At 36.7% G+C, this 182,268-nt stretch carries 184 protein-coding genes, 22 tRNA genes, 2 rRNA genes, 4 pseudogenes, 2 riboswitches and 1 other annotated feature (2 of these 215 cut by a window edge); of the genes and pseudogenes, 153 read left to right on the top strand and 59 right to left on the bottom strand.

Features of this window, described 5'->3' with window-relative positions; genetic code table 11:
* The 27 genes from F0362_RS24170 to F0362_RS24040 all read left to right on the top strand — a co-directional run.
* Window positions 1-999 (top strand): 23S ribosomal RNA (locus tag F0362_RS24170) (it extends 1,923 nt beyond the left edge of the window).
* A 101-nt stretch (window positions 1,000-1,100) separates the two neighbouring features.
* Window positions 1,101-1,216, top strand: a 5S ribosomal RNA gene (gene rrf, locus F0362_RS24165).
* Between the two features lie 4 nt (window positions 1,217-1,220).
* Window positions 1,221-1,296: transfer RNA gene (locus F0362_RS24160), tRNA-Val, on the top strand.
* Between the two features lie 4 nt (window positions 1,297-1,300).
* Window positions 1,301-1,376: transfer RNA gene (locus F0362_RS24155), tRNA-Thr, on the top strand.
* Between the two features lie 9 nt (window positions 1,377-1,385).
* Window positions 1,386-1,461, top strand: a tRNA-His gene (locus F0362_RS24150).
* Between the two features lie 23 nt (window positions 1,462-1,484).
* Window positions 1,485-1,565: transfer RNA gene (locus tag F0362_RS24145), tRNA-Leu, on the top strand.
* 30 nt (window positions 1,566-1,595) lie between these two features.
* A tRNA-Gly gene (locus F0362_RS24140) sits at window positions 1,596-1,670 on the top strand.
* 16 nt (window positions 1,671-1,686) lie between these two features.
* Window positions 1,687-1,775: transfer RNA gene (locus F0362_RS24135), tRNA-Leu, on the top strand.
* Window positions 1,776-1,778: 3 nt separating this feature from the next.
* A tRNA-Arg gene (locus F0362_RS24130) sits at window positions 1,779-1,852 on the top strand.
* Window positions 1,853-1,862: 10 nt separating this feature from the next.
* Window positions 1,863-1,936, top strand: a tRNA-Pro gene (locus F0362_RS24125).
* 15 nt (window positions 1,937-1,951) lie between these two features.
* Window positions 1,952-2,024: transfer RNA gene (locus F0362_RS24120), tRNA-Ala, on the top strand.
* 20 nt (window positions 2,025-2,044) lie between these two features.
* A tRNA-Met gene (locus F0362_RS24115) sits at window positions 2,045-2,121 on the top strand.
* Window positions 2,122-2,124: 3 nt separating this feature from the next.
* Window positions 2,125-2,201, top strand: a tRNA-Ile gene (locus tag F0362_RS24110).
* A gap of 17 nt (window positions 2,202-2,218) precedes the next feature.
* Window positions 2,219-2,311: transfer RNA gene (locus F0362_RS24105), tRNA-Ser, on the top strand.
* A 27-nt stretch (window positions 2,312-2,338) separates the two neighbouring features.
* A tRNA-Met gene (locus F0362_RS24100) sits at window positions 2,339-2,415 on the top strand.
* Window positions 2,416-2,418: 3 nt separating this feature from the next.
* Window positions 2,419-2,494 (top strand) — tRNA-Asp (locus F0362_RS24095).
* Window positions 2,495-2,508: 14 nt separating this feature from the next.
* Window positions 2,509-2,584: transfer RNA gene (locus tag F0362_RS24090), tRNA-Phe, on the top strand.
* 14 nt (window positions 2,585-2,598) lie between these two features.
* Window positions 2,599-2,674 (top strand) — tRNA-Thr (locus tag F0362_RS24085).
* A 10-nt stretch (window positions 2,675-2,684) separates the two neighbouring features.
* Window positions 2,685-2,760: transfer RNA gene (locus tag F0362_RS24080), tRNA-Lys, on the top strand.
* Window positions 2,761-2,773: 13 nt separating this feature from the next.
* Window positions 2,774-2,844 (top strand) — tRNA-Gly (locus F0362_RS24075).
* Window positions 2,845-2,854: 10 nt separating this feature from the next.
* Window positions 2,855-2,931, top strand: a tRNA-Ile gene (locus F0362_RS24070).
* A 7-nt stretch (window positions 2,932-2,938) separates the two neighbouring features.
* A tRNA-Asn gene (locus F0362_RS24065) sits at window positions 2,939-3,013 on the top strand.
* Window positions 3,014-3,019: 6 nt separating this feature from the next.
* Window positions 3,020-3,110, top strand: a tRNA-Ser gene (locus F0362_RS24060).
* A gap of 5 nt (window positions 3,111-3,115) precedes the next feature.
* A tRNA-Glu gene (locus F0362_RS24055) sits at window positions 3,116-3,187 on the top strand.
* A gap of 136 nt (window positions 3,188-3,323) precedes the next feature.
* On the top strand, window positions 3,324-3,818 hold the full coding sequence (locus F0362_RS24050) for an RNA polymerase sigma factor (RefSeq protein ID WP_000455498.1): 495 nt from the start codon (window positions 3,324-3,326) through the stop codon (window positions 3,816-3,818).
* Complete coding sequence (locus tag F0362_RS24045; RefSeq protein WP_149890001.1) at window positions 3,805-4,785, top strand: anti sigma factor C-terminal domain-containing protein; 981 nt, start codon at window positions 3,805-3,807, stop codon at window positions 4,783-4,785. Before F0362_RS24050 ends, F0362_RS24045 begins: the two co-directional genes overlap by 14 nt.
* Window positions 4,786-5,246: 461 nt before the next feature.
* Window positions 5,247-6,191, top strand: coding sequence for an L-lactate dehydrogenase (locus tag F0362_RS24040; RefSeq protein WP_000715347.1), 945 nt, complete (start codon window positions 5,247-5,249; stop codon window positions 6,189-6,191).
* Window positions 6,192-6,456: 265 nt separating this feature from the next.
* On the opposite strand, the pseudogene F0362_RS31005 reads toward F0362_RS24040, so the two are convergent.
* Window positions 6,457-7,710 (bottom strand): annotated as a pseudogene (locus F0362_RS31005) (dockerin type I domain-containing protein); the annotation flags it as partial.
* A gap of 30 nt (window positions 7,711-7,740) precedes the next feature.
* A complete protein-coding gene (locus tag F0362_RS24020; protein ID WP_270793326.1) occupies window positions 7,741-8,364 on the bottom strand; it encodes a CalY family protein in 624 nt (207 codons plus the stop codon).
* Window positions 8,365-8,801: 437 nt separating this feature from the next.
* Between F0362_RS24020 and glgB the strand changes: the two genes are divergently transcribed.
* The 6 genes from glgB to F0362_RS23990 all read left to right on the top strand — a co-directional run bounded on the left by glgB (window position 8,802) and on the right by F0362_RS23990 (window position 17,456).
* A complete protein-coding gene (gene glgB / locus F0362_RS24015) occupies window positions 8,802-10,739 on the top strand; it encodes a 1,4-alpha-glucan branching protein GlgB (RefSeq protein WP_000111418.1) in 1,938 nt (645 codons plus the stop codon).
* Entirely contained in the window at window positions 10,687-11,817 is a 1,131-nt protein-coding gene (gene glgC / locus F0362_RS24010) for a glucose-1-phosphate adenylyltransferase (RefSeq protein ID WP_000057608.1), read from the top strand. The genes glgB and glgC overlap by 53 nt, the downstream gene beginning before the upstream one ends.
* A gap of 18 nt (window positions 11,818-11,835) precedes the next feature.
* A complete protein-coding gene (glgD, locus tag F0362_RS24005; protein ID WP_000504178.1) occupies window positions 11,836-12,870 on the top strand; it encodes a glucose-1-phosphate adenylyltransferase subunit GlgD in 1,035 nt (344 codons plus the stop codon).
* Window positions 12,871-12,982: 112 nt separating this feature from the next.
* Window positions 12,983-14,413 (top strand): glycogen synthase GlgA, encoded by a 1,431-nt coding sequence (gene glgA / locus F0362_RS24000; protein WP_002106619.1) that lies wholly within the window; start codon window positions 12,983-12,985, stop codon window positions 14,411-14,413.
* 18 nt (window positions 14,414-14,431) lie between these two features.
* Window positions 14,432-16,840: a glycogen phosphorylase gene (gene glgP, locus F0362_RS23995; protein ID WP_000494072.1), complete on the top strand. Its 2,409-nt coding sequence runs from the start codon at window positions 14,432-14,434 to the stop codon at window positions 16,838-16,840.
* 58 nt (window positions 16,841-16,898) lie between these two features.
* The gene (locus F0362_RS23990) at window positions 16,899-17,456 is read left to right on the top strand and encodes a GNAT family N-acetyltransferase (protein WP_000677946.1); all 558 of its coding nucleotides are present in this window, start codon (window positions 16,899-16,901) and stop codon (window positions 17,454-17,456) included.
* 40 nt (window positions 17,457-17,496) lie between these two features.
* Here F0362_RS23990 and F0362_RS31270 read toward each other — a convergent pair whose 3' ends face one another.
* From F0362_RS31270 to F0362_RS23980, 3 genes are all read right to left on the bottom strand, one after another.
* Window positions 17,497-17,631, bottom strand: coding sequence for a hypothetical protein (locus tag F0362_RS31270; RefSeq protein ID WP_000911069.1), 135 nt, complete (start codon window positions 17,629-17,631; stop codon window positions 17,497-17,499).
* Window positions 17,632-17,707: 76 nt separating this feature from the next.
* Complete coding sequence (locus F0362_RS23985; RefSeq protein WP_001260116.1) at window positions 17,708-18,430, bottom strand: lipase family protein; 723 nt, start codon at window positions 18,428-18,430, stop codon at window positions 17,708-17,710.
* Between the two features lie 161 nt (window positions 18,431-18,591).
* On the bottom strand, window positions 18,592-19,374 hold the full coding sequence (locus F0362_RS23980; protein ID WP_000643604.1) for a TIGR00266 family protein: 783 nt from the start codon (window positions 19,372-19,374) through the stop codon (window positions 18,592-18,594).
* Window positions 19,375-19,700: 326 nt separating this feature from the next.
* On the opposite strand from F0362_RS23980, the gene cspD reads away from it, so the two are divergent.
* Entirely contained in the window at window positions 19,701-19,901 is a 201-nt protein-coding gene (cspD, locus tag F0362_RS23975) for a cold-shock protein CspD (protein ID WP_001193053.1), read from the top strand.
* Window positions 19,902-20,019: 118 nt separating this feature from the next.
* On the opposite strand, the gene F0362_RS23970 is transcribed toward cspD, so the two are convergent.
* Entirely contained in the window at window positions 20,020-20,751 is a 732-nt protein-coding gene (locus tag F0362_RS23970; RefSeq protein WP_000957400.1) for a yteA family sporulation protein, read from the bottom strand.
* 109 nt (window positions 20,752-20,860) lie between these two features.
* Window positions 20,861-21,814 (bottom strand): 1,4-dihydroxy-2-naphthoate polyprenyltransferase, encoded by a 954-nt coding sequence (locus tag F0362_RS23965; protein ID WP_000425759.1) that lies wholly within the window; start codon window positions 21,812-21,814, stop codon window positions 20,861-20,863.
* Between the two features lie 194 nt (window positions 21,815-22,008).
* On the opposite strand from F0362_RS23965, the gene F0362_RS23960 reads away from it, so the two are divergent.
* The 16 genes from F0362_RS23960 (at window position 22,009) to F0362_RS23885 (ending at window position 39,286) form a co-directional block, all read left to right on the top strand.
* Entirely contained in the window at window positions 22,009-23,403 is a 1,395-nt protein-coding gene (locus tag F0362_RS23960) for an isochorismate synthase (protein ID WP_000616758.1), read from the top strand.
* Window positions 23,400-25,154 carry a 2-succinyl-5-enolpyruvyl-6-hydroxy-3-cyclohexene-1-carboxylic-acid synthase gene (menD, locus tag F0362_RS23955; protein WP_149889998.1) on the top strand — a complete coding sequence of 585 codons (1,755 nt, stop codon included), beginning with the start codon at window positions 23,400-23,402 and terminating at the stop codon, window positions 25,152-25,154. The genes F0362_RS23960 and menD overlap by 4 nt, the downstream gene beginning before the upstream one ends.
* Complete coding sequence (menH, locus tag F0362_RS23950; RefSeq protein ID WP_061529471.1) at window positions 25,151-25,963, top strand: 2-succinyl-6-hydroxy-2,4-cyclohexadiene-1-carboxylate synthase; 813 nt, start codon at window positions 25,151-25,153, stop codon at window positions 25,961-25,963. The genes menD and menH overlap by 4 nt, the downstream gene beginning before the upstream one ends.
* Before the next feature lie 69 nt (window positions 25,964-26,032).
* Window positions 26,033-26,851, top strand: a complete 819-nt coding sequence (gene menB / locus F0362_RS23945) for a 1,4-dihydroxy-2-naphthoyl-CoA synthase (protein ID WP_000963885.1) — start codon at window positions 26,033-26,035, stop codon at window positions 26,849-26,851.
* Between the two features lie 123 nt (window positions 26,852-26,974).
* On the top strand, window positions 26,975-28,420 hold the full coding sequence (locus tag F0362_RS23940; protein ID WP_000449538.1) for an o-succinylbenzoate--CoA ligase: 1,446 nt from the start codon (window positions 26,975-26,977) through the stop codon (window positions 28,418-28,420).
* On the top strand, window positions 28,421-29,527 hold the full coding sequence (gene menC, locus F0362_RS23935) for an o-succinylbenzoate synthase (RefSeq protein WP_000403448.1): 1,107 nt from the start codon (window positions 28,421-28,423) through the stop codon (window positions 29,525-29,527).
* Window positions 29,528-29,775: 248 nt separating this feature from the next.
* Complete coding sequence (locus F0362_RS23930; protein WP_000822496.1) at window positions 29,776-30,474, top strand: response regulator transcription factor; 699 nt, start codon at window positions 29,776-29,778, stop codon at window positions 30,472-30,474.
* A complete protein-coding gene (locus F0362_RS23925) occupies window positions 30,467-31,573 on the top strand; it encodes a sensor histidine kinase (RefSeq protein ID WP_000002593.1) in 1,107 nt (368 codons plus the stop codon). Before F0362_RS23930 ends, F0362_RS23925 begins: the two co-directional genes overlap by 8 nt.
* 82 nt (window positions 31,574-31,655) lie before the next feature.
* Window positions 31,656-32,516: a D-Ala-D-Ala carboxypeptidase VanY gene (locus tag F0362_RS23920; RefSeq protein WP_000759391.1), complete on the top strand. Its 861-nt coding sequence runs from the start codon at window positions 31,656-31,658 to the stop codon at window positions 32,514-32,516.
* Window positions 32,517-32,877: 361 nt separating this feature from the next.
* Entirely contained in the window at window positions 32,878-33,978 is a 1,101-nt protein-coding gene (locus F0362_RS23915; RefSeq protein WP_000139938.1) for an amidohydrolase/deacetylase family metallohydrolase, read from the top strand.
* Window positions 33,956-35,059 carry a DgaE family pyridoxal phosphate-dependent ammonia lyase gene (locus F0362_RS23910; RefSeq protein WP_000510082.1) on the top strand — a complete coding sequence of 368 codons (1,104 nt, stop codon included), beginning with the start codon at window positions 33,956-33,958 and terminating at the stop codon, window positions 35,057-35,059. The genes F0362_RS23915 and F0362_RS23910 overlap by 23 nt, the downstream gene beginning before the upstream one ends.
* A 1-nt stretch (window position 35,060) precedes the next feature.
* Window positions 35,061-35,816 carry a 2-dehydro-3-deoxy-phosphogluconate aldolase gene (locus tag F0362_RS23905; RefSeq protein WP_000181928.1) on the top strand — a complete coding sequence of 252 codons (756 nt, stop codon included), beginning with the start codon at window positions 35,061-35,063 and terminating at the stop codon, window positions 35,814-35,816.
* Window positions 35,809-36,825 (top strand): sugar kinase, encoded by a 1,017-nt coding sequence (locus tag F0362_RS23900; protein ID WP_001227497.1) that lies wholly within the window; start codon window positions 35,809-35,811, stop codon window positions 36,823-36,825. The genes F0362_RS23905 and F0362_RS23900 overlap by 8 nt, the downstream gene beginning before the upstream one ends.
* Entirely contained in the window at window positions 36,825-37,550 is a 726-nt protein-coding gene (locus F0362_RS23895) for a GntR family transcriptional regulator (protein ID WP_000539290.1), read from the top strand. The genes F0362_RS23900 and F0362_RS23895 overlap by 1 nt, the downstream gene beginning before the upstream one ends.
* Window positions 37,551-37,599: 49 nt before the next feature.
* The gene (gene gntP / locus F0362_RS23890; RefSeq protein ID WP_080326631.1) at window positions 37,600-38,925 is read left to right on the top strand and encodes a gluconate permease GntP; all 1,326 of its coding nucleotides are present in this window, start codon (window positions 37,600-37,602) and stop codon (window positions 38,923-38,925) included.
* A 169-nt stretch (window positions 38,926-39,094) separates the two neighbouring features.
* Window positions 39,095-39,286, top strand: a complete 192-nt coding sequence (locus tag F0362_RS23885) for a YjcZ family sporulation protein (RefSeq protein ID WP_001290392.1) — start codon at window positions 39,095-39,097, stop codon at window positions 39,284-39,286.
* Window positions 39,287-39,336: 50 nt separating this feature from the next.
* Here F0362_RS23885 and F0362_RS23880 read toward each other — a convergent pair whose 3' ends face one another.
* The 6 genes from F0362_RS23880 to F0362_RS23855 all read right to left on the bottom strand — a co-directional run bounded on the left by F0362_RS23880 (window position 39,337) and on the right by F0362_RS23855 (window position 47,902).
* Window positions 39,337-41,313, bottom strand: a complete 1,977-nt coding sequence (locus F0362_RS23880) for an FtsX-like permease family protein (protein ID WP_000144933.1) — start codon at window positions 41,311-41,313, stop codon at window positions 39,337-39,339.
* The gene (locus F0362_RS23875) at window positions 41,310-42,062 is read right to left on the bottom strand and encodes an ABC transporter ATP-binding protein (RefSeq protein ID WP_149889997.1); all 753 of its coding nucleotides are present in this window, start codon (window positions 42,060-42,062) and stop codon (window positions 41,310-41,312) included. The genes F0362_RS23880 and F0362_RS23875 overlap by 4 nt, the downstream gene beginning before the upstream one ends.
* Before the next feature lie 19 nt (window positions 42,063-42,081).
* Complete coding sequence (locus F0362_RS23870) at window positions 42,082-44,037, bottom strand: FtsX-like permease family protein (RefSeq protein WP_000144983.1); 1,956 nt, start codon at window positions 44,035-44,037, stop codon at window positions 42,082-42,084.
* A gap of 79 nt (window positions 44,038-44,116) precedes the next feature.
* On the bottom strand, window positions 44,117-46,087 hold the full coding sequence (locus tag F0362_RS23865; RefSeq protein WP_000145026.1) for an FtsX-like permease family protein: 1,971 nt from the start codon (window positions 46,085-46,087) through the stop codon (window positions 44,117-44,119).
* 94 nt (window positions 46,088-46,181) lie between these two features.
* Window positions 46,182-47,204, bottom strand: coding sequence for a sensor histidine kinase (locus F0362_RS23860; protein WP_000765359.1), 1,023 nt, complete (start codon window positions 47,202-47,204; stop codon window positions 46,182-46,184).
* 2 nt (window positions 47,205-47,206) lie between these two features.
* On the bottom strand, window positions 47,207-47,902 hold the full coding sequence (locus F0362_RS23855; protein ID WP_000276732.1) for a response regulator transcription factor: 696 nt from the start codon (window positions 47,900-47,902) through the stop codon (window positions 47,207-47,209).
* A gap of 262 nt (window positions 47,903-48,164) precedes the next feature.
* Between F0362_RS23855 and F0362_RS23850 the strand changes: the two genes are divergently transcribed.
* From F0362_RS23850 to F0362_RS23820, 6 genes are all read left to right on the top strand, one after another.
* Entirely contained in the window at window positions 48,165-48,749 is a 585-nt protein-coding gene (locus F0362_RS23850; protein ID WP_000157855.1) for a sigma-70 family RNA polymerase sigma factor, read from the top strand.
* The gene (locus F0362_RS23845; protein WP_000010519.1) at window positions 48,733-49,545 is read left to right on the top strand and encodes a DUF4179 domain-containing protein; all 813 of its coding nucleotides are present in this window, start codon (window positions 48,733-48,735) and stop codon (window positions 49,543-49,545) included. The genes F0362_RS23850 and F0362_RS23845 overlap by 17 nt, the downstream gene beginning before the upstream one ends.
* 367 nt (window positions 49,546-49,912) lie before the next feature.
* Window positions 49,913-50,185 carry an autorepressor SdpR family transcription factor gene (locus F0362_RS23835; RefSeq protein WP_001070532.1) on the top strand — a complete coding sequence of 91 codons (273 nt, stop codon included), beginning with the start codon at window positions 49,913-49,915 and terminating at the stop codon, window positions 50,183-50,185.
* A complete protein-coding gene (locus tag F0362_RS23830; protein ID WP_000716342.1) occupies window positions 50,182-50,817 on the top strand; it encodes an SdpI family protein in 636 nt (211 codons plus the stop codon). The genes F0362_RS23835 and F0362_RS23830 overlap by 4 nt, the downstream gene beginning before the upstream one ends.
* 145 nt (window positions 50,818-50,962) lie before the next feature.
* Complete coding sequence (locus F0362_RS23825) at window positions 50,963-51,679, top strand: ABC transporter ATP-binding protein (RefSeq protein ID WP_000889768.1); 717 nt, start codon at window positions 50,963-50,965, stop codon at window positions 51,677-51,679.
* The gene (locus tag F0362_RS23820) at window positions 51,669-53,243 is read left to right on the top strand and encodes a putative ABC transporter permease subunit (RefSeq protein WP_001095675.1); all 1,575 of its coding nucleotides are present in this window, start codon (window positions 51,669-51,671) and stop codon (window positions 53,241-53,243) included. Before F0362_RS23825 ends, F0362_RS23820 begins: the two co-directional genes overlap by 11 nt.
* A gap of 217 nt (window positions 53,244-53,460) precedes the next feature.
* Here F0362_RS23820 and F0362_RS23815 read toward each other — a convergent pair whose 3' ends face one another.
* Window positions 53,461-54,333: an AraC family transcriptional regulator gene (locus tag F0362_RS23815; protein ID WP_000377674.1), complete on the bottom strand. Its 873-nt coding sequence runs from the start codon at window positions 54,331-54,333 to the stop codon at window positions 53,461-53,463.
* 305 nt (window positions 54,334-54,638) lie between these two features.
* Between F0362_RS23815 and F0362_RS23810 the strand changes: the two genes are divergently transcribed.
* The 12 genes and pseudogenes from F0362_RS23810 to F0362_RS23755 all read left to right on the top strand — a co-directional run bounded on the left by F0362_RS23810 (window position 54,639) and on the right by F0362_RS23755 (window position 65,308).
* Window positions 54,639-55,409, top strand: coding sequence for an ABC transporter ATP-binding protein (locus F0362_RS23810; RefSeq protein WP_000859652.1), 771 nt, complete (start codon window positions 54,639-54,641; stop codon window positions 55,407-55,409).
* Window positions 55,396-57,345 carry an ABC transporter permease gene (locus F0362_RS23805; protein ID WP_149889996.1) on the top strand — a complete coding sequence of 650 codons (1,950 nt, stop codon included), beginning with the start codon at window positions 55,396-55,398 and terminating at the stop codon, window positions 57,343-57,345. The genes F0362_RS23810 and F0362_RS23805 overlap by 14 nt, the downstream gene beginning before the upstream one ends.
* 142 nt (window positions 57,346-57,487) lie before the next feature.
* A complete protein-coding gene (locus tag F0362_RS23800) occupies window positions 57,488-58,066 on the top strand; it encodes a class I SAM-dependent methyltransferase (RefSeq protein ID WP_001176051.1) in 579 nt (192 codons plus the stop codon).
* The gene (locus tag F0362_RS23795; RefSeq protein WP_000418929.1) at window positions 58,066-58,665 is read left to right on the top strand and encodes a DedA family protein; all 600 of its coding nucleotides are present in this window, start codon (window positions 58,066-58,068) and stop codon (window positions 58,663-58,665) included. The genes F0362_RS23800 and F0362_RS23795 overlap by 1 nt, the downstream gene beginning before the upstream one ends.
* Window positions 58,666-58,835: 170 nt before the next feature.
* Window positions 58,836-59,183, top strand: coding sequence for a YxeA family protein (locus F0362_RS23790; protein WP_000819389.1), 348 nt, complete (start codon window positions 58,836-58,838; stop codon window positions 59,181-59,183).
* A 72-nt stretch (window positions 59,184-59,255) separates the two neighbouring features.
* Window positions 59,256-59,435, top strand: coding sequence for a hypothetical protein (locus F0362_RS23785; RefSeq protein WP_000924677.1), 180 nt, complete (start codon window positions 59,256-59,258; stop codon window positions 59,433-59,435).
* A 154-nt stretch (window positions 59,436-59,589) separates the two neighbouring features.
* A complete protein-coding gene (locus tag F0362_RS23780; protein ID WP_000855628.1) occupies window positions 59,590-60,360 on the top strand; it encodes an ABC transporter ATP-binding protein in 771 nt (256 codons plus the stop codon).
* Entirely contained in the window at window positions 60,347-62,263 is a 1,917-nt protein-coding gene (locus F0362_RS23775) for an FtsX-like permease family protein (protein ID WP_149889995.1), read from the top strand. The genes F0362_RS23780 and F0362_RS23775 overlap by 14 nt, the downstream gene beginning before the upstream one ends.
* A gap of 443 nt (window positions 62,264-62,706) precedes the next feature.
* Window positions 62,707-63,474, top strand: a pseudogene (locus F0362_RS23770) (DUF4261 domain-containing protein).
* Window positions 63,471-63,965, top strand: a pseudogene (locus F0362_RS23765) (DUF4262 domain-containing protein); the annotation flags it as partial. The pseudogenes F0362_RS23770 and F0362_RS23765, both read left to right, overlap by 4 nt.
* A gap of 104 nt (window positions 63,966-64,069) precedes the next feature.
* Window positions 64,070-64,774, top strand: coding sequence for a DUF7003 family protein (locus F0362_RS23760; RefSeq protein ID WP_000886479.1), 705 nt, complete (start codon window positions 64,070-64,072; stop codon window positions 64,772-64,774).
* Between the two features lie 24 nt (window positions 64,775-64,798).
* Window positions 64,799-65,308, top strand: a complete 510-nt coding sequence (locus F0362_RS23755; protein ID WP_000830223.1) for a DUF2199 domain-containing protein — start codon at window positions 64,799-64,801, stop codon at window positions 65,306-65,308.
* 39 nt (window positions 65,309-65,347) lie between these two features.
* Here the strand turns inward: F0362_RS23755 and F0362_RS23750 are convergent, their stop codons facing one another.
* Entirely contained in the window at window positions 65,348-66,250 is a 903-nt protein-coding gene (locus F0362_RS23750) for a diacylglycerol/lipid kinase family protein (RefSeq protein ID WP_053445910.1), read from the bottom strand.
* A gap of 229 nt (window positions 66,251-66,479) precedes the next feature.
* On the bottom strand, window positions 66,480-67,007 hold the full coding sequence (hpt, locus tag F0362_RS23745) for a hypoxanthine phosphoribosyltransferase (protein WP_000687583.1): 528 nt from the start codon (window positions 67,005-67,007) through the stop codon (window positions 66,480-66,482).
* A 161-nt stretch (window positions 67,008-67,168) separates the two neighbouring features.
* Between hpt and F0362_RS23740 the strand changes: the two genes are divergently transcribed.
* The 6 genes from F0362_RS23740 to F0362_RS23715 all read left to right on the top strand — a co-directional run bounded on the left by F0362_RS23740 (window position 67,169) and on the right by F0362_RS23715 (window position 71,808).
* The gene (locus F0362_RS23740; protein WP_002039823.1) at window positions 67,169-67,384 is read left to right on the top strand and encodes a hypothetical protein; all 216 of its coding nucleotides are present in this window, start codon (window positions 67,169-67,171) and stop codon (window positions 67,382-67,384) included.
* A gap of 184 nt (window positions 67,385-67,568) precedes the next feature.
* Window positions 67,569-67,901 (top strand): hypothetical protein, encoded by a 333-nt coding sequence (locus F0362_RS23735; RefSeq protein ID WP_000415609.1) that lies wholly within the window; start codon window positions 67,569-67,571, stop codon window positions 67,899-67,901.
* A gap of 175 nt (window positions 67,902-68,076) precedes the next feature.
* Window positions 68,077-68,523 carry an LPXTG cell wall anchor domain-containing protein gene (locus F0362_RS23730; protein ID WP_000728020.1) on the top strand — a complete coding sequence of 149 codons (447 nt, stop codon included), beginning with the start codon at window positions 68,077-68,079 and terminating at the stop codon, window positions 68,521-68,523.
* 89 nt (window positions 68,524-68,612) lie between these two features.
* A complete protein-coding gene (locus tag F0362_RS23725; protein WP_097880354.1) occupies window positions 68,613-69,233 on the top strand; it encodes a class D sortase in 621 nt (206 codons plus the stop codon).
* A gap of 38 nt (window positions 69,234-69,271) precedes the next feature.
* The gene (locus tag F0362_RS23720) at window positions 69,272-69,961 is read left to right on the top strand and encodes a response regulator transcription factor (RefSeq protein ID WP_000041849.1); all 690 of its coding nucleotides are present in this window, start codon (window positions 69,272-69,274) and stop codon (window positions 69,959-69,961) included.
* On the top strand, window positions 69,958-71,808 hold the full coding sequence (locus F0362_RS23715) for a sensor histidine kinase (protein WP_149889994.1): 1,851 nt from the start codon (window positions 69,958-69,960) through the stop codon (window positions 71,806-71,808). The genes F0362_RS23720 and F0362_RS23715 overlap by 4 nt, the downstream gene beginning before the upstream one ends.
* Before the next feature lie 222 nt (window positions 71,809-72,030).
* On the opposite strand, the gene thiT is transcribed toward F0362_RS23715, so the two are convergent.
* The gene (gene thiT / locus F0362_RS23710; RefSeq protein ID WP_001246601.1) at window positions 72,031-72,699 is read right to left on the bottom strand and encodes an energy-coupled thiamine transporter ThiT; all 669 of its coding nucleotides are present in this window, start codon (window positions 72,697-72,699) and stop codon (window positions 72,031-72,033) included.
* Between the two features lie 86 nt (window positions 72,700-72,785).
* A riboswitch (TPP riboswitch) is annotated at window positions 72,786-72,887 on the bottom strand.
* A gap of 194 nt (window positions 72,888-73,081) precedes the next feature.
* Here thiT and F0362_RS23705 point away from each other — a divergent pair.
* The 3 genes from F0362_RS23705 to F0362_RS23695 are packed head-to-tail and all read left to right on the top strand — an operon-like array spanning window position 73,082 to window position 75,478.
* Complete coding sequence (locus F0362_RS23705) at window positions 73,082-73,309, top strand: FeoA family protein (protein WP_000060512.1); 228 nt, start codon at window positions 73,082-73,084, stop codon at window positions 73,307-73,309.
* Window positions 73,306-75,294, top strand: coding sequence for a ferrous iron transport protein B (gene feoB / locus F0362_RS23700; RefSeq protein ID WP_001044841.1), 1,989 nt, complete (start codon window positions 73,306-73,308; stop codon window positions 75,292-75,294). The genes F0362_RS23705 and feoB overlap by 4 nt, the downstream gene beginning before the upstream one ends.
* Before the next feature lie 13 nt (window positions 75,295-75,307).
* Entirely contained in the window at window positions 75,308-75,478 is a 171-nt protein-coding gene (locus F0362_RS23695) for a FeoB-associated Cys-rich membrane protein (RefSeq protein ID WP_000989588.1), read from the top strand.
* A 37-nt stretch (window positions 75,479-75,515) separates the two neighbouring features.
* On the opposite strand, the gene F0362_RS23690 is transcribed toward F0362_RS23695, so the two are convergent.
* Window positions 75,516-76,094: a lipoprotein BA_5634 family protein gene (locus F0362_RS23690; RefSeq protein WP_000737493.1), complete on the bottom strand. Its 579-nt coding sequence runs from the start codon at window positions 76,092-76,094 to the stop codon at window positions 75,516-75,518.
* A 404-nt stretch (window positions 76,095-76,498) separates the two neighbouring features.
* Here F0362_RS23690 and F0362_RS23685 point away from each other — a divergent pair, with 404 nt between their 5' ends.
* The 5 genes from F0362_RS23685 (at window position 76,499) to F0362_RS23665 (ending at window position 79,442) form a co-directional block, all read left to right on the top strand.
* On the top strand, window positions 76,499-77,164 hold the full coding sequence (locus F0362_RS23685) for a PspA/IM30 family protein (protein ID WP_000110297.1): 666 nt from the start codon (window positions 76,499-76,501) through the stop codon (window positions 77,162-77,164).
* A gap of 197 nt (window positions 77,165-77,361) precedes the next feature.
* The gene (locus F0362_RS23680) at window positions 77,362-77,766 is read left to right on the top strand and encodes a DUF350 domain-containing protein (RefSeq protein ID WP_000220091.1); all 405 of its coding nucleotides are present in this window, start codon (window positions 77,362-77,364) and stop codon (window positions 77,764-77,766) included.
* A 21-nt stretch (window positions 77,767-77,787) separates the two neighbouring features.
* Window positions 77,788-78,294: a DUF4178 domain-containing protein gene (locus tag F0362_RS23675; protein WP_000051753.1), complete on the top strand. Its 507-nt coding sequence runs from the start codon at window positions 77,788-77,790 to the stop codon at window positions 78,292-78,294.
* Between the two features lie 12 nt (window positions 78,295-78,306).
* Window positions 78,307-79,125: a DUF4247 domain-containing protein gene (locus tag F0362_RS23670; RefSeq protein WP_149889993.1), complete on the top strand. Its 819-nt coding sequence runs from the start codon at window positions 78,307-78,309 to the stop codon at window positions 79,123-79,125.
* A gap of 98 nt (window positions 79,126-79,223) precedes the next feature.
* Complete coding sequence (locus F0362_RS23665) at window positions 79,224-79,442, top strand: hypothetical protein (RefSeq protein ID WP_000158335.1); 219 nt, start codon at window positions 79,224-79,226, stop codon at window positions 79,440-79,442.
* 160 nt (window positions 79,443-79,602) lie between these two features.
* On the opposite strand, the gene F0362_RS23660 is transcribed toward F0362_RS23665, so the two are convergent.
* Window positions 79,603-80,475, bottom strand: a complete 873-nt coding sequence (locus F0362_RS23660) for a YitT family protein (RefSeq protein WP_000415908.1) — start codon at window positions 80,473-80,475, stop codon at window positions 79,603-79,605.
* 187 nt (window positions 80,476-80,662) lie between these two features.
* Entirely contained in the window at window positions 80,663-81,700 is a 1,038-nt protein-coding gene (locus tag F0362_RS23655; RefSeq protein WP_000965211.1) for a YdcF family protein, read from the bottom strand.
* Between the two features lie 825 nt (window positions 81,701-82,525).
* Between F0362_RS23655 and F0362_RS23645 the strand changes: the two genes are divergently transcribed.
* Window positions 82,526-82,759: a spore germination protein gene (locus F0362_RS23645; protein ID WP_002039815.1), complete on the top strand. Its 234-nt coding sequence runs from the start codon at window positions 82,526-82,528 to the stop codon at window positions 82,757-82,759.
* A gap of 315 nt (window positions 82,760-83,074) precedes the next feature.
* On the opposite strand, the gene cydB is transcribed toward F0362_RS23645, so the two are convergent.
* Window positions 83,075-84,103, bottom strand: coding sequence for a cytochrome d ubiquinol oxidase subunit II (gene cydB / locus F0362_RS23640; protein ID WP_149889992.1), 1,029 nt, complete (start codon window positions 84,101-84,103; stop codon window positions 83,075-83,077).
* Window positions 84,093-85,442, bottom strand: coding sequence for a cytochrome ubiquinol oxidase subunit I (gene cydA, locus F0362_RS23635; RefSeq protein WP_149889991.1), 1,350 nt, complete (start codon window positions 85,440-85,442; stop codon window positions 84,093-84,095). The genes cydB and cydA overlap by 11 nt, the downstream gene beginning before the upstream one ends.
* Window positions 85,443-85,666: 224 nt before the next feature.
* Between cydA and F0362_RS23630 the strand changes: the two genes are divergently transcribed.
* On the top strand, window positions 85,667-86,230 hold the full coding sequence (locus F0362_RS23630) for a beta-class carbonic anhydrase (protein WP_000838170.1): 564 nt from the start codon (window positions 85,667-85,669) through the stop codon (window positions 86,228-86,230).
* Here F0362_RS23630 and yidD read toward each other — a convergent pair.
* Entirely contained in the window at window positions 86,227-86,463 is a 237-nt protein-coding gene (gene yidD, locus F0362_RS23625; RefSeq protein ID WP_000809334.1) for a membrane protein insertion efficiency factor YidD, read from the bottom strand. The genes F0362_RS23630 and yidD overlap by 4 nt on opposite strands.
* A gap of 128 nt (window positions 86,464-86,591) precedes the next feature.
* Between yidD and luxS the strand changes: the two genes are divergently transcribed.
* The gene (gene luxS / locus F0362_RS23620) at window positions 86,592-87,065 is read left to right on the top strand and encodes an S-ribosylhomocysteine lyase LuxS (RefSeq protein ID WP_001141371.1); all 474 of its coding nucleotides are present in this window, start codon (window positions 86,592-86,594) and stop codon (window positions 87,063-87,065) included.
* A 395-nt stretch (window positions 87,066-87,460) separates the two neighbouring features.
* Here luxS and F0362_RS23610 read toward each other — a convergent pair whose 3' ends face one another.
* Genes F0362_RS23610 through ytzI form a run of 3 tightly spaced genes read right to left on the bottom strand, consistent with a single transcriptional unit; the run spans window position 87,461 to window position 88,086 of the window.
* On the bottom strand, window positions 87,461-87,691 hold the full coding sequence (locus F0362_RS23610) for a DUF3953 domain-containing protein (RefSeq protein ID WP_000911975.1): 231 nt from the start codon (window positions 87,689-87,691) through the stop codon (window positions 87,461-87,463).
* Window positions 87,692-87,704: 13 nt separating this feature from the next.
* Entirely contained in the window at window positions 87,705-87,935 is a 231-nt protein-coding gene (locus F0362_RS23605) for a DUF3953 domain-containing protein (RefSeq protein WP_070173864.1), read from the bottom strand.
* A 1-nt stretch (window position 87,936) separates the two neighbouring features.
* Window positions 87,937-88,086 carry a YtzI protein gene (gene ytzI, locus F0362_RS23600; RefSeq protein WP_000472801.1) on the bottom strand — a complete coding sequence of 50 codons (150 nt, stop codon included), beginning with the start codon at window positions 88,084-88,086 and terminating at the stop codon, window positions 87,937-87,939.
* Between the two features lie 83 nt (window positions 88,087-88,169).
* Between ytzI and F0362_RS23595 the strand changes: the two genes are divergently transcribed.
* The 3 genes from F0362_RS23595 to F0362_RS23585 all read left to right on the top strand — a co-directional run bounded on the left by F0362_RS23595 (window position 88,170) and on the right by F0362_RS23585 (window position 89,695).
* Entirely contained in the window at window positions 88,170-88,487 is a 318-nt protein-coding gene (locus F0362_RS23595) for a hydrolase (RefSeq protein ID WP_149889990.1), read from the top strand.
* An 84-nt stretch (window positions 88,488-88,571) separates the two neighbouring features.
* Window positions 88,572-89,051 carry an antimutator 8-oxo-(dGTP/GTP)ase gene (gene mutTA / locus F0362_RS23590; protein ID WP_000276384.1) on the top strand — a complete coding sequence of 160 codons (480 nt, stop codon included), beginning with the start codon at window positions 88,572-88,574 and terminating at the stop codon, window positions 89,049-89,051.
* A 104-nt stretch (window positions 89,052-89,155) separates the two neighbouring features.
* Complete coding sequence (locus tag F0362_RS23585) at window positions 89,156-89,695, top strand: DUF3267 domain-containing protein (RefSeq protein WP_097837502.1); 540 nt, start codon at window positions 89,156-89,158, stop codon at window positions 89,693-89,695.
* Window positions 89,696-89,767: 72 nt separating this feature from the next.
* Here the strand turns inward: F0362_RS23585 and F0362_RS23580 are convergent, their stop codons facing one another.
* The gene (locus tag F0362_RS23580) at window positions 89,768-90,439 is read right to left on the bottom strand and encodes an HAD family hydrolase (RefSeq protein ID WP_149889989.1); all 672 of its coding nucleotides are present in this window, start codon (window positions 90,437-90,439) and stop codon (window positions 89,768-89,770) included.
* Window positions 90,440-90,532: 93 nt separating this feature from the next.
* Here F0362_RS23580 and F0362_RS23575 point away from each other — a divergent pair, with 93 nt between their 5' ends.
* Window positions 90,533-91,636, top strand: a complete 1,104-nt coding sequence (locus tag F0362_RS23575; RefSeq protein WP_061529460.1) for a hypothetical protein — start codon at window positions 90,533-90,535, stop codon at window positions 91,634-91,636.
* Between the two features lie 239 nt (window positions 91,637-91,875).
* Entirely contained in the window at window positions 91,876-92,103 is a 228-nt protein-coding gene (locus F0362_RS23570) for a hypothetical protein (protein WP_000849116.1), read from the top strand.
* Between the two features lie 34 nt (window positions 92,104-92,137).
* Here the strand turns inward: F0362_RS23570 and F0362_RS23565 are convergent, their stop codons facing one another.
* Genes F0362_RS23565 through F0362_RS23555 form a run of 3 tightly spaced genes read right to left on the bottom strand, consistent with a single transcriptional unit; the run spans window position 92,138 to window position 94,720 of the window.
* Window positions 92,138-92,944 carry an ABC transporter permease gene (locus F0362_RS23565; protein WP_000368773.1) on the bottom strand — a complete coding sequence of 269 codons (807 nt, stop codon included), beginning with the start codon at window positions 92,942-92,944 and terminating at the stop codon, window positions 92,138-92,140.
* Window positions 92,937-93,701 (bottom strand): ABC transporter ATP-binding protein, encoded by a 765-nt coding sequence (locus F0362_RS23560; protein WP_000009038.1) that lies wholly within the window; start codon window positions 93,699-93,701, stop codon window positions 92,937-92,939. Before F0362_RS23560 ends, F0362_RS23565 begins: the two co-directional genes overlap by 8 nt.
* Window positions 93,702-93,712: 11 nt before the next feature.
* Window positions 93,713-94,720 carry an ABC transporter substrate-binding protein gene (locus F0362_RS23555; RefSeq protein ID WP_149889988.1) on the bottom strand — a complete coding sequence of 336 codons (1,008 nt, stop codon included), beginning with the start codon at window positions 94,718-94,720 and terminating at the stop codon, window positions 93,713-93,715.
* A 120-nt stretch (window positions 94,721-94,840) separates the two neighbouring features.
* Here F0362_RS23555 and F0362_RS23550 point away from each other — a divergent pair, with 120 nt between their 5' ends.
* The 3 genes from F0362_RS23550 (at window position 94,841) to F0362_RS23540 (ending at window position 97,891) form a co-directional block, all read left to right on the top strand.
* Window positions 94,841-95,137 (top strand): DUF3986 family protein, encoded by a 297-nt coding sequence (locus F0362_RS23550; RefSeq protein WP_000873109.1) that lies wholly within the window; start codon window positions 94,841-94,843, stop codon window positions 95,135-95,137.
* 11 nt (window positions 95,138-95,148) lie between these two features.
* Complete coding sequence (locus F0362_RS23545; protein ID WP_000227439.1) at window positions 95,149-95,379, top strand: hypothetical protein; 231 nt, start codon at window positions 95,149-95,151, stop codon at window positions 95,377-95,379.
* Between the two features lie 403 nt (window positions 95,380-95,782).
* Complete coding sequence (locus tag F0362_RS23540; RefSeq protein WP_000050732.1) at window positions 95,783-97,891, top strand: LTA synthase family protein; 2,109 nt, start codon at window positions 95,783-95,785, stop codon at window positions 97,889-97,891.
* Between the two features lie 385 nt (window positions 97,892-98,276).
* On the opposite strand, the gene F0362_RS23535 is transcribed toward F0362_RS23540, so the two are convergent.
* Both F0362_RS23535 and F0362_RS23530 read right to left on the bottom strand, forming a co-directional pair.
* Window positions 98,277-99,086 carry an alpha/beta fold hydrolase gene (locus F0362_RS23535; protein ID WP_000498281.1) on the bottom strand — a complete coding sequence of 270 codons (810 nt, stop codon included), beginning with the start codon at window positions 99,084-99,086 and terminating at the stop codon, window positions 98,277-98,279.
* Between the two features lie 33 nt (window positions 99,087-99,119).
* Window positions 99,120-99,866, bottom strand: a pseudogene (locus F0362_RS23530) (catalase); the annotation flags it as partial.
* Window positions 99,867-100,048: 182 nt separating this feature from the next.
* Here F0362_RS23530 and F0362_RS23525 point away from each other — a divergent pair.
* Both F0362_RS23525 and F0362_RS23520 read left to right on the top strand, forming a co-directional pair.
* Window positions 100,049-101,302, top strand: coding sequence for an ATP-binding protein (locus F0362_RS23525; RefSeq protein ID WP_000664869.1), 1,254 nt, complete (start codon window positions 100,049-100,051; stop codon window positions 101,300-101,302).
* The gene (locus F0362_RS23520) at window positions 101,299-102,516 is read left to right on the top strand and encodes an ATP-binding protein (RefSeq protein ID WP_001032640.1); all 1,218 of its coding nucleotides are present in this window, start codon (window positions 101,299-101,301) and stop codon (window positions 102,514-102,516) included. The genes F0362_RS23525 and F0362_RS23520 overlap by 4 nt, the downstream gene beginning before the upstream one ends.
* A 110-nt stretch (window positions 102,517-102,626) precedes the next feature.
* On the opposite strand, the gene F0362_RS23515 is transcribed toward F0362_RS23520, so the two are convergent.
* The gene (locus F0362_RS23515) at window positions 102,627-103,547 is read right to left on the bottom strand and encodes a Nif3-like dinuclear metal center hexameric protein (protein WP_001111099.1); all 921 of its coding nucleotides are present in this window, start codon (window positions 103,545-103,547) and stop codon (window positions 102,627-102,629) included.
* Window positions 103,548-103,879: 332 nt separating this feature from the next.
* Between F0362_RS23515 and F0362_RS23510 the strand changes: the two genes are divergently transcribed.
* Both F0362_RS23510 and F0362_RS23505 read left to right on the top strand, forming a co-directional pair.
* Window positions 103,880-104,203, top strand: a complete 324-nt coding sequence (locus F0362_RS23510; protein WP_000289564.1) for an iron-sulfur cluster biosynthesis family protein — start codon at window positions 103,880-103,882, stop codon at window positions 104,201-104,203.
* Window positions 104,204-104,424: 221 nt separating this feature from the next.
* Window positions 104,425-105,330, top strand: a complete 906-nt coding sequence (locus tag F0362_RS23505) for a DMT family transporter (RefSeq protein ID WP_001255426.1) — start codon at window positions 104,425-104,427, stop codon at window positions 105,328-105,330.
* A 28-nt stretch (window positions 105,331-105,358) separates the two neighbouring features.
* On the opposite strand, the gene F0362_RS23500 is transcribed toward F0362_RS23505, so the two are convergent.
* The gene (locus tag F0362_RS23500) at window positions 105,359-105,580 is read right to left on the bottom strand and encodes a hypothetical protein (protein WP_000639048.1); all 222 of its coding nucleotides are present in this window, start codon (window positions 105,578-105,580) and stop codon (window positions 105,359-105,361) included.
* A 291-nt stretch (window positions 105,581-105,871) separates the two neighbouring features.
* Between F0362_RS23500 and F0362_RS23495 the strand changes: the two genes are divergently transcribed.
* On the top strand, window positions 105,872-106,255 hold the full coding sequence (locus F0362_RS23495; RefSeq protein WP_000624935.1) for an ATP synthase subunit I: 384 nt from the start codon (window positions 105,872-105,874) through the stop codon (window positions 106,253-106,255).
* A gap of 252 nt (window positions 106,256-106,507) precedes the next feature.
* On the opposite strand, the gene pckA is transcribed toward F0362_RS23495, so the two are convergent.
* A complete protein-coding gene (gene pckA / locus F0362_RS23490; RefSeq protein WP_000108810.1) occupies window positions 106,508-108,094 on the bottom strand; it encodes a phosphoenolpyruvate carboxykinase (ATP) in 1,587 nt (528 codons plus the stop codon).
* Window positions 108,095-108,322: 228 nt separating this feature from the next.
* A riboswitch (SAM riboswitch) is annotated at window positions 108,323-108,444 on the top strand.
* A 169-nt stretch (window positions 108,445-108,613) separates the two neighbouring features.
* Here pckA and metK point away from each other — a divergent pair.
* Window positions 108,614-109,813: a methionine adenosyltransferase gene (gene metK, locus F0362_RS23485; protein WP_000163114.1), complete on the top strand. Its 1,200-nt coding sequence runs from the start codon at window positions 108,614-108,616 to the stop codon at window positions 109,811-109,813.
* A 41-nt stretch (window positions 109,814-109,854) separates the two neighbouring features.
* Here metK and F0362_RS23480 read toward each other — a convergent pair whose 3' ends face one another.
* A complete protein-coding gene (locus F0362_RS23480; RefSeq protein WP_000902511.1) occupies window positions 109,855-110,034 on the bottom strand; it encodes a hypothetical protein in 180 nt (59 codons plus the stop codon).
* A gap of 6 nt (window positions 110,035-110,040) precedes the next feature.
* On the bottom strand, window positions 110,041-110,220 hold the full coding sequence (locus F0362_RS23475; protein ID WP_000424805.1) for a hypothetical protein: 180 nt from the start codon (window positions 110,218-110,220) through the stop codon (window positions 110,041-110,043).
* Between the two features lie 252 nt (window positions 110,221-110,472).
* Between F0362_RS23475 and F0362_RS23470 the strand changes: the two genes are divergently transcribed.
* Complete coding sequence (locus tag F0362_RS23470; protein WP_000115581.1) at window positions 110,473-110,982, top strand: MogA/MoaB family molybdenum cofactor biosynthesis protein; 510 nt, start codon at window positions 110,473-110,475, stop codon at window positions 110,980-110,982.
* Window positions 110,979-111,581: a molybdenum cofactor guanylyltransferase gene (locus F0362_RS23465; protein WP_000049466.1), complete on the top strand. Its 603-nt coding sequence runs from the start codon at window positions 110,979-110,981 to the stop codon at window positions 111,579-111,581. The genes F0362_RS23470 and F0362_RS23465 overlap by 4 nt, the downstream gene beginning before the upstream one ends.
* Before the next feature lie 280 nt (window positions 111,582-111,861).
* Here the strand turns inward: F0362_RS23465 and F0362_RS23460 are convergent, their stop codons facing one another.
* From F0362_RS23460 to F0362_RS23450, 3 genes are all read right to left on the bottom strand, one after another.
* Window positions 111,862-113,004, bottom strand: coding sequence for a glycosyltransferase family 4 protein (locus F0362_RS23460; protein ID WP_001261593.1), 1,143 nt, complete (start codon window positions 113,002-113,004; stop codon window positions 111,862-111,864).
* Window positions 113,005-113,016: 12 nt separating this feature from the next.
* Window positions 113,017-113,550 (bottom strand): phosphatase PAP2 family protein, encoded by a 534-nt coding sequence (locus tag F0362_RS23455; RefSeq protein ID WP_000868586.1) that lies wholly within the window; start codon window positions 113,548-113,550, stop codon window positions 113,017-113,019.
* Window positions 113,551-113,761: 211 nt separating this feature from the next.
* Complete coding sequence (locus F0362_RS23450) at window positions 113,762-114,274, bottom strand: gamma carbonic anhydrase (RefSeq protein ID WP_000640217.1); 513 nt, start codon at window positions 114,272-114,274, stop codon at window positions 113,762-113,764.
* A 74-nt stretch (window positions 114,275-114,348) separates the two neighbouring features.
* On the opposite strand from F0362_RS23450, the gene F0362_RS23445 reads away from it, so the two are divergent.
* Window positions 114,349-115,152 carry an alpha/beta hydrolase gene (locus F0362_RS23445; RefSeq protein ID WP_000267439.1) on the top strand — a complete coding sequence of 268 codons (804 nt, stop codon included), beginning with the start codon at window positions 114,349-114,351 and terminating at the stop codon, window positions 115,150-115,152.
* 37 nt (window positions 115,153-115,189) lie between these two features.
* Window positions 115,190-116,254, top strand: a complete 1,065-nt coding sequence (locus F0362_RS23440) for a tetraprenyl-beta-curcumene synthase family protein (protein WP_001102465.1) — start codon at window positions 115,190-115,192, stop codon at window positions 116,252-116,254.
* 37 nt (window positions 116,255-116,291) lie between these two features.
* Here F0362_RS23440 and F0362_RS23435 read toward each other — a convergent pair whose 3' ends face one another.
* The 4 genes from F0362_RS23435 to F0362_RS23415 all read right to left on the bottom strand — a co-directional run bounded on the left by F0362_RS23435 (window position 116,292) and on the right by F0362_RS23415 (window position 120,201).
* Complete coding sequence (locus F0362_RS23435; RefSeq protein WP_079519663.1) at window positions 116,292-117,593, bottom strand: PepSY-associated TM helix domain-containing protein; 1,302 nt, start codon at window positions 117,591-117,593, stop codon at window positions 116,292-116,294.
* Between the two features lie 155 nt (window positions 117,594-117,748).
* Entirely contained in the window at window positions 117,749-118,423 is a 675-nt protein-coding gene (locus tag F0362_RS23425) for an aspartate/glutamate racemase family protein (RefSeq protein WP_070173859.1), read from the bottom strand.
* A 249-nt stretch (window positions 118,424-118,672) separates the two neighbouring features.
* On the bottom strand, window positions 118,673-119,245 hold the full coding sequence (locus F0362_RS23420; protein WP_000764465.1) for a tRNA 5-(aminomethyl)-2-thiouridylate-methyltransferase MnmM: 573 nt from the start codon (window positions 119,243-119,245) through the stop codon (window positions 118,673-118,675).
* Complete coding sequence (locus F0362_RS23415; protein WP_000868008.1) at window positions 119,242-120,201, bottom strand: tRNA modification radical SAM protein MnmL/YtqA; 960 nt, start codon at window positions 120,199-120,201, stop codon at window positions 119,242-119,244. Before F0362_RS23415 ends, F0362_RS23420 begins: the two co-directional genes overlap by 4 nt.
* A 115-nt stretch (window positions 120,202-120,316) precedes the next feature.
* On the opposite strand from F0362_RS23415, the gene F0362_RS23410 reads away from it, so the two are divergent.
* The 11 genes from F0362_RS23410 (at window position 120,317) to leuS (ending at window position 131,778) form a co-directional block, all read left to right on the top strand.
* Window positions 120,317-120,580, top strand: a complete 264-nt coding sequence (locus tag F0362_RS23410) for a YtzC family protein (RefSeq protein WP_000840865.1) — start codon at window positions 120,317-120,319, stop codon at window positions 120,578-120,580.
* 15 nt (window positions 120,581-120,595) lie between these two features.
* Window positions 120,596-120,745 (top strand): hypothetical protein, encoded by a 150-nt coding sequence (locus F0362_RS23405; RefSeq protein WP_001129345.1) that lies wholly within the window; start codon window positions 120,596-120,598, stop codon window positions 120,743-120,745.
* A gap of 136 nt (window positions 120,746-120,881) precedes the next feature.
* Window positions 120,882-121,904, top strand: a complete 1,023-nt coding sequence (locus F0362_RS23400) for a DUF418 domain-containing protein (protein ID WP_149889987.1) — start codon at window positions 120,882-120,884, stop codon at window positions 121,902-121,904.
* 257 nt (window positions 121,905-122,161) lie between these two features.
* Window positions 122,162-122,923 carry an ABC transporter ATP-binding protein gene (locus F0362_RS23395; protein ID WP_000165849.1) on the top strand — a complete coding sequence of 254 codons (762 nt, stop codon included), beginning with the start codon at window positions 122,162-122,164 and terminating at the stop codon, window positions 122,921-122,923.
* Window positions 122,924-122,939: 16 nt separating this feature from the next.
* Complete coding sequence (locus F0362_RS23390) at window positions 122,940-124,799, top strand: FtsX-like permease family protein (RefSeq protein WP_000897747.1); 1,860 nt, start codon at window positions 122,940-122,942, stop codon at window positions 124,797-124,799.
* Window positions 124,800-124,955: 156 nt separating this feature from the next.
* Entirely contained in the window at window positions 124,956-125,144 is a 189-nt protein-coding gene (locus F0362_RS23385) for a hypothetical protein (RefSeq protein ID WP_001168330.1), read from the top strand.
* Between the two features lie 112 nt (window positions 125,145-125,256).
* The gene (locus F0362_RS23380) at window positions 125,257-125,823 is read left to right on the top strand and encodes a tyrosine-type recombinase/integrase (protein ID WP_000454203.1); all 567 of its coding nucleotides are present in this window, start codon (window positions 125,257-125,259) and stop codon (window positions 125,821-125,823) included.
* Between the two features lie 34 nt (window positions 125,824-125,857).
* Window positions 125,858-126,355 carry a cation:proton antiporter regulatory subunit gene (locus tag F0362_RS23375; RefSeq protein WP_001026058.1) on the top strand — a complete coding sequence of 166 codons (498 nt, stop codon included), beginning with the start codon at window positions 125,858-125,860 and terminating at the stop codon, window positions 126,353-126,355.
* Between the two features lie 3 nt (window positions 126,356-126,358).
* Window positions 126,359-127,582 carry a cation:proton antiporter gene (locus tag F0362_RS23370; RefSeq protein ID WP_000380430.1) on the top strand — a complete coding sequence of 408 codons (1,224 nt, stop codon included), beginning with the start codon at window positions 126,359-126,361 and terminating at the stop codon, window positions 127,580-127,582.
* A gap of 258 nt (window positions 127,583-127,840) precedes the next feature.
* Window positions 127,841-129,034, top strand: a complete 1,194-nt coding sequence (locus tag F0362_RS23365; protein ID WP_001137542.1) for an MDR family MFS transporter — start codon at window positions 127,841-127,843, stop codon at window positions 129,032-129,034.
* Window positions 129,035-129,085: 51 nt separating this feature from the next.
* Window positions 129,086-129,304: a binding site (T-box leader), on the top strand.
* 65 nt (window positions 129,305-129,369) lie between these two features.
* Window positions 129,370-131,778, top strand: a complete 2,409-nt coding sequence (leuS, locus tag F0362_RS23360) for a leucine--tRNA ligase (RefSeq protein WP_000009469.1) — start codon at window positions 129,370-129,372, stop codon at window positions 131,776-131,778.
* Between the two features lie 25 nt (window positions 131,779-131,803).
* Here the strand turns inward: leuS and F0362_RS23355 are convergent, their stop codons facing one another.
* Window positions 131,804-132,232, bottom strand: coding sequence for a GNAT family N-acetyltransferase (locus F0362_RS23355; RefSeq protein WP_001246766.1), 429 nt, complete (start codon window positions 132,230-132,232; stop codon window positions 131,804-131,806).
* A 160-nt stretch (window positions 132,233-132,392) separates the two neighbouring features.
* On the opposite strand from F0362_RS23355, the gene F0362_RS23350 reads away from it, so the two are divergent.
* Window positions 132,393-133,340, top strand: a complete 948-nt coding sequence (locus F0362_RS23350; protein WP_149889986.1) for a hypothetical protein — start codon at window positions 132,393-132,395, stop codon at window positions 133,338-133,340.
* Between the two features lie 44 nt (window positions 133,341-133,384).
* Here F0362_RS23350 and F0362_RS23345 read toward each other — a convergent pair whose 3' ends face one another.
* The 5 genes from F0362_RS23345 to F0362_RS23325 form a co-directional block, all read right to left on the bottom strand.
* Window positions 133,385-133,807, bottom strand: coding sequence for a pyrophosphohydrolase domain-containing protein (locus F0362_RS23345; protein WP_000180546.1), 423 nt, complete (start codon window positions 133,805-133,807; stop codon window positions 133,385-133,387).
* Between the two features lie 302 nt (window positions 133,808-134,109).
* Window positions 134,110-134,295 (bottom strand): hypothetical protein, encoded by a 186-nt coding sequence (locus F0362_RS23340; protein ID WP_000038783.1) that lies wholly within the window; start codon window positions 134,293-134,295, stop codon window positions 134,110-134,112.
* A 90-nt stretch (window positions 134,296-134,385) separates the two neighbouring features.
* On the bottom strand, window positions 134,386-135,465 hold the full coding sequence (gerHC, locus tag F0362_RS23335) for a spore germination protein GerHC (RefSeq protein ID WP_000411379.1): 1,080 nt from the start codon (window positions 135,463-135,465) through the stop codon (window positions 134,386-134,388).
* Window positions 135,441-136,535, bottom strand: coding sequence for a spore germination protein (locus tag F0362_RS23330; protein WP_000049091.1), 1,095 nt, complete (start codon window positions 136,533-136,535; stop codon window positions 135,441-135,443). Before F0362_RS23330 ends, gerHC begins: the two co-directional genes overlap by 25 nt.
* Before the next feature lie 16 nt (window positions 136,536-136,551).
* Window positions 136,552-138,675 carry a spore germination protein gene (locus F0362_RS23325; RefSeq protein WP_079519659.1) on the bottom strand — a complete coding sequence of 708 codons (2,124 nt, stop codon included), beginning with the start codon at window positions 138,673-138,675 and terminating at the stop codon, window positions 136,552-136,554.
* 153 nt (window positions 138,676-138,828) lie between these two features.
* On the opposite strand from F0362_RS23325, the gene F0362_RS23320 reads away from it, so the two are divergent.
* Entirely contained in the window at window positions 138,829-139,953 is a 1,125-nt protein-coding gene (locus tag F0362_RS23320; protein WP_001167600.1) for a homoserine O-acetyltransferase family protein, read from the top strand.
* A 49-nt stretch (window positions 139,954-140,002) separates the two neighbouring features.
* Here the strand turns inward: F0362_RS23320 and F0362_RS23315 are convergent, their stop codons facing one another.
* Window positions 140,003-140,185, bottom strand: coding sequence for a hypothetical protein (locus F0362_RS23315; RefSeq protein WP_000171892.1), 183 nt, complete (start codon window positions 140,183-140,185; stop codon window positions 140,003-140,005).
* A gap of 199 nt (window positions 140,186-140,384) precedes the next feature.
* Here F0362_RS23315 and F0362_RS23310 point away from each other — a divergent pair, with 199 nt between their 5' ends.
* The 6 genes from F0362_RS23310 to F0362_RS23285 all read left to right on the top strand — a co-directional run bounded on the left by F0362_RS23310 (window position 140,385) and on the right by F0362_RS23285 (window position 146,578).
* Entirely contained in the window at window positions 140,385-140,690 is a 306-nt protein-coding gene (locus tag F0362_RS23310) for a rhodanese-like domain-containing protein (protein ID WP_000141215.1), read from the top strand.
* 78 nt (window positions 140,691-140,768) lie between these two features.
* Window positions 140,769-140,993: a spore germination protein gene (locus F0362_RS23305; protein WP_000512461.1), complete on the top strand. Its 225-nt coding sequence runs from the start codon at window positions 140,769-140,771 to the stop codon at window positions 140,991-140,993.
* Window positions 140,994-141,013: 20 nt separating this feature from the next.
* Window positions 141,014-141,337 (top strand): hypothetical protein, encoded by a 324-nt coding sequence (locus F0362_RS23300; protein WP_001110863.1) that lies wholly within the window; start codon window positions 141,014-141,016, stop codon window positions 141,335-141,337.
* A 116-nt stretch (window positions 141,338-141,453) separates the two neighbouring features.
* Window positions 141,454-144,333, top strand: a complete 2,880-nt coding sequence (locus F0362_RS23295; RefSeq protein WP_149889985.1) for a BclA-related collagen-like exosporium protein — start codon at window positions 141,454-141,456, stop codon at window positions 144,331-144,333.
* Between the two features lie 201 nt (window positions 144,334-144,534).
* Window positions 144,535-145,548: a GTP 3',8-cyclase MoaA gene (gene moaA, locus F0362_RS23290; RefSeq protein WP_001157124.1), complete on the top strand. Its 1,014-nt coding sequence runs from the start codon at window positions 144,535-144,537 to the stop codon at window positions 145,546-145,548.
* Between the two features lie 16 nt (window positions 145,549-145,564).
* Window positions 145,565-146,578: a molybdopterin-synthase adenylyltransferase MoeB gene (locus F0362_RS23285; protein WP_001158077.1), complete on the top strand. Its 1,014-nt coding sequence runs from the start codon at window positions 145,565-145,567 to the stop codon at window positions 146,576-146,578.
* 35 nt (window positions 146,579-146,613) lie between these two features.
* Here the strand turns inward: F0362_RS23285 and moaC are convergent, their stop codons facing one another.
* Window positions 146,614-147,099, bottom strand: a complete 486-nt coding sequence (gene moaC / locus F0362_RS23280; RefSeq protein WP_000094155.1) for a cyclic pyranopterin monophosphate synthase MoaC — start codon at window positions 147,097-147,099, stop codon at window positions 146,614-146,616.
* A gap of 83 nt (window positions 147,100-147,182) precedes the next feature.
* Between moaC and moeA the strand changes: the two genes are divergently transcribed.
* The 7 genes from moeA to F0362_RS23245 all read left to right on the top strand — a co-directional run bounded on the left by moeA (window position 147,183) and on the right by F0362_RS23245 (window position 151,859).
* The gene (gene moeA / locus F0362_RS23275) at window positions 147,183-148,472 is read left to right on the top strand and encodes a molybdopterin molybdotransferase MoeA (RefSeq protein WP_000229711.1); all 1,290 of its coding nucleotides are present in this window, start codon (window positions 147,183-147,185) and stop codon (window positions 148,470-148,472) included.
* On the top strand, window positions 148,436-148,957 hold the full coding sequence (mobB, locus tag F0362_RS23270; RefSeq protein ID WP_002093154.1) for a molybdopterin-guanine dinucleotide biosynthesis protein B: 522 nt from the start codon (window positions 148,436-148,438) through the stop codon (window positions 148,955-148,957). Before moeA ends, mobB begins: the two co-directional genes overlap by 37 nt.
* Window positions 148,954-149,418: a molybdopterin synthase catalytic subunit MoaE gene (gene moaE / locus F0362_RS23265; protein ID WP_000611223.1), complete on the top strand. Its 465-nt coding sequence runs from the start codon at window positions 148,954-148,956 to the stop codon at window positions 149,416-149,418. The genes mobB and moaE overlap by 4 nt, the downstream gene beginning before the upstream one ends.
* A 2-nt stretch (window positions 149,419-149,420) precedes the next feature.
* Window positions 149,421-149,654, top strand: a complete 234-nt coding sequence (gene moaD / locus F0362_RS23260) for a molybdopterin converting factor subunit 1 (protein WP_000621781.1) — start codon at window positions 149,421-149,423, stop codon at window positions 149,652-149,654.
* Between the two features lie 93 nt (window positions 149,655-149,747).
* Window positions 149,748-150,170 carry a DUF3888 domain-containing protein gene (locus F0362_RS23255; RefSeq protein WP_000717664.1) on the top strand — a complete coding sequence of 141 codons (423 nt, stop codon included), beginning with the start codon at window positions 149,748-149,750 and terminating at the stop codon, window positions 150,168-150,170.
* Between the two features lie 33 nt (window positions 150,171-150,203).
* Window positions 150,204-151,061 (top strand): glucose uptake protein GlcU, encoded by an 858-nt coding sequence (glcU, locus tag F0362_RS23250; RefSeq protein ID WP_000350876.1) that lies wholly within the window; start codon window positions 150,204-150,206, stop codon window positions 151,059-151,061.
* Window positions 151,062-151,073: 12 nt separating this feature from the next.
* Window positions 151,074-151,859 (top strand): glucose 1-dehydrogenase, encoded by a 786-nt coding sequence (locus F0362_RS23245; protein ID WP_000286691.1) that lies wholly within the window; start codon window positions 151,074-151,076, stop codon window positions 151,857-151,859.
* Between the two features lie 71 nt (window positions 151,860-151,930).
* Here F0362_RS23245 and F0362_RS23240 read toward each other — a convergent pair whose 3' ends face one another.
* Window positions 151,931-152,425 carry a CarD family transcriptional regulator gene (locus F0362_RS23240; protein ID WP_000451448.1) on the bottom strand — a complete coding sequence of 165 codons (495 nt, stop codon included), beginning with the start codon at window positions 152,423-152,425 and terminating at the stop codon, window positions 151,931-151,933.
* Between the two features lie 252 nt (window positions 152,426-152,677).
* Between F0362_RS23240 and F0362_RS23235 the strand changes: the two genes are divergently transcribed.
* A complete protein-coding gene (locus F0362_RS23235; protein WP_000510186.1) occupies window positions 152,678-152,938 on the top strand; it encodes a DUF2553 family protein in 261 nt (86 codons plus the stop codon).
* The gene (locus F0362_RS23230; protein ID WP_000621749.1) at window positions 152,916-153,098 is read left to right on the top strand and encodes a sporulation protein Cse60; all 183 of its coding nucleotides are present in this window, start codon (window positions 152,916-152,918) and stop codon (window positions 153,096-153,098) included. Before F0362_RS23235 ends, F0362_RS23230 begins: the two co-directional genes overlap by 23 nt.
* A gap of 186 nt (window positions 153,099-153,284) precedes the next feature.
* Here F0362_RS23230 and F0362_RS23225 read toward each other — a convergent pair whose 3' ends face one another.
* On the bottom strand, window positions 153,285-153,512 hold the full coding sequence (locus tag F0362_RS23225) for a DUF3973 domain-containing protein (RefSeq protein ID WP_000498975.1): 228 nt from the start codon (window positions 153,510-153,512) through the stop codon (window positions 153,285-153,287).
* Between the two features lie 424 nt (window positions 153,513-153,936).
* On the opposite strand from F0362_RS23225, the gene F0362_RS23220 reads away from it, so the two are divergent.
* Complete coding sequence (locus F0362_RS23220; protein ID WP_000193760.1) at window positions 153,937-154,368, top strand: SRPBCC family protein; 432 nt, start codon at window positions 153,937-153,939, stop codon at window positions 154,366-154,368.
* On the top strand, window positions 154,369-154,692 hold the full coding sequence (locus tag F0362_RS23215; protein ID WP_149889984.1) for an ArsR/SmtB family transcription factor: 324 nt from the start codon (window positions 154,369-154,371) through the stop codon (window positions 154,690-154,692).
* 31 nt (window positions 154,693-154,723) lie between these two features.
* Here the strand turns inward: F0362_RS23215 and F0362_RS23210 are convergent, their stop codons facing one another.
* On the bottom strand, window positions 154,724-156,163 hold the full coding sequence (locus F0362_RS23210) for an MDR family MFS transporter (RefSeq protein ID WP_001228037.1): 1,440 nt from the start codon (window positions 156,161-156,163) through the stop codon (window positions 154,724-154,726).
* A gap of 171 nt (window positions 156,164-156,334) precedes the next feature.
* Window positions 156,335-157,606, bottom strand: coding sequence for a BaiN/RdsA family NAD(P)/FAD-dependent oxidoreductase (locus tag F0362_RS23205; RefSeq protein ID WP_000558865.1), 1,272 nt, complete (start codon window positions 157,604-157,606; stop codon window positions 156,335-156,337).
* A gap of 154 nt (window positions 157,607-157,760) precedes the next feature.
* On the opposite strand from F0362_RS23205, the gene F0362_RS23200 reads away from it, so the two are divergent.
* Both F0362_RS23200 and F0362_RS23195 read left to right on the top strand, forming a co-directional pair.
* Window positions 157,761-159,413, top strand: coding sequence for a putative polysaccharide biosynthesis protein (locus tag F0362_RS23200; protein WP_149889983.1), 1,653 nt, complete (start codon window positions 157,761-157,763; stop codon window positions 159,411-159,413).
* 41 nt (window positions 159,414-159,454) lie between these two features.
* Entirely contained in the window at window positions 159,455-160,183 is a 729-nt protein-coding gene (locus F0362_RS23195) for a pseudouridine synthase (RefSeq protein WP_001234943.1), read from the top strand.
* 82 nt (window positions 160,184-160,265) lie between these two features.
* Here F0362_RS23195 and F0362_RS23190 read toward each other — a convergent pair whose 3' ends face one another.
* Window positions 160,266-160,487, bottom strand: coding sequence for a DeoR family transcriptional regulator (locus F0362_RS23190; protein ID WP_000805512.1), 222 nt, complete (start codon window positions 160,485-160,487; stop codon window positions 160,266-160,268).
* Between the two features lie 357 nt (window positions 160,488-160,844).
* On the opposite strand from F0362_RS23190, the gene pepV reads away from it, so the two are divergent.
* The 4 genes from pepV to F0362_RS23170 all read left to right on the top strand — a co-directional run bounded on the left by pepV (window position 160,845) and on the right by F0362_RS23170 (window position 166,281).
* Window positions 160,845-162,251 (top strand): dipeptidase PepV, encoded by a 1,407-nt coding sequence (gene pepV, locus F0362_RS23185; protein ID WP_001274245.1) that lies wholly within the window; start codon window positions 160,845-160,847, stop codon window positions 162,249-162,251.
* A gap of 103 nt (window positions 162,252-162,354) precedes the next feature.
* A complete protein-coding gene (thpR, locus tag F0362_RS23180; protein WP_000433244.1) occupies window positions 162,355-162,900 on the top strand; it encodes an RNA 2',3'-cyclic phosphodiesterase in 546 nt (181 codons plus the stop codon).
* A gap of 212 nt (window positions 162,901-163,112) precedes the next feature.
* The gene (pulA, locus tag F0362_RS23175) at window positions 163,113-165,254 is read left to right on the top strand and encodes a type I pullulanase (RefSeq protein ID WP_149890065.1); all 2,142 of its coding nucleotides are present in this window, start codon (window positions 163,113-163,115) and stop codon (window positions 165,252-165,254) included.
* A gap of 229 nt (window positions 165,255-165,483) precedes the next feature.
* Entirely contained in the window at window positions 165,484-166,281 is a 798-nt protein-coding gene (locus F0362_RS23170; protein ID WP_002039786.1) for a phosphotransferase family protein, read from the top strand.
* 3 nt (window positions 166,282-166,284) lie between these two features.
* On the opposite strand, the gene F0362_RS23165 is transcribed toward F0362_RS23170, so the two are convergent.
* On the bottom strand, window positions 166,285-166,563 hold the full coding sequence (locus F0362_RS23165) for a YtzH-like family protein (protein ID WP_001122853.1): 279 nt from the start codon (window positions 166,561-166,563) through the stop codon (window positions 166,285-166,287).
* 231 nt (window positions 166,564-166,794) lie between these two features.
* Between F0362_RS23165 and trmB the strand changes: the two genes are divergently transcribed.
* Together trmB and F0362_RS23155 are read left to right on the top strand one after the other, a co-directional pair.
* Window positions 166,795-167,448, top strand: a complete 654-nt coding sequence (gene trmB, locus F0362_RS23160; protein ID WP_001239372.1) for a tRNA (guanosine(46)-N7)-methyltransferase TrmB — start codon at window positions 166,795-166,797, stop codon at window positions 167,446-167,448.
* A 70-nt stretch (window positions 167,449-167,518) separates the two neighbouring features.
* Complete coding sequence (locus F0362_RS23155; RefSeq protein WP_000391955.1) at window positions 167,519-168,373, top strand: YtnP family quorum-quenching lactonase; 855 nt, start codon at window positions 167,519-167,521, stop codon at window positions 168,371-168,373.
* Between the two features lie 239 nt (window positions 168,374-168,612).
* On the opposite strand, the gene F0362_RS23150 is transcribed toward F0362_RS23155, so the two are convergent.
* Window positions 168,613-168,924, bottom strand: coding sequence for a PepSY domain-containing protein (locus F0362_RS23150; RefSeq protein WP_000118536.1), 312 nt, complete (start codon window positions 168,922-168,924; stop codon window positions 168,613-168,615).
* A 148-nt stretch (window positions 168,925-169,072) separates the two neighbouring features.
* Between F0362_RS23150 and F0362_RS23145 the strand changes: the two genes are divergently transcribed.
* The 12 genes from F0362_RS23145 to F0362_RS23090 all read left to right on the top strand — a co-directional run.
* A complete protein-coding gene (locus F0362_RS23145; RefSeq protein ID WP_001031519.1) occupies window positions 169,073-170,146 on the top strand; it encodes a M42 family metallopeptidase in 1,074 nt (357 codons plus the stop codon).
* Window positions 170,147-170,414: 268 nt separating this feature from the next.
* Window positions 170,415-170,924: a DUF84 family protein gene (locus F0362_RS23140; RefSeq protein ID WP_000869945.1), complete on the top strand. Its 510-nt coding sequence runs from the start codon at window positions 170,415-170,417 to the stop codon at window positions 170,922-170,924.
* An 84-nt stretch (window positions 170,925-171,008) separates the two neighbouring features.
* Window positions 171,009-171,323, top strand: a complete 315-nt coding sequence (locus F0362_RS23135) for a thioredoxin family protein (protein WP_000838192.1) — start codon at window positions 171,009-171,011, stop codon at window positions 171,321-171,323.
* Window positions 171,324-171,402: 79 nt separating this feature from the next.
* The gene (locus F0362_RS23130) at window positions 171,403-172,215 is read left to right on the top strand and encodes a DUF1444 domain-containing protein (RefSeq protein ID WP_079519655.1); all 813 of its coding nucleotides are present in this window, start codon (window positions 171,403-171,405) and stop codon (window positions 172,213-172,215) included.
* A complete protein-coding gene (ytpR, locus tag F0362_RS23125) occupies window positions 172,212-172,826 on the top strand; it encodes a YtpR family tRNA-binding protein (protein WP_001006772.1) in 615 nt (204 codons plus the stop codon). The genes F0362_RS23130 and ytpR overlap by 4 nt, the downstream gene beginning before the upstream one ends.
* Window positions 172,827-173,137: 311 nt before the next feature.
* On the top strand, window positions 173,138-173,482 hold the full coding sequence (locus F0362_RS23120) for a hypothetical protein (protein WP_000813345.1): 345 nt from the start codon (window positions 173,138-173,140) through the stop codon (window positions 173,480-173,482).
* Window positions 173,483-173,522: 40 nt separating this feature from the next.
* Window positions 173,523-174,479, top strand: a complete 957-nt coding sequence (locus tag F0362_RS23115) for an N-acetylmuramoyl-L-alanine amidase (RefSeq protein WP_000874076.1) — start codon at window positions 173,523-173,525, stop codon at window positions 174,477-174,479.
* A gap of 155 nt (window positions 174,480-174,634) precedes the next feature.
* A complete protein-coding gene (locus tag F0362_RS23110) occupies window positions 174,635-178,579 on the top strand; it encodes a DNA translocase FtsK (protein ID WP_149889982.1) in 3,945 nt (1,314 codons plus the stop codon).
* Between the two features lie 61 nt (window positions 178,580-178,640).
* Window positions 178,641-179,759 (top strand): nicotinate phosphoribosyltransferase, encoded by a 1,119-nt coding sequence (locus tag F0362_RS23105; protein WP_000658377.1) that lies wholly within the window; start codon window positions 178,641-178,643, stop codon window positions 179,757-179,759.
* A gap of 251 nt (window positions 179,760-180,010) precedes the next feature.
* Complete coding sequence (gene murC, locus F0362_RS23100; protein ID WP_000219460.1) at window positions 180,011-181,321, top strand: UDP-N-acetylmuramate--L-alanine ligase; 1,311 nt, start codon at window positions 180,011-180,013, stop codon at window positions 181,319-181,321.
* A gap of 170 nt (window positions 181,322-181,491) precedes the next feature.
* On the top strand, window positions 181,492-181,905 hold the full coding sequence (locus F0362_RS23095) for a MerR family transcriptional regulator (RefSeq protein ID WP_149889981.1): 414 nt from the start codon (window positions 181,492-181,494) through the stop codon (window positions 181,903-181,905).
* Window positions 181,895-182,268, top strand: the start of a protein-coding gene (locus F0362_RS23090) for a DMT family transporter (RefSeq protein WP_000792466.1). The gene runs 532 nt beyond the window's last position; only the first 374 of its 906 coding nucleotides appear in the window; it begins with the start codon at window positions 181,895-181,897; its stop codon lies off the right edge, out of view. Before F0362_RS23095 ends, F0362_RS23090 begins: the two co-directional genes overlap by 11 nt.

Below are 182,268 nucleotides of genomic sequence, written 5' to 3'. Positions count from 1 at the left end.
ACGGCGGCCGTAACTATAACGGTCCTAAGGTAGCGAAATTCCTTGTCGGGTAAGTTCCGACCCGCACGAAAGGTGTAACGATTTGGGCACTGTCTCAACCAGAGACTCGGTGAAATTATAGTACCTGTGAAGATGCAGGTTACCCGCGACAGGACGGAAAGACCCCGTGGAGCTTTACTGTAGCCTGATATTGAATTTTGGTACAGTTTGTACAGGATAGGCGGGAGCCATTGAAACCGGAGCGCTAGCTTCGGTGGAGGCGCTGGTGGGATACCGCCCTGACTGTATTGAAATTCTAACCTACGGGTCTTATCGACCCGGGAGACAGTGTCAGGTGGGCAGTTTGACTGGGGCGGTCGCCTCCTAAAGTGTAACGGAGGCGCCCAAAGGTTCCCTCAGAATGGTTGGAAATCATTCGTAGAGTGCAAAGGCATAAGGGAGCTTGACTGCGAGACCTACAAGTCGAGCAGGGACGAAAGTCGGGCTTAGTGATCCGGTGGTTCCGCATGGAAGGGCCATCGCTCAACGGATAAAAGCTACCCCGGGGATAACAGGCTTATCTCCCCCAAGAGTCCACATCGACGGGGAGGTTTGGCACCTCGATGTCGGCTCATCGCATCCTGGGGCTGTAGTCGGTCCCAAGGGTTGGGCTGTTCGCCCATTAAAGCGGTACGCGAGCTGGGTTCAGAACGTCGTGAGACAGTTCGGTCCCTATCCGTCGTGGGCGTAGGAAATTTGAGAGGAGCTGTCCTTAGTACGAGAGGACCGGGATGGACGCACCGCTGGTGTACCAGTTGTTCTGCCAAGGGCATAGCTGGGTAGCTATGTGCGGAAGGGATAAGTGCTGAAAGCATCTAAGCATGAAGCCCCCCTCAAGATGAGATTTCCCATAGCGTAAGCTAGTAAGATCCCTGAAAGATGATCAGGTTGATAGGTTCGAGGTGGAAGCATGGTGACATGTGGAGCTGACGAATACTAATAGATCGAGGACTTAACCATATAATATGAAGCAATGTTATCTAGTTTTGAAAGAATATAAAAAACTTGTTGACTTTAAAAGTTAAATAAGTTACAATAATTCTTGTCTTAAATGAATACAGTCTGGTAATGATGGCAGAGAGGTCACACCCGTTCCCATACCGAACACGGAAGTTAAGCTCTCTAGCGCCGATGGTAGTTGGGACCTTGTCCCTGTGAGAGTAGGACGTTGCCAGGCAAATGGAGGATTAGCTCAGCTGGGAGAGCACCTGCCTTACAAGCAGGGGGTCGGCGGTTCGATCCCGTCATCCTCCACCATTTAGCCGACTTAGCTCAATTGGTAGAGCAACTGACTTGTAATCAGTAGGTTGGGGGTTCAAGTCCTCTAGTCGGCACCAGTAACTATGGCGGTTGTGGCGAAGTGGTTAACGCACCGGATTGTGGCTCCGGCATTCGTGGGTTCGATTCCCATCAGTCGCCCCATTTTTTCTTAAATAAATTAATATGCGGGTGTGGCGGAATTGGCAGACGCACCAGACTTAGGATCTGGCGCCTTTGGCGTGGGGGTTCGACTCCCTTCACCCGCACTTTTAATAAAATATCTCATAACATGTCTTGCGGAAGTAGTTCAGTGGTAGAATACAACCTTGCCAAGGTTGGGGTCGCGGGTTCGAATCCCGTCTTCCGCTCCAATTTTCAATATGACATGCCGGGGTGGCGGAACAGGCAGACGCACAGGACTTAAAATCCTGCGGTGGGTGACCACCGTGCGGGTTCGACCCCCGCCCTCGGCACCATATGCGCCCGTAGCTCAATTGGATAGAGCGTTTGACTACGGATCAAGAGGTTAGGGGTTCGACTCCTCTCGGGCGCGCTTTTATTAACGGGAAGTGGCTCAGCTTGGTAGAGCACCTGGTTTGGGACCAGGGGGTCGCAGGTTCAAATCCTGTCTTCCCGATATTCCCAAAAACATGGGGCCTTAGCTCAGCTGGGAGAGCGCCTGCCTTGCACGCAGGAGGTCAGCGGTTCGATCCCGCTAGGCTCCACTTATTTTTATATTACTTATGGCGGTGTAGCTCAGCTGGCTAGAGCGTACGGTTCATACCCGTGAGGTCGGGGGTTCGATCCCCTCCGCCGCTACCATAAGGACCTTTAGCTCAGCTGGTTAGAGCAGACGGCTCATAACCGTCCGGTCGTAGGTTCGAGTCCTACAAGGTCCACCACTCAAAGTTTATATCTCGGAGGTATACCCAAGTTCGGCTGAAGGGATCGGTCTTGAAAACCGACAGGCGGCGAGAGTCGCGCGGGGGTTCGAATCCCTCTACCTCCTCCATTTTTTCTAAATTAAATATTTTATCATCGCGGGGTGGAGCAGCACGGTAGCTCGTCGGGCTCATAACCCGAAGGTCGCAGGTTCAAATCCTGTCCCCGCAACCAAATGGTCCCGTGGTGTAGTGGTTAACATGCCTGCCTGTCACGCAGGAGATCGCCGGTTCGACCCCGGTCGGGACCGCCATTTTTTTACATAAAGGCTCGGTAGCTCAGTCGGTAGAGCAGAGGACTGAAAATCCTCGTGTCGGCGGTTCGATTCCGTCCCGAGCCACCATTTTGAAATCGCAAGCCGGCTTAGCTCAATTGGTAGAGCAACTGACTTGTAATCAGTAGGTTGGGGGTTCAAGTCCTCTAGCCGGCACCACTTTCAAAATGAGCCATTAGCTCAGTTGGTAGAGCATCTGACTTTTAATCAGAGGGTCGAAGGTTCGAATCCTTCATGGCTCACCATTTACAATTTAATGCGGGTGTAGTTTAGTGGTAAAACAAGAGCCTTCCAAGCTCTGGTCGAGAGTTCGATTCTCTTCACCCGCTTTTCAATTATGGGCCTATAGCTCAGCTGGTTAGAGCGCACGCCTGATAAGCGTGAGGTCGATGGTTCGAGTCCATTTAGGCCCACCATAATTGTTCCGCAGTAGCTCAGTGGTAGAGCTATCGGCTGTTAACCGATCGGTCGTAGGTTCGAGTCCTACCTGCGGAGCCATATTATAGAGAAGTACCCAAGTGGCTCAAGGGGCTCCCCTGCTAAGGGAGTAGATCGCGAACGCGGTGCGAGGGTTCGAATCCCTTCTTCTCTGCCAGAATTGGCCCGTTGGTCAAGTGGTTAAGACACCGCCCTTTCACGGCGGTAACACGGGTTCGAATCCCGTACGGGTCATACTAAAAGAGATAGCATAATCTGCTATCTCTTTTTTGTTGTGTAAAAGTGGGCTTTGGATAGTCTGCTTTTTTTTATGGATTTCTTGTATACTTTTTTCTATTTGAATCGTCTAACTAATAGAAAGGAGAGAGCGATGGAGTATGAAAAAATCATTATAGAAACATCTAAAAGCATTTATAGGTATTTACTTAAAATTGGAGTACCACCAGTAGAAGCAGAAGATATCGTTCAAGACACGATACATAAGGCATTAGTATCTATACCGAATATGAAAATTACGTATATAAAAACATGGTTATTTCAAGTTGCGATTAATAGGCATCGTGATCTAGCAAGAAGGCAACAGCGTATTGAACAAATCCCGATTGAATCTGTTCAATTAATTGGAGCAAAAGGATTAGATGAACCACTTTTAAGAAAAGAGCTTCAAGTAGAAATACAAAGCATACTTGGAAAGATGAATCCAGTATATAAACATATTCTTTTATTAAAGTATGACTATGAACTCTCATATAAGGAGATAGCAACCGTATTAGAGATGAAAGAAGAGACCGTACGTGTTTCTTTGTATAGGGCTCGCAATGAGTTTAAAAAGCTGTATGGGAGGTTTGAAGATGAGCAGAGATGATTTCGATTTTGATATAGATTCAAGTAAAGTATCAAAAATGTTGAAGAAGGCGAAGCGAAGACAATTATTAAAAATTACAGTAATTTCGATTTCACTTTTTATTGTTCTATTCTTTGGTTTTATAATAGTAATTTCACAATTGAACAATAGAGCTTACTTAACTATGGATCGTGACTTAAATATGATAAGACAAATTACAAGACCTAATACGGAAAGAGGCGTAGCAATTACTTCTAACGGTTTATTTAAAAGCACAGTAGAGTATAAAACATATAAGGTTATTGAAGGGAAACCTGTTAAGTGGGAAGATGAAGTGTATGAGTATAAAGTTTGGAATACATTTCGCCGATTATCGAATGTAAATCCATTAACAATATCAGATAATGTTGTAATGGGGAATGAACGTATTAATAAGACAAGTGAATTGTATAATAATCAAACGATGGAAAGAGAGATGCAGTTTTATCTCCCAGTTGCTTCATATAATCGTTATATAAATGATATAGAGAAAATAAAAGATGAAAAGAAAGTAGCTGAATTGGCTATATCTTTTGATAAACCGTATAAAGTGTCTGAAATAAAAGAGATACTTCCAGAAGGGGTGCATCCTGTTTGGTATTGGGTAGATACGTATGATGATAAAAAATCATATTCTATTGATGATATGACCGAAAGTGCTTATAATGTGTACGGTTTTAAAGCAAAACCAGGTGATATTGAATTTGGAAATGGAACGGAAAAAGATTTTCTTTTAGCAATTCAAAATGGACTGGAGCAAAAGGGAAAGTATTATGAGGAATATGAACGTATATATGACTACCTAAAAGGAAAGAAAATAAAACCAAGTGAGCAAGATGTAAAAGTTATCGGTGTTGTTGTGACGGGAACGGCTGTGGATTTACAAAAATTAAACGGTCAAAATTACGTAAAAGCTGCTGTTTTAGGGGCTACTGCGGAAAATAAATAATATATAGAAGAAGCTGTCTCCCAATAAGTAATCTACTGGAGACAGCTTTTTATGTTGTCATTATTGTCGAGTTTTGTCGGTAAGTCGATATATTGCAAAAATCGCTGATATAATTTGAGTTACGATCGATAAATTTCAATAATCGCTGATATATTTGGAGTTACGGTCGATATATTCTAATAATCGCCGATATAATTTCACTTATCGACAAAAACCATAAGAAAAACCCTTTCACAATCTAAAGAAAACGCCTCCATTGAAATGGATTCCACACCTATTCCAATAACTTTACACTCTATGTGAAAAAATTCACAAATAGGTCATAATTTGTGAAGTAATTCACAATGATACGTGCTACAATATGAATGTAAAGAAGTTAAACAACATTAAATTAGTATTTTAATTAATTACTTAAACAATCATAAAAAAATATATGTGAACAATAGAGAGGGGAAATTAACATGAAAAAAGGTATCAATCGTGTAGTATTAGTAGGAACAGGAGCTGTAGGTTGTAGTTACGCTTACTCAATGATCAACCAAGGTGTAGCTGAAGAATTTGTACTTGTAGATGTTAATGAAGCAAAAGCAGAAGGGGAAGCAATGGACTTAAGCCATGCGGTACCATTCTCTCCATCACCAACAAAAGTTTGGAGCGGTAGCTATGCAGATTGTAAAGATGCAGATTTAGTAGTTATCACTGCGGGATTACCACAAAAACCAGGTGAAACTCGTTTAGACTTAGTTGAGAAAAATACAAAGATCTTTAAACAAATCGTTCGCGGTATTATGGATAGCGGATTCGATGGGATCTTCTTAATCGCAACTAACCCAGTTGACATTTTAACTTACGTAACTTGGAAAGAATCTGGTCTACCAAAAGAGCGCGTAATCGGTTCTGGTACAACTTTAGACTCTGCTCGTTTCCGTTACATGTTAGGTGACTACTTAGATGTAGATCCACGTAACGTTCATGCTTACATCGTTGGTGAGCACGGTGATACTGAACTTCCAGTATGGAGCCACGCTACTATCGGTGTACAAAAACTAGAAACAATCTTAGCTAACAACGAACAGTACAATCAAGAAGACTTAGATAAAATTTTCGAAAACGTACGTGATGCAGCTTATCATATCATCGAGCGTAAAGGTGCAACTTACTACGGAATCGGTATGTCACTACTTCGTGTAACTAAAGCAATCTTAAACAACGAGAACAGCGTATTAACTGTATCTGCATACCTTGAAGGTCAATACGGTGAGAAAGATGCTTACGTAGGTGTTCCAGCTGTAATTAACCGCGAAGGTGTACGTGAAATTGTAGAACTTGAGCTAAATGAAGAAGAAAAAGTGAAATTCGCTCATTCTGTAAAAGTATTAAAAGAAACAATGGCACCAGTACTATAATAATTGCTAAATAATTCAGAGGTGGGAAACTGCTTCTTACCTCTGAACTTATATAATTTAATATAAATTCCTTTTCCGGTTTCCCTTGTATATCCCCAATATACCCCTTTTGCTGGATAAGGGTCGTTTATAGAAAAAGAGCACTCTACGTAAAGTAGAGTGCTCTTTTTTATCCCGCTATTTGCCGGGCAGTAAGACCCCGATTGGTGTGGGCTAATAATCAGTGGGGATGAACAAACCCCCCACTGATTAAAGTTTCACTTTATTATTTTTTAGGCGTTAAGCCCAATTTCTTTAAAATATTTGCGAGTGTACCGCTTTTTGATTTTTCTACAGCTGTTTGTGATTTAGATGCATCTGGTCCTTTTTTCAAGAAGTTCTTTTCAACGAAACGAATGTCTTTTTCATCGACAATTCCGTCGCTATTAAGGTCGCCGCCTTTTACAGATACTCCTTTTTTACCATAGTTGCTAGCGATAATTTCAGCATCTTTAATATCAATGACTTTATCACCATTTACATCACCGGCAAGGTTTTCATCAGGTCGTGCATAATAATATTGGCCAAGTAGCTTACCATCTTTTTCAGTACCTAATTTTGTTGTTAGACGGCTTGTTAAATGCCCTGGTACTTCTAAGTATAAATTATAGTCACGATTATTAACAGGAAGTCCATTCAGTTTGAAGTATCCGTATTTATCTAGTGAGCCTTCAAATTTATGACGGTAAGAATCAGTTGCATATACTTTTACACCAAGCTTTGTATAATCGAGCTTTTCATCTAAATATCCACGTTCATTTAAGAATGCACCAGGTTTAATATTTCCTTCTACTAGTGAGTTTAAGGACATAACTGAGAATGTTTGATCTTGAAGTACACGCATTCTATTCGGTTCTGTTTCACCTTGTTTCCAGTAAACAAAAATTGGTGATTCTAATTGAGCATTTGCTTCATAAAATTCATCATTTTCTACTTTGAAAGTTACATCAATGAACGGGAAATCACCATCTAATCCGGCGAAGTTTTTATCATCGATAGATCCGCCTATTGTAACAGAACCGGCTTCTAATTTCGGCTCATTCACTTTTGCGATTACACCTTTTTCAGAAAGTAGCTTTTCAAAAGCAGGATTCAATTTCGCATTTGCAAATTTGAAATTTTTCTCTAGGAATTTTACGTTAAATTCCCCTGCAACAAATTGTTTTACGTGTTTTGCGTTTAGTGTTACAGTAAGTTCATCATTTTTGTATACTTCTTTTTTATCATAACTAGTTTTCGCATATTGAGCACCTTGTGGGATAAACCAATAGTTATTTACACCGCTTGGATAATCAGGACCTGCAGTTGCATAATCGAAAATATATACGCCTGTGTTCATTGGTCCTTCTACTTTAAAGGATTCAGGGGTAATGCCAACTTTAAAGTCACCATCTGCATTAATAGGTAAAAACTTATGCAAGTATGGAGAATAGTCATAATACATAACTCCGTTCGCTTCTTGCGTAATGTTTAAACCTTTATAGGCCTCCGGTAATTTGTATTTTAAAAATTATTTCTCCACGCCTTTTGTTTGCTCGGCATGGAATGTCCAGTTTAGCTGTAAGGAATCACCTTGGAATTTATTTTGATCTTGGTCGTTGTCTTCAAAGGAGAAGAGCACGTGTAAATAATCTGTTTCACCAGATGTAATACCGTCTATTAAGTTATGACGTTCTAAAGATGTAGCTACATCCTCAGGTTTCATAGTTTTTAATTTTGATAGTTTTGTTTCCCACAAAATTTCATGATCATCGTTTGGATTCGATGGCTTTCCATCATTCACTAGAAACTTTACGATAATGTGGTCGCCTAAATCTTCACCGTCATTATTTAGCTTTGCATCTGTAACTTCATAGGATGTTTCAAGTGCTACTTTTGCAATATCCAATGACCCTTTATTTTCAAGCGTGAAATTTTTTTCAATAAAGTCACCTGGCTTTAAATCTTTCACATCAACGATTACACTTGGATTAATAGAAAGATCTAGTATTCCAGCTTGAAATGAGTTACTAGATGTTTCAGAATCACTGAAGTAGGCGAATACACCGCCGCATGTAAGTGATAAGCCAAGCGTTGCTGTGACAACTCCCATTCCTACTTTTTGTTTCAATGACCTAAGAAAGCCCCCTAATATGATTTTTTATGAAACGTTCGTAAAGTAAACACAGTATTCTAGTATGAATTATATTTACGAAAGTGTAATGTTCTTTATTGAGAACGAGTATATGCTGATGAATTTTGCATTTCAATAAAATTATGACAAAAAATATTGAGAAATATTTTTTTATGACAGATTGTTTTGCTGCGGTTTTAAGTAGAAAATAGCATGAAAAATAGGATAAACCTAATAAAATAGAGGTTGAGAAAAAATGATAGTAAAAAAGATAGGGGAAAATGAAGCGTTTGCAATGAATATTCGTCAAAATTCGATATTTTACACGGAAATGTGAAGAAAAACCAACGTTTTTAAGAAAAAAACGAATATTTTTTATAAATTAACAAGGATATCACAGTTTTTTGCAGAAATAGTTAAAGTATAAAAAATTCTGTCATCTTAGTGAGGTGAGCATATTGAGTGTAATAAATTGTGAAAAAGTGAAACGAGATGAGTTTCATACAGAAAAGTACTATGAGAGTTATAGCATCTTTGGCGCACATATTGTGACGGAAGATGAGATGCGAGGGGTACGATTTACAGTATGGGCTCCTCATGCGAAAGCAATGAGTGTTGTTGGCGATTTTAATGAATGGGATTATGAGCAACATAAGATGCTACAAGAGACAGAAGAGGGAATTTGGTCCTTGTTTATACCGCATATTGAAGAAAGGGAAATATATAAATATGCGATTGAAACGATGGCTGGTGACGTCATTTTTAAGGCAGATCCGTACGCTGTATATGCAGAAGTAAGACCGAATACGGCATCTGTAGTTTTTGATATGAGGGGATACGAATGGAATGATAAAAACTGGAGTCGTAAGAAAAAGAAAAAGCCGGTTTATAAAGAAGCGATGACAGTTTATGAATTACATTTCGGTTCCTGGAAGAAGAAAGAAGATGGAACGCTGTATTCTTATAGGGAAATGGTAGAAGAACTCATTCCGTATGTGGTGGAACATCAATTTACACATATTGAAATCATGCCGCTTGTTGAGCATCCATATGATCGTTCTTGGGGATATCAAGGGACGGGATATTATGCAGCAACGAGTAGATTCGGCACACCACATGATTTGATGTATTTTGTCGATGAATGTCATAAATATGGAATCGGTGTCATTTTAGATTGGGTGCCGGGGCATTTTTGTAAAGATGCTCACGGTCTATATTTGTTTGATGGGACACCGACTTATGAATATAAAGATAAGGATGTACAAGAAAACCAAGTATGGGGAACTGTCAATTTTGATTTAGGAAAAAGGGAAGTACGTAATTTCTTAATTTCAAATGCGTTATTTTGGATGAGATATTTCCATATTGACGGTTTCAGGGTGGATGCAGTTGCGAATATGTTGTACTGGAATAAAGAAGGACAGGAGCAAAGTAATGAGCACGCTGTTTCATTTTTACGAGAGTTAAATGAAGCGGTATTTGCAGAGGATGAAGACTTTCTTATGACAGCAGAAGATTCAACAGCTTGGCCACTTGTAACAGCTCCAACTTATGAAGGTGGACTTGGATTCAATTACAAATGGAATATGGGCTGGATGAATGACGTGCTGAAATATATGGAGTGTGCACCTGAATACAGGAAGTATATTCATGAGAAAATAACATTCTCTTTACTATATGCTTACTCTGAAAACTTCATATTACCGCTTTCTCATGATGAAGTCGTTCACGGGAAAAAGTCGTTATTAAATAAAATGCCAGGAGATTACTGGGATAAGTTTGCTCAGCTTCGTTTATTATATGGATATTTATTTACTCATCCAGGAAAGAAATTACTTTTCATGGGAGGAGAATTTGGGCAGTTTGATGAGTGGAAAGACCTTGAAGATTTAGATTGGAATTTACATGATTTTGAAATGCATCGTTATATGCATGATTACTTTAAAGAGCTCATAGCATTGTATAAGCGCTCAAAACCACTTTGGCAGCTTGATCATTCACCTGAAGGATTTCAGTGGATTGATGCTAATAATAATGAGCAAAGTATTTTCTCGTTTATTCGCCAAGGAGATAAACAAGAAGATGCGTTAGTTGTCGTATGTAATTTTACGAAAGCTACATATGAAAACTATAAAGTAGGTGTGCCAGATTTCGAGTATTATAACGAGATTTTAAACAGTGATGCGGAGCAATATGGCGGCTCGGGGCAAGTGAATAAAAAACGTCTTAAGGCGACTCTAGAACCGTACCATAATCAAGAGGCACATGTAGAAATTACAATTCCACCATTTGGCGTATCCATATTACGACCAGTGAAGACTAGAAAGGGGAGCAAAAAACAAGATGGCTCAAAAACAAAAGTGCGTAGCAATGTTACTAGCAGGGGGAAAAGGTAGTCGTTTAAGTGCATTGACAAAAAATTTAGCCAAGCCAGCTGTTCCATTTGGTGGTAAATATCGCATTATTGATTTTACGTTAAGTAATTGTGCGAATTCTGGTATTGAAACGGTTGGGATTTTGACGCAGTATCAACCGCTCGAACTTCATAATTATATCGGAATCGGCAATGCTTGGGATTTAGACCGAGTAAACGGTGGAGTCACAGTATTACCTCCTTATGCGGAGTCTTCAGGTGTGAAGTGGTACACAGGTACGGCAAGTGCCATTTATCAAAACTTAAACTATTTAAGTCAGTACGAACCAGAGTATGTCCTTATTTTATCAGGCGATCATATTTATAAAATGGATTACAGTAAAATGCTAGATTACCATGTTGAGAAAGAAGCGGACGTTTCGATTTCTGTTATTGAAGTGCCTTGGGATGAAGCGAGTCGCTTTGGCATTATGAATACGAATGAAGAGATGGAAATTGTTGAGTTTGAAGAGAAACCGCAATTTCCAAGAAGTAATCTTGCATCAATGGGAATCTATATTTTTAACTGGGCAATTTTGAAAGAGTATTTAGAAATGGATGCAAGAAATCCTGAATCTAGTAATGATTTCGGAAAAGATGTACTTCCGCTTTTATTAGATGAAGGGAAGAAGCTAATGGCGTATCCGTTTGAAGGATATTGGAAAGATGTTGGAACAGTGAAAAGCTTATGGGAAGCGAATATGGATTTACTTCGCGATGAAACATCATTGAATTTAAATGATCGTAACTGGCGTATTTATTCTGTCAATCCAAACGAACCGCCTCAATATATTGCGGAAAAGGCAAAAGTGGAAGAATCACTGATTAACGAAGGGTGCGTCATTGAAGGGGACGTGAAGCATTCTGTCTTATTCCAAGGGGTGACGGTGGAAGAAGGTAGTATGGTTATTGATTCCGTCGTTATGCCAGGAGCGAAGATTGGGAAAAATGTTGTGATTGAAAGAGCAATTGTTGGATCGGAAATGGTTATTGAAGATGGAACAATCATTCGTCCAGAAAAAAATGTTGACGATGTAGTATTAATTGCTGAAGGGAAATAGAAAAGGGGGATGAAATGAATGGGAGAAAAAATGTTAGGAATTATTAATGCAACGGGAAGTTTTACTTCCTTACAGAAAGTAACAGGGCATCGTTCACTAGCGGCGCTACCGTTTGGGGGCCGTTATCGACTCATTGATTTCATGCTTTCCAATATGGTGAATTCTAATATTCATAGTGTGGCGGTTTTTACAAGCCATAAAAACCGTTCGTTAATGGACCATGTTGGTTCAGGGAAACAGTGGGATTTAGATAGAAAACGTGACGGATTGTTTTTATTCCCACCAAATTGCCAATGTGACCAAGATGAGTTTGGATCTTTTGCACATTTTAGAAGACATATTGATTATTTTCTAAGAAGCAGAGAAGAATACGTTGTTATTACGAATAGCCATCTCGTAACAGCATTAAATTTCCAGGCGGTGTTAGAGCGGCATATACATACGGCAGCTGATATTACTGAAGTTTGCCATGAAGGGGTTTCGCTTCAAACATACGTGTTAAAGAAACAATTATTGTTAGATTTATTTGAGACATATAAAGATGTGGAGCAATACAGTTTATTTGATGTAGTGAGAGAAAAGCGCGGAAAATCACTGCATATTGCTACGTATGAGCATACAGGATATGTAGCTATTATTGACTCGATTGAAAGTTACTATAAACATAGCTTAGAAATTTTGCAACCTGCTATTTGGAAGCAATTATTTAAGAAAGAAGCACCGATTTTTACGAAAGTAAAAGATGAGCCACCAACTCGTTACCTAAAGGGTGCAGTCGTGAAAAATACAATGATTGCAAATGGCAGTATTATTGAAGGGGAAGTAGAAAACAGTGTTGTTTCCCGTTCTGTTAAAATTGGAAAAGGTTCAATTGTTCGTAATAGTATTATTATGCAAAAGAGCCAAATTGGAGATAACTGTATAATAGACGGTGTTATTATTGATAAAGACGTGAAAATTGGTGACGGTGTCGTTTTAAAAGGAAACACCGATGAGCCGTACGTTGTAGAAAAAGGAAGCATTCAAAACAGTACGATTAATAGTTATTCTTGAAGAATCAGTGGGGGTCTTTCCTCCACTGATTAAAGTTTTAATTTAAATGAAAACTCGAAGGGAGGAAGCTGCAAGAAGAGTAATATATGCTTTTCGAGCAGTGGGACAACAAGTGAATATTTTATTTGCAGTATCAGAATGTGTACCGTTTGTTAAATCGGGAGGATTAGCTGATGTAGCAGGTGCGCTCCCAAAAGAGCTTAAAAAATTAGGTGTGGATGTACGTATTATACTTCCGAATTATAGTCTTATTCCGCAAAAATTAAGAGATGGATGTACGCTTCATAAAGTAATTAACGTTCCTCTTGGCTGGAGAAATCAATATTGCGGAATTTTAAAAGGTGAGCAAGACGGGATTACGTATTATTTAATAGACAATGAATATTATTTTAAGAGGGATTCTTTGTACGGTCATTATGATGACGGAGAGCGTTTTTCTTATTTTTCGAAGGCAGTTTTAGAGTGTATTCCGCATCTTGATTTTGAAGTGGATGTTCTTCATAGCCATGATTGGCATACCGCTATGGTTAATTTCTTACTTCGCGAAAAGTATCAAGACAACCCATTATATGAGCGTATTAAAACGGTATATACAATTCATAACCTGCAGTTCCAAGGTGTATTTTCTCCTGAAGTGATGTACGACCTGTTAGAGCTTGGTGATGAATATTTTCATAGTGAGCAGCTAGAGTTTTATGGAAATGTGAACTTTATGAAAGGCGGTATTATCGCTTCTGATCAAATTACAGCGGTTAGCCCGACATATAAAGAAGAAATACAATATGAGTTTTTCGGTGAGAAATTAGATGGATTGCTACGAAAATATAATGATAAGCTGAGTGGCATTGTAAATGGAATTGACACGAGCGTATATAACCCAGAAACGGACTCGTATATTACAGCTCAGTATGATGCAGAGTCATTATATGAAAAAAATGAAAATAAACGTGCATTGCAGCGTTATTTTGGTTTGCCAGAAAAAGAGGATACACCAATTATTGCAATGGTCACGAGATTAACGAAACAAAAAGGTCTTGATTTAGTACGTACTGTATTCCGTGAAATAATGGAAGAAGATGTACAATGTATCATTTTAGGATCCGGTGATTCAGAATACGAGCAGTTCTTTGAATGGATGGCATATGAGTATCCAGAGAAGGTGAAGGTATATATCGGATTTAATGAGGAACTTGCGCATCAAGTGTATGCGGGAAGCGATCTATTTTTAATGCCGTCACTGTTTGAACCGTGTGGACTTGGACAACTTATCGCATTAGCGTACGGTACGATTCCGATTGTAAGAGAAACAGGTGGATTAAACGATACTGTACAATCTTATGATGAAGAAACAGGAGAAGGAAATGGTTTCAGTTTTACGAACTTCAATGCACATGACATGTTGTATACGGTTCGCCGTGCAATTGAATTTTATCACGATAAGCCGGTATGGGAACAGCTTGTAACACAAGCGATGACTGAAGATTATAGTTGGGAGAAATCAGCTCTTGCTTATAAGAAATTGTATAAAAGTCTCATGGAATAACATGTAGGTGGTGAAAAAATGTTTACTCATGTTGAAAGTTTCAAATCAGCCTTTCTAGAAAAGTTAGAGACGATGTATGGGAAAAGTTTCAAAGACTCTACAACTCGTGATCAATATAATACGCTTGGGTACATGGTACGTGAGTATATGAATAGTCAATGGATTGCAACGAACGAAAGCTATCGGTCTGGAGAGCAAAAGCAAATGTATTACTTATCCATTGAGTTTTTACTTGGACGTTTGCTTGGAAGTAACATTTTAAATTTAGGCATCAGGGATGTATGTGAGCAGGGCCTTTCGGAGCTTGGGATTTCTTTGCAAGAATTAGAAGAGGTGGAAGCAGATGCAGGTCTTGGAAATGGTGGGCTTGGACGTCTAGCAGCCTGTTTTCTTGATTCACTCGCATCTTTAAACTTACCAGGACACGGCTGTGGGATTCGTTACAAACATGGCTTGTTTGATCAAAAAATTGTTGATGGTTATCAAGTTGAGTTTCCAGAACAATGGCTTCTTCATGAAAATGTATGGGAAGTAAGAAGGCATGATCAAGCTGTAGAAGTAAGCTATTTTGGCAGTGTGGAGCCGTTAGAAATGGATGGACGTTTAGAGTTCAGGCATACGAATGCAGAAGTCATTATGGCGGTACCATATGATGTTCCAGTAGTAGGCTATGAGACGAGTACTGTAAATACGCTTAGGCTTTGGAATGCTGAACCAGTTCCTTTCCCGCAAAACTGCAAAGATATTTTGAAATATAAGCGTGAAACAGAGGCGGTATCGGAGTTTTTATATCCAGATGATACGCATGAAGAGGGGAAAATACTTCGCTTAAAACAACAGTATTTCCTCGTATCAGCAAGTTTACAAAATATCGTTCGTACGCATAGAGAAAGATATGGTGACCTTCGTCAATTACATGAAAAAATTGCGATTCATATTAATGATACACATCCGGTTTTAGCGATTCCAGAACTGATGCGTATTTTATTAGATGAAGAAAAACTAGCATGGGAAGAGGCTTGGCACATAACGACGCAAACGATTTCTTATACGAATCATACGACGTTATCAGAAGCGCTTGAGAAGTGGCCAATTCACATTTTTAAACCGTTATTACCGAGAATTTATATGATTATTGAAGAGATTAATGAACGTTTCTGTCATGAACTTTGGGAACGTTATCCGTACGAATGGCATCGCATTGAAGATATGGCGATTATTGCACATGATCTTGTGAAAATGGCTCATTTAGCAATTGTCGGTAGCCATAGCGTAAACGGTGTAGCAAAAATTCATACGGAAATTTTGAAGCAACGTGAAATGCGATTGTTTTATGAGTTTTATCCAGATAAGTTTAATAATAAGACGAATGGAATCGCTCATAGACGTTGGTTAATGAAGGCAAATCCGCAGCTGACGAACCTTATTTCAGAGGCGATTGGAACAGAGTGGAAGAAAGAACCGATTAAGCTGCAGGCGTTGCAAACAGTTCAATATGATGCGAGTTTCCAAGAGAAATTTGCAGAGGTAAAACAAGAGCGTAAAGAGATTTTAGCGGAGCGTATTCATAATAAAATGGGGGTTATAATTGATCCAAATTCTATTTTTGACGTGCAAGTAAAAAGACTGCATGCTTACAAGCGACAATTATTAAACGTTCTTCATATTTTATATTTGTATAACCGTTTGAAAGAGGATACTAGTTTTACATTTTATCCGCGTACTTTTATTTTTGGAGCGAAAGCATCACCTGGCTATTATTATGCGAAAAAAATTATTAAATTAATTAATGAACTCGCAAGGAAAGTAAATAACGATCCGTACGTAAGCCAATATATGAAAGTTATCTTTCTAGAAAACTATCGAGTTTCTGTAGCGGAAGATATATTCCCAGCGGCGGATGTAAGTGAACAAATTTCAACTGCGAGTAAAGAAGCATCAGGAACAGGAAATATGAAATTTATGATGAATGGTGCGATTACACTCGGCACATTAGACGGAGCTAATATTGAAATAAAAGACAGGGTCGGTGATGATAACTGTTTCATTTTCGGTTTAACGGCGGAAGAGGTTCTTCATTACTATCAAAATGGTGGATATCGTGCAAGTGATTATTATCACCACAATATGCATATTAAAAAAGTAGTAGATCAGTTAACGAATGGTTTCTTTGCACAGTCGGGAGCTGAATTTGAAGCAATTTACGATTCTCTCGTTATTCAAAATGATGAATATTTCGTTTTGCGAGATTTTGGTCCATATGCGGAAAGGCAAGAAGCTGTAGGGCGTACTTATGAAAATCGAACGAAATGGCTAGAAATGTCAATTTTAAATATTGCACAATCAGGTCATTTTGCGAGCGATCGAACGATTTTGCAGTACAGTAATGAAATTTGGGGTATTGGTAATACGGTTAAACAGCATTAAGTAAAAGTCCCTTTTGAAGGGACTTTTACTCATTATACAGAAGTGTGGTGAATGGCATATGAAGGGTATGTATGAACAAGGAGATTTAAAAACAAATAGGTTAATTTTAACGAAGATACACGGTGCACATGCAGCTGATTTATTTGAAGTATATTCTAATGCGGAAACAGCTACATATGTACCGAGGGAAGTACATAAAACGAAAGAGGAAACTCATCGTTTATTAGAAAATATGTTTACAACGATACGAGATGGTAAGGCTCTTATATGGTCTATTATGCTGAATGATAACCAAAAGGTAATTGGAACATGTGGAATATGGCTTATGCCACATAATAGTGCATCGATTGGAGCTGTAATTAGCCCAACATATTGGGGGAAAGGAGTTATTGTTGAAGCGTTAGAACAAGTTATAAAAGTTGGTTTTCAAGAATTAAATTTGAATCGTATTGAAGGGAGATGTAGTGTGAGAAATGTAGCTTCTGAACGTGTGATGCAAAAATTAAAAATGGTATATGAAGGTACATTGAGGCAAAATGTAAAAATGAATAATACGTACAGTGATTCTAAAGTGTATTCGCTTTTAAAACAGGAATACGATTGCTTCGCAAAGTAAACCGAGCTAAATGAGACTAAGCTCGGTTTACTTATTTTGCTTAAGAAAGAAATGGGATAGCGGTATAGATTATGCCTGTTCCACCATATTCTCCTGTCGCAAAGTATGAAAATGTAAAGAAACCTGTAACCGAAAAAATTACAATGAGAAAAAGTGCAAAGATAAACTTTAACATGTAAGGTCCCCTCATCCAAAAGTAAATTCATATATTATTATAGTATACGAATGTGTAATTTCCAATTGTTTACTGGTTAAAAATGAGAAGTCAGACATGTTTTGTATGTTGTCATGGAATGATTATTCGTAATAGATTTTGTATTTTTTGTAAATGTCATATTGTGATGAACGTGGGCATATTCCCAATCACGATCATTAAAATTTATGTTTCGCGGAGGGAGAAGTGGAACGACATCGAATAAATTTACAAAACGAAAGCTACTAGCTACTTGTAGTTTATAATAATTTCGAAAAGCGATATCTCCTACTTTTGGAGAAGCGAATGTATAAAGGCCATACTGTGCGAAGGCAGTATTGATACGTGCATCTAATATGTGTAATGTAGCAAGCGCACCACCTAAACTATGTCCGGTAGCTAGTAGTTTTTTATGGGCTGGCAATGATACGAGCATATCCATAATAGAATCTCGGCAAGATTCATAAATAGAAAGAAAGCCGTTATGGACATTTCCGCTGTTTAAAGCATATGGGTATGGCTTTTGGTTGACGAGTGAATCGATAATCCAGTCTGTATCTGTTTGTGTGCCCCGAAAAGCTACAATAATTGTATCCTCAGATTCTAATATGAATCCAAACCATTCTGTCATTTGAATGGTTTTTCCTTGAAAACCTTGTACATATTGAAAACCATCTGGTATTTCAAAAATCCCATTTTGTTTATATTGTTCATACGTTAACTCACAACAAGAAGCTAACAATATGGCAGTGTCTTTATCAAAGGATAAAGGAGTACGCATTAAGGAAGCCCTCCTTAAGAAAAGGTATGGTTAAATATATGCAGTGAGGGACTTGATTCATTCTTTTTGAGGGTTTTGAAAATGAGGATGGAACATTTAGTTATATGAGGGGGAGGGGAAGCGTAGTCCACCTAAATAAAAAGCGCCCCATAAGGGCACTTTTACTCTTTTCCATCTAATAAACGACCAAGTCCACCTAAAACACTGCCTTCACCGGTGCTTTGAGCTGCTGGACTCGTAAGGCGTGCTGCTAAGCGGCTAAGTGTTAAGGACTGAATCCAAACCGTTCCAGGACCTTCTAGCGTTGCGAAGAATAAACCTTCACCGCCAAATAGAGCTGTTTTTACTTTTCCTACAAATTCAATATCATAGTTAACGTCTTTTGTCATGGCAACGAGACAACCTGTATCAATGCGAAGTTTCTCGCCGGGTTTTAATTCGCGCTTATATACAGTTCCGCCTGCATGCATGAAAGCTAGACCATCACCTTCAAGTTTCTGCATGATGAAACCTTCACCACCAAAGAAACCAGTTCCTATTTTTTTAGTAAACTCAATTCCGATAGAAACACCTTTTGCAGCACAAAGAAACGCATCTTTTTGGCAAACTATTTTCCCTTGATATTCTGTTAAATCAACAGGAACAATTTTACCAGGATAAGGAGCAGCAAATGAGACGTGGCGTTTGCCGTGACCTGTATTTGTAAATACAGTCATAAACATGCTTTCACCTGTAACAAGACGCTTACCAGCCCCCATTAATTTTCCGAATAGACCGTTAGATGGTCCAGAACCATCACCGAAAATTGTCTCCATTTCGATGTAGTCTTCCATCATCATCATTGCCCCAGCTTCTGCGATAACACTCTCTTCTGGATCTAATTCAATTTCAACGAACTGCATATCGTCACCGTATAACTTATATTCGATTTCATGTGCCTTCATTTTTTTCACCTCATATGTAATATATATTTATATTGTACAGAATTTAATAGTATTAGAATACTCTAGTTTTGTTAATTTTCAAATAAAATAAGGAGATGGAAATTCAACATTATATTAAAATTATAAAAAAATGATGGAATGAAAGTGTTCTCATTTGACGTTTTTCATATAGCGTGATATAGTGAAAGCACTATTGAGCTACATAATGTGGTACGGAAATAAAGCACGTTGTATTAAAGGCTGTAAGCTTGTTATACATTCATGTCCTTTATATCCACCTTTTCATGTGGATTCATAGTTTCATTTTTATTTAGGAGGTACATGACATGCAAACAGGTAAAGTTAAATGGTTTAACGGCGAAAAAGGTTTTGGCTTCATCGAAGTTGAAGGCGGAGAAGACGTATTCGTACATTTCTCAGCTATCCAAGGCGAAGGCTTCAAAACTTTAGAAGAAGGTCAAGAAGTTTCTTTCGAAATCGTTGAAGGAAACCGCGGACCACAAGCAGCTAACGTTACAAAAAACTAATTAGCTAGCGATAAAAAGCATTCCGAATTTCGGAATGCTTTTTTTATCCCGTAAACGTCCGAAGGGTGTGGGCTAATAATTAGTGGGGGATGGTCCCCACACTAATTAAAGTTTCACTTTACTCTTTGGAACTAGATTCATTTGAAGATAATTCGCCTTTGAAGGTACGCTCTTCAAAGTCATCAAGCATTTGTTCATACTCTTCATGTTCTTCTGTGGCGAAAACTTGTGGGTTTTTTCCATACATATCTGTACCGATAAAGTTTTCGAAATCCTCTACATATCCAACATTCTCTTCACTATTTACATACATACCATTATAATTTTTTGAATCTTGTCTTTCTAAATCAGACGGTGTTTCAGACGTTCCATAATTTGCGACATCTTGCCACGCATCTTCTGCATCGTACTCAACAGAATGATCTTCATCGTGCTTATGGAAAGAAGGAGCCAATACTTCTTCTTCAACTGGACGGGTCTCCATATTTAATTTATTTGTCGCGTGCTGTATGCATGTTGTAGCAGTCGGCATTGCTTCTAATCTTTCAAATGGAATTTCCACGCCAGACACTTCACAAATACCGTACGTACCTGCTTCTATTTTTTGCAAGGCATGTTTCGTATCCTCTAGCTGTTTATGCCAAAGCTCAATAAGCCCGAAATCTTTTTCACGTTCATATAGCTCTGTAGCCATATCACCTGGATGGTTATCATAGCTAGACAATTCTCCGACGGAATCGCGTTCAGAGGCACGATTTTCATTTTCATGAGTTTGTATTGTTTGCTCTAGTTCTTGTTTTTGTTTTTCTAAAACGGATTTAAATTGATTTACTTGTTGTGGAGTTAACATTGTCATCCACCTTCCTACAATTCAGTTTCTTTACATAGTATGAGCGTTGCGAGTAGGAATTATGAGCTGAAATTGGTATATGAAAAAGGAGCCGCATTAGCAGCTCCTTTTAAAGGAAATATCCAAGTAATAATCCGATTCCCATGAGGAGACCGAAGATTGTATTTGTTTTTGCTGTTGAAATCATCGCAGGTACCATTTCCATTGGAATGCTTTTGCCGATAAAACCTTTCGTCGCTTTAAATGCTTTCGGTGCACTTAAAAATACGATCAGCATCCATGGTGATACGATGCCCACGATAATTAAAGCAATTGTCCAAATGTAGGAAACGATGAACATAGAAGCAAGTACACCAACGGCTCTTTCACGTCCAACGAGAATTGCTAACGTTTTACGACCGTTTTCTTTATCGCCATCTAAGTCACGGATGTTATTAGCTAGTAAAATGGCACCAATTAAAATGGAGCTTGGAATAGATAGTAAAATGACTTCTGATGTTACAGTTCCAGTTTGAATAAAGAATGAAATCCCGATAATAATGACACCCATAAATAATCCTGCTGTTAACTCTCCAAATGGTGTATAGGCAATTGGAAGTGGGCCGCCTGTATAAAGGTAAGCAACGGCCATACAAACGAGACCGATTGCAGCAAGCCACCAGCTAGAATTCATACAAATATAAACGCCTAATAGCATTGCGATGCCAAAAAATCCAAATGCTAAGTTAAGCACTGTTTTTGGCTGAATGCCATCGCGAACGATAGCGCCGCCGATACCGACTGAACCTTCGTGATCGAGTCCTCTTTTATAATCAAAGTATTCATTAAACATGTTTGTTGCTGCTTGAATGAGAAGACAAGCAAGAAGCATCATAAGGAAAAGAGGGAGATGTATTTGATTTATACCTCCGACCTGCATCGCATATGCTGTTCCGATGAAAACAGGAACGAAAGCTGCTGTTAATGTATGGGGGCGTAGTAAACTCCACCAAATGCGCCAGCCTGTTTGTTTACTTGGCTTTGGCGCCGTAGGAGAGGAATTCGTTTCGACGTTCATTTCCATGTTGAATCCTCCTTAGGTCACATATTGTACACAATTAAGTGTAGAAAAAGCATCATTTAGTGTCAACGTTTATTTTCTAGGAAGAGAAGGTGAATTTCTCAGAAATGCTAAACGTTGACAGGTCTTTCGTTTGAGGTGTATCTTAAAATCAAGCGTAATTATGACTATTTTTCGCCCATAGGGGGGAGACAATTGTGATTCAAACGAAACAAAAAGGCTTGCAAGAAGTTCTTAGTGCGGCCATTAAGCGTGTAAAGAATGAAAAAACATTAGTTAGTTTTGTCAAACAAATAGACTGGGTGGATCCACTTCTGTTTTATGCAGCAGGAAAAAGGACTTCATTCGAAAATAGATGTTATTTTGCAGACCCAGCTCAGCATGTAATATTTGCAGGAATTGGCTCTGTTTTCACTATAGCAAATTCTTCTCATAAGCGCTTTCAAACTGCTCGTGATGAGTGGGAGAAAGTAAAAGAGAATGCATTTGTGCAAAGAGATGAATATGAATTTGGAACAGGTCCTCTTTTATTTGGTGGGTTTTCATTTGATCCAGAAAAAGAGAAAACAGACCTATGGAAAGAATTTAAAGATACAACATTTTCACTACCCGCATTTTTATTAACTGTAAAAAATGAAAAAGCGTGGTTAACGATGAATACATTTGTTTCAGAAACAGATTGTGCAGAAACTCTTTATAACGAAATGATTTCTTTAGAAGAGAAAATTTTTGGGGAGAGTAAATGTGCGCTAGAAGGATCGAAATTAATTGTTACTTCTAAAGTAGAAGTTGATCCGAAAGGCTGGATGAAAGCAATTGAGAAAGTGCAAGATGAGATGAAGCAGGGTAACGTGCAGAAGGTTGTATTAGCGAGGGAGTTAAAAGTAGAGGTGAATCATTCTATTGATTCTGCTCTTGTTTTAGAAGCGCTTCGCATTGGGCAACCGGATTGTTACGTATTTTCTTTTGATTATAAAGGAGCATGTTTCCTAGGAGCGACGCCAGAGAGATTAATTCGCAAAGAAGATGAGAAGTTTACGTCGATGTGTCTTGCTGGTTCAATCGGTCATGGTCATTCTATAGAAGAAAGTAAACAAAATGGTAATGCGCTTCTTCATGATGAAAAGAATTTAGCTGAACATGGTTATGTAGTGAACATGATTCGCGGTGTATTAAATGAGCATTGCAACGTCGTTAATATTCCGGAAAGTCCGGGTTTATTAACAACGAAAAACTTAATTCATTTATATACGCCTGTAGAAGCAAAAGGTGATGTGAGTCTTTTAACAATGGTAGAAGAATTACATCCAACACCAGCTCTTGGCGGGACACCTCGTTTGGAAGCGATGAAGCTCATTCGTGATGTGGAATTGTTAGACAGAGGATTGTACGGTGCACCGATTGGGTGGATAGATGATGAAGGAAATGGTGAATTTGCGGTTGCGCTTCGCTGCGGATTATTAAATGGCGAGAAAGCATCCTTATTTGCCGGTTGTGGGATTGTAATTGATTCTGTACCGCAACTTGAATATGAAGAAACAAGTTTGAAGTTTAGACCGATGCTTGGTGCTTTGGAGGAATTAATGAAATGAACAATCATATAGAAGCATTATCATATTATTTAGGCGCGTTCGTGGATGAACTGACGCGTCTAAATGTATGTGATGTTGTCATTAGTCCAGGCTCACGGTCAACGCCGATTGCTTTACTAATGGAACAACATGAAGGAATGAACACATATTTACACGTAGATGAAAGATCAGCAGGATTTTTTGCGCTTGGTATCGCAAAAGCAAAAAAACGTCCTGTTGCATTATTATGTACGTCAGGAACGGCAGCGGCGAACTATTACCCAGCTGTATGTGAAGCTTTTCATTCACGAGTGCCGCTTATCGTCTTAACGGCAGATAGACCGCATGAATTAAGAGATGTCGGTGCGCCACAAGCGATGAATCAAATTAATTTATACGGTACGTTTGTGAAGCAATTTACAGAGATGGCAATTCCAGAAGCGAGTGAAGCGATGTATCATTATGCTCGCATAACGACGCAGCGCATGATAGCAAGCGCACTTTTAACACCGCAAGGACCTGTTCATCTTAATTTTCCAGTGCGTGAACCGCTTATCCCGGACTTTTCATTAGAAAGTTTATGGGATAAAGGACGCGGGGAATATACAGGAGTAGTTCAGCAAGGGAACGCGGTGATGCCGAGTGAATATGTAGATTCTCTTGTAGGGCGCCTTTCACATATGGAAAAGGGGCTTATTATTTGTGGAGATGATAGTCATTCAGAAATCGCAGCGTTTGCAGCACAATTAGCTGAAAAAACAGGATATCCAATATTAGCGGATCCACTTTCTAACATTCGTAGCGGAAATCACGATAAAACGATGGTAATCGACTGTTACGATACATTTTTACGAAATGAGTTGTTAAAAGAAACGTGGAAGCCAGAAGTTATGATTCGCTTTGGTGGTATGCCTGTTTCGAAAGCATTAACGCAGTTTATTAAAAAACAGACGAAAGTCGTTCATATCGTTGTCGACGAATCCGGACAATGGAGAGATCCAGCTCTTGTTGCGACAGAAGTTGTGCAGGCAAATGATATTGCATTTTGTAGTGCATTAATAGAAAAAATGCCAGCTATGAAAAAGAATGATTGGTTCGGAATGTGGCAACATATAAACGAAATAACGAAGGAAACGCTTCGTGAAATGGAAACATATGAAACGGCATTTGAAGGAAAGGTTATTACGGATATTGTACGCGTATTACCAGATGGGGCAACGTTATTTGCGAGTAATAGTATGCCAATTCGTGATACAGATTCATTCTTCTTCACATCAAATAAAAACATTCAGGTGATGGCAAATCGCGGTGTAAATGGTATCGATGGAATCATTTCAACAGCTTTAGGCGCGAGCATTATTTGCGATCCGCTCGTATTAGTCATCGGTGATTTATCATTTTATCACGATTTAAATGGACTGTTAGCAGCGAAATTACATGAATTAAACATAACAATTGTCGTTGTAAATAATGATGGCGGGGGTATTTTTTCATTCTTACCACAGTATGAGAAAAAGGAACATTTTGAATCATTATTTGGAACACCGATTGGGCTTGATTATGAACACGTTGTTAAAATGTACGGTGGTTCATTTAGCCGTGTAAATGGTTGGGAGCAATTCCGAGAAGAGGTACAAAAGGGAACAAGGGCGGAAGGTTTACACGTTGTGGAAATTTGTACGAATCGTGATGAGAACTTAACATTGCACCGTACATTATGGGCAAAAACGATGGACGTAATTACTACATCTTTACAAGGTGAATCACGATGAAAGTAACGTTGCAAGGTGTATCGTATGAATATGAAGTAGTCGGAAGCGGTGAACCACTTCTACTTCTTCATGGTTTTACGGGAAGCATGGAAACGTGGCGTTCTTTCGTTCCTTCTTGGAGCGAGAAATTTCAAGTCATTTTAGTAGACATTGTTGGGCACGGAAAAACGGAAAGTCCTGAAGCTGTGACGCATTATGATATTAGAAATGCGGCATTACAAATGAAAGAGCTGCTAGATTACCTTCATATTGAAAAAGCGCACATACTCGGCTATTCAATGGGCGGTAGGCTGGCGATTACGATGGCATGCCTATATCCAGAATATGTACGTTCTCTTTTATTAGAAAATTGTACAGCTGGGCTTGAAAGTGAAGAGGCTAGAAAAGAACGTCGTGAAAAAGATGAGCGACTTGCTCATAAAATTGAGCGAGAAGGAATCGAAAGTTTTGTAGCGATGTGGGAAAATATTCCGCTGTTCGAAACGCAAAAACGTTTAGCAGAAAAGGTACAAGAAGCAGTGCGAAAAGAACGACTTGCTAACAATCCAAAAGGACTTGCAAATAGCTTGCGAGGCATGGGAACAGGGGCTCAGCCTTCATGGTGGAATGAGCTACAAAACTTAAAAATGCCTGTTCTTTTAGTGAACGGTGAGCATGATGAAAAGTTCTTTCGCATATTAAAAAATATCGAAAAATGCGTCTCTGACGCGAAATTTGTCAAAATTGATGGTGCTGGCCATGCAATTCATGTGGAACAACCGGAAAAGTTTGATACAATAGTAAAGGGATTTCTAAAAACTATGCAGTGATGCTTTTTTCAGTTAAGAATGAAGTTACACTTATAGAGGAGATCAGAAATATACAAGGAGGTAGTTGTAATGGCTATTGAATGGGTAAAAGAAGGCAATTACGAAGATATTATTTATTCAACATACAATGGTATCGCAAAGATTTCGATTAACCGCCCTGAAGTACATAACGCATTCCGTCCTAAAACGGTAATGGAGTTAATCGATGCATTTGCACAAGCTCGTGATGATGCAAATGTTGGCGTTATCATTTTAACAGGTGAAGGTGGACGTGCATTCTGTTCTGGTGGCGACCAAAAAGTTCGCGGTCATGGCGGATATGTAGGTGACGACCAAATCCCACGTTTAAATGTATTAGACTTACAACGTCTAATTCGCGCAATTCCTAAACCAGTTATCGCAATGGTAGCAGGTTATGCAATCGGTGGAGGACACGTACTTCATATCGTATGTGACTTAACAATCGCTGCAGACAACGCTGTATTCGGACAAACAGGTCCTAAAGTAGGAAGCTTTGACGGTGGATACGGAGCTGGTTACTTAGCTCGTATGGTAGGCCACAAGAAAGCTCGCGAAATTTGGTACTTATGTCGTCAATACAGCGCACAGGAAGCGCTTGATATGGGCTTAGTAAACACAGTAGTACCATTAGAAGAGCTTGAAGCAGAAACAGTACAATGGGCACAAGAAATTTTAGCAAACAGCCCAATGGCACTTCGTTTCTTAAAAGCTGCATTCAACGCAGATACAGACGGTCTAGCTGGTATTCAACAATTAGCTGGAGATGCAACGTTATTGTACTACACAACTGACGAAGCAAAAGAAGGTCGTGACGCGTTCAAAGAAAAACGCAGTCCGGACTTCGGTCAATTCCCTCGTTTCCCGTGATCAAACCAAAAGCGGAGCCGACTGTTCTAGCCGCTGTAGCTAGATGGAATCAACCGGAAACAAAACAACTAAGAGACTTGATGTCATATCAAGTCTCTTTCTTTCAGGAAAGGAGAATGTATGATGGAAACTATGCCAAATTGGTTAAAGCAACGTGCATTTTTAACACCAGATCGCACTGCAATTGAAATAGAGGATGAAAAGGTTACTTTTATGCAGCTGCATGAAAAAGTAGTATCTGTTTGTGAACGTCTCACGCATGTTGGAGTGAAGCGTGGACAAAAGGTGGCTGTTCTGATGAAAAATGGTATGGAGATGATTACAGTTATTCACGCCCTATCTTACGTAGGTGCAGTAGCTGTACTTTTAAATACGCGTCTTTCAAGAGAAGAGCTACTTTGGCAAATGGATGATGCTGAAGTTGTTTGTTTAGTGACGGATCAAGATTTTGAGACTACAGATGTTCCTGTATATTCATTTGCTGAAGTGATGAATGGATCGAAGGCAGAAGCATCTATACAGGAAGAATTCTCTTTAGAAGAAGCGATGACAATTATTTATACGTCTGGGACGACAGGGAAGCCGAAAGGCGTTATTTTAACGTACGGTAATCATTGGGCAAGCGCAGTCGGTTCTTCGCTTAATTTAGGGCTTCGTGATGATGATTGCTGGTTAGCTTGTATGCCGATGTTCCACGTTGGCGGGCTATCTCTGTTAATGAAAAATATTATGTACGGTATGCGCATTTTACTCGTTCCGAAATATGATGCTAATTTTATTCATGAAGCACTTCAAACGAGAGGCGTTACGATTATTTCTGTCGTTTCTAAAATGTTAACAGATCTTTTAGAGCGACTTGGAGAAGAGACATATCCCTCTTCTTTACGATGCATGTTACTAGGCGGAGGGCCAGCGCCGAAATCGTTATTAGAAACGTGTGTAGAAAAAGGAATTCCTGTGTATCAAACGTACGGTATGACAGAAACGTCTTCGCAAATTTGTACGTTATCAGCAGATTACATGTTAACGAAAGTAGGATCAGCTGGAAAACCACTATTCCAATGTCAGCTTCGTATTGAAAAAGACGGCGTAGTAGTGCCTCCACATGCTGAAGGAGAAATTGTTGTAAAAGGACCGAACGTAACAGGTGGCTATTTTAACCGTGAAGATGCGACGCGTGAAACAATTCAAAATGGCTGGCTTTATACTGGTGACCTCGGTTATTTAGATGAAGAAGGATTTTTATACGTATTAGACCGCCGCAGTGATTTAATTATTTCTGGGGGAGAAAATATATATCCAGCTCAAATTGAAGAAGTGTTACTATCTCATCCTGCAGTAGCAGAAGGCGGTGTTGTCGGTATGGCTGACGAAAGTTGGGGACAAGTGCCAGCTGCTTTTGTTGTAAAAAGCGGAGAGGTAACAGAAGAAGAAATTCTTCATTTTTGCGAGGAGAAATTAGCGAAATATAAAGTGCCGAAGAAAGTGTGTTTCTTAGAGGAATTACCACGAAACGCTTCGAAAAAATTGTTAAGACGAGAGTTAAGACAATTAGTGGAGGAGATGTAGGTGGAGATAAAAAAAGTGACACTTTATATAACGGAAATGCCACTCGTAATCCCGTTTGCTGCAAGCTACGGAACTTACGAAAGGCGTGAGAGTATCGTCGTTGAATTAGAAGATAAAGATGGATACGTTGGTTTTGGTGAAGTCGTTGCTTTTTCTGAACCGTGGTATACGGAAGAAACGCTGAAGACAGCACTGCATGTACTTCAGGATTTTTTAATACCGGATTTATTGGAAACTGAAATTTCTCATCCGAATGAAGTGCCGAGTTTGTTCCAGCATATAAAGAGAAACCGAATGGCAAAGGCCGGAATAGAAGGGGCTGTTTGGGATTTATATGCGACGCGTCAAAAGAAACCGCTAGCGACATTGCTTGGCGGAACGAAGTCTGAAATTGAGGTCGGCGTTGTAATCGGGATCAATACGATTCCGGTTATGCTAAAACAAATCGAGAAGTACGCGGAAGAAGGATACGAGCGTTTTAAAGTGAAAATAAAGCCAGAGCATGATTACGAATTATTGAAAGAAATTCGTAAAGAGTTTCCGAATATCCCGTTAATGGCTGATGCAAATTCAGCCTATACATTAGCGGATACGGAGAGGCTGAAACGACTAGATGAATTTCAATTGCTGATGATTGAACAACCGCTAGCGGATTACGATTTTCTTGATCATGCACAGCTGCAAAAGAAAATTGAAACGCCGATTTGTTTAGACGAAAGCATCCATAGTTTAGAAGACGCGCGCGTTGCGATTACGCTTGGTAGTTGCCGCATCGTTAACATTAAACCAGGGCGAGTGGGCGGATTAACAGAATCTATTCAAATCCATAATTATTGCATGGAGCATAACATACCCGTTTGGTGCGGTGGTATGGTAGAGATGGGGATATCACGAGCACAAAACGTTGCGCTTGCTTCATTGCCGAACTTTACGATTCCTGGTGATATATCCGCTTCTAGTCGACATTGGGAGCAGGATATTATTTCGCCGGAAGTGATGCTTAAGGGCGGGAAAGTGATTGTACCGCAAAGTGTTGAAGCTGAGTATGAAGTAGATCGTGGGAGACTGGATGAAATCACGAAGCAGCGGATTGTGTTTGAGCGGTAAATGGAAGTTTCGTTAGGCTGTCCGCAAATAGCGAGAGGGTTTTGTCGTTAATTGTCGGTAAGTCGATATATTTCAATAATCGCTGATATAATTCGAGTTACGGTCGATATAATTGGAAAATCGCCGATATAATTCAAGTTATGGTCGATATAATTTCATTTACTAAGGCTACTCAAACGGGTAGCCTTTTTTGTATTGTACAAATTGGATAGACTAGTTTAAAATCGAGCGTATAAAGGGGGAGTAAGATGAAGCGCATTTCAATTTTGATAGCTGATGATGAGGCAGAAATTGCTGATTTAATTGAGATACATTTAGAAAAAGAAGGGTACCACGTTGTGAAAGCAGCTGATGGGGAAGAGGCAATTCATATTATTGAAACGCAGTCAATTGACTTAGTCGTTTTAGATATTATGATGCCGAAAATGGATGGGTATGAAGTGACGAGACAGATTCGCGCCAAATATCATATGCCGATTATTTTCTTAAGCGCGAAAACATCTGACTTCGATAAGGTGACAGGTCTTGTACTAGGTGCGGATGATTATATGACAAAGCCTTTCACACCAATAGAACTAGTTGCACGTGTAAATGCACAACTGCGTAGGTTTTTTACGTTAAATCAACCGAAAGTAGCGGAGAGTAAGTCTGCTTTAGAGATTGGCGGAGTCATTATTGATCCTGAGCGCCGAACGGTAAATGTATATGGAGAGCAAATTGAGTTAACACCGAAAGAATTTGACATTTTATATTTATTAGCGAGTCATCCGAAGAAAGTGTACAATGTGGAAAATATTTTTCAGCAAGTATGGGCAGATGATTATTATGAAGGTGGAAATACAGTTATGGTACATATTCGTACGTTACGGAAAAAGCTTGGGGAAGATAAAAGAAAGGATAAGTTAATAAAAACAGTGTGGGGGGTAGGTTATACTTTCAATGGCTAACATGATGAAAAGCTTTCGTTTTAAAATGATTGCCTTATTTGCGTTAAGTATGGTGCTTGCAGCAACTGTAACTTATATAATTTATAAAGGATTGCAGCTGTATTATAAAAAGATGGTTCGCTACGAAGAGCCTTTAGCGCAATTTCGATCAATGGTAAGGGAATTTGGGGACATTAACTTCTTTTTAATTTTCTTTATTCCGTTATCTATTATCTTTTTCTTCTTTTTGACAAAACCGTATTTAAAATACTTTGATGAAATTTCTAATGGGATTCATCATCTTGCGAACGGTAACTTTACAAATAAAGTTCAAGTTTCATCAAATGATGAGTTTGGAAATATCGCGCGCGAAATAAATGTTGCGAGTGAAAAGTTAAAAGAAGCTGTGGAAAGAGGCGACTTTGCTGAAAGTAGTAAAGATCAGCTCGTTGTGAATTTAGCTCATGATTTAAGAACGCCATTAACATCCGTGTTAGGATATTTAGATTTAATTCTTAAAGATGAGAATTTGACGAAGGAACAAATTAAACATTTTTCCACGATTGCATATACGAAATCACAAAGGCTGGAAAGTTTAATTGATGAGCTATTTGAAATTACACGTATGAATTATGGCATGCTAAAGCTGGATAAAAAGCCTATTGATATAAGTGAGTTGCTTATACAGTTAGAAGAGGAATTATATCCGTTATTAGAGAAACATCATTTAGAAGCTAGATTGCATGTTGATGCTCATTTACCGATGCACGGTGATGGAAAATTGTTAGCTAGAGTATTTGAAAACTTGTTAACAAATGCTGTTCGATACGGATATGATGGACAATTTGTTGATATGAATGGGTATGTCGATAATGGAGAAGTTGTCGTGCAAGTTATGAATTACGGAGATAGCATTCCAGAAGAAGATTTACCGTATCTATTTGATATGTTTTATACAGGTGATAAAGCGAGAACCGAGAACCGTGGCGGGACAGGCCTTGGACTATTTATTGCAAAAAATATTGTCGAGCAGCATAACGGTACGATTTCTGCTGAAAGTAATGTAGTTAGAACGCTATTTGAAGTGAGATTGCCAAAAGACGAGAACGTAACAATTTAATAAAAATTTAAACTTTACCCCACTTTTTATTTTAATAGTTTTTTCTATTCTATACGTAAGTTACGTTAAGGAGGAACTAGAAATGAAAAAGTGGGTATTTATTTCTTTTTTTATAGCATGCACAATCTGTGTAGGCGTTTACATATCACCGTTATTTCAAAAGGAAATTGATGTGAAAATCGGCGGGGAAAATAGTGCAGTAAAGACTGCAAGTATGGAAAAGGTAGAGGTTACAAAAGAACAAATTTATAAAGGGGATCTACTATTAGTTAATAAAGATTACCCAGTAAAGAAAGATAGTATTAGGTCTGATATTATAAATGTAAATCATAATAGTGAATTAGTAAGAGGTTATGTAATATTTGATAGAAACCTTCGCTTATCAAAGGGTGTTGTAAAAAAGTTTTTGAACGTTGTCGATGCGGCTGGAAAAGATGGAGTACAGCATTTCCTAATGAGTAGCGGGTACCGAGATTTTCAAGAACAAAGTAAATTATATAAAGAAATGGGATCAGATTATGCACTCCCAGCAGGATACAGTGAGCATAATTTAGGATTATCACTCGATGTTGGGTCTACTCAAAAGAAAATGGAGAGGGCTCCTGAAGGTAAGTGGGTGGAAGAGAACGTATGGAAGCATGGCTTTGTATTACGCTACCCGAAAAATAAAAGTAATATTACAGGCATTCAATATGAGCCATGGCATATACGTTATGTCGGTTTACCTCATAGCGCAATTATGCAAAAAAAGAATTTTACGCTAGAGGAATATTTAGAGTTCTTAAAAGAGGAAAAAGAAATTTCAACTGAGGTGGAAGGCAAGAAATATACGGTTTCTTATTATAAAGTTTCAGAGAATATGAACGTAAATGTCCCAGTAAATAAGCAGTATGAAATTTCGGGGAACAATATGGATGGGGTTATTGTGACGGTTCAGGAATAGATAAAGAGGTTGTTCCGTTTTGGAGCAGCCTTTTCGTATATAAGAAAGGGATTGGCGTTTTTTGTCGGTAAATCGATATTCCTTGTCGAATCGTTGATATATTTTGAGTTACGATAGATATAATTGAAAAATCGTTGATATATTGTAAGTTATGATAGATATATTCGAAAAATCGTTGATATAATTTCCTGTACTATCAGCATTTTGAGGAGCATCTTTTTATTTACTTTTAAACATTATAACGTTATATTTACTTCTCCCTTTTTTTGTGCTACTCTAAATGTGTGAAAGAGATAAAGAAAAATGAAATTTTAATGTAAGCGTATTCTTATGGCTTCTTATAGAAAAGGGTGGAAATACAATGACAGAACGATTCGTACTACGTAATGTGAAACGTGTGAACGGGGAAGAGATTGACATTGTAATTGAAAATAATAAAATCGCACAGGTGACGAAAGCTGGTGCTGGTGAGGGTGGAAAGGTTCTTGATTACTCAGGTACTTACGTATCAAGTGGCTGGATTGATTTGCACGTTCATGCTTTTCCAGAGTTTGATCCGTATGGCGATGAGGTGGACGAAATTGGCGTTAAGCAAGGGGTAACGACAATTGTTGATGCAGGTAGCTGCGGTGCTGATCGCATTGCAGATTTAGTAAAAAGTAGAGAGCAGGCAAAAACGAATTTATTTGCCTTTTTAAATATTTCTCGCATCGGTTTAAAACGAATTGATGAATTATCCAATATGGAATGGATAGATAAAGAGAAAGTAATAGAAGCAGTAGAAAAGTATAAAGATGTAATCGTTGGGTTAAAGGCGAGAATGAGTAAAAGTGTCGTTTGTGATAGTGGAATTGAACCACTTCATATAGCGCGTGATTTATCCCGTGAAACATCATTGCCAATTATGGTACATATCGGTTCAGCGCCTCCTCGCATTGAGGAAGTTGTACCTCTTTTAGAAAAAGATGATGTCATTACACATTATTTAAACGGGAAAGAAAATAATTTATTTGATGAAGAAGGCAAACTGCTACCTGTGTTACTAGATGCAGTGAATCGCGGCGTACATTTAGATGTTGGTCATGGTAATGCTAGTTTTTCTTTTAAAGTAGCAGAAGCGGCGAAGCGTTACGGTATTGCGCTTAATACAATTAGTACAGATATTTACCGGAAGAACCGTATACACGGTCCAGTGTATAGTATGGCTCACGTTCTTTCGAAATTCCTTTACTTAGGTTATCCGCTAGAAGAAGTGATTGATGCGGTTACGAAACATGCAGCAGAGTGGCTTAAGAAACCTGAGCTTGGCCGCATTCAAGAAGGCGATATTGCAAATTTAACTTTATTTACGGTGAAAGATGAGAAGGTTACGTTAATTGATTCAGAAGGGGATCAGCGCATTGCTGAAAGAAGGATTGATACGAAAGGGGTTGTAATCAATGGGTCATTCATTGAATGCTAAGTATGGATTAAAAAGAGTGATTAATGCGAGCGGTAGAATGAGTATTTTAGGTGTATCCGCTCCGGCAAATACAGTTATGGATGCAATGAAACATGGTGGACAAAATTATGTGGAAATTGCTGATTTAGTAGATAAAGCAGGAGACCATATTGCGAGAATTCTAGAGTCAGAGGCAGCAGTTGTTGTGAATTCAGCATCGAGTGGAATTGCGCTTTCTATCGCTGGTATCGTTACAGAAGGAAATCGCCGTAAAAGTGAAAGACTTCATCAAGAAGTAATCGCGAAAAACGAAGTGATTATGTTAAAGGGTCATAACGTTCAATACGGTGCCCCTGTTGAAACGATGATTTACTTAGGCGGCGGTAAACTTGTAGAAGTTGGCTATGCAAATGAAGGGAAAGCAGAGCATATTGAAGATGCGATTGGTGAAAATACAGCGGCGATTCTTTATGTGAAATCCCATCATGCAGTACAAAAAAATATGATTTCTGTTGAAGAAGCATGGGAAGTTGCGCAGCGAAATAACATCCCGCTTATCGTCGATGCGGCAGCTGAAGAAGACATTCAAAAATATGTGAAGTATTCAGACCTTGCCATTTATAGTGGTTCAAAGGCGATTGAAGGGCCTACTTCTGGTATTGTGGGCGGTAAAAGAAAGTATATTGAGTGGCTAAAAGTGCAATTACATTGCATCGGAAGAAGTATGAAGGTTGGGAAAGAAACAACATTTGGCTTACTTCAAGCGCTTGATGAGTACGGGGTAAAAGAAGATAAGAGCGAGCAAGAAAAAGAATTGTTACAAGTACTTATGCCACTAAAAGAATTAAACGGCGTAAATGTAACGATCGTTCAAGATGAAGCCGGAAGAGCAATCTTTAGAGCTCGTATTCATATTAACGAGACACAATTAAATAAATCAGCAAAAGATGTTGTGACAGCATTACGCGAAGGGGAAATCGCAATTTATACACGTGATTACGGAGTAAGACAAGGATTCTTTGATATTGATCCACGTCCACTTCAAGGTGATGACATACATGTAATTGAAGAAAAATTGAGAGAAATTGTAGGGGGAAACTAAAATGACAAACATTCAAAAACGTTTTTATAAAGGCCGCGTAGCATTAAATGTATTAGCGAACAATATCGAAAATGCAAAAGATATTTTTGAAGCAGCAGAAGGTTATGTAGTAGTTGGTGTATTATCAAAAGATTATCCAACTGTAGAAGAAGCTGTTACAGCGATGAAAGCATACGGAAAAGAAATTGAGGACGCTGTATCAATCGGACTAGGAGCAGGAGATAATCGCCAAGCGGCAGTTGTAGCTGAAATTGCGAAGCATTATCCTGGTAGCCATATTAACCAAGTGTTCCCTTCAGTCGGAGCGACACGTGCAAATCTTGGCAAAAAAGATAGCTGGATTAATAGTTTAGTATCGCCAACAGGAAAAGTAGGTTACGTAAATATTTCTACTGGCCCAATTAGTGCGGCTGGAGAAGAAAAAGCAATCGTTCCAATTAAAACAGCGATCGCACTTGTACGTGATATGGGCGGAAATTCATTGAAGTACTTCCCGATGAAAGGGCTAGCTCATGAAGAAGAATATCGCGTAGTTGCGAAAGCTTGTGCGGAAGAAGGATTTGCATTAGAGCCAACAGGCGGAATTGATAAAGAAAACTTCGAAACAATTGTACGTATTGCGCTTGAGGCAAATGTAGAGCAAGTTATCCCGCACGTGTACTCTTCTATTATTGATAAAGAAACTGGTAACACGAAAGTAGAAGATGTGCGTGAATTATTAGCAGTCGTGAAGAAGTTAGTTGATCAATATGCGTAAGAAAATTGCAGCATTCGGTGAAGTAATGATGCGCCTACAAGTGCCAGGATATGAATTATTGTCGCAAGCAAACACATTAAATTACTCATTTTCTGGTACAGGTGTGAATGTTGCAGCGGCGCTTTCTCATCTAGGGCATGAAGGACTTCTTATCTCAACTTTACCGGAAAATCCGGTTGGAGATGCGGCATTATCATACATTCAAAAGTTAGGTGTGCAAACCCCGCTTGTTTCAAGGGGCGGCAAATATGTCGGCATGTACTTTTTGGAAAATGGATTTGGAGCACGTGCAAGCCGAGTTACATATTCGAATCGATTAGAAAGTAGTTTCAATACGGCATCTGAAGAGATGTACCAATTTGAAGAAATTGCTAAGGAGATTGATATCGTTCATTTTTGCGGTATTACGCTTGCGATGAATGATACGGTGCGCCATCATATGAAGTCTTTAGCGAGAGCAGTTAAAGAAAACGGAGGAGCCGTCGTTTTTGATTGCAATTATCGTCCATCACTTTGGGGAGAAGACGGATATGAACAGGCAAAGCCGCATTATGAAGAAATGCTAGGACTTGCTGATATCGTTATGATGAACGAAAAAGATGCGATGTTTGTTTTAGGAATGAAAACAGAAGAAACGGAGCGAGAGGCGCAACTTGTTGATCTTATTCCAAAGGTAGCTGAAACGTATCATATTGCTACAATTGCTGGTACACATCGCTCTATTAACGGTGATAATACACATTCACTGCGCGGGTTTATATCTAAAGATGGAACGTTCACTTTTGCAAAAACACTTACGTTTTCTGTATATGATAGAATAGGTGCTGGAGATGCTTATACGAGCGGGATTATTCATGGCGAGATAGAAGAGTTTGCACCAGAGAAAGCTGTTTCATTTGCGTCAGCAGCTGGCATGCTTGCACATACAATCGTCGGTGATACGCCAATGTCATCAGAGAAGGATATACTTCGGGCAATGACGGCATCAGTAGGTGATGTAGAAAGGTAGTGGGTGTAACGGTGAACGTAACGAGAAAAAAAGGACCATTATATTTACAAATAAAAAATATTATTCGTGATCGAATATTGCATGGTGTATATGCGATTCATACGAATATTCCTTCAGAACCACAATTAGAGGAAGAGTTCAAAGTGAGTAAAATTACAGTACGTAATGCGATTAAAGAACTCGCTCAAGAAGGATATTTGGAAAAGAAGAGCGGTAAAGGAACGAAAGTCATCCGTAATACTTCTGCGACAAAACTGTCAAAGGGTAAGAAATTTACTGAAGTGTTAGTGGAAGAAGGATATAAAGTACAAAAGAAATTGCTAAAGGCAGAAGTCGTTCATAATGAAGAAGGAACAGTGCCATTTCGCTTATTCGGTAAAGAGAGTTTTCGTATTGAACGTTTATATACGTTAAATGATGCACCATATATTCATTATACGCACTATTTCTCAGCGAAAATGGCAAGTACAGACTTATCGGACTTTGATTTACAATCACTTTATGATTTAGTCGAAGACCGAGGTATACATTTAGAAAACTTCAGAGATGAATTCGCAGTTGGACTTGCGCCCAGTTTCGTTGCAGAATCGTTAGGTGAAAAAGAGGGGACAGCGTTATTAAAACGTATGCGCTATTCTTACGATGAAGTTGGCGAAGTAATTGAATATAGCGAAGGCTACTACAATACAGAAATGCAGCATTATGTAGTGAATTATGACGTATAAAAAAGAGGGGATTTTCCCTCTTTTTTTATAAAAGTAAGGGGAATGAGAGATGGATATATACTTATTAATCGTCACGTTACTTGCGATCGCAATTGTCATTTTAGGGGTATCATGGTGGAAATGGCATGCATTTATTAGTTTAACAGTTGCTAGTTTGTTTTTAGCTATCATGTCTGGACTGAACTTAACGAAAATAGTGACTGCCTATGAAACTGGTGTTGGTAGTGTACTAGGGCATTTAGTTGGCATTTTGGCACTTGGAACTATCTTAGGGAAAATGATGTCTGATTCAGGGGCAGGCATGCAAGTTGCAGATTTCTTTATTCGATTTTTCGGCGTAAAAAAATTACCTTGGGCAATGTTATTTGCAGGGTTTGTTATAGGGATTCCAGTCTTTTTTGAAGTGGGGATCGTCATTTTATTACCACTTGTTATTTCCATTCGAAAAACGACGAAGCAAAATATATTGTTAATTGCGTTACCTGTTATTGCTGGATTATCGATTGTGCATGGGCTAGTGCCTCCGCATCCAGGTGCGATGACTGCAATCGGGATTTATAATGCGAACTTAGGAAAAGTACTTTTATATTCATTAATTATCGCGTTACCAACAGCCATCATCGCAGGGCCGATATTTGCGAAGTGGGTACATAAGAGGGTTATACCTGAAAATGAACCGGAGCTTGTTCGAGTTACGACTGTATCAACCGATTTACCAAGTCGTAAAGTTTCGTTTTTTATTATTTTACTGCCAGTTGTGTTAATGATTTTATCAGTAGTTGCACCGTATGTTTCTTCACCAATAAAAATAACTGAATTTTTAGTCTTTATAGGAAGTCCAGTAATCGCTTTACTTATTTCATGTTTTGCAGCATTTTATTTACTTGGCATCAAACAAGGAATTAATAAAAAGATGATAAAAAAATTAACAGATGAAAGTTTACTACCTGTAGGCTCAATTATTTTAATAATTGGTGCAGGTGGTGGGTTTAAACAAATATTAATTGAAAGTGGAGTTGGAACGGCGATTGCGCAAATGGCAGAACATATATCGTTATCACCAATCGTCTTAGCTTTCATGGTAGCTGGATTAATTCGAATAGCGACCGGATCAGCTACAGTAGCATTAACGACAGCAGCAGGAATTGTTTCACCAGTTATTCAGCACATGTCTGGTGTAAATTTAGAATTGCTCGTTATAGCAACCGGTGCAGGTTCACTAATGTTTTCTCACGTAAATGATGCAGGCTTCTGGCTTGTAAAAGAGTATTTAGGTTTGACGGTGAAGGAAACGTTTAAAACGTGGACGGTGCTGGAAACATTGTTATCATTTATTGCATTCGGTTTTGCCCTTGTGTTGAATATGTTTCTTTAAAAGATACCTGAATAGGTATCTTTTTTTTGATGAAGCCCAATTGCCAAAACAAGCCCGTTTTTAAGTAAGCCAAGCTTCCTATTCGCCCTGAAAACATACTATAAATGGAATCCCCTCATTTAGAGCAAGGTGAACTTGTTATGAATGATACTAAAGGAGGAATAGAGTAATGAGCGAAAAGTGTGAACACAGACATGATGATTGTAACCGCAGACATGGGTGCGGCGGCGGTTTTGCGCTTCTAATCGTATTGTTTATTTTATTAATTATCATCGGTGCTAGCTGCTTCGGCGGAGGCGGCGGTTGTGGTTATGGTGGTTACGGCGGTTATGCAGGCGGCTATGGTGGATATTGCTGCTAATTAAAAACTATTGAAAATGGCCTTGTGCGTATTGCACAAGGCCATTTTATTCACGTTTTAATATGTTGTGATAATTTATTAATGTACAGAGAACGGATTAAGAAGAAGAAAATGATCTCGATAATCCCGAAAAAGGTGAGTACAATACATGTCTCTTTTAGTAATGAAAAAGAAAACATACTTTGTAAAAACTTAACCGCAAATAACGTGTGAACACCAGCAACGATGTAAGGAACGAAAAATAAAATTCCTAATTGAATCGTTGCAGAGCGAAACATTTCTGATTCAGTTAAGCCAAGCTTTGTAATCGTAATGTATTTTTGTTTTTCATTCGTTAAGTCGTTATACATACGGAAGTATAAAACACTAGCCGCACCGATAAAGAAAATAAAGCCGAGAAATGCCCAAATAAAGAACTGAGCAACCGCATTTCCTTTACTATGAACGAGTTCATCCGTAGCTGTATAAATATGAAATGGTTTAATGAAATCTTCTTCATCCTTATGTGCTTCATACAAGGTTTCTGCATCATGATCTAAGCTTTTTAATATATTTTTTGTTGGGACAATTGCATTTTCCCAATTTTCCACGAAGTAGTTATAAACTGTAATTGTTTCAATATGAGGAATCATATTTTCAATTACTTCATCTTGCATCACAATTAAGTGAGGTAATGCAAAGGGAGGCTCAATTCCTCTATTAATAAAACCTTTAATTTGAAATTCTTTTTTATTAGAGCCAAGTGTAATCGTGTCCTGCTTCGCAAATGGGTTAGACACGAGATTTAATAACGCTGGTGAATAGCGAGAAATATTATAAACTTGTGTAGAATCAAGAGTGATTTCTGGTCTGTTTAATTGCTTTGCTATTGCGTTATAATCACTCATTTTCATAATGGAAATTGATTCTTTTGAAGCTGTATCTTTTAAAACGGTAAACTTATATTTGTCATATTGAAAATTAGCATTTGTAAGTTCAGTTTCAATCGTAGTAATATGCTTTTGTTCAAATGCATTAACACCTTCTGATGTATAGGTGAATGGTATTGGATATCGTTCTAGTATGGATGCTTTCGTATGATTGTTTGCAGCAAATAACCCGATAATAATTGTAAATGCAAGTGCAGATAGCATAGAAACGATAAAGAGTACATTAATATTACTGCGGGTACGAGAAACTAAATCTGAAATCCATAACATATTTATTTGTTTCAAATAAAACTTTCTTCGTTTCTTTAAAATATAGATAAAGAGAAGAAATGTTTGTGAAAAAAACAAATACGTCCCAACTACTACGAGCGGTAAAATAGATAGTATAATTAAGAATACAGACCCATTTTGTACATTTTTTTCCGTTATGTAGCCTTGCGGATAACCGGCAATATAATAGCATAGTCCTAAACAAGTTAAAGCAAATAGTGAAATGAGTATAGATGGTTTTTTTTCGCTCTTCTTTTTGTTAACTCCCTTAATAAGCTGCGTTGTTTTTCGAGTACGAATAAACATTGGTGTAAACGTAGAAACAATTAAAAATAAAATGATAAACGTTACGGTTGTAACGATAATCGCTTCTGTTGGCCAATATAAATAGAGACCTTTTGCACTTGTTAATTTCGAAGTGACTAATAAGAAAAAGTTAGAAAATACAAGTCCACCTTGAATGCCGATAAAGATAGATAATATCCCGATTATCATATTTTCAGTAAATAACAGTCTTTTTAATTGTCTCTGTGAGATACCGAGAATGGTGAGTATCCCGAATTGCTGCTTCCGTACATTTAAAAATGTTCCAACTGAATATAAGAGAAAAAAGAACGAGAACATAACAATCACAAGCTGTGCTGTACTAGCTAAGTTCATTAGAGGATCCCGATCTTGAAAGCCTTGTACACTTTGTAAGCGCGGATGATACGCATATACAGTAAATGAAAAGAAAACCATAATAGAAAAAGCACTACTTACAAAATAAGCGAAATATGCTTTAGAATTACGCGAGACATTTTTAAATGCGAATTGCCAAAATGTCATCCACGTCTTCCTCCTAGTAATGCTAGGACATCTAATATTTCTTGATAAAACTTCTCACGAGACAATCCGCGATGCAGTTCATTGTAAAGCTCTCCATCTTTAATGAAAATAACACGGTTACAATAACTTGCTGCAAACGGATCATGCGTAACCATTAAAATCGTTGCATCTTCTTCTTTGTTTAATTTCGTAAATAATTCCATTACATCAATCGCTGCTTTTGAATCTAAGTTTCCTGTTGGTTCATCCGCAAGTAAAAGAGACGGATGATGAATGACAGCACGTGCTACCGCAGTACGCTGTGCTTGCCCTCCTGAAACTTCAAAAATACGTTTGTCCAAAATATGATCAATTCCAAGTTTCTTTGAGATGTTATCGAGCTTTTCGTCCATTTCTTTTAAAGGAACATTATCTAACGTTAAAGGTAATACGATATTTTCTCCAATCGTTAACGTATCTAATAGGTTAAAGTTTTGGAAAACAAATCCTAATTCTTGACGGCGGAAAATTGCTAATTTTTCTCTACGAAATGTATGAGGTTGTTTGCCGTTAATTACGACTTCTCCAGAAGTAGGAGAATCAATTGTAGAAATAACGTTTAAAAACGTAGATTTACCACTTCCAGAAGGCCCCATAATTGCGACGAATTCACCTTTATCCACGTGTAAATTTATATTTTTTAAAGCGGTATGAGGGACTTTCCCTTCATACACTTTTGAGACGTTTTTTATGTGTAATACTTCTTCCATAATAATCACCTTTCTATTTTTAAAACTTAATATGTTGTGATAATTTTTGCATATAAAAGGAACGAATTAAAAGGAAAAAGAGAATTTCAACCGTTCCAAAAATCATAAGTACGACTGTAATTTCAGCGAAGAACGAGAGATGTAATATCTCTTGTAGCATCTTTGTCGCGAACATCGTATGGATGGATGCCATAATGTAAGGGACAAAGAAAAGAATCGCAAGTTGGATTGTAGCAGATTGTTTCATTTCGTCTGCTGTTAATCCAATCTTTGTAATCGTTATATACTTTTCTTGCTCATTTGTTAAATCTGTATACATTCGGAAATACAGAACACTGCCTGCACCGATGAAGAAAATAACACCAAGAAAAGTTCCGATTAAGAAGAATGAAGCAACGTTTAGTTTCGTGTTGTATAAAGAGTCACTTGCTTCACTTGCATGAAACGGTGGATGTTCTGCCTGAATAGCTGCATTGTCGTTATCAATTTTTGTTATAAATGCTGAACCGATAGTATGTGCTTCTTCCCAATCGTTAACTTTAAAGTTATATACACTCATCTGTTTTGAAACGGTGGATAATGTTTCTACATTTTCATCAGATAGTATGAGCAATTGGTATATTAAGCTGTTTGGGAATGGGTTATAACTTTTATATTCTTTCACTTGTAGTTGTAAATTGTTTTGAGCAAGTGTAAGAGTATTTTTCTTTTCTTTAGTATGAATTGTTCCAACAACTTGATCGTCTAAGTCTTTCATAAGAATATAAGATTCATTCTTATTCACCGAGAGAGTCTCCCAATTTAACGCCTTAGCAAGTACATTATAGTCACTTTGTTTAATGGCATAATAGAGCTGCGCGTTATCTTCAGCTGAAGATACTTCATATATGTCTGTTTTAAATTTTGTATAAGTAAAGTGCTCTTCATTAAATTTTTGTTCTAACCAGTTTAAATGTTCATCAGCTAACGTATTTTCAGTATGTGATAAATACGTAAACGGGAAAGGGTTTTGCCTAATCGCATCAAACTTTGTAAATTTCCCGAATCCATATAAGAATGTAATCATTGTAAAAGCGAGCGTTGATAGCATTGCTACTATAAATAGCATATTAATATTTGTTCGAATGCGCGTTGCTAAATCCGAAATCCAAAGCATATTAATTCGTTTCATATAAAACTTTCTTCGTGTTTTTAATATACGAATAAGTAAAAAACTAATCTGTGAAAAGAAAAAATATGTTCCGGCTGCAATAAGCGATGGAATGACAAATATACTAGAGACGGCATATAAAAGCCCAATGATGTCGCCTAGCGACATAAAATATAGAGGATTTGCTGCTAATACATATCCAGATATTAAACATATCGCACCAAATAGAGAAATGAGTACGGATGCTTTTCTTTCTTTTTGTTTTGTTCCTTCTTTTAAAAGACGTACAGCTTTTCTCGTACGGATTAGCATCGGTGTAAAAGATGATACGAGAATGAAGAGTCCAAGAAAGATTATTATAGTTAAAACGATAGCACCTGTCGGCCAATATAAATATAGACCAGGTACATGTGTAATTTTGGCGGTAACTAGTAAAAAGAACTGTGAACAAACAAGTCCAAGTTGAATACCAAAAAATATAGAAAGAACACCAATCAGCATATTTTCTATAAATATGAGTCGCTTTAATTGTTTTTGAGATATACCAAGTACTGTTAAAATCCCAAATTGTTTTTTACGAACCTTTAAAAATGTACCAATTGAATAGAGTAAAAAGAAAAATGAAAAGAACACAATGACAACTTCTGAAATTGTCATTAATATGTTCAGAGCATAATTCACGTCTGTCATATGCAATTTAGGATGAAATAAATAAACTGCAAATGAGAAAAAAATAGCAATGGAAAACGCACTGCTTACAAAATAGGCGAAATAAGCTCTGGCGTTTCTTGTTACATTTTTAAAGGCAAACTGCCAAAAAGTCATTCACCTAAACCTCCTAATAGAGTGAAGAGGAAAAGGATATAAGAGGTATCCTTTTCCTGTACTAATATATTTATAAAACTTAACCATTCGTATACTCTGATAACTTTTGCATGTAAAAGGAGCGAATGAATAAGAAAAAGATGAATTCAACTACTCCAAAAATAATAAGAACGGCTGAAATTTCTTTGAATAGTGATAAAGCAATTACGTCTTGAAGCATTTTTGTTGCGAACATTGTATGAATGGACGCCATAACGTACGGAACGAAAAATAAAATGCTAAGTTGAATGGTTGCAGATCTTTTCATCTCTGCATCTGTTACACCAATTTTTGAAATTGCTACATATTTTTCTTGTTCGTTCGTTAAATCTGTATACATTCTGAAGTAAAGAACGCTACCAGCTCCAATAAAGAAAATGACACCTAAGAATGTCCCGATTAGGAAGTATGCGGCACTTCCTGATGTGATTCTATATAATGAGCCTGCTGATTCATAGGAGCGTACAAGGGGTCCTTCGTATTGGAATTCTTGTCGATCTCTTTGTATTCTTTTCATAAAATCATCAGCAATTTCATACGTCTTTTCCCAGTTTTGTACGTTATAATTGTACGCTGCTACATGCTTTGTTGTACTTGGTAAGTTGTTTACAACAGCGTCAGGTAAAATTAAAGTTTGATATGAAAAGTCAGAGGGAATGGCCCCTGCTTGTTCATAGCCCTTTACTTGTAATATCGTATTTGTGCTAGAAAGTGTAATGGATTTTCTATTGAAGCTTGGCTCAAATTGGCTGAATAAGGTGAAATAAGCATCGCCGCTTAAGATATATGCTTCGTTATCACTCATGAATAGTTCTTTCATTCGCAGGGAAGCTGCAAGTTTATTATAGTCACTTTGTTTCATTGCATAAATGTCATTGTAAGTCGTTATACCTTCATCTTCTTTCAATGGTGTTTCATATAAATCAGTTTTGATCTTTTTATAAGAGAAATTTTCTTTTTGTAACTGCTGTTCAAGCCAAGTTAAATGCTTGTTAACAAAAGGATTTGCGTCATATGAAAAATAAGAAAATGGAAAAGGTGAAGTTCTCGCAACATCTAGCTTTGTAAACTTTCCGAATCCATATAGGAACGTAATCATTGTGAAAGCAATTGTAGAAAGCATGGCTACAATAAAAAGCATATTGATATTTGTTCGAATACGACTTGCTAAATCCGAAATCCAAAGCATATTAATTCGTTTCATATAAAACTTTCTTCTTTTCTTTAAAATATAAATAAGTAAGAAACTAATTTGAGAAAAGAAAAAATATGTCCCAATTGTAACAAGCGCTGGAATCACAAAAACACTTGAAACCATATAGATAACGCCTACTTGCGTGTTTATTGAGAAGAAATATTTAGGGTTTGCAGCTAAAATATAACCACCTAATAAACAGATAGCACCAAATAGAGAGATAAATATGGATGGTTTTCTTTCCTTTTGCTTCCTACCATTCGTTTTTAATAGGTTTACCGTCTTTTTCGTACGAATTAGCATGGGTGTAAATGAAGATACAGCGATAAAGAGACCAAGAAACACAATCGTTGTTAAAATGAAAGCATTCGTAGGGGGATATAAATATATCCCCGGTAGATGTGTAATTTTCGCTGTTACTAATAAGAAAAACTGCGAAAAGACAAGTCCAAACTGCATACCGAAAAAGATAGATAAAATACCAATTAACATATTTTCAGTGAAAACGAGTCGATGTAATTGTTTTTTTGATATACCTAAAATAGTTAAAATACCAAATTGCTTTTTACGAACTTTTAAAAACGATCCGATTGAATAGAGTAGAAAAAAGAACGAGAACAAAACAATCACAACTTCTGAAAAAATCATTAATCCTGAAATTTCAGAGATCATAGTGGGATTTTGTAATTTCGGATGAAACAAATAAACAGCGAACGAAAAGAAAACAGCAATGGAAAAGGCACTGCTTATAAAGTAAGCAAAATAAGCTCTTGAGTTGCGCGTTACATTTTTAAATGCAAATTGCCAAAATGTCATAATACGTGCCTCCCGTTAGCAGGGAAATATGTAGTTTTATTGCAAAAAATGTATGAGAGTGAGTTCTCATACATTTTGCTAGCATATGTTCTGATCATGATTCAGTCACCTTCTCTACATTCTCTGCTTGATTATTCGCAGCATTGTGGAAGATGATTTTAATCGTCGTTCCTTTACCAACTTCAGAATCTAGTTTGACGGAGTGACCTAAATAATCACAAATTTTACTTACAATATAAAGCCCCATACCGGTAGATTCTCCGAATGTACGACCGTTTTTCCCAGTGTAGAATGGTTCAAATACTCTTCGAATATCTTCTTGCGGAATACCAACGCCTTCATCGCGAACTTCTAGAATAATGTCTTTTCCATTTCGATAAGCGGATAAGAACACTTTCTTTCCACGCTCACCAGAGTAACGGACTGCATTTGTCATTAACTGATAGATAATAAATTTTAGCCATTTCGCATCAGAAGCAACTTTTAGATCAGAATGTACTTCTAAAACAGGGAAGACGCCATTACGAATAAATAGTTCTTTTAATCCATTAATATTTTTTGTTACCGTATCTTTTAATGAAATCGTCTCAACATGGAAATCTTCATGGAAGTTATTTAACCTAGCCATGTATAAAGCCATATCAAGTCCTTGGTTTAGACGCTCTAACTCTTTTTTGAATTTCGGAATTAAATGTTCGTCTTCCATTTCCAGTACCATAAGCTGCATAACAGAAACAGGTGTCTTCATTTGGTGTACCCAATGGTTAATGAACAATTGATGTTCCTGTTGTTTTACTTCATACGATTGTAGTTCTTTTTGGAAGAGACGGTATTGCGTACGCACGAGTTCATTTACACCGTGAGGCATCGGAGCGGTTGCTCTTTCAATAAACGCATCTTCCATTTTTTCTGGCTGCTCACTTAATCTATGATACATTCTACGGTTACGAACGTAACGATAAGCAAGGAAACAAATAAATAAGTATAAGCTTAAAACGATGAAGTAAAACTTATTATTTTGAAATCCATCTACTGCATCATAGAGAACGAAAATGATACCGAAGTTTAATACGTACAGTAGAAAAAATGTAAAATGATCACGTAAAAATAGCTTCATGCTTATTCACTCCAAGTTGCGTTAAAACGATACCCAAGTCCACGTACTGTTTCAATAGCATTTTCAATACCAAGCTCATTGAACTTTTTACGAAGACGCGTGATGTTTACGTTTAATGTATTTTCCTCAACGAAGCTCTCATCATCCCAAAGAGCAGCTAATAAATCTTCACGGCTCGCTGTACGAGGGAATTTAGATAATAACATTTCGGCTAAAATTGCTTCTTTCTTCGTTAAAAGAACTTGTTCAGATCCGAAGTGAATTTCTGGACGTTCAGGGAATAGTTTTAAACCTTCTACTTCAACGATACGCTCAGAAATATTTGGTGCATAGTCACCGTAAATACGGCGCAATTGACCTTTAATTTTTGCCATTACAACGTCGTAGTGGAACGGTTTCGTAATATAATCATCCGCACCGCTTTCAATCGCCATAATTTGTTCCATCTCACCAGCACGCGCTGAAATGAAAATAATTGGACAAGTAGATTCATGACGAATTTGACGGCACCAGTAGAATCCATCGAATTTCGGTAAGTTCACATCAAGTAAAACAAGGTGTGGTTTCACGGCGTTAAACGATTCCATAATATCATCAAAATTTTCAGTAACAACAGCGTCGTACCCGTATTTTTGAATGTGAGATTGCAGTAATGATGAAATATTTGGATCGTCTTCAACGATTAAAATTTTATACATATGTATATTCCTCCTCAAAAAAACAATTGTAGCTATAGTGTACCATGTGTTTCACGTCTTTTCATTATGTTGAAATATAAGCTAGTTAACAGTATAGGTTAAAAGTGAGAAAAGTAAAAAGTATTATAGGGATAACTGAATGTATTGTCCTTTTAAATAGATGAAATTTCATAAAAAATAATATATTTTTTATGAAATTTGGAACTTTATTTTGCTTACTGTCCAATATATAGTGAGAACATCGTTAAGGAGGGGGCACTACTTGGCAAGTAATGAAGATATACATATCTGGATAGAACGTTTATTAAAAGGCGATGAGGAGGCTTTTGAATTTATATTTGATTTAACGAGTCAGAGAATATATGAAACTGTCTTCGCTATAGTTAAAAATCGGCATGATACAAATGAAATCGTAAATGAAGTTTACTTTCAACTTTGGAAATCTATTTCAACATATGATCAATCTAGACCGTTTCTATTTTGGTTGAATGGAATTGTTTACAAACAGATTAGTCAGTGGAGAAAAAATATATGGAAGAGGATGCGCTTATTTGAAAAACAACAATTACGTGATGATCCAGTTGTAGACGTTCCCGAAAAAGTATTATTAAGAAAAGAAACAGAAGAGCAGTTATTAACGGTGATACAAGAACTTCCATTTAAATTTAGAATAGTAATCGTGTATCGCTTTTACCACGATTATACGTATGAAGAAATTGCAGAACTATTACAAATCCCTATAGGTACAGTGAGGTCTAGAATTCACAGAGCGTTAGAAAAAATTCGGAATCAGTCTAGTATAGAAATAGATGAGGAGGAATCTAATTCAAATGTCGTTTTCAAATGAATTTAAAAAAGCAATGAAACAAGAGGTCCCTAAAGAAGTTAAAGAGCATGCTTATCAATCCTTTAGTCAAATGTATAAAAAAGATAGCAAAAAGAAAACGAAAAAGAAATTATTAATAGCGGGTTTAATAGCGGCTATCGTTATACCGACGAGTACAATGGCGTTAAACAATTCTTATTTTGTAAAGCCGGAAGTAAAATTAAATGACATGATTAATGATCAAGTTAAGAAGGATGCTGCGGATGGAAAGTCTATACAGCTAAATGAAAAAATAGTCGATAATGGTATTACTCTTCATATAAAAGAAATATTAATTCAAGATGCCAAAATACTTGTTTATTATCGTTTTGAACAACAAGATGGTTCGCTCGTTCCATATGAATTTAATACAACTGGGCTTGATATTAAATCTGATGGTAAAGAAGACGGGAAACAAGTAGAGAGTCCACATTATGAAAATAAGAAATTTAATGCTGTGCAATATTTGCATTTTCTTAGTAACACTCATATCGATAATTATCAAAAAGATCGTATTGGTAATCCTGATGCACCAGAGGCAAGTACTTTTTACTTAAGTGATGAAGCAGGAAAGAGCTTTGAAACGGCATACGCTAATCACGACAAACCAGAGGGAGTAGCGATTTTTGAAACGTTAGAAGGTGAAAAATTCCCAGACTTCTTATCTGTCCATATTAATATTAACAGAATTGGAGGAACGGAAGGAACTTGGAAAACGAAAATTCCAGTGGACATGGCGCATAAAACTGTCCAAAAGGACTCTACAAAGAATGGATGAATTCTTATTATAGTTAATAGAATCCAAACTAGGTGTGTGAAAGCATGATTAGTTATTGGTTAAATGAATTCGGAACGATAGTAGGTATGTCCTTTATTATAAGTTTGATAATCTTTTGGATTTCTTCGTTTGTTAATAAAATGATAAAATTTAAATAAAAGAAGTTCTTCCTTTAGTTAGAAGAGCTTCTTTTATTTTGTATCCCTCGTATTTCTTCCATCTTTACAGTTTTACTCTATAAAGTAATTAATGTAGGTTAAAAGTGGAAAAAGTAAAAAGGGCCTTACATATTATTGACAATTAACTGAAATCATTTTAACATTTAGATAAATATCTAAATGTCTAATTATCGAAAGGAAGAAAGACATTGAATCAAGCATTCAAAGCATTAGCAGATCCAACAAGGCGAAAAATTTTAGACTTATTAAAAGAAGGTGATCTAACCGCTGGTGAAATTGCCGAACATTTCAATATGACGAAACCAAGTATTTCACACCACTTAAGTGCACTTAAAAATGCTGAACTTATTCAAGATGAAAAAAGAGGGCAATTCGTTGTGTACTCTTTAAACACAACTGTCTTTCAAGATTTGTTGACTTGGGTGTTTACGTTTACAAATAAGGGGGAAGAGGGGAAATGAAAAAACATCTTTTCGCAATTATATTAATTGTTACAACTTGTTTAGCTTGGGCGTTTGCTTGGCCACATTTGCCGGATACAATTGCGACACATTGGAGCGGCGGTAAGGTAGATGGCTATTCGTCTAAATTTTACGGAATGATTTCTATGGTCGGAATTATGATTGCATTATATATATTTCTAAATGTGATACCTAAGATTGATCCAAGAAAAGCAAATTATGAGAAATTTTCTAAAGCTTTTATGATGATGAATAATGGGGTACTCCTGCTACTATTTGTAGGGAATATAGATATTATTACAAGTGGATTAGGATATAACTTATTTATTAATCGGGTTCCAGAATTATTAGTGGGTGTTTTATTTTTAGTAATGGGTAATTATTTACCACAGTGTAAGCCAAACTTTTTTGTCGGGATGCGTAATCCATGGACGTTAAGTAATGAAGAAGTGTGGCGGAAAACACATCGATTTAGTGGAAAAGTATTTGTGGCTTTAGGAATTATTATGATTATAAGTGTTTTCGCTCCGGCTGATTGGAGATCTTATATGATGCTGGGGATTATAGTAGTTGCTGTTATTATAACGAATTTATATTCTTACGTTTTATATAAAAAAGAAATACAATTGTGAGCTATATTAATCAAATTTTATAGTTATAGTTTCTATGTGTTAAGAGATTTTAATACTCAGTGGGGATAATGAAAAGCTCACTGAGTAAATTTTTTGTTTTTAGGTCTGAAAATTCAGTTAAATAGATGGCTTGGGGGGATTTTACATGTTAGAAATTATAAATTTTAGTAAGACATACAAAGGTGGAAAGAAAGCGGTAAATCATTTAAATATTACTGTTAAAGCAGGAGATATCTTTGGATTTATTGGACATAACGGTGCGGGGAAAAGTACAACAATTAAGTCGTTAGTAGGAGTTATAGATTTTGAAGAGGGCGAAATTTTTATTGATGGACATTCAGTAAAAAAGGATCCGATTGCATGTAAGAGAGTAATGGCGTATATTCCTGATAATCCAGATTTATATGAGCAATTAACAGGAATTCAATATTTGAACTTTGTTGCGGATGTATATAAAGTGCCGGCGAAGGATCGGGAAGAACAGATCCAGAAGTATGGGGATGCCTTTGAGATTACACCTTACTTGGGAGACTTAATATCTTCTTATTCGCATGGCATGAAACAAAAAGTAGCGATTATATCGGCGGTTTTACATAAACCGAAATTACTAGTTTTAGATGAACCTTTCGTTGGTCTTGATCCAAAAGCAGCCGTAGTTTTGAAAGGTATTATGAAAGAGCTTTGTGAAAAAGGAAGTGCGATTTTCTTTTCTACGCACGTTTTAGATGTAGCGGAGAAGTTATGTAATAAAATAGCGATGATAAATAGAGGGAAATTAGCACTTTCAGGGGAAGTGCATTCTTTAATAAAGGAAAGTTCATTGGAAGAACTCTTTATGAAGGAGCTTGCTAATGAATACTAATAGTTTAGGACTTTTAAAAATCCGGTTAATAACGCAGCTCGGTCTAAACACTTTTAAATATGAAAAAGATAAGAAAAAGAAGCAGAATAAGATTTTGCTGACAGCATCTATTGCTCTAGTTGGTGTCATGCTAATGTTATATTGCGGAGCCTCGGCATATGGATTGGTGAAACTAGGAATGAGTGAAATTATTCCCGTTTATGCACTAGTTATTAGCAGTGTATTAACGTTGTTTTTCACTATATTTAAGGCAAATGGAGAAATTTTTGCTTTTAAGGATTACGACTTTTTAATGTCATTGCCGATTCGTGTAAATACTGTTATTGCAAGTAGATTTTTGTATTTATACTTGCTGAATACAATCTTTTCAATCATAATCATGCTACCGATGGGAGTTGTTTATGGCATACATGAAAATCAATCAGTTTCTTTTTACTTTATGTGGTTCATCAGTATGTTTATAGCATCTTTAATTCCAACAACAATTGCAGCAATCTTTGGAGCTGCGATTACGGCAATCGCTTCTAAATTTAAAAATGCGAATAAAATAACTACGATTTTAAGTTTTATAGTAATTATTACATTCGGTTTCTTTATGCTAAAAAACGGAAATGCTCAATATAGCCTTAATGATATGAACGGAATTGGTGCAATTGTTTCGGAGCAATTAACTAAAGTGTATCCACTAGCTAACATGTTTCAAAAAGCAATTGTTCATGCTGATATTATAGCTTTCATCTTATTCGTCGGGATATCAGTTAGTTGGTATTATCTTTTTGTAAAAATACTTTCGTTAAAATATAAGCAAATAAACACAGGGATTTCCACTTATCATATGCTTTCAAATTATGAGATTAATAGTATAAGAAAAGAAAGTGTATTGGTCGCATTGTATAAAAAAGAGCTGAAACGTTTCTTCTCTTCTACAGTGTATGTCATAAATAGTGGAATGGGAGTCGTGATGGCGATAGCTTTCTCGTTAGCTGTAGTTGTAGTAGGGCCAAGTCAATTAATAGCGTACCCTGGAATTGAGCCCTTGTTGCAAAAGATTGCTCCATTTGCTATTGCAGCAGCGATTTCAATGACGTGTACAACATGTGTGTCATTGTCTTTAGAAGGAAAAAATGTATGGATTATTAAGTCATTGCCTATAGCGCCAAAGATGGTTTATGACAGTAAAATTCTTATGAATCTTTCATTGAGTATACCTGCATCACTTATTAGTGCCGTATTGCTAATAATCGGGTTAAAACTCGATGTTTGGAGTTCTCTTTTCATCGTAATAACACCGATAACATACTCACTCTTTTCGGCAGTATGGGGAATTTTTATTAATAATCGATTTGGTTATTATGATTGGGTATCAGAAACTCAAGTAATAAAACAAAGTATAGGATCGTTTATCGGTATGTTTGGTGGCTTAATTATGGCAGTTATACCTGCCATGTTAATCGGTACCGGTACTATCTTGAACGACAGAGTATTTACTTTTGTAGTTGTTATAGTACTTACGATTATTACTATTTTCTTGTATAAGAACGAGTCGAGAAGAAGTATAAAGTGAAACTTTAATCAGTGGGGGGTGTTCATCCCCACTGATTATTAGCCCTCACCAATTGGGCGTTTACGGGCAGTTTATCTCCCACCTAACTTCTTTGCTTCACCTGAATTTTGAGGTGGGAGTTTTACTGCCCGCAAATAGCGGGATAAAATAAAGAAGCTGCTTTTCCTTTAAAAAGGAAGAGCAGCTTTTTTATTTTGAAAAGGTTTAGACTCTTATATTACTTTTTTAAAACAGGTATCCATATCTCGCTTCTGAAATTCGGCGAGGATATCTCTTTACTTTCATTCCACAATATTTCCGGACCTCCTGCTAGTTCATAGTTTGAAGAAGGGAACCATTCAGAATAAATACGTCCCCACACATTTTGTAATGCATCAGGAAATGGACCGACAGCTTCAAATATAGCCCATGTTGAAGTTGCGACTTCAAGTTGCGCGAATTGCTCTGGACAATCTTTCGTTGTGGCTACCCCAATATAATGATCGAGTTCGCCTTTTTCCTCCATTCTTCCTTCAGAAAAATTTGTAGAAGCACTAATGATTCCATTTGGTTCCACATTTGAAAGGGACTTTAATGTTTGAATAGACTCTGGATTTAAACTTTTCCACATAGAAGCGATTTCTGCATTTACACCGTTAAACACAATCGGTACTCGTTTTGTAATACCAATGATTTGAAATGGTTCTTTTTCTTCAATTCGATAGTTCATTTCATTTCCTCCTCGGATCGATAACTGGAAGGTCATTGGTGAATAAGCTTTCAAAGAATGGCTACTATTTCGGGCCTCTGAAGGTGTTATGCCGTGCAAGTTTTGAAAGGCACGTGCAAAAGAATCCGGTGAGTTGTACCCATACTTTATAGCGACATCAATGACTTTTGCATTGCTATCTTTTAGTTCAAAAGCAGCAAGAGTAAGACGTCTACAGCGAATATAATCAGATAGTGATATACCTGCTAAAAACGAAAACATTCTTTTAAAGTGATACTCAGAACAGAGAGCTAGCCTCGCAACTTCTTTAAAATCAATTTCATTCGTAAGGTTATCTTCAATATAGTGCATTGCTGCATTCATATTTTTAAGTGAATCCATACTATGACCTCCTCTGTACATAGAATAGCAGGAACGAAATAACCCCATCCGACATTTCGTGCACAACTTTGTAGGTGCATTTTTTACCTTACAAAATTGTAATGTTCCTGTAAGGAGAATGAATGGATGGTATGATATCCCAATGTTATAGTAACAAAGTGCTTTTGTTCAGTAGGTTAAATTTTTATATCTTTACTTATGCGTCTTACATAACTGTCATGTTTGTGTAAGAAACATCGATAGTGGCAAGAGTAGAGAGTGTATATAGTTGAAAATAGAGAATAGAAGAAATGAGGGATGTCGAGATGAAAACAGTGTTAGAAGCAAAAAATATTGAAAAAGTGTACGACACGGGTGGTAATAAATTTGCAGCGTTAAAAGGTATTAACTTACAAGTAAAAGAAGGTGAGTTCGTTGGAATTATGGGACCTTCTGGTTCTGGTAAGACGACTTTACTAAATGTTCTTTCTACAATTGATAATGCGACGAACGGTGAAATTTTAATTGATGGAAAAGATATTGTGAAGATGAATGATGATAAGCTAGCGTTATTCCGCCGCGATCATTTAGGTTTCATTTTCCAAGATTATAACTTATTAGATACGTTAACAGTGAAAGAGAATATTGCGTTACCTCTTGCTTTATCGAAAGTAAAGGCAAATGAAATTGATCGACGTGTTCTTGAAATTGCGAAAAAGTTCGGTATCGATCATATTTTAAGTCAGTTTCCATATCAAGTATCTGGTGGACAAAAGCAGCGCTGCGCCGCATCGCGTGCAATCGTTACGAATCCAAGTATGATTTTCGGAGACGAGCCAACTGGAGCGCTTGATTCTAAATCAGCGACAGATTTACTTGAAAGTATGAAGTCGTTAAATGAATATGATAACTCTACCATTTTAATGGTAACGCATGATGCATTTGCAGCGAGTTATTGTAAACGAGTTATTTTCATTAAAGATGGTGAACTATATAAAGAATTGCATCGCGGTGAATCGACGCGTAAACAGTTCTTCCAAAAAATCGTTGACGTAATGTCTTCTATTTCTGGAGGTATGGCTGATGACCTTATCTAGCATTGCCCTCCGCAACATACAGCGGAACTTTAAAGACTACTTTGTATATTTTGCATCTATGATTTTTAGTATCGTCATTTACTTTACATTTAAAGCACTGCAATATAATTCACAAATGGAAAAAGCAGCGGAAGCCTCTAAAAAAATTAGCGGTGCGTTTCAAGTTTCAAGTGTGATGCTTATCATTTTCGTAGCAGTGTTCATTATATATTCGAACGGATTCTTTACACGTAAACGTAAAAAAGAAGTTGGCTTATATTCGTTATTAGGTATTCGTAAAAGACAAATTGGTAAAATGCTCTTTTATGAAAATATGTTAATGGGATTAATGTCATTAGTAATTGGGATTGCGATTGGTAGTGTCCTTTCAAAATTATTCCTTGAGTTATTAGTAAGTATGATGGGATTAAACTTAAACGTTCATTTTGAAGTACCGATGGCGGCCATTATTGATACAGCAATTATTTTCCTTGTGATTATTTTATATACATCGCTCCAAGGATATCGTTTAATTTATCGCTTTAAATTAATTGAACTTTTCCGTGCGGAACGTGAAGGAGAAGCAATGCCAAAAGGATCAGTCATTATGGCATTAATTTCAGTTTTCTTAATCGGTTCAGGTTATTTCTTAGCATTAATGTTCATGAAGGCAGTTAAGTATGCAGACTTTATGGCAATTGCACTTTATATTTTACTTGCGACAGTATTAGGTACGTACTTACTATTTATGTTCTTTACTGTATTCGTATTGAAACGTGCAAGAAATAATAAATCATCGTTTTATAACGGTATGAATATGGTAACGACGTCACAGCTACTATATCGTATTAAAGGGAATGCAAAGTCACTTGCGACAATTTCTATTTTAAGTGCGGTAACATTAACAGCAGTTGGTACGTCAGTTACGATGTATTACAACACATTTACACAATCAAAAGCAGTTGCACCATACAGCTACTCTTATGAGAAGAAAGATGCAGAACTAGATAAGAAAGTAAATGCGATTTTTGCTGAAGAGAAAGAAAATCATCCTGTAAAAAATCAATTTGAAGTTGAGATGGTTCCTGTAAAAGGAAAGTTTGAAGGAGCTAAAGTCGATTTTATCTTTAATATGAACTACAGTATCTCAGAGAAATATCAATTTATATCTCAATCTGAATTCAACAAACTTGCGCAAAAAATCGATGCGGAAACAGTGAATGTAGCTGCTGGTGAAGCCTTTATATATGATAGTTCTTATATTGAAGGGTATGAGTTTAGCCCTGAATATAAAGGAAATAAAGCGGTATTCCAAATTGGAAATGAAACGAAGACATTGAAGATCCAAGGTGCAAATAATAATGCAATTACGAATTTAGGTGAATTAGTTGTTGTCGTTCCAGATGAAATGTATGAACAAGCGAAGCGAGCATTTGGAACACGTGTTGTGAAAAATATTGATGTAAAAGATGAAAGAAACAGTAAATTATTAACAGAAAAATTAAAAAAAGTGATGCCAGCTGGTGAATCAGAAATGGCACCACCATTTAGAGACTTCTATACTGGTTTCCATATGGGACTTGAAGCAACTGGACTAATGATGTTCATCGGAATGTTCTTGGGACTTGTATTCTTACTAGCAACAGGTTCTATTATTTACTTCAAGCAGCTAACAGAAGCAAGTGCAGATCGTGAGCGTTACGTTGTCCTTCATAAAATCGGTGTAACGAAACAAGAAATGAAAAAAGCTATTGCAAAACAAGTGAGCTTTATCTTTGCAATTCCGTTAGTAATCGGAATTCTACACAGTTTGTTTGCATTAAAAGGTTTAGGGAACATACTACCATTTGAAATTATGATTCCGCTTCTAATTAGTATCGGAGTATACAGCGTTATTTATATCGGATATTATTTCTTAACAGTTCGCTCTTATTATAAGATTGTGAGTGCGAAGTAATAAGGGGACAGCTATCGCTATAGGCGGTGGCTGTTTTTTATTCTTCATAAAATCTTAAGAAATCTCCTCAATTTTTATTAAGAAACGCTAGTTATACTTAGACACAAGTTAAAAACTATTGATCGAATGGGGAGAGGTTTACATGCAACTCATAACATTCTTACATGAATTTATTAAACATCCGAAACATACTGGTGCAATTGCACCAAGTTCAAAAATATTAGCAAAGAAAATGGTAGATGTAATTGATTTTAATAAAGCGAAATGCATTGTAGAGTTAGGTCCTGGTACAGGAGTCTTTACGAAAGAAATTATGAAGAGAAAGAAGAAGGAAACAATATTTCTTCTTATTGAAATTAATGAAGTGTTTTGCAAAGAGCTAAAGAGAAAATTTAAAGATGAAAAGAACGTCATTGTTGTACATGGTTCAGCTGAAAATATAAAGAAGTATATGGAAGAGTTCAATATAGAATGCATTGATTACGTCTTATCAGGATTGCCTTTTACTTCTTTACCAGAAGAAGTTTCAAAACGTATTTTAAACAATGCAATGGAAGCGATACATGAGAATGGGGAATTCATAACATTTCAATATTCACTTGTGAAAAAAGGCTTTATACAGCATTTCTTCCCTGAAATTACATTAGAAAAAGTGTGGCTCAATTTCCCGCCAGCTTACGTCTTTAGCTGTAAAAAAGAGCTAAGGAGAGCGTATGCATAATGGAATTACATGAATTATTATCATACATTGAACAGTACGGGTATTGGGCATTATTTTTCTGTTTATGGTTAGGAATTATCGGTATGCCAATTCCAGATGAAATGATTGTGATGAGCGGAGGATTTGTATCTTCATTAGGTATATTAAGTGTTATTCCTGCGTTTTTATTAACATATTTAGGCGTTGTGTCCGGGCTTTCTTTAGGATATATATTAGGGAAAATATTTGGGACAAAAGTACTCCATAAATTAATGAAAAAGAAGAAGGCGAAGTATTTTATAAAATCACAAGAAATGGTCGAGGCATACGGACATTACGCACTAATTACGAGTTATTTCATACCGGTTGTAAGACATATCGTGCCGTATTTAGTTGGAATGAATAACATGTCATTTAAGACGTATGTTTTATATTCCTATACGACAGGCTTTGTTTGGACGCTCGTTTACTTTGTGCTTGGTTCTATATTTGGACAACATATTGAAAGTATTGTGGCGATTGCGATAGAGTATGGCGTGTATTTTGGAGGAATCATCGCAGTGATTGTGAGTGTGTTTTATTTATACAGACAAAAAAGGAATACAGTGATGAGTAAATAAAGGAGGCGGCAGCCTCCTTTTATTATGAATATGGCTTTATTTATCGAAGTGCTGATGCACAGCCCTGTTACATTAAGAAAAAGTTAAGAAACTGTACGAGTTTTTATTAAGAAAGGTTCTCTATACTTAGAAAGGTCTTATTGAAAAACATAATGAAAGGCGGAATATAGATGAAAAGATTTATTTTAGGATCATTACTTGTGATTGTAGCAGGGGCGGCATATTTATTAAATGGGAGTGCTACAATTGATCGAATGAACCCATTTCTTGATTTAGAATATCGTTATGCAGTGATCGATAATGATGGAAAAGAGTTAGATGGAAATAAAGGTCGTGAGTATACAGTAAAAGCTTATGATGAAAAAGGAGAGGTAAAAGAAGTTACGATTAATGGGGTAGATGAATTACCGATAGGATCGTATTGGCATGTAATTACAAGAGGGAAGTTTTTACACGATAAAGTGCAAATAGATGTAGATAAAATTCCTGATGGTGCGAAGGCAGAGTTAGGACTGTAAGTATAAACCCGATTCTAGATGAGAGAATCGGGTTTGTTATTTTATGGTAAAATATAGAGGGGAGTGAGAGATATGCTACTCATTGTTAGCCTTATATTAATTGGGATTATGTGTAGTATGAGAATAGTATCCTTAAATATGCTAGAGCGGCAAAAGATAGAAGAGCAATATGTATATTGTCCAAAATGTAATGCGAAAATTAGAAAAGGGAATTCTGCTCCTTTTTGTTCGAAGTGTAATTTGATATTTTAATAATAGTAAATCCAAAGTTGGTTGTTACGGCTTTGGATTTTTCTTTTTAAGAAAACCTTAAGAAACCATAGCACTATTTGTTAAGAAAATATATCTATACTGAATTCTGTTGCTTAAAGAGGACATCAAGAATCATAACAGGAGGTACAGATAGATGAAAACAATGTTAGAGGCGAAAGGGATTTCGAAAATATATGATACAGGCGGGAATACGTTTGAAGCGTTGAAAGATATTCATTTACAGGTAAAAGAAGGAGAGTTTGTCGGTATTATGGGACCGTCTGGTTCTGGTAAGACGACACTTTTAAATGTCCTTTCTACCATTGATACAGCTTCAAAAGGTGAGATTTTAATTGATGGAAAAGATATTGTGAAGATGAATGATGATGAATTGGCGCTATTTCGTCGTAATCATTTAGGATTCATTTTTCAAGATTATAACTTGTTAGATACGTTAACAGTACGAGAAAATATTGCACTGCCACTCGCTTTATCAAAAGTGAAGGCGAAAGAAGTAGAATTACGAGTCGAGACGATTGCGAAGAAGTTTGGAATAGATCATATTTTAAATCAATATCCGTATGAAGCATCAGGTGGACAAAAACAGCGCTGTGCAGCATCAAGAGCGATTGTAACAAATCCAAGTATGATTTTTGGGGATGAGCCAACGGGTGCACTTGATTCAAAGTCAGCGACAGATTTATTAGAAAGCATGAAAACATTAAACGAAAAAGATCGTGTAACAATTTTAATGGTAACGCATGATGCATTTGCGGCAAGTTATTGTAAACGTGTTGTATTTATTAAAGATGGCAAGTTATACAAAGAATTACACCGCGGGGATATGACACGCAAACAATTCCTCCAACAAATTATTGATGTGATGTCTTCAATTTCTGGAGGTGCTATAAATGAGCTTATCTAGCATTGCGCTTCGTAATATAAAACGAAATTTTAAAGATTATTTTATATACTTTGCGTCTATGATTTTTAGCATCGTCATTTATTTTACGTTTAAGGCGTTGCAATACAATTCACAAATAAGTGAAGCTGGAGATAACATCGGACGAGGATTCCAGCTTGCGAGTGTAATGCTCATTATTTTCGTTGCGATATTTATTATATATTCGAATGGTTTCTTTACACGAAAACGTAAGAAAGAAATAGGTCTTTATTCTTTACTTGGTATTCGAAAGAAAGAAATAGGCAAAATGCTTTTTTATGAAAACATGTTAATGGGGTTATTATCGTTAGTAATCGGAATTATAATAGGTAGTTTACTTTCAAAAGGGTTCCTGAATTTACTTGTAAATATGATGGAGTTAGGTGTAAAAGTTCACTTTGAAGTACCGATTGGAGCGGTTATAGATACAGCAGTTATTTTTTGTTTCATTATTTTATACACATCGTTTAAAGGGTACCGCGTTATTTATCAATTTAAGTTAATTGAGCTATTCCGTGCAGATAACGAAGGCGAAGTCATGCCAAAAGGTTCTAAAATAATGGCTATCATTTCTATATTATTAATTGGATCAGGGTATTTCTTATCAGTAACGGCTATTAAAAATGCAAACAGTGATAACTTTATGCCACTTGCTCTTTACATTTTATTAGCAACAGCACTTGGAACATATTTATTATTTATGTTCTTTACAGTCTTTGTATTAAAAAGAGTGCGAAACAAAAAATCTTCATTCTATAACGGAATGCAAATTGTGACGACATCTCAGTTACTATACCGCATTAAAGGAAATGCGAAATCGTTAGCGACGATTGCAGTATTAAGCGCAGTAACGTTAACGGCGGTTGGAACTTCTGTTACGATGTATTACAACACATACATGCAAGCAAAAAAATATAAGCCAGTTAGTTATTCATATGAAGTGAAAGGTAATCATGTGGATCGTAAAGTGAATGAGATTTTAAAAGAAGAAAAGAATGAAGTCATTCATCAATATGAGTTAGAGACAGTAAAAGTGATAGGTGAATACGGTGATAATATTTCAAATAAAGATAGTTTACATGCAAGAACAACTGAAATTATCGCACAGTCAGCATTTAATAAAATAGCAAAATATTTGAATGAAGAAACTGTGTCTTTAAAGAAGACCGAAGCGTATGCATTTGATGCTATGTATAGTGAAGGAAATAGAGATAGTGGTGTATATAAAGGGAGAAAAGCTATATTCCCAATTGGAGAAGCAGCACCGGTACAAGTGAAAGATGTCCAAGCACAAAACATTACAAACTTATATGAACTTCTATTTGTCGTTCCGGATGAAGTGTATGAGCAAGCGAAGAAGACAATTGGAGCTCATACTGTGAAAAATATTGATGTGAAAGATGAAAGAAATAGTAAAGTGTTAACAGAGAAATTAAAGAAAGTAATACCGGAAGAAGATGCAGAAGGAAGAGAGCAATTCAGCGATTTCTATACGATATTCCGCAGCGGTATTGAAACGTCAGGTTTAATGATGTTTAGTGGAACTTTCTTAGGTCTAGTATTTTTACTTGCAACAGGGTCTATCATTTACTTCAAACAATTAACAGAAGCACATGTAGACCGTGAACGGTACATCGTTCTTCGAAAACTCGGTGTTACGAAAAAAGAAATGAAAAAGGCAATCGCAAAACAAATGAGATTTATCTTCTTCACTCCTTTAGTACTTGGTATATTACACACTGTATTTGCGCTGAAAGGATTAGCGACAGTTATTCCGTATGAAATTGCAGTTCCGTTGTTAATTAGCATTGGCGTGTATAGCTTTATTTATATTGGTTATTATTTGTTGACGGTTCGTGCTTATTTTCGGATTGTTAGTAAATGAAAAAATCCCGTGTTGAGTTTGGACACGGGATTTTTTGTTTATTTAATACTAATAAACAAGGTAGATATTACACTTAGTTTACGATATCTTTTTGTATGAATATATTGTAATTCATTTTGAGTGATTATGAAATAGAAAATCGAAAAGTGTCGATAAAGAGTCGGAATAGATATTTTTTCTTTAAAACCTTATGTTCTTTAGTTGAGTTTCTTTCTAGAATTCATTAGATTTTTAATGAAAGTAAGTAGCGCTAATTAATAGGTAGTATAAAATACAATATAGAAATAACTAGGATTTAATATAGAGCAATATATATAAGAAATGCTTACTACGTATTTCTTAAGGGTTTTAAAGAAGATTAGTAGAAGGTGCTTAGTAATTCAGCTATGCTTTTTTATCATTCAAAATATTGTAGTGATTTTAATTGAAAAGGGAGCATGTTAATGGAGACACAAATCGTTATTGGAGTACCTGGTTTATGGAAAGATAGAACAGAATTAATACAAGAAGTTGTGAGTAAAAGTAACTATATGTTAGCAGGGAATAGTATGCACCATAAGGAGAAGGAGATTGGCTTTGAAATCGATATATATGAACAAGATCCTTCTTTGAGAGAGGCTTTCTTCTATGCAAGTGGTGAGCGTTTTGATGAAGAATTGCTTCGGGATTTGGAGAAGCATACTTATACAGTGTATGTTATTGCAAAAGTTGACGATACAGAGAGGTTACAAGAAGTAATTGATGTAGGAATGGAACTTTTAAATGCAGGTGGACTTGCTTTAAAAGTTGAAACAGCAGGTGTAGCTTATTCAAAAGAAGAATGGCAAGGGCTTGCAGAGGATAAGGAAATCTTTCCTATGTATTCACATCTTGTAACTTTAGTTGGAGATGAAGAGGACGGTTATTATTCATGTGGAATGCAAGCATTTAATCTACCAGACGTTGTTTTAGACGGAGGAATATAGCCGGAAGTAGCTGTAGATTTATTAAATGATTTTAACCTACATAATATATTGGAAAAACCTAATTTGAAAGATGGAGATACAATTAGTTTCAAAGAAGATGCTCCAGTGTATCTTTTATCTCATTATATAGATAGTCGTTATGAACAAGAGGATCCATTTTATAATCCGTGTGGGGTATGGAAGTTAGAGAGTGCTTCGCCAAAGAAATCTATATTTCAAAAATTGAGGAGTATGCTAAGAGGATGAAGAAATGCATAAAAGAGCAACTACGCATATGTGAAAAATATGAGGCGGAGTATGTAGAATCACCAGATAACTTTAAGTTAGGGATAGCGCAAAATGTGAAAAGTGGTACCGTTCCAATTAATGGGTTACGAATGCCTGTAGAAAACGGAACGACAGGTTGGTACATTTGGGCTGGTGAAGAAATGGGGACAGAAGAAGATTTCTTTCTTCCTTTACACGTTCAACATATTGATGAATGGGCACCTGAAATAAAGAAGTATTTAGGGTTACCACCTGGTTGGAGATTTTTAATTGATGGAGATTACGAAGATGTGTGGTATGATCCGAATTTACTTAATGAAGAGTTAGAAGAGGATTCAGATGCATGGGAAGAAAATATGCTACAAGAGCATGGATGGTACATGCATAGCATATTAGCAGAAGATATTGATGGTATCCATGCTAATTATCATACGCATGGTCTAAAAGATAACTTTAATCATCAAGATTTATAAAAAATATTAAATATAGATTCTGAAGTTTTTCAAGTAACAGATTGAGAGTTTTTATTACTCAATGAAAGAGGAATTTTTTCAGTTGCATGAGAGCACGGTAAATGTTAGATAATATTAATGAAAAGGTGATAAATGTGCAAAAAGATATTTTAAGGTTATTAGATAGAAAGCAAAGTAAGTATGAATTTCCTATCTTAGATAATGAAAATATGGATATTTCACAAGTGAAATTCTTTCTTTTCTTTAAAGAGAATCAGGATTGGTTAATGGTGTTTCAATTTGTTGGTACAGGTTCATTAGGTGTATTTAATGATATTCAAGTATATGGAGATAGAATTACTCATTCAATGGGTGATGATGGTATTTTGCAATTAAATGATGGCGATTATGAGTTGTTTGATGATGAAGGTGAATTTATACTGGATATTTATAACGGCAGTTTAAAGATTCGTGAGCATCATTTTGAATATCAATTTACAGAAGAAGATTATGCGAATAATGGAATAGAAGTACAAACGACAGAGCAGTATCCAACATACTTCATGCGTATGCTTGCTACTAATGATGAAGCTAAAGAATTATTATGGTGGGATAAAGAAGAAATTTTAGAAGAGTTTGGTTTAGAAGGCGACTGGCAAGTAGCTTATGAAACGGAAGAATGGAAACATGTTGAAGAAGAAAAAGTAAGTGAAAATGAATTCTTCCAATCAGTAGCCGCTGCAATAGAGAAGAAAGATCCAAGTGTTATTGTGAATAAAAATGCTAATACGCATTGGAAAAATTGGGTGGAATTTGATTGTGACTGAAAAGGATAGGAGAAAGAATAACAAATGAAAAGAAGAAGAAAATCTGGAGAAAAAGTACAGATGAATCGTTTTACACTTCCTTTATGCTACGAAAGTGTAGCGCCATATTATTATTACGAGGTGGCGCCTCATGAAAGAGAGGGACGGTTCCATTTAACATCAGATCTTTGTGTAATGGACGATGAACATTACTTTATTAGAGGATGTTTAGAGATTCCTATAATTGATTATCACGAAAATTTCATTTGGACTGTGTGGGCGTCACTTAGTAAAGAAAGTTATGATGAAGTATTAGAGAAGTGGGATGAAAGAGGCCGAGAAAATAGTGATCCTTACTTTGGTTGGTTATCTGTAGAAATACCAGTTTATCCAGAAACACTAAATTTAAAAACAAATGTACATATAAGAGAAGTAGGAATGGCGCCGTATGTTGAATTAGAGCCAACCGAGCATCCTTTAGCGATCGAACAAAGAAATGGAATTACTTTGGAGAGAGTTAAAGAAATACAAGAAATGATTCAACAACATAACTAGATTAGAAGAGAAAAAACGAGTGATAGCACTCGTTTTTTCTTATACAACCGCAGGATTATAAATCATCGTAAAGTGCCCTTGCAACAATTCAATATGACACGGTGTATGAAGTGAACTTTCGCCATCTGTATCTACTTCTTTTTCTTCTTCTGTTTCAATATGAATGGATTTCGCCTTTACATGGAAAATATCATTTTCATTTGAGTCTTCAAATAGTTTCTTTCCGATATAATCTTTAAACGCTTGAATGCCTGTTGACTTAACTACGAAAATATCAAGTGTACCGTCATCACATTTTACGTTCGGAATAAAGGAGGGAATACCACCAAGATATTCACCGTTTCCAACCATAACAAGAACAGCTTCATCTTCATATACTTGTCCGTCGTAAGTGATTTTAACTGGGAATGTTTCAGCATTTTTTACAGTTCGAATTGTGCTTAAGTAGTAGCCGATTTTTCCAAGTTTTGCTTTTTCTTCTGCATCGATATTGTTTGATACTTCAGATACGAGACCAATGCCCCAGAAGTTTAAGAAATGTTGTCCATTTGCTTTTGCAACGTCAACTGGTTTTACGTGTTCCTTTGTGATAAGTTTTGCCGCTTCTGAAATGTTTTGCGGAACACCAAGTGTGCGAGAGAAGTCGTTGCAAGTTCCGCCTGGAATAATTGCAAGTGTAGGTCTAGTTTCAAGAGGAGCTAAGCCGTTTGTGCATTCAAATACAGTTCCGTCACCGCCAAAGACGATAATTAAATCTACTTTACTAGCAAACTCCTGACAATATTTTGTTGCATCACCTTGTTTTTTCGTATGAAGGATACGTAAGTCAGGAAAATTCGCCGCAAGAGGTGGTACGATTTTCGCTAAATTTGTATGTAAGTCGCCTTGTCCAGCTTTTGGATTTACGATGAGGAGTACTTTTTCAAATTTTTTCTTTGTCATTTTTATTCTCTCCCTTTGTCTTTTACGAATTGTGATAGAAAATAAACTTCCATCAGTAATTGATGGAAGTTTACCCCGATTAACGGGCAGTAAGACTCCCACCTCAAATTTCGCCGAATACGAGGAAGTCAGGTGGGAGATTAACTGCCCGTAAAAGCCCGATTGGTGAAGGCTAATAATCAGTGGGAGAAAAAAACCACTGATTAAAGTTTCACTTTATTTTATTATATTACTCCGTTACAACTGAAGCGATAAATGGTAAGTTACGATATTTTTCTGCGCAGTCGATACCGTAGCCAACGATAAATTCGTCTGGAATTTGGAAGCCAACATATTCAGCTTTTAAGTCCACTTTACGGCGTTCAGGTTTATCAAGTAACGTACAGAATTTCAATGCTTTTGGTTTGTGCATGAAGAAGTGATCTTTTAAGAAGTGAAGTGTTAAACCAGAATCGATAATGTCTTCTACGACAATTACGTTTTTTCCAGTAATGTTTACATCGATATCTTTTAATAGTTTTACTTTTCCAGTTGTTTCTGTTTGATTTCCGTAGCTAGATGCAGAGATAAAGTCGATTGTTACTTCGTTTTTAATGTGACGAATTAAATCAGCAGCGAATACGAATGAACCTTTTAATACTGCGATTACTACGATTTCTTCTCCTTCAAAGTCACGCTCGATTTGAAGTGCTAGTTCTTTTACTTTTGCTTGTAATTGTTCTTCAGAAATTAAAGTGTCTTTTATTTCAATTTTCATTTGAATCCTCCTACAGTGTAAAACTTGTGAACATTTCGACTGTAAAGGATAGAAAGAAAAAAGTCAAAGAAGACATAAGGTTTTTACAAAAATCCCCACAAAATAATCAGATGATATGATATACTGATTACATTAAGAAAACGCTTCCACAAAGGGTGATTATGATGAAAAAGAAACAGTATACAAGTGTAACATTTATAAAAGCATTGCTGTTAACAATTGTTCTTGGTATGTTGGCTTACATAATTGATGTACCTGCAATTCGCATTTCACTAATTGGAATGACTTTAGTATTAGGCGCAATTTCCCACGGTATGATATCACAGCTCAAAGAAGCTGGACTTGATAATATGAAAAATCATATAGATAAGAATTAAGAAACCCTCACGTATATATAGTGAAGGTTTTTTCGTTTCTTACAAAACTGTAAGGTAGTTGTAAGACAAATCGATAGTTGCATAATAGTATTTTGGATAAACTAGGGGTGTAAGGTAAAAGGCAAGCACATTTTAGGTAAATTAAGTTTTAGGCACTCTATATGTGAAGAAGGAGTAGGAGGGCATGGAGAAACGTTGGACAACCTTTTCTTTTTTAGCGACTAGTAACACCGTAATGCTAGCTGGAGAAATGGATTTTTTGCACTTGTTTGATCGTAAAGACGATCATTCTTCTTCGCAAATTACAATGAAATGGCGTAAATGGAGCGAAAGTTGTAGATTGGAAGAAGAGGCCCCTAACGAAGAGCAAAAGATTATTTTAACAAATCCTATTAAAGCGTGGGTTGTTCAACGTCGTAAGTGTAACGTCAAAAATCACTTCAAGAAAACTGAGCCGAGACAATTAGTTATTGCTCCGGCCCGCTCTACTTCTGAAACACGCGAAAGTAACATGTAAATATTGAGACACGCACTCAAAAAACATCGTATATATTGCGATGTTTTTTATTTTTCTACAATGAAATCTTTAAATGAAATATATTTCATCTGCATCTTATATTTATCTCTCTTGTTTATTCTAGTGGTACATCCGATGCGAAGTGATGTAAAACGTATAAGAGGAGAGAGATAAAATGAAAAAGAAACTATTACCGATCTGTGCAATGGCACTTTTAACAGTAGGATATTCTTCAGTAGCAAGTGCGGATACTGGAACAGTAACAAAGGAAGAAGAAGCGCAAGTGCAACAAGATAAAGCTAAAAAAGAAGAAGCAATTAAGGCGCAGCAAAAAAATGAAGAAGAGAAAAAGCAAGCGGCACAAGTCCAAGAGAAAAGTGATATGGCTAAAAAAGAAGCTGCGATAAAAGAGCAACAAAAGAATGAAGTAAGGAAAAAAGAAGAAGCACAAGTGCAACAAAAAAAAGATGCGGCAAAAAAAGAAGTAGCGAAGCCAGTTGTAAAAGGTGAAAAATTACCAAATACAGCATCTAATAATGTAGCAATGATGGGATTAAGTGCATGTCTTGTAGCGGTAGGTACATTATTTGGTTTGAATCGTCGTAATAAAGTTAAGGCGTAAATAAAATATTGTCCTATAAAGAATGGGATAATTTCACATATTAAAAATGGTAGGTTATTCCTACCATTTTTTGCATGGAGGGATGAAACATGAAGTTACTCAATTATATCGGTATCATATTGATGGCCATAGGGCTATTCATGGGATCATATTACGCTGTGGAATGGTATAAAGGAAAAAGCTCTGCGCAACAATTAACGAAAGAAGAAATAAAGAATCTTAAAAATATACAAGATACTCAACTTGCTCATGAAACACCTGTAACTTCTCAAGTGCCTTCTTCTCAAACAGAACATAAAGAAGGAGAAAAGGTAGCAATGTTAAATATACCGAAAATAAAGAAGAAGTTTTCTATATATTGGGGAGCAAATGATGTAACGCTGAAAAAAGGAGTTGGTATGTTTGTTAGTGATTTAACGACAACGCCATCTGGAGGGGGACATACTGTATTAAGTGGGCACCGGGATACTGTATTTACAGATTTAGGAGAGTTGAAAGAAAAGGATACTCTTATTTTAGAGTATGATAATAAAACTTACACATATGAAATCCAAAAGATGTGGATTACCCATGCGGATGATCGTACTGTTATTATAAAAAAAGAAGAACCACTATTAACACTGACAACTTGTTACCCATTTGATTATATAGGAGATGCACCGGATAGATATATTATCGAGGCGAAGTTAACTGCTAGTTATTCAAAATAAAATTATAGTTTCTGAAGGCGAGAGGGGATACATACGTTATGTCAAAAAACATTTTAATTGTTGAAGATGAAGATATATTACGTGAAATATTAAAGGACTATTTTTTAAGTGAACAATATGTAGTGTTTGAAGCAAGGGACGGGAAAGAAGCTTTAGTTGTATTTGAAGAAGAAGAGGTTGATTTAGTTATTTTAGATATTATGTTGCCGGAACTCGATGGATGGTCTGTTTGCCGAAGAATTCGGAAGACGTCCGAGGTGCCTATTATTATGTTGACGGCGCGCGTAGATGAAGATGATACGTTACTTGGTTTTGAACTTGGAGCAGATGACTATGTGACGAAGCCGTACAGTCCACCAATTTTATTAGCAAGGGCGAAACGATTATTAGAAAGTAGAAAAGCATCGAAGAAACCTTTAGAGAATGAAGATGATACGTTATCAATTCATGGTATCCACGTTCATTTTCCATCACGTACTGTTACTGTTGATGAGGTAGATGTTAGTTTAACGCATACGGAGTTTGAAATATTGGTGTATTTCATGAAAAACCAAGGGATTGTACTAACAAGGGAACAATTAATTTCAAGAATTTGGGGATACGAATTTGCTGGCGATGATCGAACAGTTAATAGCCATATTCGTAATTTGCGAAATAAATTAGGAGAGAAAGCAAAGTACATTACAACTGTAGTACGAACTGGATATAAATTTGAGGGGAATGTATGAGAAAAGGGATTGTACTAAAATTATTTACTCTCACAACAGCATTATGTATGTTAATTTTAGCGACGATATTTATTGGACAAACGATATTTTTCAAACAATATTATGCGAATCGAAAAGTAGAAGATATTAAAGTGAATTTAAATTCCTTTGAAAAGAATTATTTAAATTACGCAGGAAATGCAGAAGGAATTCAGAAACTGGAGCAAGACTTTTTTAGAGAAAATAATACGTGGATTACGACATTAGATCAGAATGGGAATTTAAAACATGTGGATGATTTTTATTTTGAGGTAACGATAGACCGTAGGAAACAAAAGGAGTTTGGACAACAAATATTCAAGATTCCCTTATACAATCTCGTCAATATAGAGGAGATTGATAATAAATCATCAGATCAGTTTTTAGGACAAACAATGTCTGTTTCTGGGGTGAAACAAGAAGATAGTTTTATTCCATTCTCTTTCATGTTAAGTAAGCAAAATTTAAATGGATCTAATAAGCCATTAGAAAAAGCGTTTCAGGAGAAAATTAAATTAGATGAGGAGAAAAGGAGAGCAGCTGGGGAGCAACTTGTTAAGGAAAAGAAACCAGCTGTTCAGGAAGAAGCTGCTCAGGAATTAGGCTTTTACATAGGAGGACGTGTTACAAAAGTACAGTTCCCAGATGTAAAAGGTCCTGTGAATCCAATTTATAAAAATAGTATATTCTTGGATAACATAAAAGAATTTCAAACGGATTTATTATTAAAAGAGAGCAAGCACATACAATATGCAACACAAACAATGGACTATGAAAAAAATGATATAAAATATAAATTATTAATTAAGCCAATAAAAGAAAAAGATGGATCAGTAGCATATATATATGCGATGGCTTCTTTACAACCAGTAGATGAGGCTGTACAAATGGTACAAGATTATTACATTTACATTATTGCATTTGTAGTCGTTTTGGTTTTTCTAGCTTCGTTTTATTACTCGAAACAAATTGCAAAACCGCTACTAAAAATAAATGATACAACGAAAAAAATAGCGCATTTAGATTTCACAGAAAAAATACCAATTACTTCAAAAGATGAAATTGGTGATTTATCGAAAAATATTAATACGCTATCGAATAAACTCCATTCGCATATTGGACAGCTAGAACAAGATATTGAAAAGGAAAGAAAGCTAGAAAAGACGCGGAAGGAATTCATTTCTGGTGTTTCACATGAATTAAAAACACCGTTAAGTATTATGAAAAGCTGTATTTCTATTTTAAAGGATGGGGTAGCTGAACATAAAAAAGAGTACTATTTTCAAGCGATGGAACGAGAAGTAGATAAAATGGATACGTTAATTTTAGATATGCTTGAGTTAGCTAAATTTGAGTCAGGTACATATAAAATGAAAATGGATTCATTTTATATCGATACAGTAATTGAAGATATATGTGAACACCTTTCTGTAGAAATAGAGAAAAAAGAACTTCGTGTTCATAAAAATATAGGTCCATTTGAAGTAGTCGCAAATCAAGGCCGGATTGAACAAGTCATCGTGAACTTCATTACGAATGCCATACGTTATACACCGAATAAAGAGGATATTATTATTTCTACAATAGATGAGAAAAGTCGTATAAAAGTGTGTATTGAAAATAAAGGTACTCATATTGAAGAAGAGCAATTAGATAAAATTTGGGATCGTTTTTATCGCGTGGATGCAGCACGTCATCGTTCACAAGGTGGAACAGGGCTTGGGCTTGCTATTTCAAAGAATATTTTAGAACTGCACGATGCTGAATATGGGGTAAAGAATACAGAAGATGGTGTGTTATTTTACTTCTACTTACTGAAAAAAGCGTAGATCATACATGCTACGCTTTTTTTTAAGTTATTTTCATATTATCTTTACCTAATCTTTATTTTTAAGAGATATAATCTTGTTAGAAAAAGAGGTTATGTAAGGAGTAGATTAGCCATGAATAGCAATTTACTAGGTGTGATGGTATTTATTTTTCTTTGTGCATTTATTGTATTTATTATCGATATTACTCATTGAGAATTTTGATATAAAAAAGGGCGCTAGTTAAGCGCCCTTTTTGTTTGCATTTATTTGATAAGCATTGATGCTTTTGAATAAGCGTGGTGAAGTGATAAATAAAAATATAAGTAAAACTGTACATAGAATAAAAGAACCAAGCATTGTGCTGCCATTTACGATTAATGAATATAGCACAGCTGATTGACCTTTCGGTGCATATTGTCCCCAGAAAATAATACCGGCAATAAAGTGACAGAAGTAACGAGCTAGACTACCGATAAATGTAGCAACGATAATGAATCCAATTACTTTCTTTCCTTGGTTTTGTTTTGATGAAGGTTTATCTTTATGGCTACTTAAGTTTGATTGTTCGTTGCCATTCGCATTAGATGCTAAAAGTGCATTTTGAATTGGACGATAGAATAACCCGGCAAATCCGATAAAAGCAAAGGCAATGAAGTACTCAATGAATGCTTGAACTGGTGTTAAAATGTAGGCATCACCTACGACAATTTGTAACAGTCCCCAAACTAAACCACCTAAGAAAGCTGATTTAAAGCCCCAGCGGTAAGCAATAATAAAAATAGGAATCATAGCGAATGAGATAGAACCGCCTGTTGGAAGTTTAATTGATAATGGTAAAATGTCGATGACCATGGCGAAGGCTGCAAGAATAGCAGATTCGATCATCGCTTGTAAATTAGTGTTACGCATGTTGTCTCCCCCTAAATCCAAGTTGTACAAAAAAGAATAGATATCATAGGAGGATACGAAATACGTAAATAAAAATGAGGTATGTATTTCGGACGTTTGCACAATCCCTGCGTTAGCATTAACTAACAGGTTCGAAGGGTCGGAACGAAGTGTTCCCTCTCAGCGGCATGGCTCCCCCAGTGATAACGAGATTCTTTATTTGCTATTGTTTATTGTAAGCGAAATGGATGAGAATGGCAAACGAATACAGTATGACAATAATTGAAATACAATTGTAGCGAAATGTTAATAAATATGAAGCAAAAGGGTATAGTACAAGAGAAATTGGGTGTGGTATAATTTTTTTGAAAATAATTATCATTCTCTTCTGAGGGGGAAGGTTATGAGCTTAGTAGATATTAAAATTGGAGAGAAAGTGTTAGTAAAAAGTATTCAGTCTTTAGATCAGCTATTAAAGCGTAGACTAGCTGCTTTCGGTCTTGCTGAAGGAAGCGAACTTCGCCTGAAACAGAAAGCGATGTTTAAAGGTCCTTGTACATTGGAGTGTCGTGGACAGTTAATTAGTATTCGTCATTGTGACGCGAAAATGATAAAGGTGGAATTAGCGTGAATAAGGTAGCTTTGCTAGGGAATCCGAATACAGGGAAGACATCATTATTTAATGCACTTACTGGTTCTTATGAATATGTAGGAAACTGGAGCGGTGTAACAGTAGAAAAGAAGGTTGGTAAATTAAAAGATAGACAAGGAACATTAATTGATTTACCAGGTGTTTATGATTTAAATCCAGTTTCACGTGATGAAGGTGTTGTAACAAACTTTCTATTAACAGAAGAATTTAATCATATGTTAAATATCGTAGATTCCTCGCAGTTTGAAAGAAATATGCATTTAACGTTGCAGTTACTTGAATTTGGTAAGCCAGTCTCAATTGGTTTAAACATGGTTGATGTGGCGAAGCAAAGAGGAATTGTAATTGATGTAAAACGATTATCAGAACTATTAGGTGTAACAGTTGTGCCTGTCGTTGCAAGAAGTGGAAAAGGCTGTGAAGAACTGCTTACGACTCTTAAAGAAAATGACAAAAAAGAGAAAAAGCCATTCCTTATTTCATATGGTGTACAAATGGATGAAGGAATTGGAGAAGTAATTGCTCTTTTAGAGACAGTGAATTACGAGCATCCGAGATGGTTAGCACTTCAATTTTTAAGCAATAACGAAGTAGTAGAAAAAGAAATAAAAGCATTACCAATTTATAAGGAACTCATAGCCATTCGATCTCGCTTAGAAGGAAAACTTGATTGTACGTTAGAAGAGCACATTTACAAAACTCGTGAAGCGTATATTGAAAAGTTAAAAACAAATGTTATGAAGCATGAGAAAGAAGGAAAAATTCCTTTTTCAGAAAAAATTGATAGATTAATTACACATAAAATTTTAGGACTTCCAATCTTTTTAGCAGTTATGTTTTTTATTTTTCAGGTTACGTTTACTTGGATTGGTACACCTTTATCGGATATGTTAGATGAGTTTTTTGGTGGCCAGCTTACGGATTGGGTGACGGCTGGACTTACAAGTATTGGAGCTTCTGATTTTATTCAAGCGCTTGTTACAGAAGGTATTATTGCCGGTGTTGGTGCTGTGTTAGTATTCGTTCCACAAATCTTTGCACTATTCTTTTTCATTTCATTATTAGAAGACTCAGGGTATATGGCGCGAATTGCAGTTGTTATGGATAGAATTATGGAGTTCTTCGGTTTAAATGGAAAAGCCTTTATTCCGATGATTATCGGTTTTGGCTGTAACGTTCCAGGTATTATGGCAGCGAGAACGATTGAACAGGAGAAAGAGCGTTTACTTACAATTTTAGTAACACCATTTATGTCTTGTTCAGCACGTTTACCTGTATATGCATTATTTGCGGGAGTGTTCTTCCCTCATAGTCAGGCAACTGTTGTGTTCTCTTTATACGTTGCAGGGATTGTCCTTGCGTTATTAGTTACAAAAATAATGTCTCTTACTATTTTAAAAGCGGAAAAATCTATTTTCGTCATTGAACTACCGCCTTACCGCGTGCCACAAGCGAAAACGTTATGGCTTAGCACATGGGAAAAAGGGAAAGGGTTTGTTCGTAAAGCTGGTACATTCATCTTTGGTGGTTCGGTTGTCATTTGGCTATTAAATTATGCAGGTCCATCAGGATTTGGTGTTGATATGGGAGACAGTTACTTAGCGATGATTGGTGGATTTATCGCACCGCTATTTGCACCGCTAGGCTTTGGAACATGGCAAGCTGCAGCATCCCTTTTAACAGGGTTTTTAGCGAAAGAAGTTGTCGTTTCTACAATGGCGATTATTTATGCGGTTAAAGAAGATGTGCTTGGAAACGTAATGGGAGCACATTATACAGCATTATCAGCGTATGCATTTATGTTCTTTATTTTATTATACGTTCCGTGCTTAGCGACAGTAGCTGTTATTAAACGTGAAACAGGATCAGCGAAATGGACGATTTTCTCAGTCGTTTATCCGCTCGTAGTTGCTTATGTATTAACGCTTATTATATACCAAGTTGGATCTTTACTCGGATTCTAAAAGGAGATGTATGATGATGGTCAATATTATAATTGGAGCTATCATTTTTGGTTATGCAGCATATACGTTAGTTAATTTCGCAAAGCGAAGTAAAAAAGGAAAATGCGCAGCATGTTCTTTAAATAAGTCATGTCAGTCGCAAACCTGTAGTCCGGATATGGAGCAAATTGCTCATAATAAATAGAAAAAAGCTTTGCGAATTTCGCAAGGCTTTTTTTGTTTTACTTTTTAATTTTTACAAGTTGAGAAGCTTCTACTCCATTTGCTCCAGGTAGCTCTTTGCTTGGGTCTTTATCAAATTTCAAAATACCTACAGATTTTTCTTCACCTTTTACATTTACATATGTTGCATCATCAACGATAGCAAACATGTCTGCATAAGAACGGCCATCACCGATAATTGTATTGCCTTCATATTTTAATTTCGCGCCATCAATTGTAGCATTTTCAACTTTGTTTTTTGCGAATAATACACCTTGTTCTGTTGTTACAGCTGGTAATTTATCGATTGCCTTTGTATCATCATTTTTGCTGACTTTTTTAAGTAATTCTTTCTTAACAAGTTCATCACCAGTTTTCTTATCCATTACAAGTACTTTTTTACCCTCTAATGTTGTCATTTTCATTTTATAGAAGTCTTTTTCTTTTACTTCTTTCTTATTTTGATCTGTAATTTTTTGAACTTGCTCTTCTGATCCGTATAATACTAAACCGTTCGCTTTCTCTCCTAATAAAGAACAACCTGATAATGCTCCGAATGAAATTGCTGCTGCTAATCCGATTCCTACTAGTTTTTTCATGATGATTTCTCCTTGTCATATGTTTTATAGTAAATACAGTTTTTGTATTAGTTCTTACAGTTTGAGAAGCTTGTTTGTTGCTTCTGGTATTAGTGTATAAGAAATATCGGAACGTAACTATCGAGTTAGCTTACAGTAACATTACAATAATGTAATTTAGTGAAAGTAAATAAAAATAAGTCAATTTTAGAGGGTTTTAATGAGAATATATTAGGAAAACAATATTATATCTGGAATGTCATATTATATTGGCTATATTTTGGAAATAACATGTAAGGACATATTAGTTTTGTTATAATAAACACATAGGCTGTAAAAATGAATATTTTTTACTGTAAAGGAAGATTTTTCAGTTTTCCAAGTAGTGAATTTGAAATATGAGGTATATCATAGGAGGAATTTGGATGTCTGTATTTAAACGATTAAGAGATTTAACAATGTCGAATGTGTATTCAATGATTGAAAAAGCGGAAGATCCAGTTAAGATGACGGATCAATATTTACGCGATATGCAAGCGGATGTACAAGAAGCTGAGAAGAGTGTAGCAGCTCAAATTGCACTTGAGAAAAAGTTCAAAATATTATTTGAAGAGCAAGAAGCACTTGTGAAAAAACGTGAAGAGCAAGCTCATATGGCTGTTCAAGCTAGTAACTTAGATCTTGCGCGCCGTGCACTAGAAGAAAAACAAAATGCAGAGCAAAAAATGAATGAGTATAAAGCAAGCTATGAGCAAAATAAAGCAGCTGCTGATAATCTTCGTGCAAAGTTAGAAGAAATGCGTAAGCAATTAACAGAGCTGAAAAATAAACGTGAAACACTTGTAGCACGTGTAAATGCAGCGAAAGCACAAAAGAATATTAATCAGGCGATGTCTGGGTTTGATTCAAATTCAGCAAAAGCTGGTTTAAGCCGTATGGAAGAGAAAGCTCTTCAATTAGAAGCTGAAGCAGAAGCAAGCGGTGAAGTTTACAAAAAAGAAAAGTCATTAGATGATGAATTCGCAAGCTTAAACAAAAATTCTGCTGTTGACGATGAATTAGCTCGTATTATGAAGCAGTATGAGAAATAATATAGAATAGAGACAACTGAACCGACATGTCTAAACAAATTCATGTCGGTTTTCTATTCCCCGCTATTTGTCGGCAGTGAGACTCCCGCCTCAACATTTCGTGAAAGCAGAGAGGTTGGTAGGAGCCAATAATCAGTAGGGGATGGAAAATGCCCCACTGATTAAAGTTTCACTTTATATTTAGAGGAGGTTTTGCAATGACATGGATGAATGTAGTAGCTATGCTCGTATGGACTGGAGCGAGTGCAGTACTTTTATTTGCAATTATGTGGGTTGATTCAATTTTTACAAAATACAATGATTTAAAAGAAATAAAAAATGGGAATACAGCTGTAACAACTCGTTTCGTTATGAAATTATTCGCACAAGGTTACATTTTATCTCAATCAATAACGAAAGCAAATGACTTATGGCAAGCACTACTTGCTTCAGCAGTTTCTTTCGTTATTTTACTAGTGGTAGAAATGTTTATTGAGTTTGTGTTAAAGAAAATGTCTGGTTTGGATTTAGAAGAAGGTACGAAAGAAGGCAGTGTTGCGCATGCGATGTTAGCTGGATCATTACATATTGTTGGTGCACTTATTTTAGGTGCTTGTTTATAAAGAGAAAAGGAGGGGTAGATTGTGAGCTTATTTAAACGAATTAAAAATATAATGAAAAGTCCAGAGCCGCCGAAGCCGGAAAAGAGTCTTTTGACATTAGCTCCTGGCGATATGATTGAAGTTTCATTAGTTATGTACGAATTAACTGGAAAAACGAGCATGCATTCTCGTAAGGAGATTGTTTTAACACTGCAAGATGGGAAAGATATTCGTTATTTGAAAATTGAAGATCGTGAAAATACGTATTACAAATTATATACACCAATTGATGGTCGTTTAGATTCAATTGATGAAGTTCCGACGACAATTGAAATGGATGATACCGAGTACCATATGGAAGAGCAATATAACGGACGTGTTGTTGTAATGGGAAAAACACCATTCTCTGCTTCAGAAGAACAGTACGTATGGGAATTTCAATCTGATAACCGAAAATTATTACGTATTGAATGGCAAAATGGTCGCACAATGATGTATGAGGGAGAAGCAATCATTCCTGCAGATGTACAAATTATAAGAGCAACGTAAGGGGGCGTAATCATGTCAAACCGATTGTTTACCATGATTAAATCGTTCGTGATCCCTATACTTGCTATCGTTATTTTACTTGTTGTTGCCGGTTATGCTTTATCAGGCTGTCAAGGCTGGCAGACGAAGTCGATTCAAGACCGTTATCCACTCGAGTCTGTTGCAAAGGAAGGTAAACAAGAATCTTACGTGTATAGGGCCGCCAATCGGTCTGTTCCTGAAGTAGCAAAGGAACTCATTAATGAAAGAGAACCGAAGCAAGCATCTAAAGAAGACGAAAATCAAATGTTCCTCGTTTATTCTGATAAGATTTATAATCTGCAAAAGGATAAAGAGAAACCGTCTGATACGTTAATTGAAATAAGTAATAAAGAGTTTGTCCGTCAAAATTACCAACCATCCTTCTTGCAAGGGTATATTATGGGGAGTATATTAAACGATATATTCGGTTCAAAAAAATCATCATCTGGTGATTATCGAGGATATAATGACAGACAAAATCATAAACCAGTTATTCCGGAAAGGCCACCTACGAAAGAAGAAAAGAAAACCCCGCCTCCAATTACGAAGGAAGGGAAAGGATCTATCATTAAGCGAGGCGATAATGTAGATTCGAAGTCATCAGTAGGTGATAAGGGAAGTATTACTGAAAAAGGAAATAATACGACGCCTCCACCTTCTACCGGAAGCAAAGGGAAAATTACAAAAACACCAGGTGGTTCAAGCGGATCAGATGTGAAGCCGAAATCATCTATTAAAACCCCGCCAAGGAATACATCTCCTCCGAAAACGAGGGTCGGTGGTTCAGGAAAAATTACGAAGCGAAGATAGTTAAAAAGATCGAAAAGTAGAATTTGCTTTTCGGTCTTTTTATTATGGAAATTAATTCCTTGTAGCTGGTACAATTAAGTTATAAGGAGGAGATTATTATGACTATATATAAAAGGTTTAGTTTGATTATGTTCCTCGTCTTATTCCTCAGTTTGTTTATTAGCACAACAATGAAATTTCACTTTGTAGTAGGTATTCTATGGATACTATGTACATGTACTCTTTTTCTATATGTTCCGCTTCGTTTTCAACAAGAAGTGCCGGTTTTTCAAAAGTATGTAGAGTGGATTAAACGAGGGAGCCGGTGGGGCGAGTAAAAATATATCAGCGCTTATTGGAATATATCGACCGCAACTCAAAATATATCAGCGATTATTGAAATATATCGACTTACCGACAAAAACTGACAACGATAGCAACTTAATAATAAAACGAGGCTGTGCCAAAATGTTGGCACAGCCTCGTTTTTCATAACGATTAATGAATATCACGTTTCTTGAAATTACCGCCTTTTACTTCTGCTACGTCATAAACTGTAATAAAGGCATTTGGATCGATTTCATTAATAAGATCTTTCATTTTACTTTCTTCTAAACGGTTAATTACACAAGAAATTTCTTTGAATTTCTCTCTTGAATAACCACCGTATACTTCGTTATACGTTGCGCTTCGGCCTAAACGATCGCGAATTGTTTCTACCATTAATTCAGGCTCTTTTGTGATAATTTTAAATGTTTTCGAACCACTTAAACCAACTTCAACGATATGAATCACTTTCGAAGCAATAAAGTAAGCAATTGCCGAAAGAATAGCTCCTTGAAGACCGAATACTGTTGATACGAAAATAAACACGAACATGTTTAAGAATAAAATAAGGTCACTCGTTCCAAAAGGTAACTTGCGAGAAAGTAATACAGCTAGCATATCGATTCCATCTAATGCTCCGCCGTTACGTAATGCTAGTCCCATACCAAAACCGATAATAATACCACCAACAACTGTAACTAATAATGTATCGCCTTCAATAATAGTTGGTATTCCGTGCATGACAACGGTACCTATTGCTAATGAAGCAATCCCGATAATGGAATAAATTGCAAAACTTTTACCGATTTGCTTATATCCTAACCAAACGAAAGGAATGTTAATAACTGCGATTAGAGCCCCTAATGGCAATCCAAATAATCTTGAACTAACGATACTTAAACCAGTTACACCACCGTCGGATACGTTATTTGGAATTAAGACAGCCTCTAATCCGTACGCTGTAATAAATGCCCCAATAATAATCATCAAAGCTTTTGAAGCGATTTTTAGCTTATTGGGCTTGTTTTTGATAGTTTTCTCCATATAATTTCCTCGTTTCAAACTAGTTTCTTGTTTGTTACATCATTCACACCTAAATTTCATTTTAACATTTAATTTGAAAAAATTCTCCTTTAATGGATGTATGCAGGGAATATTATCGCCATATTATCTTTAAAATATTTTTGAAATGAGTATAAGAAATCCCATCCTTTCAAAGGATGGGATGCTATTAAGAAAATATAAAACTAAGTACTGACACGAATAAAGCGAATCCTAAAATAGCCCCGCAAAACTTCATATGACGTTTACGTCCCATTACGACAATCGCAACGTATTCACGAATCATTGCATTAGGCCAGTAATAAAATGCAGTTTTTGATCCAATTCCTTGGCTATTCAGGCCAGCTTGTCTTGCATATATACCAGCGCGGAAAAGGTGGAAATTATTTGTTGTAAAAATACTTCTATACTTACCTTCAGGTTTTAAAGAGTCCATAATTTCTTTAGAGAACGACATATTTTGATATGTGTTTACAGAGCGATTTTCTTGCACTGTATGTTTAAGAGGAATTCCTTTTTCGACCGCATAATTTTGCATCGCTTCTGCTTCAGGAAGCCCTTCATCTGGACCTTGTCCACCAGAGAAAATAATTGTTGGTGGTGTATTCACAGCTGCTTGTTTCCAATAAAAGTCGATAGCTTTATTAATGCGGCTTGCAAGTAAAGGTGGTACTTTATCATTAATTAAGCCACTACCGAGAACGATGATGAAATCTTGATTACGTCTAGGTCTGTTGAATTGGTATAGAAAATAAGCACTTAAAAAGTTAGATAAGTGTATAAAGAAATATACGCTTATAAGAGAAATACCTGCAAAAATAGGCTCTAAATGTGATGAGACCAAACTTGCTGGATTTATAATAGGGAGTAACATAAAGAATAACATCCCTAAAGCAGCAAGGAGCGTTAAACAGTTAGTGAACCGTCTTCCTTCTCGCTTCATTAAAATTCTTGCATTAAGAAATAATCCAAACATTAAAGCGATAATACCGAAAGGAAGCATAATGAGGAGTGCTAAAAAAGGTAAAAATATAATGTAACGCAAGACAGCACTATCTGAGTTCAAAGATACGATTACGCAAAAAAGAAGGAAAAAACAGATAAAGGCATTAAATAAAAAGCCGTTTATGATTTTTCGCGGATCTTTTAAATAAGAGATAAGAAAAATAATAAACAATATAAGAGGAATAATTCCAAAATACAGCATAAATATAGTACACCTCAACTTGTATAAGAATTTGACATATCTTTTATATTACATGATTTCATAAGTGAAAATGAAAGAAAAAGGATTTTGAATTTTCTCAATAAGTTGTATAGATACATATGTTAAAATGTATGTAAGGCGATATATTAAAAGTAAAGTGGTTGAAAAGGCACTCGGTAGAGTGTCTTTTCTTTTTTGTATGTAATTGTGCATATTATATTTATTTTCAAATGAAGAGGATTAAAATATAAGTTGTAGACAGACTTTATAAAGCAGAATTTTGTACAAGCATTTCCCTCAATTTTTTGTATCTAACAATCGTATAACAATAAAGTGAAACTTTAATCAGTGGGGGATTCATCCCCAGCTGATTATTAGTTGAACCAATCGGGCATTTACAGGCAGTTGATCCCCCACCTAACTTTTTTTCTTTCGCTGAATTTTGAGGTGGGGGTCTTACTGCCCGTTAATGCGGGATAAATAATTCTGTTTTATAGTGTCTGTTTATGAAAAGTGTTTTCTTTGAGGGCACTTTTTGTTGTTTAGTGGAGATGAGTTTTTACTGTTAACATAGTGGAAACTATCTATACTAAACATTAGCAATCTTCCGTATAAACATTATCAATTTACTATATATTCCAGTGGTGTTAAGTTAAATATGAAAGGCTTTCTTTTTCAAAATATTACCCCTAATAAAATTTTGAAGAAGTCAACTGTCTCCAAACTTGCCATTCATGCTTAGAGAAAAAGCACTCATTTTGAGTGCTTTTTCTTATTGAAACATGCTATTTTTATAGGCGATTTTCATAAAATGAAAGTAAGGAAATGAAAGTAGGTGACAATATGCCGGCAGTTGTTGAAGGTGTTATTATTGAAAACTGCAATGGGACGATTAATTTAGGGGATAAATATAACGTGCAACCGATTGAAAAGACGAAAGCTTATAATGGATCGGGATCATCGAACACTGGATTAAATGTGAGAACATTTAGCGGGATTAGTACAGCAGATGTAAGGGATAATGATGTAAATGACCAAGAGATACAATTTACCTTATAGTGCAATATGTAAAATTGCATAAAATGATGAATTTGCCCTATGATACAATTTAGTTGTGAGCTGTTTGTGATTCTTCTGTATCATAGTTGTTAGATTGAAAGTATAACATCTTATCCTGCTATTTACGGGCAGTAAGACTCCCACCTCACAGATCGGCTTGTGCTGAGTATTTAGGTAGGGAATCAACTGCCCGGAAATGTCCGATTGGTGTGGGCTAATAATCAGTGGGGATGAACAAAATCCCCACTGATTATAGTTTCACTTTATCGAAAATCATACGTAAAAAAGACACTTCAAACGAAGTGTCTTTTTATCTTAGTGATATCCTTTAGCAGAGTCTTTATGGATTTTATTTTTAAAAATACTGTAGCTCCAAAGTTGATAGCCAATAACAATTGGTACCATAACTATTGCAACGAAGAACATAATTTTTAAGTTTAATTGGCTACCAGCTGCGTTGTATAACGTTGTACTATAGGCGTCGTTAATGCGAGAAGGTAACATTCTTGGGAACATACCTGCAAAGCCAGTTGTCATAAACATTGCGATTGTTAAGCAAACAAATGTAAAGGCGAGGCCGATTTTATGTTTGTACACCATAATAAGTGCGAGTACACTCATTAACATTGCAAGTACTGGAAGAATAAATAGTACCGGATATTCCGTAAAGTTTTGGAATAAGTTTGTGCGATTTGCAGTTGCTACATAGAAGATAGCTAAAGTGATAGCAGCTGCCATTGAAAATGGTCTTGCGATTTTATAAGCACGATCGGATACTTCACCAGTCGTTTTAATCATAACCCAAAGAGCACCAGATACGACGAATATAGCAGTGAAGAACAGACCACCTAAAATACCGTAATGGTTTAGTAAGCTAAGTAAATTTCCTTCATAGCCATTTTTTCCGATTTGTAGTCCGTAATATAGGTTAGCGAATGTAACACCGAATAAAAAAGCGATTAGGAAACTACCAATTGTAAATGCCCATTTACAAGTTTTTTGCCAAATTGGTGAATCATCTTTATGCATAAATTCAAGTCCAGCAGCACGAGCAAATAGTGCAAGTAATACTAAAAATAGTGGTGTGTATAGGTAACTAAACATATTTGCATATGTGATTGGAAAGGCAGCAAATGTTGCGCCACCAGCTGTAATTAACCATACTTCATTACCACCCCAAAATGGACCAATTGCTTCTTGTAATTGATTTCGTTCTTGTCGGTCTTTCGCAACGAATGGGAAAATCATTCCGTTACCGAGTGCGTAGCCATCAAGAATGAAGTAAACTGTCCAAATTACGCCCCATAAACCGAACCAGATGATTGCAAGCATATCATGAGACATGAGCTGTACCTCCTTCAGTAGCAGGCTCTTCTAATGCAGCTGGTCCTTTTTTTGCGAACTTCAGCATTAAGTATACATCTGCAATTAAAAGTAAAGTGTAGAACAATATTAAACTAATTAATGAGAACCAAATTTGTGGAACTGATATAGGTGATACAGATTCTGCTGTACGCATTAGTTTATAAACTGTCCATGGTTGACGACCTACTTCAGCGACAATCCAGCCAGCGTTAATCGCAATGTACGGAAGTAAGACAGACCACATTGTAATTTTTAAATAACGTTTTGAGTTTTCTAGTTTTCCTTTTCGGTTTAAATAGAAACCGAACCAAGTTAATGCCATAAAGAACATGCCAAGTGCGACCATTAAGCGGAAGCCATAGTACACGAGGTTAACGTTTGGACGATCTTCTTTCGGAATATCTTTTAAACCAACAATTTCTCCATCAAATGAGTTTGTATAGAAGAAACTTCCGAGTTTTGGAATTGTAAGTAGTTCAAAGTTCTTTTCATTTTTCACATCAGGAATTTGAATGATTGAGAAACCTTGTCCTTTTCCAGTTTCCCAAACTGCTTCCATCGCAGCTCCTTTAGCAGGTTGATATTTAGCTGCCGATACACCAGATTGATGTCCCATAAACGGTGTAATAGTTGCGGCGAATAAGCCTAACATTAAACCAAACTTAAATGATTTTTTGAAGAATTCCACTTCATTTTTACGTAGCAAGTGATAGGCACTAATGGCCATAACGAAGAAAGCACCAACGATATAACAACTAATTACAGTATGGAAGAACATGTTCCAAGCATATGGATTTGTAACAAGTGCCCAGAAATCATTTAATTCAGCGCGGCCGTTACGTACTACATAGCCAACAGGATTTTGCATAAAGCCGTTTGCTGTAATAATCCAAAGTGCGGAAATATTTGTTCCAAGTGCAACCATCCACATACAGAAGGCACGGAACTTTGGTGAAATTTTGTCTTTACCGAATAACCATATTCCCATGAACGTAGATTCTAAGAAGAAGGCAACGAGTGCTTCGATTGCGAGAGGGGATCCGAAAATATCTCCCATATATTTGGAGTACTCAGACCAGTTTGTTCCAAATTGGAATTCCATCGTAATCCCGGTTATAATCCCCATTACGAAGTTAATTGTAAATAATTTACCCCAGAAATTTGCCATTTTGCGGTATGTTGGATTCAATGTGCGGGCGTATTGAGTTTCCATACATGCTACTAAAATAACAAGTCCGATTGTTAAAGGTACAAATAAAAAGTGATAAAAAATAGTAATTGCAAATTGAAAACGACTTAGTAACAGAACGTCGGACATAATAAATATTCACTCCTTTTTTACATTATCTACAATCAGTTTATAGTGAAAATACGTTTAAAGTATGTGAGACTTGTTACAAAGGTGTGTGTATATTTTGAAAGAATTATGTCGGTTATCTGAAAATATCTCATTTTTACTATAAAGCAATATCCTTTTTGGGTTTTTCAAATTTTGGTACACTACATATGTAATGTAAATGAGAGAAAAGAGGGTTCTGTACTATGAAGTCATTAGAAGAGATTTTACAATACAATGAAAAATTCGTTGAAGAGAAAAAATACGAAGAGTATGAAACAGGAAAATTTCCAAATAAAAAAATGGTAATTATCTCTTGTATGGATACTCGTCTTGTTGAATTATTACCGAAAGCGATGAATATGCGTAACGGTGATGTGAAAATTATTAAAGTAGCAGGCGCTGTTATTTCCCATCCATTCGGAAGTATTATGCGTAGTATTTTAGTTGCTGTATACGAACTTGGTGCCGATGAAGTTTGTGTAGTTGGTCATCATGATTGTGGTATGGCAAAAATTCAAGCAAGCAGTACAATTGAGAAGATGAAAGAGCGCGGTGTAACAGATGAGAAATTAGATACACTTCGTTATTCTGGAATCGATTTAGAAAGATTCCTACAAGGGTTCTCTAGTGTTGAAGAAAGTGTAGAACATAGTGTATCAATACTTCGCAATCATCCATTACTTCCAGAAGAAGTACCTGTTCACGGTCTTGTTATAGATCCTGATACAGGAAAATTAGATTTAGTTGTGAATGGTTACGACAATTAAGAATTTACTTTGTCATCCTTTTTATCTGGGACAGGATCAAATCCTCCCGGGTGGAAAGGGTGACATTTTAATATACGCTTACAAGTAAGCCAAAAACCTTTCAATGCACCATGCTTTTGAAACGCCTCTAATCCGTAATGAGAACAAGTCGGATAAAAGCGGCACGTTGGCGGTGTCATCGGCGAAATAAATTTTTGATAAAAGCGTATAATTCCAATGAAAATCTGTTTCATAATGGTCTCCTTTTCAGCATATTCTTAAAGTATTATAGCACGACTGTACATAATACTTTACTAATGTGCATTTCCGTTATATCATATTGGATATAACGGAATTAAATTAAAAGCGGGAGAGATGTTGTATGCCATCAGTAGAAAGCTTTGAATTAGATCATACGATTGTAAAGGCACCTTATGTAAGACATTGCGGAGTTCATAACGTAGGTAGTGACGGTATTGTAAATAAATTCGATATTCGTTTTTGCCAACCGAATAAACAAGCAATGAAACCAGATGTTATTCATACGTTAGAGCATTTATTAGCATTTAATTTACGTAAATATATTGATCGTTATCCGCATTTTGATATTATCGATATTTCACCAATGGGCTGCCAAACAGGATATTATCTTGTTGTAAGCGGAACACCAACAGTTCGTGAAATCATTGATTTATTAGAACTAACATTAAAAGATGCGGTTCAAATTACAGAAATTCCAGCTGCAAACGAAACACAATGTGGCCAAGCGAAGCTTCACGATTTAGAAGGAGCACAACGCTTAATGAACTTCTGGTTAAGCCAAGATAAAGACGAACTTGAAAAAGTATTTGGATAAAGAAAAACTGCCTGTGAAAAGGCAGTTTTTTTATTTGTAAAAGAGAAAAGTACAGGTTTTATAGAAAAACAATGAGTTTCACTTATGAGCATGTTTAAGAAATGAAAGGCAGTAGGTGATTGGAAATTACATGTTATCTTTAGTGAAAGTAATTCGATATTACAATGAAGAGCATAAGACTAGAAACGAAAAAATGCGAGATGCCCATTGATTTTCTTCCGGATTTCAGTTCATTAATTCCTAGAAGAATAAAGAAACAACTGAGAGCAAATTGCATGTATGGGAGAAGTGTGAAGTTGTCGGTAGCAAGAGAATAAGTGCAAAGAGAGAATGTGAGAAGCATGAAAAAATAGCGTAATCCAGTTAGCATTGTATACCTCCTTTAAAGAGACTATTTATCGAAATATTTCTGAGAAGCCAAGAAATAAAGCACCAGCTCCTGCTAACAGAGCAAGTATACTACCACCTTTTTGCTGTTTTAAGATTTCCTCTATACTAATAACGAAAGCCATCATCCCTAAAAAGATGAACATATAAGGCATAATTTCTCTATTACTAGTAAAGAAACTATAGATTGCTATACATAAAGCAATAAGTGAAAAAGTAATTCGCAATCCTTTTAGCATACATGTATCCCCTTTATTGTATATAGCTAATGATAAGAACAATCCAAATGAAAGCACCGGCAACAATACAAATGAATCCTGTTCCTGAATCCTTCTTTTTTATTTGTTCCATTGCAATGAGGAACATGAGAGCTCCTAATAAAAATTGTGAAAGTGGTAGAAAGTTATTTTGACCTGTATAGAGCCCGATTATCGACATTATGATCACAGTGAGTGCGATTGCAATGCGAAGTACACGAAGCATATTATGAATCCTCCTTATTATTTTTTGTATAAGGATTATCTTCTGGTTTATCAACGGAATGTTTGTATGCATAGCCTTTATTAATCGTCATGACGGAGAGTACTAGTATGACTAGGACGATTATAATACCGATAATTAATATTTTGAACATGAAATCCCTCCTTTTCTTTATTTTACATAATTTTGTAATTGATGAAAACAATAGAAACTAAAAGGATGAAAGAAGGGTGTTACATGGAGAAGAAAAAAACATATTATATATCAATAAGTAATGGTCAAATTTCACAAGTGAAGACGGCAGATACGTACAATTTTGAAGTTTACGCAAATGATGAGGAAATTACGGAGTTAAGAGCGTACTTTGATCAAGCATATGTAGAGGATTTAGGTTCATTTGTACGGTCTCACGTTCCATTTGTTGAATATCATCACGATTCAAATAATGATCGATATGATGAACAACTACAAAAAGCATATAAAATGATTTACGAATTAGGAAATCATGAGACGAAAGAATTAGTCGCACAAATGGGAATAATCAATGGATTGTAATTGGATAATATTATGCAGAAAAGCGAGAATATGCTACAATTTGTGGTAGGAAAAACTTGTAACCATCAATAGGGGAGTAATGGCATGTACAAATTTAAAGATTATTACCACAACACTGTACAATTATCGTTTGAACGTTATCCATTTTCTCCTGAGCCAAAGCATGTTTGGGTTGTATGCCGGTACGGGGATCAATGGTTATTAACGCATCATTTACGTCGCGGTCTTGAATTTCCAGGTGGTAAAGTAGAACTAGGGGAAACACCGGAAGAAGCGGCGGTTCGAGAAGTTCATGAAGAAACCGGCGGCATAGTTTCGGATTTAACTTACTTAGGACAATATAAAGTATCTGGAAAAGACAAAATAATCATTAAAAACATTTATTTTGCAACAATTAGTGCGGTAGAAGAACATACGCATTACGAAGAAACGAAAGGGTCTGTTTTATTAAAAGACATTCCTGATAACATTAAAACTGATAGAAAATTTAGCTTTATTATGCGCGACGATGTATTAGCGCGTACGATGAAACATATAGAAGAAATCGGCTGTTTTACGAAGTAAAATGGCCGGTTTCTTTTTTTGTTCGAGAATGTAAATATATCTTTACATAATTTGGGTATATTATGCAATTTTGTAAAGATGTATTTACATTTTAGGAGGAGAAGATGGATAAAAGAAAAGAAACGACTGTTACTGTTTCGATGGTTAAATTAAATATCTATTCATTTTTTATAATATTAGCTCTAGCGATTGGAATTAGTTTTTTACATGCGCTTTTTTCAGGCGGGTTTCAAGTTGAAATTACATTGCCCGTTATGTTTCTTTTAATTATTGGAATGATTGTTCTCGTTTGTATACATGAAGCGATACATTTAATAGGGTTTCGTTATATCGGAGGTGTTCCGTGGAGTGAACTAACATGGGGTGTCAATTGGAAATTAGGTGTAGCATATGCTCATTCTAAACAGGTGATTACAGTAAAGCAAATGAAGAAAGTTTTAATGTTGCCATTTTTACCGACTGGAATTTTACCAATTGTATTAGGATTAGCCATGAATCTGGAGCCACTTTCATTTTTAGGTGTTCTACTAACAGCAAGTTGTATTGGTGACATTGCTCTATATCAAAAAGTTTCAAAGTTTCCAGATGATGCACTAGTAAAAGATCATCCGAGTAAACCGCAGTTTACAGTTTATGAACAATAAAGGAAGAGGAGGCGTTTTTGAATAACGGCCTCCTCTTTTTGGCGGTAAATCGCTTATATAATTTATTTCCTATTATTTTGTTTTTATCTCTACCTCTAAAAATGAAAGAACATCTAATAAATCATCTATCACACGTGAATGCTCGAAGTCACCCCAAAATAAATCTCTCTTCCAAACGCCAAGAATTCCTACTTGTTCAGAACCGAGCGCGTCGTTTTCTGGATGATCTCCAACGTAAAGACATTCTTCGGCTTTTACATTCAGCTTTTGTAAAGCACGTTTGAAAATTTCAGGATGAGGTTTTTTGATTCCTTCCGCTTCTGAAACGAGAATTGTATTTGTATACGTATGTATGTTTAATGCTCGAAGGTTGCTCATTTGAAATTCAGTAAAGCCGTTTGTAATTATACCAATTTTAATGTTTCGCTGTTTTAATTGTTGAAGTAGTTCATGCATGTCTGGGAAAGGAATACAATGATGTCGGAAGTTTGTAATGTAGTCGTGCAACAGTTGCTCTGGCGTTAAAGTGGTAATGTTGTATTCGCAAAGGAGAGTGGAATATACCTTATCTTTCCACGTGTAACCATTATTATCGAGCTCGAGAAAACGAGAGCAATACTCGAATTTTTCTATGTTTATCAAATGAAAGGCGAAACGATTATATTGATCACGAATAAATTGCTCTAGAGATTGGCGGCGATCTAATAGTGTTCCATCTAAGTCAAATAAGACTGCTCGAATCATGGGAAACCTCCATACAGTTTTTATAATTAATTATCGCATATTCGTTAAAAAATGATTATGATATTTTTGTAGAATGGAATAATGGAGGGGCGTATGAAAAAACTGTATGGCAAGTTAGTGTGTTTTATGATTTCAACGGGCTTAGTAGCTGGATGTGATATGTCGGAGCAAACTTCAAAAAGAGAGAAAAAAGATGCGTGCGAAACGACAGAAGAATGTGCACAAATAGGTGATAAGACGCTTCAAAAAGTATATAAAAAAATAGATGGACTTTCAGAACTTGAAGTACTAGAGGATTATGTTTTAGAAGGAAATTCAAGTAATGATATGAAAGAAGCGGAAATGAAAAAAGAGGATGATGAAAATTATTTCTTTTTAGCTTCTTATTATATTGATGGTGATGAAATTGTAGATCCGTATTTCGATAAACTAGATCAGAAACGATTGAATAAGGCGTTCGCAGAAGATAAAGAAGCGAAAGAAGAGATACTAAAACAACGTCAAGATAAAGCGTATCATCAATCATTATGGGAGATGTATAGCACTCTTATTCCAGCTAAGTATCGCACTGACATAAAAGAGTTTGACATGGTAACAGATGGTTACGATGGAATTGTCGCCCACGTTATGCCGAATGTAGAGTATCCGAAAGAGTGGACCCTTAGTTTAGATACGCTTGATTCTGCAGTAAATATTGATCAAGTGATGAAAACATTAATACATGAGACAGCCCACGTATTAACACTCGGGCATAAACAAATATCAGTAAATGAAAAATACTTAAAGGCTTTTGAAGAAGAAAAAGATATTTCATCATACCAAAATAAATGTAAATCTCTTTTCTTGCAAGAAGGATGTGCGAAGGAGAGCTCTTATATAAATCAATTCCACAATTTGTTCTGGAAACCAATTGAGCAGGAGTGGACAGAAAAGAAAGTGGAAGAAAGCGAAGAAGTTCAAATTGAATTTTTTAAAGAGAAACAAAATGAGTTTGTTTCTCTTTACGGGACGACAAATGTAGCAGAAGACATTGCAGATACATTTACAGCGTTTATTTTACAAGATTCAAAAAAGGTGGAAGAAGGAACTGAGTTAAAATATAAAAAAATTGCGTTTTTCTATCAGTTCCCTGAGCTTGTAAAAATGAGAGCGGAAGTGTTAGCTGGATTATATGATGTTTCGAAAACGATAGAGTAACCAATTGGACAAGAATGTGAGCTATGTATCCGATATATTTTAGCCAAGAGAAAACGTGAAGAATTTTAGTTCTTTACGTTTTTTATGTTGATAAAGTTGAAAATTCTGTCTTTTTTAAAAAAGAAGAAGGAACTAGTGCTATAAAAGAGAATTAGTATAAAAATGTCACAATTTAGACACAATTATAATGCGCGTGTTGTAGGGACTATAAGTTTACTCTCGAGGAGGTAATGAAACGTATGAAAACGATTCTTGCTGTTGCTGGTCTCATCTGGGTAATGTCTCACGGTTTTCCGATTTTTGAAGGGGAGCAAATTCGTAGTGCACTAAATAAAAAGTTCAACGATTATCATGTAATAGATCGAAAAGATAATGTCGTTACAGTACGTGTGAAAGACTGTTTCCATACAGTTACGGTTGCCGATGGAAATGTTACAAATGAAACAAAAATGTGTGATAAAAGGTAAAAGAAAGAAGCTGACTCTAGCATATCGTTTTGAGTCAGCTTCTTTTTCGTTTTCCGATTAGAAGTTTTTCAAATGCTTCTACAAACACATACATCAGTGTTGCGAGAACACATGTGAGTAGCACACTCAGTAAGACGAGTGTGAAGTTAAAGACTTGGAATCCATAGCTAATTAAGTAGCCAAGTCCTTGTTTAGAAACGAGAAGCTCACCGAAAATAACACCGACCCATGATAATCCAACGTTCACTTTTAGCGTTGAAATAATTGCAGGGAACGATGAGGGGAGTATAACTTGCTTATAGCATTGCCATTTATTTGCGCCAAATGTGTCCATTACTTTTATATAGTTAGAATCGACTTCTTGAAATGCGCTGTAAATAACGAGAATGGTAATGATGATGGAAATGATTACGCCCATTGCAATAGACGATGAAATATTAGGACCGAAGATTACAATGATAATAGGGCCGAGTGCGACTTTTGGCATTGCATTTAGGACGACGAGATATGGATCAAGAACGCGAGCTAAAAGTGGTATCCACCAAAGGAACGTGGCAATAATAGCCCCGAGTACTGTTCCAAGAATGAAGCCTACTCCTGTTTCAAGTAGCGTCGTCCATATGTGAATCCAAAGCGAACCATCAATCCACTTGCTAAGAAAGAGATCCCAAATACTCGACGGAGAGCTAAAGAGTAAAGGATCAATCCATTCGTTTTTGCTAGCTATTTCCCATAATGCAAAGAAAAGAATGAGCAGTAAAAGTTGTAGCGAACGAGCAATCCATGCACGCCTGCGTTCTTTCTTTCGAAATTGTTCATGTAGCTGTTTTATATTATCCAAGGCGCTCCAGCTCCTTCCATATGTCTTGGAAAAGGGCTGGAAAGTCGTAGTGATGGCGCGATTCTAACGGTGATAAGGAGCGAATACTTTCTGGGACGACGAACGTTTTTGCAATTTTCCCAGGATTCGCTTGTAGTAAATAAATACGATCACTCATCGCAATTGCTTCTTCAATATCATGTGTCACGAGTAAAGATGTTTTTTTAAAGTTACGTAATAATGTGAAGACGAGATCCTCTAGTTTTAACTTTGTTTGATAATCGAGAGCGGAAAATGGTTCATCTAACAATAAAATTTTTGGATCAGTCGCTAATGTTCGAACGAGTGCAGCGCGTTGACGCATACCACCGGACAATTCACGAGGATATTGCTGTTCTACATCATGCAAACCGACTTGTTTTAAAAGCTTTAAAGTATGTTCTTTCGTTCGTTCATCATAAATCTTTCGAATATGAAGTCCAAGCATAATATTTTCTTCAATTGTTTTCCACGGAAACAAGTAATCTTGCTGGAGCATATAACCCATAGATGGACTTTTTGTTGTAATTGGTTCACCATCTAAAAATACGATACCTTCAATTGGATCAAGTAGCCCAGCGATAATCGAGAGAAGCGTCGTTTTGCCGCAACCACTTGGACCGAGTATAGAAATAAATTCTCCTTCTTCCACTTGTAAACTCATATCTTCGAGAATTAGTTTGGCGTTCTCTTTTGCGAAAAAGCAGTGAGAAACGTTACGTATTTGTAAAAAACTCATACACTTCGCCTCTATTTCTTAATAACGCTTTCGGCAATTTTCGTATTGACGAGCGCTTCATGTGGGACTTCTTTTTGTAATTCACCAGCGTCTTTCATAATAGTTTGGAGCTGTTTCCATTCTTCCGCATCTAATAGCGGATTTGTCGCATAAGAATGTTGCTTTTTATACCGTTCAATTACTTTTACTGTAATGTCTTTTGAAGTGTCTTTAAATAACGGAGAAACGGCATTAGCGATCTCTTCGGGACTATGTGTATCAACCCATTGCTGCGCTTTATAGAGCGCACGTGTGAACTTTTCAGCAGCAGTTTTATCTTTCTTTAAGAAACTTTCTCTTGCCATGAACGATGTATAAGGAACAGTACCAGATTCATTTCCGAACGAAGCGACGATATAACCTTTACCTTCTTTTTCGAATATACTTGCAGTCGGTTCAAAGAGCTGTACAAATTCTCCAGTACCAGATGCGTAGGCATTTGCAATATTAGCAAACTCGATGTTTTGAATTAAGTTCGTATCTTTGTGAGGATCAATGCCATTTTTCTTTAAAACGTATTCTCCAACCATTTGCGGCATGCCGCCTTTGCGCTGACCTAAAAACGTAACACCTTTTACGTTATTCCAATTAAAAGAATCTAGCTTTTTACGTGAAACTAAAAATGTCCCATCTGTTTGTGTAAGCTGTGCGAAGTTAATAACAGGGTCTTTTGCTCCTTGTTGATGAACGTAAATAGACGTTTCAGAACCGACAAGAGCAATATCAATTCCACCAGATAATAGGGCGGTCATCGTCTTATCTCCGCCAGCTGTTGTTTGTAGGTCAATATTTAGTCCTTCATCTTTAAAAAAACCTTTTTCAATCCCAACATATAACGGTGCATAGAAAAGAGAATGGGTAACTTCGCCGACGCGAATGTTTTGAGTTTGATCTTTTGGCCCTTCTTTTTTACTACTACAAGCAGCAAAAGTGAAAACAGTTAGTAACATGATGCAAAAAACAGCTATTAATTTTTTCACTATATAACACCTCCTAGAAGTCACTCTACAAGCATGATATGTAGGTAAGTGCCCATATGTGAGTATAGATAGCAGGAATTTTTTGAGTGATAAAGAAGTACAAATATAAGGGGTGATAAAATGAAGTACGAATATGATGATAGCGTACATTTACATCTTGATTATTTCGGAACAGAATGTGATATGGAATCGATTGCTTATAAGAGGAAGAATGAAGACGTATGGGATGTGTATTTTAATTTTGGAGTATACGGTATTCAGAAAGAGGATGTAGAGTTAGGAAGGTTTATGGACGAATATGCTGGTCATTACGTTTTTTCTGTACATGCTCGTGATTTAAGCTGGGAATTTGGAAGTGCTCAGTTTGAGGAGTGGGTTTTGAGAAATCAGATAGTAGAAAAATCACTGCAAAAATAGGTAGGGATTTTGTGGTCGATTTTCTCATTTTATTGTTCATTTTCGTAGTTGGATTTTTTATTATACAATTGCTCATTTACCGATTTGCAAAGAAAAGCATTCAAAAATATACAAAAATGAAATGGATGCATATGTGGCTACATATGCATATGGAAAAAGGTCCGAGATTAGATTTTTTTGATTTTGTATTTATAGTAATCGTATGTATTATATGGAGAATGTGGATAGTTTCTCTTTTATAGTAGATGTTTCAACACGTTCTTAAAGGCATCATGATTTGTCCTCTTAGTTTGTAAGGAATAAAAAATAGAAATCAAAATACGAAGCAAAATCTGCAAGTTTGATCAGGTTTTGCTTCGTATTTTAATTTGCATAATAAATAGATTATATCTCCTAAAATAACGGTGAATTTTAACTTTTTTTGAAGGTAGAATCCTTTTGTAATATAGTTTGTATATGCAGTATTTTTGTACTTTTTAGAATCTGTTTTGTTGTAAAAAGTACGAAAAAATGTTATTTTTTAAGGGGTATTTAAGGTTATATATATATAATAAAAATAGATATAAAGATCATAAGTATAATGTTTTTTACTGATGCGGGGTGAAATAGAGAGAAGAAAACAAGAAGAGAAAAGAGGGAAATAAGTTGAGTTTGGATTTTGTAGTTCAGCAACAAAGAAGAAATGAATTTCGTTATAATTTTTCTGTTCAGCAAGAAAGAAAGAGCCCATTACTTTCTTTCATTATTAGCGGAATATGGACTGTTTTTTTAGAAACGTTGTTTGTTATTACATTAGGCTATTTCGAATTAGAGAAGACGAAGTTATTTTTTAATGAAGGAATCACGTTAAGTATAATTACTATAATTTTATGGAGCATACTATTTTTTATTGATTATTTGAATAAAGGGATAATCAATAAACTTAGACCAGCTATAAGAGTTCATATTTTATTGCTGCCAATAGCTCATTTAATAGTTTTTATTTATATATTCATACAAGAATATATGAATTTTTTGCTTGTGAATAACTGGATTTATTTGCAGTATACACAGTACCTATTCAGCGTTTTACTCATTTATATGGTGTATATTTTAGTTTACAATTCAATTGGAAAAATTTTACTAAGTGTAATGTTAACTAGTTGTTCTTTTATTATTTTAGGGATTGTTAATTACTTCAAGAGTATGTTCAGAGGAGAGCCGCTATATCCATCTGACTTTACACAAATAGGGCATATGCAGTCAGTTATACCAATGGTTATGGATTATTTTAGTTTGAAAAATATATTAATAGGAATCATTAGTATAGTTGTATTTGCATTTGTTGTTTTTACTATTCGAAAGCATATTAAATCTATAAAAATCCATATCGGTATGCGAATTGTTTTAATATGTACATCTCTGTTTATGGTGTATGCGTTTAGTAATTACCCTAATACATTTGTGAATAAGTTATTTGTAAAGGGTGGGGTATACTTCCCTTTATGGAATCAAAATATGAACTATGGTCAAAATGGCTTGGTTTTAGGATTTTTAAGTAACTTAGATACGACAGTTATTCAGGAACCAGAAAAATATTCAAAGGAAAATATGCTTCAAATTGCGAATGACATAAAGAAACAATATGGTGTTAATGTGAGTGAACAAAAAAAAGCTGAGAAACCGAATATTATATTTCTGATGAGCGAGGCTTTTTGGGACCCTACAAAACTAACGAATCTTTCATTTAGCGAAGATCCAGTCCCGAATCTACATCATTATATTGAGAATTTTCCAGGTGGACAAACAATAGCTCCTACATTTGGGGGGAATACAGCGAATACCGAATTTGAAGCGCTAACGAGTTATTCAATGAGTTTGTTAATGCCCGGTTCTATACCGTATCAACAAGCTGTTACAGGTCAGAAAGAAATCCCATCTATTGCAAGTGAATTGAAAAAACAAGGATACTATGCAAGTGCAATTCATGCTTTTGATCGCTCATTTTACAAACGAGATACTGTATATAATGTATTTGGATTTGATAACTTTAATGCAGAAGATACGATGAAGCATAAAGAATTAGCTGGGGACAATGTTAGTGATTTGTCTATGAGTAAAGAAATAATAGATGAATTGAATAAGAGAAAACAGCCTACATTTATTCATGCGGTAACGATGCAAAATCATTTTCCATATAATCCGGGACGATTTGAAGAAAATCAAATAGAAGTTAATGGATTAACAGAAGATGCATCGAAGGCAGAATTAGAAATATATACGGAAGGTGTAAGGCGCTCCGATGAAGCTTTAAAATATTTAATAGACCAGCTTGATGAATTAGAAAGACCTACTTTATTAGTCTTTTTTGGAGATCATTTACCAGTACTAGGGACAAATAAGGCTATTTATAAAGAGGCTGGATATATAGAGAATGAAGAAACTGTAAGTGAAAGATTATCAATGGCAGAAACACCATTGTTAATGTATGCAAATTTTGATATACCAAATGACAACTTAGGTTTAGTAAGTCCAATGTATTTCTCAAATCTTGTTTTTGATTACGCAGGATTAAATAAATCACCATTTTATCAATTTTTATCGGGATTATATAAAGAAATCCCAGTGCTTAGAGATGAATTAAAAGTTGATAAAAATGGCGAAGAGATTAAAGACTTAACAAAGAAACAAAAAGAAATGTTAGAGCAATATAAAATGATTCAATATGATTTACTCGTTGGAAAGCAGTATAGTAAAGATATACTCTTTAAATAGGGGAAACAAAAAAGGACTTGTATAGGATACAAGTCCTTTTTTCATAGTATTTAACGGGGTAACCAGACAAGCTGGGTTTAGGGAGTATTACTTGTACATTTAGTATAAACAAAAATGTAATCGTTTTATTAATTGATTTGTGAGAAATGTGTGAATTTTATTTTGTGAAAACTTCATTCACTTCAACAAATAACCTATAGGGCATATACTTTCACTTTCTTTGAAAAATAAGTTGTAATGATATTCGATGGGATAAATTAAAACAGGAGATGAGAAGATAACAGAATGTATCATTCGTATCGTAGTTATTCTTACTTACGAATGGGCCGGTTTAATTGGGTAAACAAAAAAGATAGTTAATAAAAAAGAATTTGCTGTAAGGAAACTATGAATTTAAAAATTTTATAAGTTCTGCATTTAATTCATCTGCTTGGTCGATTGGAGAGCCGTGACCACTATTTGTAAGAGCATGTAGTTGAGCATTTTTAATCCGTTTTTGCGTGAGTTCAGCACTTTTGTATGGGATCAGTTGGTCGTGAACGCCGTGGAATATTTTTGTTGGAACGTTAATTTTACTTAAGTCTTTCGTTACGTCTTCGTTTGCAGCTGCTTGCAAAATTTTGATGAGAGCATAGGAAGCGGACTGCATACCGAGATAAGAAAACCATTCAAGGGTTGCAGCTCCTAAGTTTCTATTGAAAAATGATAAAGATACATCACTTAAAAATTTTGGTAAATTTACATACATTTGATGAATGAGGGTATCTGCTTGTTCTTTTGGTACACCGTAAGGGGACTCTTGATTTTTCACGAAAGAAGGAGAGACGGCATCAATTAATGCGAGCTTAGAAATACGACGCCCATTGTAGCGAGACATATAGCGAATAGAAAGAGCACCGCCGACTGAAAAACCGACTAACGTAGCATTTTCTACTTGGAGTGCTTCCAGAACAATTGCAATATCATCAGCTAATCGGTCATACGTGTAACCAGTCCATGGCTTATCAGATTGCCCATTTCCGCGTATATCCATGGCGATGCAGCGAAAGCCGTGCTCCGGTAAAACATTGAGTTGATATTGATACATTTGATGATTTAAAGGCCAGCCATGGACGAAAAAAACAGTTTTACTACCGGGACCGGGATTAACGTCTTGCACAAAAATATGAACATCTTTCTCGACCGTAACAAACATGAAGTATCCCCCTTATATGTGTTAGTATGCTCTATCCCAAATTAACGAATGAACGCCGAGCTTTGGCTTCCAGTGGAATTTTACGAATCGCGACTTTCCATTTTTATTAACGAAACGAAATGTATGAACGCCAAATCCTTGCATCATTCGAAAACTTCTTGGAATTGTACGGTCGGACATAATCCACATCATCATTGCAGCTGATTCTTGATTATTGGCGATGAAGTCCCAAAAAGTATCATGTGCTGTTTGGCCCTGTGGAATTTCATTATGTGGCTCTGGTTTAAGGGCGTGAATAAGATCAGGAAATTTAATACCATCTTGAATGAAGAAAATTGGTATGTTATTTCCTACTAAGTCGAAATTTCCTTCTTCTGTATAAAATTTAACAGCGAATCCTCTAACATCTCGATTCGTTTCATTGGCTCCTTTTGATCCCGCTACTTCAGAAAAACGAACGAAAAGTGGTGTTGTTTTTGAAGGGTTTTGTAGAAAGTGTGCCATTGTTAGCTCTTCTAAAGATTCATATAACTCAAAAATGCCATGTGCTCCGTATCCTCGTGCATGAACGACTCTTTCAGGAATTCGTTCACGATCAAAATGAGAAAGCTTTTCTCGCATAAGAAAATCTTCCAGAAGGGTAGGGCCACGATCACTGGCAGTTAAAGAGTTTTCATCATTTGAAATTTTAACACCTGTATTTGTTGTCATCTCCTTTCCTTCATTTTCGGGTGTAAAGGATTGGAGCTGTTCTGTCTTTTTATTTTTTTTGCCGTCCATATAAAACACCTCCCATAATATACGTATTATTGATTGTAGTTTTTATGCTTGCATATAGTCTGAAGATATTACACTGTTGGTATGATTTTCCTCAAATGTTCGATTTATCTTTGTTTGTCTATGAAAATCATTTATTATAATAAATGGTATTCTTCGAGATATTATTTTGAAGGGGTGTTAAAGTGAAAGAAAGTTTTCTATCATATAAAGAAGAAGAAAGGAATGCAAAAATTTTCTTATGGGTGCTATTTGTTACTGTTACTGCATATCAAATTTTCTATGCAATCGTATTAGAAAATAAATCACTAACGGATAAGGGACATAACATACTATGGCAAGTTATTTGTGGAACAGCAATACTCGGCGTGAATATATATTTAATAAAAAAAGAGAAAGCAAACCTTGTTAAATATACATGTTTATTTGCATACATAGGGATAGAAATGGCTAATATACTTTCGTATATTCTTTATAATAAGGCGGCATTTGATGGGGTAAATATAATAGAAATTATTCTCATTTTCTTTGTACCTATATTTTTAAATAAAAAGTATTTTGTGTTTTTACTTGCTACGATTATAGGGAAATATGTGATTTATTTATTTGTATTAGAGGAAGTAAAAGCGTTTATGTTTCTTATTATGTACACACTTTTATTAATAGCTGCATACATCATTTTAAATCGATTTTTACAATATCTTTCAGCTGTAAAGGAAAGTATTAAGATTGCTAGTGAATCACAAAAATTAGCAGTGATCGGAAAAATGGCAGCGACAGTCGGGCATGAAATTAAAAATCCACTTGCTTCGTTAAAAGGATTTACACAATTACAGCGAGAGAAGCATGAAGATGATCCTATTTATAAACGAATGATCTTTGAAATAGAAAATATGAATAATATGATAAGTGAGTTAATGGAAGTTGCTACATGTAAACCTTCTATTTATGAGAAACATGATGTAGGAAAAATTGTATTACAAGCAGTAAAAACTCTTCGCGAAAAAATGAATGAATCAAATGTTCAACTTATTTCTAATGTGGAAGAAAAAACAGTGGAAGTTGAATGTGATGAACGAAAAATAAGAGGAGTTTTTTTATATGTCATAAATAATGCTCTGGAGGCAATGGAGCAAGGTGGCATTTTAGATTTGCGATTAGAAAATAAAGGGAAAGATTATGTGATGATAAGTATAATCGATAGTGGTTACGGTATTAAGAAGGAAAATTTAGCCCGTGTGACAGAGGCTTTTTATACAACGAAACAAGATAAAATTGGTCTAGGACTTACGGTAGCGGATCGAATTGTTGCCGAGCATCTTGGTGAATTATGCATTGTAAGTGAAAGAGATATTGGAACAAGAATAGACATCATTCTTCCAATGAAGTTTGGAAATTATGAAATCCAAGTGGAAGAAAAGCTAGGAGTTACCATATGAATAAAGGCTATATATTTAAAAATGAAGAAATAAAGGCACTCAAAGTATTTTTAAGCTTATTTTTTATTATATTTTTTGTATATGATCTTGCCTATGAATTTATCGTACCTTTAATAGGGGGAGAACAAGAAGGAGTAGGAAAATTCGAAGATGGTTTAGGTTTATGGCTCTATTTTTGGATGGTGATATTGTTTTGCATCGGCATATATTTTATGAAATGGAAGAATCCATTTGCGGTAAAGTATATCATTTTAATTGGCTATAATATATTAGATTTTATCCATAATATTATGATTTATTCTGGTAGTGATGCTGAGTTTGATGGTGGAAATATAGTAGAAGGATTTTTCATTTTATTTGCACCAATCTTCGTGAGTAAAAAATATTTTTGGTTAGTTATAGGGATAATTGTTGGAAGGTACGCTCTTATTGGAATCATTATTCAATCTTCTCTCGTTTTAATCCCAATGGCATTATGTAGCGTATTCTCCATTATATGTTGGATTATATTTTTGAGATTCCAGTCTTACATTCGTACGATTGAGATGATGGATAAAGAAATAAAACAAACAGAAAAGCTAGCAACTGTTGGAAAAATGGCAACAGTTATTGGCTATAAGATTAGAAGACCTTTAGCAACTTTAAAAAAACTTGTGAATAAACAAGCGAACAAGCATCCCGAGGATAAGATTTATAGCGATATTATGAAGCAAGAGGTAGAACGAATTCATACAATTACTACAGAACTTAGTGGGTTTGAGAAATCTAAATCGCTAGAATCAGAAACTCATAACATACAAGAAATTATCGCTTATGTTATTCGGGTTATGGGTAAGCCTGCTTTAGAACAAGGGGTGCACATACAAGGTATTTACAGTAAAGACATACCGTCAATTACATGCGACGAAAAACGATTAAAACAAGTATTTTTTAATTTAATCAAAAATGGGATTGAAGCAATGTCAGTTGGTGGGACGATTACGATTAAAGTTACCGTAGAAGATGGAATCGTCGTTCAGGTGAAAGATGAGGGGTGCGGCATTCCAAAAGATAAAATTCCAAAGTTAAATGAAGCTTTTTACACAACGAAAGAAACGGGCACAGGTTTAGGGTTAGTAGTTACAGAAAAAATTATTAAAGACCACAACGGTAAAATGAGCTTTGAAAGTGAAGTTGGAGTTGGAACGACGGTAAAGGTAATGTTGCCGATGTAATGATAAAATATTCGAAAAAGGGAGATTACTTACTTGAGAGCGATCTCCTTTTTTATTCTGTAAAAAATAAATTGATGTGTGTACCCATCTTCACTAATTAAAGTGTCCTTTTATAACCACCATTTCTCCTGCGGAATTAAAGTAATATCCAAACGAAAGTTCTCTTTAAACCAATCATATATCAATGTCTCTTTCACTAAGTATTCAGAGGCAGAGTGCGACACACCGATGAGTGACATATTCGTTGTTTTTACATAATCCATAATGAGCGAGTATTTATGTCTACCGTAATCATTGTCGATATGGCAATGGATTTCTCCTGCAATATATGCTTCAGCACCTTTTTCTTCTGCTTCGTTCATTAAAGATACGACATCGCCACATCCAGCGATAATTGCAATTTTTTTAATGGAATCGTGTTGTTTACCTTCGAAGTCTGTGTAAGGAATGTGGAAGAGTTTTTTTAGACGTTTTTGGAGTGCTTCTGTTGATGTTTCATCTATTTCACAAATGAGACCGACTGGCTCGCTTTCTGGACCACCGTAAGCAAATCCGTCAATTACACTGGCTTGGAGTGCTTTTGCGATTGAAATGCTTGTTCCATACGTTTGATGAAAATCCATTGGTCCGTGACATGTATATATAGAAAGTTGTTTTTCTTTTATCGCCTGCAAATATTTTTCTGGAATGGGAATAAAACCACGGCCTGATTTTCCAAGCGGATCACCGCACTCCATTACAAGTGGATGATGCATAAAGAGTAAATCACCGGGTGTCGATTGTGAAATGAAAGCTTCAAGAACGTCATCTGTAGGGAATACAGATAAAAATACTTTGTTTACATTTTCAGCCCCTCGTATCATAAGACCGTTAAATAGCTCTACAAAAGTTGCTTCAAAAAATTGTTGCCATGGAAATTGGATAGAATCATATACAGCAGGGATAAAGCGACTAAAGGCAATGTCTTTTCCGTATTTTTCGATTTGGAATATATGATTGAGTGATTGTTCTATTTCTTTTAAAGCTGGCATGTTGTGTTATCCTCCTTAAACTAATTCTTACTCTATTAGTTATTTTTATTGTTCATGGCAAAATAAGAAGCGGATAGGAAACAAATAAAACCTAGAATCCAACCAATAGAAGGAGAATAGGGAAGTATATGTTGTAATATCATTCCGCTAGAAATAAAAAAGCTACCTAATAGGCCTAATAAAATAGGATATCGCTTTAGTTGAGACATCAGTGATAGAACCTCCTTTATCACATACATTGTATATTAGTCTTAATTTTCTGTATACAAAGTTTTAGAAAAATAGTGGTACAATATATGAATGATATGAGAAGAAAGGATGAACATTAACAGATGTACGTTACTGTAACAGAAGCAGCATATAAAAAAATTATGGATACGATTCCAAATGAAGCGAAATATATAAAATTATTTTACGATAATGAAGGTTGCGGTTGTGTTATGAGCGGAATCATTGATTTAGTAGCTGTAGCTGAAAAAGATGAGCGTGATGTAGATATTGAATCAAGTACACTTAGCTTTATCGCCGATCGTACAAAGCTTGTATTTATGGATGATAAGTTAACGGTTGATTGGCATGAAGGTGGAGGAACTCTTCAGTTAAAAAGCCCGAGCCAGTTTTATAATCCAAATATGAAGTTACATGTTCGAGTATAATAAAGAAAAGACGGTTCCAATATGTTTTTGGAATCGTCTTTTTTATTGCATAAGGTGTTATTATTGCCGTTTTTTGTTGATAAGTCGATATACTTAAAAATCGCCGATATAATTTCATGTGTCAAAGTAAAGCTCTTGATACAATAAAAAGATTTTTTCACATAATGAAATGTACACATGATTGAATTTTCTGTATAATTTTCTTTGCGGAGGGGATACGCATGAGAAGATGGGGAATTGAGTTATTAATTTTAAGTGTGGTTATGATTTGGGGTATTAACTATACCATTGCAAAATATGGACTTGTAGAATTTACAGCAATTGAGTTTACTGCTATTCGGATGATGGCGGCGGCACCGTTACTGTTATTGCTTACATTCTTTATTGAAAAGTCGCTTTATGTGGAGCGAAAAGATATACCAAGATTAATCGTTGTTAGTTTTGTAGGTATTGTACTATATCAAACGTTATTTATGGAAACTGTTAAATATACATCCGCTACAAATGCCTCTTTACTCATTTCTATTTCACCTATTTTTACAACTTTATTTGCGGTTTTTTTGAAACAAGAAAAGTTTTCTTCTCGGAAGTTAATTGGTTCTATGATTGCCTTTGTGGGTGCAGCATTAGTTTTAGTAGCGGGGCATTCACTCGCTAGTTCTTTTTACGGGAATGGAATTGGAATGATTACATCAATATGCTGGGGGCTTTATCCTGTTTTAGCAGGGCCATTAATTAAAAAATATTCAGCACTACGTGTTACTGCATGGTCGGCATTAGTTGGAGCAATTCCGCTTTTATTATTAAGTGGTCCACATGTATTTGTCATGCCGTTTCACATTACAAAAGGGATGACACTATTTGCTTTACTATATTCTATTTTCTTTGTAACAGTATTTGGTTTAGTAATGTGGTATATCGGTGTTCAAAAAATTGGGGCATCCCATACGATGGTATATATGTATATTACACCGATTGTAGCGGTTTTATTTGCAGCTATATGGGCAAATGAATCTATTTCATTACAACAAATGATCGGTGGGATAATCATTTTCTTTGGTCTATGGTTTGTAAAATTGGAGAAAGTAAAAGTTCATACTACCGTACAGGAACCTATATCAAAATAGGAAAACAGATCACTTATGATCTGCTTTCCTATTTTTTTATTTTTGGTAAGAAGACGAGAAATAAGATAGCAGTAATAAGTGGAATTAAGTTTAAAAATGGAATACGGAAGAGTGTGATAAGAATAATACCTGGAAGGAGAACACCGAGGACAGCGTAGAAAATACTATGATTTTTCGTGTACCAATATAGCGAAAGTCCAATAAGTGCAGGGACAATGAGATGAATGAGAGCCATTAAAAAATAAATCATTAGACGCCCCCTTTATTTGTGTATTTATTACATCATATCCGTATGTTCATAGATTGATATCACTTTTTTCATAAATGGACGAAAAATGTTTGGAAAAACGTCACAAATTATAAGAATATGATGTTCGAAATCTTGTATAATATTATTTTCTGAAAACATTTAAACAACATAAACATTGGGTTTATGTTGTTTTTAATTTGAGTGAAGAGAATTTTAAGTAGTATGAACTCGAAAGAAATGAGTTATACAGCTTTTGTTGGATAGATTAAAACTACTGAAGAGGGGTACAGCATGATTAGTATGTCATTAAGATCGTTTAAAATTCAATCGTATTATTTACTAGGTATTCTGCTATTAGGCTGGATGTTAACGCCGTTTTCAGCGCATTTTCTAGGTGCAGGAATTGGACTTATCGTAAGTATGTATTGTGTTTGGCTTTTAGGGAGACGAATTGAGAAGCTTGGAGATAGCATTGTAAAGAAAACGAAAGCACCGACGCTCGGTATGTTTAACCGTTTTGCCGCTGCTATTTTGGGTGCTATTATTATGTATGAAATTGAGCACCATATGGTGATGTGGGCTTTTGCAGTAGGGATTATGGGCGGTTATTTCTTAATTGTTGTTAATTTAGGCTACTATAGCATGAAAGATGAGAAAGAATTAACGAAGAGATAAAAAGATAAAAGCTGCTCTTTAGATGGGATAGAGGATCCAGCGGTGGCTAGAAGCGGTTAGAGCCTTTTTTAGCTCCGTACTTGTATAAAAAATAGATAGAAAGAAGCTTACGTAAAAACGTAAGCTTCTTTTTTATGTAAGTGTGTGTAACCGTTAAGCCGCATTGGGTTTTGTCGGTGAGTACGCGAAACTTTTCGGTTACACGACACTTATTCATATGAGTAAAGGGTTATTCCAACAGAAAGTTTTAACTTAAGCGATTGGACCGCCTAAGTTAATAATAGCTTCAGAAACGCTGTCGAACTTTTTGAAGTTCTCTTTGAATTCGTTTGCAAGTTCAATTGCTTTTGTTTTGTAAGCAGCTTTATCAGCCCAAGTTTGTTCAGGCATTAATACTTCGTCAGGTACACCTGGTACGTGAAGAGGTACTTCAAGACCGAAGATGTCATGTTTAGCAGTTTCAGCTTTTGCAAGTTCACCGCTTAGTGCCGCTTGAATCATTGCGCGAGTGTAACCTAAGTTCATACGCTTACCAACACCGTATTCGCCACCAGTCCAGCCAGTGTTTACTAAGAATACTTTCGCATCGTGTTTCTCAATTTTTTCACCAAGCATTTCAGCATAGCGAGATGCATCAAGTGGTAAGAATGGTGAACCGAAGCAAGTTGAGAATGTAGCTTGCGGAGATGTAACGCCGCGCTCTGTTCCTGCTAGTTTACTAGTGTAACCACTTAAGAAATGATACATAGCTTGTTCTTTTGATAACTTACTGATTGGAGGCAATACGCCAGATGCATCAGCAGTTAAGAAAATGATTGTATTTGGATGTCCTGCAACACTTGGCAGCACGATATTGTCAATCGCATGCATAGGGTAGGCAGCACGTGTATTTTCTGTTAAAGTAGTATCGTTATAGTCAGCGATGCGTGTTTGATCATTAATGACAACGTTTTCTAAAACAGATCCAAATTTGATTGCATCAAAGATTTGTGGTTCTTTCTCATGAGAAAGGTTTACACATTTCGCATAGCAACCGCCTTCAATATTGAATACACCGTTATCAGACCAACCATGCTCATCATCACCGATTAATTTACGGTTTGGATCAGCAGATAAAGTTGTTTTACCTGTTCCAGATAAACCGAAGAATAGTGCTACGTCACCTTCTTCACCTACGTTTGCAGAGCAATGCATAGAAAGAATATCTTGTTCAGGTAGTAAGAAGTTCATAATAGAGAAGATTGATTTTTTCATTTCTCCAGCGTATTCTGTACCACCAATTAGTACGATACGTTTTTCGAATGAAACCATGATGAATGCTTCAGAGTTTGTACCGTCAATTACTGGATCTGCTTTAAAGTTCGGTGCAGAAACAATTGTAAACTCTGATTCATGAGTTGTTAATTCTTCTTCAGTTGGACGAATAAATAATTGATGTACAAATAGATTGTGCCATGCATATTCGTTAATAACTTGAATTGGTAGGCGATAGTTGCGATCGGCGCCTGCAAATCCTTTGAAGACGAATAACTCTTCTTTTTCTTTTAAGTATTCTAAAACTTTAGTATATAATTTATTAAAATGTTCTTCAGAAATCGGTTGGTTCACAGCTCCCCAAGCAATTTTGTCAGCAACCGATGCTTCTTTCACAATAAATTTATCTTTAGGAGAACGTCCTGTGTATTTTCCTGTTGAAGCAGAAACTGCACCAGTAGAAGTTAATTTCCCTTCATTTCGCATTAATACTTTTTCCACTAATTGCGGAACACTTAGTTGAATCTGTGCATTGCTTCCGTTCAATAATTCATGTAAACCGATTTGGACATTCACAGTACTCATATTTATATACCATCCTTTTCATTTAATGAAATATTTCTCGTAATCCCCATCAAGAGTATAACACAATTATATAAATAATGTATACTATTTATTTATTTTTGTTTGTGTGAATGTATTATTTCCTTATTAATATTTCATTCCAGGCGTATTGAGAAAAACTTTCAGGAAAATGTGAATATTAATTGACAAATGAATATCATTTCTTTAGTATAGGTTGGGACGGATACTCTCTTATCCCGAGCTGGCGGAGGGACAGGCCCGATGAAGCCCAGCAACCTCACTTGTAGTGGTAAATACATGTGAATAGGTGCTAAAACCTGTGCGAGGCTAATGGTCTCGAACGATAAGAGCAAAGGGCAAAAAGCAGTATGCAAGTAGCAAATTAAACCTTTCCTCTATGTTAAGTAGGAAAGGTTTTTCTGTATGCTTGTGTGGGAGAATAAATGTATGTCGCAGTTTGTGGCAAATTAAGGATGAGTTCCGTACAATATATACAATTACTGTAGGGAGGTTTACCACATGACAAAAAAACGTCATCTGTTCACATCTGAGTCTGTAACTGAAGGACATCCAGATAAAATTTGTGACCAAATTTCTGATTCAATTTTAGATGCGATCTTATCAAAAGACGCAAATGCACGTGTAGCTTGTGAAACAACTGTAACAACTGGTTTAGTATTGGTAGCGGGGGAAATTACGACTTCTACTTACGTAGACATTCCAAAAATCGTTCGTGAAACAATTCAAGGCATTGGTTACACACGCGCAAAATACGGATTCGATGCAGAAACTTGTGCAGTTTTAACATCTATCGATGAGCAATCTGCTGACATCGCTATGGGTGTTGACCAAGCGCTAGAAGCACGCGAAGGTCAAATGACTGACGCTGAGATTGAGGCAATTGGTGCAGGAGACCAAGGTTTAATGTTTGGTTTTGCATGTAATGAAACACAAGAATTAATGCCACTTCCAATCTCGCTTGCTCACAAATTAGCTCGCCGTTTAACTGAAGTACGTAAAGATGACACATTATCATACTTACGTCCGGATGGAAAAACGCAAGTTACAATTGAGTATGATGAAAATGGTAAACCTGTACGTGTAGATACAATTGTAATTTCTACACAGCATCATCCAGATGTTACATGGGAAGAAATCGATCGCGATTTAAAAGAGCATGTAATTAAAGCTGTAGTTCCAGCAGAATTAATGGATGGAGAAACGAAATTCTTCATTAACCCAACTGGTCGCTTCGTAATTGGTGGACCACAAGGTGATGCTGGTTTAACAGGACGTAAAATCATCGTTGATACTTACGGTGGATACGCTCGCCACGGTGGCGGTGCATTCTCTGGTAAAGATGCAACGAAAGTTGACCGTTCTGCAGCATATGCAGCTCGTTATGTTGCGAAAAATATCGTAGCAGCTGGACTTGCTGACAAAGCAGAAGTACAACTTGCATACGCAATTGGCGTAGCACAACCAGTATCAATTTCAGTTGATACATTTGGCACTGGTAAAGTATCTGAAGACGTACTAGTAGAACTAGTTCGTAACAACTTCGATCTTCGCCCAGCTGGTATTATTAAAATGCTAGACTTACGTCGCCCAATTTACAAACAAACAGCAGCTTACGGTCACTTTGGACGTACTGATGTAGATCTTTCATGGGAACGTACAGACAAAGCAGCTACTTTAAAAGAGCAAGCTGGTCTATAATATATGAAAAAAAGCTTTGCGCAGTGAGCGCAAAGCTTTTTTTATTTCGTTTTACTTACAATTTGAATGCATGATTTACAATACACTTCTCCGTCTAGCTCAATATATTTTTTCATATTAGTCATACCACTTGCTGGAAATGGCATATGAATCCGTGATTTTTCATATGTTTGTATTTCTTTTTCACATGATTTACAAATGGTCCGTTTCTTATGTAACATATGCAATCAACCTTTCATTTGACGTGCTTTACCCGCGCAAAAGGCACTGCTTAGTAAAAATAGCGTTGCGAATATAATACTTACTAATGTGGCGTATGGAATTGCTCCTTTTAGAGAAAAACCGACAGTGATGGAAGCAACGAATAAGAGGATGAATGTTGTTGTTAATTTTTTGTATAGTTCCATAATAGGTAGACCTCCGATTTATTTGGTAGTGCAATTTTAAAAACTGAATTCTACTATGTAGAAAATATAAGAAAAGTTAAAGGTTAGCTAATGATGTGAAGTCTAGGGGGATAAGAAAGAATGTTTTTCATTTTCCTTTTTGTGGATTACTATACTTATATTGTATCATGATGCATCATCGTCTTCATACATAATTGTGTAAAGGTATGTATGATAAAATGAAGAAAAGTCTTTAAGAAAGGAAGAAGAAAAATGAGTGTCAATGAACATAAAAAACAAGCGCCAAAAGAAGTGCGTTGCAAGATTGTAACAATTTCCGATACACGTACGGAAGAGACAGATAAGAGCGGACAACTATTACATGAATTGTTAAAAGAAGCAGGCCATACAGTGACTTCTTATGCAATTGTAAAAGATGATAAAGAAAGTATTCAGCAAGCAGTGTTAGCTGGTTATCATAAGGAAGATGTTGATGTTGTATTAACAAATGGTGGTACAGGTATTACGAAACGTGATGTCACAATTGAAGCCGTATCAGCGCTATTAGATAAAGAAATTGTCGGATTTGGTGAGTTGTTCCGCATGATTAGTTATTTAGAAGATATCGGAAGTAGTGCAATGTTAAGTAGAGCGATTGGTGGCACAATTGGGCGAAAAGTTGTCTTTTCAATGCCAGGATCTAGCGGAGCAGTTCGCCTTGCGATGAATAAGTTGATTTTACCGGAGTTAGGTCATATTACATTCGAACTGCATCGCCAATGAGTAAGTGGGCTGGAATTGTATTAGCAGGTGGTATGTCGAGTAGGTTTGGTGAGCCGAAAGCGTTAGCAAGCTGGCAAGGGAGTACGTTTATTGAGCATATTTTGAAAGTGATGACAAGGACGCTCCAAGAGGTTGTAGTCATTAGTCATTCTGATATAAAAGAGCGAGTAGAGCAATTCGTACAAGTTCCTGTTATAGAAGATATTCCGCACTATAAAGGAAACGGTCCACTTGCTGGAATTGTATCAGGAATGGAATATATAGAAGCAGATTGGTACGCTATTATGCCTTGCGATGCGCCAAATGTTTCGCATGAGTGGTTTACTATTTTATTAGAGCAAACGAACAATGAATATGATGCGGTTGTACCTATTATTAATGGAAGAAAACAACCGTTACTTGCAGCGTATCATAACCGTGTGAAAGAAAAGATTTATACTTTACTTCAAGAAGAAAAAAGAAGTATGGGGCAGCTTTTATTACAATGTAATGTGAAATATGTTGCCGGAGAAGATATACAAGCAAATGCAGAATGGTTTATAAATGTAAATACGAAAGAAGAATATGCGCAAGCTCAAAAAAACCTTTCAAATGAATGAAAGGTTTTTTGATATACAGAATTGGGGAACAATTGCTGTATAAAGGTATGTGAGTAAGCTGATTTTAAGGGGAATTCTTAAAATCACTATACAGTAAAAATACTGTATAACCATATATTAATTTTTATGGGTTTTTATTACAAGTCTGTTTAGTTATGTTTATTTTTGTTATAATGTATATAGAAATAAAGTGATATTTAACCTTATGTATCATTTATTAAACTAAAATTTGTGTTCGTGTAATAAACTCCCTTCATTTTTTTGAAGGGAGTTTTTGTGTTTAAGCGAGTAATTCTGATGTGGCGTGCTGAAGGACTTCTGCATATTGATTAAGTAAGCCACGAAAAATCTCATCCCAGCTTTTGGATTTCGCATAAGACGAAGCTGCTATTCCCATCTGTATAAGTTTTTCTTTATTTTGTAATAAAGAATAAATGGATGATAGAAATGCATCCGCATCTTTTGGTGGACAAAGAACTCCCGTTTTTCCATCTGTAATAATATTTTTAACTCCGCCACTATTTGCACCAATGACAGGGGTACCACATGCAAGTGATTCGAGTACGACATTTCCAAACGTTTCAGTAGCTGATGGAAATACCATTATGTTAGAACAAGCATATGCTTCAGCTAAATCTTCACCTTGTAAATAGCCAGTAAAAGTGACATTTGTTTTCGAGACAGCTTCACATAAGTTTGCTGCTAGAGGACCATCTCCGGCGATGAGCCAATGAATGTCGTTTCGAGTATGCGCGGATTTAACGATAAGGTCTTGCAACGTATCAATATCTTTTTCAGGAGCAATCCGTCCAACATAGGAAAGGACATACTTCGCTGTAATATTATATTTTTTTCGGAATAGGTCTGTATTATAAGCTGGATGAAAGAGTGTGCAATCTACACCACGTCCCCAAATAGAGAGGGACTGAAACCCTTTATTTTTTAGTTGATGTAATGTTTCAGAGGAAGGAACAAAATTCTTTTGCATATGACTATGAAACCATTTTAAATAGTTCCAAAGCATATTAGAGAGGAATTCGATTTTGTAATAGCGTAAATAGGCATCGAAATCAGTATGATAAGAACCGACAACTGGAATGTTTAACTTTTTTGCATAATACAATCCACAAAGTCCCATGTTGAAAGGTGTAGCAATGTGAATCATATCAGGTTTAAAGGTAAGAAGTTCCCGTTTAATGCGCGGAGTAGGAAAAGAAAAGCGGCATTCTGGATATAATATTGTTAACGGGATACTTCTCATTTTGTTCACATTTGCTACGAAATTATCTTCAGCGGTATGCTGAGGGGCGAAAACAGAATAGGCGATATTTTCTTTTTGAAAGTAACGTGTTAATCGCTCTAATGTTTTCGCAACCCCATTGATTTGTGGTGTAAAAGTATCGGTAAATATGGCGACTCTCATCATATCGCTCCTTTACGTGAAGAGTGGGATGCATTGATAAAAAGAGATGATGCCAGAGCAAGTGCCGAGGCACATACCGACGAATACGTCTGACGGATAGTGAAGCCCTAAATAAATGCGAGAAATCCCGACGCATAATGCTAACGGTAATAGAAAAACAAGTAAGCTTGGATTATAGCAAATAAATGGAATGAACACAGAGAAAACAGCCGTTGTATGACCAGACGGGAAAGAGTGGTCTTTTAATGGATGGACTGGATATTTTGCATCCTGAATTGTTAAATAAGGACGTTTTCGTGGATAATATCTTTTTAATATTTGCACAGGAATATGGCTAATTGCTAAAGAAATAGCAGTTGCAATTGCAGCTTGATGCAAAGTCCCTTTTGCGAAAATTAAAAAGAAAAGTGTGAGTGCAATGGAGAAAGTGGCACCACCAATATGAGTAATATTGCTGAAAAAGATATTTAATGTTTTTTGATCAAAGTAGCGATTAATTCCTTTGAAAATGTAACATTCTATTTTATATAATCCACTGACCTTCATGAAGATTCTCCTCCCTCATCTACATATATATGGAGATATTTGCTTCTATTTTAATAAGATTTTGTTGAGGGAATAATAATGTTTTGTAAAGAAAAAGTTAGTTTTTATAAAGTGAAACTTTAATCAGTGGGGATTCTGTTCATCCACCACTGATTATTAGCCTTCACCAATCGGGATGAAAAAAGCTGCCAATCTTATGGCAGCAGGAAAATTATTTTTGTAATGATTTATAGTATTGACCTTTTTCAACGTATTGTGTGCGAATTCGTTCCATGTCTTTACGGTCTTCTTCTGTTAATTCACGAATGACTTTCGCTGGGCGACCGAACGCTAACGTATTTGGTGGAATTTTCTTCCCTTGTGAAACGAGACTCCCAGCACCGATAAAGGCTCCTTCACCAATTTCAGCACCATCTAATATAATAGATCCCATTCCAATTAAAGCATCTTTTTTAATGTGACAGCTATGTAAAATGACTTGATGTCCAACTGTAACGTCATCTTCTAAAATAAGAGGATACTGAGGGCTTTGGTGGAGTGTACATTGATCTTGTACATTTACCCGGTCTCCAATTATAGTCGGTGATACGTCACCTCGGATGACTGTATTAAACCAAATACTTGCTTCTTCACCAATGGAAACATCGCCTGTAATCGTAACATAGTCAGCGATAAAAGCACTACTCGAAATTTTTGGGTTTTTTTCTTTATAAGGATATATCATGTAAAGCCTTCCTTTCCTAGAGACTAGTTTTAGTGTATCAAATTATGAAAAAGAGTGAAATGGAGGAGGTCTGTATGTGGAATTATGAAGCGGAGGAAGCGAAAGCTGTAGTCGTTATTGTACACGGCGCAATGGAATATCACGGACGCTACGAAGCGGTCGCGGAAATGTGGAATCATATCGGCTACCACGTCGTGATGGGAGACCTTCCGTCACATGGAACGACTTCGAGAAATAGAGGACATATTGATTCATTTGATGAATACATAGAAGAAGTTAAATTATGGGTGAAAGAAGCTAGAAAATACCGGGTACCTATTTTTCTATTCGGTCATAGTATGGGCGGTCTTATCGTGATTCGTATGATGCAAGAAACGAAGAGAGAAGATATAGATGGTATCATTTTAAGTTCGCCATGTTTAGGCGTATTAGCTGCACCTGCTGCTCCGCTTCGAGCGGCTTCAAAAATATTAAATGTTGTTGCACCAAAATTGCAATTTGCAACGAATCTTACAGTGGAAATGTCGACACGTAATCATGAAGTGAGAGATGCGATGGAGAATGATTCATTGTTCTTGCGCAAAGTATCAGTACGTTGGTATAGTGAATTAATTAAGTCTATTGAAATGGCTCATAAGAAAATAAACGATTTTCCAGATGTTCCGCTCTTGCTAATGCAAGCATGTGAGGATAAACTTGTAGATAAAACACGTGTCCGCATGTGGTTTGATAATGTTAAAATAAGTGATAAGGCATATAAAGAATGGCCTAATTGTTATCATGAATTATTAAATGAGTATGAGCGTGATGAAATTTTGAATTATATTCAGTCATTTACTGAAATACGTATCAATAACATAATAGAAACAAATAAGTAAATTATTTGTACAATGAATAGAGGAGATGAAGGAAGAAGTGAACGTACCGAGTAATCCCATAACGCTCATGGCGAAAGTATACCGTGATGTGTTTCCGGTTGTACACCATGAGCTAGCGATGTGGAAAGAGCGTGCCTACCATATTCCGAATGATGAGCTTCATAGTCAGGCAATCGCAAGTATTGAGCATAAAACGTTTCATTGCGAGGGCGGTGGCATTTTAGCGCTATTAGCAAATGAACATCGAGAGGAATGTATTCGTTTTATCGTAGCGTATCAAACGATTAGCGACTATTTAGATAATTTATGTGATCGCAGTACATCACTTGATCCGAACGATTTTGCCGCGCTGCATGAATCCATGTTAATGGCATTATCACCTGAAGTAGAAGGTGGCGGTAATTATTATCGTTATCGTGATGATCAAGATGATGGTGGTTATTTAGATGAACTTGTTGAAACGTGCCAAGATGTTTTAAAGAAAACGAAGCACTATGACAAAATTGCTCCTGTTCTTCATGAACTAGCTTGTTATTATTGTGATTTACAAATTCATAAACACGTGAAGTTAGAAGAAAGAGAACCACGTTTAAAAACATGGTTTGAAGCACATAAAGAAAACTTACCCGAGATGAGCTGGTTTGAATTTTCAGCATGTGCCGGTTCTACGCTTGGAATCTTCTGTCTTGTAGCATATGCATTTCATGATGAATTACATGATGAAGATATTGCGAAAATTAGACAAGGGTACTTCCCTTACGTACAAGGACTCCATATTTTACTTGATTATTTTATCGATCAAGAAGAAGACCGTATAGGCGGAGATTTGAATTTCTGTAGTTATTACGAAAACGAGCAAGCTATATTAGATCGCATGAAACATTTTGTAGAAGAAGCAGAGAACAGCATTGGTGATTTGCCTCATGCGAAGTTTCATCGTCTTATTAGCCGAGGGTTACTTGGTATTTATTTATCAGATCAAAAAGTATCAGCACAAAAGAATATGCACAAAATGGCACGGCGCATTGTAAAATACGGAGGGCTTACTTCACGATTCTTCTATTGGAACGGGAAGTTGTACCGAAAGAAAATGGCGCAGTGATGAAGAAAACCACTCTATATGAGTGGTTTTCTTTTCATTATAATCGTATTTTTGAAAATACATATATAAGAAGTTCAATCGCAAAAATAACTAAAACAGACAGTCCGAATAAAGGCATGACAGCGCCTAGTATAACCATCATGATAAAGAAAACGAGTACGCTTTTCTTATCTCTTTGCTTTGGCGGTGCTGCTAATTTTCCTTTCGGCTTTCTTGCTAACCACATTTTTATTCCGTAATAAATGAGAAGTAATAAAGAAAATGTCGTTAGTAAGCATAATATTTTATTTGGCCATCCGAATAAATGTCCTTCGTGAAGCGGGATGCCGTAAGTGAACCATTGTGCAAGTAATCCATAATCACGATAGTCCGTTTTTGAAATGAGTTCCCCGCTATATTGATCAAAGTAAGCTGTTATCTCTTTATTTGGTGCAACATGCATACCTGTAATACCAGAACCGCTCGATTTCGAAACAGTGAATACACCTTTCGGATCAGCTGGTAGTGAGATAACATATGGCTTTTTTATTTCAATTTCTTTTTGTAATTCATCGACAGAAATTGCTTTCGGTTCATTTGAATTCGATTCAGGCGGAGCTTCTTTTCTTGTTGCCCACGGCAATTCTTTTACCTTCGATTCAGGTGGTGCCATATACAATTTGGGATATCCGATCGATTCATTCGACGCTGCGATTTTATAAATTTGGTTGCCCATAAATCCTGACCACGGCAATCCAGATGCGACTAGCAGAAAGAGAGGAATTGTAAATATAATACCGATAATAGAATGACGTCTTTTTGCTTTTTCTCGCTTATTGGATGATGGTGTGTTTTTGAATTGGCGTATACTCATGTACAATCCGGTTACGATTAAAAAGATTGTCCAGCATGCCGCAAGTTCTACAGTATAGTTGACGACAGTGCCACCAACTAAAAGAGAACTATGTAATTCCCTCATGATATTGGCAAACGTTTCACTTGCATTTTGATCCCCAACAATTTGATTATTGCTGTCTAAATATACATATTTTTGTTGCCCAGTATATTCATTCGCAATAGTAAGCCTCGTATTATAATCCCCATTAAACTCACTAATTTTCGCCACGCTATAATGTGGATATTTTTTCTCTGTTAAGGAAATAGAATCAGACATCGAAATAGACTCTGTTTGGGCGCTCTTCCCAAAATACAAATCTTTATAGATGAAATCCTCAACCTCTTCCCGAAATAAATACCCAATTCCGCTCAGTGACAAAGTAATAAGAAGTGGCGTAATAAAAAGACCAGCATAAAAATGCCAACGCCAAAAAATGTAATGAAGCGAACGATTTACTTTCATACTTTCAGTTCCCCTAACCTTCCCTATATGAATAACTACTTATTTAATATAGCGAGATTAAGTGTGGATACTTTGAAAGAATTGTGAAGAAAGTTAAAAGTTTTGGGGGTTTTTAGCAAACAAAAAACACATTTTAAAAGGGCTGTTTTCTATGTTTATGAAGATCTTTTAGTATTTGATAGATACATCCAAACAACCGCCTCAGCAAGACATTGAGCAGAATCCACAAAATCTTCACTCGCCACAACATTCAAATCAGTACATGCGATAATAGCAGTATCTATTTCATCTTTTAATTGTAAAACGAGCGCGCTCCATAATTTGCGGGCTTCTTCAACTTCTCCGCTTTTAATACAAGTAATAATTTGATTAATCATCTCCTGCCATTTTTCATTATGGAGGTATTCTATATTACGTTTTGCAATCCCGTCTTGGTAAATTCCAGCTTGAACAGTCGCTTCTGTTGCGAGAAGAGCGACTCTTTTTACAGTTTCAGGAATTGCTCGTAACGTCTCATCGACTATATTCAAAATTGGAATAGAAAGAGAATGCTGTAATTCTTCAAAATAAAGATGCGCTGTATTGCAAGGTATAGCAATAAAGTCTACACCAGCACTTTCGAGTTTTTGTGCTCCTTCAATAATCGCTTTTTTCATCGCTTCGTGATCGATAGGACGATCCATGTAAAACGGTGTTGGGCAAGAATAAATCATCATATGAGGAAAGTCTATATCATGTTTTGCTCCGTATATTGTTTGGCACTCTGCTACAACTGTATCGACGAATGGCCCAGTTGATTTTGGCCCCATTCCTGCTAGTATTCCAATCATTTTTTCGTCTCCTTTAACATTGTATATATCCATTATATAGGAGAATAACAAAAAGACGTGCAGTGAGTGCACGTCTTTTTTTGTTATGTTTTGTCGAATAATCGATATATCCAAGAAATCGTTGATATATTGTAAGTTATGATAGATATATCGAAAAAATCGTTGATATATCCCGAGTTATGATAGATATAATTGAAAAATCGTTGATATAATTACCCCGTTAATGCCCCCACTGATTAAAGTTTCACTTTATCGCTTCTCAATCGCCACAATAAATGGCGGGTTATTTTGCTGGTTAATGAAGCCGTATCGCAAAACGTGAGCTTGTTTTTGGTCGAGTTCTTCTGCAAATTTAAGTACAGCGTCGCGTTCTACTTGTCCTTCTGGATGTCCGTGGTAAATGACAAGGACGATGATACCTTCAGGTGCCATTATTTCTAATAATTGTTCGATCGCCGAGATTGTTGAGTTCGGCTTTGTAACGATATGTTTGTCTCCGCCTGGAAGGTAACCTAAGTTGAAGATTGCGCCTGTTACTTTTCCTTTTGCATCTTCTGGTAATACGGATACAAGTGTATCGTGACTATCGTGAACTAAAACAGTACGTTCGAAAAGTTTTTTTTCTTTTAGACGGATAGTAGAACTTTCAATTGCTTCTTTTTGAATATCAAATCCAAATACTTTTCCGTTATCTCCAACAATTTCAGCTAGGAAGCAAGCATCATGACCATTTCCAAGTGTTGCATCTACAGCGTAATCGCCTTCTTTAACAGCCGTTTGCAGCAGCGAGCGAGCAAACGGTAATACACGTTCTAATTTCATTTTTGTTTCTCCTCATTTGCATATTTTCCTTGCCAGCTTCCGCGGCGTACAAATTCTGCATCGATGGAATTTAATACTTCCCATTTATTTAAGCTCCACATTGGGCCAATCATTAAATCAGGTGGACCGTCACCTGTGATACGGTGCACAATTACGTCTTCTGGAATCATTTCAAGTTGGTCAACAACGAGACTTACGTAATCTTCAAGAGAAAGAAACTCCAATTGTCCTTTTTCATATTGCTTCACCATTGGCGTTCCTTTTAATAAATGAAGCAAATGAATTTTAATTCCTTGTACGTCAAGCTTCGCTACTTCACGAGCTGTTTCCATCATCATGTCGTAATCTTCAAGTGGAAGACCATTAATAATATGAGAGCAAACTCTAATGCCGTGCTTACGTAATTTATTTACACCTGCAACGTAAGACGGATAATCGTGGGCGCGGTTAATAAGATTGGCAGTACGTTCATGGACAGTTTGTAGTCCAAGCTCAACCCAAAGATAAGTGCGTTTATTTAAGTCCGCTAAATATGCAACGACATCGTCCGGTAAACAATCTGGACGAGTTGCGATAGAAAGACCGACAACGTCTTTTTCTGCTAGAAGCGGTTCAAATTTTTCTTTTAACACTTCAAGTGGAGCATGTGTATTTGTGTACGCCTGGAAATAAGCGATACATTTTCCGTCTTTCCACTTTGCGTGCATTTTTTCTTTCATTTCATGATATTGCGTTATAACATCATCGCGGCGATCGCCAGCGAAGTCACCAGATCCAGCGGCACTGCAAAATGTACAGCCACCATAAGCAACTGTACCGTCACGGTTCGGGCAATCGAAGCCAGCATCTAATGAAACTTTAAAGATTTTTTCACCAAATTCATTTCGTAAATGGTAATTCCATGTATGATAACGTTTATTGTCGTTTGTATATGGAAAAGGGTTTTGAACCTTCATTACTTTCCCTCCTAAGACGAGTCAAAATGAAACAAATAAAATCCATTATAACATACTCATAAGGTTCAGATGGAAGGGACACACTAAAGGGGAATTGAAGCAAGGAGGGACAATTATGGCAGAGCGTCAATCACTTGAATCGTATATTACACAGGCGGAACAAGCGGTGGAATATGCGAAAGAGCAATTAGATCTTGGTATGAGACAAGAGCATTACAATACGATGGAGTATTCAGATGCACAGTTACAATTAGAACAAGCATATAACGATTTACAAACGATGCAACAACATGCGAATGATGAGCAACGTGAGCAGTTAAATAGAGCACGTATGGCAATTCGCCAATTGCAACATCAAATGATTATTACACCGCACTAATAAGGAGTGAATGTAATGGCGAAACGTTCAGATCAAAATAACCCAGAGCAAAAAACACAAAATGGACATAACGCTGAGTTTTCGAATGAGCTTGATCCAGTTGTGCAAGTGAAACAGCGCAACAGTAAAAAAGGACAACCTCAAAGATCGAAGCAATCAGAGTAGACCAGGTCGCAATATGACCTGGTTTTATTTTATTATATTACAATAATGTAAGATTCCTGTAAGGTTAACCGATAGTTACGATTGTCCTTTTCCAGTAGAGTAAGGAAGGATTAAATTTTATACAAGGAGTTGCTTTATGGGGAACAATATTACAAACAAACGAATTGATGAGTTAGATTACATTCGTGGTTTCGCACTACTGGGGATTATTTTAGTAAATATTCTTGCACTACTTAATATTAAAATTCCAGACCCTAATACAGTGGATGCAAGTTATCAAAGGTTTCTATACTTATTTGTAGAAGGTCGTTTCTTCTCAATCTTCTCATTCTTATTTGGAGTAGGATTCTATATCTTTATAACGAGAGCAATTGCGAAAGGGAAGAATGGATATGTTCTATTTCTACGCCGAGTAGTTGCACTATTTATTTTCGGTTTGATTCATTACATGTTTCAGCCAGGAGAGGCATTAACGTTATATGCAATTTGCGGGTTAATCGTTTTACCATTTTATAAAGCGAAAAAACAAGTGAACTTAGTTATTGGCCTTATTTTAACAATTGCTTTTAGTGTAATGGGGATTAAAGAACTATTACCACTCGGCTTAATTTTATTAGGTCTTGCTGCAGGCCAATATCGTGTATTTGAAAATCTCACGCAAAACATAAAGAAAGTCGCTATTTTTACAGGTATTATGTTTGTTTTAAGTGTCGTAGCTGTATGGTATCAATACGGGCACGTACCTGCTGAGCCATTTGTAAATATGATACTTATGAATGAGGACGGAACAATGGATGCTGCAGGCCGATTTTTAAAAATTGGTGTTACAGTTGGATCAGTCATTTCAGCTTTCTATGTGGGAGCATTAATTTTATTACTTCAATTAAAAACAGTTCAAACATTGTTAGCACCACTCAAATACTATGGTCGTATGGCGTTAACAAATTATATCGGACAAACTGCAATGATTTTAATTGCAGGAAGTGCATTTAACTTTGCGGGAAACTTAACGTACATGCAGACGTTATATGTATGTATTGCAATTTACGCAATTCAAATTGTGTTTAGTGTGATTTGGATGAAAATCTTTAAGATGGGTCCACTAGAATGGATTTGGCGTGTTATTACGTACTGGACGGTAACACCTTTAAAGAAATAAAGAGAGAAGTAGGCTGTTCCTTTTGTGGAACAGCCTACTTTTATTTTCAGCTTTTGTCGGTAAGTCAATATAATTTCATTTACGGATGTACCATTTCAAAAAGTGAACGAATTTGTATTTAAAGGAAAAAAGTCAACCTTACATGCTCAGCCTTTTTATATTACAAAAGTGTAAGGTAAATGTAATGTTAACAAATAGCAGTTCCCCTCCAAAAAGCGCAAAATAGGTAATGGAAAAACAAGCATAGGAGGATATATATGACGAAACCAGTTGTAGACGTGAAAAACGTTCAAAAAGTGTACGGTAAAAAAGGTGAGAACCAATCACACGCGTTAAAAGGTGTATCATTCTCAATTCAAGAGGGTGAGTTTGTAGGAATTATGGGACCATCTGGTTCTGGTAAAACGACATTATTAAATGTAATTTCAACGTTAGATAAAGCAACAGGCGGCGTTGTTGAAATTGCGGGTACGGATATTACAAAAATGAAGCAAGGTGAGCTTTCAGATTTCCGTTCACAAAAGTTAGGATTCATCTTCCAAGACTTTAACTTATTAGAGAACTTATCTATTTACGAAAACATTGCACTTCCACTTTCACTTCAAGGTGTTTCATCACGTAACATTGGACCGAAAGTAGAAAAAGTAGCAGATATGTTAGGAATCACAGAAATACTTCAAAAGTATCCATCTGAAGTATCTGGTGGACAAAAGCAACGTTCGGCAGCAGCGCGCGCTTTAGTACATGAGCCAGCAATTATTTTAGGGGACGAGCCAACAGGAGCGCTTGATTCTAAAAATGCAGCGAGTTTACTTGATGCGATGACAAACTTAAATGAAGATCAAGGTGTATCTATTATGATGGTTACACATGATCCGTATAGTGCAAGTTACTGTCAGCGTATTTTATTCATTCAAGATGGTGAGCTATATAAAGAAATTCACCGTGGTGGTACACGTGAAGAGTTTTATAAAGAAATTTTAGATGTGCTTGCAGACTTAGGCACACAAAAAGCGTAGGAAAGGAGACTTTGGCATGTTATTCAAACTTTCCATGTCAGGGCTAAAAAGTAAGCTGAAAGATTATATCGTCTTACTGGTTGGTCTTGTCATGTCGATTTCAATTTTTTATATGTTCCAAACGTTAGCGTTAAACGAGGCCTTCCTTAAGGAAAATTCTACTATTGGTCAAATTGGATTTGTATTCCAAGCAGGTTCATTTTTACTAGCTATTATAACGTTCTTCTATATTTTGTATGCGAACTCTTTCTTACTATCTCTTCGTCAAAAAGAGTTTGGTATGTATATGATGTTAGGAGCAAAAAAACATAAAGTTACATTACTTATGTTTATTGAAACAATCGTATTAGGTGCTGCGTCTCTTGCGATTGGTATTATAGTTGGTGTAGGACTTGCAGAAGGTATCGGACAGTTATTAATGAAACAATTAGAATTTGCTGGTGAAGGCTATAAAGCATTTTATTTACCATCTATGACTGTTACTTGCATCTTCTTCTTTGCACTATTTGTATTATCAGCAATTATGAATAGTATTAAATTATCTCGTATTTCTGTATTACAACTTGTACATGCAGATGCACAAACAGAACGTGTTGCGGTAAAAGGGAAAATGACAGGTTTAGTTGCATTCCTTGCGGTTATTTTATTAGGTATTGGCTATGCATCAATGATTTATATGGAAAAACTAAGAGAAATGGGAATCATTATTGCATTAATTACAACAACAGCTGGTACTTACATGCTATTTGGATCGCTTCTTCCTGTTATTATTAAAAAGTTAAAAAGTAATAAAAAACGAAGCGAAAAAGGGCTTAACGCTTTTACTTTTGCACAATTAAACTTCCGTATTAATAGTTTAACGAAAGTGCTTGCGACAGTAGCAATGTTAGTTGCTCTTGGAGCGGGTGCAATTTCAGGTGGTATGGCGTTTAAAAATAATGTTATAAAAATGGTAGATGGTTTAGTAATATATGATTCAGTAGTTCATAACCCAACAGCTGAAGAAAAGAAAATTTTAGACGGTATTACATTTAAAGAGAAAAACGAATATCGTTACAAAGTAGATGATAAATACGTTTACTATATAAAAGAGGATTTAGAGAAAAATCGTCCTTTAGTAAAAGATATGGCAAACATGAAATCGATGAAAGATTTAGTGAATACGAAGAAAGCTTCAGAGGAACTACCAGTAGGTGCAGTTTCTAGAGACATGAATGAAACAGATGCGAACGCTAAAGAACTTCCAAAAGAATGGGTTGATGCTTTTAGTACAATCCATCCATATTATATATACGAAGATCATGCGATTAAAATTGTAGATCAAAAAATGTACGATGGGATAAATGGTAAAGAAGGTATAGCATTTATCGGAAAAGTAGATGATTTCTTAACATATACAAAAGAATGGAAAAAACTTGACGAGTTGCAGCTAGATAAATATAAAAATGTAACGGCTGAAAGAATGAACAGTAAATATCAAGCTTACGACATGTTCTACGGTTTTGCGAGTGGAACAGTGTTTATGGGCTTCTTCCTTGGCATTGCTTTCTTAGCGATGATGGCAAGTTGCTTAATGTTTAAAATTCTGTCTGGTGCATCAAAAGATATTACGCGTTATCAAATGCTTCGTAAAATCGGGGTGCGCCGTGAATTATTAACAAAATCTATTTATAAAGAGTTATTCTTAGTATTCTTATTCCCGGCAATTGTCGGTATTGCTCACGTATTAGTTGGTATGAATATTTTCGGATTTATTTTACTTGATCCGTACTTCCGTATTTGGGTACCAATTGTAATTTTCGTAGTTATTTATGCGATTTATTACTTCATTACAGTTCAATTGTATAAAGGAATTGTTCTTCCGAAAGAGGACTAATAACAAAAATACCGAGCGTAGGGCGCTCGGTATTTTTGTTATTTTCAGAAAAAATAACGAAAAACATTGATATGTTACTTAATTATGTTATAAAATATAATTAAGTAACATAAACTAAACATATAAAGTAGCAGGAAATGAAAGGAGGAATCCAACTTGCAGAAAGAAGATGGATCTTTATTTGAAGTTATAAGTATAGCGCTAAGGTCCAAAGAAGTTTTACTATTTTCATCTTTATTCCTCGTTATTTTTCTAACCGCAACGTATTTTTACAATAGTAAGTTTCCAAATCATAAATATCCAGAATTTTTAGGTGCATTAAAGTATATCGCTTCAATTGTATAGCGTAAAAAATTTAAAAGGAAATGGATAATACATGGAATTCCCATAGCATGATAAGGTAAAATGGACAACATGATGAGAAAATTACAGTTCATAAGATGAGGAGAATACATGTATGGAAGTTGTAGAGGCATTAAAAGATATAAGCCAAATTGAGGCTATGAAAAAATATTTGAAAGAGCATTCCCAGCGAGATTATCTTTTATTCGTTATTGGAATTAACACGGGTTTAAAAATTACTGAGCTCCTTAGTATGAAGTTTGAAGATGTATTAAATGAAGATGGAACTGCTAAAGAGTTTTATTCTCTTCCTGTGAAAGATGAAAAATTTAAACAAGATATTTATTTAAATACAAAAGTAAAGGAAGCGCTTTTAGCGTACGTACAATCTTTTGATGCTCAAAGAGAAAACTATGTATTTCAATCTAATAAAACGACAAATTCAATTACGCGTCAACAAGCTTATCGGGTGATTCATAATGCTGCGGAAGCAGTTGGAATTGTTGGGAAGATTGGAACGAATTCAATGAGAAAAACATTTGGGTTTCACGCGTACAAAAGAGGAATAGCGATTGCGCTACTGCAAAAACATTTCCATCACGCAACGCCATCAGAAACGCTCAAATATTTAGGTATTTCAAAAGATGAAAAGTTTAAAACGGAGATCGATGTAGATTTGTAAAAGCCGTAACTAAAAATTTTAGGGGGCGGAAAATATGAATATTAGAGAAAGTGAACTTCCGGGTATTGGTTGTAAGTTTGAAGTAATTACGAAAGGTAATGAAAAAATGGTTATCGTTATTCATGATGATGGAAGAAGAGAAATGTATCATTTTGATGTGGATCATGATGAGAGTATTTCAAGCATTTCTCTTCGCGATTCTGAAGCGAGACAAATTGCGGCTATATTAGGCGGAATGGTCTATAGGCCACAAGCGTTAGACACGATTGAGATGGCTTTTGAAGGATTATCAATTGAGTGGTTTAAAATAGAAAATAACGCACCAGTCGTACAAAAGACAATTGGTAGTTTACATGTTCGAAAAACATATAACGTAACAATCATTGCTATTTTGAAAAAGAATATGAAGAAATTTTTCAATCCAGGTCCAGATTCTATCATTGAAGCTGGTGATATGCTCGTATTATCGGGTGAAAGACATGAAGTGAAGAGAATTATTAATGAGTTGCTTTCAGCGGGAGGTGACTCATAATCGATGGATACTTTAGTCTTTGAAGTTGGAACTGCGTTAGTATTAGTAGCTTTTGCAGCAATTCTCGCTGCAAAGTTAAAGTTTTCGATTATTCCGTTTCTCATTATACTCGGTATGCTAGTGGGGCCTCATGCCCCAGATTTAGGGCTTATCGATTTAAGGTTTATTGAAAGCGGAGAAGTAATTTCCTTCCTCGGCCGTGTTGGCGTCATATTCCTCCTATTCTATTTAGGCTTAGAATTCTCAATAAAAAAATTAATTAAATCAGGAAAGTCGATTGCTTTTGGGGGAACTGTTCATATATCGCTTAATTTTATATTAGGTTTGCTTTACGGATATATAATGGGTTTCCCCTTATTAGAAACATTAATTATTGCCGGAATCATAACAATTTCCTCGAGTGCAATTGTCGCAAAAGTAATTGTTGATTTAAGGCGATCTGGTAATAAAGAGACGGAGCTAATTTTAGGAATCATTATGTTTGATGATATCTTTTTAGCTGTATATTTGTCAGTTGTTTCAGGGTTAGTACTCGGAGGTGCAACGTCATTTATAGGTGCTCTTACATCTGTTTTAATCGCAGTAGGCTATATGTTATTATTCTTTATAATCGCTCGAAAAGCTACGCCGTTCCTAAATAAAGTATTAGATATTTCGTCTAACGAAATTTTTATTATCGTAATATTCGCTATTTTATTCTTTGTGGCTGGTTTTTCAGAAACGATTCATGTTGCTGAGGCGATTGGGGCTTTATTATTAGGGCTTGTCTTTTCTGAAACAGAGCATAGTGATCGAATCGAGCATCTTGTCGTTCCGTTTCGTGATTTCTTTGGAGCTATATTCTTTTTCAGTTTCGGTTTAAGTATAGATCCATTTTCTCTTGGAGGAGCCGTGTGGTTGGCCTTAGGAGCAGTTTTCATTACTCTCATCGGTAATTTTATCGCTGGAATGGCTGCGGGACGTAAAGCAGGGTTATCACATAAGGCATCTACGAATATCGGATTAACGCTTGTATCACGCGGAGAATTCTCCATTATTGTCGCGAATATTGGAATTGCAGGCGGCTTAATGGCGACGATTAAACCATTCTCAGCTTTATACGTGTTAATATTGGCATCGTTAGGTCCTTTGTTAACGAAAGAGTCTGGGAGGATATACTCTCTGTTGGATAAAATATTTAAATGGAGCGCTAAAGAACGTGCGAAGCGAGAAAAAGAAGTTGGATAATATAAATAAGAGAAGACTGCATACACTTCATGCAGTCTTCTCTTATTTATATATTGTTACTGCTGTTGTTTTTTTTCGGTAAGTCGATATAATTAGAAAATCTCTGATATATTTTCAAGCGACAATCAATATAATTTCATTTACCAACAAACCATTATCTGAATTTCATCAACTATTAATCAGTTGCCTTCCTATTTAAAAACGACTACAATTTTACTGTTATATATGAACGAAAAAAATAGAATAGGAGGGGAGAATATGCCAAGGAAAGTATGGCTATTAGTAGCTGGGATGATTATTAATGTCACGGGTGCTTCTTTTTTATGGCCTTTTAATACAATTTATTTGCATGATCATCTAGGGAAATCTTTATCAGTGGCTGGAATGGTATTAATGATCAACTCGCTTACTGGTGTAATCGGAAACTTGCTCGGCGGTGTTTTATTTGATAAATGGGGCGGTTATAAATCAATTTTAGTAGGAATTGTCATTACACTCGTATCGATTTTAGGTCTTGTGTTCTTCCATGGTTGGCCGTTATATGTTGTATGGCTAGCATTAATTGGCTTTGGTTCTGGAATGGTCTTTCCATCGATGTATGCGATGGTTGGTACAGTTTGGCCAGAGGGCGGAAGACGAGCATTTAATGCGATGTATGTTGGACAAAACGTTGGTATTGCGATTGGAACAGCGTGCGGTGGCTTAGTTGCGTCGTATCGTTTTGATTATATTTTCTTAGCGAACTTTATTTTATACTTTGTTTTCTTCTTAATTGCTTTTATTGGATTCCGTGGTATGGAAGACAAAAAAGGATCAGAGGTACAAAAAGAAGTCGAAACGAAAAAAGGGTGGTCACTTACACCGGGATTCAAAGCACTTCTTATTGTGTGTGTAGCATATGCTTTATGCTGGGTTACATACGTACAGTGGCAAGGGGCGATTGCAACACATATGCAAGAATTAAATATTAGCCTTCGTCACTATAGTTTATTATGGACGATAAACGGAGCGATGATCGTTTGTGCGCAGCCGCTCGTTAGTATGCTAATTCGCTGGATGAAGCGTTCTTTAAAACAACAAATTATGATTGGGATTTTCATTTTTGCGGCTTCATTCATTGTGTTAAGTCAAGCGCAGCAATTTACGATGTTCCTCGTTGCGATGGTAACATTAACGATTGGTGAGTTATTCGTATGGCCAGCGGTTCCGACCATTGCAAATATACTTGCGCCGAAAGATAAATTAGGATTTTATCAAGGGGTCGTAAATAGTGCGGCGACTGTAGGGAAAATGTTCGGACCAGTCGTCGGCGGAGCAATTGTTGATTTATACAATATGGAAGTATTGTTTATCGCGATCATGGTAATGCTGGTAGTAGCGCTTATAGCAACGAGCATTTATGACAAACGAGTAAAAGTAGAAGAAACAGTTGAAGAAAAAATTGCAGTTTAGTTTGACGGAACATGTAACATGTTTTAGAATATATTTAATTAACTCATATTTGTAATAACAGTGAAAAGGAGTAGTAGTAATAGAAGCGGGTTTAGAGAGTTGACGGTCGGTGCAAGTCAATCCACGTTTCGTTATGAACTCGCCTTTGAGTTGCAGTTGTGAAACTAATAGTAGCAATTGCCGTTAATCCACGTTACGGATCTAAGCGAATGTATATTTTACATTAATTTAGGGTGGTACCGCGGGAATCTATAACCTCTCGTCCCTTTCTAGGGATGAGAGGTTTTTTGTATTTTGGGCGGTGAAAATAAATAGAATTTCAAGGAGGGTATCTCATGAGCTTTAATCATCAAGAAATTGAGAAGAAGTGGCAAGGATATTGGGAAGAGAATAAAACATTCCGTACGCCAGATGAGACAGAAAAACCAAAATTTTATGCACTAGATATGTTTCCATATCCATCAGGTGCAGGCTTACACGTAGGACATCCAGAAGGTTATACAGCGACAGATATTTTATCTCGTATGAAGCGTATGCAAGGATATAACGTTCTTCATCCAATGGGATGGGATGCATTCGGTCTTCCAGCAGAGCAATATGCACTTGATACTGGAAATAGCCCGGCAGAATTTACAGAGCTTAATATTAATACGTTCCGTAATCAAATTAAAGCATTAGGCTTCTCTTATGATTGGGATCGTGAAGTAAATACAACGGATCCAAACTACTACAAGTGGACACAATGGATCTTCTTAAAACTATTTGAAAAAGGCTTAGCTTACGTTGATGAAGTACCTGTAAACTGGTGTCCAGCGCTTGGTACAGTACTTGCAAACGAAGAAATCATTGATGGTAAGAGTGAGCGCGGTGGGCATCCGGTTGAGCGTCGTCCGATGAGACAGTGGATGTTAAAAATTACAGCTTACGGAGATCGTCTATTAGAAGATCTAGATGAGCTTGATTGGCCAGAAAGCTTAAAAGATATGCAACGTAACTGGATTGGTCGTTCTGAAGGTGCAGAAGTACACTTTAACATCGACGGTACAGATGAAAAATTCACAGTTTTCACAACGCGTCCTGATACACTATTCGGTGCAAGCTACTGTGTACTTGCTCCAGAGCATGCACTTGTTGCTGACATTACAACTGCTGAGCAAAAAGAAGCTGTAGAAGCTTACATTAATTCTGTAAAAATGAAGAGTGATTTAGAGCGTACAGAACTTGCGAAAGAGAAAACTGGTGTATTCACTGGTGCTTACGCAGTTAACCCAGTAAACGGTGAGAAATTACCAATCTGGATCGCTGATTACGTTCTTGCAACTTACGGAACAGGTGCTGTAATGGCGGTTCCAGCTCACGATGAGCGTGACTATGAATTCGCATCAACGTTCAATCTTCCAATGAAGGAAGTTGTAAAAGGCGGAGACATTACGAAAGAAGCATACACAGGTGATGGTGCACACGTAAACTCAGCATTCCTTGATGGTTTAAATAAAGAAGAAGCAATCGCAAAAATGATTGAATGGCTTGAAGTGACGAGCGCAGGAAATCAAAAAGTAACGTACCGTCTACGTGACTGGTTATTTAGCCGTCAACGTTATTGGGGTGAGCCAATTCCAGTAATCCACTGGGAAGATGGCACAATGACAGCTGTGAAAGAAGAAGAATTACCATTAGTTCTTCCGAAAACAGAAAACATCCGTCCTTCAGGTACAGGTGAATCACCACTTGCTAACATTGACGAGTGGGTAAATGTTGTTGATCCTGAAACTGGTAAAAAAGGTCGTCGTGAAACGAACACAATGCCACAATGGGCTGGTAGCTGTTGGTACTACTTACGCTACATGGATCCAAATAATAACGAAGCACTTGTAGATCCTGAAAAAGTAAAACAATGGCTTCCAGTTGATATTTATATCGGCGGTGCAGAGCACGCTGTACTTCACTTACTATATGCTCGTTTCTGGCATAAAGTATTATATGATATCGGTGTAGTTCCAACGAAAGAGCCGTTCCAACAATTATTCAACCAAGGTATGATTCTAGGTGAAAACAACGAGAAAATGAGTAAATCAAAAGGTAACGTTGTAAACCCTGATGATATCGTAGCGAGCCATGGTGCAGATACACTTCGTCTATACGAAATGTTCATGGGACCATTAGATGCTTCAATCGCTTGGTCTGAAAATGGTCTTGACGGAGCTCGTCGTTTCCTAGACCGCGTATGGCGCCTATTCGTTCAAGATAACGGTGAATTAAGTGAGAAAATTACTGATGCACCAAATAAAGAGCTTGAAAAAGCTTACCATCAAACAGTGAAGAAAGTAACAGAAGACTATGCAGAGCTTCGCTTCAACACAGCGATTTCTCAAATGATGGTATTCATCAACGATGCATACAAAGCTAATACACTTCCGAAAGAATATGTAGAAGGTTTCGTAAAAATGATTGCACCAGTTGCACCTCATATCGGGGAAGAACTTTGGAGCAAGCTTGGTTACAATGAAACAATCACATATGCAAGCTGGCCAACATTTGATGAGTCTAAACTTGTAGAAGATGAAGTTGAAATCGTTGTTCAAATTATGGGCAAAGTTCGCGCAAAATTAACAATGAGTAAAGACGCATCAAAAGAAGAAATGGAACAACTTGCACTTGAAGCAATTAAAGAACAAATCGAAGGAAAAACAGTTCGTAAAGTAATTGTCGTTCCTGGCAAACTTGTTAACGTTGTTGCAAACTAATGAATGAAAGAAAAGCTCAGAGCCTTTATGCTCTGAGCTTTTTTATATAGAAAATAATTTCTGGATCACCTTCATCTAAGTTTTCAATTATTCCACTACGCATAAATCCATTCGCTTTAAAAACTTTTTGCATATTTGCATTCGATTCGTTCGTTGAAGAAAAAATTTTTTGCGTAGGAGAATTACTTAACATATAGGAGATTAATGAGCTTGCATGGCCTTGTCTTCTTTTTGTTGGCGAAACAATGATTAATGAGAGGAACGTGTAGCTAAAGAAGTTCGTATCATACGTCAGAAAACCTAAAATAGAATTGTCTTCTTTTACAATGATGCATTTCTCCTCATCAATAGCGTGTTTAATATAATTTCGTCTACTATCGTCTCCGATTACATCAATATCTATATGTAAGATTGAATCTAAATCGTCGTTTGAAGCTTTTGTAACGTTTCTCAATAGAAATGCCTCCTTTTAAAGTGGTGAAAGAATAATCAGTCAATTGATTCTATCACGAATGAGGAAAAAGGTTAGGAATTCTTATGCAGACAAACACCTATTTTTAACTAGGAAATATGATACAAAAGGTAGGTTAAATTGAAAACAAGGGGTGAAAGGAATGAAAGGGATGGACAATAATGCACCGCATGGCTTCTTCGGAGGTGGATCGGATAGTTATGAACAAATGATGTTAATGGGAGGAGCAGGGCAACAAGGATACGGTGGAATTCCGAGCTGGATGGGTGGAGCACATGGAGGATTTCCAACATCAGTAGCAGGCATGCAAACTGGAATTCCAACGTTAACGGGAGGATTTCCGACATCAGTAGCTGGCGCACAAACTGGAATTCCAGTAGGAGTACCAACTACATTTCCTTCTTTCGTTGGAGGGGGACAGACAGGATTCCCTGTACCAGGAGTAGGTGTTGTAGCAGGAGGAGTAGGTGGGTATCCGCAAGTCATACACGGTCATCACCACCATCAAGGTCAACATGGCCATCAAGGTCATCACCACCATCAAGGTCAACACGGCCATCAAGGTCATCACCACCATCAAGGTCAACATGGCCATCAAGGTCATCACCACCATCAAGGTCAACACGGCCATCAAGGTCATCACCACCATCAAGGTCAACACAGCCATCAAGGTCATCACCAACAACAAGTACATCACCAAGGTCACCACCACATTCATCCGCAAGCTGTTCTTTATCAAACTCACCAAGGCCAACATGGTCACCATGGACATCACCACCAAGGCCAACATCATGGACACCAAGGCCAACATCATCACCAAGGTCAACACCACCACCAAGGTCAACACCACCACCAAGGTCAACAGCATCATCAAGGTCAACAGCATCATCAAGGTCAACACCATCACCAAGGTCAACATCATCACCAAGGCCAACAGCATCATCAAGGCCAACAACAATATCAGCAATATCAACAACAGCAACAATCGTCTCCTTGGACAGGGGGAATTGGAGCAGGAGGAGCAGGGGCAGCAGCAGGAGCAGCTAGTATTAGTGGAGCAGCAGGACACGCGGGGCACGTGGGTCATTAATGAGCTGCAGAAAAAAAGACATAATAAAAAACTGCTAGGAAATCCTAGCAGTTTTTTTCAGCTTCTTGGCGCTGACGTTCAATTTCAGCACGAAGTTGTGGTTCTGGTGCTTGCCAGCCTTCTGGTTTTAAAATTTTGCCGTCGCCTTCACGGAATCGAGGTTTCCCATCAGGGAATAGTTTTGCCATGTTTGCGTTGTTTACAATCTCGAATCCTTTATCTGGACGTACGCCCATTTCTGCAAACGTTCCGAATGCAAAGTAAATAAGGTCAATAAGTGCATCGTATTGATCTTCAACAGTAGTTGCTTCTAGAAATTCTTCTAGCTCTTCTTGCATAAAACTTGCACGGATTTTTGCGCGCTCTTCTGTTAGTTTTGTTGGAGTATTTGTTACAGGATGTCCGAAATCTTCATGCATTTTTGCAACAAGCTCGTACCCTTTATCTAAACCTTTTTCGTTTGTCATGTTGTTTCATCCTTTCTCACTTTGTGCCGAATTTCATTGTAACATAAGGTGATTATTAAATAAAAAAAGGATGTTCTAAAAATATATTGAAACATTCTCTTCTTAGTATGGGTTGTTACTATTGTCAATTTTTGTAGGTAAATCGATATTTTGTGTCGAATCGTTGATATATTTTGAGTTATGGTAGATATATTTGAAAAATCGTTGATATAAATTCATGTACTGTAGCGCTGATTCCAAAATAGAAAATAAAAAGGATGTCATCTAGTCAAAAATCTCGACTTATGAGACATCCTCGCTCGTTATTCTTCTTTTTTTATTAAAATGGATAAAATAAGGTCGATGCCGAACATACCAACGAGTAACATCGGTATAACGACAAGTAAATAACGTGTGAAGGAAACATTTTTTAAGTATGTATGAGCAAATAAAAAGACGCCGAGAAATAAAATACCGTTTAAAATAGGCTTTACTAATTTTTTAGACATAAGCTCCCCCATAAATATCTTCTCTCTCTATCTAAAATAAAAACTCCTCTATCCGTTGTATCATGCCGGAGAGAGGAGTTCAATCATTTCTCATTCAATTACACCAGAATTTGTAATGTTTACGGTGTATTTTATATGAATCGGAACATCTTTGTACATTTGTCTCCACTCTTCTAATTTGAAGGGGCGATAATGGTGTTTATATTTTGCTCCTAGCCCGAGGGGATCGACGCCTAAAGATTTGAACTGCTTAATTAATTTGGCAGCCTGTACGTCCAATTGTTTTTGTACATTTTTTTCAATGTTTTTTGTGTTCTTGTTATTTTCTAAGTTAATTTGTTTTGATAATTCTTGAATACGTGCATCAAGATGAACGTGAATGAAAAAAGAAGGCTTTCCGTTTTTAATCTTTATATCGTAAGTTGGAACAGAACGAATATTATTAATCATTACGTACGCAGAATCTGTTTTAAATTCATGTGAATCTAATTTATGTTTTTCTAACAGTCCTTTAAATATGAACATATCTTTTTGCGCAATTTTACCGATATATTTATCTTTTTTAAAAAGACCAATTCCGGTGATTTTTATTTTATCACCATGTTTCTTTAAAATTGGAATATAGTAGTCTTGCCCTTCTTGATAATAACGGAATGCTCCTACATGCAGATTATCCGTTGGTAAAGGACCGGTCTCCATATTATGTTCTAGCAACTTTTTTATATAAATTGCAACGTTATATGAAGTTGTATATTTGCCTTTTAAAAGTTCGGTACCATTCCCCTCTAATAAAGCAACATATAAAGCGTTTCCTATATTCACATCTCGAAGTAATGTATCGAATGAAGTAGACATTCCTTTTTTTGCAAGTCTTATCGTATATAGAGCGACACGCATTTGTCCGCTAGCAAACGGTTGAGAAGACTCTAAAGATGTGTCTGCTTTTACTTGTTTTACCGCATTTGCGCTGCCTTCAAAAACTTGAACTTTATTTCCTTTTTTCTGAATGGGACAAACGAATGTCACTTTTATTTTATTATCTTTTGCTACATCAAAAACGCTTCCTTGAATAAGTTGTACATCATCGATAATATTTTTTTGTAAACATCCAGTTAAACTGAAGAATGTTATACAAGAAATAAGTATTAATTTGCTTTTGATTTTTTCCATTTTCTTTTCACCCACACAATAATAAATAGAATTGGGATGTATACATAAATGAGCCAAAAACTAACTTTTGATGCATTACTAATAAAGTTATTAATATCGTGTCTGTTTGTTAAAAGTTGTGAAACAATGAGGGTGATAAGGATGAAAGCGATTAAAACACCTCTTTGTTTTACGCGAAATATTTCGTGAGTTCCTCTCACTGCAGCCCATAAGGGGAGGATGAAACTAGTGACAATAACGAGTGCATAAGCTGAAATTGCAATATATTCTAGTCTTTCTATAAATGGTAATTGGATTACTTGGGTCATAGAAAGTTGCGACCATATCGTTTTTAACAATTGTTTTTCACTAAAAAATGCAAAGGCTAAAAGGGTACTAAATAAATATAGAAGATTTGAAAATAGTGCCCCGTATTGAGCGTATTTATGAGATTGCATAGGTTTTTTCACAAATGGATAAACCATGAGGTAAATCTCAAAACCGGTCATACTGTAGATGGACAGTTGAGAGGCTTTTAAAATATCTGAAAAAGAATGTGTGAATATAGGAAGTAGATTATCCCAATGTGAGTATTTCAAAACAAATAGGCTAAGCAATAAATATCCCAATGTACCACCAACAGATATAACACAAATACCAGTAATGACACGAAAGCCAGAAGAAATAATGTAGTAGCTAACTAAGCATAAAAAAAGTGTTAACATCCAAGTTGAAGCGGTAGGAAACATCCACACTTGAATAATTTCAACGTATGTTCGAATGACGGAAATACTGACGATTAAAAAATAAGCAGCAAAGATGATATTAATACAGTCCCCAAGCCATTTTCCAAATGTTTGCCGATGTAAATCAATTAAATTACCGTTTGTTTCTTTTAATAAGACGTACATCATCCATATAAGAATATGGATACAAAACCCTGTGATTAAAACTCCCATCCAGCCGTCGTATCCAGCAGCTTTTGCAATAATTCGAGCGAACCCGAGAACTCCGGCACCAAATTGTGCACTGTGAATTAAGAAGAAAACAAAGACAGGAGATATTTGATATTTTTCTTGAACTTTACTCATCAATGCACCTCATTTCTTAATCATCGAAGTCCGATCTATGTTTTGTTGAAATTCCTTTCGCTGCTTTTTTTACATGTTGTGGTCTTGCTTGCACATCTCTTGTATCAATCATTGTTAAAGGGAAACGAATCCAAGAATCTTTAACTGATTGTTGCCTTGTCGGGTAAAATAAAGCGTATGGCTTACGTAAGGAAGTAAGTCTAAATAGATGAGTAAATAAAAAGATAAATCCAAGAGAAATACCGAAAAGTCCACCTATTTCTGCAAATATGAGAAACGGGAAGCGTAGTAATCGAACAGCGTTACCCATTTTATAAATAGGTGTAATAAAGGAAGCGAGTGCTGATAGTGCAACGATAATTAATAAAATATTACTCGTTAAACCAGCTTGTACAGAGGCTTGCCCGATTACGATACCGCCTACAATACCGAGTGTTTGACCGACCTTCATCGGTAACCTTGCACCAGCTTCTCTTAATAAATCGATTGCAAGTTCTAAAAAGAGCGCTTCAATTAAAGGTGGAAACGGTACTTGTGCCCTTGATAAAATCAAAGTTTCAAGTAAGTCACTTGGAATGAGTTCATAATGATAATTTAAGACTGCAACGTATAACGGTGTAGCGCAGATTGAAAATAGAACGGCGATTAATCTTAAAATCCTTGAAAATGTAGCGTACAGCCAGGAGACGTTATAGTCTTCTGGTGAAATGAAAAAATCGAAATAGGATACTGGAGTAAGTAGCACGCTTGGAGAACCATCAACAAAAATAGCGATTTTTCCATCAATGAGTGCTTTTGTAACTCTATCAGTGCGTTCTGTATTGATATAGAGAGGGAAAATCGATTTTTCACCCATCAATTCTTGTATATAAGCACTATCATTAATTTGATCATATTCAAGAGCGCGTAATGATTCCTCGAGAAAATCAACATTATCTTTTTCAGCGAGGTTGTCTAAATACATCATGACAACTTTTGTTTTGGAAAACTCGCCGATAATCATTTCTTTTGTTTGTAAATCTAAAACAGGAAGACGTTTTCGAACTAAATTAATGTTTGTATCAATATCCTCTACGAAACCTTCTTGTGGCCCAATAACAGTTGATTCGTTTAAAGGAGGGGTTGGTGCACGATAATTATCAATTGCAATGTTTGCAAGCATACATTTTTGATCTTGCTGCTTCAATTGAATAATTGCATGTCCTTTTAAAACCATGTCCTCAATTTTTTGTAAGTCATTCGTAATTGTGATACCACTCATCGGAATATGTTCCTTCAGTTCTTCTAGTGAAGCATTAGGTCGTTCCAAAAGAGTAGGCATTAAATACTTTTGCAATTTCTCCCCATCAAGTGAAGGACGATAGTAAGAAATCCAATATGGCATCGTTTCATCATCAGATGTGTGATAATTAACAAAATCACTAGACTTCTTGAGCTTCTCTATTAAATCTTGTAGTGAATGAATACGGTCTTTTTCTGGCTTCGAAAAATCATAAATACTATTACTTCCAGAGCTTTGTTGTTTATTCTGAGAAGAATCATTTTGTTTCGAGTTTTGCTGTTCCTCATGAGAAGAGTCGTCTTGTTTAGAATTTTGTTGTTTCTCATGAGAAGAGTCGTCTTGTTTAGGATTTTGTTGTTTCTCATGAGAAGAGTCGTCTTGCTTAGAATTTTGTTGTTTCTCATGAGAGGAATCGTCTTGTTTAGAGTTTTGTTGTTTCTCATGAGAAGAGTCGTCTTGCTTAGAATTTTGTTGTTTCTCATGAGAGGAATCGTCTTGTTTCGAGTTTTGTTGTTTCTCATGAGAGGAATCGTCTTGTTTCGAATTTTGCTGTTTCTCATGAGAGGAATCGTCTTGTTTCGAGTTTTGTTGTTTCTCATGAGAGGAATCGTCTTGTTTCGAATTTTGCTGTTTCTCATGAGAAGAATCATCTTTTTTAGAATTTTGCTGTTTCTTATGAGAGTAATCATCTTGTTTCGAGTTTTTTTGCTCGCTACTATCACCTTTATTATGTTTCATACTTCTAGTCTGATCTTTGTTCACAATCTCTTGATTACTAGGCTGCTGCTTCGGGTTATCTGCTTCTTTTGTCTCTGTTGAATTTGATTTTTTTTTCTTACGTAGCCAATTCCAAATCATATGTATGCCCTCTTTGATTTTTGTAATATAGTGCTATTTTGTGGCTAATTTTGTATATTATTCATTTATTTATGAAAAGAAGAAGGAGATTGATTTGCATAGAAAAAAACCTTTAGTAAGCAGTTCATACTATAACGGGAAGAGGGAGAGTGTGTGCAAATTGTAAAAAAAGAGAAGTTTGCATTAAATGAGTTTACATTTGAGAATGGTAGGGAAATTCCTGTTCAAATGGGATATGAGACGTATGGTATTTTAAATAGAGAAAGGTCAAATGCCATTTTGGTTTGTCATTATTTTAGTGCAACAAGTCATGCAGCAGGAAAATATACTGTGCATGATGAGGAGTCTGGTTGGTGGGATGGGCTAATTGGACCTGGAAAAGCGATTGATACAAATAAATATTTTGTTATATGTACTGATAATCTTTGTAATGTACAGGTGAAGAACCCGTATGTAATTACAACGGGACCGAAGTCGATTAATCCAGAAACAGGGGAAGAGTATGTTATGGATTTCCCTGTGTTTACCTTTCTTGATGTAGCTCGTATACAATATGAGTTAATAAAAAATATGGGAATCTCAAGGTTACATGCTGTAATAGGGCCGTCGGCGGGTGGAATGATTGCGCAGCAATGGGCTGTTCACTACTCTCATATGGTAGAGCGAATGATTGGCGTTATTACGAACCCGCAAAATCCAATTATAACGTCAGTAAATGTAGCGCAAAATGCGATTGAAGCAATTCAACTAGATCCAAGTTGGAAGGGCGGGAAATATGGAGAAACACAGCCAATGCAGGGGCTTCATTTAGCAAACAGAATGATGTTTATGAACGCTTTTGATGAGCATTTTTATGAAACGGAATTTCCTCGTAACAGTATTGAGGTAGAACCTTATGAAAAGTTTTCTACATTAACATCATTTGAGAAAGAGATAAATAAAGTGACATACAAAAGTATAGAGTTAGTAGATGCAAATTCGTGGATGTACACTGCGAAAGCAGTTTTATTGCATGATATTGCGCATGGATTTTCTTCTTTGGAAGAGGCTCTTTCTAAAATAGAAGCGAATGTACTTATGATTCCGTGTAAACAAGATTTACTTCAGCCGTCTCGTTACAATTATAAAATGGTAGACATTTTGCAAAAACAAGGGAAGTATGCGGAGGTCTATGAAATAGAAAGTATAAATGGGCATATGGCGGGAGCGTTAGATATCCATTTATTTGAAAAGAAAGTTTATGAATTTTTAAATCGGAAAGTGTCTAGTTTTGTGTAGAAAATAAATGATGTGAAAAAGGTGCAATATGTGTAGTAGGCACCTTTTTTTACATGATTTGTAGACGGAAAATATATGTAGCGATTGCTATACCGAAGAACGCTATACTAAGTAATAGAAATAAGAATGACATTTCTTGGGGAGATTTTAACTTTTTATTATTTTTCATGCTGAGTACAATAATTGCGGCGGTTAAAAAAATAATGCTCATAATGAAAAGAAAAAGTGTCATTTTAATCGACTCCTTTCATAAAACAAGTATATTGAGGATACAATGCGATAGAGATGTTTGTAAAGAATAAGTTTTACGGAGAAATTGAGAAATAAATTCTCCATTCTTTGCGTTCCTTCTTTTGCATGCTAAAATTGATTAGAAATGGTTGTTTAAAGAAGAAACGAAAGGTTTTATTGTATATAAGGAGGAACGACATATGACAGAAGTAAAAACAATTACAACAGAAGAAGTACAAGAACGTTTAGAAAATGGAGAAACGTTATTTTTAGTAGATGTAAGGGAAGATGAAGAAGTAGCAGCAGGGAAAATTCCAGAAGCGGTACATATTAAAATGGGTGATATCCCAAATAAAGTAGACTTCTTTAATAAAGAGAATGAATATATCTTTATTTGCCGTTCGGGAATGCGCAGTGAGAATGTATGCCATTATTTAAATGAGCAAGGATTTAAAACAGTGAATATGGTTGGCGGTATGCTTCAATATGAAGGCGAAATGAAATAGTTAATTACTAAAAACTTGAAACGAGTCTGTTTCAAGTTTTTTTCTTTTGCATACAGTATACAAAAGGAGGAGGGGGAAATGGGGATTAATTTGCGTAAAGTAAAAATTATTAATAATACAGGAGCTGTTAATGTCGGCGACTGTTATGATATCTCACCTTTAGCTGTAGCGAAAATATACGCGGGTGCTGGAGGATCGAGTGCGGCTATTTTTTTAAATGGAAAAAGGCAGCCAGAAGCGGTGATTAGAACATCAGTATTCCTTCCGCCATTAGCAACGAGCACACGTACATTAGGTTCGTAGAGGAAAGGTAGAGTGTAATTATGCCTGCGCATATAAAAGAGTTTGTTATTGTTAATAATACTGGGAATATATTTACAGGTGACAATTTGAGTGATACTTCATTTACTGCTACGAAATCGTATAGTGGTTCAATGGGGTGTACTTGGATTGATGTTGTTACAGTAATAGGAACAGAGACGAAGCTTTGTTTACAGCCGGGTGATTCTGTGACGACAACATATACACGAGGTACTCCTGCTGGTACTGTAACAGGAACAAATATGGGGCAAAGTGTAAATGCATCGAGTATAGCGCAAGCTGTCCCGAATACAGATAATATGGATTCAATTGCTGGACTCCCTTAAGGAATTAAGGGAGTTTTTATTATTTAAAATAAAAATAGTCTTGGAAATTATTTTTGTAAATAGATTAAGAAGAGGCTTATTTATTATGAAAAAGACGGTTTGTAGGTGGTGAAAGTGTGAAGAATCGTGATAATAATCGGAAGCAAAATTCGTTAAGCTCTAATTTTAGAATTCCACCCGAACTTATTGGGCCTACTTTTCCCCCTGTTCCAACTGGATTTACAGGTATAGGGATTACTGGTCCAACCGGTCCACAAGGCCCAACAGGACCTCAAGGACCAAGAGGATTACAAGGTCCGATGGGGGAGATGGGCCCGACAGGACCTCAAGGTGTGCAAGGGATACAAGGATCAGTTGGGCCAATAGGTGCAACTGGACCAGAAGGACAGCAGGGGCCACAAGGATTGAGAGGTCCACAAGGAGAAACTGGAGCGACAGGTTTACAGGGTGTGCAAGGATTACAAGGGCCCATTGGTCCAACAGGTCCGATTGGAGTACAAGGGATACAGGGTGTACAGGGATTACAGGGTCCGATTGGAGCTACCGGACCTGAGGGTTCTCAAGGAATCCAAGGAGTGCAAGGGATACCGGGAGCAACAGGTCCACAAGGGATTCAAGGAGTGCAAGGAATCCAAGGGACAGAGGGACCGAGTGGAAGTACGGGAACAACAGGAGCAACAGGTCAAGGGATTACAGGCCCGACAGGAATAACAGGTCCAACAGGGATAACTGGACCTTCAGGAGGCCCTCCAGGTCCAACTGGCCCGACAGGAGCAACAGGTCCTGGGGGTGGACCGAGTGGAAGTACAGGGGTGACAGGACCAACAGGAGCAACTGGAAATACTGGAGCAACAGGTCAGGGGCTAACCGGTCCGACAGGAAGTACAGGAGAAACAGGTGCGCAGGGGCTACAAGGGATACAAGGAATTCAAGGGCCAATTGGCCCAACAGGTCCAGAAGGGCCACAGGGAATTCAAGGTATTCCTGGTCCGACGGGAGTAACTGGTGAGCAAGGGATCCAAGGTGTTCAGGGGATTCAAGGAATAACGGGAGCAACCGGAGATCAAGGCCCACAAGGTATACAGGGAGCTATAGGACCTCAAGGTGTAACAGGAGTAACAGGAGATCAAGGTCCACAAGGTATACAAGGAGTACCAGGTCCATCAGGAGCAACGGGACCACAAGGAGTTCAAGGGATACAAGGTCCGATGGGTGAGATAGGCCCAACAGGTCCAGAAGGCCCAGAGGGACTTCAAGGCCCGCAAGGAATACAAGGAGTGCCAGGTCCAGTTGGAGCAACGGGTCCAGAGGGGCCACAGGGGATACAAGGCATACAAGGACCGGTAGGAGCAACGGGCCCACAAGGCCCACAAGGAATACAGGGAATACAAGGTGTGCAAGGGATAACGGGAGCAACAGGAGCACAAGGAGCAACCGGAATTCAAGGGATACAAGGGGAAATAGGAGCAACCGGTCCAGAGGGCCCGCAAGGAGTGCAAGGTGCTCAAGGGGCAATTGGTCCAACAGGTCCGATGGGGCCACAGGGAGTGCAAGGAATTCAAGGGATTCAAGGAGCAACAGGTGCACAAGGAGTGCAAGGACCACAAGGAATTCAAGGGATACAAGGTCCGACGGGAGCGACAGGAGATACGGGAGCAACTGGGGCGACAGGGGAAGGAACTACAGGTCCAACTGGAACAACAGGTCCAACAGGGGTAACGGGACCTTCAGGAGGACCAGCAGGACCGACTGGCCCAACGGGACCATCAGGTCCGACAGGAGTGACAGGTCCATCCGGTGGGCCACCTGGACCGACCGGAGCAACCGGTTCGACAGGGGCAACCGGAGATACCGGAGCGACAGGGCCGGTTGGAGTGACAGGAGCGACAGGAGAAACGGGAGCAACCGGAGTGACGGGTTTACAGGGTCCACAAGGAATACAAGGTGTGCAAGGAGAAATAGGTCCAACAGGCCCGCAAGGAATTCAAGGTCCACAAGGGATACAAGGAGTAACTGGGGCGACGGGAGATCAAGGTCCACAAGGAATACAAGGTCCTCAAGGAATTCAAGGGCCAACTGGACCACAAGGAATTCAAGGAGAACAAGGTCTACAAGGGATACAAGGAGTAACCGGGGCGACGGGAGCACAAGGACCACAGGGAATTCAAGGGATACAAGGAATCCAAGGTCCGACCGGTCCACAAGGCCCAACTGGAATACAAGGAGTGCAAGGGGAAATAGGTCCAACAGGTCCTCAAGGAGTGCAAGGCTTACAAGGTCCACAAGGCCCAACCGGGGACACGGGTGCAACAGGAGCGCAAGGCCCACAGGGAATTCAAGGACCAACGGGAGTCACGGGAGCGACCGGAGCAACCGGAGCAACAGGGCTACAAGGAATTCAAGGCCCGCAAGGAATTCAAGGTCCAACCGGAGCCACGGGAGTAACCGGTTCACAAGGTTCAACTGGTGATACGGGTCCAGCAGGTTCACAAGGAATCCAAGGTCCAACAGGCCCAACCGGAGCTGGAGCAACCGGAGCCACTGGAGCAACCGGAGCCACTGGAGCGACCGGGGTGACTGGAGTTAGTACAACTGCAACGTATGCATTTGCGAATAATACATCAGGAAGTGTTATTTCTGTTTTATTAGGCGGTACAAATATCCCATTACCAAACAATCAAAATATTGGATCAGGAATAACCGTTAGTGGTGGAAATACTGTATTTACAGTTGCCAATGCAGGGAATTATTATATAGCCTATACAATTAATTTAACAGCAGGATTACTTGTAAGTTCGCGTATAACTGTAAATGGAAGTCCGCTTGCGGGAACGATAAACTCCCCAGCAGTGGCTACTGGTTCATTTAGTGCAACAATAATTGCTAATTTGCCTGCTGGAGCTGCCGTTAGTTTGCAATTATTTGGAGTAGTTGCACTGGCTACATTATCTACGGCAACGCCAGGAGCTACTCTAACGATTATTAGATTAAGTTAATAAGTAGAAAACCTTGGAACTTTTATGTTTCAAGGTTTTTTTATCCCAGTATTTGAGAGTAACTCTCGCTAATCAGAGGGGAATGGATAACTTCCTATTGTTTAAAGTTTCACTTTATTCACCTTAGCAAAAACATCGCAGTTCGAAAATATATTATAATAGAATGAAAAGAAAGAAATTTGGCAGAAAGGGAGGGTGGCGATGCAGGAGATGGTTAAAGACTTTTTTGGACGCCCACTTCAAGATTTACGCATATCTGTCATTGATCGTTGCAATTTTAGATGTACATATTGTATGCCAGCAGAAGTATTTGGGCCTGATTATGCTTTTTTGAAAGATGAGTTTTTACTGACGTTTGATGAAATTGAACGTTTGGCAAAAGTGTTTGTTAGCATCGGTGTACGAAAAATTAGACTTACTGGTGGCGAACCACTGCTTCGTAAAGATTTAACAAAACTTATTGCACGTCTCGTGAAAATTGACGGGCTAGTAGATATAGGGTTAACGACAAATGCAATTCATTTAACGAAGCAAGCGAAGGCATTAAAAGAAGCTGGATTACATAGAGTGAATGTTAGTTTAGATGCGATAGATGATGATACATTTAGAAATATTAATGGTCGAAATATTAATACGAAACCTGTGATTAAGGGCATTATAGCAGCAAAAGAGGCAGGGCTTGAAGTAAAAGTAAATATGGTTGTGAAAAAAGGGATGAACGATCATCAAGTACTACCGATGGCTGCATATTTTAAAGAACAAGGAATCACGCTTAGATTTATTGAGTTTATGGACGTTGGTAGTACGAATGGATGGAATTTTGATCAAGTAGTTACGAAGCGGGAATTAATTGAGACAATTCATGGAGTGTATCCGCTTGAGCAAGCTGAAGCGCATTATTTTGGTGAAGTTGCGAAACGATATCGGTATGTTGGAACAAATGTAGAGGTCGGTTTTATTACTTCTGTTTCTGAGTCGTTTTGTTCTTCTTGTACGAGAGCGAGAATTTCGGCGGATGGAAAGTTCTATACTTGTTTGTTTGCGACGGAAGGATTGGATATAAAGGAACTTCTTAGAGATAATCTTTCGGATGAAGAGCTATTACATGTTATACAAGATGTATGGATGAATAGAAAAGATAGATATTCAGATGAACGGACAGAAGAAAGTGCAAAAAATCGTCCGAAAATTGAAATGTCTTATATAGGAGGATAAGGAAGGGGGCTATCGTATGCAGGAGCGATATTCAAGACAAATATTATTTCCTGGTGTTGGAGAAGAAGGGCAGCGAAAAATAAGAGAGAAGCATGTGCTTATTATCGGCGCTGGTGCCCTAGGTGCGGCAAATGCAGAAGCGATTGTTAGAGCAGGTGTTGGAAAAGTAACGATTGCAGATCGCGATTATGTAGAATGGAGCAATTTACAAAGACAACAATTATATACAGAAGAAGATGCAAAGCAGTATAAACCGAAGGCGGTAGCGGCAGCAGAACATTTAAAAGCGATTAATTCTGAGGTGGAAATTAATCCAGTTGTAACTGATGTAACGGTGCAAGAAATGGAAGAACTAGTGAATAGTGTAGACTTAATATTAGATGCGACAGATAATTTTGAAACGCGTCTTCTCATTAATGATATTTCACAAAAGTATAATATTCCGTGGATATATGGTGGTTGTGTCGGAAGTTACGGAGTGACTTATACAATTTTACCAGGGAAAACACCGTGTTTCCGCTGTTTAATGGAGCATCCGGCGAGTGGAGCAACATGTGATACAGTTGGTATTATACAGCCAGCGGTGCAGTTAGTAGTTGCGCATCAAATAACAGAAGCGTTGAAAATATTAGTAGAAGACTTTGGTGCGCTTCGTGAAACGATGCTATCGTTTGACCTTTGGAATAATCAGCAGATGGCATTTAAAGTGAATAGGCAGAAAAAAGATACGTGTTTATCTTGTGGAAGATTACGTACATATCCGAGTTTAACATTTGAAGCACAAACGAAAACGGAAGTGTTATGTGGGCGGAATACAGTACAAATTCGTCCAGGGATGCGGAAAGATTTTAATTTAGAAGAAACTAAAAAGCGCTTACAAAAAAGTGTAGAGGTAAAGGCAACACCTTATTTATTATCATTCCCGATAGAAGAATATCGATTTGTTCTATTTACAGATGGTAGGGCGTTTATTCATGGGACAAATGATATGAATGTAGCGAAAAGTTTATATGCAAGATATATAGGTTGAACCTAAAGGAAATCCTTTAGGTTCAACGGAGAGGATTACGAATTTCTCGTATAATCGCCACTTTTTCCACCTGTTTTTTCAAGTAAGTACGTTTCACCAATAATCATACTTTTATCAACAGCTTTACACATATCATACACGGTAAGAGCCGTAGCAGAAGCAGCTGTTAAAGCTTCCATTTCAACGCCAGTGCTACCTTCTGTTTTAACTTTTACTTCAATAAGTAATCGATATTGTTCATTTGATTGTTGCCAATCGAAAGAAACGTCAACACCTTTTAATAATAAAGGATGGCACATTGGGATAATATCAGAAGTGCGTTTTGCAGCCATAATGCCTGCGATTTGGGCAACTGCTAATACGTCACCTTTCCCAATTTCATTGTGAGAGATTTTATCGTAAATTTCTTTCGTAACTACAATGCTAGAGCACGCAATTGCTGTTCGAACGGTTGTTTTTTTGTCGCTTATATCAACCATCTTCGCGCGTCCTTGGTCATTAAAGTGTGTGAATGAAGACATGGAATTCCTCCTTGAAGTAATTTCTGTTTAATATATAAAGTTTAATCGAGATAAAAAAAATTGCAAATATGAGGTGAGAAACGATGGTAGAAAAACGAATTCCAATTCAAGTTGCTGAGGCAGTAGAGCGGGTAATGAAATATGCGAAGCATGGTGAAGTAGAAGAAGTTTCTATTACGGAAAGTTACGGGAGAATTCTTGGGGAAGGTGTTGTCTCAGATCATGACGTTCCTCATTTTGATCGTTCTCCTTACGATGGTTTCGCAATTCGAGCAGAAGATACGAAAGAAGCGAATCAAGAGAATCCAGTTGAATTTGAAGTGATAGGAGAAATTGGAGCGGGGTCTGTTTTTGTAAAAGAGGTAGGTTCTTTTGAAGCAGTTCGTATTATGACGGGAGCAGCTATTCCAGAGAATTGCAATGCAGTCGTAATGCTAGAACTGACAGAAGGATTTGAGAAGAACGGAAAAACATATATGAGGTTAAAGCGTCCTTTTAATAGTGGTGACAATGTGTCATTTAAAGGAGAAGATATAAAACAAAATCAAGTTCTCGTTAAGAAAGGTGTTGCAATTAATCCAGGTGTTGCTGCGCTATTAGCGACGTTTGGATATAGTACTGTGAAAGTTGTAAAACAGCCTGTTGTCGGTATTGTAACGACAGGGAGTGAATTACTAGAAGTACACGAGTCGTTAGAACCAGGAAAGATTAGAAACAGTAACTCTTATATGATTGCCGCTCAAATTATGAAAGCTGGTGGAAAGGTCCGATATTATGGCCAACTGGCTGATGAGCTAGATGCATGTTTTACAGCTGTTCAATCGGCGATGGATGAGGTTGATATTTTAATTACAACAGGCGGTGTTTCGGTAGGAGATTATGACTACTTACCAGCTATATATGAAAGATTACAGGCGAATGTCCTCTTTAATAAAATAGCGATGAGACCAGGAAGTGTAACGACAGTAGCTGAAGTTGATGGAAAGTTACTTTTCGGTTTATCAGGGAATCCGTCTGCTTGTTATGTAGGCTTTGAATTATTTGTGCATCCGATTATAAAAACGTATTTGTATGCGAAGGAGCCTCACGTATATAGAGCTGATGCTATTTTACAAAAAGATTTTCCAAAGCCAAATCCATTTACTCGTTTCGTAAGAGCAAACGTGACGATCGTGGATGGGGCATTACAAGCGATGCCGGTCGGTTTAGATAAATCGAGTGCGGTATCTTCACTTGCGGATGCAAATGCGTTTATCGTGTTGCCTGGAGGAACGAGAGGATTTGAGGCAGGGATGAAAGTATCCGTATTATTGTTAGAGCATTCGGAGGGATGTGATTGGCCTTGGGAAAAGCCTCTTCAATCATACAAATAGTAGGGTATCAAAATAGCGGGAAAACAACACTTGTAGAGAAAGTTGTGCATGCTTTAGCCGAAAGCGAAATGAAAGTTGCTACAATTAAACATCACGGGCACGGAGGTTTTCCAGAAGTAGCACAAAAAGATAGTGAAAGACACAGAAAAGCCGGTGCTGTCGTAAGTAGTGTAGAAGGTGCGGGATTACTTTCACTTTCTTCGTTAAGAGAGGAATGGTCCTTACAAGAAATTATTCGCTTATATGAGTTTTTTGAAGTGGCTACAATTTTAATAGAGGGCTATAAAAAAGAGAACTATCCGAAAGTAGTGTTACTTCGTTCTGCGGAAGACGTTGAACTTGTACATAAAGTAGAAAATGTAGTAGCGGTCATTACGTGGTATAATGCGCCGGTAAATTTACGAGAAGAATATAAAGTATTTCATATAACAGAAGAAAAGTTGTACATAGACTGGTTTTTACAAACGGTTAGGAGTGCGAAATGATAAATACATATTATGAAGTAATTGATACAGAAATCTCGATTGAAGAGGTAGCGAAGAAAGTAATTCGCCGTGAATGCGGTGCTGTTACAACGTTTATTGGAACGGTTAGGGAGTTTACGAAAGGGCGTCGTACATTATACTTAGAGTATGTCGCTTATAAGACGATGGCAGAAAAGATGCTACAGAAAATCGGCTCAGAAGTGAAGGAGAAATGGCCAGGTACACACGTTGCGATCACGCATCGCATCGGTACATTGCAAATTTCTGATATCGCGGTTGTTGTGGCTGTTTCAACACCGCATCGTAAAGCGGCCTATGAAGCGAATGAATATATTATGGAACGCATAAAACAAATCGTTCCCATTTGGAAAAAGGAGTTTTGGGAAGATGGTGACTCGTGGATTGGTGACCAATTAGAAAAAACGCCATATCCGGCGGGAGAGCCTGGGAAGGAGTTATAAGTATGATTCGAGTATTGTTATTTGCGCACTTGCAAGAAGAAGCAGGAACAAGTGAATTACGAATAGAGAAAGAAAATATTACGGTTGCAGAGTTAAAAGATATTGTTGCCAATGAATATAATGTACCAGTATCAGCGCCAATTATGGTTGCAATTAATGAAGAATACGCAAATGAAGATGATAAAATTCAATCTGGTGATGTTGTTGCACTCATACCGCCGGTGAGCGGTGGTTAATATTGGATTCATTAAAACGACTTTCCTAAATAGGGGAAGTCGTTTTTTTATGGTATTTTTGAGAACACTAATTTATAGAACAAGGAGGGCATTATGAAAAAAATATGTGTAATGATGACGATGATATGTTCTATCTTTCTCTTTTCTCCAAGCGACTCTTTGGCGAAAGAATCGAAAGAACAACTTTTAGAGAGTGCGCTCTTAAATCGATATTACTCCGTTATAAGGCAAGCGACAGAAGATCAATATGAATGTGATTCAGTTATAAATATAAAGCGTCTCGGCAAGAAAGATGAATTCGTTCCTCGATTTGAAGTGACGCTACAATTTCTTACTTTTCAAGGTGCACATAATCCGCCAAATGACAAAGTTACACTTACTTTGGAAGATAATTTAGATCACATAAAGATCAAGAAAGTGGAAAGAGAAAAAAATGTTTCTAGTGCGATCGCAGAAAAGGTTTGCGCACAAGCGAAAGAAAAAATGAAAGCACACTCTAACAGTGTAGAGCGGTAACTGATGACATTTCGTAAAGAAAGGTAATGAGCCATGGATATATTTTTAGCGATTTTACCAGCTATATTTTGGGGAAGTATTGTGCTATTTAACGTGAAACTGGGCGGTGGACCGTATAGTCAAACGCTTGGCACAACGCTTGGTGCACTTATTTTCTCGATTGTTGTTTATATTTTTGTAAAGCCAGTATTAACTCCTACCGTTATTGGAGTTGGAATTGTGTCAGGTTTATTTTGGGCACTTGGTCAGGCGAATCAATTGAAAAGTATTGATTTAATGGGTGTTTCGAGGACGATGCCAATTTCAACAGGACTGCAATTAGTTGCGACGACTTTATTTGGCGTTATCGTATTTCATGAATGGTCCACGACAATTTCAGTCGTCCTTGGAATTTTAGCGCTCGTTTGTATTCTTATCGGTGTTATTTTAACGTCACTTCAAAGTGAAGAAGAAAAAAATGCAGAGCAAGCAGCAAATTTTAAAAGGGGCATCATAATTTTATTAATTTCAACAGTCGGTTATTTAGTTTACGTAGTAGTTATTAGGCTATTTAACGTAGATGGTTGGTCGGCTTTATTACCACAAGCAGTTGGTATGGTGTTAGGAGGTATTTTACTTACGTTTAAACATCATCCATTTAATAAATATGCGATACGAAATATTGTTCCAGGATTAATTTGGGCAGCTGGAAATATGTTTTTATTCATTTCGCAGCCGCGTGTCGGAGTCGCAACAAGCTTTTCACTATCGCAAATGGGAATTGTTATTTCGACGCTTGGCGGGATTCTTATATTAGGCGAAAGAAAAACGAAACGTCAATTAACAGGTATCGTTGTTGGGATCGTTTTTATTATTGCAGCTGGAATTATGTTAGGAATTGCAAAAGGTTAAGGAGGTATTGAAATGTATAGTGATTTAGAAGGGAAAGTCGTCGTTATTACAGGATCAGCAACGGGTCTCGGAAGAGCGATGGGAGTAAGGTTTGCTAAGGAGAAAGCAAAGGTCGTTATTAACTATCGCTCACGAGATTCAGAAGCGAATGATGTGTTAGAAGAAATTAAAAAGGTAGGCGGAGAAGCGATTGCTGTAAAAGGTGATGTGACGGTCGAGGCAGATGTTATGAATCTCATTCAATCTGCTGTGAAAGAGTTTGGTACGCTCGACGTTATGATTAATAATGCAGGAATAGAAAACGCGGTACCGTCGCATGAAATGCCGTTAGAAGATTGGAATAAAGTAATCAATACAAATTTAACAGGCGCTTTTTTAGGAAGCCGTGAAGCGATTAAATATTTTGTGGAACACGACATTAAAGGATCTGTCATTAATATGTCTAGCGTTCATGAGAAAATTCCGTGGCCACTATTTGTGCACTACGCAGCAAGTAAGGGCGGTATTAAACTTATGACAGAAACGTTAGCGTTAGAGTATGCACCAAAAGGTATTCGAGTAAATAATATTGGACCAGGTGCAATAAATACGCCAATTAATGCTGAAAAGTTTGCTGATCCAAAGCAGCGTGCTGACGTAGAAAGTATGATACCGATGGGCTATATTGGAAAACCTGAAGAAATCGCAGCAGTAGCAACTTGGCTCGCTTCATCAGAGGCGAGTTACGTAACTGGAATTACGTTATTTGCAGATGGTGGAATGACTTTATACCCATCTTTTCAAGCTGGGCGTGGATAATATGAAAAGGACAAAGAGTTTTATCTCTTTGTCCTTTTTGGCAAAAAAAAATAGCGCGAGCTATTTTAAATTTAATGATTAATTGTCTCTTGAAGAAATTCTGTCGCTTGATGTTCAGAAACGTCTTGTACGAGCGCAACTTCACTAATCATCATTTTACGTGCATTATCTAGCATTTGTTTTTCGCTCGCATTTAATGCTCTTTCTTTATTACGGCGAAGTAAATCCCGAACAACTTCTGCACTATCTTGCAGATTGCCGTTTTTCATTTTTTCCATATTCATTGTATATCTTTGTTTCCATGAGAGTGATGGGTCTGATTCCCCATTTTGAAATTCAAGAAGTATATCATTTAACGTACCTTTATCGACGATATAACGAATACCTGATTTTTGTAATTGATCCATCGGAAGCATTACTTGCATATCTTTACTAAGGATGCGTATCACACAATATTGACGCGAAGTACCTAATATTTCTTTCTCCTCAATTGCTTCGATGATCCCTGCACCGTGCATTGGATAAACGATTTTATCACCAATTTGAAACAAATCATCCACCTCCATATGTGGTAACCACTTTTAATGATAACATAAGTTCATAAAAATGTCAAATTTTATATAATACCATATTGAATACATTTGAGTCAATATGTAAAAGGTCTTTTTTTATGGTTTTATGTGAAATAAATATAGGTGACTTTTTTAGAAAAATAGTACAGGGTGAAGAAGGGGCATATCCACTTATTTTTAAGCATAAAATGTAAAATCGCTAATACAATATACCTAAATCCGTTCTTTGCAAAGGAGGGAGAGAAGGTGGGGCACACAATAAAAATTGATATTACAAATAAAGTTGTAGCTAAATTTAGATCAAATTATTTGGAATTATATACGAGTAAATTTATGATAGGTAAGTTTTATGTCTATACTGAAGATAAACAATATGTGTTAGAAGACGGATATATATATGAAAATGGAAAGTTTTATCGCATCATAGATACGCACCGTGGCAATAATCAAGCGGCGGAGGGCTGCGATCTAGGATGGTGTGAACATGATTCGTGTGAAAGTGTTTGATGAAAGTCACGAAAAAGACTTAGAAGACGCTGTAAATGTGTTTTTGAAAAAGATTGATGATAGTCACTTTGTAGATATTAAGTACCAAGTTGGTGTTTCTATTAACGATGATGAAAACCAAATTTATTGTTTTTCAGCAATGATTGTTTATAAAGCATAAAAAAGAGCTGGGTGAGCCAGCTCTTTTTTATGCTTTATCCCGCATTAACGGGCAGTAAGACTCCCACCTCAAAATTTAGCGCATACGAGGAAGTTAGGTGGGAGGCAATTGCCCGTAAAAGCCCGATTGGTTCAACTAATAATCAGTGGGGGATGAATAAAACCCCCCACTGATTAAGGTTTCACTTTATGTTGGGACAACATGGGTTGGTAATACGTTCATAATAGATTGGGGTGCGCCTAATTTCTTTGTCGCTAAAAGGTTTGCCTCTGTTTCATGATCTTGGGCATCTTTACACATACCGAGGTGATAACGATCACCTAAAAATGGATCAATATAAAAACCGTTTTTGAATACTTTATCATTCGGATGTTTTTCATGGTGAATGTCAGAACAGTTAATGCAATAGAACATAGCTTTCATCCCCTTTTTATTTTTGTTTAAAAAAGTGAGTGGGTAGTCATTTCGCTCCTAAGGAAATGTTGAGGAGAAGAGAAATAACTACCTACTCAAATGGTGGGCATATTCCTTCTGATTTTTTATATCTTGCGTATTGCCTCTTGAGGGAAGGAGGAGAGACGATGTACGCATGATATAAGTAAGGCACTTCTTTCAATATGAATGATGGAGTTTCATGTTGAGAGAAGTTTTTATTTTTTATTGCCTTTGTGAGTATATTATGAGGGAATGCTGAGAGGGTGTTTGTCCTGTTGAAAAAATGTTGAGAATTTCTCAACGGTAAAAAGAATTAGTGTTGACATGAAACTAAAAGGTGTTATATTATTCAAATACAACTAAAAGGTGTTATGTTTTAATGCTGGATAAAGGGGCTAAAAAAATGACTCAACAAAATACATTAAACGATATTAAACAAACAATCGTTTTTAACGCGTCTATTCAAAAAGTATGGAATGTAGTGTCAACTGCAGAAGGAATTGAATCATGGTTTATGCCGAATGATTTTGAATTAGAGGTAGGACATGAGTTTCATGTTCAATCACCATTTGGACCGTCACCATGTAAAGTGTTAGAAATTGATGAACCAAACCATTTATCTTTCTCATGGGACACAGATGGCTGGGTTGTTTCATTCCATTTGAGAGACTTAGGAGAAAATAAAACAGAATTTACATTAATTCACGGCGGTTGGAAACATCCTGATGAAATTCTGCCGAAAGCGAATGCGAAGAGCTCTATTATTCGCGATAGAATGAATGGCGGCTGGGTAGCGATTGTAAATGAAAAACTGAAAAAGGTTGTTGAAGGATAAATGTCTTCGTCAGCAGCGAAATATGATGTATTTCAAGCAATTGCTGATCCGACCCGCCGAGAAGTGTTACGGTTATTAAGTGATAAAGAGTTACCAATTTCAAAAATAACGGATCATTTTCCGATGAGTCGTACGGCTGTTGTGAAGCATCTTCATATTCTTTCAGAAGCGAATTTAGTAAGTGGAAGAAAGAGTGGAAGAGAGAAGATATATTATTTGCAGCCGGAGCCGTTAGAAGAATTAAAGCAGTGGCTCTCATATTATGAACGATTTTGGGATAATAAATTGTCCGTGCTTAAACATATTGTGGAGAATGAAGAATAAAAGAGGATGACCATTTGGGTCATCCTCTTTATTATTGCTCACTTGTTTGTGTAGCTGGTTTTAATAAGAGCCAAGCAATAATTAATGTAAATACTGCTAATACGAAAGTACTCATATAAATAACGTGTACACTTGCTGCTAATGCAGATTGTGATTCAGTTGCTACGTTTGCTGTAGTTCCGCCGTGTCCGCCAGATACAAGATCAAGGTTTTTAATACCACGTGCGTGAATCATCGTATTGAAGATTGTACCGAATATTGCAGCACCTAACGTTTGACTAAATGTATTAATAAATGTGTTTAAACCAACGGCTGTTCCGCGTGTATGAGCTGGTACGGCTGCTTGAATTGTTACCATGTAAATAGGTGTCACAAGCCCCATGCCTAAGCCGAATAATCCGACTGCAACATAAATAAGGAACGATGGTGAATTTGTTGACAATGTAAATAATAAGAAGGTAGCAACTGATAAAATGCTAGCTCCAAGTAAAATAATTTGTTTCGTTTGTAATTTGCCAACTAAGTTACCGGAGAACATAGCACCGAACGTCCACATAACAGGAATTGGCATTAAAATGAGTCCAGCTTCTGTCGCATTTTTTCCTAATACACCTTGGCTCCAAATTGGAAGGTACATTGTAATACTAATAATCATCGCACCGGCAATAAGAGTTAATATGTTTATCGTAGATAATGTACGGTTAGAGAAAAGTGCTAGCGGAATTAATGGTTCCGGAGATTTTTTCTCGATGTATAAGAAAATAATGAATGACACAGCCGAAAAGATTAATAGACCGATGATTGTAATGTCTCCCCAGTTTTGCTTACTGCTACCTGTTAATAATGCGTATAGTAAAGCAATTGTACTTAATGAGAAGACTGTCGCACCAAGATAGTCGATATGCTGCTTGGCGGCAGACTTAACAGATTCCTTATAAGAAGTGGCAAACATTAAGCAAGCGATAATTCCGAAAGGAACGTTTAAGAAGAAAATATAGCGCCAAGAAAGAGAATCAACTAAAAAACCACCTACTAACGGCCCGACAACACCAGATACACCCCAAACGGCACTCATCCAGCCCTGTGCTTTTGCGCGGTCTTTCGCTTCGCTATATAAGTCTCCAATAATCGTCATTGTGATTGGCATAACAGCGCCAGCACCTATACCTTGAAGAGCACGGAAGAAGATTAATTGTTCCATCGATGTAACGACACCGCAAAGTGCAGAGCCGATTAAAAAGATTGTAGCTCCGATAAGTAGAACTTTTTTACGACCGAATAAATCAGCCAATTTTCCGTATATTGGAGTCGAAACCGCTGTGGCAAGCATATAAATTGCGTAAACCCAGCTAACAAGTTCGACGCCTGACAAATCACTCGTTATACGAGGGATTGCTGTACTAACAATCGTTCCTTCTACGGCAGAAAGAAACGTCATTAGCATTAAAGACACCATGACTTTTTTTCTCATATGTTTTCCCCTTACCCTTTTTTAAATATTCAACAATATAAAATATAAAGGTACTAAGGTATATAAAGCAACAAATAAGTAATGGGAAGTTAGGGGAGGGGATGTTTTTGAAAAATAGCCGACATAATTTCATGTATCTATAAAAAAAGAAACAGGAATGCTGTTTCTTTTTTAATATTGCATTTTCGCATTTTCTCCAGCTGTAGTTCCAGCAATTCTACCAGTAACGAGAGCGGATGTAATGTTATAACCGCCCGTATAACCGTGAATATCAAGAACTTCTCCGCAGAAATATAAGCCATTCGTGAATTTAGAAGACATTTCTTTCGGATTAATTTCTTTAACAGATACGCCTCCGCCAGTAACGAATGCTTTTTCAATTGACTGCGTACCATTTACATTCACAGTAAATTCTTTAAAGTCTTTCACAAGTGCACGAATCTTTTCATGAGAAACTTGTCCAGCTTGTTCGCTACCGTCAATTTCATTTTTTTCTAATAAGAATAGGAAGTAACGCTCGGGAACGTATCCTTTTAACACGTTTTTAATTCCTTTTTTCGGATCTTCTTTCATTTGTTTCAGCATGCGCTGGAATAGTTGTTCACTATTTTCTTCTGGTAATGCATCAATACTCATTTGTATTGTATTCGTTTTAAACTTTTTCAGTGCTTTCACGACGAATTGACTACAGCGAAGAGCAGCAGGACCAGATAGGCCGAAATGAGTGAAGAGCATGTCCATTTTGTGAGAAATGATAGCTTTTCCTTTCGGGTTTAATACGCTTAAGTTTATATCACGTAAAGCAAGACCTTGTAATGAGCGATCACGTATAAATGGCTCGTTTGAAAGGATTGGTACTTCTGTTGGAAATAATTCTGTAATTGTATGACCACCTTTTTCAGCCCAAGCGTATCCGTCTCCAGTAGAACCAGTTTGAGGAACAGATTTTCCGCCAACAGCGATAACGACGTGATTCGTTTCTAACACTTCGCCTGTTTGTAATACAACTGCTTTCGTTTGACCATTTTCATATTCAATCGTTTCAACAGGTGTATTCGTACGGATTTTTACACCTAAATCTTTTAATCGTGTTAAAAGTGCGTCTACTACCGATTGCGCTTTGTTTGATACAGGGAACATACGGCCATGATCTTCCTCTTTCAATTTTACCCCGAGATTTTCGAAGAATGTAATAATATCTTCATTATTAAAAATAGAAAAAGCGCTGTATAAGAAGCGGCCATTTCCTGGTATATGTTTAACGATTTCATCAAGTGGTAGACGGTTCGTTACGTTACAACGACCACCACCAGAAATCGCAAGTTTGCGCCCTAGTTTATTTCCTTTATCAAGAAGTAAGACATTTGCGCCTTCTTCTGCAGCACCGATTGCAGCCATTAGCCCAGAAGGCCCGCCACCGATTACAATAACATCATAATGCATAATATATCGACCTCATTTTCTACATTTCCTGCCTAAAAGAATAGCATGTTTTCCCTTAAAAGAAAAATAGAGTGAAGTACTGCTTGAGGGGAGAATTGTGGTACAATACAAAAGTTAGAGTTCAGCGTTATATAGGAAGTAGGAGGATTTTCGTATGTCCGATTCAAAATTTCTGCGCGGAACGCTTATTGTGACGTTAGGGACATTTTTAGTAAAGTTCTTAGGCATGATTTACGTCTTTCCGTTTCATGCATTAGTAGGCACAGAAGGCGGAACGCTCTATACATATGGATATATTCCATATACGATATTTTTAAGTATTGCAACGGCAGGGGTGCCGCTTGCTGTTTCAAAGTTTGTTTCCAAATATAATGCACTTGGAGATTATAAAACGAGCCGAAGAATGTTCCGCTCGGGAATGGTTATGATGATAGTAACAGGGGTTCTTTCCTTCTTAGTACTGTACATGACCGCACCATTATTTGCAGAAGCAATGCTTGGTAAACAAAGTTTACAAAATAAGGTAGAAGAAGTTACGACGATTATTCGCCTCGTAAGTTTCGCACTTATTGTTGTACCGGCAGCAAGTTTGATTCGTGGTTATTTCCAAGGTCACCAATCGATGGGACCGACTACGGTGTCACAAATTATTGAACAAATTATTCGTATCGTCTTTTTACTAGCGGGTAGTTTCATCGTTATTAAAATACTTGGCGGTACAGTAGCAACAGCAGTCGGAGTTGCGACATTCGCTGCATTCGTTTCAGCAGTTGGAGCACTCGGCGTATTAATTTGGTACTGGTTAAAACGTAAAAAATATTTGGATCAATATTTAATTGAACAAACTGTACCAGAATCGACAGTAAGTACCGTTCAATTGTTTAAAGAGTTATTTGCGTATGCAATTCCTTACGTTGTAATTGGGTTAACAATTCCTTTATATCAACAAATTGATACATTGACATTTAACTCTATTATGCAGGCAATTGGTCAAGGTGATATCGCAGAGCGAGCGCTCGGTATTTTCACAATGTGGACGCATAAATTAATTATGATTCCAGTATCGCTTGCAACAGCGTTTAGTTTAACGCTTGTACCAGCGATTACAAAATCATTTACGGAAAAACAATATCGCTATTTAAAATTACAAATTACACAAACATTCCAGGCGAATATGTTTTTAACATTGCCAGCAGTTATCGGTATTTCAACACTGGCTTATCCAATTTACACTGCGTTTTACGATTCAGATCCATTAGGTGGACAAGTGTTAATGTGGTATGCACCAGTTGCATTGTTATTTGCTTTATTTACGGTAACAGCCGCGATTCTGCAAGGGATTAATCAACAAAAACATGCGATTGTCGCACTTGTTATGGGTGTTATTTTGAAATTTGTATGTAACGTAATCTTTATTCGATATTTCGGTACAGTAGGAGCGATTTTAGCTACTGCAGTCGGTTTTTTAGCTTCCGTATGGTATACGAATAGACAAATCCAAAAACATGCACACTATTCATTTGGTGTTGTATATAAGAGAACATTCCAAATTGCAGTATTAACACTTGTAATGGTCGTGGCGGTAAAACTATCACAGTGGATTCTATCCTTCATGATTTCGCCAGATGGCCGTATTGGTGCTTTAATTACAGTTGCGATTTGTGCAGGTGTTGGTGGTCTTGTTTACGGTCTGTTAGCAATTCGCACAGGAGTACTTGAAAGAGTATTTGGCGGAGAAGCGTTAGAGAAAATTCAGCGTAAACTTGGCAGTAGATTCAAAATAAAGTTGAAATCAAAAGGGGCGTAAATACGTCCCCTTTTCTATGATAAATAAAGAAGGTGAAAAACGTGAGATTAGATAAATTATTAGCGAATATGGGATACGGAAGTAGAAAAGAAGTAAAGAAATTATTGAAAGACGGCGTTGTGAAGATTGATGGAACGCCGGTGAAAGATGCAAAGGTTCATGTAAATGTAGAAGAGCAAGAAGTTATGATTCACGGTGAAGTTGTAGAATATAAAGAGTTTGTTTATTTAATGCTGCATAAGCCACAAGGTGTAATTTCAGCTACAGAAGATGATAATCACGAAACAGTAATAGATTTATTAGAACTAGAAGATGCAATCTTTGATCCGTTCCCAGTTGGACGACTTGATATCGATACGGAAGGTTTCTTATTGATAACAAATGACGGGAAGTTATCACATCAATTATTATCTCCGAAAAAGCATGTGCCGAAAAAATACTATGCACACGTTGCAGGAGTTGTAACGGAAGAGGATGTAAAAGAGTTTGCTAAAGGTGTTATTTTAGACGATGGTTATGAAACGAAACCAGGTGCACTTACAATATTAAAAAGCGATGATGTTTCTGAAATTGAGCTTGTGATTACAGAAGGAAAATTCCATCAAGTGAAGCGCATGTTTGAAGCAGTAGGGAAAAAGGTTGTTTACCTAAAGAGAACAGAGATGGGTCCGTTAGTATTAGATGAAGAACTAGAACTTGGAGAATACCGAGAGCTAACAGATGAAGAAGTAGAAATGTTAAAAACATATCAAGTAGATACTGAGAAGTAGTCCTGTTTTTAGGCGCAGAAAAGACCCCTTTCTAATGAGTTAGAAAGGGGTATGTATTTATTTACATACAATTATTTTTTCGTTATGAGGTCATTCTCACTTTCTTTCCTGTTGTTGTCCACTTACCGCGGCAAGGGCTATACACGAGTTCATTAAACTGCAACACATTTAGATCACGTTGTATCGTTCGCGGTGTGATCCCGAACTCATCTACAAGGTCTTTCGTCGTTACCGTTCCGTTTTCATTGATGTACATATAAATTGATTTAATGCGTGTTAGCATACGAGTAGTTGTAGGTTTCAAGAGAAAACCACTCCTCTACTAGTTTTTTTGACCCCATTCAGGAAAGAAGGTCGTTACTACCATTGTACTCTACATGATAAAATTCATGCTTTAATCTACTTAAATTTTACAAAAGTTTAACAAAATTTCATATAGAAAAATATTGGTAGTTGACATTGTATATATGATCAGTCAACTAACACATAAAATTCTACGTAAAACGCCAAATTCCTGCAAAATTTTTTGAAAAAATAAAAGAAAAACTAATGGGAAATATCTGAAATATTACAATTGTTCGGTATTTGACTTTCGTGTATGGCATAAGGGATTTCGGTTTGCTATGATGAAAGAGATAATATAGCGAAGGATGGATGCGTGATGTCAGCGATTAATTGGACAGAAGAAGTTGCAAAACGAAAAGATGATTTAATTCGTGATACACAACAATTTTTGCAAATTAAAAGTGTGTGGGAAGAAGAGTCGGCGAAAGAGGGCGCACCGTTCGGTGAAGGTGTAGAAAAAGCTTTATCTTTCATGTTACATAAAGGAGAATTAGAAGGTTTTTCTTCTAAAAATTTAGAAGGTTATGCAGGTCATCTTGAAATGGGACAAGGAGAAGAACTAGTAGGTATTCTTTGTCATGTTGATGTTGTACCAGAAGGGGATGGCTGGACGACTCCTGCATATAGTGCAGATATTCGCGAAGGAAAGATTTTTGCACGTGGTGCAATTGATGATAAAGGCCCAACGATGGCAGCTTATTATGCGATGAAAATTGTGAAAGAATTAGGGTTGCCTCTTTCAAAACGCGTTCGTATGATTTTAGGAACAGATGAAGAAAGTAACTGGAAATGTGTAGATCACTACTTTAAAAACGAAGAAATGCCAACAATCGGTTTTGCGCCAGACGCGGACTTTCCAATTATTAATGCAGAAAAAGGAATTTCTGATATACAAGTTGTGCAAAATGGTAGTGAAGAGAAAAAAGGTGTATATGAACTCGTTTCATTTGAGTCAGGCCGCCGTTTAAACATGGTTCCTGATTTTGCAAAAGCGGTTATTACAGGAGAAGATGTAAATGCACTTACAGTAGCATATGAAGAGTATTTAAAAACGGCTAAAAAAATAGGGAACTCAACTATAGAAGGAAATACGGTGACGTTGCAAATAGAAGGAATTTCAGCACACGGATCTACTCCAGAAAAAGGAGAAAATGCAGGTTTACTATTAGCAAACTTCTTAACTACAGTTTCACTTGATGGAAAAGCAAATGCATTTGCGACATTTGCAGCAAAAACATTTACTGGTGATATTTTTGGTGAAAAAGCTACTATTGCTTATAAAGACGAAGTTAGCGGTCCGTTAACAGTGAATGTCGGTCGCCTTTCTTATACGAAAGAAAACGGTGGCAACTTAGGGTTAAACGTACGTTACCCAGTTACGACTAACTTTGAAGAAATGATTGCGAAGTTAAAAGAATACGTTAGTATTCATGGATTTGAAGTAGCGGATTATTCTAACTCTCGTCCGCATCACGTCGATAAAGACCACGTATTAATTCGTACGCTGCAGCGCGTGTATGAAGAACAAACAGGAGAAAAAGCAGAGCTATTAGCAATCGGCGGTGGTACTTACGCCCGTTCATTGAAAGCTGGCGTTGCATTTGGCCCGCTATTCCCTGGAAAAGAAGAACTTGCGCATCAAAAAGATGAGTACATTGAAATTGAAGACTTATTAAAAGCAACAGCAATTTACGCGCAAGCAATTCATGAGTTAGCGAAATAAAGGATATATGAATAATGACCGCTCTCTACTTTAGAGGGCGGCTTCTTTTTAACTGAATGAGATAAGAAAGAAAAGCAACAATAAAAAAAAGGAGATGATATAAATGGAGCCGCATTATTTTGTCGCAATTACTTTACCAAATTATATAAAAGAAGTGCTCTCTAATTATAAAGAGGATATGGAGGAGGAATTACCATTTCGCTCGTGGGTACATAAGGAAGACTATCATATTACCCTTTCCTTTTTAGGAAGTGCGACAGAGGAACAATTAGAAGGAATAAAGAATGGATTACAAACACTTATAGAAAAAAAGGAACTACCTTTCACATTACAAGGATTTTCAACATTTGGCATGGAAGACAGGCCACGTATTTTTTGGGCGAAAGTAAGTGAGAATCATGAGTTGTTTCAGCTACAAAAGCAAGTGCATGCGATTTGTGAAGGGAATGGGTTTTCTTTAGAAACACGTCCGTATCATCCACATATTACTGTTGCTCGTAAATGGATGGGAGAAAAAAAGTTTCATTTGGAAAATATAAAAGAAGTGCCTGAAGTATCATTTCAAGCGGATACAATTACTTTATACGAATCTCACGTGAAGGAAACGCCGAAATATAAATCGATTGCTGAAATAAAACTACAAAAATAGAATGTATGAAAACGTTTTTTATACAGGTGAATATACTATAGAGAATAATGGAGTTACTGTATAGAGTCTTGCTAATAAGAAAAGTTTTATTATTTGCAGCTCGTATACTCACACAAAGGCCCGATTGGTGGGGGCTAATAATCAGCAGGGGATACTCCGAATTGATTAAAGATTCACTTTATTTTAATTTTGAGAATGATGGTGATTTTTTTATGTTGAAAGTAAAACGTCCATTTGATGCCTATTTAGATGAAATGAATAAAATTACAATTTTGCTCCCACATGCGTATGGAACAAGTCGGACATTTCGTTTGCAAGAAGGAAATAATGTGAAAGATTTACCGATTGCTCATACTATTGCGCTTCCGGATGCAACAAAGTATGAGTGCTTTATAGAAGAGTCACTAGATGTGGGGAAGTATTATACAGTACGAGATGAACGGAACGAAGAAACGGATTTACAAATAGGCGCTGTTATTCGAACGGCAATTTTTGATGAGAAGTATTATTACGAAGGCACAGATCTAGGTGCTGTATACAAAAAAGAAGCAACAACATTTAAAGTGTGGGCTCCAACTGCGAGGCTTGCAAAAGTAAGATTTTATAAAAGTGATAAAGAATATACCGATTATGACATGCATAGAGAAGAAAATGGTGTTTGGGTTCATGCATTACAAGGGGATCATGATGGGGCTCGATATACCTTCCTCGTCTGTATTAATTTAATATGGAATGAAGCGGTGGATCCATACACAAAGTCAACGACTGCAAATGGGAAATACGGTGTTGTTATCGATTTGGAAAAGACGAATGTAACGAGACGAGAGGAATTACCACCATTACAGTCAATGACAGATGCTATATTGTATGAACTGCATATTCGTGATGCGACTATTCACCCAAATAGTGGAGTGAATAAAAAAGGAACATATAGAGGGTTGATGGAAGAGGGAACGACGGGACGGAATGGGACGTTAACAGGATTGTCTCATATAAAAGATTTAGGTGTTACACATGTTGAATTATTACCGTTATCTTGTTTCGGTGGTGTAGATGAGGCAAATCCTTCCGGCGCATATAATTGGGGTTACAATCCATTATATTACAATACACCAACGGGGTTTTATGCTACAAACCTTGCTGATCCGTATAACAGGATAGTAGAGTGTAAGCAATTGATTGAAACATTTCATGAAAACGGTATCCGAGTAGTTATAGATGTTGTATATAATCACGTTTATGAAAGAGAACTATCATCATTTGAAAAGCTTGTTCCAGGTTATTATTTTCGCCATGGCGAAGATGGTATGCCTTCTAATGGGACGGGAGTTGGAAATGATATAGCGTCTGAACGGAAAATGATGAGGAAATTCATTATAGAGTCTATTTTATATTGGCTGACGGAATACAATGTTGATGGATTCCGATTCGACTTAATGGGGATTTTAGATGTTGATACAATGAACATAATAGAAAAAGAAGTGCGAAACATAAAGCGAGACGCATTGTTATTAGGAGAAGGATGGGATTTACAAACACCGCTTCCTCTTGAGGAAAAAGCAGCGTTAAATAATGCAAGAAAAATGCCACATATCGCGCAGTTTAATGATCAATTTCGTGATGGAATAAAAGGTAGCACATTTAATGTAAATAAACGTGGTTTTGCGTTTGGTGGGCATGTAGACTGTCAGCATTTACAGTATATAGCATCAGGTAGTCTTTTAAGTGTGAAAGAAACAGGATTATTTCTAGAACCGGTACAAAGTATTAACTATGTAGAATGTCATGACAACATGACGATGTGGGATAAACTAGTGCACAGTAATGAAGAACCGGAAGAGATTTTGAAAAAACGGCACCTTCTAGCAAGCGCAATAGTTATTCTTTCGCAAGGAATTCCTTTCTTACACGCAGGACAAGAGTTTTATCGTACGAAGAATGGAAATGAAAATAGTTATAATGCAAATGATGAAATAAATCGATTAGACTGGGATCAAAAAGAGAAAGAGATGGAGACAGTTAACTATATAAAAGGGTTAATTGCGATTCGCAAAGAGCACGGGGCATTCCGATTACAAAACGCAGATCTTATAAAAAAGCATATGACTTTTTTGCAAACATCTACAGAAGTACTTGCATACCACCTAGAGCATGTAGAATTGTTTGGGCCGTGGAAAGAAATTGTCGTTTTATTTAATAGCGGTTTGGAAGCTAAAACGGTGCAGCTTCCAAAAGAAGGACCGTGGCATGTGTTAGTAAACGAAAAGCAAGCGAAAATAGAGCCAATTTCTTCATTTAGAGGAAAGGAACTTCAATTGGCTCCCATTAGCACGTATATATTGACGATAATGTGACAAATCGCTACTTGACGATGAGAATGTAATAAATGTAGAATTGACAAAGGTGACGATTTTGATAAGTTGTCATTCTATGAGTGGTTTTGTAAAATAAAATAGAGAGTTTTTGGCTTATGCCAAGTTTTCTTTTCATTTACAGTAAAATATATATGAATCCACAACATGTGTAGAAATGTTGCGGTTTTTCTTTTCATAACTATAAAAGATAAGGATTTGTTAACGGGTAATGAATATGGAATGGTTGGAACAATTATTAGGAAAAGAGTGGAGTCTTGTACCGGCTGGTGGAGTAACGGGCGATGCATATATTGCGCAAAACGGACAACAGAAGTTATTTTTAAAGCGGAATACATCGCCCTTTTTAGCGGTATTGTCAGCAGAAGGAATTGTTCCAAAATTACTTTGGACAAGAAGGGTAACGAACGGTGATGTGATTTCTGCTCAAAAATGGCTTCCGGGACAGAAGCTAGAGCCAGAGGATATGAAACTAGAACGTGTTGCGAAACTTTTGAAGAAAATACACTCCTCTAAAGCGCTTGTGCAGATGATTCAAAGACTTGGGAAGCAGCCGCTTCACGCCCAAGAGTTATTACAACAATTGCAACTTGTTTTAAGGGGAGATATAAGGGTAGATGAAACAATTCAGCAAGGCCTTCAATATTTAACGGATTCATTAAAAAGTATTGAATACAATGAATTCGTTGTATGCCATTGTGATGTAAACCATAACAACTGGATATTGTCGGACGAAGATGAGTTGTTTTTAATTGATTGGGATGGAGCTGTCATTGCTGACCCAGCTCTAGACCTAGGTATGTTATTATACTGGTACATTCCGCGTCATGAATGGAGTGAGTGGCTCGGGTATTATGATATTGAAATGGATGAATCATTGCTTAGGCGTATGAGATGGTATGTAATAGCACAAACGATTTTATCTATTCAATGGCACACAACAAAAAAACAGCAAGCAGAAGCTGAATATTGGCATCAATATTTACAGCAACTACTTGCTTCAGAATAATACTTAAGAAAAATTGTCCATTCCAGCAATCCACTGAGTAAGTTGTTCTTGATTATTGGAAATATGGTTGTCCAAATTAGAGGAAGATTTACCCGATTGACTATAAGAATATACATCGTTTAGCATTGTTTTAGCGTCATTACTTATATTATCGTTTGCGAGTAACGATTGAATGAGGCGCTCTAATTGCTCGCATTCAGAAACTGTCCCGCAGCAATCGCTTTGGTGATTGACTAAAATATCTTTCAGCACTTCTAATTGATGTTGTTGACTAATTGGCATGAACGGATCATCCTTTCGATTGTTTTTCTCTTCTCGGAATGTAAGAGAAAAAGCTACGTCGTCATGGAATGTTTAATGCTGTATGTAGTTTTTATCAAAATGGTACATCTTATACTTGAAAGAAACGGACCGAGTGCTCGTACGTACTTGGTTTTTTGTTTGGTAGATTGATTAAAACAGAAAAAAGGAATCATTCCTTTAAAATAGCTTTGTAAAGAGAGGGAGACATCTATGCGTTTAAGACATAAACCATATGCATTAGATCGAATTAATGAGTATTCACATATCGTAATTGGAAACCCAGAAGAGCGCGCGGGTAATTGGAAAGAAGTATTTGGAAATGAACAACCCATTCACATTGAAGTAGGTACAGGTCGTGGCCGCTTTATGTACGATATGGCAAAAGCAAATCCACATATTAATTATATTGGAATTGAAAAATTTACGAGTGTTGTTGTAGATGCACTTGATAAATTAATTGAAGAAGAATTACCGAACTTAAAGTTAATAAATAAAGATGCTGAAGATTTAACAGTTTTCTTTGCAAAAGGTGAAATTGATCGTGTTTATTTAAACTTCTCAGATCCATGGCCGAAGAATCGTCACACGAAGCGTCGTTTAACGTATAAAACGTTTTTACGCAATTATGAAGAAGTGTTAGTAGAGGGCGGAGAAATTCATTTCAAAACAGATAACCAAGGGTTATTTGAATACTCTCTAATGAGTATGGCTGAGTATGGTATGTTACTAACTTACTTAAGCCTAGATCTTCATAACAGTGATTTTGAAGGTAATATTATGACTGAGTACGAAGAGAAGTTCTCTAGTAAAGGTCATCGTATTTATCGAGTTGAAGCGAAGTATCGCACAGAGCCTATGCAGTAATGCATAGGTTTTTTTATAACTAAAATAATCGGAATTTTATGTTAAAATTAATGTAAAAGGGGGATGTGTGATGGAAGAATTACGAATTGGAGATATAAAAGTGACGTGGTTAAAAGGTGGGAACACACATTTAGATGGCGGGGCAATGTTTGGCGTTGTGCCGAAAGTACTTTGGTCACGAAAATATAAACATAACGATACAAATCATATATATTTACGAACAGATCCGTTACTTTTGCAAACGAAAGATGGAAATATGCTTATTGATTCTGGAATAGGAAACGGTAAATTGAATGAGAAAATGAAGAGAAATCAAGGAGTAACGGAAGAGTCATCGGTTTATGAATCTTTAGAAAAACTGGGATTAAAGCCTGAAGATATTCACTACGTCTTAATGACGCACCTTCATTTTGATCATGCATCTGGTTTAACGAAATGGGAAGGGGATCACCTTGTACCGGCGTTTCCGAATGCGAAAGTTTATGTAAGTGAAACAGAGTGGAATGAAATGAGGAACCCAAATATTAGATCCCGTAATACGTATTGGAAGGAAAATTGGGAGCCGATTGTAGAGCAAGTTGTTACGTTTCAACAAGAAATCGAAATTACGGATGAAATAAAGATGGCGCATACAGGCGGACATAGTGATGGACATGCAGTCATTGCTTTAGAAAGCAAAGGAGAAACGATGCTGCATTTAGCAGACCTATTGCCGACACACGCACATCAAAATGTATTATGGGTCATGGCTTATGATGATTATCCGATGACATCGATTGAAAATAAGCAAAAGTGGATGAAATATGGTGCTGAAAACGATGCGTGGTTTTCATTTTATCATGACGCATATTATCGTGCAGTGAAGTGGAATGAGGAAGGACATATTGTAGAAAAAATTGAGAGAAAAACGAGTATAGAAGCTTAAAAAAAAAGGAGGTTGTTCCATCATATTTATTGGAGCAGCCTCTTTTTTATTGTCGGGTTTTGTCGGTAAGTCGATATATTTAAACAAACGCTGATATAATTTGAGTTGCGCCGATATAATTGGGAAATCGCTGATATAAATCGAGTTGCGCCGATATATTCGGAAAATCGCCGATATAATTTTAATCACTATCCGCAATTTTTCAAAAAAAAGAGGTTCACCTAATGGGAAACCTCTTTTTATGCTGCTATTACCTCTAAAACAGTACCTGTTTTAGCATCAACTAAAAATTCAAATCGTTCTTGTATATCATCTAACATTGTTGTAAGACCGCCGCGATAAACTTCATACGCAACATCATATTTTTCAAATGTCTCTGGAACCATATGTACCCAAGAGCCAGTAATTTCACCTTTATGATTTAATGCTTGTTTCACCATTTTCAATGCTTTTTCTGAAGAAATATGGGATTGTTCTTGTACTTTGTTTGCAACGAAATAACCAGCTGCAAATCCAACGCCAAGACCTGCTACTAAACCTTTCCAGCTCATATATTCACCTCAATTCTATAAAATAAAAATAGTGTACCGATAATAATTATAAAGCAAATGCAGCTAAAAAAGAAGAAACTAGAAACATTTCGAAAATTTCGTTACAATAAAAAAGGTATTCTACTAAGGTTTGAAAGAAGGGGACTTCGTGAATAAAGAGACATTACAATTATTTCGTACGTTAACAGAATTACAAGGTGCGTCAGGTTTTGAACATGATGTACGCCGTTTTATGAAGCAAGAATTAAGCAAATATGCTGATGAAATTGTGCAAGACGGTTTAGGTAGCGTATTTGGTCTGAAAAAAGGGGACGAAACTGGCCCACGTGTTCTTGTAGCAGGTCATATGGATGAAGTAGGTTTCATGGTTACGCAAATTACGAAAAACGGAATGCTTCGTTTTCAAACGTTAGGCGGCTGGTGGAGCCAAGTGCTATTAGCGCAGCGCGTACAAGTGATGACGAAGAATGGTCCTGTTATAGGGGTTGTTGGTTCTATCCCTCCTCATTTATTAAGTGATGCGCAACGTGCAAAAACGATGGATATAAAAAATATGCTAATCGATATAGGTGCAGATAGTTATGAAGATGCGATTGAAATTGGTGTAAAACCAGGACAACAAATCGTGCCAATCTGCCCGTTCACACCGATGGCAAATGAGAAGAAAATTATGGCGAAAGCTTGGGACAACCGTTATGGATGTGGCCTGGCAATCGAGTTATTAAAAGAATTAAAAGATGAAACATTACCGAATACATTATACTCTGGTGCTACTGTACAAGAAGAAGTAGGTCTTCGCGGAGCACAAACAGCTGCTAATATGATTCAACCAGACATTTTCTATGCGCTTGATGCAAGTCCAGCAAACGATGCTTCTGGTGATAAAACGCAGTTCGGTCAATTAGGAAAAGGTGCTCTTCTTCGTATTTACGATCGTACGATGGTAACTCATCGAGGAATGCGCGAATTCATTTTAGATACAGCAGAAACACATAATATTCCGTACCAATACTTTATTTCACAAGGTGGGACAGATGCGGGCCGTGTACATACAAGTAACTCAGGTATCCCATCAGCAGTAATTGGTGTTTGTGCTCGCTACATTCATACGCATGCTTCTATTTTACATGTTGATGATTATGCAGCAGCAAAAGAACTTATTACAAAGCTTGTAAGAACAACGGACAAAACGACGTTAGAAACAATTAAGAATAACGCGTAAAGAGGAAGGGCTGCAGAGCTCTTTCTTTTTTTAGGTAGGAGAGATGACCCAGCGATGTGTAGTAGCGGTCAGTGCTTAATTAGTGCTCGAATAATGCATGAAGACCGCGGAAGAATGTTTTTGTGTTCGGGACCAAAAATATTGTGGGAAGTCACCTTCTACTATAGGTAGAAGGGATTCCTTGGTGGTGTGTGGTAGTGGTTGGCACTTCATTTGTGCTGAAGTGGATATTAGAACAGAATAATGAATTCTTATAGAGGTGAACGAAATGAAGGTAGTAGTTGGATCGAAGAATAAAACGAAGGTTGGGGCTGTGGAGAAGGTATGGAAAGATGCTGAAATTACATCTCTTTCTGTCCCATCGGGAGTATCGGCACAGCCATTTTCAGATGAAGAGACGATGCAAGGAGCAATTAATAGAGCGAAGCGAGCATTGCAAGAAGGAGAAGCTCAAATTGGTATTGGGTTAGAAGGCGGCGTGATGAAAACGGATCACGGTTTATTTATGTGTAACTGGGGCGCACTCGCAACGAGTGACGATAAGATATTCGTTGCCGGAGGAGCACGTATTAAGTTACCAGACGATTTTTTAACGCCTCTTGAAGATGGTAAAGAGTTAAGTGAAGTGATGGAAGAGTTTGTAGAGCGGAAAGATATTCGTAGTCACGAAGGTGCTATCGGTATTTTTACAGACGATTATGTCGATCGAACGGAATTATTTGTACACGTTGTTAAGTTACTCGTTGGGCAATATAAGTATGATAAAAAGCAAGCATAAACCTTGCACCGTGTACGATGTATGGTAGTATAAAGAAAAGATTATAGTGTGAAAAAAGTGCACGCATTAGAGGAGGAAATATAGATGAAATCATTAGAAAGCATGGAACAATTCCAAGAATTAAAAAATGAAGAGAATGTAGTCTTCATGTTCTCAGCAGAATGGTGCCCAGATTGCCGTTTCGTTGATCCATTTATGCCAGAAGTAGAAGAGAAGTATAGTGATTTCTCATTTTACTATGTAGATCGTGATGAGTTTATTGATCTATGCGTAAAATTAGACGTATTTGGCATTCCGAGCTTTGTAGCGTACAATAAAGGTGAAGAAACTGGACGCTATGTAAACAAAGATCGTAAAACACAAGAGCAAATCGAAGAGTTTATTGAAGGTTTAAAATAAAACAATTAGCCAATTGAATTGTAAAAACAACCTCTACCTTCGCGGGGGAGGTTATTTTTTTGGAAGGGAGGAAAAAGAGATGAAAATGACAAGTAAAAAGATGAAAGACGAGTTAATGAAGAAATTATCTCGACCAGAATGGGATTTTCATTATGATAGCGAGAAAGAAGTTCTTCGTATTGAACAAACAAACTCGAAAAAAGGTATTAACGTATCACTTCCAGGAGTAGTAGCGAAATGGGAAGTGAACAAAGAAAAGGCGATTGAAGAGGTTGCTTATTATGTACAAGAAGCGTTAATTGCAATGCATAGAGAAGAAAATAGCACGGCGAAAATTTTACCTGTTATTCGCTCTACTTCTTTCCCAAAACAATCAGAAGAAGGAAATCCGTTTATTATGACGGATCATACGGCGGAAACACGTATTTATTACGCGCTAGATTCTAATAAAACGTATCGCCTAATTGATGAGCGCTTATTACAAAAATTAGAGCTTACAGAGCAGCAAGTGCGCGAGATGGCATTATTTAATGCTCGCTCATTAGGTTATGAATTTAAGCAGGACACAGTAGCGGATAATACATTCTACTTTTTAAACACAAATGATGGGTATGATGCGAGTCGTATTTTAAACGAAACGTTACTACAATCGATGCGTGAAAAGATCTCTGGTGACATGGTTGTTGCTGTTCCTCACCAAGACGTATTAATTATTGCTGATATCGTCAACGAAATCGGTTATGATATTATTGCACAAATGACAATGAAATTTTTTGCCGAAGGGCATGTTCCGATTACATCACTTTCATTCGTTTATGAAGATGGGGAATTTGAACCAATCTTTATTTTAGCGAAGAATCGGAAGAAGACAGATGGAAAAGAGAAAGGATGAACGAAGTGAACGTTTTTTATAACCTTGAAGGAATTGGTGACACTTTAATTGTTGCCTTACAAGATATTACTTTAGAGAACCGTACTTTTGATCGCAAAGGAGATGTTGCACGCGTATACGATCGTGAAAGCAATGTAACAGCAGGATTCAACATCTTTAATGCATCTTCTTACTTAGAAGTAAAAGAAACAGGTAACCTGACATTAACGAAAGAGCTTGTAGAAACAATCAACGAAATTTTAGCGAAGAACGGCTTTGAAGAAAAAGTAGAAGCAGATCTTTCTCCGAAATTTGTTGTAGGTTATGTAGCTGAAAAAGAAAAGCACCCAAATGCTGATAAATTAAACATTTGTACAGTAGAAATCGGTACAGAAACATTACAAATCGTATGTGGTGCACCAAACGTTGATGCAGGACAAAAAGTTGTCGTTGCAAAAATCGGCGCTGTTATGCCAAGTGGTATGTTAATTAAGCCAGCTGAGCTTCGCGGTGTTCCTTCTTCTGGAATGATCTGCTCTGCACGTGAATTAGAGCTTCCAGACGCTCCACAAGAAAAAGGTATTCTTGTATTAGAAGATAGCTTTGAAGTTGGACAAGAGTTTAAATTTTAATTGATATAAGAAAAGAGAGGTTGTCCTTTTGGACAGCCTCTCTTTTCTTTTTATCATTCTTTGTCGGTAAGTCGAAATTTCGTATTGAATCGTTGATATATTGAGAGTTGTGATAGATATATTTAAAAAATCGTTGATATATTGAGAGTTGTGATAGATATATTTAAAAAATCGTTGATATATTGAGAGTTGTGATAGATATATTTAAAAAATCGTTGATATGATAAGGGTGTCACCTTTTTTAAAAAAATCTATATTGTATTTTATAAACAATCTAGTTAAAATTTAGAAAAATAGAAGGGGATAAACGTATGAAACAACAACCAAAAATCGCAGAACTTCTAAAACGAATTGAAACTTCAAAACAGCAAGATGTTGAGCTAGGTACTTATGAAATATATGTATTTAGTGAAGATGAACTGGAAAAAGGGCAGATCGGTTATCGATATGATAAACATAAAAATTCATTAATAAGCAATGAAAGTGGAAAATGGCAAGAAGAATGGATTGTTATTGGATATGAAACAGATATGGGTGATCCAGTTTTCGTGAATGTGGATGATGACGCTTATCCAGTCTATACGGCAGAGCGTGGTACAGAAACGTGGCAGCCTGTTTATATTGGAAATATGGATGAGGTTATAAAACAATTATAAGAAAAACTTTGAGTCCGGTGCAAAGTGATGGGAGAGAAGCATGAAGTATATAAAAATAATGGTCATGACTGCATTCATTGGAATATATATGGGAGGTTGTTCACAAGAACAGTCGAAAAAAGAAACATTATCTTCTACACAAGAAAATAGTAAAGATGATAAGAAAGAAGCACCGGTAGAAAAGCAGCAAGAAGAACAAGAAAAAAAAGAAGAATCGCAAACAATTCAAACGAATGAACAAGTAGAAACTAAGCGGGAGGAAGTATCGGCCGAGGAAAAGAAAGAGGAAAATACGCCGGTGAAGCCAACTGAGCAACTTATGCAAAATAATGAACAAAAAGTAGAGAGTAATGAAAAACAAGGAAAGTTTCTCGTCGTTATTGATCCAGGGCATCAACAAAAAGCAAATTTAAATTTAGAACCGATTGGACCAGGGGCAACGACGCAAAAATATAAAGTGACAGATGGTACAACGGGTGTTGTGACGAAAAAGAGAGAGGCTGTACTTGTATTAGAAATGTCTTTTTTATTAAAAGAAAAGCTTGAAGCAAAAGGGATACAAGTAGTAATGACGAGAACGTCACAAGATGTTGATATAAGCAATAAAGAACGTGCGACATTCGCAAACGATCATAAGGCAGATTTATTTTTACGCCTTCATGCAGATGGTTCTGAAAATCCAAATCAAAGTGGGTTTGCTGTATTGACGCCAGCAGAAGGAAGTCCCTATACGAAAGAGATTTATGCAGAAAGTCTTCAAATCTCGCAAAAGATAGTAAATAAAATGAGAGAAAACAATCAGGTGAAAGTAAATGGGATTAAATTTAGGGATGACCTTTCTGGATTTAATTGGGCGAAAGTTCCTGGCGTACTATTAGAGCTCGGGTTTATGTCCAATCAGGATGAAGATAAAAAATTATCTGACCCGCAGTATGTAAATTCTTTACTGCAAAGTGTAACAGATAGTGTAGATGAATATCGGAAGAGTAAAGCTTAAAAGCAGTCTTACATGGAAGGCTGCTTTTTTCTATATGAAAACAATCGTAAATTAGAATGTTATGGATAAATATGACATGCTTAATTTTACCTGCACTTTTTGCCGAATGCTGATACAATAAAGGATGTTACTATTTAGTAGAAAGAGTGGTAAGCATGTTAGATTGGATGAAAAAGCTGTTTAACAAAGAGGAAGAACAAACAGCGATGAATAAAGAAGCAATGAAACAAATTGAAAGTCAGCCGAAAATTCCTCGTGTAAACCACTACACTGAAGCAAGAGAAGCACAAATGGCAAGCAGAAATGCAGGTAAATGCCGTTTTCCATTAATACCAGATGATGGATTTGATGAGGATGACGTAAGAGAATTACCTCACTTTGAAGAACAACCTGTTCAAAGAGGTATATACGAAGAGCAGCCTACTCAAAGAGGAATAAAAGTGGAGAGAAGTAGACGGCAGTATGTGGAGAATGCAGTTTCTACATACGAAGAGCCGGAAGTGCAATATGAACCGGATCCAGAGCCAGTCGTAAAAAAAGTATCTGTATCGCCGCAAGAAAGTAGCCGTAGACCATTTCGTCCAACAGAAATGATTTCGCCGATTTATGGATATAATCGTCCTTCAGTAGAGAAAAAGGAAGAAAAGCAGGAGGAAGAAAAGGAAAGAGAAGATCTTGAAATATCTGTAGAGGGCAAATCAGTCGTTGATGCATGGTTAGAGAAAAAAGGGTATACATTATCTTATTTCTCAGAAGGAAAAGCACCGACTTCTTCTAGTCATCAAGACGTTGATCAGCAAGGTCAACAGAGTAAAAAGGAAGAAAAGTCAGTTGTTGATCAATGGCTCGAGAAAAACGGTTATGAAATTGAGCGCCAAGAGCCAGTAGTAGAAGAAAAAGAAGTAATTCAAGAAATAAATACACCGCAGGAAGTTTCAGCGGATGAATTACTTCATAAAACGGTAGCTGAGCGTATGGAAGATGCAGAGCAAGAAAAAGATGTAGTGGTGCTAAATGAAAACATTTTACAAGAGGAATTAGTAGATTCCAAAGTAGAGCACGAGGATACAATATTATCAGAAGAAATTAAATGTAATACAGAAATAGAACAACCTATTATGGAAGTAGAAAAGCAAGCTCCAGAAGAATCAGTGATTGTCAAAGCAGAAGAAAAACTTGAAGAAACAATCATTGTGGAAATACCAGAAGAGCTTGGAGAAGTTGCAGAAGTAATGGCGGAAGCAGAAGAAACTGAAGAAGCAGAAGTAATGGCGGAAGCAGAAGTAGTGGTGGAAGCAGAAGAAAAACTTGAAGAAACAATCATTGTGGAAATACCAGAAGAGCTTGGAGAAGTTGCAGAAGTAATGGCGGAAGCAGAAGAAACTGAAGAAGCAGAAGTAATGGCGGAAGCAGAAGTAGTGGTGGAAGCAGAAGAAACTGAAGAAGCAGAAGTAATGGTGGAAGCAGAAGAAACTGAAGAAGCAGAAGTAATGGCGGAAATGGAAGAAACTGAAGAAGCAGAAGTAATTGCAGAAACAGAGGGGTCTGAAGTAGAAGCAATTGTAGAACTTGAGGAAACGCAGCAAGAAATGGTATTAGATGAAGCAATTGAACAAAAAAATGAATTCATACATGTTGCTGAGGCTGATGAACAAACGATGGAAGATGTCCAAAGTTTTGCGAATGTTTTAATTGCAGAAACAGAGGAAAGTAAACCAGTTGCAGAAGAAGGGCCAGTCGCTGAAGAACAACCAGTTGTAGAAGAAGGGCCAGTCGCTAAAGAACAACCAGTTGCAGAAGAAGGGCCAGCCGCTGAAGAACAACCAGTTGCAGAAGAAGGGCCAGTCGCTGAAGAACAACCAGTTGTAGAAGAAGGGCCAGTCGCTGAAGAACAACCAGTTGTAGAAGAAGGGCCAGTCGCTGAAGAACAACCAGTTGTAGAAGAAGGGCCAGTCGCTGAAGAACAACCAGTTGCAGAAGAAGGGCCAGCCGCTGAAGAACAACCAGTTGTAGAAGAAGGGCCAGTCGCTAAAGAACAACCAATTGTGCAAAAAGAAGAGCCAAAACGTGAGAAAAAGCGTCATGTACCATTTAATGTTGTTATGTTGAAACAAGACAGAACGCGATTAATGGAAAGACATGCGGCTAGAACGAGTGCAATGCAATCTTCTATGAGTGAGCGAGTTGAGAATAAGCCTGTATACCAATTAGAAGAACAACCAACGCAACAAATGGTAGTAGAACCACGAGTGGAAGAACAACCAACGCAACAAATGGTAGTAGAACCACGAGTGGAAGAACAACCAGTGCAACAAGTGGTAGTAGAACCACAAGTGGAAGAGAAACCAATGCAGCAAGTGGTAGTAGAACCACAAGTGGAAGAAAAGCCAATGCAGCAAGTGGTAGTAGAGCCACAAGTGGAAGAAAAGCCAATGCAGCAAGTGGTAGTAGAACCACAAGTGGAAGAACAACCAGCGCAACAAATGGTAGTAGAATCACGAATGGAAGAACAACCAGTGCAACAAATGGTAGTAGAATCACGAGTGGAAGAAAGACCAGTACAACAAATGGTTGCAGGGCAAGTACAAAAGCCAAGTTCAAGTACAGAACCACAAGAGAAAGCATATGTTGTAAATCAAAGAGAGAACGATATGCGAAATGTATTACAAACACCACCAACATATACCGTTCCGCCATTAGCATTATTGTCAATCCCGCAACAGTCAGCGTTAGATAATACGGAATGGTTGGAAGAGCAAAAAGAATTGTTAGATACAACGTTTAATAATTTCCATGTTGGAGCACATGTTATTAATGTATCGCAAGGGCCGGCAGTAACTCGTTTTGAAGTACAGCCAGATCCAGGTGTGAAAGTAAATAAAATTACAAACTTAAGTGATGATATTAAGCTGAGTTTAGCTGCGAAAGATATTCGTATTGAAGCACCAATTCCAGGGAAGAGTGCGATTGGAATTGAAGTTCCAAATAAAGAAAGTAAGCCAGTATTTCTTCGTGAAATTTTAAGAAGTCCTGTGTTTACAAAGAGTGAATCACCACTTACTGTTGCGCTTGGACTTGATATTTCTGGTGATCCAATTGTAACCGATATTCGAAAAATGCCACACGGACTTATTGCGGGTGCAACGGGTTCTGGTAAAAGTGTGTGTATTAACGCAATTTTAACGAGTATTTTATATAAAGCGAAGCCACATGAAGTGAAGTTAATACTAATTGATCCGAAGATGGTTGAGCTTGCACCATATAATTCTGTTCCGCATCTTGTAGCACCTGTTATTACGGATGTAAAAGCAGCTACCGCTGCATTAAAGTGGGCAGTTGAAGAGATGGAACGCCGTTATGAATTGTTCGCGCATGCTGGTGCTCGTGATTTAACGCGTTATAATACGATTGTAAGCGAGCGAGAAATTCCGGGTGAGACATTACCTTACATTGTTATCGTCATTGACGAGTTAGCTGATTTAATGATGGTGGCACCTGGTGATGTTGAGGAAGCGATTTGTCGTATTGCCCAAAAAGCTCGTGCTTGTGGTATTCACTTATTAGTTGCGACGCAGCGTCCATCGGTAGATGTTATTACAGGTTTAATTAAATCAAATATTCCAACGCGTATAGCGTTCACTGTATCATCTCAAGTTGATTCGCGTACGATTATCGATATTGGTGGCGCGGAAAAATTACTTGGCCGTGGTGATATGTTATTCTTAGGGAACGGTACATCTAAGCCAGTTCGTGTACAAGGTGTATATGTATCGGATGATGAGATTGAAAAAACAGTTGATCATGTGAAAAAGCAAATGAAGCCGAATTACTTATTTAAGCAAGAGGATTTATTAGCAAAATCAGAACAGAGTGAGTCGGAAGATGAACTATTTTTAGATGCATGTCAATTTGTTGTAGAACAAGGGGGAGCGTCCACATCTTCTGTACAGCGAAAATTCCGCATCGGTTATAATCGCGCGGCACGTCTCATTGAAGAGATGGAATCGCAAGGGATTATTTCTGAAGGAAGAGGAACGAAACCGAGAGATGTCCTTATTTCTGAGGATGAATTCGCTGCTATGCAGGAAACAAATATATAGTAAACGGTTTTGCTGTATACTAAGAGAAAATGTTGGATAGTAAAGTAGGGAGTAAAGCGACATGAAAGAAATTGAATTAAAATTAAAAGGTGAAATAAATAGACTAACAAATAGAACATTTAAATTTGACGAACGTGTTGGAGAAGGTTGGTTCTCTGCCGTTTACTTTTTAAAGACTAGAGAAATCATTGAAGAATTTCGCCCGAAAAGTATTGTAACGATGCAATTTTTCCAAAAGGAAAATGCAGTTCTTTGCGGAACAGATGAAGTAATTGCATTGCTGCAAACATTCGCTAAAAATCCTGAGGAACTTGAAATTAACTCTTTAAAAGATGGCGATAATATTAGTCCATTTGAAACAGTGTTAACAATTCATGGTCCTTATGAAAATTTCGGATTTTTAGAAGGTGTCATTGATGGGATTTTAGCTCGTCGTACATCGGTTGCGACAAACGTATATAACGTTGTCCAAGCTGCACGTAGTGTAGATAAAGAAAAACCAGTTATTTTCATGGGAGACCGTGACGATCATTATACACAACAAGCTGGTGACGGTTATGCAGCATACATCGGAGGTATGAGCGCACAAGCGACGCATGCGATGAATGAATGGTGGGGCAGAAGTGGTATGGGGACGATGCCTCACGCATTAATTCAAATGTTTAATGGTGATGTTGTGGAAGCCGCAAAAGCATATCATAAGAAATTCCCAGAAGATGAATTAGTTGTATTAATTGATTACAATAATGATGTCATTACAGATGCACTTCGCGTAGCGCGTGAATTTGGATCAACATTAAAAGGCGTGCGTGTCGATACGTCTCGTACAATGATTGATCAATACTTCATTCGTCACCCAGAAGTACTTGGAACATTCGATCCACGTGGTGTAAACCCATCGCTTGTATTTGCACTTCGTAAAGCACTTGATGAGGAAGGATTCCAGCATGTAGACATCGTTGTAACTGGTGGATTTGATGAGAAGCGTATTCGTGAATTTGAAGCTCAAAACGTGCCTGTGGATATATACGGGGTAGGAAGTAGCTTATTAAAAATGAATATTGGCTTTACTGGTGATAACGTAGAATTAAATGGAAAACCAGAAGCGAAAGCTGGCCGTAAATATCGTCCAAACCCACGTCTAGAGCGTGTTCAATTAGAAACAAGAGAAGATATGTAAAAGAGAGAAAAACTGATAGGTGATTGACCCTATCAGTTTTTCTGTTATCATAGTATAGCGGCTTCTTTTTTGCTATAATGGACTTGATATGGGCATACAAAGAAGTACGTACGAGTTTATCCTGATAAGTGAAGAGAAAGAATAACTTCACTACATCAAAATGTATGATGATTACCAAAATAAGAAAAGATTCATATACTGTCTTATAGATAGGCCGTTGTATTAGTTCGAAATGTTGGAGGTTCTTTAAGATGACAGTTTACCATTTTGTAGGAATTAAAGGAACAGGAATGAGTTCATTAGCACAAATTCTTCATGACATGAAGCATACTGTTCAAGGGTCTGATTATGAAAAGCGTTTCTTTACACAAACAGCGTTGGAAAAGCGTAATATCTCAATCCTTCCTTTTGATAAAAATAATGTTAAAGAAGGACAAGTGATTATTGCAGGAAATGCATTCCCTGATACGCATGAAGAAATCGTAGCAGCGAAAGAATTAAACATCCCAGTACATCGTTACCACCACTTTTTAGGTGACCTTATGAACCAATACACAAGTGTTGCTGTAACTGGTGCACATGGAAAAACATCAACAACAGGTTTGTTAGCCCATGTAATGCAAGGTGCACACCCGACATCTTACCTTATTGGAGATGGAACTGGGCATGGGGTAGAAAATAGTAAGTATTTTGTATTTGAAGCTTGTGAGTATCGTCGTCATTTCTTGTCTTACAATCCAGACTATGCAATTATGACAAATATTGATTTTGATCATCCAGATTATTTTGCAGACATCAATGATGTATTTGGTGCATTCCAAGAGATGGCATTGCAAGTGAAAAAGGGTATTATTGCATGTGGTGATGATGAAGAACTTCAAAAAATTCAAGCGAAAGTACCTGTTATTTTCTATGGATTTGGAGAAGATAATGATTTCCAAGCACGTAACATTCAAAAGAGAACAGATGGTACAATATTCGATGTATTCGTTCGTAATACGTACTATGACACGTTCAAAATTACAGGATACGGCAACCACAGCGTATTAAATGCATTAGCAGTAATTGCGCTTTGCCATTACGAAAATGTTGATGTAGAAGCAGTTAAACATCAATTAACAACTTTTGAAGGCGTAAAACGTCGCTTTAATGAAAAGCCGATGGGAGAGCAAGTTATCATCGATGACTACGCACACCATCCGACAGAAATTAACGCAACGATTGAAGCTGCTCGTCAAAAACACCCAGAGCGTGAAGTTGTCGCTGTATTCCAGCCACATACATTCTCACGTACAGAAAAGTTCTTAGATGAGTTCGCAGAAAGCCTAAGCAAAGCTGACCAAGTATACTTATGTGATATTTTCGGATCAGCACGTGAAAACAAAGGTGACTTAACAATCGAAGATCTGCAAAAGCGTATTGATGGTGCAGAACTAATTACAGATACAACAACGGATGTATTAAAGAAACATAAAAACGGCGTTCTAATTTTCATGGGCGCAGGAGACATCCAAAAATTCGAAGCAGCTTACGTAAAAGAAGTTCAAGTTGCAGAGAAGTAATAGAAAAGACGCATAGCTTGGCTGTGCGTCTTTTTTGTTGTGTTCATATTTTATCCCGCTATTTGTGGGCAGTAAAACTCCCACTGATTAAAGTTTCATTTTATTTGCGTATTGACCTAGAGTTAACTCTAGGTTGTAAGATAAATATGTAAAAACAAGGGGGAGAGAACATGTATAAAATCGGTGAAGTAGCAGAGTTAACAGGGATGGGGATTCATACTTTGCGCTATTATGAGAAGTTAGGTTTATTACCACCATCAACGCGAAATAGCGGCATTCGTCAGTATACAGAAGGTGATGTGCGTCTATTAAAATTCTTATATTCATTAAAGCAAACTGGAATGTCATTAGAAGAAATCGCTGAGTTTGCAAGTGATGGATGTATTATAGAGGAAATCAAGCAGCGGAAAGAGGAAGTACCTACGAAAGTAAAAAAGAGAATTTTAATTTTAACAACTCACTTAGAGCGGTTAAAAGAACAACAGGAACAATTGCAAAAAGTAGTTCAACTAACAGAAGAGAAATTAGAAATTTATTACGGTTTTTTAGAAGAGAAAAACTCGGAGGCTGACAATGAAGAATAAAGTATATGCGCAGCTGTTAGGATTTGCGATATTTACTGGTGGGACATTTAACGCTTCGAAATATGCGGTGCAGTATTTCGAAGCGATTCATATAGCGGCATGGCGCTTTGGAATTGCTGCACTTGTGATGTTATGTCTATTAAAAATACGAAAAGATTTTGAGTGGGAAGTATGGAGACAGAATAGGGCTTATTACCTTTTGCTTGGTATAGTTGGTGTATTCGGCTTTAACTTCTTTTTCTTTTTAGGAATGAAATATACAGAAGCTATGAATGGTGCACTTATTATGTCGACAAATCCGCTCGTTACGACGTTATTAGCAAGTGTCATTTTACGAGAGAAAATAGTGAAGAGCCAAGTAAT

It is taken from the genome of Bacillus sp. BS98 (genome assembly GCF_008432245.1).
GTDB classification, from domain to species: Bacteria; Bacillota; Bacilli; order Bacillales; family Bacillaceae_G; genus Bacillus_A; species Bacillus_A toyonensis.
This window is presented reverse-complemented; position numbering and strand designations above follow the sequence as displayed.

Coding starts and splice junctions, on each gene's coding strand:
- F0362_RS23685 (WP_000110297.1), top strand. CDS start 76,499: ATGTCTGTATTTAAACGATTAAGAGATTTAACAATGTCGAATGTGTAT.
- F0362_RS23810 (WP_000859652.1), top strand. CDS start 54,639: ATGAAAACAGTGTTAGAAGCAAAAAATATTGAAAAAGTGTACGACACG.
- F0362_RS23220 (WP_000193760.1), top strand. CDS start 153,937: ATGACTCAACAAAATACATTAAACGATATTAAACAAACAATCGTTTTT.
- pulA (WP_149890065.1), top strand. CDS start 163,113: ATGTTGAAAGTAAAACGTCCATTTGATGCCTATTTAGATGAAATGAAT.
- F0362_RS23520 (WP_001032640.1), top strand. CDS start 101,299: ATGAATAAAGGCTATATATTTAAAAATGAAGAAATAAAGGCACTCAAA.
- F0362_RS23690 (WP_000737493.1), bottom strand. CDS start 76,094: ATGAAAAAACTAGTAGGAATCGGATTAGCAGCAGCAATTTCATTCGGA.
- hpt (WP_000687583.1), bottom strand. CDS start 67,007: ATGAAAATTGAAATAAAAGACACTTTAATTTCTGAAGAACAATTACAA.
- F0362_RS23630 (WP_000838170.1), top strand. CDS start 85,667: ATGAAGTCATTAGAAGAGATTTTACAATACAATGAAAAATTCGTTGAA.
- F0362_RS23845 (WP_000010519.1), top strand. CDS start 48,733: ATGTCGTTTTCAAATGAATTTAAAAAAGCAATGAAACAAGAGGTCCCT.
- F0362_RS23350 (WP_149889986.1), top strand. CDS start 132,393: ATGAAAGGGATGGACAATAATGCACCGCATGGCTTCTTCGGAGGTGGA.
- F0362_RS23980 (WP_000643604.1), bottom strand. CDS start 19,374: ATGAAGGCACATGAAATCGAATATAAGTTATACGGTGACGATATGCAG.
- F0362_RS23885 (WP_001290392.1), top strand. CDS start 39,095: ATGAGCGAAAAGTGTGAACACAGACATGATGATTGTAACCGCAGACAT.
- F0362_RS23405 (WP_001129345.1), top strand. CDS start 120,596: ATGGCGAAACGTTCAGATCAAAATAACCCAGAGCAAAAAACACAAAAT.
- F0362_RS23315 (WP_000171892.1), bottom strand. CDS start 140,185: ATGACACTTTTTCTTTTCATTATGAGCATTATTTTTTTAACCGCCGCA.
- F0362_RS23660 (WP_000415908.1), bottom strand. CDS start 80,475: ATGGAGAAAACTATCAAAAACAAGCCCAATAAGCTAAAAATCGCTTCA.
- F0362_RS23990 (WP_000677946.1), top strand. CDS start 16,899: ATGAAGGGTATGTATGAACAAGGAGATTTAAAAACAAATAGGTTAATT.
- F0362_RS23450 (WP_000640217.1), bottom strand. CDS start 114,274: ATGATATATCCTTATAAAGAAAAAAACCCAAAAATTTCGAGTAGTGCT.
- F0362_RS23755 (WP_000830223.1), top strand. CDS start 64,799: ATGAAAAGAAGAAGAAAATCTGGAGAAAAAGTACAGATGAATCGTTTT.
- F0362_RS23120 (WP_000813345.1), top strand. CDS start 173,138: ATGAAACAACAACCAAAAATCGCAGAACTTCTAAAACGAATTGAAACT.
- F0362_RS23730 (WP_000728020.1), top strand. CDS start 68,077: ATGAAAAAGAAACTATTACCGATCTGTGCAATGGCACTTTTAACAGTA.
- F0362_RS23815 (WP_000377674.1), bottom strand. CDS start 54,333: ATGGATTCACTTAAAAATATGAATGCAGCAATGCACTATATTGAAGAT.
- F0362_RS23305 (WP_000512461.1), top strand. CDS start 140,769: ATGGGGATTAATTTGCGTAAAGTAAAAATTATTAATAATACAGGAGCT.
- F0362_RS23480 (WP_000902511.1), bottom strand. CDS start 110,034: ATGTTACATAAGAAACGGACCATTTGTAAATCATGTGAAAAAGAAATA.
- F0362_RS23445 (WP_000267439.1), top strand. CDS start 114,349: ATGTGGAATTATGAAGCGGAGGAAGCGAAAGCTGTAGTCGTTATTGTA.
- F0362_RS23865 (WP_000145026.1), bottom strand. CDS start 46,087: ATGACATTTTGGCAATTTGCATTTAAAAATGTAACGCGCAACTCAAGA.
- yidD (WP_000809334.1), bottom strand. CDS start 86,463: ATGAAACAGATTTTCATTGGAATTATACGCTTTTATCAAAAATTTATT.
- F0362_RS23550 (WP_000873109.1), top strand. CDS start 94,841: ATGAAGTACGAATATGATGATAGCGTACATTTACATCTTGATTATTTC.
- F0362_RS24040 (WP_000715347.1), top strand. CDS start 5,247: ATGAAAAAAGGTATCAATCGTGTAGTATTAGTAGGAACAGGAGCTGTA.
- pepV (WP_001274245.1), top strand. CDS start 160,845: ATGTCAGCGATTAATTGGACAGAAGAAGTTGCAAAACGAAAAGATGAT.
- F0362_RS23805 (WP_149889996.1), top strand. CDS start 55,396: ATGACCTTATCTAGCATTGCCCTCCGCAACATACAGCGGAACTTTAAA.
- cydA (WP_149889991.1), bottom strand. CDS start 85,442: ATGTCCGACGTTCTGTTACTAAGTCGTTTTCAATTTGCAATTACTATT.
- F0362_RS23105 (WP_000658377.1), top strand. CDS start 178,641: ATGAAAGAAATTGAATTAAAATTAAAAGGTGAAATAAATAGACTAACA.
- F0362_RS23300 (WP_001110863.1), top strand. CDS start 141,014: ATGCCTGCGCATATAAAAGAGTTTGTTATTGTTAATAATACTGGGAAT.
- glgC (WP_000057608.1), top strand. CDS start 10,687: ATGGCTCAAAAACAAAAGTGCGTAGCAATGTTACTAGCAGGGGGAAAA.
- F0362_RS23800 (WP_001176051.1), top strand. CDS start 57,488: ATGCAACTCATAACATTCTTACATGAATTTATTAAACATCCGAAACAT.
- F0362_RS23825 (WP_000889768.1), top strand. CDS start 50,963: ATGTTAGAAATTATAAATTTTAGTAAGACATACAAAGGTGGAAAGAAA.
- F0362_RS23330 (WP_000049091.1), bottom strand. CDS start 136,535: ATGAGTAAAGTTCAAGAAAAATATCAAATATCTCCTGTCTTTGTTTTC.
- F0362_RS23415 (WP_000868008.1), bottom strand. CDS start 120,201: ATGAAGGTTCAAAACCCTTTTCCATATACAAACGACAATAAACGTTAT.
- luxS (WP_001141371.1), top strand. CDS start 86,592: ATGCCATCAGTAGAAAGCTTTGAATTAGATCATACGATTGTAAAGGCA.
- F0362_RS23930 (WP_000822496.1), top strand. CDS start 29,776: ATGAAGCGCATTTCAATTTTGATAGCTGATGATGAGGCAGAAATTGCT.
- F0362_RS23400 (WP_149889987.1), top strand. CDS start 120,882: ATGGGGAACAATATTACAAACAAACGAATTGATGAGTTAGATTACATT.
- F0362_RS23170 (WP_002039786.1), top strand. CDS start 165,484: ATGAATATGGAATGGTTGGAACAATTATTAGGAAAAGAGTGGAGTCTT.
- F0362_RS23225 (WP_000498975.1), bottom strand. CDS start 153,512: ATGTTCTATTGCATTAACTGTTCTGACATTCACCATGAAAAACATCCG.
- F0362_RS23910 (WP_000510082.1), top strand. CDS start 33,956: ATGGGTCATTCATTGAATGCTAAGTATGGATTAAAAAGAGTGATTAAT.
- F0362_RS23310 (WP_000141215.1), top strand. CDS start 140,385: ATGACAGAAGTAAAAACAATTACAACAGAAGAAGTACAAGAACGTTTA.
- F0362_RS23925 (WP_000002593.1), top strand. CDS start 30,467: ATGGCTAACATGATGAAAAGCTTTCGTTTTAAAATGATTGCCTTATTT.
- F0362_RS23375 (WP_001026058.1), top strand. CDS start 125,858: ATGAATATTAGAGAAAGTGAACTTCCGGGTATTGGTTGTAAGTTTGAA.
- F0362_RS23900 (WP_001227497.1), top strand. CDS start 35,809: ATGCGTAAGAAAATTGCAGCATTCGGTGAAGTAATGATGCGCCTACAA.
- F0362_RS23720 (WP_000041849.1), top strand. CDS start 69,272: ATGTCAAAAAACATTTTAATTGTTGAAGATGAAGATATATTACGTGAA.
- F0362_RS23985 (WP_001260116.1), bottom strand. CDS start 18,430: ATGCGTACTCCTTTATCCTTTGATAAAGACACTGCCATATTGTTAGCT.
- menD (WP_149889998.1), top strand. CDS start 23,400: ATGAACAATCATATAGAAGCATTATCATATTATTTAGGCGCGTTCGTG.
- F0362_RS23420 (WP_000764465.1), bottom strand. CDS start 119,245: ATGAAATTAGAACGTGTATTACCGTTTGCTCGCTCGCTGCTGCAAACG.
- F0362_RS23970 (WP_000957400.1), bottom strand. CDS start 20,751: ATGTTAACTCCACAACAAGTAAATCAATTTAAATCCGTTTTAGAAAAA.
- F0362_RS23380 (WP_000454203.1), top strand. CDS start 125,257: ATGGAAGTTGTAGAGGCATTAAAAGATATAAGCCAAATTGAGGCTATG.
- F0362_RS23395 (WP_000165849.1), top strand. CDS start 122,162: ATGACGAAACCAGTTGTAGACGTGAAAAACGTTCAAAAAGTGTACGGT.
- F0362_RS23575 (WP_061529460.1), top strand. CDS start 90,533: ATGAAAAAACTGTATGGCAAGTTAGTGTGTTTTATGATTTCAACGGGC.
- F0362_RS23095 (WP_149889981.1), top strand. CDS start 181,492: ATGTATAAAATCGGTGAAGTAGCAGAGTTAACAGGGATGGGGATTCAT.
- F0362_RS24050 (WP_000455498.1), top strand. CDS start 3,324: ATGGAGTATGAAAAAATCATTATAGAAACATCTAAAAGCATTTATAGG.
- moaD (WP_000621781.1), top strand. CDS start 149,421: ATGATTCGAGTATTGTTATTTGCGCACTTGCAAGAAGAAGCAGGAACA.
- F0362_RS23200 (WP_149889983.1), top strand. CDS start 157,761: ATGTCCGATTCAAAATTTCTGCGCGGAACGCTTATTGTGACGTTAGGG.
- F0362_RS23715 (WP_149889994.1), top strand. CDS start 69,958: ATGAGAAAAGGGATTGTACTAAAATTATTTACTCTCACAACAGCATTA.
- F0362_RS23580 (WP_149889989.1), bottom strand. CDS start 90,439: ATGATTCGAGCAGTCTTATTTGACTTAGATGGAACACTATTAGATCGC.
- F0362_RS23135 (WP_000838192.1), top strand. CDS start 171,009: ATGAAATCATTAGAAAGCATGGAACAATTCCAAGAATTAAAAAATGAA.
- moeA (WP_000229711.1), top strand. CDS start 147,183: ATGGTAGAAAAACGAATTCCAATTCAAGTTGCTGAGGCAGTAGAGCGG.
- F0362_RS23785 (WP_000924677.1), top strand. CDS start 59,256: ATGCTACTCATTGTTAGCCTTATATTAATTGGGATTATGTGTAGTATG.
- F0362_RS23500 (WP_000639048.1), bottom strand. CDS start 105,580: ATGATTTATTTTTTAATGGCTCTCATTCATCTCATTGTCCCTGCACTT.
- F0362_RS23130 (WP_079519655.1), top strand. CDS start 171,403: ATGAAAATGACAAGTAAAAAGATGAAAGACGAGTTAATGAAGAAATTA.
- F0362_RS23940 (WP_000449538.1), top strand. CDS start 26,975: ATGGAAACTATGCCAAATTGGTTAAAGCAACGTGCATTTTTAACACCA.
- F0362_RS23725 (WP_097880354.1), top strand. CDS start 68,613: ATGAAGTTACTCAATTATATCGGTATCATATTGATGGCCATAGGGCTA.
- F0362_RS23705 (WP_000060512.1), top strand. CDS start 73,082: ATGAGCTTAGTAGATATTAAAATTGGAGAGAAAGTGTTAGTAAAAAGT.
- F0362_RS23860 (WP_000765359.1), bottom strand. CDS start 47,204: ATGAAGCTATTTTTACGTGATCATTTTACATTTTTTCTACTGTACGTA.
- F0362_RS23560 (WP_000009038.1), bottom strand. CDS start 93,701: ATGAGTTTTTTACAAATACGTAACGTTTCTCACTGCTTTTTCGCAAAA.
- ytzI (WP_000472801.1), bottom strand. CDS start 88,086: ATGTTCAAAATATTAATTATCGGTATTATAATCGTCCTAGTCATACTA.
- F0362_RS23795 (WP_000418929.1), top strand. CDS start 58,066: ATGGAATTACATGAATTATTATCATACATTGAACAGTACGGGTATTGG.
- F0362_RS23345 (WP_000180546.1), bottom strand. CDS start 133,807: ATGACAAACGAAAAAGGTTTAGATAAAGGGTACGAGCTTGTTGCAAAA.
- F0362_RS23680 (WP_000220091.1), top strand. CDS start 77,362: ATGACATGGATGAATGTAGTAGCTATGCTCGTATGGACTGGAGCGAGT.
- F0362_RS23515 (WP_001111099.1), bottom strand. CDS start 103,547: ATGCCAGCTTTAAAAGAAATAGAACAATCACTCAATCATATATTCCAA.
- leuS (WP_000009469.1), top strand. CDS start 129,370: ATGAGCTTTAATCATCAAGAAATTGAGAAGAAGTGGCAAGGATATTGG.
- glcU (WP_000350876.1), top strand. CDS start 150,204: ATGGATATATTTTTAGCGATTTTACCAGCTATATTTTGGGGAAGTATT.
- moaA (WP_001157124.1), top strand. CDS start 144,535: ATGCAGGAGATGGTTAAAGACTTTTTTGGACGCCCACTTCAAGATTTA.
- F0362_RS23880 (WP_000144933.1), bottom strand. CDS start 41,313: ATGACATTTTGGCAATTCGCATTTAAAAATGTCTCGCGTAATTCTAAA.
- thpR (WP_000433244.1), top strand. CDS start 162,355: ATGGAGCCGCATTATTTTGTCGCAATTACTTTACCAAATTATATAAAA.
- F0362_RS23695 (WP_000989588.1), top strand. CDS start 75,308: ATGATGGTCAATATTATAATTGGAGCTATCATTTTTGGTTATGCAGCA.
- F0362_RS23470 (WP_000115581.1), top strand. CDS start 110,473: ATGAGTGTCAATGAACATAAAAAACAAGCGCCAAAAGAAGTGCGTTGC.
- F0362_RS23905 (WP_000181928.1), top strand. CDS start 35,061: ATGACAAACATTCAAAAACGTTTTTATAAAGGCCGCGTAGCATTAAAT.
- F0362_RS23655 (WP_000965211.1), bottom strand. CDS start 81,700: ATGCTGTATTTTGGAATTATTCCTCTTATATTGTTTATTATTTTTCTT.
- F0362_RS23915 (WP_000139938.1), top strand. CDS start 32,878: ATGACAGAACGATTCGTACTACGTAATGTGAAACGTGTGAACGGGGAA.
- F0362_RS23760 (WP_000886479.1), top strand. CDS start 64,070: ATGTTAGATAATATTAATGAAAAGGTGATAAATGTGCAAAAAGATATT.
- F0362_RS23735 (WP_000415609.1), top strand. CDS start 67,569: ATGGAGAAACGTTGGACAACCTTTTCTTTTTTAGCGACTAGTAACACC.
- F0362_RS23965 (WP_000425759.1), bottom strand. CDS start 21,814: ATGGAAATGAACGTCGAAACGAATTCCTCTCCTACGGCGCCAAAGCCA.
- pckA (WP_000108810.1), bottom strand. CDS start 108,094: ATGAGTACTGTGAATGTCCAAATCGGTTTACATGAATTATTGAACGGA.
- gntP (WP_080326631.1), top strand. CDS start 37,600: ATGGATATATACTTATTAATCGTCACGTTACTTGCGATCGCAATTGTC.
- mutTA (WP_000276384.1), top strand. CDS start 88,572: ATGTACAAATTTAAAGATTATTACCACAACACTGTACAATTATCGTTT.
- F0362_RS31270 (WP_000911069.1), bottom strand. CDS start 17,631: ATGTTAAAGTTTATCTTTGCACTTTTTCTCATTGTAATTTTTTCGGTT.
- F0362_RS23645 (WP_002039815.1), top strand. CDS start 82,526: ATGAAAGTAGGTGACAATATGCCGGCAGTTGTTGAAGGTGTTATTATT.
- F0362_RS23740 (WP_002039823.1), top strand. CDS start 67,169: ATGATGAAAAAGAAACAGTATACAAGTGTAACATTTATAAAAGCATTG.
- F0362_RS23465 (WP_000049466.1), top strand. CDS start 110,979: ATGAGTAAGTGGGCTGGAATTGTATTAGCAGGTGGTATGTCGAGTAGG.
- trmB (WP_001239372.1), top strand. CDS start 166,795: ATGCGTTTAAGACATAAACCATATGCATTAGATCGAATTAATGAGTAT.
- F0362_RS23570 (WP_000849116.1), top strand. CDS start 91,876: ATGAAAACGATTCTTGCTGTTGCTGGTCTCATCTGGGTAATGTCTCAC.
- F0362_RS23475 (WP_000424805.1), bottom strand. CDS start 110,220: ATGGAACTATACAAAAAATTAACAACAACATTCATCCTCTTATTCGTT.
- F0362_RS23855 (WP_000276732.1), bottom strand. CDS start 47,902: ATGTATAAAATTTTAATCGTTGAAGACGATCCAAATATTTCATCATTA.
- F0362_RS23585 (WP_097837502.1), top strand. CDS start 89,156: ATGGATAAAAGAAAAGAAACGACTGTTACTGTTTCGATGGTTAAATTA.
- F0362_RS23230 (WP_000621749.1), top strand. CDS start 152,916: ATGATTCGTGTGAAAGTGTTTGATGAAAGTCACGAAAAAGACTTAGAA.
- moaE (WP_000611223.1), top strand. CDS start 148,954: ATGATAAATACATATTATGAAGTAATTGATACAGAAATCTCGATTGAA.
- F0362_RS23665 (WP_000158335.1), top strand. CDS start 79,224: ATGACTATATATAAAAGGTTTAGTTTGATTATGTTCCTCGTCTTATTC.
- F0362_RS23820 (WP_001095675.1), top strand. CDS start 51,669: ATGAATACTAATAGTTTAGGACTTTTAAAAATCCGGTTAATAACGCAG.
- F0362_RS23390 (WP_000897747.1), top strand. CDS start 122,940: ATGTTATTCAAACTTTCCATGTCAGGGCTAAAAAGTAAGCTGAAAGAT.
- F0362_RS23495 (WP_000624935.1), top strand. CDS start 105,872: ATGATTAGTATGTCATTAAGATCGTTTAAAATTCAATCGTATTATTTA.
- F0362_RS23245 (WP_000286691.1), top strand. CDS start 151,074: ATGTATAGTGATTTAGAAGGGAAAGTCGTCGTTATTACAGGATCAGCA.
- F0362_RS23510 (WP_000289564.1), top strand. CDS start 103,880: ATGTACGTTACTGTAACAGAAGCAGCATATAAAAAAATTATGGATACG.
- F0362_RS23605 (WP_070173864.1), bottom strand. CDS start 87,935: ATGCTTCGTGTACTTCGCATTGCAATCGCACTCACTGTGATCATAATG.
- moaC (WP_000094155.1), bottom strand. CDS start 147,099: ATGTCTTCATTCACACACTTTAATGACCAAGGACGCGCGAAGATGGTT.
- F0362_RS23870 (WP_000144983.1), bottom strand. CDS start 44,037: ATGACTTTTTGGCAGTTTGCCTTTAAAAATGTAACAAGAAACGCCAGA.
- F0362_RS23340 (WP_000038783.1), bottom strand. CDS start 134,295: ATGTCTAAAAAATTAGTAAAGCCTATTTTAAACGGTATTTTATTTCTC.
- gerHC (WP_000411379.1), bottom strand. CDS start 135,465: ATGGAAAAAATCAAAAGCAAATTAATACTTATTTCTTGTATAACATTC.
- F0362_RS23425 (WP_070173859.1), bottom strand. CDS start 118,423: ATGATTGGAATACTAGCAGGAATGGGGCCAAAATCAACTGGGCCATTC.
- F0362_RS23140 (WP_000869945.1), top strand. CDS start 170,415: ATGAAGGTAGTAGTTGGATCGAAGAATAAAACGAAGGTTGGGGCTGTG.
- F0362_RS23920 (WP_000759391.1), top strand. CDS start 31,656: ATGAAAAAGTGGGTATTTATTTCTTTTTTTATAGCATGCACAATCTGT.
- F0362_RS23830 (WP_000716342.1), top strand. CDS start 50,182: ATGAAAAAACATCTTTTCGCAATTATATTAATTGTTACAACTTGTTTA.
- F0362_RS23205 (WP_000558865.1), bottom strand. CDS start 157,606: ATGCATTATGATGTTATTGTAATCGGTGGCGGGCCTTCTGGGCTAATG.
- F0362_RS23505 (WP_001255426.1), top strand. CDS start 104,425: ATGAGAAGATGGGGAATTGAGTTATTAATTTTAAGTGTGGTTATGATT.
- F0362_RS23155 (WP_000391955.1), top strand. CDS start 167,519: ATGGAAGAATTACGAATTGGAGATATAAAAGTGACGTGGTTAAAAGGT.
- F0362_RS24045 (WP_149890001.1), top strand. CDS start 3,805: ATGAGCAGAGATGATTTCGATTTTGATATAGATTCAAGTAAAGTATCA.
- F0362_RS23210 (WP_001228037.1), bottom strand. CDS start 156,163: ATGAGAAAAAAAGTCATGGTGTCTTTAATGCTAATGACGTTTCTTTCT.
- F0362_RS23750 (WP_053445910.1), bottom strand. CDS start 66,250: ATGACAAAGAAAAAATTTGAAAAAGTACTCCTCATCGTAAATCCAAAA.
- F0362_RS23110 (WP_149889982.1), top strand. CDS start 174,635: ATGTTAGATTGGATGAAAAAGCTGTTTAACAAAGAGGAAGAACAAACA.
- glgP (WP_000494072.1), top strand. CDS start 14,432: ATGTTTACTCATGTTGAAAGTTTCAAATCAGCCTTTCTAGAAAAGTTA.
- F0362_RS23150 (WP_000118536.1), bottom strand. CDS start 168,924: ATGAGCTGGAAAGGTTTAGTAGCAGGTCTTGGCGTTGGATTTGCAGCT.
- F0362_RS23115 (WP_000874076.1), top strand. CDS start 173,523: ATGAAGTATATAAAAATAATGGTCATGACTGCATTCATTGGAATATAT.
- F0362_RS23775 (WP_149889995.1), top strand. CDS start 60,347: ATGAGCTTATCTAGCATTGCGCTTCGTAATATAAAACGAAATTTTAAA.
- F0362_RS23370 (WP_000380430.1), top strand. CDS start 126,359: ATGGATACTTTAGTCTTTGAAGTTGGAACTGCGTTAGTATTAGTAGCT.
- thiT (WP_001246601.1), bottom strand. CDS start 72,699: ATGCGTAACACTAATTTACAAGCGATGATCGAATCTGCTATTCTTGCA.
- F0362_RS23790 (WP_000819389.1), top strand. CDS start 58,836: ATGAAAAGATTTATTTTAGGATCATTACTTGTGATTGTAGCAGGGGCG.
- F0362_RS23435 (WP_079519663.1), bottom strand. CDS start 117,593: ATGAAAGTAAATCGTTCGCTTCATTACATTTTTTGGCGTTGGCATTTT.
- ytpR (WP_001006772.1), top strand. CDS start 172,212: ATGAACGAAGTGAACGTTTTTTATAACCTTGAAGGAATTGGTGACACT.
- F0362_RS23410 (WP_000840865.1), top strand. CDS start 120,317: ATGGCAGAGCGTCAATCACTTGAATCGTATATTACACAGGCGGAACAA.
- F0362_RS23670 (WP_149889993.1), top strand. CDS start 78,307: ATGTCAAACCGATTGTTTACCATGATTAAATCGTTCGTGATCCCTATA.
- cspD (WP_001193053.1), top strand. CDS start 19,701: ATGCAAACAGGTAAAGTTAAATGGTTTAACGGCGAAAAAGGTTTTGGC.
- F0362_RS23255 (WP_000717664.1), top strand. CDS start 149,748: ATGAAAAAAATATGTGTAATGATGACGATGATATGTTCTATCTTTCTC.
- F0362_RS23240 (WP_000451448.1), bottom strand. CDS start 152,425: ATGGAGGTGGATGATTTGTTTCAAATTGGTGATAAAATCGTTTATCCA.
- glgD (WP_000504178.1), top strand. CDS start 11,836: ATGGGAGAAAAAATGTTAGGAATTATTAATGCAACGGGAAGTTTTACT.
- F0362_RS23325 (WP_079519659.1), bottom strand. CDS start 138,675: ATGATTTGGAATTGGCTACGTAAGAAAAAAAAATCAAATTCAACAGAG.
- F0362_RS23455 (WP_000868586.1), bottom strand. CDS start 113,550: ATGAAGGTCAGTGGATTATATAAAATAGAATGTTACATTTTCAAAGGA.
- murC (WP_000219460.1), top strand. CDS start 180,011: ATGACAGTTTACCATTTTGTAGGAATTAAAGGAACAGGAATGAGTTCA.
- F0362_RS23780 (WP_000855628.1), top strand. CDS start 59,590: ATGAAAACAATGTTAGAGGCGAAAGGGATTTCGAAAATATATGATACA.
- F0362_RS23595 (WP_149889990.1), top strand. CDS start 88,170: ATGGAGAAGAAAAAAACATATTATATATCAATAAGTAATGGTCAAATT.
- cydB (WP_149889992.1), bottom strand. CDS start 84,103: ATGTCTCATGATATGCTTGCAATCATCTGGTTCGGTTTATGGGGCGTA.
- F0362_RS23460 (WP_001261593.1), bottom strand. CDS start 113,004: ATGAGAGTCGCCATATTTACCGATACTTTTACACCACAAATCAATGGG.
- F0362_RS23365 (WP_001137542.1), top strand. CDS start 127,841: ATGCCAAGGAAAGTATGGCTATTAGTAGCTGGGATGATTATTAATGTC.
- menB (WP_000963885.1), top strand. CDS start 26,033: ATGGCTATTGAATGGGTAAAAGAAGGCAATTACGAAGATATTATTTAT.
- F0362_RS23875 (WP_149889997.1), bottom strand. CDS start 42,062: ATGGAAGAAGTATTACACATAAAAAACGTCTCAAAAGTGTATGAAGGG.
- F0362_RS23215 (WP_149889984.1), top strand. CDS start 154,369: ATGTCTTCGTCAGCAGCGAAATATGATGTATTTCAAGCAATTGCTGAT.
- F0362_RS23165 (WP_001122853.1), bottom strand. CDS start 166,563: ATGCCAATTAGTCAACAACATCAATTAGAAGTGCTGAAAGATATTTTA.
- metK (WP_000163114.1), top strand. CDS start 108,614: ATGACAAAAAAACGTCATCTGTTCACATCTGAGTCTGTAACTGAAGGA.
- F0362_RS23610 (WP_000911975.1), bottom strand. CDS start 87,691: ATGCTAAAAGGATTGCGAATTACTTTTTCACTTATTGCTTTATGTATA.
- F0362_RS23535 (WP_000498281.1), bottom strand. CDS start 99,086: ATGTTTGTTACGGTCGAGAAAGATGTTCATATTTTTGTGCAAGACGTT.
- F0362_RS23285 (WP_001158077.1), top strand. CDS start 145,565: ATGCAGGAGCGATATTCAAGACAAATATTATTTCCTGGTGTTGGAGAA.
- menH (WP_061529471.1), top strand. CDS start 25,151: ATGAAAGTAACGTTGCAAGGTGTATCGTATGAATATGAAGTAGTCGGA.